Source organism: Lwoffella lincolnii (genome assembly GCF_037201985.1).
GTDB lineage: Bacteria > Pseudomonadota > Gammaproteobacteria > Pseudomonadales > Moraxellaceae > Psychrobacter > Psychrobacter lincolnii.
This window is the reverse complement of sequence record NZ_CP147511.1, coordinates 576,716-807,401: the sequence shown is the minus strand read 5'-3', so window position 1 is coordinate 807,401 and position 230,686 is coordinate 576,716. Positions and strand designations below refer to the sequence as shown.

Annotated in this window: 213 protein-coding genes, 4 tRNA genes and 4 pseudogenes (1 of these 221 only partly in view); 95 read left to right on the top strand and 126 right to left on the bottom strand. The window is 43.0% G+C overall.

The window, feature by feature from the left end; genetic code table 11:
* Nucleotides 1-5 carry the 5' end (the start) of a cysteine--tRNA ligase gene (cysS, locus tag WDM69_RS03675; RefSeq protein WP_422393271.1) on the bottom strand. The gene continues 1,453 nt to the left of window position 1, outside the view, so only the first 5 of its 1,458 coding nucleotides appear in the window; it begins with the start codon at nucleotides 3-5; the stop codon falls past the left edge of the window.
* A 387-nt stretch (nucleotides 6-392) separates the two neighbouring features.
* Between cysS and rluB the strand changes: the two genes are divergently transcribed.
* Nucleotides 393-1,307: a 23S rRNA pseudouridine(2605) synthase RluB gene (gene rluB, locus WDM69_RS03670; protein ID WP_338755713.1), complete on the top strand. Its 915-nt coding sequence runs from the start codon at nucleotides 393-395 to the stop codon at nucleotides 1,305-1,307.
* Between the two features lie 65 nt (nucleotides 1,308-1,372).
* On the opposite strand, the gene WDM69_RS03665 is transcribed toward rluB, so the two are convergent.
* The 3 genes from WDM69_RS03665 to WDM69_RS03655 form a co-directional block, all read right to left on the bottom strand.
* The gene (locus tag WDM69_RS03665; protein ID WP_338755712.1) at nucleotides 1,373-1,948 is read right to left on the bottom strand and encodes a hypothetical protein; all 576 of its coding nucleotides are present in this window, start codon (nucleotides 1,946-1,948) and stop codon (nucleotides 1,373-1,375) included.
* 114 nt (nucleotides 1,949-2,062) lie between these two features.
* Nucleotides 2,063-2,611 (bottom strand): hypothetical protein, encoded by a 549-nt coding sequence (locus WDM69_RS03660; protein ID WP_078306275.1) that lies wholly within the window; start codon nucleotides 2,609-2,611, stop codon nucleotides 2,063-2,065.
* 404 nt (nucleotides 2,612-3,015) lie between these two features.
* Nucleotides 3,016-3,657 (bottom strand): MarC family protein, encoded by a 642-nt coding sequence (locus tag WDM69_RS03655; protein ID WP_078306274.1) that lies wholly within the window; start codon nucleotides 3,655-3,657, stop codon nucleotides 3,016-3,018.
* A gap of 308 nt (nucleotides 3,658-3,965) precedes the next feature.
* On the opposite strand from WDM69_RS03655, the gene WDM69_RS03650 reads away from it, so the two are divergent.
* The 4 genes from WDM69_RS03650 to WDM69_RS03635 all read left to right on the top strand — a co-directional run bounded on the left by WDM69_RS03650 (nucleotide 3,966) and on the right by WDM69_RS03635 (nucleotide 7,262).
* A complete protein-coding gene (locus WDM69_RS03650; RefSeq protein ID WP_078306273.1) occupies nucleotides 3,966-4,874 on the top strand; it encodes a lysine exporter LysO family protein in 909 nt (302 codons plus the stop codon).
* Nucleotides 4,875-5,005: 131 nt separating this feature from the next.
* On the top strand, nucleotides 5,006-6,295 hold the full coding sequence (locus WDM69_RS03645; protein WP_078306272.1) for an aspartate kinase: 1,290 nt from the start codon (nucleotides 5,006-5,008) through the stop codon (nucleotides 6,293-6,295).
* Nucleotides 6,296-6,627: 332 nt separating this feature from the next.
* Complete coding sequence (csrA, locus tag WDM69_RS03640; RefSeq protein WP_078306271.1) at nucleotides 6,628-6,873, top strand: carbon storage regulator CsrA; 246 nt, start codon at nucleotides 6,628-6,630, stop codon at nucleotides 6,871-6,873.
* A 14-nt stretch (nucleotides 6,874-6,887) separates the two neighbouring features.
* Complete coding sequence (locus WDM69_RS03635; protein ID WP_078306270.1) at nucleotides 6,888-7,262, top strand: HopJ type III effector protein; 375 nt, start codon at nucleotides 6,888-6,890, stop codon at nucleotides 7,260-7,262.
* Between the two features lie 86 nt (nucleotides 7,263-7,348).
* Here the strand turns inward: WDM69_RS03635 and WDM69_RS03630 are convergent, their stop codons facing one another.
* Nucleotides 7,349-7,663, bottom strand: a complete 315-nt coding sequence (locus WDM69_RS03630; protein ID WP_078306269.1) for a YeaC family protein — start codon at nucleotides 7,661-7,663, stop codon at nucleotides 7,349-7,351.
* A gap of 2 nt (nucleotides 7,664-7,665) precedes the next feature.
* Nucleotides 7,666-8,568 carry an NAD(+) kinase gene (locus WDM69_RS03625; RefSeq protein WP_240494806.1) on the bottom strand — a complete coding sequence of 301 codons (903 nt, stop codon included), beginning with the start codon at nucleotides 8,566-8,568 and terminating at the stop codon, nucleotides 7,666-7,668.
* 435 nt (nucleotides 8,569-9,003) lie between these two features.
* On the opposite strand from WDM69_RS03625, the gene WDM69_RS03620 reads away from it, so the two are divergent.
* Nucleotides 9,004-9,723 (top strand): Bax inhibitor-1/YccA family protein, encoded by a 720-nt coding sequence (locus tag WDM69_RS03620; RefSeq protein WP_078306267.1) that lies wholly within the window; start codon nucleotides 9,004-9,006, stop codon nucleotides 9,721-9,723.
* 147 nt (nucleotides 9,724-9,870) lie between these two features.
* On the opposite strand, the gene WDM69_RS03615 is transcribed toward WDM69_RS03620, so the two are convergent.
* A tRNA-Asp gene (locus WDM69_RS03615) sits at nucleotides 9,871-9,947 on the bottom strand.
* Nucleotides 9,948-10,031: 84 nt separating this feature from the next.
* Nucleotides 10,032-10,107 (bottom strand) — tRNA-Val (locus WDM69_RS03610).
* 885 nt (nucleotides 10,108-10,992) lie between these two features.
* On the opposite strand from WDM69_RS03610, the gene WDM69_RS03605 reads away from it, so the two are divergent.
* Both WDM69_RS03605 and asd read left to right on the top strand, forming a co-directional pair.
* Entirely contained in the window at nucleotides 10,993-12,168 is a 1,176-nt protein-coding gene (locus tag WDM69_RS03605; RefSeq protein WP_078306266.1) for a glycosyltransferase, read from the top strand.
* Between the two features lie 637 nt (nucleotides 12,169-12,805).
* Nucleotides 12,806-13,939, top strand: a complete 1,134-nt coding sequence (gene asd / locus WDM69_RS03600) for an aspartate-semialdehyde dehydrogenase (protein WP_078306264.1) — start codon at nucleotides 12,806-12,808, stop codon at nucleotides 13,937-13,939.
* Between the two features lie 139 nt (nucleotides 13,940-14,078).
* Here asd and WDM69_RS03595 read toward each other — a convergent pair whose 3' ends face one another.
* From WDM69_RS03595 to prfA, 8 genes are all read right to left on the bottom strand, one after another.
* Nucleotides 14,079-14,984: a LysR family transcriptional regulator gene (locus tag WDM69_RS03595; RefSeq protein ID WP_338755711.1), complete on the bottom strand. Its 906-nt coding sequence runs from the start codon at nucleotides 14,982-14,984 to the stop codon at nucleotides 14,079-14,081.
* A 205-nt stretch (nucleotides 14,985-15,189) separates the two neighbouring features.
* Nucleotides 15,190-17,133, bottom strand: a complete 1,944-nt coding sequence (gene dnaX, locus WDM69_RS03590) for a DNA polymerase III subunit gamma/tau (protein ID WP_338755868.1) — start codon at nucleotides 17,131-17,133, stop codon at nucleotides 15,190-15,192.
* A 109-nt stretch (nucleotides 17,134-17,242) separates the two neighbouring features.
* Nucleotides 17,243-18,604, bottom strand: a complete 1,362-nt coding sequence (locus WDM69_RS03585) for a hypothetical protein (RefSeq protein ID WP_338755710.1) — start codon at nucleotides 18,602-18,604, stop codon at nucleotides 17,243-17,245.
* Between the two features lie 55 nt (nucleotides 18,605-18,659).
* A complete protein-coding gene (gene lysS, locus WDM69_RS03580) occupies nucleotides 18,660-20,183 on the bottom strand; it encodes a lysine--tRNA ligase (protein WP_338755709.1) in 1,524 nt (507 codons plus the stop codon).
* A gap of 139 nt (nucleotides 20,184-20,322) precedes the next feature.
* Entirely contained in the window at nucleotides 20,323-20,523 is a 201-nt protein-coding gene (locus WDM69_RS03575) for a hypothetical protein (protein WP_338755708.1), read from the bottom strand.
* A 12-nt stretch (nucleotides 20,524-20,535) separates the two neighbouring features.
* Nucleotides 20,536-20,778, bottom strand: a complete 243-nt coding sequence (locus WDM69_RS03570) for a hypothetical protein (protein ID WP_338755707.1) — start codon at nucleotides 20,776-20,778, stop codon at nucleotides 20,536-20,538.
* Between the two features lie 5 nt (nucleotides 20,779-20,783).
* Nucleotides 20,784-21,269 carry a YfbM family protein gene (locus WDM69_RS03565; RefSeq protein WP_338755706.1) on the bottom strand — a complete coding sequence of 162 codons (486 nt, stop codon included), beginning with the start codon at nucleotides 21,267-21,269 and terminating at the stop codon, nucleotides 20,784-20,786.
* Nucleotides 21,270-21,310: 41 nt separating this feature from the next.
* A complete protein-coding gene (gene prfA / locus WDM69_RS03560) occupies nucleotides 21,311-22,393 on the bottom strand; it encodes a peptide chain release factor 1 (protein ID WP_338755705.1) in 1,083 nt (360 codons plus the stop codon).
* A 333-nt stretch (nucleotides 22,394-22,726) separates the two neighbouring features.
* Between prfA and WDM69_RS03555 the strand changes: the two genes are divergently transcribed.
* Nucleotides 22,727-23,158 carry an RDD family protein gene (locus WDM69_RS03555; protein ID WP_338755704.1) on the top strand — a complete coding sequence of 144 codons (432 nt, stop codon included), beginning with the start codon at nucleotides 22,727-22,729 and terminating at the stop codon, nucleotides 23,156-23,158.
* Nucleotides 23,159-23,310: 152 nt separating this feature from the next.
* Here WDM69_RS03555 and WDM69_RS03550 read toward each other — a convergent pair whose 3' ends face one another.
* The 4 genes from WDM69_RS03550 to lpxK all read right to left on the bottom strand — a co-directional run bounded on the left by WDM69_RS03550 (nucleotide 23,311) and on the right by lpxK (nucleotide 26,931).
* Nucleotides 23,311-23,664 carry a PilZ domain-containing protein gene (locus tag WDM69_RS03550; protein WP_338755703.1) on the bottom strand — a complete coding sequence of 118 codons (354 nt, stop codon included), beginning with the start codon at nucleotides 23,662-23,664 and terminating at the stop codon, nucleotides 23,311-23,313.
* Nucleotides 23,665-23,711: 47 nt separating this feature from the next.
* Nucleotides 23,712-24,818, bottom strand: a complete 1,107-nt coding sequence (locus tag WDM69_RS03545; RefSeq protein WP_338755702.1) for a DNA polymerase III subunit delta' — start codon at nucleotides 24,816-24,818, stop codon at nucleotides 23,712-23,714.
* Nucleotides 24,819-25,676 carry a 3-deoxy-manno-octulosonate cytidylyltransferase gene (kdsB, locus tag WDM69_RS03540; RefSeq protein ID WP_338755701.1) on the bottom strand — a complete coding sequence of 286 codons (858 nt, stop codon included), beginning with the start codon at nucleotides 25,674-25,676 and terminating at the stop codon, nucleotides 24,819-24,821.
* A 76-nt stretch (nucleotides 25,677-25,752) separates the two neighbouring features.
* Nucleotides 25,753-26,931, bottom strand: a complete 1,179-nt coding sequence (gene lpxK / locus WDM69_RS03535; protein WP_338755700.1) for a tetraacyldisaccharide 4'-kinase — start codon at nucleotides 26,929-26,931, stop codon at nucleotides 25,753-25,755.
* A gap of 109 nt (nucleotides 26,932-27,040) precedes the next feature.
* On the opposite strand from lpxK, the gene WDM69_RS03530 reads away from it, so the two are divergent.
* Nucleotides 27,041-29,512: an AAA family ATPase gene (locus WDM69_RS03530; RefSeq protein ID WP_338755699.1), complete on the top strand. Its 2,472-nt coding sequence runs from the start codon at nucleotides 27,041-27,043 to the stop codon at nucleotides 29,510-29,512.
* 95 nt (nucleotides 29,513-29,607) lie between these two features.
* On the opposite strand, the gene gloB is transcribed toward WDM69_RS03530, so the two are convergent.
* The 7 genes from gloB to WDM69_RS03495 all read right to left on the bottom strand — a co-directional run bounded on the left by gloB (nucleotide 29,608) and on the right by WDM69_RS03495 (nucleotide 35,374).
* On the bottom strand, nucleotides 29,608-30,384 hold the full coding sequence (gloB, locus tag WDM69_RS03525) for a hydroxyacylglutathione hydrolase (protein ID WP_078306250.1): 777 nt from the start codon (nucleotides 30,382-30,384) through the stop codon (nucleotides 29,608-29,610).
* A 25-nt stretch (nucleotides 30,385-30,409) separates the two neighbouring features.
* Nucleotides 30,410-31,423, bottom strand: coding sequence for a LysM peptidoglycan-binding domain-containing protein (locus WDM69_RS03520; RefSeq protein ID WP_338755698.1), 1,014 nt, complete (start codon nucleotides 31,421-31,423; stop codon nucleotides 30,410-30,412).
* A gap of 355 nt (nucleotides 31,424-31,778) precedes the next feature.
* On the bottom strand, nucleotides 31,779-32,924 hold the full coding sequence (serC, locus tag WDM69_RS03515) for a 3-phosphoserine/phosphohydroxythreonine transaminase (protein WP_338755697.1): 1,146 nt from the start codon (nucleotides 32,922-32,924) through the stop codon (nucleotides 31,779-31,781).
* A gap of 165 nt (nucleotides 32,925-33,089) precedes the next feature.
* Nucleotides 33,090-33,875 (bottom strand): hypothetical protein, encoded by a 786-nt coding sequence (locus WDM69_RS03510; protein WP_338755696.1) that lies wholly within the window; start codon nucleotides 33,873-33,875, stop codon nucleotides 33,090-33,092.
* A gap of 78 nt (nucleotides 33,876-33,953) precedes the next feature.
* Entirely contained in the window at nucleotides 33,954-34,508 is a 555-nt protein-coding gene (locus WDM69_RS03505; protein ID WP_338755695.1) for an NUDIX domain-containing protein, read from the bottom strand.
* Between the two features lie 21 nt (nucleotides 34,509-34,529).
* Complete coding sequence (locus tag WDM69_RS03500; protein WP_338755694.1) at nucleotides 34,530-34,919, bottom strand: LapA family protein; 390 nt, start codon at nucleotides 34,917-34,919, stop codon at nucleotides 34,530-34,532.
* Nucleotides 34,920-35,131: 212 nt separating this feature from the next.
* Complete coding sequence (locus WDM69_RS03495; protein WP_422393270.1) at nucleotides 35,132-35,374, bottom strand: HU family DNA-binding protein; 243 nt, start codon at nucleotides 35,372-35,374, stop codon at nucleotides 35,132-35,134.
* Between the two features lie 344 nt (nucleotides 35,375-35,718).
* Between WDM69_RS03495 and hemE the strand changes: the two genes are divergently transcribed.
* The 6 genes from hemE to tadA all read left to right on the top strand — a co-directional run bounded on the left by hemE (nucleotide 35,719) and on the right by tadA (nucleotide 42,431).
* Nucleotides 35,719-36,885, top strand: a complete 1,167-nt coding sequence (gene hemE, locus WDM69_RS03490; RefSeq protein ID WP_338755692.1) for a uroporphyrinogen decarboxylase — start codon at nucleotides 35,719-35,721, stop codon at nucleotides 36,883-36,885.
* Between the two features lie 292 nt (nucleotides 36,886-37,177).
* A complete protein-coding gene (locus WDM69_RS03485) occupies nucleotides 37,178-37,966 on the top strand; it encodes a hypothetical protein (RefSeq protein ID WP_338755691.1) in 789 nt (262 codons plus the stop codon).
* Between the two features lie 38 nt (nucleotides 37,967-38,004).
* Nucleotides 38,005-38,508, top strand: a complete 504-nt coding sequence (locus WDM69_RS03480; protein ID WP_338755690.1) for an ATP-dependent Clp protease adaptor ClpS — start codon at nucleotides 38,005-38,007, stop codon at nucleotides 38,506-38,508.
* A 156-nt stretch (nucleotides 38,509-38,664) separates the two neighbouring features.
* Nucleotides 38,665-41,100: an ATP-dependent Clp protease ATP-binding subunit ClpA gene (gene clpA, locus WDM69_RS03475; RefSeq protein WP_338755689.1), complete on the top strand. Its 2,436-nt coding sequence runs from the start codon at nucleotides 38,665-38,667 to the stop codon at nucleotides 41,098-41,100.
* Nucleotides 41,101-41,134: 34 nt separating this feature from the next.
* Nucleotides 41,135-41,887, top strand: coding sequence for a uracil-DNA glycosylase (gene ung, locus WDM69_RS03470; RefSeq protein ID WP_338755688.1), 753 nt, complete (start codon nucleotides 41,135-41,137; stop codon nucleotides 41,885-41,887).
* Nucleotides 41,888-41,900: 13 nt separating this feature from the next.
* On the top strand, nucleotides 41,901-42,431 hold the full coding sequence (gene tadA / locus WDM69_RS03465; protein WP_078306239.1) for a tRNA adenosine(34) deaminase TadA: 531 nt from the start codon (nucleotides 41,901-41,903) through the stop codon (nucleotides 42,429-42,431).
* 40 nt (nucleotides 42,432-42,471) lie between these two features.
* On the opposite strand, the gene WDM69_RS03460 is transcribed toward tadA, so the two are convergent.
* The 3 genes from WDM69_RS03460 to WDM69_RS03450 all read right to left on the bottom strand — a co-directional run bounded on the left by WDM69_RS03460 (nucleotide 42,472) and on the right by WDM69_RS03450 (nucleotide 49,955).
* On the bottom strand, nucleotides 42,472-44,094 hold the full coding sequence (locus WDM69_RS03460; protein WP_338755687.1) for a surface lipoprotein assembly modifier: 1,623 nt from the start codon (nucleotides 44,092-44,094) through the stop codon (nucleotides 42,472-42,474).
* 1 nt (nucleotide 44,095) lies between these two features.
* The gene (locus WDM69_RS03455; protein WP_338755686.1) at nucleotides 44,096-47,092 is read right to left on the bottom strand and encodes a lactoferrin/transferrin family TonB-dependent receptor; all 2,997 of its coding nucleotides are present in this window, start codon (nucleotides 47,090-47,092) and stop codon (nucleotides 44,096-44,098) included.
* Nucleotides 47,093-47,324: 232 nt separating this feature from the next.
* On the bottom strand, nucleotides 47,325-49,955 hold the full coding sequence (locus WDM69_RS03450) for a transferrin-binding protein-like solute binding protein (protein ID WP_338755685.1): 2,631 nt from the start codon (nucleotides 49,953-49,955) through the stop codon (nucleotides 47,325-47,327).
* Between the two features lie 386 nt (nucleotides 49,956-50,341).
* Here WDM69_RS03450 and cmk point away from each other — a divergent pair, with 386 nt between their 5' ends.
* From cmk to WDM69_RS03435, 3 genes are all read left to right on the top strand, one after another.
* The gene (gene cmk / locus WDM69_RS03445) at nucleotides 50,342-51,145 is read left to right on the top strand and encodes a (d)CMP kinase (protein WP_078306235.1); all 804 of its coding nucleotides are present in this window, start codon (nucleotides 50,342-50,344) and stop codon (nucleotides 51,143-51,145) included.
* Between the two features lie 207 nt (nucleotides 51,146-51,352).
* Entirely contained in the window at nucleotides 51,353-53,023 is a 1,671-nt protein-coding gene (gene rpsA, locus WDM69_RS03440; protein WP_078306234.1) for a 30S ribosomal protein S1, read from the top strand.
* Between the two features lie 120 nt (nucleotides 53,024-53,143).
* On the top strand, nucleotides 53,144-53,554 hold the full coding sequence (locus tag WDM69_RS03435; RefSeq protein WP_078306233.1) for a hypothetical protein: 411 nt from the start codon (nucleotides 53,144-53,146) through the stop codon (nucleotides 53,552-53,554).
* 57 nt (nucleotides 53,555-53,611) lie between these two features.
* Here the strand turns inward: WDM69_RS03435 and WDM69_RS03430 are convergent, their stop codons facing one another.
* The 3 genes from WDM69_RS03430 to WDM69_RS03420 all read right to left on the bottom strand — a co-directional run bounded on the left by WDM69_RS03430 (nucleotide 53,612) and on the right by WDM69_RS03420 (nucleotide 57,591).
* The gene (locus WDM69_RS03430) at nucleotides 53,612-54,976 is read right to left on the bottom strand and encodes a serine hydrolase domain-containing protein (protein ID WP_078306232.1); all 1,365 of its coding nucleotides are present in this window, start codon (nucleotides 54,974-54,976) and stop codon (nucleotides 53,612-53,614) included.
* Nucleotides 54,977-55,069: 93 nt separating this feature from the next.
* Complete coding sequence (locus WDM69_RS03425; RefSeq protein WP_338755684.1) at nucleotides 55,070-56,065, bottom strand: MaoC/PaaZ C-terminal domain-containing protein; 996 nt, start codon at nucleotides 56,063-56,065, stop codon at nucleotides 55,070-55,072.
* Nucleotides 56,066-56,190: 125 nt separating this feature from the next.
* A complete protein-coding gene (locus WDM69_RS03420; RefSeq protein WP_338755683.1) occupies nucleotides 56,191-57,591 on the bottom strand; it encodes a 3-oxoacyl-ACP reductase in 1,401 nt (466 codons plus the stop codon).
* Between the two features lie 514 nt (nucleotides 57,592-58,105).
* Here WDM69_RS03420 and WDM69_RS03415 point away from each other — a divergent pair.
* Entirely contained in the window at nucleotides 58,106-59,503 is a 1,398-nt protein-coding gene (locus WDM69_RS03415; RefSeq protein WP_411350841.1) for an acetyl-CoA C-acetyltransferase, read from the top strand.
* 140 nt (nucleotides 59,504-59,643) lie between these two features.
* On the top strand, nucleotides 59,644-60,627 hold the full coding sequence (gene ppk2 / locus WDM69_RS03410) for a polyphosphate kinase 2 (protein ID WP_338755681.1): 984 nt from the start codon (nucleotides 59,644-59,646) through the stop codon (nucleotides 60,625-60,627).
* A 160-nt stretch (nucleotides 60,628-60,787) separates the two neighbouring features.
* On the opposite strand, the gene WDM69_RS03405 is transcribed toward ppk2, so the two are convergent.
* On the bottom strand, nucleotides 60,788-61,942 hold the full coding sequence (locus tag WDM69_RS03405; RefSeq protein ID WP_338755680.1) for a beta-ketoacyl-ACP synthase III: 1,155 nt from the start codon (nucleotides 61,940-61,942) through the stop codon (nucleotides 60,788-60,790).
* Nucleotides 61,943-62,127: 185 nt separating this feature from the next.
* On the opposite strand from WDM69_RS03405, the gene WDM69_RS03400 reads away from it, so the two are divergent.
* Entirely contained in the window at nucleotides 62,128-62,778 is a 651-nt protein-coding gene (locus tag WDM69_RS03400; protein WP_338755679.1) for an ATP-binding protein, read from the top strand.
* Here WDM69_RS03400 and lpxB read toward each other — a convergent pair.
* Complete coding sequence (gene lpxB, locus WDM69_RS03395) at nucleotides 62,742-64,157, bottom strand: lipid-A-disaccharide synthase (RefSeq protein ID WP_338755678.1); 1,416 nt, start codon at nucleotides 64,155-64,157, stop codon at nucleotides 62,742-62,744. The genes WDM69_RS03400 and lpxB overlap by 37 nt on opposite strands.
* A gap of 217 nt (nucleotides 64,158-64,374) precedes the next feature.
* Here lpxB and WDM69_RS03390 point away from each other — a divergent pair, with 217 nt between their 5' ends.
* Both WDM69_RS03390 and WDM69_RS03385 read left to right on the top strand, forming a co-directional pair.
* Nucleotides 64,375-65,472 carry a 3-deoxy-7-phosphoheptulonate synthase gene (locus tag WDM69_RS03390; RefSeq protein WP_338755677.1) on the top strand — a complete coding sequence of 366 codons (1,098 nt, stop codon included), beginning with the start codon at nucleotides 64,375-64,377 and terminating at the stop codon, nucleotides 65,470-65,472.
* Between the two features lie 59 nt (nucleotides 65,473-65,531).
* Entirely contained in the window at nucleotides 65,532-66,806 is a 1,275-nt protein-coding gene (locus WDM69_RS03385) for an exonuclease SbcCD subunit D C-terminal domain-containing protein (protein WP_338755676.1), read from the top strand.
* A 64-nt stretch (nucleotides 66,807-66,870) separates the two neighbouring features.
* Here the strand turns inward: WDM69_RS03385 and WDM69_RS03380 are convergent, their stop codons facing one another.
* Nucleotides 66,871-67,506, bottom strand: coding sequence for a thermonuclease family protein (locus tag WDM69_RS03380; RefSeq protein WP_338755675.1), 636 nt, complete (start codon nucleotides 67,504-67,506; stop codon nucleotides 66,871-66,873).
* Between the two features lie 205 nt (nucleotides 67,507-67,711).
* On the opposite strand from WDM69_RS03380, the gene WDM69_RS03375 reads away from it, so the two are divergent.
* The gene (locus WDM69_RS03375) at nucleotides 67,712-72,118 is read left to right on the top strand and encodes an AAA family ATPase (protein WP_338755674.1); all 4,407 of its coding nucleotides are present in this window, start codon (nucleotides 67,712-67,714) and stop codon (nucleotides 72,116-72,118) included.
* 39 nt (nucleotides 72,119-72,157) lie between these two features.
* On the opposite strand, the gene WDM69_RS03370 is transcribed toward WDM69_RS03375, so the two are convergent.
* Both WDM69_RS03370 and mfd read right to left on the bottom strand, forming a co-directional pair.
* On the bottom strand, nucleotides 72,158-72,334 hold the full coding sequence (locus WDM69_RS03370) for an oxidoreductase-like domain-containing protein (RefSeq protein WP_078306222.1): 177 nt from the start codon (nucleotides 72,332-72,334) through the stop codon (nucleotides 72,158-72,160).
* A gap of 292 nt (nucleotides 72,335-72,626) precedes the next feature.
* A complete protein-coding gene (gene mfd / locus WDM69_RS03365) occupies nucleotides 72,627-76,268 on the bottom strand; it encodes a transcription-repair coupling factor (protein WP_338755673.1) in 3,642 nt (1,213 codons plus the stop codon).
* A 278-nt stretch (nucleotides 76,269-76,546) separates the two neighbouring features.
* Here mfd and queA point away from each other — a divergent pair, with 278 nt between their 5' ends.
* Both queA and tgt read left to right on the top strand, forming a co-directional pair.
* The gene (gene queA, locus WDM69_RS03360; protein WP_338755672.1) at nucleotides 76,547-77,764 is read left to right on the top strand and encodes a tRNA preQ1(34) S-adenosylmethionine ribosyltransferase-isomerase QueA; all 1,218 of its coding nucleotides are present in this window, start codon (nucleotides 76,547-76,549) and stop codon (nucleotides 77,762-77,764) included.
* 242 nt (nucleotides 77,765-78,006) lie between these two features.
* A complete protein-coding gene (tgt, locus tag WDM69_RS03355; protein WP_078306311.1) occupies nucleotides 78,007-79,158 on the top strand; it encodes a tRNA guanosine(34) transglycosylase Tgt in 1,152 nt (383 codons plus the stop codon).
* Between the two features lie 169 nt (nucleotides 79,159-79,327).
* Here the strand turns inward: tgt and WDM69_RS03350 are convergent, their stop codons facing one another.
* The 3 genes from WDM69_RS03350 to WDM69_RS03340 all read right to left on the bottom strand — a co-directional run bounded on the left by WDM69_RS03350 (nucleotide 79,328) and on the right by WDM69_RS03340 (nucleotide 81,342).
* On the bottom strand, nucleotides 79,328-79,723 hold the full coding sequence (locus WDM69_RS03350) for a GNAT family N-acetyltransferase (protein ID WP_078306219.1): 396 nt from the start codon (nucleotides 79,721-79,723) through the stop codon (nucleotides 79,328-79,330).
* Nucleotides 79,724-79,748: 25 nt separating this feature from the next.
* On the bottom strand, nucleotides 79,749-79,961 hold the full coding sequence (iscX, locus tag WDM69_RS03345) for a Fe-S cluster assembly protein IscX (RefSeq protein WP_078306218.1): 213 nt from the start codon (nucleotides 79,959-79,961) through the stop codon (nucleotides 79,749-79,751).
* 133 nt (nucleotides 79,962-80,094) lie between these two features.
* Nucleotides 80,095-81,342 (bottom strand): NnrS family protein, encoded by a 1,248-nt coding sequence (locus WDM69_RS03340; protein ID WP_078306217.1) that lies wholly within the window; start codon nucleotides 81,340-81,342, stop codon nucleotides 80,095-80,097.
* A gap of 287 nt (nucleotides 81,343-81,629) precedes the next feature.
* Between WDM69_RS03340 and WDM69_RS03335 the strand changes: the two genes are divergently transcribed.
* Nucleotides 81,630-83,906 (top strand): nitric-oxide reductase large subunit, encoded by a 2,277-nt coding sequence (locus WDM69_RS03335; RefSeq protein ID WP_078306216.1) that lies wholly within the window; start codon nucleotides 81,630-81,632, stop codon nucleotides 83,904-83,906.
* A gap of 123 nt (nucleotides 83,907-84,029) precedes the next feature.
* Here WDM69_RS03335 and WDM69_RS03330 read toward each other — a convergent pair whose 3' ends face one another.
* Nucleotides 84,030-84,548, bottom strand: a complete 519-nt coding sequence (locus WDM69_RS03330) for an Rrf2 family transcriptional regulator (RefSeq protein WP_078306215.1) — start codon at nucleotides 84,546-84,548, stop codon at nucleotides 84,030-84,032.
* A gap of 393 nt (nucleotides 84,549-84,941) precedes the next feature.
* On the opposite strand from WDM69_RS03330, the gene nirK reads away from it, so the two are divergent.
* The 3 genes from nirK to WDM69_RS03315 all read left to right on the top strand — a co-directional run bounded on the left by nirK (nucleotide 84,942) and on the right by WDM69_RS03315 (nucleotide 88,403).
* Nucleotides 84,942-86,450 (top strand): copper-containing nitrite reductase, encoded by a 1,509-nt coding sequence (nirK, locus tag WDM69_RS03325; protein WP_078306214.1) that lies wholly within the window; start codon nucleotides 84,942-84,944, stop codon nucleotides 86,448-86,450.
* A 265-nt stretch (nucleotides 86,451-86,715) separates the two neighbouring features.
* A complete protein-coding gene (locus WDM69_RS03320) occupies nucleotides 86,716-87,552 on the top strand; it encodes a formylglycine-generating enzyme family protein (RefSeq protein ID WP_078306213.1) in 837 nt (278 codons plus the stop codon).
* Nucleotides 87,553-87,704: 152 nt separating this feature from the next.
* Nucleotides 87,705-88,403, top strand: a complete 699-nt coding sequence (locus tag WDM69_RS03315; RefSeq protein ID WP_078306212.1) for an SCO family protein — start codon at nucleotides 87,705-87,707, stop codon at nucleotides 88,401-88,403.
* 138 nt (nucleotides 88,404-88,541) lie between these two features.
* Here WDM69_RS03315 and WDM69_RS03310 read toward each other — a convergent pair whose 3' ends face one another.
* The gene (locus WDM69_RS03310; RefSeq protein ID WP_078306211.1) at nucleotides 88,542-89,402 is read right to left on the bottom strand and encodes a mechanosensitive ion channel family protein; all 861 of its coding nucleotides are present in this window, start codon (nucleotides 89,400-89,402) and stop codon (nucleotides 88,542-88,544) included.
* A gap of 47 nt (nucleotides 89,403-89,449) precedes the next feature.
* Nucleotides 89,450-90,340 carry an energy transducer TonB gene (locus WDM69_RS03305; RefSeq protein ID WP_078306210.1) on the bottom strand — a complete coding sequence of 297 codons (891 nt, stop codon included), beginning with the start codon at nucleotides 90,338-90,340 and terminating at the stop codon, nucleotides 89,450-89,452.
* 284 nt (nucleotides 90,341-90,624) lie between these two features.
* Here WDM69_RS03305 and WDM69_RS03300 point away from each other — a divergent pair, with 284 nt between their 5' ends.
* On the top strand, nucleotides 90,625-91,329 hold the full coding sequence (locus WDM69_RS03300; RefSeq protein ID WP_078306209.1) for a hypothetical protein: 705 nt from the start codon (nucleotides 90,625-90,627) through the stop codon (nucleotides 91,327-91,329).
* A 79-nt stretch (nucleotides 91,330-91,408) separates the two neighbouring features.
* Here the strand turns inward: WDM69_RS03300 and WDM69_RS03295 are convergent, their stop codons facing one another.
* From WDM69_RS03295 to nuoC, 13 genes are all read right to left on the bottom strand, one after another.
* The gene (locus WDM69_RS03295; protein ID WP_338755671.1) at nucleotides 91,409-92,335 is read right to left on the bottom strand and encodes a ferredoxin--NADP reductase; all 927 of its coding nucleotides are present in this window, start codon (nucleotides 92,333-92,335) and stop codon (nucleotides 91,409-91,411) included.
* A gap of 89 nt (nucleotides 92,336-92,424) precedes the next feature.
* On the bottom strand, nucleotides 92,425-94,020 hold the full coding sequence (locus tag WDM69_RS03290; protein ID WP_338755867.1) for an NADH-quinone oxidoreductase subunit N: 1,596 nt from the start codon (nucleotides 94,018-94,020) through the stop codon (nucleotides 92,425-92,427).
* A 13-nt stretch (nucleotides 94,021-94,033) separates the two neighbouring features.
* Nucleotides 94,034-95,746 carry an NADH-quinone oxidoreductase subunit M gene (gene nuoM / locus WDM69_RS03285; RefSeq protein WP_422393263.1) on the bottom strand — a complete coding sequence of 571 codons (1,713 nt, stop codon included), beginning with the start codon at nucleotides 95,744-95,746 and terminating at the stop codon, nucleotides 94,034-94,036.
* 1 nt (nucleotide 95,747) lies between these two features.
* A complete protein-coding gene (nuoL, locus tag WDM69_RS03280; protein WP_338755670.1) occupies nucleotides 95,748-97,622 on the bottom strand; it encodes an NADH-quinone oxidoreductase subunit L in 1,875 nt (624 codons plus the stop codon).
* Between the two features lie 2 nt (nucleotides 97,623-97,624).
* Complete coding sequence (nuoK, locus tag WDM69_RS03275) at nucleotides 97,625-97,966, bottom strand: NADH-quinone oxidoreductase subunit NuoK (RefSeq protein ID WP_078306309.1); 342 nt, start codon at nucleotides 97,964-97,966, stop codon at nucleotides 97,625-97,627.
* A gap of 98 nt (nucleotides 97,967-98,064) precedes the next feature.
* Nucleotides 98,065-98,793, bottom strand: coding sequence for an NADH-quinone oxidoreductase subunit J (gene nuoJ / locus WDM69_RS03270; RefSeq protein ID WP_338755865.1), 729 nt, complete (start codon nucleotides 98,791-98,793; stop codon nucleotides 98,065-98,067).
* A 50-nt stretch (nucleotides 98,794-98,843) separates the two neighbouring features.
* The gene (nuoI, locus tag WDM69_RS03265) at nucleotides 98,844-99,392 is read right to left on the bottom strand and encodes an NADH-quinone oxidoreductase subunit NuoI (protein WP_338755669.1); all 549 of its coding nucleotides are present in this window, start codon (nucleotides 99,390-99,392) and stop codon (nucleotides 98,844-98,846) included.
* Nucleotides 99,393-100,346, bottom strand: a complete 954-nt coding sequence (gene nuoH, locus WDM69_RS03260) for an NADH-quinone oxidoreductase subunit NuoH (RefSeq protein WP_338755864.1) — start codon at nucleotides 100,344-100,346, stop codon at nucleotides 99,393-99,395.
* A gap of 120 nt (nucleotides 100,347-100,466) precedes the next feature.
* On the bottom strand, nucleotides 100,467-103,556 hold the full coding sequence (nuoG, locus tag WDM69_RS03255; RefSeq protein WP_338755668.1) for an NADH-quinone oxidoreductase subunit NuoG: 3,090 nt from the start codon (nucleotides 103,554-103,556) through the stop codon (nucleotides 100,467-100,469).
* A gap of 1 nt (nucleotide 103,557) precedes the next feature.
* A complete protein-coding gene (gene nuoF / locus WDM69_RS03250) occupies nucleotides 103,558-104,976 on the bottom strand; it encodes an NADH-quinone oxidoreductase subunit NuoF (RefSeq protein ID WP_066886446.1) in 1,419 nt (472 codons plus the stop codon).
* The gene (gene nuoE / locus WDM69_RS03245) at nucleotides 104,973-105,482 is read right to left on the bottom strand and encodes an NADH-quinone oxidoreductase subunit NuoE (protein ID WP_338755667.1); all 510 of its coding nucleotides are present in this window, start codon (nucleotides 105,480-105,482) and stop codon (nucleotides 104,973-104,975) included. The genes nuoF and nuoE overlap by 4 nt, the downstream gene beginning before the upstream one ends.
* Before the next feature lie 101 nt (nucleotides 105,483-105,583).
* Complete coding sequence (locus WDM69_RS03240) at nucleotides 105,584-106,351, bottom strand: sulfite exporter TauE/SafE family protein (protein ID WP_338755666.1); 768 nt, start codon at nucleotides 106,349-106,351, stop codon at nucleotides 105,584-105,586.
* A gap of 79 nt (nucleotides 106,352-106,430) precedes the next feature.
* Nucleotides 106,431-108,179 carry an NADH-quinone oxidoreductase subunit C/D gene (gene nuoC, locus WDM69_RS03235; RefSeq protein ID WP_338755665.1) on the bottom strand — a complete coding sequence of 583 codons (1,749 nt, stop codon included), beginning with the start codon at nucleotides 108,177-108,179 and terminating at the stop codon, nucleotides 106,431-106,433.
* 367 nt (nucleotides 108,180-108,546) lie between these two features.
* Between nuoC and WDM69_RS03230 the strand changes: the two genes are divergently transcribed.
* Together WDM69_RS03230 and WDM69_RS03225 are read left to right on the top strand one after the other, a co-directional pair.
* A complete protein-coding gene (locus tag WDM69_RS03230) occupies nucleotides 108,547-109,116 on the top strand; it encodes a diiron oxygenase (RefSeq protein WP_338755863.1) in 570 nt (189 codons plus the stop codon).
* Nucleotides 109,116-109,880, top strand: a complete 765-nt coding sequence (locus WDM69_RS03225; RefSeq protein ID WP_338755664.1) for a TSUP family transporter — start codon at nucleotides 109,116-109,118, stop codon at nucleotides 109,878-109,880. The genes WDM69_RS03230 and WDM69_RS03225 overlap by 1 nt, the downstream gene beginning before the upstream one ends.
* Here WDM69_RS03225 and WDM69_RS03220 read toward each other — a convergent pair.
* The 12 genes from WDM69_RS03220 to rplU form a co-directional block, all read right to left on the bottom strand.
* Nucleotides 109,872-110,135, bottom strand: a complete 264-nt coding sequence (locus WDM69_RS03220) for a hypothetical protein (RefSeq protein ID WP_411350491.1) — start codon at nucleotides 110,133-110,135, stop codon at nucleotides 109,872-109,874. The genes WDM69_RS03225 and WDM69_RS03220 overlap by 9 nt on opposite strands.
* Before the next feature lie 29 nt (nucleotides 110,136-110,164).
* Entirely contained in the window at nucleotides 110,165-110,950 is a 786-nt protein-coding gene (locus WDM69_RS03215; RefSeq protein ID WP_338755663.1) for a PhzF family phenazine biosynthesis protein, read from the bottom strand.
* 114 nt (nucleotides 110,951-111,064) lie between these two features.
* The gene (locus WDM69_RS03210) at nucleotides 111,065-111,460 is read right to left on the bottom strand and encodes a GFA family protein (protein ID WP_338755662.1); all 396 of its coding nucleotides are present in this window, start codon (nucleotides 111,458-111,460) and stop codon (nucleotides 111,065-111,067) included.
* A 101-nt stretch (nucleotides 111,461-111,561) separates the two neighbouring features.
* Nucleotides 111,562-112,800 carry an ATP-grasp domain-containing protein gene (locus tag WDM69_RS03205; RefSeq protein WP_338755661.1) on the bottom strand — a complete coding sequence of 413 codons (1,239 nt, stop codon included), beginning with the start codon at nucleotides 112,798-112,800 and terminating at the stop codon, nucleotides 111,562-111,564.
* A 73-nt stretch (nucleotides 112,801-112,873) separates the two neighbouring features.
* Nucleotides 112,874-114,034 carry a hypothetical protein gene (locus WDM69_RS03200; protein ID WP_078306199.1) on the bottom strand — a complete coding sequence of 387 codons (1,161 nt, stop codon included), beginning with the start codon at nucleotides 114,032-114,034 and terminating at the stop codon, nucleotides 112,874-112,876.
* A 17-nt stretch (nucleotides 114,035-114,051) separates the two neighbouring features.
* Nucleotides 114,052-114,819 carry a YqcI/YcgG family protein gene (locus WDM69_RS03195; protein ID WP_078306198.1) on the bottom strand — a complete coding sequence of 256 codons (768 nt, stop codon included), beginning with the start codon at nucleotides 114,817-114,819 and terminating at the stop codon, nucleotides 114,052-114,054.
* Between the two features lie 87 nt (nucleotides 114,820-114,906).
* Complete coding sequence (locus WDM69_RS03190) at nucleotides 114,907-115,590, bottom strand: NADH-quinone oxidoreductase subunit B (RefSeq protein ID WP_078306197.1); 684 nt, start codon at nucleotides 115,588-115,590, stop codon at nucleotides 114,907-114,909.
* 131 nt (nucleotides 115,591-115,721) lie between these two features.
* The gene (locus tag WDM69_RS03185) at nucleotides 115,722-115,880 is read right to left on the bottom strand and encodes a hypothetical protein (RefSeq protein ID WP_169832895.1); all 159 of its coding nucleotides are present in this window, start codon (nucleotides 115,878-115,880) and stop codon (nucleotides 115,722-115,724) included.
* Between the two features lie 65 nt (nucleotides 115,881-115,945).
* Nucleotides 115,946-116,557, bottom strand: a complete 612-nt coding sequence (gene ndhC / locus WDM69_RS03180; RefSeq protein ID WP_078306305.1) for an NADH-quinone oxidoreductase subunit A — start codon at nucleotides 116,555-116,557, stop codon at nucleotides 115,946-115,948.
* A gap of 235 nt (nucleotides 116,558-116,792) precedes the next feature.
* Nucleotides 116,793-117,497 (bottom strand): outer membrane lipoprotein chaperone LolA, encoded by a 705-nt coding sequence (gene lolA, locus WDM69_RS03175; RefSeq protein WP_078306196.1) that lies wholly within the window; start codon nucleotides 117,495-117,497, stop codon nucleotides 116,793-116,795.
* A 389-nt stretch (nucleotides 117,498-117,886) separates the two neighbouring features.
* On the bottom strand, nucleotides 117,887-118,141 hold the full coding sequence (gene rpmA, locus WDM69_RS03170; RefSeq protein ID WP_078306195.1) for a 50S ribosomal protein L27: 255 nt from the start codon (nucleotides 118,139-118,141) through the stop codon (nucleotides 117,887-117,889).
* Between the two features lie 63 nt (nucleotides 118,142-118,204).
* Nucleotides 118,205-118,519 carry a 50S ribosomal protein L21 gene (rplU, locus tag WDM69_RS03165; RefSeq protein ID WP_078306194.1) on the bottom strand — a complete coding sequence of 105 codons (315 nt, stop codon included), beginning with the start codon at nucleotides 118,517-118,519 and terminating at the stop codon, nucleotides 118,205-118,207.
* 348 nt (nucleotides 118,520-118,867) lie between these two features.
* On the opposite strand from rplU, the gene WDM69_RS03160 reads away from it, so the two are divergent.
* From WDM69_RS03160 to holA, 11 genes are all read left to right on the top strand, one after another.
* The gene (locus tag WDM69_RS03160; protein WP_078306193.1) at nucleotides 118,868-119,887 is read left to right on the top strand and encodes a polyprenyl synthetase family protein; all 1,020 of its coding nucleotides are present in this window, start codon (nucleotides 118,868-118,870) and stop codon (nucleotides 119,885-119,887) included.
* 76 nt (nucleotides 119,888-119,963) lie between these two features.
* Nucleotides 119,964-121,667 carry an efflux transporter outer membrane subunit gene (locus tag WDM69_RS03155; protein WP_078306192.1) on the top strand — a complete coding sequence of 568 codons (1,704 nt, stop codon included), beginning with the start codon at nucleotides 119,964-119,966 and terminating at the stop codon, nucleotides 121,665-121,667.
* On the top strand, nucleotides 121,664-122,674 hold the full coding sequence (gene hemB, locus WDM69_RS03150) for a porphobilinogen synthase (RefSeq protein ID WP_338755659.1): 1,011 nt from the start codon (nucleotides 121,664-121,666) through the stop codon (nucleotides 122,672-122,674). Before WDM69_RS03155 ends, hemB begins: the two co-directional genes overlap by 4 nt.
* 203 nt (nucleotides 122,675-122,877) lie before the next feature.
* On the top strand, nucleotides 122,878-123,291 hold the full coding sequence (locus WDM69_RS03145) for a rhodanese-like domain-containing protein (protein ID WP_078306304.1): 414 nt from the start codon (nucleotides 122,878-122,880) through the stop codon (nucleotides 123,289-123,291).
* A 145-nt stretch (nucleotides 123,292-123,436) separates the two neighbouring features.
* On the top strand, nucleotides 123,437-123,700 hold the full coding sequence (grxC, locus tag WDM69_RS03140; RefSeq protein ID WP_078306190.1) for a glutaredoxin 3: 264 nt from the start codon (nucleotides 123,437-123,439) through the stop codon (nucleotides 123,698-123,700).
* Nucleotides 123,701-123,850: 150 nt separating this feature from the next.
* Nucleotides 123,851-124,303: a protein-export chaperone SecB gene (secB, locus tag WDM69_RS03135; protein ID WP_078306189.1), complete on the top strand. Its 453-nt coding sequence runs from the start codon at nucleotides 123,851-123,853 to the stop codon at nucleotides 124,301-124,303.
* Between the two features lie 203 nt (nucleotides 124,304-124,506).
* Nucleotides 124,507-125,721 carry a succinyl-diaminopimelate desuccinylase gene (gene dapE / locus WDM69_RS03130; RefSeq protein WP_078306188.1) on the top strand — a complete coding sequence of 405 codons (1,215 nt, stop codon included), beginning with the start codon at nucleotides 124,507-124,509 and terminating at the stop codon, nucleotides 125,719-125,721.
* A 125-nt stretch (nucleotides 125,722-125,846) separates the two neighbouring features.
* Complete coding sequence (locus WDM69_RS03125; protein ID WP_078306303.1) at nucleotides 125,847-127,115, top strand: aminotransferase class I/II-fold pyridoxal phosphate-dependent enzyme; 1,269 nt, start codon at nucleotides 125,847-125,849, stop codon at nucleotides 127,113-127,115.
* Nucleotides 127,116-127,268: 153 nt separating this feature from the next.
* A complete protein-coding gene (leuS, locus tag WDM69_RS03120; RefSeq protein WP_078306187.1) occupies nucleotides 127,269-130,004 on the top strand; it encodes a leucine--tRNA ligase in 2,736 nt (911 codons plus the stop codon).
* Between the two features lie 15 nt (nucleotides 130,005-130,019).
* Nucleotides 130,020-130,637, top strand: a complete 618-nt coding sequence (locus WDM69_RS03115) for a hypothetical protein (RefSeq protein ID WP_078306186.1) — start codon at nucleotides 130,020-130,022, stop codon at nucleotides 130,635-130,637.
* A 38-nt stretch (nucleotides 130,638-130,675) separates the two neighbouring features.
* A complete protein-coding gene (gene holA / locus WDM69_RS03110) occupies nucleotides 130,676-131,731 on the top strand; it encodes a DNA polymerase III subunit delta (RefSeq protein ID WP_338755655.1) in 1,056 nt (351 codons plus the stop codon).
* Nucleotides 131,732-131,801: 70 nt separating this feature from the next.
* Here holA and WDM69_RS03105 read toward each other — a convergent pair whose 3' ends face one another.
* The 4 genes from WDM69_RS03105 to exbB all read right to left on the bottom strand — a co-directional run bounded on the left by WDM69_RS03105 (nucleotide 131,802) and on the right by exbB (nucleotide 136,326).
* On the bottom strand, nucleotides 131,802-134,324 hold the full coding sequence (locus WDM69_RS03105) for a TonB-dependent receptor (protein ID WP_338755654.1): 2,523 nt from the start codon (nucleotides 134,322-134,324) through the stop codon (nucleotides 131,802-131,804).
* Between the two features lie 181 nt (nucleotides 134,325-134,505).
* Nucleotides 134,506-135,477: a TonB family protein gene (locus WDM69_RS03100; protein WP_338755653.1), complete on the bottom strand. Its 972-nt coding sequence runs from the start codon at nucleotides 135,475-135,477 to the stop codon at nucleotides 134,506-134,508.
* Nucleotides 135,474-135,866 (bottom strand): ExbD/TolR family protein, encoded by a 393-nt coding sequence (locus WDM69_RS03095; protein ID WP_158077835.1) that lies wholly within the window; start codon nucleotides 135,864-135,866, stop codon nucleotides 135,474-135,476. The genes WDM69_RS03100 and WDM69_RS03095 overlap by 4 nt, the downstream gene beginning before the upstream one ends.
* A 34-nt stretch (nucleotides 135,867-135,900) precedes the next feature.
* A complete protein-coding gene (gene exbB / locus WDM69_RS03090) occupies nucleotides 135,901-136,326 on the bottom strand; it encodes a TonB-system energizer ExbB (protein WP_078306302.1) in 426 nt (141 codons plus the stop codon).
* Nucleotides 136,327-136,654: 328 nt separating this feature from the next.
* On the opposite strand from exbB, the gene WDM69_RS03085 reads away from it, so the two are divergent.
* Both WDM69_RS03085 and WDM69_RS03080 read left to right on the top strand, forming a co-directional pair.
* Nucleotides 136,655-137,971, top strand: a complete 1,317-nt coding sequence (locus tag WDM69_RS03085) for a HAMP domain-containing sensor histidine kinase (RefSeq protein WP_338755652.1) — start codon at nucleotides 136,655-136,657, stop codon at nucleotides 137,969-137,971.
* Between the two features lie 108 nt (nucleotides 137,972-138,079).
* Nucleotides 138,080-138,682, top strand: coding sequence for a response regulator transcription factor (locus WDM69_RS03080; protein ID WP_078306180.1), 603 nt, complete (start codon nucleotides 138,080-138,082; stop codon nucleotides 138,680-138,682).
* Nucleotides 138,683-138,883: 201 nt separating this feature from the next.
* Here the strand turns inward: WDM69_RS03080 and WDM69_RS03075 are convergent, their stop codons facing one another.
* The 4 genes from WDM69_RS03075 to WDM69_RS03060 all read right to left on the bottom strand — a co-directional run bounded on the left by WDM69_RS03075 (nucleotide 138,884) and on the right by WDM69_RS03060 (nucleotide 148,154).
* Nucleotides 138,884-139,150, bottom strand: coding sequence for a hypothetical protein (locus WDM69_RS03075; RefSeq protein WP_078306179.1), 267 nt, complete (start codon nucleotides 139,148-139,150; stop codon nucleotides 138,884-138,886).
* Between the two features lie 33 nt (nucleotides 139,151-139,183).
* On the bottom strand, nucleotides 139,184-145,204 hold the full coding sequence (locus WDM69_RS03070) for a DNA repair ATPase (RefSeq protein WP_338755651.1): 6,021 nt from the start codon (nucleotides 145,202-145,204) through the stop codon (nucleotides 139,184-139,186).
* Between the two features lie 218 nt (nucleotides 145,205-145,422).
* Nucleotides 145,423-147,369: a hypothetical protein gene (locus tag WDM69_RS03065; protein WP_338755650.1), complete on the bottom strand. Its 1,947-nt coding sequence runs from the start codon at nucleotides 147,367-147,369 to the stop codon at nucleotides 145,423-145,425.
* A 113-nt stretch (nucleotides 147,370-147,482) separates the two neighbouring features.
* Nucleotides 147,483-148,154 carry a hypothetical protein gene (locus WDM69_RS03060; protein ID WP_338755649.1) on the bottom strand — a complete coding sequence of 224 codons (672 nt, stop codon included), beginning with the start codon at nucleotides 148,152-148,154 and terminating at the stop codon, nucleotides 147,483-147,485.
* A gap of 169 nt (nucleotides 148,155-148,323) precedes the next feature.
* Between WDM69_RS03060 and WDM69_RS03055 the strand changes: the two genes are divergently transcribed.
* A tRNA-Val gene (locus tag WDM69_RS03055) sits at nucleotides 148,324-148,400 on the top strand.
* A 225-nt stretch (nucleotides 148,401-148,625) separates the two neighbouring features.
* On the opposite strand, the gene WDM69_RS03050 is transcribed toward WDM69_RS03055, so the two are convergent.
* From WDM69_RS03050 to WDM69_RS03015, 8 genes are all read right to left on the bottom strand, one after another.
* Nucleotides 148,626-148,802, bottom strand: a complete 177-nt coding sequence (locus WDM69_RS03050; RefSeq protein WP_158077834.1) for a hypothetical protein — start codon at nucleotides 148,800-148,802, stop codon at nucleotides 148,626-148,628.
* A gap of 889 nt (nucleotides 148,803-149,691) precedes the next feature.
* Complete coding sequence (locus tag WDM69_RS03045) at nucleotides 149,692-150,705, bottom strand: minor capsid protein (RefSeq protein WP_078306175.1); 1,014 nt, start codon at nucleotides 150,703-150,705, stop codon at nucleotides 149,692-149,694.
* A 48-nt stretch (nucleotides 150,706-150,753) separates the two neighbouring features.
* Nucleotides 150,754-151,311, bottom strand: a complete 558-nt coding sequence (locus tag WDM69_RS03040) for a hypothetical protein (protein WP_078306174.1) — start codon at nucleotides 151,309-151,311, stop codon at nucleotides 150,754-150,756.
* Nucleotides 151,312-151,425: 114 nt separating this feature from the next.
* Nucleotides 151,426-151,548, bottom strand: a complete 123-nt coding sequence (locus WDM69_RS03035) for a hypothetical protein (protein WP_276206604.1) — start codon at nucleotides 151,546-151,548, stop codon at nucleotides 151,426-151,428.
* Nucleotides 151,545-151,733: a hypothetical protein gene (locus WDM69_RS03030; RefSeq protein ID WP_078306173.1), complete on the bottom strand. Its 189-nt coding sequence runs from the start codon at nucleotides 151,731-151,733 to the stop codon at nucleotides 151,545-151,547. Before WDM69_RS03030 ends, WDM69_RS03035 begins: the two co-directional genes overlap by 4 nt.
* A 101-nt stretch (nucleotides 151,734-151,834) precedes the next feature.
* Nucleotides 151,835-153,094, bottom strand: a complete 1,260-nt coding sequence (locus WDM69_RS03025; protein WP_078306172.1) for a DUF1073 domain-containing protein — start codon at nucleotides 153,092-153,094, stop codon at nucleotides 151,835-151,837.
* 2 nt (nucleotides 153,095-153,096) lie between these two features.
* Nucleotides 153,097-154,320 carry a PBSX family phage terminase large subunit gene (locus tag WDM69_RS03020; RefSeq protein WP_078306171.1) on the bottom strand — a complete coding sequence of 408 codons (1,224 nt, stop codon included), beginning with the start codon at nucleotides 154,318-154,320 and terminating at the stop codon, nucleotides 153,097-153,099.
* Nucleotides 154,304-154,762 carry a terminase small subunit gene (locus WDM69_RS03015; protein ID WP_078306170.1) on the bottom strand — a complete coding sequence of 153 codons (459 nt, stop codon included), beginning with the start codon at nucleotides 154,760-154,762 and terminating at the stop codon, nucleotides 154,304-154,306. The genes WDM69_RS03020 and WDM69_RS03015 overlap by 17 nt, the downstream gene beginning before the upstream one ends.
* A 760-nt stretch (nucleotides 154,763-155,522) precedes the next feature.
* On the opposite strand from WDM69_RS03015, the gene WDM69_RS03010 reads away from it, so the two are divergent.
* Both WDM69_RS03010 and WDM69_RS03005 read left to right on the top strand, forming a co-directional pair.
* The gene (locus WDM69_RS03010; RefSeq protein WP_078306169.1) at nucleotides 155,523-155,735 is read left to right on the top strand and encodes a hypothetical protein; all 213 of its coding nucleotides are present in this window, start codon (nucleotides 155,523-155,525) and stop codon (nucleotides 155,733-155,735) included.
* A gap of 378 nt (nucleotides 155,736-156,113) precedes the next feature.
* Complete coding sequence (locus WDM69_RS03005; protein WP_078306168.1) at nucleotides 156,114-156,311, top strand: hypothetical protein; 198 nt, start codon at nucleotides 156,114-156,116, stop codon at nucleotides 156,309-156,311.
* Here the strand turns inward: WDM69_RS03005 and WDM69_RS03000 are convergent.
* From WDM69_RS03000 to WDM69_RS02970, 7 genes are all read right to left on the bottom strand, one after another.
* Nucleotides 156,308-156,700, bottom strand: a complete 393-nt coding sequence (locus WDM69_RS03000) for an antiterminator Q family protein (RefSeq protein ID WP_078306167.1) — start codon at nucleotides 156,698-156,700, stop codon at nucleotides 156,308-156,310. The genes WDM69_RS03005 and WDM69_RS03000 overlap by 4 nt on opposite strands.
* Nucleotides 156,697-156,852, bottom strand: a complete 156-nt coding sequence (locus WDM69_RS02995; RefSeq protein WP_158077833.1) for a hypothetical protein — start codon at nucleotides 156,850-156,852, stop codon at nucleotides 156,697-156,699. The genes WDM69_RS03000 and WDM69_RS02995 overlap by 4 nt, the downstream gene beginning before the upstream one ends.
* 119 nt (nucleotides 156,853-156,971) lie before the next feature.
* A complete protein-coding gene (locus WDM69_RS02990; RefSeq protein ID WP_240494797.1) occupies nucleotides 156,972-157,160 on the bottom strand; it encodes a hypothetical protein in 189 nt (62 codons plus the stop codon).
* A complete protein-coding gene (locus WDM69_RS02985) occupies nucleotides 157,157-157,702 on the bottom strand; it encodes a hypothetical protein (RefSeq protein ID WP_078306166.1) in 546 nt (181 codons plus the stop codon). The genes WDM69_RS02990 and WDM69_RS02985 overlap by 4 nt, the downstream gene beginning before the upstream one ends.
* 208 nt (nucleotides 157,703-157,910) lie before the next feature.
* On the bottom strand, nucleotides 157,911-158,192 hold the full coding sequence (locus WDM69_RS02980; protein WP_338755646.1) for a hypothetical protein: 282 nt from the start codon (nucleotides 158,190-158,192) through the stop codon (nucleotides 157,911-157,913).
* 93 nt (nucleotides 158,193-158,285) lie between these two features.
* Complete coding sequence (locus WDM69_RS02975; RefSeq protein ID WP_338755645.1) at nucleotides 158,286-158,840, bottom strand: YdaU family protein; 555 nt, start codon at nucleotides 158,838-158,840, stop codon at nucleotides 158,286-158,288.
* The gene (locus tag WDM69_RS02970; protein ID WP_078306163.1) at nucleotides 158,800-159,006 is read right to left on the bottom strand and encodes a hypothetical protein; all 207 of its coding nucleotides are present in this window, start codon (nucleotides 159,004-159,006) and stop codon (nucleotides 158,800-158,802) included. The genes WDM69_RS02975 and WDM69_RS02970 overlap by 41 nt, the downstream gene beginning before the upstream one ends.
* Before the next feature lie 114 nt (nucleotides 159,007-159,120).
* On the opposite strand from WDM69_RS02970, the gene WDM69_RS02965 reads away from it, so the two are divergent.
* From WDM69_RS02965 to WDM69_RS02890, 16 genes and pseudogenes are all read left to right on the top strand, one after another.
* A complete protein-coding gene (locus WDM69_RS02965) occupies nucleotides 159,121-159,858 on the top strand; it encodes a helix-turn-helix domain-containing protein (protein ID WP_240494796.1) in 738 nt (245 codons plus the stop codon).
* A gap of 62 nt (nucleotides 159,859-159,920) precedes the next feature.
* Nucleotides 159,921-160,859 (top strand): hypothetical protein, encoded by a 939-nt coding sequence (locus WDM69_RS02960; RefSeq protein ID WP_078306162.1) that lies wholly within the window; start codon nucleotides 159,921-159,923, stop codon nucleotides 160,857-160,859.
* A 229-nt stretch (nucleotides 160,860-161,088) separates the two neighbouring features.
* The gene (locus WDM69_RS02955) at nucleotides 161,089-161,280 is read left to right on the top strand and encodes a hypothetical protein (RefSeq protein WP_078306161.1); all 192 of its coding nucleotides are present in this window, start codon (nucleotides 161,089-161,091) and stop codon (nucleotides 161,278-161,280) included.
* The gene (locus tag WDM69_RS02950) at nucleotides 161,277-161,465 is read left to right on the top strand and encodes a hypothetical protein (protein WP_078306160.1); all 189 of its coding nucleotides are present in this window, start codon (nucleotides 161,277-161,279) and stop codon (nucleotides 161,463-161,465) included. The genes WDM69_RS02955 and WDM69_RS02950 overlap by 4 nt, the downstream gene beginning before the upstream one ends.
* Nucleotides 161,466-161,470: 5 nt before the next feature.
* Nucleotides 161,471-161,680: a hypothetical protein gene (locus WDM69_RS02945; RefSeq protein WP_078306159.1), complete on the top strand. Its 210-nt coding sequence runs from the start codon at nucleotides 161,471-161,473 to the stop codon at nucleotides 161,678-161,680.
* A gap of 27 nt (nucleotides 161,681-161,707) precedes the next feature.
* Complete coding sequence (locus WDM69_RS02940) at nucleotides 161,708-161,878, top strand: hypothetical protein (RefSeq protein ID WP_158077832.1); 171 nt, start codon at nucleotides 161,708-161,710, stop codon at nucleotides 161,876-161,878.
* A gap of 11 nt (nucleotides 161,879-161,889) precedes the next feature.
* Nucleotides 161,890-162,333, top strand: a complete 444-nt coding sequence (locus tag WDM69_RS02935; protein WP_078306158.1) for a hypothetical protein — start codon at nucleotides 161,890-161,892, stop codon at nucleotides 162,331-162,333.
* Nucleotides 162,333-163,595, top strand: a complete 1,263-nt coding sequence (locus WDM69_RS02930) for a DUF2800 domain-containing protein (protein WP_078306157.1) — start codon at nucleotides 162,333-162,335, stop codon at nucleotides 163,593-163,595. Before WDM69_RS02935 ends, WDM69_RS02930 begins: the two co-directional genes overlap by 1 nt.
* Before the next feature lie 22 nt (nucleotides 163,596-163,617).
* Nucleotides 163,618-164,154, top strand: a complete 537-nt coding sequence (locus WDM69_RS02925; RefSeq protein ID WP_078306156.1) for an ssDNA-binding protein — start codon at nucleotides 163,618-163,620, stop codon at nucleotides 164,152-164,154.
* Nucleotides 164,155-164,272: 118 nt separating this feature from the next.
* Entirely contained in the window at nucleotides 164,273-165,199 is a 927-nt protein-coding gene (locus tag WDM69_RS02920) for a hypothetical protein (RefSeq protein WP_338044623.1), read from the top strand.
* Nucleotides 165,200-165,346: 147 nt separating this feature from the next.
* Nucleotides 165,347-165,541, top strand: a complete 195-nt coding sequence (locus tag WDM69_RS02915) for a hypothetical protein (protein WP_338044622.1) — start codon at nucleotides 165,347-165,349, stop codon at nucleotides 165,539-165,541.
* Between the two features lie 21 nt (nucleotides 165,542-165,562).
* Complete coding sequence (locus tag WDM69_RS02910; protein ID WP_338044621.1) at nucleotides 165,563-166,321, top strand: hypothetical protein; 759 nt, start codon at nucleotides 165,563-165,565, stop codon at nucleotides 166,319-166,321.
* The gene (locus tag WDM69_RS02905) at nucleotides 166,321-166,611 is read left to right on the top strand and encodes a VRR-NUC domain-containing protein (RefSeq protein ID WP_078306155.1); all 291 of its coding nucleotides are present in this window, start codon (nucleotides 166,321-166,323) and stop codon (nucleotides 166,609-166,611) included. The genes WDM69_RS02910 and WDM69_RS02905 overlap by 1 nt, the downstream gene beginning before the upstream one ends.
* Before the next feature lie 2 nt (nucleotides 166,612-166,613).
* A complete protein-coding gene (locus WDM69_RS02900) occupies nucleotides 166,614-166,880 on the top strand; it encodes a hypothetical protein (protein ID WP_078306154.1) in 267 nt (88 codons plus the stop codon).
* Nucleotides 166,873-168,255 (top strand): annotated as a pseudogene (locus WDM69_RS02895) (SNF2-related protein). The gene WDM69_RS02900 and the pseudogene WDM69_RS02895 overlap by 8 nt, the downstream one beginning before the upstream one ends.
* A complete protein-coding gene (locus tag WDM69_RS02890; protein WP_205760078.1) occupies nucleotides 168,252-168,440 on the top strand; it encodes a helix-turn-helix transcriptional regulator in 189 nt (62 codons plus the stop codon). Before WDM69_RS02895 ends, WDM69_RS02890 begins: the two are co-directional and overlap by 4 nt.
* Nucleotides 168,441-168,446: 6 nt before the next feature.
* Here the strand turns inward: WDM69_RS02890 and WDM69_RS10020 are convergent.
* The 10 genes and pseudogenes from WDM69_RS10020 to WDM69_RS02830 all read right to left on the bottom strand — a co-directional run bounded on the left by WDM69_RS10020 (nucleotide 168,447) and on the right by WDM69_RS02830 (nucleotide 177,816).
* A pseudogene (locus WDM69_RS10020) lies at nucleotides 168,447-169,623 on the bottom strand (tyrosine-type recombinase/integrase).
* Nucleotides 169,624-169,782: 159 nt separating this feature from the next.
* Nucleotides 169,783-169,869 (bottom strand) — tRNA-Leu (locus WDM69_RS02870).
* A gap of 100 nt (nucleotides 169,870-169,969) precedes the next feature.
* Nucleotides 169,970-170,626 carry an adenylate kinase gene (gene adk, locus WDM69_RS02865; protein ID WP_078306152.1) on the bottom strand — a complete coding sequence of 219 codons (657 nt, stop codon included), beginning with the start codon at nucleotides 170,624-170,626 and terminating at the stop codon, nucleotides 169,970-169,972.
* Between the two features lie 191 nt (nucleotides 170,627-170,817).
* Nucleotides 170,818-172,080: a c-type cytochrome biogenesis protein CcmI gene (ccmI, locus tag WDM69_RS02860; RefSeq protein ID WP_078306151.1), complete on the bottom strand. Its 1,263-nt coding sequence runs from the start codon at nucleotides 172,078-172,080 to the stop codon at nucleotides 170,818-170,820.
* Complete coding sequence (locus WDM69_RS02855; RefSeq protein WP_143823223.1) at nucleotides 172,077-172,676, bottom strand: cytochrome c-type biogenesis protein; 600 nt, start codon at nucleotides 172,674-172,676, stop codon at nucleotides 172,077-172,079. The genes ccmI and WDM69_RS02855 overlap by 4 nt, the downstream gene beginning before the upstream one ends.
* A gap of 89 nt (nucleotides 172,677-172,765) precedes the next feature.
* Entirely contained in the window at nucleotides 172,766-173,335 is a 570-nt protein-coding gene (locus WDM69_RS02850; RefSeq protein WP_078306149.1) for a DsbE family thiol:disulfide interchange protein, read from the bottom strand.
* A 140-nt stretch (nucleotides 173,336-173,475) separates the two neighbouring features.
* Nucleotides 173,476-175,452, bottom strand: a complete 1,977-nt coding sequence (locus tag WDM69_RS02845) for a heme lyase CcmF/NrfE family subunit (protein ID WP_078306148.1) — start codon at nucleotides 175,450-175,452, stop codon at nucleotides 173,476-173,478.
* A gap of 70 nt (nucleotides 175,453-175,522) precedes the next feature.
* A complete protein-coding gene (locus WDM69_RS02840; protein WP_078306147.1) occupies nucleotides 175,523-176,833 on the bottom strand; it encodes a hypothetical protein in 1,311 nt (436 codons plus the stop codon).
* A 327-nt stretch (nucleotides 176,834-177,160) separates the two neighbouring features.
* Nucleotides 177,161-177,577: a type II toxin-antitoxin system HicB family antitoxin gene (locus WDM69_RS02835; protein ID WP_078306146.1), complete on the bottom strand. Its 417-nt coding sequence runs from the start codon at nucleotides 177,575-177,577 to the stop codon at nucleotides 177,161-177,163.
* A 56-nt stretch (nucleotides 177,578-177,633) separates the two neighbouring features.
* Entirely contained in the window at nucleotides 177,634-177,816 is a 183-nt protein-coding gene (locus tag WDM69_RS02830) for a type II toxin-antitoxin system HicA family toxin (RefSeq protein ID WP_078306145.1), read from the bottom strand.
* A 192-nt stretch (nucleotides 177,817-178,008) separates the two neighbouring features.
* Between WDM69_RS02830 and mrdA the strand changes: the two genes are divergently transcribed.
* The 9 genes from mrdA (at nucleotide 178,009) to WDM69_RS02785 (ending at nucleotide 185,871) form a co-directional block, all read left to right on the top strand.
* Nucleotides 178,009-179,970, top strand: coding sequence for a penicillin-binding protein 2 (gene mrdA, locus WDM69_RS02825; RefSeq protein WP_078306144.1), 1,962 nt, complete (start codon nucleotides 178,009-178,011; stop codon nucleotides 179,968-179,970).
* A 65-nt stretch (nucleotides 179,971-180,035) separates the two neighbouring features.
* Entirely contained in the window at nucleotides 180,036-180,737 is a 702-nt protein-coding gene (rsmD, locus tag WDM69_RS02820; protein ID WP_078306143.1) for a 16S rRNA (guanine(966)-N(2))-methyltransferase RsmD, read from the top strand.
* Nucleotides 180,738-180,891: 154 nt separating this feature from the next.
* Nucleotides 180,892-181,320 (top strand): 50S ribosomal protein L13, encoded by a 429-nt coding sequence (gene rplM / locus WDM69_RS02815; protein ID WP_078306142.1) that lies wholly within the window; start codon nucleotides 180,892-180,894, stop codon nucleotides 181,318-181,320.
* An 11-nt stretch (nucleotides 181,321-181,331) separates the two neighbouring features.
* Nucleotides 181,332-181,718: a 30S ribosomal protein S9 gene (gene rpsI / locus WDM69_RS02810; RefSeq protein ID WP_078306141.1), complete on the top strand. Its 387-nt coding sequence runs from the start codon at nucleotides 181,332-181,334 to the stop codon at nucleotides 181,716-181,718.
* A 302-nt stretch (nucleotides 181,719-182,020) separates the two neighbouring features.
* Nucleotides 182,021-182,605, top strand: a complete 585-nt coding sequence (gene petA / locus WDM69_RS02805) for a ubiquinol-cytochrome c reductase iron-sulfur subunit (protein ID WP_078306140.1) — start codon at nucleotides 182,021-182,023, stop codon at nucleotides 182,603-182,605.
* An 8-nt stretch (nucleotides 182,606-182,613) separates the two neighbouring features.
* Nucleotides 182,614-183,846, top strand: coding sequence for a cytochrome b (locus WDM69_RS02800; protein WP_411350843.1), 1,233 nt, complete (start codon nucleotides 182,614-182,616; stop codon nucleotides 183,844-183,846).
* Nucleotides 183,846-184,574: a cytochrome c1 gene (locus WDM69_RS02795; protein ID WP_078306138.1), complete on the top strand. Its 729-nt coding sequence runs from the start codon at nucleotides 183,846-183,848 to the stop codon at nucleotides 184,572-184,574. The genes WDM69_RS02800 and WDM69_RS02795 overlap by 1 nt, the downstream gene beginning before the upstream one ends.
* Nucleotides 184,575-184,766: 192 nt before the next feature.
* On the top strand, nucleotides 184,767-185,384 hold the full coding sequence (locus WDM69_RS02790; protein ID WP_078306137.1) for a glutathione S-transferase N-terminal domain-containing protein: 618 nt from the start codon (nucleotides 184,767-184,769) through the stop codon (nucleotides 185,382-185,384).
* Between the two features lie 55 nt (nucleotides 185,385-185,439).
* Nucleotides 185,440-185,871, top strand: coding sequence for a ClpXP protease specificity-enhancing factor (locus tag WDM69_RS02785; protein ID WP_078306136.1), 432 nt, complete (start codon nucleotides 185,440-185,442; stop codon nucleotides 185,869-185,871).
* A gap of 132 nt (nucleotides 185,872-186,003) precedes the next feature.
* Here WDM69_RS02785 and WDM69_RS02780 read toward each other — a convergent pair whose 3' ends face one another.
* The 3 genes and pseudogenes from WDM69_RS02780 to WDM69_RS02770 form a co-directional block, all read right to left on the bottom strand.
* Nucleotides 186,004-186,291 (bottom strand): polyhydroxyalkanoic acid system family protein, encoded by a 288-nt coding sequence (locus WDM69_RS02780; RefSeq protein WP_078306135.1) that lies wholly within the window; start codon nucleotides 186,289-186,291, stop codon nucleotides 186,004-186,006.
* A gap of 91 nt (nucleotides 186,292-186,382) precedes the next feature.
* Complete coding sequence (gene dcd / locus WDM69_RS02775; RefSeq protein ID WP_078306134.1) at nucleotides 186,383-186,958, bottom strand: dCTP deaminase; 576 nt, start codon at nucleotides 186,956-186,958, stop codon at nucleotides 186,383-186,385.
* Between the two features lie 163 nt (nucleotides 186,959-187,121).
* A pseudogene (locus tag WDM69_RS02770) lies at nucleotides 187,122-187,991 on the bottom strand (Mrp/NBP35 family ATP-binding protein); the annotation flags it as partial.
* A gap of 323 nt (nucleotides 187,992-188,314) precedes the next feature.
* Here WDM69_RS02770 and ilvA point away from each other — a divergent pair.
* The 3 genes from ilvA to murB all read left to right on the top strand — a co-directional run bounded on the left by ilvA (nucleotide 188,315) and on the right by murB (nucleotide 191,584).
* The gene (gene ilvA / locus WDM69_RS02765; RefSeq protein ID WP_078306132.1) at nucleotides 188,315-189,868 is read left to right on the top strand and encodes a threonine ammonia-lyase, biosynthetic; all 1,554 of its coding nucleotides are present in this window, start codon (nucleotides 188,315-188,317) and stop codon (nucleotides 189,866-189,868) included.
* A gap of 108 nt (nucleotides 189,869-189,976) precedes the next feature.
* Entirely contained in the window at nucleotides 189,977-190,390 is a 414-nt protein-coding gene (locus tag WDM69_RS02760; protein ID WP_078306131.1) for an RNA-binding S4 domain-containing protein, read from the top strand.
* A gap of 144 nt (nucleotides 190,391-190,534) precedes the next feature.
* Nucleotides 190,535-191,584 carry a UDP-N-acetylmuramate dehydrogenase gene (gene murB, locus WDM69_RS02755; RefSeq protein ID WP_338755644.1) on the top strand — a complete coding sequence of 350 codons (1,050 nt, stop codon included), beginning with the start codon at nucleotides 190,535-190,537 and terminating at the stop codon, nucleotides 191,582-191,584.
* An 82-nt stretch (nucleotides 191,585-191,666) separates the two neighbouring features.
* Here murB and gspM read toward each other — a convergent pair whose 3' ends face one another.
* The 7 genes from gspM to WDM69_RS02720 all read right to left on the bottom strand — a co-directional run bounded on the left by gspM (nucleotide 191,667) and on the right by WDM69_RS02720 (nucleotide 198,279).
* Entirely contained in the window at nucleotides 191,667-192,197 is a 531-nt protein-coding gene (gspM, locus tag WDM69_RS02750) for a type II secretion system protein GspM (RefSeq protein WP_078306129.1), read from the bottom strand.
* A gap of 51 nt (nucleotides 192,198-192,248) precedes the next feature.
* Entirely contained in the window at nucleotides 192,249-193,694 is a 1,446-nt protein-coding gene (locus WDM69_RS02745) for a type II secretion system protein GspL (protein WP_078306128.1), read from the bottom strand.
* A 35-nt stretch (nucleotides 193,695-193,729) separates the two neighbouring features.
* Complete coding sequence (gene sixA, locus WDM69_RS02740; protein ID WP_338755643.1) at nucleotides 193,730-194,230, bottom strand: phosphohistidine phosphatase SixA; 501 nt, start codon at nucleotides 194,228-194,230, stop codon at nucleotides 193,730-193,732.
* Between the two features lie 200 nt (nucleotides 194,231-194,430).
* Nucleotides 194,431-195,663, bottom strand: coding sequence for an NAD(P)H-dependent glycerol-3-phosphate dehydrogenase (locus tag WDM69_RS02735; protein WP_338755642.1), 1,233 nt, complete (start codon nucleotides 195,661-195,663; stop codon nucleotides 194,431-194,433).
* A gap of 148 nt (nucleotides 195,664-195,811) precedes the next feature.
* Nucleotides 195,812-196,378, bottom strand: coding sequence for a nitroreductase (locus tag WDM69_RS02730; RefSeq protein WP_338755641.1), 567 nt, complete (start codon nucleotides 196,376-196,378; stop codon nucleotides 195,812-195,814).
* 86 nt (nucleotides 196,379-196,464) lie between these two features.
* Nucleotides 196,465-197,559, bottom strand: coding sequence for a cell division protein ZapE (gene zapE / locus WDM69_RS02725; RefSeq protein WP_338755862.1), 1,095 nt, complete (start codon nucleotides 197,557-197,559; stop codon nucleotides 196,465-196,467).
* A gap of 15 nt (nucleotides 197,560-197,574) precedes the next feature.
* Nucleotides 197,575-198,279, bottom strand: coding sequence for an alpha/beta hydrolase (locus tag WDM69_RS02720; RefSeq protein ID WP_338755640.1), 705 nt, complete (start codon nucleotides 198,277-198,279; stop codon nucleotides 197,575-197,577).
* A 200-nt stretch (nucleotides 198,280-198,479) separates the two neighbouring features.
* Between WDM69_RS02720 and WDM69_RS02715 the strand changes: the two genes are divergently transcribed.
* From WDM69_RS02715 to WDM69_RS02705, 3 genes are all read left to right on the top strand, one after another.
* A complete protein-coding gene (locus WDM69_RS02715) occupies nucleotides 198,480-198,884 on the top strand; it encodes a hypothetical protein (RefSeq protein ID WP_143823211.1) in 405 nt (134 codons plus the stop codon).
* A 159-nt stretch (nucleotides 198,885-199,043) separates the two neighbouring features.
* On the top strand, nucleotides 199,044-201,650 hold the full coding sequence (locus tag WDM69_RS02710; protein ID WP_338755639.1) for an ATP-binding protein: 2,607 nt from the start codon (nucleotides 199,044-199,046) through the stop codon (nucleotides 201,648-201,650).
* Nucleotides 201,651-201,832: 182 nt separating this feature from the next.
* Nucleotides 201,833-202,321, top strand: a complete 489-nt coding sequence (locus tag WDM69_RS02705; protein WP_078306121.1) for a YajQ family cyclic di-GMP-binding protein — start codon at nucleotides 201,833-201,835, stop codon at nucleotides 202,319-202,321.
* Between the two features lie 23 nt (nucleotides 202,322-202,344).
* On the opposite strand, the gene WDM69_RS02700 is transcribed toward WDM69_RS02705, so the two are convergent.
* The 3 genes from WDM69_RS02700 to WDM69_RS02690 all read right to left on the bottom strand — a co-directional run bounded on the left by WDM69_RS02700 (nucleotide 202,345) and on the right by WDM69_RS02690 (nucleotide 206,452).
* Complete coding sequence (locus WDM69_RS02700; protein ID WP_338755638.1) at nucleotides 202,345-203,901, bottom strand: GGDEF domain-containing protein; 1,557 nt, start codon at nucleotides 203,899-203,901, stop codon at nucleotides 202,345-202,347.
* 404 nt (nucleotides 203,902-204,305) lie between these two features.
* Complete coding sequence (locus tag WDM69_RS02695) at nucleotides 204,306-205,160, bottom strand: transporter substrate-binding domain-containing protein (RefSeq protein WP_078306119.1); 855 nt, start codon at nucleotides 205,158-205,160, stop codon at nucleotides 204,306-204,308.
* Between the two features lie 416 nt (nucleotides 205,161-205,576).
* Nucleotides 205,577-206,452 (bottom strand): PHP domain-containing protein, encoded by an 876-nt coding sequence (locus tag WDM69_RS02690; RefSeq protein ID WP_078306118.1) that lies wholly within the window; start codon nucleotides 206,450-206,452, stop codon nucleotides 205,577-205,579.
* A gap of 298 nt (nucleotides 206,453-206,750) precedes the next feature.
* Between WDM69_RS02690 and WDM69_RS02685 the strand changes: the two genes are divergently transcribed.
* From WDM69_RS02685 to WDM69_RS02660, 6 genes are all read left to right on the top strand, one after another.
* The gene (locus tag WDM69_RS02685) at nucleotides 206,751-207,299 is read left to right on the top strand and encodes an inner membrane-spanning protein YciB (protein ID WP_078306298.1); all 549 of its coding nucleotides are present in this window, start codon (nucleotides 206,751-206,753) and stop codon (nucleotides 207,297-207,299) included.
* 116 nt (nucleotides 207,300-207,415) lie between these two features.
* On the top strand, nucleotides 207,416-207,712 hold the full coding sequence (locus WDM69_RS02680; RefSeq protein ID WP_078306297.1) for a YciI family protein: 297 nt from the start codon (nucleotides 207,416-207,418) through the stop codon (nucleotides 207,710-207,712).
* An 18-nt stretch (nucleotides 207,713-207,730) separates the two neighbouring features.
* Nucleotides 207,731-208,216 carry a hypothetical protein gene (locus tag WDM69_RS02675; RefSeq protein ID WP_143823210.1) on the top strand — a complete coding sequence of 162 codons (486 nt, stop codon included), beginning with the start codon at nucleotides 207,731-207,733 and terminating at the stop codon, nucleotides 208,214-208,216.
* 9 nt (nucleotides 208,217-208,225) lie between these two features.
* On the top strand, nucleotides 208,226-210,424 hold the full coding sequence (gene mnmC / locus WDM69_RS02670) for an FAD-dependent 5-carboxymethylaminomethyl-2-thiouridine(34) oxidoreductase MnmC (RefSeq protein ID WP_338755637.1): 2,199 nt from the start codon (nucleotides 208,226-208,228) through the stop codon (nucleotides 210,422-210,424).
* 132 nt (nucleotides 210,425-210,556) lie between these two features.
* Entirely contained in the window at nucleotides 210,557-211,288 is a 732-nt protein-coding gene (locus WDM69_RS02665) for a hypothetical protein (RefSeq protein ID WP_338755636.1), read from the top strand.
* Nucleotides 211,289-211,309: 21 nt separating this feature from the next.
* Nucleotides 211,310-213,163 (top strand): monovalent cation:proton antiporter-2 (CPA2) family protein, encoded by a 1,854-nt coding sequence (locus WDM69_RS02660; protein WP_338755635.1) that lies wholly within the window; start codon nucleotides 211,310-211,312, stop codon nucleotides 213,161-213,163.
* Between the two features lie 37 nt (nucleotides 213,164-213,200).
* On the opposite strand, the gene WDM69_RS02655 is transcribed toward WDM69_RS02660, so the two are convergent.
* Both WDM69_RS02655 and WDM69_RS02650 read right to left on the bottom strand, forming a co-directional pair.
* Nucleotides 213,201-214,121 carry a pilin gene (locus tag WDM69_RS02655; RefSeq protein WP_078306114.1) on the bottom strand — a complete coding sequence of 307 codons (921 nt, stop codon included), beginning with the start codon at nucleotides 214,119-214,121 and terminating at the stop codon, nucleotides 213,201-213,203.
* Nucleotides 214,122-214,179: 58 nt separating this feature from the next.
* Nucleotides 214,180-214,524: pseudogene (locus WDM69_RS02650) on the bottom strand (hypothetical protein); the annotation flags it as partial.
* A gap of 252 nt (nucleotides 214,525-214,776) precedes the next feature.
* On the opposite strand from WDM69_RS02650, the gene trmB reads away from it, so the two are divergent.
* Complete coding sequence (trmB, locus tag WDM69_RS02645) at nucleotides 214,777-215,589, top strand: tRNA (guanosine(46)-N7)-methyltransferase TrmB (protein ID WP_143823209.1); 813 nt, start codon at nucleotides 214,777-214,779, stop codon at nucleotides 215,587-215,589.
* Between the two features lie 3 nt (nucleotides 215,590-215,592).
* On the opposite strand, the gene WDM69_RS02640 is transcribed toward trmB, so the two are convergent.
* Nucleotides 215,593-216,372, bottom strand: a complete 780-nt coding sequence (locus WDM69_RS02640) for a YggS family pyridoxal phosphate-dependent enzyme (RefSeq protein ID WP_078306113.1) — start codon at nucleotides 216,370-216,372, stop codon at nucleotides 215,593-215,595.
* Nucleotides 216,373-216,574: 202 nt separating this feature from the next.
* Here WDM69_RS02640 and WDM69_RS02635 point away from each other — a divergent pair, with 202 nt between their 5' ends.
* Both WDM69_RS02635 and WDM69_RS02630 read left to right on the top strand, forming a co-directional pair.
* Nucleotides 216,575-217,621: a type IV pilus twitching motility protein PilT gene (locus tag WDM69_RS02635; protein ID WP_078306112.1), complete on the top strand. Its 1,047-nt coding sequence runs from the start codon at nucleotides 216,575-216,577 to the stop codon at nucleotides 217,619-217,621.
* 22 nt (nucleotides 217,622-217,643) lie between these two features.
* Complete coding sequence (locus WDM69_RS02630; RefSeq protein ID WP_078306111.1) at nucleotides 217,644-218,765, top strand: PilT/PilU family type 4a pilus ATPase; 1,122 nt, start codon at nucleotides 217,644-217,646, stop codon at nucleotides 218,763-218,765.
* 66 nt (nucleotides 218,766-218,831) lie between these two features.
* Here WDM69_RS02630 and WDM69_RS02625 read toward each other — a convergent pair whose 3' ends face one another.
* The gene (locus WDM69_RS02625) at nucleotides 218,832-219,011 is read right to left on the bottom strand and encodes a hypothetical protein (protein ID WP_078306110.1); all 180 of its coding nucleotides are present in this window, start codon (nucleotides 219,009-219,011) and stop codon (nucleotides 218,832-218,834) included.
* A 60-nt stretch (nucleotides 219,012-219,071) separates the two neighbouring features.
* Nucleotides 219,072-219,506 carry a ferric iron uptake transcriptional regulator gene (gene fur / locus WDM69_RS02620; RefSeq protein WP_078306109.1) on the bottom strand — a complete coding sequence of 145 codons (435 nt, stop codon included), beginning with the start codon at nucleotides 219,504-219,506 and terminating at the stop codon, nucleotides 219,072-219,074.
* A gap of 214 nt (nucleotides 219,507-219,720) precedes the next feature.
* Here fur and WDM69_RS02615 point away from each other — a divergent pair, with 214 nt between their 5' ends.
* Entirely contained in the window at nucleotides 219,721-220,104 is a 384-nt protein-coding gene (locus tag WDM69_RS02615; RefSeq protein ID WP_078306108.1) for an outer membrane protein assembly factor BamE, read from the top strand.
* 104 nt (nucleotides 220,105-220,208) lie between these two features.
* On the opposite strand, the gene WDM69_RS02610 is transcribed toward WDM69_RS02615, so the two are convergent.
* From WDM69_RS02610 to WDM69_RS02600, 3 genes are all read right to left on the bottom strand, one after another.
* Complete coding sequence (locus WDM69_RS02610) at nucleotides 220,209-220,547, bottom strand: RnfH family protein (protein WP_078306107.1); 339 nt, start codon at nucleotides 220,545-220,547, stop codon at nucleotides 220,209-220,211.
* Between the two features lie 86 nt (nucleotides 220,548-220,633).
* Nucleotides 220,634-221,839 (bottom strand): hypothetical protein, encoded by a 1,206-nt coding sequence (locus WDM69_RS02605; RefSeq protein WP_338755634.1) that lies wholly within the window; start codon nucleotides 221,837-221,839, stop codon nucleotides 220,634-220,636.
* 223 nt (nucleotides 221,840-222,062) lie between these two features.
* Complete coding sequence (locus WDM69_RS02600) at nucleotides 222,063-222,728, bottom strand: c-type cytochrome (RefSeq protein ID WP_078306105.1); 666 nt, start codon at nucleotides 222,726-222,728, stop codon at nucleotides 222,063-222,065.
* A 412-nt stretch (nucleotides 222,729-223,140) separates the two neighbouring features.
* On the opposite strand from WDM69_RS02600, the gene yihA reads away from it, so the two are divergent.
* Entirely contained in the window at nucleotides 223,141-223,827 is a 687-nt protein-coding gene (yihA, locus tag WDM69_RS02595) for a ribosome biogenesis GTP-binding protein YihA/YsxC (RefSeq protein WP_078306104.1), read from the top strand.
* A gap of 115 nt (nucleotides 223,828-223,942) precedes the next feature.
* Here the strand turns inward: yihA and WDM69_RS02590 are convergent, their stop codons facing one another.
* The 3 genes from WDM69_RS02590 to WDM69_RS02580 form a co-directional block, all read right to left on the bottom strand.
* On the bottom strand, nucleotides 223,943-224,476 hold the full coding sequence (locus tag WDM69_RS02590; RefSeq protein ID WP_078306103.1) for an inorganic diphosphatase: 534 nt from the start codon (nucleotides 224,474-224,476) through the stop codon (nucleotides 223,943-223,945).
* Nucleotides 224,477-224,576: 100 nt separating this feature from the next.
* The gene (gene lipB / locus WDM69_RS02585; protein ID WP_143823221.1) at nucleotides 224,577-225,359 is read right to left on the bottom strand and encodes a lipoyl(octanoyl) transferase LipB; all 783 of its coding nucleotides are present in this window, start codon (nucleotides 225,357-225,359) and stop codon (nucleotides 224,577-224,579) included.
* Nucleotides 225,292-227,262, bottom strand: a complete 1,971-nt coding sequence (locus WDM69_RS02580; protein ID WP_078306101.1) for a mechanosensitive ion channel family protein — start codon at nucleotides 227,260-227,262, stop codon at nucleotides 225,292-225,294. The genes lipB and WDM69_RS02580 overlap by 68 nt, the downstream gene beginning before the upstream one ends.
* A gap of 286 nt (nucleotides 227,263-227,548) precedes the next feature.
* On the opposite strand from WDM69_RS02580, the gene WDM69_RS02575 reads away from it, so the two are divergent.
* From WDM69_RS02575 to phoR, 3 genes are all read left to right on the top strand, one after another.
* Nucleotides 227,549-228,340, top strand: a complete 792-nt coding sequence (locus tag WDM69_RS02575) for a YgfZ/GcvT domain-containing protein (protein WP_078306100.1) — start codon at nucleotides 227,549-227,551, stop codon at nucleotides 228,338-228,340.
* Between the two features lie 90 nt (nucleotides 228,341-228,430).
* Nucleotides 228,431-229,132: a phosphate regulon transcriptional regulator PhoB gene (phoB, locus tag WDM69_RS02570; protein ID WP_078306099.1), complete on the top strand. Its 702-nt coding sequence runs from the start codon at nucleotides 228,431-228,433 to the stop codon at nucleotides 229,130-229,132.
* Between the two features lie 30 nt (nucleotides 229,133-229,162).
* Nucleotides 229,163-230,494, top strand: a complete 1,332-nt coding sequence (phoR, locus tag WDM69_RS02565) for a phosphate regulon sensor histidine kinase PhoR (protein ID WP_078306098.1) — start codon at nucleotides 229,163-229,165, stop codon at nucleotides 230,492-230,494.
* The last annotated feature ends 192 nt before the right edge of the window (nucleotides 230,495-230,686 follow it).

The window sequence follows — 230,686 nt, the reverse complement described above, 5'->3', positions numbered from 1 at the left end:
ATCATCATGTCATTTTGGCTTGCACTCATATCACTTTCAACCAACCATTATTACTTTCAAAACCATGATTACTTTCAACCATGATTACTTATATTACTTTCAACCAACATCATCATAAAAAGATTCAAACACTGATGATTGTCTGTCATCTGACTAATCGCTGGTCGCTGGTCTATTTTAATCAATTAGCTTGCAAAAAGCCATTTACCCAACCACCAAAACTATCAAAATGCTTAAGATTGTTATAAAATGGCAGCTTTATGATTATGTTTATTCTTATTTTTAGTTTATTCTGACTGTTTGACTTGCTTGATGAAACACCAATCAAGCCAAACCTATCCTTTGGCATCTGCACACATTGTGAAATGTCTAACGCCAAATTTGGAGCCACCATGTCCCACGACAATACCACAGACAATGCCACACAGACCAGCCATGCCAGTATCACCGCCAGCATCGCCACAGGCAATACCGAAAAATTACAAAAAACACTGGCAAGATTGGGCTTAGGCTCAAGACGGCAGATGGAAGACATCATCAAATCAGGGCGAGTGTCTATTAATGGGGTGATTGCCAGCATTGGCGACCGTGTTGGCAAAGGTGATGATATCCGTGTTGATGGCCGCCCCATTAAATTTAAAAGCGAAAACGAAAAACGCCGCCGAGTGCTGGCATATTACAAGCCCGAAGGTGAAATTTGCTCTGCCCATGACCCCGAAGGTCGCCCCACCGTTTTTGACCGCTTACCCAAGCTTACCAATGACCGTTGGGTAATGGTCGGTCGCTTAGACATCAACTCCACAGGCTTGTTACTGTTTACGAATGATGGTGAGTTGGCACATCGGCTGATGCACCCATCTAACGAAGTGGTGCGAGAATACGCCGTTCGAGTACTCGGTGAAGTTACTCCAGAGATGGCACGCAACCTAACACAAGGCGTGCAACTAGAAGATGGGCCAGCTCAATTTGACAGCATTGTCGAAGGGGGGGGTGAAGGGGTCAACCGCTGGTATCATGTGCGGTTAAAAGAAGGGCGTAACCGTGAAGTCAGACGATTATTTGAATCACAAGGCTTGAGGGTATCACGACTATTACGCACCCAATATGGCACGGTCAATCTGCCCAAAGAACTAAGAACAGGGCGGTTTATTGAATTGGATAAAAAAGACATTCATTCTTTAATTGAGTTGGTCAACCTTCGCCCACGTCAAGGCACAGGGCTTTATGGCATGGCAAAACGCAAAACTGAACGCATCAAGAAAAACCCACTCAAAGCTCGCCGTGGCAAGCATGTGCATCGTCGCTAGCCAATCAACGCTTTTGACAGACTGACAACAAACCACTGACCACTTTTTAATTATTTTATGTCCAATCACCTTATATCAAGGTAGCGTTTGATGACATTGAGTTCATGTAAACTGTCTGATTCATGGTCATTAAGCAGAGCATCTAATCGACTTTCAACATTCATCATGATATGCTCAAGCAGTTGCAAAGATTCATCATCTGCCTTGGGCATATCAACTTTTTTTACATCAACCTTGTTTACATCAAACTTTGACACATCAAATGAATGTTTAGACAATCGCTCATGTTGATAACGGTGATAATGGCCAATCGCCTGTGGCAACTCATTTTGTAACAGCCTCACCAATACAAAACGTCTCTCATCAGGGTAATGTAAAGATGGCTTATCATGATAAGATTGTAAACGTTGAGCTTTTTGGTCTATTTGAGCCAGTCTTTGTCGCATGGTAACTGGCAACGCCATAAGCTGATTTTTATCAAGTGGCAGATGCAACAACACTGGCTGATACTGCTCAGGTGGCACATAAATCATCGTTCCGGGCGTGATTCCCACCGCTTTATGAAACGCAAACCAACCTTTACGCAACACATACGCACCACCCACACCCAATACCGCCACAATCCCAAGCACTACCCCCATAATCTGCCCCCATATTTACCACATCGCTTATTTTACCGCATCGCTTCATCACATCACTGAACATCAACTTATCACATAACATCAACTTAACTTAGGGCTATCACACCATAAGACTTACCGTTGTGCTTCATCAAAACGTGACTTAAGATAACGATTGGCTATCAACAGCTTTTGCCCATCTTGATGATAAATGGCATCGGTCATGTCATCAAATTGGGCATTAATGGTATTTAGCACGTCTAATAAAGCCTGTTTGCCTGTGATACCCGATTGTGCAATGGTGATGGTTTTGGTTCTATCATCACCCAAGTCATTTAAACGCCGATAATCTGACACCGCTTGTGGGATATGTTCTTCAAGCAGTTTTTTTATCATCACATAACTTTCTGTGACGGCATCATGGTCATCTATTTTACCGTCATTGTTGGTATCGCCATAAAGCAATTTGAGCCTTTCACCCTTGGCATTAATGGCATCTAAAGTCATTTTTACATCGCTGGGTAAAGATTTTTCTGGAATGTACCCAAGTTTGGGCATGGCATGATACTCAAGCATTTTAGGTTGGGTGAGTTTTTTGAAACCTTTATAACCCAAAAAAACCCCTGCCATGGGAAGCACACCATACAAGATAAACGCAATGAATATAGCAGTCGTTTGGGTCATGGGATACCTTTACCTTTATACATATCTTTATGGTTCAATATGGTTCAATCATTAAATAATGGCATTGCAACTCAACCATACTCAATTACTTTACCATACTCAATTACTTTCTACTGCCAATTGTGGGCTGTTCCGCTTGAGCCAGTAAAACAAACGCACAGAAAATAAAAAACAAAATTTCTCATAAAATACCTCATATGGTATATGGTACAACACCAAATCATTAAATATTTTTTAAACACTTGATGAAACTTTATCACCCATTAAATGAAACATGATTGGATTGGCACAAGAACAAACAGTCATTGGAATAAACTGCCATTACCATCAACAATCACAAATCATCGTGTACAATATAATACGATATCTTTTATCCATAAGTAAGGATTGGTAACTGTGGTAAGCTAGCCTAACTGTGGAAAGATGGTACGAAGACCATTCACCAATATCTCAACTGCCACGGCAGCCAATAACATGCCCATGATGCGACTAACGATGTTAAGCCCTGTATCACCCAAAAAATGGCTGACCCGACCTGCTGCCATCAAAGACAAATAACAAAACACACTGATAAACAACCCTGCCACAATAATAGAGCCTGTCTGCCAAATGCCAGAGACTTGTGATGAATAAATAATCACCGTCGAGATGCCCCCTGGCCCTATTAACATGGGAATGGCAAGCGGTACAACAGCTGATGCCGCTGATGGGACAACTTCCTGAACATGATTAAGGTCAAGATTTTCTTCATTGGGCTTGACTGGATTGCCTTCGCCATTCATCATATTCAAAGCAATCAAAAATACCAATATGCCACCTGCCACCTGAAATGAGCCAACAGAAATGCCCAAAATCTTAAGCATGCTCTCCCCTGCAATGGTAAAAAAGCTGATGGTAACAAACACCGTCAACGCAGCAATTTGGGCAACATGACGACGAGCAGTCAAATCATAATCACGAGTTAAGTCCACAAAAATGGTCAAAGCACTAAATGGGTTAATCAACACAATAAAGGCAAGAATGATTTTGATGATTTCGGTATCCATAAAGCTGACCAATAAGAAAAAATAAGTATTTGGCAAAAAAGCTTGGTAAAATAAGCTTAGTAAAATAAAAGAACAAACCCATACGGTTTAAAGCAACAAATTCTAGCACAAATGCGATGATTTTTGTTTGTTATGCTGTTAATTGACATGCAATTGACATGCCGTTGTTTGTCATGCTGTTTCATTGTGCAAGGCAGTCGATAATCAAGACAATCGATAATATTGGCATTCAATCGCTGATGCGATAATATGGTAAGTCTATTATTGCCAGTTTACTATTGCCATTTTATTGTTGCTTTCGAGCCTGTATGTCCAATTTTACCAGTCTTATTTTGATATTATTGCCGTTATTTTTGGGATATGTGTTGCCCATCAACAAAAACATGCATGCCAAAACCGACACGGCTTTACGCCATGTGGTGCTATTATTATTGCTATTGCTTGGGATTGAGTTGGCACAGGTTAATAATCTGCTGAGTCAGCTTTGGCAAATTGGTCTGTCAGTGCTGTTGCTGATGTTTTTAACCATTGGTTTTGGACTGATTGGGCTGATGCTTTATGACAAATGCCAACCTTGGCAACGACAGTTTAACCACAAATCCAACATACAAATACTTGGTATTGCTGGCACAGCCATGCAAGTGGGCAGTGTGTTTGTTGGCATGAGTTTGGGTCATCTTATGCCAGAAAGCTTACTGCCACCAAAAGACAGCGTGCGTTATGTGCTGATGCTGTTGCTGCTTTTGGTGGGCCTTTCGCTAAAAGGCTCTGGCATTGGACTAAAAACCGTCCTGCTCAATCGCCGTGGCGTGGCAATCAGCATGATATTTACCATCAGCGTGCTGTTCGGCGGGGTTGTCTTTGCATGGCTGATGCCTGAAGTCAGTCTGTATCAAGGGCTGGCTTTGGCATCAGGCTTTGGTTGGTATTCACTGTCTGCTGGCGTGATTGGTGATGCTTATGGAGCAGTTTGGGGCAGTGTGGCACTGTTTAATGACTTGGGGCGAGAGTTTTTTGCCTTAATGTTCATTCCACTGCTGATGACACATTCGCCCAGTGCTGCTATTGGCAGTGGCGGGGCAACCAGCTTAGATTTCACCTTACCTATTATCCATCAATCAGGTGGCAAAGAAGCAGCCGCTTTGGCAGTCAGCTTTGGCTTTATCATCAATCTATTATCACCCATTTTGATGACAGTATTTGCTCAGTTGGGATAAATTGTGGTATAAAGAACGGCTTGAGTTTTTAATATCAGTGGCTTTTTAATATGGTTGCTATTTTTAATAGGTTGTGAAATTAAGTTCTTAAAATTTAAGTTTTATAAAATTCAGCAAGTAAGGTAGCTTAAATGGCATTGATTGTTCAAAAATATGGCGGTACTTCCATGGGCAGTATTGACCGAATCAAACATGTGGCAAAACGAGTCAAATGCTGGCACGACAATGGACATCAGACAGTGGTGGTGGTCTCTGCCATGAGTGGCGAAACCAACCGCCTAATTGACTTAGCTCATCAAATCAGCCCAAATCCTGACCCTCGTGAATATGACCAAATGGTATCCACAGGCGAACAAGTGTCTATTTCTTTATTGGCAATGGCACTTAAAGAAGCGGGGGTTGATGCGGTATCTTACACAGGGGGGCAGGTTGCCATCAAGACCGACAGCACCCATAATAAGGCTCGCATTGATGCTATCGACGACAGCAAACTAAAAACTGCCTTAGACGCTGGCAAAGTGGTCATTGTTGCAGGATTTCAAGGGGTGGATAAACAAGGCAATGTCACCACCTTAGGGCGTGGTGGCTCAGACACCACAGGTGTGGCATTGGCAGCTGCCTTAAAAGCCGATGAATGCCAAATCTATACCGATGTGGACGGAGTCTATACCACGGACCCTCGTATCACCTCAAAAGCCAAAAAACTTGACAAAATCACCTTTGAAGAAATGCTAGAAATGGCAAGCTTGGGCTCAAAGGTTTTACAAATCCGCTCAGTTGAATTTGCAGGCAAATATCAAGTACCGCTTAGGGTATTATCCAGCTTTGATGACAATATTGATGGCAAATTTGACGATAATTTTAAACAAAACGTGGGCACACTAATTACCATAGATGAAGGAAACAACATGGAAAAAGCCGTCATTTCAGGCATTGCCTTTAATCGTGATGAAGCCAAAATTGTGGTGCGTGGCGTGCCTGACAATCCTGGCGTTGCCTCTGCCATCTTAAGCCCAATCGGTCGAAGCAACATCGAAATTGATATGATTGTACAGAACATCTCAGACAACGGTCTGACTGATTTTACCTTTACCGTGCATCATAACGACTTAGATAAAGCCTTACATATCCTGAACACCGAAGTCAAAAATGACATCGGTGCAAAAGCCATCATTGGTGATGACAAAGTGGTTAAGGTGTCATTGGTGGGTGTGGGCATGCGTTCACATGCTGGCGTGGCAAGCACCATGTTTCAGACATTGGCAGAAAACAACATCAACATTGAGATGATATCTACCAGTGAAATTAAAATCTCAGTACTGGTACAAGAACAACATCTAGAAAAAGCAGTCAAATCACTACACACCGCCTTTGGCTTAGACAGAGAATCTGGCGTGAGTGAAGTGGCTGGTTTGGATTGATGTTCTTGTTGATGTTCTTGAGCGAAATGGCTTTTTTTCTGCGTCAATGTTATGACCTTTTTGCCAAAATTCGTTATACTATGCTGCAACAAAGGTTTTAACTGTTTGGCTCATTAATGTCTGAACAGTAACCATCTCATATCTAGGCGGTTAATGTCTAAACATTGTTGTATTCAACAATCAATGGACTGATTGTGTCCGCCTGGCATTGGGTAAGCCATTAAACGCAAAACCGATGAAATATAAAACCCCATAACATAACAACCGTAAAACATAATAACCGTAAAACATAACAACCATTGCCAGATATAAAGGACATTAGGAGCATATCAATGTTAATTCTGACTCGCCGTGTTGGCGAAACTTTGATGATTGGCGACCAAGTCAGCGTGCGTGTGCTTGGTGTTAAGGGCAATCAAGTACGCTTAGGTGTCAATGCACCCAAAGACATCGCCGTGCATCGTGAAGAGATTTATCAACGTATCCAACACGAACGCACCATGCACAACCAAATGCAACATTTGGAAGAACCCAACTATCCCACATCATTTGATGATGAAGATTATTTTAATCGCTAAAGGAGCAATCCAACATGGGCGTGCGTTCAACTGACATTTCTGCCATTTTAAATGCCATTGATAACAAAACCATGCGGTTCGATGATGTGATTAATTATATTGATGATTATTATCGTTATGTGCCAGTAACGTTTGTCAATGGTGAACAGCACAATGCGATTGGTGAAAACGAAAAAAGTGCCAAAATATTTGCCTTAGCCAAATTACATGGACTATCACAACTCGATACGCTAAAGCTATTTGCTGAGCATTATGATGCTGTCAAATCAACCCCCAATGGTACTGACCACGCCAATATCCGTAACTTTTTGCATTGGGGCTGGCAAGGCTTTTTAATGCAAGATAATCCCTTATCACTCCGTCCTGATGTCAATGTCAACAATATTTGATGTTTGATGTCAGATTTTGTTGATTGTTGTTGATGTTGATTGTTATTGATGGACGTGATGAGATGGGTGGGGTGCCATTCGTGTGATTAAGGACTTTTTTTAAAGCTAACAGGCTGTATTGCTCCTTTTGGGTTAGGTAAGTTTGGGTAATGTTGGTCATGCTCTATTTGACAATCAGCCCCCACCATCTCACCTTCATCATCAACAGGTCGGGTAATGTAGCCAATGCGTTCATGAATCGGTAGGTTTTCATGTTCCCATATCATCACCGCTTGTAGGCAAATTTGTCTTTGTTCATCGCTAAGCTTATGCCCATCTTCCCACTTACCTATCTCTATGGCAGTGCGAAATTTATCAACAATTTGAGGGGTTAGAGCATTTAAAATCTCTTGTTTTTGCATCTTTATTCCTTATCCATATCATCTGGCAATACAAAATCTTCAGCAGGGACATTCCAGTTTAGCTTGGTGCGACAAGCTTTATAAAAATCAAATCCGGGGGGGTGTAACAAAGTGAGTTTGTCAGGGTGCTTGCGAATATGTAAGCGTTGGTTTTGGTTCAGTGGCACGCTGGTTCTACCATCGGCACTGACCATCGGTTGGGTGCGATTATCACGATGAATCTGGATAATCACTTCACTTGAGCCACTGACCACAATGGGGCGACTTGACAGCGTGTGTGGGTGCATCGGTACCAAACAAATGGCATCCATGCTTGGATACACAATTGGTCCACCACCAGATAAAGCATAGGCAGTTGACCCTGTGGGCGTGGCGACAATCAGACCATCGCTGTGCTGACGATACACGTCATGCCCATCAATATCCAGCTGAAAATCAATCATATGCACCGACTTGCCAGCATGTAACACCACGTCATTGAGTGCCATGTCTTGATGCACAATCTCCCCATTTTCTTGTATCTCAAGTGTTAATAAAAATCTATTATCCAGCTCATAATTACCCATCAACACTTGAGTGAGTTTTTTGGTGATGTCTTCTGGATTAACATCTGCCAAAAATCCCAGTCTGCCACGATTGACTCCCAGCACAGGCACCCGATAGCAAGCCAATGCTTCGGCAGCATGCAAAATAGAACCATCACCACCCACCACGATGACCAAATCACAAACTTCACCAATCATCTGCCTTTTAACAATCTGCACGGCTGGTAATTGAGTCAAATCCAAAGTGGGCAAATTGGCGGTATTCACGTCCATGATAAGGCTAAGCCCAAACGTTTTATGAATCACTTGCCCAATCTGTACCAACGATTCTGTCACACTGCGTTTGCCTGCTCGCCCCATTAAGCCAATACGGCGAAAGGCAGGGTGCTGATATAAATCTACTGGGGGTATGTCTGATGGGTGGTCAGATTGAGTTTTGTTATTAATATTAACCATGGTTCATCTTTATCAAAGCAATCTTTATCAAAGCAATTTGACGCTTATTATACTGATTATTGTTAAAATTGGGTATGTCATTGTTTTTATCAAGCCAACCTTTTATGCCACGACAAATAACACACCCTAACCAAACAACATAAACAATAAACACAAATTTATTCATGGATTTCATACAATGATGATGTGTGCAATCATGGCTTTTAGACAATATTGACAATTCTCATATTGACATTATTAGCCATATTGCTTAAGTTTATCTGTTTCTTTTGTCTGTATTTTTGGTTGCAGATATTTTTTATCTATAATAGATTTTTATTTATCAATAGGATAATACATATGGCAAATCCGATTATTTCTCGTGCTGAGTTGGCGGTAGGCGGTCGTGCCATGACTGTCAAAGGTGTGATACAAAAAACCGCTTTTGTACTTGGCTTAACTGGCGTCAGTGCCATTGGATTTTTCTTTTATGCTCTGTCAGCATCGTTGAGTTTTGGCTTTATCCAAATGGTGGCATTTGGCAGTATGTTTGCCGCTTTTGGGTTGGGGTTATTTATGACCTTTAAACCCCACATGGCTCGCACGCTGGCAGTGCCTTATGCGGTTTTAGAAGGGTTGTTTTTGGGGGGCATTTCGCTGTTTTTTATGCGAATGTATCCCACCGTGCCAGTAACCGCCTTGTGTGCAACCTTTGTTACCGCAGCGGTGATGCTGGGGCTATACCGCTCTGGGGTGATTAAAGTCACTCAAAAGTTCCGCTCTATTTTGATGTCAGCGGTCATCGCCATCATGCTTTTGTATTTGGTACAGTGGGGCTTTGTTGCCTTTGGCTCTAGCTTGCCATTTTTATTTGATGGTGGTCTGGTTGCCGTTGGTTTTAGCTTATTTGTGGTGGTGATTGCTTCATTTAGTTTGTTGCTGGATTTTCATAACATTGACCGTGGCGTACAAATGGGCATTTCAGAAGATTTTGAATGGCTATTTAGCATCGGTATTTTGGCAACTTTGGTATGGATGTATGTGGAGTTTTTACGCTTGTTAAGCTATCTACAAGAATAATCCGCCATCAACGTCGTCATGTCCACATAAAACCCCAGCATTGCTGGGGTTTTTTATGTTTGTTAGTTAGGTTGATTAGATTTATTGATGATAAAAACCCCACACTGGGGGTTAGTGTGGGGCGAAACTTATGACAAGTTTTGAATATGGCGCAGCGGACGGGACTCGAACCCGCGACCCCCGGCGTGACAGGCCGGTATTCTAACCAACTGAACTACCGCTGCTTAAGTTGCTTTGATTAAACTGGTGAGCAATTTATCACTTAAGCTTAACCAATTACCTAACCAAAAAAGGCATGAGCAAGATGCTGGTGGGTGGTGACGGGATCGAACCGCCGACATTCTGCGTGTAAGGCAGACGCTCTACCAACTGAGCTAACCACCCTTGCTCTATCCTTGCTCTATCCTTGCTTGTGGGAGTGTATTATATAGATTTTACGTTGGCTGTCAAACTTTTTTTGCATTTTTTTAAATTTTTCACATGAAGCCTATGGTTAGCCATTTAGGGTCAGCCATTTGGCACAAGAGCATCCATTCAACACGTTCACCCTTTAACTCGCCCTTAAAAGAGCGTTAAGATTAACGCTCACCAAGCCCTATCCAAGTAAAACCAGATTATAATCTAAAATTGTCTAGCTACTTACCTAAAGTGATATATAGTAAATCTTAAATTATAATAAAAAAATAGGAACAAACGGTAACCTATGCTAATTATCGATATTGTCTAGATACAACTCTTATAAAGCGACAACGGTTACATAGCTTTTTCATACATCAATGGTGTTTTTTGCCACTTCATTTTGACTCACATAAACCGACTCTTGAGCAGATTTGTCATCCATGATGGCTTGGTTGACACTGGCAGTCAGTCTGCCATCTGCCCATAACGGCTGTCTGATGGCTAGCCTTACTGATTAAGACATTGATTTAAGCATCGCTTTAATTGGGTAGAAGCTTAGATACTCAACATGGCGATATGAGCAACTAAGGTCTTAACTGATGGTATTGACAGTAATACAACCACCAAATCATAAGTTTCTTTATTATCATTATCATGAATGCTACCTGATACTAATCATATTTGATGATGCAATAAAAATAAATAGAAGTGGACAGATTTGCAATAACTGGCAGTATCGTTATTTATAACAAAAATTACTATAAATGGTAAATGTTGGTTATAATAGTGCGTCATTGATGCCTAATTGGTTTTTATGTCACCTTATTTTTGCTTTTTTAAGCGACCACTCCTTTTTATTAGGCATTTACTATGATTGTCATGCGTCTGTTGTCTTCACTCAAACATGATGAATCTGAGCGAGGCATTTATCAGCTGGGGCGTAAGGTCATCAAAAATGGTGGTCAATCCATCATCATCGCCAGTGCTGATATGAATGACGACTTGGTTAAACGCCTTATCCGAGAAGGCAATCAATATCACCAACTTGAGATGAAAAAAAAATCTTGGCTGTCTTTATTAAAAATAAGGGCTTTACGCAAACTGATTGAACAGTATCAACCTGACATCATTCATATGCACTCACGCACACCTGCATGGGTATTGTATTGGGCATTAAGAAAAGCCAAGCTTAATAAAAACCCCAAATTAGTCAGCACCATGTATGGTTTTTATCCCATCAACCGCTATGCCAGAGCCTTACTGATGTCTGATGTCATCATCACCGTTTCAGACAGCGTTACCCAATACTTAATGGCAGGGCTGTCTGAGCATCAACTGGCAGATAAATCGATTGTACGCATCTATCGTGGTGTGGACACTCGCATGTATCCTTATCGCTACAACCCATCTGTGTATTGGTTACGGCGTACTTTTGCTGAATTCCCTGAACTTGAACATAAAAAATGGTTGCTGTTTCCTACCCTAATTGGCAAACAATATGGGCAAGAATGGCTGATTGATATTTTGGGTAATTTGGCTGAAACATATCCAAACTTGCACATCATCATCATGGATGACGACAAAGATAATGGCGACATTGTGTATGAAGAATTTCGCCAACGTGCGTATGCGTTAGAACTGCAAGACCACATTAGCTTTGTGGGCAGTCGGCGTAATGACATGCGTGAGTGGCTGGCCGCTGCCAATGTGGTGGTGGCATTGGCAAATGAACCTGAATCCATTGGCATCACCATCTTACAAGCCCTGCATTTAGGCACACCTGTGGTTGGTTGGGATAAAGCGGCGTATTCTGAGATTTTAAGACCACTTTACCCACAAGGGTTAGTCAAACAGCAAAATGCCACTACTTTAATTAAAATCATCAAAAATCAACTGGACATTGTTAGTCGACCACCCATGCCACAAGAGTTTGAGTTAACACAAACCATTGATGATACTTTTGCCGTCTATCAACATCTGATAGACGGTGAACCAATACCGCCTTTTTTTAGCCAACCAACCCAAATCGCCAAAAACAGTGCATAATAAAGAGCATAAAAAAAACCCAAGCGAGGGCAAACGCTTGGGGTCTAGGAGGAGACTTAGCCATGAGCTTAGTTTTATGAGCTTAGTTTTATGAACTTAGCGATAAACTGAGTCATTAACCGAGTTATGAACTTGCTATTTTTACTTTTACGTCAATGTCGCTTTTTGCCAAAAGCGAAACTTTGCCAAAAGCGAAACAACGACACGACGCAAACGACATTCCTTATCAAATCAAACCCAATCCATTCAACCAAAAAGTGGCAAGTAGAAAGAAGTTTAATCTCAACACTGACATCAATCCTTGATTTCCTTGTGCTGATGGGGACATTTTAGCAAATTGTGCCAATTTGCCCAGCTGACAAAAGCGGATTGTGTTGTAAGCATTTGCTGACATTTTTGTGTTGATATTTTTGTGTTGATATTTTTGACTTCATCATACAATCATAAAATCTCTCAACATAAAATTTCTCAACATAGATGCGAACAGATAAAAAGTTTGCTAATATGGCAAATTGGCAATTGCCATCATGTGTCTTTTTATTCATGTCTCTTTTATTTATTTTATTCATTATTTATTCATTGATTTTTTTATTCATTGATTGATTGTGATTTATATTGTCAAGAAGGATTAACGCTTATGAGTGAACTGTCGGTAGGATTTGTGGGTTGGCGTGGCATGGTTGGCTCAGTTCTGATGCAACGCATGCAGGCTGAGAAGGATTTTACAGGCATTATTCCGACGTTTTTTTCTACCAGTAATGCTGGCGGTGATGCCCCTAACTTTGATGGTGTGCCTGCCAGCAAACTTAAAGACGCTCACGACATTGATGCCTTAAGCCAATGTGACGTCATCATCACCTGTCAAGGTGGCGACTACACCAACCAAGTGCATAAGCCCTTACGAGATTCTGGGTGGCAAGGTTATTGGATTGATGCTGCCAGCAGCTTACGCATGGCAGAAGACAGTGTGATTGTGCTAGACCCCATTAATGGTGAGTTGATTAAAGATGCCCTTAATCATGGGGTAAAAGACTTTATCGGTGGTAACTGTACCGTGTCTTTGATGTTGATGGCGATTGGGGAGTTGTTCAAACAAGACTGGGTAGAATGGGTGTCTTGCATGACTTATCAAGCCGCCAGTGGTGGTGGTGCAAACAACATGCGAGAGTTGATAGCAGGCATGGGTGTTTTACATGACAGCGTCAAAGATAAATTGGCCGACCCTGCCAGTGCCATTTTGCAGATTGATAAAACCATTATCGATACTCAACGTGGTGATAACTTCCCCACACAATACTTTGGTGTGCCATTAGCAGGCAGTCTTATTCCTTATATTGATGGCCAATTAGACAATGGTCAGTCAAAAGAAGAATGGAAAGGCAGTGTTGAGAGTAATAAAATCTTAGGCAAAACCGATGCCAATCGCATTGCCATTGATGGGCTGTGCGTGCGTATCGGGGCAATGCGTTGCCACTCATTGGCGATGACCATTAAGCTTAAACACAATGTGCCATTACAAGACATTGAACATGCGTTAAAAAACAGCGACAACGCTTGGCTAGATGTGGTAGAAAATGACAAACAAGCCACCATGGAACGTCTGACTCCTGTTGCCGTTTCTGGCACATTGACTGTGGCAGTGGGGCGTTTGCGTAAGCTGAACATGGGTGAGCAATACTTAAGTGCCTTTGCGGTGGGCGACCAATTACTTTGGGGAGCGGCAGAACCATTACGCCGTATGCTTGGCATCATTAAAAATCACAAAGCATAAAACAGCACACCGAACATAAAACAGGATTCTTTAAGCTCATTTAAACTGAATTTGACTACCCTTTTAAGCCAAAAACCCCCTTAAACCAATCAGGGTTAAGGGGGTTTTTAAGGCAGGTATCATCAATGATGAATCGGCATCATTCATTGATGTTTTGAAAATACGCTTGTAACATTTCTAAACAACGCTCAACTTTAACAGGCTGGCGTTCTTTTTTTAGCGTGGCGGCATACAACACACTGCTGGGCAAATCGTAATTAGGTAAGACTTCAATGAACTCACCTGATTGTAGATAAGGCTTGGCATCTAACGCCATCAATCGCACCAAACCATAGCCTTGTAATGCCATGGTGGTTGCCATCATCACATTATTGGTGGTAAAACGACTGCTCATTTTAATGCGAGTTTTTTTATTGCTATCGTGTTCAGCAAAATCCAGCAGATGCCCATCTTTCATCAGCTCAATGCCAATGAATAAATGTGAAGATAAATCTTTTGGGGTTTGTATGGGTTCGTGTTTATTTAAATAACTGGGCGATGCCACCAATACTTGCCGCACATTGGCAAAAAAGTGAGCGCTAAGGCGAGATTCAAGCGACATTGAGCCAATACGGATAGACAAGTCAACACGCTCTTCAATCATATCAATGTAGCGATTATCTGCCAAAAAATCGATATTTAGCTCGTTATGGCGACTAACCCAGTCAGATATGGCTGGCAAAATGTGATTAACCCCCAACTGTGGCGTGGTGGCGATGCGTAATGTTCCTGCCAAATCATCTCGCAGTTGATTGACACGCATTCGACCTTCTTCAGCGGCGCTAACCACATCTTTAGCAGCGGTATAAAAACCCTGCCCTGCTTCGGTTAGGTTAAGTTTGCGAGTGGAACGGTGGAGCAAAATAACGCCCAAGTCTTCTTCAAGGGCGCGAATTTGCTGACTAACAGCACTGGTGGTGATGCCCAATGATTTAGCAGCCCCACTGAACGAGCCATGGTCAACAACGCTTGCAAATACTGCCATTCCACGCAAATTCTCTAACATATCTTTTCTAACCTTATTTAACCCTAAGTTACTAAGCCTAAGTTACTTATCAATAAAAAATTCATACAGTTATTATGACAGATTATATATGAATAATTTATCCATTTAGACACATTCTAAGCACATAAAATGACACTTTATCGAAAATTGGTTAACATTATTAAACAAATATCAGTTTTTAAATAAGGTAACTTTTAGACATTATTCAGATGTCCTTTACTTGTCTTTTAGATGTCTCAGATTGAGAATATGCCCTAAGTTTTATCTGATTAATCGTTGCTCCTGACTGCTGTTTTAATTGTTGCATGACAGGTGATTGTTCCAGAAGTTTAATGGCTTGTTGCTCTGCCAAATTTTGTCGATGTTTTTGTCTTTCTTTTGGTAATTTAGGCTCGTCTGTTTTTTGCATCATATCGGCTAACGATGCGTCAGCGGTTAGCTGAAAATTGGCATTGGGGAAATCTTGTTGCAACACGCCCACCAATCGCTCAAAAACGTTGATAAAGTTTTTGGCTTGTGTCTGGCTGACAAACACACTTTCGCCCTGCATATCACCTGTCATGACCCCTTGATTGGCAAGTGCCAATTCATCTGTGCTAAGACGCTCTTCTTGTCTGGCAAGAAATAGCCAGTAATCCCATTTTTTTTCATTCCATTGTCCAGTCAAGTCAGCTGGAGGACATTGCAACAACGACCTTGGGTCATTGGCAGATACTGACGCTGGTTCGGTCGGTAGTTTGGTTGGCGTTGCTGCGGTTAATTCTGTTTCGGTTAAAGATTGTTCAATTGGTTCGATTATTGTTGGCGTTGATGTGTTACTTTGTTGATGTCCGTCATCATTGTTTGGAACATCACCATTGGCGTGATGACTGTCATGAGGATTGCCATGATTTTCGTTATCATTTTGTATGCCGTCATTTAAGGCATGCTTTTGGTTATCAGATGACTCATCATATTGATGCTGATGCTCATCATGTTCATGATGATACTCATGTTCATGATTGTGTTTATGTTCATGATTGTGATGATGGCTGACATGACTCACCCATGCTTCATTTGAACCAAGTGGTCTAAAGGCAAGCAAACGCAATAGACACATCTCCAACGCTTGTGTCGGTGAATGAGCCAATGACAAAGATTCACGAGACTTGTTAACGATTTCATAATACAGTTGCAAAGTCTCACTGGGAATTTGCCAAGCCAGCTGTTGGCGTTTAGCTAATTGCTGGGGTGATATGCCCAAGTCCATCTCTGGCAATAGCTGTAATAACGCCAAGTGGTGCAAAAGGTCTGATAACTCATTTAACACATTGCCAGCATCCAAGCTCTTTTGTCGCATCTGCATTAAGATGCCCATGACACCATGACGGTCGTCATGATGAATGGCCGTCAGCAAAGCTTGTAAATCGGTGGCGTTAATCACGCCCAACATATCAACAACCAACGCTTCTGTTAATTGCCCATCAGCAAAAGCAATGGCTTGGTCAGTCAATGATAGCCCATCTCGCACTGAGCCATGTGCTGAATGTGCCAATTGCCATAAGGCTTCTGGTTGATGGCTGATTTGCTCTTTATCCAACACATGTTGCAAATGGCCAAAAAGCTGAGACTCGGTTAATGGTCTTAACACAAACTGCAAACAACGAGAAATCACGGTAATTGGTAGTTTTTGTGGGTCGGTGGTGGCAAGCAAAAATTTCACATGCTCTGGTGGCTCTTCTAAGGTTTTGAGCAAGGCATTAAAACTGTGGGTAGAAAGCATGTGTACTTCATCAATCAAATACACTTTATAACGACCTTGTGTTGGGGCGTAAGGCACGTTTTCTAACAGCTCTCGGGTGTCTTCAACCTTGGTACGAGAAGCAGCATCAATCTCAATTAAGTCAATAAATCGCCCTTGATCTATTGCCACACAATGACCACAAACCCCGCATGGTGTACTGGTCATGCCCGTCTCACAATTAAGACATTTTGCTAAAATGCGAGCGATGGTGGTCTTGCCCACACCACGAGTGCCTGTAAATAGATACGCATGGTGCAGGCGATTTTGCTCAATGGCATTGATTAATGCACGACTGACATGCTCTTGCCCAACCAATTCATGAAAATTGTGTGGGCGATATTTTCTTGCCAACACCTGATAAGGCATCGTTAAAGAAGCGTTGGCAGTTGGTTGCGTGGCTTGTGCTTGGGTTTGGGCTTGGTTCATTAAAAATTTATCAAGAATTTATTAAAGGTTAAAGGCTAAAGGTTAAAAATCATCTTTGAGCTTGTTTTAGTTCGGTGAGCTGACGATGCAAATAACGCTCCAGTTCTGACATTTTAGATGCAGGTTGATGATACACGTCCATGGTTACATTAACTTGCCCTTCTTCATTTGCTTGAGACATGTCAAATCCCAACAAAAATAAATCATTCATCACAGGGTCTTGCAACTCGCTGTTTAAGTCAATCAGCAAGTCCATGTTATCTTGGTTGATTTTTTGCCGTGTCAGTGAGCTATTGGCATCTTTAGCATAGACAATCAACATGTATGGACGACCAAACTCACTATAGGAATGCTGATACAACACATATCCTTGACGGCGGTCTTCTAATGGCATGTTGGCATAATCAAGCACATCTTCCATCAGCTTCATACGAGTGTATAGCGATTCTTGCACCAATAAGCTGAGCATCTGCTTGGCTTTATCATCTAAGGTCATGGTGTTTTCATAAAGTCGCTGGGTCAGCTGACGCACCAATTTGACCCAAATATTTGAGCAAACCATCATTTTTTCTATCAGTTGTTTGGTGATGTGTTCATCACCTTTTTGCATGGCATTGACCAAACGAGTGTCATGTTTATCCAACATACCAATGCTGATAAGTTCATTTTCAACTTGCCATGCTCGCTGATAAAACTCAGGTGAATGAATGAAGGTCTGTGCCAACACCGTTTCATTGGGATACACCGTCATATTAACCAACGCTTGACGGTGATATTCAAAAAATGCCACCAAATCATCAGGGGTGTTTAGCATTTGAATGATTTGCACAAAGCTTTTTAATCCATATATCAACAGCACCCGATGTGCATCGTCATAATCTAGCACGCACTGCTCTTGAAAATACGCACTGCCAAACTGGTGGTTGATTTGATAATCTTGTTCATTAAAGGTGACTGATAAATCTGACAGTCCCACAAAAAACGTCTTTGGCGACTGACCACTTTGCTGAGTGTCTTTATGATTTGGCGGGCGTTGGTTTGGCAGGCGTTGCTGAATGTTAAGGTGTCGTTTTATCAAATCATTCACTGACGCTTGGCTGTGTTGGTGTAGGGCATTTTTAGACACATGCTCAGTATCTGAAAAAAATCCGATTTTGTCATACAACAGATAAATGCGAGCATTACCTATTTTAAGCACCGCATCATAACCTGCATTGAATGACGTTGCCAATTCCAATTGCACATACATGGATAAAAACGTGTCATTTAAAATGCTTTCAAAACCCATCACCACCGCTTGGCTATGCTTTGGTTTGGACTGTTCGGTATCTGTTTGCGATGATGGGCTGACCACCGTATTGGGTTTTGAAACGGTGGCTGTTTGGTGAGATTGGTGGTGGTTGATTTTCATGGCGACTTGTTGCCCTTGTGTTAAAATCATTGTTCTTATGTTGACATCAGTGCCATCACTGCTCCTTACGCCTCATGTGGGGGAACAAAATCACATCTCGGATACTTGGGGCATCGGTAAATAACATCACCAAACGATCAATGCCAATACCCTCCCCTGCTGTGGGTGGCAAACCGTATTCTAACGCTTCAATAAACTCAGCGTCATAGTGCATGGCTTCATCATCGCCTGCGTCTTTTTCTGCCACTTGTTGTCTAAAGCGTTCGGCTTGGTCTATTGGATCATTCAGCTCACTAAAGCCATTGGCTATCTCTCGCCCACCAATAAACAACTCAAAACGGTCGGTAATTTGTGGGTTGGCATCATTACGGCGAGCCAGTGGTGATGTTTCTGCTGGGTATTCAGTGATGAACGTTGGCTGACGCAATCTGGTTTCTGCGGTTTCTTCAAACACAATGGTTTGTAATTTGCCAATACCAAAGATGTCTTTCACTTCCTGATTGAGCTCATTTTTGACATAATCTGCCAAATACGCACGGTCGTTAATTTTGCTCATGTCAAAGTTTTGTGCATATTTTTCAATGGCTTTGGTCATTGGCAAACGAACAAAAGGGGCTTTTAAGCTAATCGCTTCTTGTTGATAATTCAGTTCTGTTGTGCCAAGAATGTCATTTGCCAAAGTCTCAAGCATCTCTTCGGTCAACTTCATCAAATCTTGATAATCAGCATAAGCTTGATAAAACTCAATCATGGTAAATTCTGGGTTATGGCGAGCCGATACGCCTTCATTGCGAAAATTTCGGTTAATCTCAAACACCCGTTCAAAGCCACCAACCACAAGGCGTTTAAGGTACAACTCTGGGGCAATTCGCAAAAATAACGGCATGTCTAACGCATTGTGATGAGTAACAAACGGACGAGCCACCGCTCCGCCTGGAATGACGTGCATCATTGGCGTTTCAACTTCCATAAAGCGTTCACCAAGCATGAACTTGCGAATGCCTGCAATGACTTGGCTACGCACGATAAAAGCATGACGACTGTCATCATTGGTCATCAAATCAAGATGACGACTGCGATAACGGGCTTCGGTGTCGCTTAAACCGTGAAATTTATCAGGCAGTGGACGCAAAGATTTGGTTAATAACTCAAGGGTCTCAATATGCACATACAAATCACCTTTGCCAGAACGACCAATATGACCATTGACCGCCACAATATCACCCAAATCCAAGCTTTTGATTAAGGCAAGTGTGTCATCATTCAATTCTTTACGAGCAACATACAACTGAATACGCCCAGTCATGTCTTGCAGTACCATAAATGAGCCACGGTTAAGCATGATTCGCCCTGCCACTTTGGCATAGACTTTTTCGCCATTTTCAATGGTTTCTTTATCCACATTAGCGAATTTTTCTTGCAAATCTTGGGCGTAATCTTCACGCTTAAAAGTATTTGGATAAGCAGTTTTACCATTGGCTTGGGCTTTTGTTTGCAATTCTTGCAATTTGGCAAGTCGTTGAGCAATTAAATCATTTTCGCTGATTTGCGTTTCTGGGGTTTGGGGCTCTTTTGACATAATTAAAACCTTAGTTAAATTTAAAAATTAAATTGTTTGTTTAAATAAGTGTAAGGTGCGTATCACGCACCATAATTAACTATTTTTCTAAAAATTGGTGCATAATACACACCTTGCGATTTAGCTTGGTTGTATTTTGTTAATCCACACACAAAAACCCACTAAATTGACCTTTATTGACCGTGCCATAACAACCAAATGGCACATTATTGCTTGGGCATACGCCTTTGACAAGTGTGCCAACTTCATCATCAAAAGATTGTCCATCAGTAACACACCGCCCTGCTTGGCATTGACTACCGTCCGTACACACTTTTTCTTTGTCGGTAAATTCCACCACACAAAAATCAAATTATCCTAATCCTTGTGGGCTAATTTTTCCACCTTGTCTTTGGCATTTGGCAATCTCGCTAGGGGTTGCGGTTTTGCCTTGTGGGTGTTTGATGTCTTTGGCAGTTAAAGGTTTATTAGCCAATAGGGTTTGGTTTATTGGTTTTGGCGTCTCGTTATTTGTTTTATTATCCATTGTCAAGTGATTTTGGGTACAAGCCGATAGCAAACCAATCAACGAAAAGTAAAGGATTTTTTTAAGCATTTTGATTATCCAATATATGATAAAACCACATAGCTTTTATCTGATGCTATTTGATAAAATTTAACAAGATTGGCAAAATAATCTTGCAAACCTTCTTTAATATCATCAATTTCACTGTCATCGTCCCAAACATTTGGATAAATTTCGGCTTTTGATAATTCTTTAAAATCTACTTGTTTAATCAATTCTAAAAAATTAATTTTTTTTAATTCAACCGCTAATTGATTAACGGTTTCTACCTTATTATAATTGGTTGGAAAATCGCCATCTTCGGCAACTTCTGGGTTCAAACAATCTTCACCAAAAATCACATATTCTAGCACTTTATGGTTTATTTCATTATTTTTAATGGAATTTAAAATAAAATTTAAACCGTGCCACATTTTATCCAAACTGCAAGTCGGATAATCATCACTTTCAAATTCTTCATCATTAAGATAATCATCAATTTTATCACTTGGTAAAGCAATCAAATCACAATACATACCCATAACAATTCTCCAAAAAAGTTAATTTACAAATTATTCGCCACTCAATTCTCGCCACTCACACTCGCCATCAAATCAGCTTGATGTTCACGCAATAGGCTGTCTAAAAGCTCAGTTAAATCTCCTTCCATGATGGCATCTAATTTATATAAAGTCAGATTGATGCGATGGTCGGTCATGCGTCCTTGGGGAAAGTTATAGGTGCGAATGCGTTCACTGCGATCGCCACTGCCAACCAAATTACGGCGTAAGCTACTTGCCGCATCGACTTGTTTTTGTACTTTGTCTTGCTGAATTTTTGCCACCAGCATTTTCATGGCCTTATCACGGTTTTTGTGCTGACTGCGTTCTTGTTGGCATTCTACCACCGTGCCTGTGGGAATGTGCGTCAATCGTACCGCTGAGTCTGTGGTATTGACATGTTGCCCCCCTGCCCCACTGGAGCGAAACGTATCCATTTTGATGTCAGCTGGGTTTAAGTCCACACTGTCATCAATCTCAACTTCAGGCATAACTGCCACAGTACATGCTGATGTGTGTACTCGCCCTTGGCTTTCGGTTTCTGGCACACGTTGCACACGATGAGCCCCACTTTCAAATTTTAAGCGACCATACACATCAGTGCCTGATATTCGGCTGATGATTTCTTTATAACCGCCATGCTCACCTTCGTTGGTAGACAGTATTTCCACCTGCCAGCCTTGTGATTGGGCATAGCGTTCATACATGCGGAACAAATCACCACTAAAAATCGCCGCTTCATCACCACCTGTGCCTGCTCTAATCTCTAAAAACGCTGGTACTTTATCGTTGGGGTCTTTGGGCAATAACATGACGTTAAGTTTTTCTTCAATACTGGCAAGCTGCACTTTGGCATTCTCAATCTCTTCTTGTGCCATCTGCTTCATGTCTGGGTCATCTAGCATCTCGTGGGCAGTGGTCAAGTCAGCTTCAGTTTGTCGGTAGCGTTGCCAAAGATGGGTGATGTCGGTCAGCTCGCTATGCTCTACGGATAAATCACGGAATTTGGTGTTGTCGTTGATGACATCAGGATCTGATAACAAATGGGTAACTTCTTCATAGCGGTCAATCATTTGGTCAAGGCTTTCTCGTAAAGATGCTTTCATAATTTCTCATTAAGCCATAAATTGTCATTACATAAAATGTCAGTCAGCAATTGTCAGTCAGCGTTTCAGTCATCGCATGACCATCGCATGACACTCATTGTTTAGACATGCTGTTTTTGTTCAACATGCTATTTTGCCATAATTTTACCGCATCTGCTGATTTTTATTATTTGACTTGTTGCCAAGCTTGATGATTATGCGATATTATTCAGCTCAAATTGATGGTTTTTAACGTTTTTTTCATTGTCGCAAAACCAAACTGTGGCAACACACCCAAAACAACTTCAAAAACAACATCGAATCGGTTCGATTACTTAAGGAGAATTAAACGATATGAATGATAACACTCATTACACCTATGCTGGCTTTGGTGTTAGGCTGTTGGCAACCATCATAGACGCCATCATCATGATGTTGGTCATTTTCCCCATCATGTATGCCATCTATGGCGACGCTTATTTTACGTCTGAAAGCTTATATTTAAGTGTGATTGATTTTTTAATAAATACGGTATTGCCCTTTGTGGGGTCTGTGTTTATGTGGATAAAGTTTGCTGGCACACCAGGCAAGCTGATATTTAACCTTAAAGTATTAGATGAAAAAACAGGCAATCACATCACCCCCACACAGGGCATCATTCGTTACTTTGGCTATCTCGTCTCGGCAGTGGTGTTTTTCTTGGGTTATTTTTGGGTGATTTTTGACAAGAAAAACCAAAGCTGGCACGATAAAATGGCGAAAACCGTGGTTGTCAAAGCCAGCTAACACACCATGCCATCACCCAACCATATTTAGAAGTTAAATTTTTTAGAAGTTAAATTTAAAGTTAGCCACATTTAGCCACTAGCCACGGCATATTAAGACATGTCCTAATGTTTATTGGGGCTAAATGTGCATCAAGTTGGATAAACCAAACGCTACATGGTATACGTTGTCTGTTGGGAATCCAACTTACCTGCCAATAGGCGTTCAACTTCATTTTTCATCTGCTGCCCGATGACATCATTGCCAAATTGAATGGCAAAGCCTGCTGGACGACCTGCACTGGGTTTTTGATTAAGCCACACCACTTTACCATTTAAAGGAATACGCTCGCTTGAGCCGGGTAAGGTAAACGCCACAAACAGCTCTTGCCCTAATTGGTGTTGGCGGTCACTGGGAACAAAAATTGCCCCACGTTCAATAAAGGGCAAATAACTGGCATAAAGTACGTCAATATTTTGAATGTTACAGGTTAAAATACCTGCACCACCACGACCTGGCATTGCCATAAAAGTGTCTCCTAGTCCATACATCAGTGATGAAATCAGTCATAAGCTTACCATAATTGGGCAAGATTTTGCATCAAAGCATCATAGATAATTTTATCTTGCACATTTTGCCTTAAAGACCGTTGCATGTCATACAGCTGGTTTTGTAACATCATGGTGGCAGTAAAGCTTGGCATGTTGTGCAAATGTATGTTTGATAAATCAATGCCAATATTCATCTCATCTGGCTGATGTTGGACCTTTTGTTGTGCTTGCCATGGTTGTGATTGCCATTTTTGTATCGCAACAAGCATCATTAACGACAGCTCAATAAATTCCATTAAGGGCAGATGACTTTGCCAATAATCACTTGCCTGCACAGGGGTGCGTTTTTGGCTGGCCAGTGCTTGCCAAGTACCAAGCCACTCAGATTGCATCTGATACCAGCGTTTTTGTGCCAACTCAATTGCCGCCATTGGGGCATTGTCTGTTAAGGTGAGCAGTTGGCTTATCTGTGCGTCGGTTTTATCAGCCAAAGCAGTCGAAACGTATGCTTTGGCAACAGATAAAGGAATGTTCGATAAAGGCAATGCTTGTGTGCGACTGCGAATGGTGGGCAACAGTTTGCTTGGTTGGTCGCTGATTAATATCAGCTGTGTGTGGGGGTTGGGTTCTTCTAGCGTTTTTAATAACGCATTGGCGGCTGCCACGGTCATGTTTTCTGCATGGACAAACACCATGATACGCAAGCCTTGACTGCCTTGATTGGCAAAATCTTGGATACTGCGGATATCATCAACTTTGATACCAGTACCATCTGCATAAACACGCTTGTCAGATGTGTCAGTATGGGCAATGGGCAATGAGTCGCTTGGTAATACTCGCAAATTTGGATGATTACCTGCCTGCAACCATTGACAACTTTGACAATGACCACAAGCCATCTGTGGTGATGTGGCTTTGTTTTGGCACAACTGCCATGCCACCCACCGCCATACAAACGCACGTTTACCAATGCCTGTTCGCCCCCCTGCCAATATGGCATGTGGTAGGCCATCATTGGTCAAGAATTTACTCGTCAGCCGTTGCCATAGTGGTTGTTGCCATGGTAATTGTGTTACAAATGCTTGTGAACCTAAGTCATCACCACGCACCATCTTATCTGTAGGCGTCATTCACACACCACCAAATGCTGTCAGTGGTAACTGATTGAGTCTATCCAAGTCAGCTTGCGTGTCCACACCAGCAGGTAAGCTGGTTAAGGCAATGTCAATCGCTATCTTTTTTCCTTGTTCTAACACCCTAAGCTGTTCTAGGGCTTCTAACTGCTCAAGCATGCCCATTTGCCAACCACCAAACGCTTTGAGCATGGCAACCCGATACGCATATAAACCCAAATGACGATAGGCATGGGTTGGGGCTTTTTGAGCTTGAAATTCTGGGGTTTGAGCATTTGAGGTTTGGCGATTATTGACCATTGCCAAGGCGTGTTCTCGGTTACAAGGAATGCCAGTACGGCTAAAATACAAGGCATGGTTATGTTTATCAGCCACCACTTTAACCACAGATGGACGCATCAATTCTTCATATGAATGAATGGGCTCACACAAAGTCGCCATGACCGCATCGTGGCTTTTTAGCAATAAATTTTTGGTCTGTTCAAGGAGTAACGGGGGTACTAACGGCTCATCACCCTGCATATTTATCACAATGTCATCATCTGCCCAGCCTTTGATGGTAACCACCTCAGCCAGTCTGTCCGTGCCTGACGCATGATTAACATCGGTCATCAGCACATCATAACCTGCATGCCTGCACACATCAGCAATGCGTTTGTCATCGGTGGCAATGGTCAAATCATCTGCAAAGGTTGCCAAGCTTGCTTTTTGAGCCACCCATAAAATCATGGGTTTACCATGAATGGGCAATAATGGCTTTCCTGGCAAACGACTGCTTTTATGGCGTGCAGGAATCACAATATGCGTCTTGTGATGCGTCTTTTGAGTATTTGGACTGGGTGTGGTGGTGGTCATGTGTTATTTTCCTAAATGTTTCACGCCAAACGTCTGATGATGTAACAAAGGCATCATGCAGGCGATGTCAGTCATGTTACAAAATCGCCAATGCTTGTAATTGTTGATGCAATCGTTGATAAACCGCTGTGGATAAATCAGCGGTGATGGGCAATACCCAAATTCGCTGTTGCCAATTTTCCCAAAATTGACGCTCATCATCAGTCATGTGATGAAATAGAGTAAAGATTTTTATGGCATCTTTTGTGGTTACAATGATGGGTAATTTAGGTAAGTGATTTAATTTAATAAAATCTGTCATGGCATATTGATGGTGGTCAGGCAAAATCACGGGGGTGATTGAAAAACCTAATTTGCTTAGGCTATTAAAAAATCGCTTTGGATAACCAATCCCTGTCATGGCAATCACCGCTTGTGCTTGCAAACATTGTCCATCATCATTCATCTGTGTTTCCCAAGCATGATGACTTGCCCAAGCACTCAAGCTTATCACGTTATCAGTGCATAACGTCATGGTGGAGATATTTGCCAAGGGGCTGGTTTGGCTTAAATAAGGCAATGCGTGCAAATTAGGAGCAAGTTGTGTGATGTGATATTTAAGGTTACCATCTAAACCCGTCACATGAAACAACAGCTCTGTTTGTATGCCAGCATTGTCCATACCAACATCATCAAGTAACCGACTGACAGGCTCACGCAGATATCCCATGGGCAACAGTTGGCGATTACCAAAACCACGCACCACATCCACCACTATCCATTCAGCATCTCGATGCAACGCATGATGCTGTAACCCATCATCAGATAAAATCAGCCTAATATCAGCATGATGCTCAAGCAACAACTCAATCGCCTGTTGTCGGTTAGGACATACCGCCATCGCCACACCTGTTTGTCGTACGATTAAGGCAGGTTCATCACCCACCACGTCAGGGGAGCTATCTGTTGTTACCAACAATGGCATTTTATCCACTTGTCCACCATAACCACGGCTGATGACACCAATGGTTAAGCCTAACTTGTGTAAATACTCAATCAAAGCGATGATAAAAGGTGTTTTACCACTGCCACCCACATTGATGTTGCCAATAACAATGACGGGAACTGGGGCATGATATACCGCCTTAATGCCACAGTCATGGCAAAATTTGTTTAACTTAAACAAACCGCCATAAAACCAACTTAAAGGAGCAAGACCCCACAACCATGCTGACTGTTGTTGCCATGCACGGGTAAACACACTTTCTAACGACATAAATGGGCTCTGACTTTGTGAGTATGTGCTATCATGGTAAAAATTTTATCATACTAAATTGCTTCTGATAGAACAATTTTAAAGACCACCTTGACATGACTCCATCACCATGAATCAATGTTTTATAAATCAACACCCCACCAACTCCCATCTAAACACAAAAACTCACCAAGTTGCTGTCAGCGATTTACTCAATATCACAACAGACCAAACCGCTTTTAAGCCAACAACTAAGCCAATAACTAAGCCAACAACCAATCAGCCAAAAACAGACACGCTCAATTTAGCAAATAATCCCTTATTTGCTCAGCCAAGGATAACCAATGCCTTAACGCTGATGACCCAATTACACACGCATAAGTTACACACGCATAAGTTACACGCACATCAGTTACACGCACATCACTGTCAATCATTTGACTTACCTGCTGATAAAAAATCCATACAAATCCATGCCCATACTCTGTTATTAGGCACCCATGGCATGGGCAAAAGTGCATTTATTAAAGCATGGCTAAGAACTCATGCCAATCATTGCCCACCACTGTCATTTGTGGTCTTTATCGACACACAATCACCCTTTACCATTCATCATTTGCCCATCACCCATAAAACCCATTTATCATTACAGCAGAACTTAAATAAATTTTGGCAACATTTGTCTGTTTACCCATCACAAGATGACCCTGCTCACACGCCATTAGCAGATGATGCCATCTTCATATGCCTAAAAACGTTGGCGGAATCACTGCCAACACCATCATGGCAAAGGTTTATCAAAACCATGCAACAGAGCATTGAACATTCACCAATGATGGTAAATGCAATGCCAAAAACAGAACAGATAAAACAGCGATTTTTTATTTATTTATCTCCATTGACCGAGCATTCACCACCCATACATACCGCCCAACCAGCAACCCCCTTAGATGTGCTTGGCGGTGTGATTTTGCCAAGCGTCAGTCAACCAAGCATCAGTCAACACACAGCCAATGACATCGACAGTCTGACTGATATGAACGCCACGCATCTGCCCCATTCACCTTATATGACTCATTGCCACACAAATTGCCATGCTTATTGGCATATGGGCAAGCTGCTTAAGTCGCAAGGTGGGTTTTTATTAATACGATTGGTGGATTTGTTGGCACAACCAAGCTTACGCCAAGGGCTTTATGATGTGCTGACCACAGAACGGTTACCCATCAACTATCATACCGCCACATACCCACACACACTGGCATATCCCACCGCCCCACAAACTTTGCCCATGACAGTCACATTGATTGCCATTGGTGAAGCTGATGAACTTGATGAGTTATGTGAAATCGACCCAAGTTTTGCTCGTTTGTTTACCGTGCGTGCTGAATTTGATGACACAGTCTCACAAACCACAGCTCACAAAAATGGCTTTGCTCAGCTGGTTTATCAACAGTTAAATGCTTTAAATATCCATCAACACACGGTAAATGATGCTCAATCAACCCCCATATCAACCATGGCAACCGATGCCATTTGGCAGTTATATCGTCATTTTGTGCGATTAAGTGGACACAATCGCTTACTGGTGCATATGGATAAACTATACCACCTTATCCAAGCCAGTTTGATGACCACTTTGATGACCACCAATCACGATAACAGCCGTTTTAACCAAACTAAAAACACCCCCCAAATCCAAGCAGACAATGTCATCAAAACCCATGATGTCATCGAAGCCCATGATGTTATTGAAGCAATTAAGGCTCAAGCACAGCAAGCTGATTATCTCAAATCTTTATATTGGCAAGACATTATTCAAGGTCAGCAAAATTTAAATACGCAAGGTTGGCTGATAGGACGCATCAATGCCTTAACGGTGATTGACCATGCCAATACCCAGTTTGGTATGCCAATACAGCTAACGGCGGTGATAGAGCCACATGTTGGGCATGGTGATATCATCGATATCGAACGTGAAGTTGAGTTGGGTGGTGATTTGCATGCTAAGGGCATGTTAATCATGAGCCATTTTTTAAAAAGCACATTTAGCCCATTTTGTCCATTAAACTTCAGTGCATCACTGGCAGTTGAACAAAACTATGGTGAAATAGACGGCGACAGTGCCACCCTAGCCCAAGCTTGTGCTTTGCTGTCATCATTGGGGCAAATTGCCATCTATCAGGGCATTGCGGTAACAGGCTCTATGAACCAGATGGGCGATGTACAAGCGGTTGGGGGAATTAATGAGAAAATCGAGAGTTTTTTTGATTTGTGTCAACAGCAATCCGCCAGTGTCAACCACCGACCAACCGCTGACAATTTGCTGATTCAAGATGGCATGAACAGCACAGACGTCATTCAAGGCGTCATCATTCCAAAAGCCAACATCACCGACCTTATGCTAGACGACCGTGTGATACACGCAGTATCAACAGGACAATTTGTTATCCATGCGGTCAGTCATATCAGCGAAGCCATGACACTTTTGACCCAAATGCCCTACAGCAACACAAACAAAAAAGGCAACCTAAGTAAACACTGTCTGCAAGGGCGGATTATTAAACAATTAAAACAATGGCAAGATGATGAGCGTGGGTAGCTGATTCAACAACCGTCCCAAAAAACCCAAGTTATTCTCAACAAGTTATTCTCAATAAAATATTGAGAAATCAAACATGTTGCTTTTGGCATTCGCTAAAAGTCATCTTTTAATTGGCGTAAAGCAGCAAAGACGGTCAAGGGTTTATCGTCATCAAGCTCAACTTGTTGTGCCACAGCATTAACCACGCTGTCTTTATCACAACGTAAAAACACATTGATATCACGCTCTTGACTTAAACTGGTGGGCAGTGATGTTTGGTTATTTGCCAGTCTTTGCTCAATTTCATTCACGTGATGTTTCATCGCCATATTATTTGGCTCAATGGATAAGCCAAACGCTAAGTTATTTAACGTGTATTCATGGGCAGGATAAAACAGCGTGTCATCTGGCAATTTGGCAAACCGCTCTAAACTGTGATACAAGTCGCCCACCGTACCTGTGAACACTCGACCACAACCTGCACTAAACAAGGTATCACCACAAAACACATGCTTGACTTTATCCACTTCCATCACATACGCCAAATGATGCTGGGTATGTCCTGCCACCAACCACACTTGTGCGGTCTTACCCCATAAGTTTATGGTTGTGCCTTCTTTGACTTCTTGGTCAGGGTGAATGCCATGATCGGCATGAGCCACCACGTGCGTTAGTGGGTACAACTCTCTTAGCTCAGATACCCCACCGATGTGATCGGCGTGTTTATGGGTTATCCAAATGGCGGTCAAATCCAGCCCATGTTGATTGATATAGTTTCGCACAGGGTCAGCTTGCCCAGGATCGATGATGACAGCTTGTTTGTTGCTGGGATTGACCAATGCCCAAATATAGTTATCACTAAACGCAGGAATTGGATAAAACCTTAACATGACACATCCTTAATATGTGGCTGACTTAATATGTGGCTGAGTTGTCTAAGCTGTCTATTGGCATGGCATTGCTGGGCAATTTTAGCACTTGCCCAACTTGCACATGGTCATAAATACCAATGCCATTGATTCTGGCAAGCTCACTGAGATTGACTTTATATTTATTAGAAATGCCAATCAGCCCCTCTCCTGGTATGACGGTATGTGTTTTAGGGGCATTGATTGTGCTGTTGGCTTGCACAGCAGTCGGTTTGGTGATGACCTTACTGACGCCTGGTATGGTCAGTATTTGCCCATTTATGAGCATATAATCGGTAGGTACATTATTGGCAGATGCCAAGGTGGTTAAAGGAATTTTATAACGAGCTGCCAATCCTGATAAAGTTTCGCCAAGCTGGACTTTATGCTGAACTTGATGGTTACCTTGATAAGAACCAGTTTGTGGCACATGACGTGATGTGCTGGTTTGTGATGTTCTGGTTTGTGAAGTTCTGTTACTGGTTGGATTGGTGTTTATTGGTGTGGTTGGCACAACCAATTTTTGCCCAGCAACTATGATGGTTTGTGGGCTAATGCGGTTAAGATTTGCCAATTGTGCCACACTCACGCCATAACGATTAGCAAGCATGCTTAAATTATCGCCACTTTTAATAACATAACTGTCCACATTGCCTGTGTATTCACGATTATTCGTATTGGTATTGGTTTGGTTGGCAAAACGATTGGTGGCAATAAAATTGCTTGCTCTGTCTGATGTTTGTGTGCCAGTAGGAATGTTTAATAATTGAGTAGGTTTGATGGTTGCGGTGCGTTGTATGCCATTAGCTCGCACCAAATCATCAATGCTGATGTCATACTGACGAGCAATGCTAGACAGTGTTTCGCCATATTCCACTTCATGCAAGGTAGCAGCAACGCTTGGCAAGCTGAAAAATAGCAACGATGCCATCACTGAATATGATAAAAGTAACCTTTTATGAACAAGATTTTTGTTTATTAGCTGTTCTGTTGTCTGTTGTTTGGTATTGTGTGCGTGCATGTCAGCTCCTAATCAACCATTCTATAAATGCTTAGCGATTATCTGCCCAGCTGTTATCTGTGTCATTGTGATGACGCATCATTGTTATCTATTTGGTTATCTATTTGGCTTTTATTGACTTAACTGTTAACCGTGATTGTTTATGGCTTTATCTTACTCAATCACCCATATAAATCAAGCAACATCAGCCCAATGGGGTTTAATTATTTGCCAAAAGGGCATCAAGCATGGATTTTGTGATTATTCATCGACATCATTTGACCAATTTAAGCAACAAATGCCCAGTTTGTCTTTGGTTGCTTGTTTTTGATTGCTTATTTTTTGTTGCTTACCTTTGGTTGCTTACCATTGATTATTAGCCATGCTGTTTTTCAAAATCTTGCATGAATGCCACCAATTGTTCAACCCAATCTAAGCCAATGGCATTGTAGATGCTGGCACGCATTCCCCCCACACTGCGATGACCTTTTAAGTTTAGTAGCCCTTGCTGTTTTGCCTTAGCCAAAAACACGTTATCCAACGTCGCATCTGCCAACGTAAATGGCACGTTCATGATGGAGCGATATTGTGCATCAATGCCATTGTGATAAAAGTCACTGCCATCAATCGCATCATACAACAATTTGGCTTTTTGTTGGTTAATCTTAGCAATTTGTTCAACCCCACCTTGTGCCTTTAACCACTCAAACACCAAGCCTGCCAAATACCAAGAATAAGTCGCTGGCGTGTTACTCATCGAGTCAGCATCGACTTGTGTTTGATAATTAAGCAGTACAGGACACCAATCACTGGCATGACCCAATAAGTCTTCACGGATAATCACAATCACCAAGCCTGCCGGCCCAATGTTCTTTTGCGCCCCAGCATAAATTACCCCATAATCATTAACATCAATGGGGTGTGATAAAATGCTTGATGACATGTCAGCCACCAAGGGAGCTGATACCTTAGGCGGTTCAAACAGCTGTACACCATGAATGGTTTCATTGGCACAATAGTGAAAATAGCTGGCGTTGTCTGTTGTTTGCCAAGTGTGCCTATCTGGCACGCTCTGATAATTAAGCCCATGACCATCTGCCACAAGATTAACCTTACCAAGCCCCAAATTGGCATAACGTGTGGCTTCACTAAAGGCTTTTTTTGACCACGTCCCTGTTAATAAATAATCAGCCACGCTGTTATCTTGATTAAATGACAACAAATTAAGCGGTATGGCAGAAAACTGTAAAGACGCTCCGCCTTGCAAAAACAACACCTTATAATGATTTGGAATTGCCATCAACTCACGCAAATTTTGCTCAGCTTGACTGGCAATTTGCATATAATCTTGACTGCGGTGGCTCATTTCCATCACTGACACGCCTTTGCCTTGCCAATCCAACAGCTCTTGTTGTGCTTGATACAGTACAGGCGTGGGTATGGACGCAGGGCCAGCAGAAAAATTGGGCAATCGATGCAACTGTTCTAAAGATAATTGGTCTGATGAAATCAAGCTTGTCATAAACATCAATCCTTTAATGGTTTTTAATGGTTTTCAATGGTTTATAGTTAACTGGCTTTTCTTTTACTCAAACTGTGTCTTTACTGAAACTGTGTCTTTACTGAAACTGTGTCTTTACTGAAACTGTGTTGCCAAATGGCTCTAGATGACCCAGATAGATTGTGCCTAGACAGATTGTAACTGTTGCCAAAATGTTTGTTTCAACTTGGGCGTTACCAACATATCCGCCAACAATGGGGCCTCAACCGCTTTTTTAAGATTAACCCCGTTAGGCAATGGACTTAAGCACAGTACAGGGTGTTGGGTTTGCTGTCCTAATCGGCATAAAAATCCATCTAAACTTTGCTGAGCATACTCTGCATCAGTCATGCCCACACAAATGGGAAAGCTCAATTGATAAGACTTACCGTTTAGTACAGAAACGATGTTTTGCCAAAGTTGAATCTGCTCAGCTGTCAGCTGTTTTTTATCCACCAAGATGCTGTGATGATTAAAACTAAAGCCCTCTAACTCAAAACTGACTGCGGTCGTACTGTTTGCCGTCGTGTCTGCTGCCGTTGTGTCTGTCATCGTGTCTGTTGTTGGCGATGCTAGGACAGCAGTTTGTGATGCGTCATTGGATATGTCATAAGACGCATGACCAATTGTCGTGCCTTCTGCCAGCTGATTATCGTTGGCATGGTAACTGCTGTTATCTACGGCGTTTACTGATTGACGATTTATGGGTTGATTGTCTGCTGGTCGATTGTCTACTGGTTGATTGTCAATAACAGACTGTTTATTCGGTTTGGCTAACTGTATTGGTTCAAAATAAATGGTCTGGTTGAATTGTTGAATGGATTTTTGGTCTGATTTCTGCCTTGTTACCCACACATCAATACCCATCAAATGTAACATCTGTCGTTGACAGATGACGTGTTTAACATGTGGGCTGTGAACGTTATTAGGCATAGATTTGATGATTAAGAGGTTTGAGTATTAAGAGGTTTGAAGATTAAGCTGTTTACGTTTAAATAAATGACCAAAAGATTACGCTTGATGCCATGCTGATAACCATGTCAATATCTGAGCATTGGCATCTGGCAGACGATATCGTCCACCAAGCAACTCTTGCCAACTGGCCCAAACCAATGGCTGTCCCAATCTGCCCAATAAGGCGGGTTGTCCATGTTGATGGCTCACCTGAGTCTGAGCCACGCTTTGATTAAATTCATGATATTGCTCAGCAGATAAACGCACTTCATACACATGCAGACGGACACATTTATTGGGATAATCATGCTCAATCTCGCCCAATTTGGTTAATTTGTTCTGTCGAATGTCCAAGCCAATCTCTTCTTGTACTTCACGGATAAGGGCATCGGTTGCGGTCTCAGACGGCTCGATTTTACCACCCACAAACTCATGGCAATCGCCTTGGTCTTGCTTGGCATGTCGATGGCCAAGCAAAAACCAGCTGGTATTGTTGTTGACTGCATTGCTGTTGACTGTATTGCTATTGACTGCATTACTGCTGGCATCATTCAACACATCGGCATCATGGCGAATCACCGCCACTGCCACATCAATTTTGGTGGTTAACATTGATTTTGGTTTAAATTTGGCTTAAAAATGTTGCGAAGACTTATCAACCATCGCACCCTGTTGGTTTTCTTGTTGGCTTTCGGTCTTTAGCACATTAAGATTGGCTGATTCAGAGATAATGGCATTTTGTTGTTCTACCGCTCCTGTCAACCTGGCAAGTTCTGTTTTTAAATGCGTATTTTCACGATTAAGGCGACCCATCTCCCATTTATTTTGCAACACTTTAAACCACAGCAAAGATAAGAAAATGCCAATGCCCAAAGAGATGGCAATAATCAACAACAAGCCTAAGTTCATCGCAGGGGCTTGATAAAACAGTAAATTCACCGCAAGCTCGGTGCTATTGGCAATCACCAAGCCCAATGCATAAGCAAAAAACACCACCAAAACCACCATCAATACGACACGCATGAGATGCCCTCATAGTAAAAAACGTTAACGCAAAAACAATTAAAAAATAACAAACAAAAAATAACAAACAAACAAAAAAAGCTGACAAGGTTAAGGCATGTTCTATATGATGCCTGCTTTTATCATGCCTACTTTATGCCAATTCTTTATTAGATTCACTCAAGATACCTTTATCAAGGTGTATTAGCCAAGTTGCCATTAGCCAACTTATATTAACATGAACCAAACTCCATTAGCTCAAGTCGCAATGCCTTACCAGGTTTAAAGTGTGGTATTGCTTTTGCTTTGACCATCACCTGTTCACCTGTCTTAGGGTTACGAGATTGTCTTTGTTGATGATGATGCAAACAAAAACTGCCAAAACCTCGTATCTCAATCCGCCCATCATCTTGCAATGTTTCTGCCATCAGCTCAAACAATCGCTTAACCGCCACTTCAATCACGTCATCATTCATGTTATCACAATTTTGACTGATGCGTTGTATCAACTCAGATTTATTTACCCACATTCATGATGCTTCCGTTTCGCTGTGTTCTTGTATTTTGTGTTTTAGGTATTCTTTTGGCATGATTTTGGCATAAATGTCATGTCATTGTCTATCGTTTTGCAAACGCCAAAGAGTAAAACAAAAACACCCAGTCATAAAGCCTCACATGTTGATGGTTTGTTGATTGTGGTTTATTGATTGTGGTTTGTCACTTACGGATATGACTGTTTATAAATCACAAAATTTAAGCTATGATGTTAAATTGACATCTTAGCCCAACTTTTATTTTTATATTTTTATTGGATAACCCCATGCCATCAGCGTCTCATTCAACCAGCACACACGCTTCAACCACACAGGCTTCAACCAACCGCCATAAATTTGCCCCTTTAAAAAATGACCGCTTACTTAGGGCGTTACGTTTTGAGCCAGTAGATTGTACCCCTGTGTGGATGATGCGACAAGCAGGCCGTTATTTGCCTGAGTATCAAAACACCCGAACGCAAGCAGGCGACTTTTTAAGCTTATGCAAAAATACTGAGCTTGCTACTGAAGTAACGCTACAACCACTAAGACGCTTTGAGTTAGATGCTGCCATTTTGTTCAGTGATATTTTGACCATTCCTGATGCCATGGGTTTAGGGCTGTATTTTGTTGCAGGGGAAGGACCTAAATTTAAATACACGGTTCGCAAGCAGTCTGACCTTGAGCAGTTGCCCAAAGTAGATGTCAATGACGCATTGGGTTATGTGATGCAAGCGGTAACCAGTATCCGTAAAGAGCTTAATGGTAAAGTGCCATTATTTGGCTTTTCAGGAAGCCCTTGGACATTGGCGACTTATATGGTTGAAGGAGGCAGCTCAAAAGACTATCGCCATACCAAGGAGCTGATGTATACTAAGCCTGAGTTTTTGCATGCGTTGTTGGATAACGTGGCGGTGGTGGTTACCGATTATCTGTCGGCACAGATTGATGCAGGTGCTCAGGTGCTACAGTTGTTTGACAGTTGGGGCGGCGCATTGGGACATCGTCAGTTTATCGAATTTTCGCATCAGTACAACCGCCGTATCATCAGTGAGCTAAAACAAAAATACCCTCAAATACCGATTGTGCTGTTTACCAAAGGGGGTGGTCTGTGGCTTAATGTTCAAGCGGATTCACAAGCTGATGCGTTGGGCATTGATTGGACCATGCCCATTGATAAAGCCAGACAAATTTTAAGCGATGAACAAAGACACTTAACCAAAAAATATAAAAAACTACAACCCTCTAAAGCCATTCAAGGTAACCTAGACCCACTGACTTTACTTGGTGGCAAAGACACCATCAAACATGAAACCACTTTAATGTTACAAGACGCCTATCGACAGGGTGATAAAACAGGATATATCGCCAATCTTGGACATGGCATCACCCAATGGACGCACCCCGACCACGCCAAGGTGTTTATTGATACGGTTCATGAATATGCTCTTTAACTCATTAACTCACTGTGCTTCTTTAACGATGCTTCGGCATGGGTGCTGACAGTGTGGCATGTTAGCATGCTTATGCTGATGAGCTTAGCAATGCGTTTGAGCCATGATTTTAGGTCATGATTTTGGGTCATCACGGAAGGGAGTGAAGGGATTAGGGACGTTTATCTATTGCCATTCATTCTCATTTACCCTATTATCTGCCTTATGGTTATCATGCTTATCTGTTCTCATCATTTTGTATGAATGATGCTGCATTCATCTTGCCACTTATGTTTAGGAACGCCTTTTCATCATGACTCGGTCTCGATTGTCTAAACTTTCGCCCTTATCCCCCCCAAACAGCTTGCGTCATTGGGGCATGATGACAGGTTTGCTTAGTCTGTTTGCCATTGCCATGTTGGCAGTGGCGTTGTTGGTCGCTGTGTTTGCCTATCAGTTTGCTTACAAACAAGGCAAGCTAGATGCCATGACAGAAAGTGAAGTTACCGCTGATGGTAAACGCTTAACAACTCAATCATTACAAGACATCAAATTACAAAACGACATTTTACGCACCGAAGCTGACACCGCCAAGCAAGAGCGTGATATCAGCCTTACCAGCTTATCACAGCTCAGACAAGAGCTAGAAGAGCTACAAATCACCAATGAACAGCTTCAACAAAGTGTGGATATTTTTCATCAACGGATTGCAGACAGTGGTGGTATCAGACTGCAAGTCATCGGAGCAGAAATCGAACCTTTACCAGAAAATGCGTTTGAATATCGCTTTGATGTGCTGATGGTGAATAAAAACGGTTCATCAACCCCACTTACCCCAACGTTAAATTTGCTCACCGACACCAGTTTTGTCAATGTGCCATTAAAGCCAAGCCGTTATCAAATCAATGGAATATCTCGTATCCGTGGTCGTTTTATCATGCCAGATGGTTTTAACCCCATGCAGGTCAAACTGACCTTATCTGCTGACGGACAAGAAGTAGAACAGTTATATAACTGGCGATTAGGTAAACGCAAGGACAATGTGCCATTATCATTAGCCGAAATACCCAAGACCAATGAACGCCCCATCTCTCCATCTTAGGTGGTGGCGATTAAATCAACAATGCGTCTCAATTAACAATGCGTTATTTATCAGTGCCATTAACCATTAAACCAATCAACAAATTAACCAATAAATCAACCATCATCACCATGTTAAGCAAAATACCCAACCATCACGCCCATGCACAAGACTGGCATCTGCCTTTATCGCCTGTTCGCCATAGTCACACATATCCTGACAAAAACCATCTCATTTACGCCCATGATGACACCAACCGCCATGACAAAAAAGACACAGACATCATGCTTGCTGAGCCTGAACTGGCTAAGCCACCCATGTATGCGGTGGTGATGTACAATGATGACTACACCCCCATGGAATTTGTAGTGACGGTGCTACAATCTCAATTTCGCCATTCTGTCGATGAAGCGGTGCAAATCATGTTAAGCATTCATCATTTTGGTAAGGGCATTGCGGGCATTTTTCCCAAAGACATCGCTGAAACTAAAGCAAAAACCAGCAATGGGCTTGCTCGCAAAGAAGGTTATCCTTTACTGACACAAATTGAGCCGTATCAATGATGATTGCCAAAAACAGTGACCAAAAACGGTCGCCAAAACATTGATTTATCCTAAGCCACCATCATAATAAACGGATAGAATAATAAAAGAATAGGTTACACTGTCTGACCATACAGATTTTAGGGAAGCATCTATTTTTTATCATAAGGAATACCCATGCTAAGTCGTCATTTGGAAGTTTCTTTGCGTTTGGCTCTGACCGTAGCCAAACAACACGCCCATGAATATCTCACCGTTGAGCATTTGTTATTATCATTACTTGAAAATACCGATGCAGCCGATACGCTAAAGGCATGTGGGGCGGACATAACAACACTTAGAACAGAGCTTGAAGCCTATATTAACAGGCACACACCCACCGTTGTCAATGCAGATGAACAGCCACCACTGCCTACCCAAAGTTTTGACCGTATTTTACAACGTGCCATTTTTCATGTGCAGTCAGCGGGCAATAGACGCTTGGTTGAAGGCTCAGATGTGTTGGTATCCATGTTCTCTGAACACGACACGTATGCCGTATATTTGTTAAAAAAACAATCAATCAGCCGTCTGTCGCTGACACAATATCTGTCGCATCATGATAAAGCCAAGCAAAAAATGATGACTGGCCATGGTGAGCAAGACCGTGATAAAGCCAAAGAAAAAGACCCACTCAAAGAATACACCAATAACCTTAACCAACGTGCCAAAGAGGGTAAATCTGACCCTTTGATTGGACGTGAACAAGAAATCGAACGCACCGCCCAAATCTTGTGCCGCCGTCGCAAAAACAATCCCTTACTTGTCGGCGACCCCGGGGTGGGCAAAACTTCCATCGCTGAAGGCTTGGCATGGCTTATTGTCAATGGCAATGCCCCCAAACCCTTGTTAGACACCACCATTTATGGCTTAGACATTGGGGCATTGATTGCTGGCACTAAGTATCGTGGTGATTTTGAAAAACGCATGAAAGCGTTGCTTGAAGCGTTAAAATCACATGGCAAAGCGATTTTATTTATTGATGAAATTCATATGATTGTTGGTGCTGGTTCATCTATGAACAGCAACATGGATGTGTCCAATCTGATTAAGCCTGCCCTTGCCAATGGTGAACTTCGTTGCATTGGCTCAACCACTTTTACTGAATATCGACAAATCTTTGAAAAAGACCATGCCTTATCACGGCGGTTTCAAAAAATTGATGTGGTTGAACCCAGTGTGGCAGACACCATTGAAATTTTGCGGGGGTTAAAATCTCGTTATGAAGCGTTTCACCATGTCAGCTACACCGATGATGCGTTGGTTGCTGCTGCCAAACTGTCTGCCAAACACATTCATGAACGCTTTTTACCTGATAAAGCCATTGATGTCATCGATGAAGTGGGGGCATACAAACGCCTAAGCGAAAATACCACCACACAAAAAAATGCCACCACTCAATCTGACAGCATCAACACCATGGAGAATATGACCAATACAGATACCCACACACAAACACCACCACAAGCACAACAAATTGATGTGGCAGACATAGAAACCATCATTGCCAAACTGGCTCGCATTCCTACAAAACATGTCTCTAGCAATGATAAAGCCACGTTGCAACATCTTGATCGTGATTTAAAACGTTTGGTGTTTGGGCAAGACGAAGCCATTGACACATTGGCAGATGCCATTAAGCTGTCTCGTGCTGGGCTAAAGCCCTTGGATAAACCCATTGGTTCATTTATGTTTGCAGGTCCAACAGGGGTGGGAAAAACTGAAGTCGCCAAACAGCTTGCCAATTTGATGGGCATTGAGCTGGTGCGGTTTGACATGTCTGAATACATGGAAGCCCATACTGCCTCTCGTTTGATTGGAGCTCCCCCAGGCTATGTGGGTTTTGACCAAGGCGGACTGTTGACCGAAAAAATCAATCAAAATCCCCATTGTGTGTTGCTCTTAGATGAACTTGAAAAAGCCCACCCTGATGTCTTTAACTTACTATTGCAAGTGATGGACCATGGCACACTGACCGACAACAACGGACGACAAGCCAGCTTTAAACATGTGGTGCTTATCATGACCACCAATGTGGGGGCAGAACACATGAGCCGTGCGTCCATGGGGTTTACTCAACAAGACCATTCCAAAGACAACACCGAAGCCCTAAACCGTGCCTTTACCCCAGAATTTCGTAATCGTTTAGATGCCATCGTGCAGTTTGCACCACTCAATGATAAAGTCATCTTATCGGTGGTGGATAAATTCTTAGTTGAGCTACAAACACAACTAGATGATAAGCAAGTCACCTTAGAGATGAATGATGATGTCAGAGCATATCTGGCAGAAAAAGGCTATGACCGCCTGATGGGTGCCAGACCCATGCAACGATTGCTACAAAACGAAATTAAAAAACCACTTGCCAACATGATACTGTTTGGACACTTAAGTTCAGGCGGTACGGTACGTCTTAGCTTATTGCCAGATAATGCAGGGGCAGATGACAACAAGCATGTGGCATTTGATATTGATGAGGATAACCAAGCTCACGCACCAAATGGCCGTCTGTTACTCACCATCACAGAAACCTTAGATGATGATAAAACAGTACTGGAAGATGTTGTGATATGATTGACCACACTCAAGATATAATTTTGGATTGACCATGTCTTTATCACCCAATGTAAGCGCATTTTCTCCTACCCCCATATTGACCGAACAACAAATCGCCATCTTGGCAAATGTTCGCATGCCTGATGACTGGAAGTACGCACTGGCACACGAGCTGACTTCCACCAATATGGATAAATTACGCACATTTTTACGTGAGCAATATGCCAATGGCATCATCGTCTATCCCCCTGCCAGCCAAATGTTTAAAGCGTTTGATTTAACCCCCCTATCACAAGTCAAAGTGGTGATACTAGGACAAGACCCCTATCATGGGGCAGGACAAGCCATGGGGTTGGCATTTTCAGTACCCAAATCCATACCCAAACCACCATCGCTAAACAACATCTTAAAAGAGATGGGCGATGACATTCAGATTAATTACCCACGGCATGGCGATTTGACCCATTGGGCAACCCAAGGCGTGCTATTGCTCAACACATCTTTAAGCGTGGCAGAAGGGCAAGCAGGTAGCCATCAGGGGCAAGGTTGGGAAGTGTTTACCGATGCGGTGATTGAGGCGGTCAATCACCACACAGAGCATACAGTATTCATTTTATGGGGTTCAAAAGCCAAGCAAAAAGGCAAATACATAGATACGAACAGACATTTGATATTAACCGCCAATCACCCATCGCCCTTATCTGCCAATCGTGGCGGTTTTTTTGGCACTCGTCCTTTCTCCCAAACCAATACTTATTTAAAAAGACATGGCAAAACTCCCATTAATTGGCAACTGCCAGAATGACCAAAATGATGCGATGAACTCAAACCATCTATATTGGCATCAACAAGATGACAATCATCATGCCTTGGCATTAAACGCACAAAAATGGTGGCTGCCCATTGATTATCAGTTTATGACATTGGCAATACAACAAGCCGAACTGGCTGCCAATCATGCAGAAGTGCCTGTTGGGGCAGTTTTGGTTCGTCAAGGCAAGGTGCTTGCCAGTGGTCATAATTGTCCCATTGGTTGTGCTGACCCCACAGCTCATGCTGAGATTGTTGCTCTTCGACAAGCATGTCGCTTCATTAACAACTATCGCCTACCACCTGGTACCACTTTATATGTTACTTTAGAGCCATGTACCATGTGCGTGGGTGCATTGATTCATGCTCGCCTATCTCGTCTGGTGTTTGCTACCTTCGAGCCACGCTCTGGCATGCTTGGCAGTCAGCTTAATTTGGCACAATTGACCTGTTATAACCACCGCATCAGCGTACAAAATGGACTGATGCAAAGCCAAAGTCGTGATTTATTAAAACACTTTTTTCATAAGCGACGATAAAAAACCGCCAACCACCTTAACCTACTCTTAGGCAATTGGGTTAAAACGACCGACTAAGCTCCAAATAAAAATTTTGTTTGTTATGGCTATAAAGTGCTGGTAAGTTGCTGTTATTTTTACTGTAACGATAAGTCAGCTTTGGCGTTAATCCAAGCCAGTGAATGTCTTTGTGCCAAATGGAGGTTTGTAGGGTTAGGGTTTTATCTGTGCGATACACATCATCAGGATTAACCAGACGCAATAATTTACCATGATAACGCTCACGCTCAGCACTCACTCTACCTTGCACGGTCAGACCATTTGGCAATCTTTGCAACACCCCAAAATGTATCTTTGTGGCATGACTGCTTTTTGTTGCATCTTGCAGATGGCTAAGCTGATACCCCACGCCCAAAGAGTAACGACGATTTGGGCCATCTTGCAACAAAATGGTGTCATTCACATGATAACGCTTGCCATCATAACCTTGATAACGCTCGGTATAATTGCCTTTTTCCATGCGTGCAAAAAACGCATTTTGCCATTTATCATTGATCCGATGATGGCTGCCAAACGCCACGCCCTGACTGTCTTTTCTGGGGGATAATCTGCCATGCTGCTGATTGGTGGCAAAAATACGCCCAACAAAAGGTACGACATCAACATAACCTTTTTGGTGGTCTTTTCTTAGTCCAGCATGAGCAAAAACCGCCAGTTCATTGTGGCTTTTGTCATCATAAAATTTACCATCAACATCTAGGGCTGTATAAATACTCATGCCATGACTAAGCGGCGTGTATTTATTCACACCAAGCGATAAGGCAAGCCCATGAGCAGGTTTTGGGGCGTCTTTTTTAATGTTGGGTTGGGTGATGGTGGAGGCGGCGTTGATATTATCCAAATGCAGATAGTTGATGCCCAAATCCAAGCCCATTTTATATTTTTTATGCAAATGGCGACTTTGCGATAGCACCCATCTTTGTTCTTTTTTGCTTAATTTTAAAAAGTGGGCATCGTCTTTGAGTTCATCTAGCACCATTTGGGCGTGTTTATCGTGCTTGTTGGTCAGAAGCAAAGAGGCAAGTTGTAATTTCACCGCCGTAAGCGTCGGCTCTTTGTTGCTCAAATCGGTCAGCAGATTTAATGCCAATTTGGTATTACCATCACTTAGGGCAAGTTTGCTTTGGGCAAATAACAACAAAACATCATCTTGATAATCATCAGGCAGGCGGTCATAAAATGGCAATAACAAGCGTAATGTTGCCACATCATCTTGCACAATCGCTTGATGAAAGACATGATAAAATACCTCTGGCTGGGCAAGTAAAAAATTGACATCTACGATCGGTGGGGCAGATTGGTTCTCATTGCTCTGATTGATGGGCAAGGCATTGATGGGCAAGGGGCTTTTATCACTCTTTAAGCCATCACTGGTAAAACCATCGCCTAAACCATCACCTAAACCATCTGGGCTATCCAAACTGTCCAAATCTTTACCCAAACTTTCATCTGATAAACCATCAGCAGATGGCAGCTCATGCGTGGGCGTATGAATGGGCATATGATGGCTGTGGGCATACGCCTGTGCTGTTAATGTATCAACACAGAGCAATAACAGCAGCTGCTTTAAAAGTCTGTGCTTGACTTTTAAAGCAGGGTTGGTCTTTGATAAAAAACAGGTCATATTAAAACTTCATTTCAAGACTGGCAAAGTAACTGCGACCTGGTGCAATGTAACGGGTTGATTGGGTACTGCTTGCAGCTTCGCTGGGCAGTTGGCGTGCCGCCTCCCATGTGGTGTAGCGGGTGTTTAACACATTATTAATGCCAAGGCGGGCGGTGATGCTCTCAGTTGGGCTATAATAGCCTGTCATGTCCATTAAAGTATAGGCTTTGGGTATTGTGCGTGTTAAGGTTTGTGTTTCTCTTTTGCCATTTCTGATTCTAAGGGCACTAAGCTCATTTTCATCTTTTTGTTTGCTGTGCGTTAAAGTTGTGCCAATGCCCCATACTTGACTTGGGTGGTCATAGTTTAAACCGACCACATAGCGTGCTGGGGTGATGGCGTCCCAAAAAGCAGGGCGAGCCTGATACCAACCATCGGCATCTTTGGGTGCAATGTAATCAAATTTCCCCAATTTGGTATGACCATAACCTAAGGTCATTTCAAGACCATCTGGCAGTTTTGATGTCATGGCATGCAAATCCAGTTTGCCTTTGACGCTCACCCCTTTGATGGTGGCGTTATATAAGTTGGCAAATACCTCATCACTGGTTTTGGGCGTGGGCGGATTGCCAACACATTCATTGGAATCCAAATGAGCCTTACAATACTCTTGCTGGGCTTTGGTTAGGTTCGGTATGGCTTTATCTAACATGTCCTTGTAACGGCTTTTGAACATGCTCATCTCAATATCCCCCCAAGGGTGCTGATAGCGAAAGCCATATTCGTTGGTATTTGAAGTTTCAGGTTTGACATCAACCGCTCGTTTGGGGAAAGACACATCAGGGTCGTTTTTATGCTGGGCAGCGGTGCTGTTATAGTTGTATAACTCATAAAAACTTGGCGTACGAAAGCCTTTGGCAGTTTTATACAACAGGCTGAAATCAGGTGTCAGATGAACCGCCGCCCCAAAATTATAGCTTTTGTTGGTGTAAGTTTTGTTGATGATGTTTGAATCGGTGCTGTGAATGCGTTGTTTGTCCAAGCGTCCACCAAAACTTAAATCCACATAATCATTTGGTGTATAAAGGTTGTTAATGCCCACATATTGGTTACTGCCATGAATGGGGGCGCGTTCACATTCATTGGCATTGCCACAGGCGTCTTTTTCTTCTAAGCGTCCAAGGCGATTTTTGACAATCCACGCCGCCCCTGATTGCTTAAATTTGGCTTGCTCCTGTGCTGTCAGCGTGCTTTCATCAATGATGGCATCGCCTTGGGTGGTGTCAATGATTGTGCGTCTGCGGTTGTTGGCACGAAATTGGCTTTTAACTTTATCTGCACCAGCCAACACCGTCAAATCGTGCTGACCCAGCAGGTCAAAATTAAAATCAAGTTTGCCTGTCAAACTGGTACGCCCTTCTTTATAACGGTAATTATTTTGATATTCATAATGCCCAATTTCACTGATGCCACAATTTAAATCCACTTTGGGGTATTGGCTGCACGATTTTTTAATGTCATGGTTAATGATTTGGATATTTTGTTGATGTAGGTTTAATTTTGCTTGTTTAAACCATGGCGTGTCAGGCTTAAACTCAAAACCTAACCCATAGCGAGTTTTGCCATGCTCTTGGTTAAACACACTGCTTCTGGCATAAGCCAGTTTTGGAATGGGGGCGTCATTGGCCCCTGGTCTAAATGATGCTTGTGATGCATCATTGGCATTTAGATACTCTTGATAATCATCACAAAGGACAATGGAGCCGCCATTGGCAGGTTTACCGTCATTGCCCAATCTTGCCCCATGATAACTACAATGACGCATATCACGAATGTTGTATGTTTGCTTGGTGTCTTCTAATAACAGTTTGCTGACCAGATTTGGGGTGATTTTGATGTTAAGGCGTGCCAAATACGAGTCTGAACGATAGTCCATGGGGTCAGGTAACAATCGATAAATGCCTGTATAATCTTTGGCAGAAACAACCTCATGGGGGTGCATGGACGCCAAATATTGTGCTTTTTCAGCATCGCTTAACTCAGAAAAATTGCGATTGCCGATACCATCTGGCAGGGCTTTGGTATAAACATAAGGATATTGTACGCAGTTTTTTGGGTCATCACTTGCCAAACAGCTTTCGGTGATGTAGCTTGTGCCTGCAAACAGTTCATTGGGCTTTCTTAAATCATATTTTTGTTGCCATGCACCCAAGCGATATAGGCTTTGGTTGATGCCATTTAGGTCGCTGTGTGCTTTGTTTTCTTTGCCTTTACGGTAGGTATACTGCACCATCGCTTCCACACGCTCGGTTTTACCTGCCGCTGCCAGCGTCTGACTAAAATGGTCATTTTTGCTGTTATAAGTGGTTTTGCTTTGAGCGCCAAGATTTTTACCAGATTTTAAGACATCGCTCACATCTTTGGTGTGAAACGCCACCGAACCGCCCAACGCACCAGAGCCTGCTTCTAGGGCATTACCGCCTTTATTGATGGCAACAGCGGCAATGTTTTCAATCTCTATCTCGTTCATCGCCCCAGAGCCTGCACCAGCTCGTTTGGTGGATTCATCTTTGTAAGATTGAATTTGGGCAATGCCATCTACGGTAATCCCCACTCGGTTTTTATCCACGCCATGAATGGCAAATCCGCTGCTGCCACCACGCCCCTGCTCAACCACACTCACCCCAGTTTCATAACGCACCAAATCACGAATGCCCTGTACTTGTTCTTTTGCCAGCGTGTCAGCGGTTTTGACTGTTTTGCCAAGCCCTGTTACATCGGTGTCAAACCGAGAAACAGGGGCAGATGGGGCGGCGGTTACTGTGATGGCATCTAAATAGACGACAGGGGTTTTTGTGTCTTTGGCATCAGAGTTGGCATCTGTCTGAGTGTTCTCTTGTGCCCAGACGGATAAGGGCAAAACTGCCACACCAAATAACGCCGCTTTGATGGCAAGGTTTAAGCGGTGCGTGGTCATGGTATGGACTGATGGTGTTTGTGTGATAGATTTTGACATAAAAAATCCTAAACTTTATTTTCTATTTTCTGGCGGTGTTTTATCAAGGTATTATCTGGGGTTAATCCAAAGAATTCGCCCAAGGCATTGTCCTAAAACATTGTTTCAAGGCATTGTTCTAAGACGCTGTTTCAAAGTGCTGTTTTAAGACATTGCCAAGGGCGTCATCAACTGTCGGTCAAGCGACCAAACAACTAAGCGACTAAACGACTAAGCGATGATGGGGGGAGCTTTATTTGATCTCTTTATCTTTAACAGCCCCAAAGACAGCCCCTGCTTTTTTGGCGGGGTCATTGATGCCATCGCCTTTGTCATAGTGTAACTGTCCTGCCAACTCTTCGCCATCTGTGCCAAAAAATTGCCCTTTAACATCAATGTCTGTGATGTTGTACAAAAATCCGCCACTGTTGTTATTGCCTATTTCATGGCGATAATTGGACACATCGGCTTTGGCGGTAAAGGCAGTGCCATCAATCTTGCCATCTTTAATATCAAAGACAATATGACCATTATTGTCATTGAGATTGCCTGTCAGGCTGTTGGTGTCAAAGTTTACATCAAACTTAGCCTTATTTTTACCATCTAAGGAGAAGGTTTTTTCATAAGTAGGCTCGTTAATGGGCAAGTGCTTGTTGGCAAATTCGGGGCGAATATCACCTTTTTGATACACATTATTTGCACCATCATCATCGGCGTCTGCATCATCATCTTGGAGGTCAGCAGATGCGGTCAAATCATCGTCATCATCTTCTGGGGTGAAGTCTTTGGTTAACAGATAACCTTGATGACCTTTTGCCTTGATGATCTCTTCTTTATCGCTATAACCTTTATCCTTTTTTTGAGTAAGATAGCCTGCCCAAAGACCGTTGTAGGTGAATTGACCTGCCGTGGGCAGCGTGGTGCTGGTATCGGCCCTACCGCCTTGCACAAAATAACTGCGTGTTGGGGTTTGGTTGGCATCGTTATACAGCGTCTCGCCAAAACTGATGTGCTGATAGCTTTTGGCACGAATGGCGGTATACGGCTTATCGCCTTTGGCTTCTTGTAACACGATGGTGGTAACTTTGTCTTTATTTAGTTTGGCATCAGGGTATTTTTCTTTAATGGATTGGTTAGCTTTGACAGCATCGGCAGGGGCTAATTTATTAACACTGCTGGCTGATAGGTCATAATAGTTGCCATTAAAATAAAATTTATCATGTTGCCCAAAATAAGCTGGCACGGCTTGGGTGCTGCTGCTGACTTTTTTGGTGAACTGCTTCTCTGGCTTGCCCCACGCATATTCATAATATTCTTCATTATTACTGACAGGGACAGTCCCATCTTCAATTTGTTCATTGATTTTATCATTTAACTTTGCTTTATCAATGATTTTACCAATCGTTTCATTATCCACAAAACTGGTGTTGGGTTTTTCAAAGCCTGCACTAAAATACACCGTTTTTGTGGCGGCAGGCTCGGTCTTTTTGTCTCGTTTGCCACCAAAGACCACATAAGTTGCGTTGTCATTGGATAAAAATTTACCCGCCAGCTCATCGCCCGACTGACCATAAAACCCGCCTTCTAGCGTATCTGAGTTGGGATTTGGGTTGTTTGGATTGGCAGCATTAGAGAACAGCTCTTTGATAAAAGGTGCGGTTTGTGTGTTTTCGTTAACCAAAGATTTGGCTGTACCGACAAAGCGGTTGCCTTTGATTTTGGCATCAATTTGATACACATCGGTTTCATTGACTTTTTTGGTAGTGTCAAATTGGCTTTTAATATAGTCGCCTTTATTATTTTGCTGATTGGGATTATCATAATAAGACAGCTTGCCTGTTAATGAGTTTGTGTCAAAATCCACCTGATAAGTGGCAGGCGTGTGCTTATATTGAAAGCCATTTAGATAAATGTGGGCGGCACTGACGACATCGCCCTCGTTGGCCTTGCCACTGGCATTGAGATAGACCCCCACTCGATCATCTGCTGCTGAAAGGGCGGGGCGTTTTTTGACATCACTTAGGTATAGCCAGTTGCCTGTGTAGTTAAATTTACCAGCACTGGGCAGCTGGCTGCTGGCATTTTCTCCATGATAAAACAAAATGGGCATGGGTTTGGGAATGCGGTCTTGCTCATTTTGATTATCGGCATTTTTTTGGGTCAGGCTGCTTCCTTGTAGTTCAAGATATCCAAAACGGATATTTTCATAAGCATCGGTGGGCTTTTCGGCTTTGGCATTATCAGCTTGCTGATGATTGATGTGAGTGTTGTTGTTGGAGGGTGTTGTTAAGTTGCCATAACCATACACTTTAATGGTGTTTATCTTTTGGGGGTCAAAACGATGGCGTTCACTGTCTAAGTGCAAATCAGACAATGCAGGAAATTTGTTAAAATACAAGGGTTTGATGTCATTGGCGGTGATGGGCTGACGCAAGTTTTTACCTGCTCCGATGCCATCAGGGCGATGGGCATCAATACCAACATATAATTTGCCTAGCCACTGCTGTATCAAATCATTGCTATAATCTGGGTCATTTTTTGGGCTGGTATCACGAATCTTACCCATCACAAAAAACCCTGCGGCGGCGGCAGTCTTTTGTGATTGTGTCAGTTGGTTGTTATCGCCATTTGGGTCAGTTGTGCTGGTGTTGTTATCCGTGTTGTTGCCCTGATTATTGGCGTTATTGGCATTATTGGTGTTGTCATGACCTGTGTTCGGTGTTGGTGAAACCGTGCCTTGGGGCAGTTGGGTAACATTGGGTGCATTGGCACTGATGTCATCAGAATGGCAGCCTGTCATCAGAGCGGCAGCAAAAATACTGGCGATGGCAAGGCTAAGGGTGCGTTTTTGGTAGAAAATATGGGGGGCTTTGACAGTACTCATGGTGATGTCCTTACTAGAATGTAAACCAAACAAACCCTTGCTAAATAAGCAATAAAGTCTCTTAACGATAGTAAATGATAATTGTTATCAGATAATAACATAAAACATAACAAATTTAGCAAGTTATTTTCTAAATTTTATCTGATATGCTAAAAACTGCTTCAAAAAATTTACTACAGAGTAACCCTTTTTCCTAACTTATCGCCCTAACACAAGTTTACACACATTTCTACCGTACTAATTTTTATCGAACCATTTGGTTTTTAGGTTTACCCTTTTTTAGGTTTACCCTATTGAACTGCCAAGGTGGTTTTTGCTATCATATTAGGTTAAAGTACAATTTTACTTTATTGACAATTTGCCAACCACCACTACTTTAAGAACTCATGCCCAAAACCCATCAAAGCTTATCCGCTACTTCCATCAAGACCACACAAATGACTTCACGTTTCCCTGTCATTACCATAGACGGACCAAGTGGCTCAGGTAAAGGCACGGTATCATGGCGACTTGCCAATACTTTAGGATACAATTTATTGGACTCTGGGGCATTGTATCGTATCATTGGGCTACAGGCTTGGCAGTCGGGTCTGTTACCCACGTCAACACAAGTTTTACAACATCATGATTCACATCATGGTCAGTTAGATGAAAATGCTTTAGAAGCATTAACCCAATCTTTACAAATCACCATGACCCCCAACCAAACCACTCAACAAGTGGACATTTATGTCAATGGTGAGCTGATGGGTACAGACATTCGTAATGAAACGGTTGGCAGTTATGCGTCTCAAGTGGCAGTACTGCCAAAGGTGCGAACTGCCCTACTGGATTTACAAAGAAACATGGCGTTGCACGCTGGGGTTGTTGCTGATGGACGAGACATGGGAACGGTGGTATTCCCTAACGCAGATGTCAAGGTATATTTGACCGCATCGGCACAATCACGAGCCTGTCGGCGAGTCAAGCAACTTATCATGCAAGGCAGTATTCATCCACAAGATGAAGTTGGCATATACACACAGACATTACAAGACATTCAAGCACGTGATGACCGAGACGAAAGTCGCCGTGTTGCCCCCAGTCGACCTGCTGATGATGCGTTGTTACTTGACAGCTCACAGATGAATGCCGATGAGGTTTATGCTGTCATAAAACAGCATTGCCAAGCTAAGGGCATTTGTTTTTAACTTTGGACTTTTTAGATTTTAATTTTTTTAGATTTTAATTGATGTTTCTTTAATTGATGTTTCTTTAATTTTAATTGATGTTAAAAAACACATTTTAAATCGCTGTTTTTTTGCCAAAATAAGGATAAAACCAGCTTCTTTCTTATCTTGGCAATCACTTGAACCGTACTGTGCTGGACAGGCTACGGCCATATATAGGTATGAACAATGGAATCATTTGCTGAACTATTTGAAGCAAGCCTTGGTGAACAAGGCTTAGAGATTGAACGTGGTGCTGTGGTGACAGGGCACGTTGTGGCAATCGATGCAGACTGGATTACCGTGGACACGGGACTAAAATCAGAAGGTGTGGTTGCTCGCTCTGAGTTTGTCGATGAAGACGGTGAGCTTGAAGTAGAAGTTGGCAGCACGGTAGATGTGGTTGTCGAAGCCGTGGACAACGGTATGGGACAGACCTTATTGTCACGTGAAAAAGCAAAACGTGTGGAAACATGGCATGCTTTGGAAGAATTATTTGAAAATGACGAAATTGTCAAAGGCACAATTTCTAATAAAGTTAAAGGCGGTTTTACCGTTGACATTGGCTCAGTCAGAGCGTTCTTACCAGGTTCATTGGTTGATGTACGCCCCATTCGTGACACCACTCACCTTGAAGGCAAAGAGTTAGAATTCAAAGTCATCAAACTTGACCAAAAACGCAACAACGTGGTGGTCAGTCGCCGTGCGGTCATGGAAGCTGAAAACTCAGCTGAACGTGAAGAATTGCTCAACAAACTTGAAGAAGGCATGGAAATTGACGGCATCGTCAAAAACTTAACCGACTACGGTGCGTTTGTTGATTTGGGTGGTATTGACGGTTTATTACACATCACGGACATGGCATGGAGACGCATCAAGCACCCTTCTGAAGTGGTTGAAGTGGGTCAAGACCTAAAAGTTAAAATATTGAAGTTTGACCGTGAGCGTAATCGTGTCAGCCTAGGTCTAAAACAACTGGGTACTGACCCATGGGACAACCTAAGCGAAACTTATCCCATCGGCACCATCACCCCTGCTCGTGTTACCAACTTGACCGACTATGGCTGTTTTGCTGAAATTGCTGATGGCATAGAAGGTTTGGTACACGTCTCAGAAATGGACCACACCAACAAAAACGTGCATCCTTCAAAAATCGTCCAAGTGGGTGATGAAGTCAACGTCATGGTACTTGACATTGATGAGGAGCGTCGCCGTATCAGCTTAGGCATCAAACAAACCTTACCCAACCCTTGGGAAGAGTTTGATAAAAAATATCAACGTGGTGATAAACTGACTGGCTCAATCAAGTCAATCACTGACTTTGGCTTATTCGTTGGCCTAGAAGGTGGCATTGATGGTTTGGTACACTTATCAGACATCTCTTGGAACGAGTCAGGCGAAGAAGCCATTCGCAACTACAACAAAGGCGATGAAGTCGAAACCATGGTATTATCCGTCGATGCTGAAGGCAACCGCATCAGCTTGGGCATCAAACAGCTAAGCTCAGATCCCTTTATGGAATATTGTGCTGTCAATGACCGTGGTGCGATTGTCAAAGGCAACGTTAAAGAAGTCGATGCCAAAGGTGCAGTCATTCAGCTTGCCGATGATGTAGAAGGTTACTTACGTGCCTCTGAAATCAACCGTGACCGTGTGGAAGATGCTACCAAACATCTAAACGTCGGTGATGAAGTTGAAACCAAAATCATCAGCATGGATCGCAAAACTCGCAACATCAGTTTATCCATTAAAGCCAAAGATGAAGCTGAAGAACGTCAAGCCATCAAAGAGCTGAGCAACACTCAAGACACTCAACCAAAAACGCTTGGTGATCTCATCAAAGAGAAAATGGATGACTAATGTGTCATTACTGTTGATTTGATTACTCATCGATATGATGTGTAAAAAGAGCGGTCGATTGACTGCTCTTTTTTTATGACATTTTAATTAACTTAATTAACCAAAGAATAAGGAATGTTTATGAAACCATCTTGCTTATCTGTCATTGCCATGCTGGCCATCACCTTATTGACCGCTTGTGCTTCAACATCACCAAGCTCATCAAATTTAGGTGGCGTTAATGGCACTCATGTTATCCACACCAGCAAACATCTTGGCATGTCAGTGTTGAAAACAGCGGTGAATCAGTATTGTTTGTCAGAAATTAAAAACAACACGTATTACCAAACCGCCAGCCTTGTGTTGAGCAAACAACAACAAAATCAAGTTGCCAGCAGTGTCTGTCATTGCGTTACCGAACAAGCCCCACAACAAATCACCGTGGCTGATGCGACCCATGCTGCATTAGATGCCAATTACCGCAGTAAATTGGTTACTCGGGTGGTGTTAAAGTCACTACAGACGTGTGCGATAAATTTTGTGAAGCGTTGATGACGGGCATCAACACCAGCATCAATTGACACCAGTAAAGACGTCAATAAGGCCATCTCATTTGACCAATGATAACACCGCTTCGGTCAAGGCAAATTGACGGATATCGGTCAACATGGTGGTATCAAAGTTATGCACATAGACCATTGACAGATGTCGACTTGGATCACACCACGCCACCGAACCATTATAGCCCATGTGCCCAAACCCATGCGTTACGTCATGGCAGACGCTAAAAATCCGATGATATCCTAATCGCCATGCCATGTTAGCTGGCATCACCGCATCATGATTTTTTGGGGCAGCAAGGTTTTTTTGGACAGCAAGGTTTGAGGTTGATTGCTGTGTTGCTATTGTGGACAGCTGTTCAAATGTTTGTTTATCAATCAGCATGTTGCCTTGATGATAACCACCACTTGCCAGCATGTCATAGATGGCAGCCAAGGCATTGGCAGAAGCCACACAGTTAGCTGCAGGGATTTTACTCGTCAACACGTCTTGTTGATGATAATTAATTGCCACTTTTCGCTCAGGTGTCATGGCAGTTTTATAATGCTCGATTGACATGTTTTTGCCATTAAAATACAACCCATTGATGCTTGCGGTATTCACTTCTTGCTGATGAGTGTTGATAAGAGCTTGCCAACAATCATGGCTTGGCAAGCTTTGGTAAATTGCCAAAATCTCTGGCGTGTCTTGTCTATATGTTGGCTTATGATGGCGACTTTGTTGACCATCGGTTTTGTGATTGGTCTGTTTGTCGCCATCGTCCTTGCCGTCAGTAAAATACGCTTGTGGCACTGCCATGGTATTTATCAAGGACTGGGGCAATTCAAAAAAGATTGACCCTTTGATTCCTAAGGGCTTAGCCAAATAAGTGTCTAACGCTTTTTGTAATGACAAATGTGTGACCTTTTCAACCAAGCCACCCAACACCCAGCCACTGACCAACGCACTATAGGCACTCAGATAGCCCACATGCCCTTTTGTTGGCATTTGTTCGACTTTTTTTAGCATTTGTTGCCAATCAAGCAGTTCAACATTAGAGCTGGCAATGTCAGTAATGGCAAATAATCCCGCTTGATGCGTCAGCACAGCACGCAAGGTAATATCCGCTTTACCATTGGTTGCAAATTCTGACCAATAATGCCCAATGGGTTTATCGTAAGCCAACAGCCCTTTTGACACCAACATATGAATGAGCGTTACCAATACGCCTTTACCTGTTGAGTAATTTAAACAAAGCGTGTCAGCCGTCCAAGGTAGCAAGTTACCATCTATGATATTGGCTGTCCCCATTGATGTGTTTAGCACACAATGACCTTGGTGATGCACCACAAAACTGCCACCCAACGGAGCAAATGGCCGTTGTATGTCGGTAAAGATTTTTTCCAGATTATGAATGACGCTGTCAGTGGGCATGGCAGTAACAATTTATCCAAAGGTCTGTCTATCCAAAGGCTTGTCTATCCAAAAAACTGCATAAACAAGATTAAACTTGAGTGGCTGTCAGATTTATTTGACTGATGTCACTGGAGTAATTATTCCAGATAAATGTGGCCTGCCATTTTTGGCACTGTATAGAGCAAACTGCCTTGTTTTATCCTGACTTGTTTTATCTTGACTTGTTTTATCTTGACTTGTTTTATCCTGATTTTGACTTGTGTTTGGCTTTTGGGTTACCAATTCAACTTCAGCAGGCAATAAGATGGGCAATTTAAATGATACGTCCACGCTATAGGCAGTCGGTAAATCATTGATTTGTGCCAAACATTTGGCTTTTGACCACATGCCATGAGCAATGGCTTTAGGAAACCCAAAGGCTTTAGCAGATAAGGGGTGAATGTGAATTAGGTTAAAATCCCCTGACACAAAGGCATAACGACGACCGATGTCTTCTGGCACTTCAAAGATTCTCACCACCGCATCATCACGATTTAGGCTGTCTGTGTTGGTTTTTTTATCACTTGGTTTTTTTGTTTTATTGTTGGCTTTTGAGCGTGAAAGATAGGTGGAGACGCCTTCCCATATCAGCTCATCATTTTTACTGACTTTGGTAACAAAGTCGAACTGCTGACCTTTATCATGGTCTTGCAGGTTATCAAGCTCAACACTTAGACTCACCACTTCATCATCACCAATGGGGCGATATTGAGTCACTTTATTTTCGACATGCACCAGCCCAAGCATGGCAAAGGGGAAAGCTTCTTTTGCCATCATGTTCATCTGCAATGCTTGTGATAACACCGCATAGTAGGTGATTGGCACATTGCCTGTGTTATAAAATCCACAAATTTTGCGATAATCATCAAGATTGTCTTTATCCAAACTTAAGTCATCTACTTGATAACGGACTTTGGGTAACTGGTCTTTGCTGACTTTGGGTTTGTCTCCAACAGGCAACAGGCTTTTGATGATGTTGGCGTAGGTGGTATGTACTTTGGGTAATTCTTTAAAAATTTTGTTGTTAACTTTATTGTTGTTAACCTTGTTGTCTGATTGTGAAGCCATAAAATCATCCTTTAAGAACACAACTGTAAACTCATATGATACCGTAAATAGGCATGTTGTCCAATAAGTGAAAGACCATTAACCGCTGGATTAATGGTCTTAGTCATCATTTGTTACAATTTGGCTTATGCTCCAAGTAAGCTTTGCCCGCACACACGCACGGTATTGCCATTAATACCACCTGAGGCAGGAGAGGCCAACCACGCAATCGCCTCTGCCACGTCCACAGGCAAACCGCCTTGACTCATTGAATTCATACGACGACCTGCTTCACGAATGGCAAAGGGAATGGCGGCGGTCATTTGCGTTTCGATAAACCCTGGTGCAACCGCATTAATGGTCATGCCTTTGCCATTGGCTTGCAACTGGTTGGCGGTGGCATTCACCAAACCGATGACCCCTGCTTTTGAGGTGGCATAGTTGGTTTGCCCCAAGTTACCTGCAATGCCAGAAATAGATGACACACACACAATGCGAGCGTTGTCATTTAAGGCATCATTTGCTAACAGATGGTCGTTAATTTTGGCAATGCTGGCAAGGTTGATGTTAATGACCATGTTCCATTTTTGTTCATCCATATTGGCAAGTGTTTTATCACGAGTTACGCCAGCATTATGAATGATGGCATCAAGTCCGCCACGTTTGGCAGCAGCGTTGGCAATTTTTTCACCTGCGTCATCGGCGGTGATGTCAAGCAACAGTGTAGAGCCACTGATTTGCCCTGCCACTTTTTGTAACTCTGACTGCTGTTGTGGCACATCTAAGCAAATGACATGAGCCCCATCACGAGCCAATACTCGAGCAATGGACTCGCCAATGCCACGGCTTGCCCCTGTAACCAGCATGGTTTTACCCGCTAATGGTTGTTGCCAATCAACGCTGACATGTTCTCCCTTGTTCACTTGTACCACTTGACCTGACACATAAGCTGAGCGAGCAGACATGAAAAAACGCAAGGTTGAATCTAAATGTTGTTCTTGTCCTTTTGCCACATAAATCAGTTGAGCGGTGATGCCTTTTTTAAACTCTTTTGCAATAGACTTCACAAAACCCACTAACGCTCGCTGAGCCAATGATGCTTGAATGTCATCAAGCTCTTCTGGTGGGCGACCCAATACAATCACTCGACCAGATTTGTCGATACGGCGAGCAATGGGGTGAAAAAATTCATAAATAGTGGTTAATTCATCAGCATTATTGATATTTGTTGCATCGAACACAACGACTTTATATTTATCTTTGCCACCTGTGTCAGCCTTTGCATCTACGCTGGCATTGGCAAGAGCATCTTTGATGCCATCACTGGCGTTAACATACACATTGGCATGGACATCTGCCAAAATGTGAGCCACTGCATCACTTAGCGAGTTATCATCTCCTGCTGCTGAGCCCACCAGCACATCACCACGCACCACAGGCTTGCCCATATCAAAGCGTTCTAATTCTACAGGTAATGGTAAACCAAGGTTTTTTGCTAATTTTTTGCCAAGATTTGATTGTACAAATTCACCGTAACGGTCATTCATGATTCTATCCTTAATAAATAAAAACACATAAAAAACATCAAAACAAAAAATACACCTGCTTGTTAACGTATGTTTGTTAACATGGTAACTTATGATAAAATCAAAAGCAAAGTCATACAATAAAAGTTATACAATACACGCTGATTCATAAAACAATATTATCATCTTGTGTTTTATCATTTTGTATCATCTTATATTAACGTTTTGTAATCACGTTCGTTTAAACCCCCACTTAACTGACCCAACCAAAGGAATCCCCATGAGCAACAGCACCATCATCAATACCAAAGTTATCAAACAAGTTACCGAAACTGACCATAACCAAGAGCCTAACTCACCATCTTTAAATGCTCAAGACACTCAAGATGAGCATGACACGAATGACCAATCAACGGTCAGCGAATCAACAGCAAGCAAAACACAAAGCAACGTCACACAAAGCAACATCACACAAAACAACACCAGCCTTGAACAGTTCGCCAATCAATCAAAACAACGCAACGCTTTAGAACAGATGACGACTGCCCAACCACCAAATACAGAAGAAACACAAACAAGTACAGATGAAACAAAAACAAAAGCTGTAGACACGGTCAATACAGCAGATGCGGCAGGCAAACACGACATCAAACATGACATCAAAGTCGCCATCTTGGGTGGCAACCGCATTCCTTTTGCACGCTCAAACAGTGTCTATGCCGATGCCAGTAACATCGACATGTTAACCGCCGCCTTAAATGGTTTGGTCGAACGCCATGACCTACAAGGCAAGCGTGTGGGTGAAGTGGTTGCAGGAGCGGTACTGAAGCTAAGCCGTGACTTAAATCTGACTCGTGAAGCGACATTAAATACCGCCTTAGACCCACAAACGCCTGCCTATGATGTCTCCCAAGCCTGTGGCACTGGATTGCAAGCAACCTTTGCAGCAGCTGACAAGATTGCCTTAGGCATCATCGACTCTGCCATTGTAGGCGGTGTTGATACCACATCAGATGCACCCATTGAACTGGGTGATGGTCTGCGTAAAGTACTTATCAAGCTTGGGGCAGCTCGCACCAACAAACAACGCTTGCAAGCCTTATTACAACTTGACCCTAAAGACCTCATCAACGCACCACGCAATGGCGAACCACGCACTGGGCTGTCCATGGGTGAGCATCAAGCCATCACTGCCTTAGAATGGGACATCAGCCGTGAAGCTCAAGACGAGTTGGCGGTTAATAGTCATAAAAACTTAGCAAGAGCCTATGAACAAGGCTTTATGGACGATTTAATCACCCCTTATAAAGGGTTGACTCGTGATAACAATTTACGTCCTGACTCAAGCCTTGAAAAACTGGCAAAGCTTAAGCCTGTCTTTGGCAAGAAAAACGCCAACCCAACCATGACCGCTGCCAACTCAACCCCATTGACTGACGGTGCGTCTTGTGTGCTGTTAGGCACAGACGAATGGGCAGAAAAAAATGGCTTACGTCCCCTTGCCTACATCACCAATCACGAGACTGCTGCCGTTGATTTTATTGGTAAAACTGGCGTAACCGAAGGCTTGCTCATGGCACCTGCCTATGCTGTGCCTAGAATGCTTGAGCGTGCTGGTCTAAGCTTACAAGATTTTGATTTTTATGAAATTCATGAAGCCTTTGCTTCTCAAGTGTTATCCACCTTGGCAGCATGGGAAGACGACACATTTTGTCAACAGCGTTTGGGGCTAGAAAAAGCATTGGGCAGCATTGATAAAAGTAAACTCAATGTTAATGGTTCATCACTTGCTGCAGGGCACCCATTTGCCGCAACAGGTGGGCGAATTTTAGCAACTGCTGCCAAGCTATTAGACCAAAAAGGCTCTGGGCGTGCGTTAATTTCTATCTGTGCCGCTGGCGGTCAAGGTGTCACCTGCATTTTAGAAAAATAAACGCCAGCACAACATGACACAAGCACCATAATAAAAGCATAAAAGAGATTATAAAAGCACAAAAGTGTTACACAAAATCCCTAGCCCTATGCTAGGGATTTTCATATCTTTCATATCTACACATCAAGGAGAAACCCATCATGGCAAACATCACATCAGAGCCACATTCACTGACCACACAAGAAAAAGACACCCTTATCGAACGCATGAACAAAGAAGCTCATCACGATGAACTAAGACGCAAAATGCACCAAGACCTTATCGACTCATATGATGAAGAATTAGAAAATGAACTGGATGATTATGTGCAAGATTATCGCTTTGATGGGCGAGAACTGACCGAAAGTGAAAAACTTGACCGCCGTACTTATTTTCAAGAGCTGATACGTCTGCAACGTGAACTCATCAAACTACAAGATTGGGTGGTGGAGACAGGCGAACGCATCGTGGTGTTGTTTGAGGGGCGTGATGCCGCTGGCAAAGGTGGCACAATCAAACGCATTACCCAACGACTAAATCCCCGTGTCTGCCGTGTGGCAGCCCTGCCCGCGCCAACCGAACGTGAACAGAGTCAATGGTACTTTCAACGCTATGTCGCACATCTGCCAGCGGCAGGTGAGATTGTGCTGTTTGACCGCAGTTGGTATAACCGTGCTGGGGTAGAAAGGGTCATGGGATTTTGTAGCGATGAGCAGTATGAGGAGTTTTTTCAATCTGTGCCTGAGTTTGAGCGTATGCTGGTACGTTCAGGCATTCGCTTGATTAAATATTGGTTTTCAATTACCGATGAAGAACAACACTCTCGCTTTATGAGTCGCATTCATGACCCACTAAAACAGTGGAAGCTATCACCCATGGACCTAGAATCTCGCAGGCTTTGGGAAGATTATACCAAGGCCAAAGAAGTGATGTTTGAACGGACACATCTGCCTGAAGCCCCTTGGTGGGTGGTGGAAGGGGACGTAAAAAAACAAGCCAGACTCAACTGCATCTCACATTTGCTTGAGCAAATCCCCTATCATGACATTGAGCGAGAAGAAGTTACCTTACCTGAGCGTAACCGTGATGATGATTACTATCGTGAGCCAATACCCAGCGACATGTATGTGCCAAACCGTTATTAAGTCATGCTCAATCTTTGACACAATTTTGATAAAAAGAACTTTCACAAAGAAAACTTTCACAAAAAAGGACATGCCATGACATGTCTTTTTTTTATTTTTTTATGTTTTATGGTGTTAAATAGGCTCAATAGGCAGATTGACAACATGTTAGGCAAACATGCTATACCTTCTTTACCAACACCGATCCCACTGAATAACCTGCCCCAAACGAACAAATCACCCCAATTTCACCACTATCAAGCTTATGATGACGATGAAACGCAATCATAGGACTGGCAGAGCTGGTATTGGCAAATTCATCTATCACCAATGGGGCAATGTCTTTGTCGGCATCTTTACCCACCACCATGCGTAAAATCAAATCAATCATATTGGCATTGGCTTGATGCAACCACATTCTTTTAACATCTGTCGTGGCAATGCCATTGTCTTGTAACTGTTGACTAATCAGCTTGGCCACCTTAGGACAGACCTCCTTAAATACTTTTCGTCCATTTTGCATAAATAGCTTGTCAGTAACTGGTTCATGAATGTCATGATACAACTCAGTTTGTGCCGCCAAATATTCACTACGGTCTAAAAATCCATATTCATTTTTAATATTGACCGAAAATTCGGTAAATAAATCACTGTCTATAATTTCAAACGCACCATCAGTTGTTGGCGGTGTGTCAAACGCTTCGATGATGGTGGCGGTGGCGACATCACCAAAGATAAAATGACTGTCACGATTACGCCAATTAAGATGAGCAGAAGTAATTTCAATGTTTAAGACAGCAATTTTTTTGCCCAATCCTGCTTTAATTGAGCCAACTGCTTGAGCAATGCCAAAAGTGGCAGCACTGCATGCCACATTCATATCATAAGCAAATCCACCTTGCATGCCAATATAATGCTGAATTTCGATGGCGATGGCAGGATAGACACGCTGAAAGTTTGAACAAGCCACAATGATGCCATCAAGGTTATTGGCTTGTAGCCCCGCTGTTTGTAAAGCCTGATTGAGAGCCGATAGCCCCATTTCTGCCATGAGTGATGGCTCTTCACCTAGGGTACGTTTGGGGATTTTTGGACTCATGACCTTTGGGTCTAAAATGCCTGATTTTTCCATGACATAGCGAGATTTGATGCCAGAGACTTTTTCAATAAATTCTGCTGATGATGGTTGCAACGCTTCACGCTCACCACGAGCGATGGCATCGGCATGGGCATCATTGTAATCACTGGCATATTGGTTATAACTGTCTACCAGCTCTTCATTACTGATGCAGTATGGGGGAGTATACAGTCCTGTGGCGGTGATGTACGGGGTCATGGCAGTTCCTATGATGACAATATACCAAATGGTTATGAATAATGAAAATGAATGGTTATGAATTTTCAGTTTACGATTGTACCATTTTTTAATGTGTCTATTATGCCTTGTTCTCATTTTTTTTGCGAATAATTTGTTACAATCTCATTGCTTTTTTCAAAACCCCACACCAATGGACACAACTTATGCCAAACACCATCTTACCAAACACCAACCTACAGCAAGTCCATGACCCCAATGTCATCAAAGTGGTGGTGATGGGGGTGGAAAGCACAGGCAAAACCACGCTATGTCAAGATTTAGCGACAGCGTATGACACTACATGGGTGGTTGAATACATGCGTCCGTATCTTAAACAAAAATGGCAAACACCTGAAGGTAGACTGGCAGGCATCGGTTATGATGACTTATTGCCCATTGCCAAAGGGCAAATCCATGCAGAAAATCAAGCCACCGCACAACTTGCCAAACAAGCAAGCCACAATAATAAAAACCATGCTGCTAAACTGCCGTTATTTTGCGACACGTGTCTGTTTGAGCTGATGGTATATGCCCATTGGCATCAAGGCAGATGCCCATCAAAACTCAAGCAGGCAGCATTGAGTCATCGCTATGACATGGTGTTGTTGACCAAGTTAGATGTGCCTTGGCAAGCCGATGGAATCAGAGACAGCCCTTATGAACGCAATGCCATTCATGACGTGTTTGTAACAGCACTGAACACATATGGCATTGATTATCGTATGATTGGTGGTGGTCGTGATGAGCGTGTTACTCAAGTAAAAAAATGGCTAAGCCATCAAGCATTGCTGGGAGTGTGCCAATTGTGCCAATAATGTTCCAACACCACTTTGGCAGCCTGATGCCGACTGTCTTGGCGTATTTTATCTGATAAGGCTTGTAGTGCCTTTTGTTGTTGTTGGTTAATGCTTGGGGTCAGTTGCCTATCAACAGCATCAGCGATGGCAGATGGTGTGGCAGCGTTTTGTATCAGCTCAGGTACGATGGGTTGATTTGCCAAAATGTTTGGCAACGCCACATAAGGCACTTTAATCAACCGTTTGGCCACGTGATAAGTTAAGGCATTTAGCTGATACACCACCACCATGGGGCGTTGGAGTAACATGGCTTCAAAAGTGGCTGTGCCTGATGCCAACAGCACCACATCACAAGCCAACATCGCTTGGTGCGATAAATTTGGGTTGTGTGGGTCATGCAACACATGGCATGCTTGTTGCAATGAACCATCAGCCATCTGTTCATTAATCAGCTGATGAATCAGCTTGGCATGATGAGCGTTAATGGTGGGAATCAGCACGGTTAAATTAGGGCGTTGTTGTAACAACTGGCACACCGCTGTGAGCATTTTTGGCAAAATGGCGGTTATCTCCCCCACCCTAGAACCTGGCATCACGCATAAAATCACCGATTGATGAGCGTCTTTGTTTGTCAGTGCCAATGGTCGGTTTAACTGCTTGTGGTTTAACTGCTTATCCAATTTATATAGGCCATCAACTGCATATTCACGGTCAGCATCGGTATGTCTGGGTTTAATGTCATCAAGCAATGGATGCCCAACACACACCGCAGGGTGTTGATGACGCTGATACACGTCCAACTCAAATGGAAACAAGCACAACACCAAATCAGTGGCTTGTTTGATGCCTTTGATGCGACCTTCACGCCATGCCCACACCGATGGGCTGACATATTGCACACAAAATACGCCTTGCCCAGCTTTTATGCCTTTTAGATTTTGCCATTTGGCTTGAGATTTGAAGGGTAATTGAGACTTAAGTGCTTTGCCCAACCGCAAATTAAAATCAGGGGCATCGATGCCAATAAACACATCAATGTTGGCGTTGGCAAAGGCGGACAAAATGGTATTTTTGGCATGGATTAAGCTGGGTAAATGCTTAATGACCTCAACCAAACCCATGACCGATAATTCAGACAAATCAAACAGCGTTGACAGACCTTGAGCCTGCATGTGTTGACCGCCAACACCCACCCATTCAATATTAGGCTGGTAGCTCTGCATTTGTTGCATCAATACTGCCCCAAGCTTATCGCCTGACACTTCCCCTGCGACAATGCCAACAACCAATTTATTTTGCGACAACATGGCACAGTTATCCAAGTGATTAAAGTCATCACAATGATTAAAATCAGTCATACAACTTGATGAATTAATTTGTGGAGAATGAGCTGACATAAGGCAATCATTTATGACAGCAATGACAAATCAGTATAACAAAAATTTGCCCCAACCATGTCTATTATTGCGATAAAAAACAAGGTTATTGCTTGCCATATCTGCAGACAGACTTCATAATAAAACGGATTAATCATAAAAATTAGCATTTGTCTATATATGGAAACCATAGGATATGGCAGCCATAAAAAGGACAGCAAGAACGGACCTCACACTGATGACTGACCAAACTGCCCATTCATATAATGCCCATTTACATAAAGAAATTAATGACGTGAATATCGAAGAATTTATCCCACTAATTACGCCAGCTCAACTAAAAGCTCACATTCCTTTGAGCCAAAAAGCGGCTGCCACGGTGAAAAAAGGTCGTGATACCATTAAGAACATTTTAGATGGCACAGACAAGCGACTGCTTATTGTGGTTGGTCCTTGTTCCATTCATGACATCAAATCCGCTCACGAATACGCTGATAGACTGGCAGAATTTGCCAAAGAAGTGCAAGACTCACTGTTCATTGTGATGCGAGTATATTTTGAAAAACCACGCACCACCACAGGCTGGAAAGGTTTGATTAACGACCCTGATTTAAATGACAGCTTTGACATCGAAAAAGGGCTTAAAATCGCAAGACAGCTGTTATTGGATTTGAACGAAAAAGGCTTACCCTGTGCCACCGAAGCCTTAGACCCCAATACCCCACAATACATACAAGACTTAATCAGTTGGTCTGCGATTGGGGCACGCACCACCGAAAGCCAAACGCACCGTGAGATGAGTTCTGGTCTATCTTGTCCTGTTGGTTTTAAAAATGGCACAGATGGTGGCATGACCGTGGCAGTCAATGCCATGAAAGCGGTACAATTAGGGCATCACTTTTTAGGCTTATCGACAGATGGTCAGGTGTGTATTATCCGCTCCAAAGGCAATCCATACGCCCATGTGGTGCTTAGAGGAGGCGATGGCAAGCCCAACTATGATGAAACAGCAGTCGCACAAGCTGAAAACGAGCTACAAAATAACCAAGTCAATGTCAAAATCATGATTGACGCAAGCCACGCCAACTCTGGCAAAGACCCTTATCTACAACCAATGGTCATTCAAAACATCGCCCAACAAATCCAAAATGGCAATCAGTCCATTATGGGCATGATGATTGAAAGTCATCTAAAAGGTGGACGGCAGAATTTGACCCAAGACTTATCTAAACTTGAGTACGGCAAGTCCATTACCGATGGCTGTCTGGATTGGGACAGCACGGTGGCAGCATTGCGTAATTTGCGTCATGTCATTCAAGATGTGCGTTCAAACTAGATGTGCGTTCAAACTGATTGCTAAGTTAAACTCATGGTTCAACAGCCAAAGGTATCACCATGCCAAAGACCTTAAATGTCTTACACACATCAGATTGGCATTTGGGCAGACGCTTGTATGGTCATGCCCGCTATGATGAGTTCACACAATTTTTGGATTGGTTATATGAATGCTTATGCACGCAAGCCATTGATGTGCTGATAGTTGCTGGCGATATTTTTGACACCATGACTCCCAGCAATAGGGCCCAACAACTGTATTATCAGTTTTTGGCACGCATCGCTCAAGCTCAAGAGTGTCCTTGTCGTCATGTCGTCATTGTGGCAGGCAACCATGACTCACCGTCTTTGATTGATGCGCCAAAACATTTGTTAAAACAGCTTAACGTGCATGTCATCGGGTCAGCAACAGATGACATTGCTGATGAAGTCATCACCCTAACCGATGCCAATGGCAACCCACAAGCCATCATTATGGCAGTGCCTTATTTGCGAGACCGTGATGTGCGTGTCAGCTTTTCTGCCCAAAGTGGTGAAGACAAACACACCCAGCTTATCGCTGGCATTCAAGCCCATTATCAACACGCCCATAACATCGCCAAACAACGACTGGCACAATGCCAACAACCATACCCCAGCGACACACCACCCTTAATTGCCACAGGGCATCTGTACGCCAGTGGGGCAATCACCACCGCTGATGATGGCGTCAGAGAGCTGTACATCGGTACATTGGGTCATATCAACGCTGATATTTTTGATAAAGACATTGATTATGTGGCATTAGGTCATCTGCATGTGCCTCAAAAAGTTGGGGGACATGAACACATTCGTTATAGCGGCTCACCCATTCCCATGGGATTTGGTGAAGCCAAACAGTCTAAACAAGTGCTTAAAGTCAGCTTTACAGGGCAAAACCCTTGCATCACTGCCTTAGTCGTGCCAACTTTCCAACGTTTGACACAAATCAAAGGCAATTTGGCACACATAAAAACCGAACTCAAAAAGCTGGTTAAAGACAATCAGTCCATTTGGGTAGAAGTGGTTTATGATGGCTCAGACTCTGTGATACAGACCAACCTAAATCAACAGCTCAATGAACTGGTCGAAAACAGCAACATACAACTGCTAAAAATTTTCAATCAGCAATCATTTGACAAAATCTTACGTCAACAAGGTAAGCAAGCTGTACATTTGCATGAACTCGATGAAATAGAAGTGTTTGAACGCTGTTTACAAATAAATGCCATCAGCGATGCCGAACGACCTGCATTGATGAATTGTTATCAGCAGATTCTATATGAGATGCGTCATGAAGATGCTCAAGCAGAATAGCTAAATGAGAATGGATAAATGAAAGTGGCTAAATATCAAGCCATGTTTGATTATCCTACTTGGTTTATTGCTTGATTTGTTGCTTGATTTGTTGCTTGGTTTTATCACGCTGACGCCACTGCCAAGGTTCAATCACCTTAGGGTCTGACCATAAACCTTTTTTAGCTTGTCTGGCAAAAAATTCAGCATTGGCATATGACAATTGGTCAGGCTGTGGTTGGCTTTTGATGTATCTTTTATAATGCCACGCCAAACCATCTTCTACTTGCTTTAAGTTACAATCAATATTATTCGCCAAAACTTTACCCAAAATCCTATTATATCTGTCTTTTTCTTGCCACTTTATCATAACATCAACATTACTGACGCATTTTTTAAGATTGTCAGTACTTGCTTTGCCGTTAGGTTGCTTGCTTTCAGGAGCATCAATGCCCAACAGTCTTATTTTCTCACTTTTGCTGTTCTTAAGTAAGATTTCTATCGTATCCCCATCAATGACCTTTACTTTTGTGGCATGTAAGGTATTAAGTAAGATGCCATTTGTGTTGTTTGTGTTGTTTGTGTTGTTTGTGTTGTTTGTGTTGTTTAATGACACAGTAGGGACAAAGTTTGAGTTTGGTGAGTTACCATTATCATTGCCACCACCACATGCCATTAAATGACCACTTAATAGGATTATTGCGAGCTTTTTTATCATCATGGATATTTACCTTAAAACATTTACCTTAAAAACGGTATTTATGTACCTTAAAAACGGTATTTATGAAAAAAACTGCATTCATAAATTCGTGTAAAATATGACTTATCAATGCCGTCTTATATGTTATCAGAACAAGAGCTGTCAGTGGCGAATATTACCCAATACTTTTCTACCATTAATACCGCTTCTTAGAGCAAGACACATCATGCAAATCATCAAACTTACCCTAAAAAATCTAAATTCCTTAGTCGGTACTTGGCAGATTGATTTTACCAATCCTAGTTTTAAAGATGCAGGTATTTTTGCCATCACAGGACAGACAGGAGCAGGTAAAACCACCATTTTAGATGCCATTTGCCTTGCATTATATGGTGAAACGCCCAGAATTAATAACATCAGCAACAACAGTAACGACATCATGAGCAGGCGGACAGCTGATTGCTTAGCAGAAGTGGTCATCGTCATCAATGATGCGTATTACCGCTGTTCGTGGTCGCAAAAACGTGCCTATAATAAGCCAGATGGTAATCTACAAACCGCTCAACACAGCATCAGTTTATTGCCACACGCTCATGCTAAAAAAGGCGATATTCTCGAAGACAGCATTCGCAAGACTAAAGACAAAATCCACCATTTACTTGGTATGGATTTTCGCCAGTTTACTCGTTCAATCATGCTGGCTCAAGGCAGTTTTTCAGCATTTTTGCAAGCAAGCAGTGATGAGAGGGCTAAGATATTAGAGCAAATCACAGGTACAGACATCTATGCTGATATTTCCATGCGTGTGCACAAAAAAAAACAAGAGCACCAACAACAACTGGAAAAATTAAAAGCCACCTTAGGCGGTATCCAATTACTCAGCAATGCACAGTTCACCGAGCTAAACACCATGTTGACTGAGTTACACACCCAACAACACAACACAAAAACACAAGTCAACGTCATCAGTCAACGCCATCAATGGCTAAAAAATAAAGCCAAGTTACACCAGCAACTCACCGAACAACGGCAACAACTGACCGCCAAACAAACACAGCTTAAAGATTTTGCCAAACATGGCAAACGCTTACAACAAGCTCAACGTGCTTTTGCCATAGAAGGGACGTTTTATCATCTGCAACAACTGATTGATGACCATAAAGAACAACAGCACCGACTGACCACGCTGACACATAAGCTACCAGATAAACAGCAGGCGTTAGCTGACATCAAGCAACAGGTGGACACACACAACGAACATCTACAATCGCTTGAAAAGGCATTAACACAACAACAGCCCCTTTTTAAACAAATACGCATGCTTGACCAGCACATCGAACAGTGCCAACAACGACTTGCCGAAGAACATGCCCAATACAAAAAACTGAGCGATGGCATGGCACAAGAACAACAAAACAGCCAACACACCAAGCAAACTTTGGCACAACTGACCATTGACATTGCTCAGTTACAAAATGAGTTGTCTCGGTACAATCACCAAGATTTACACCACGCTCGTCAGCAGTTGCTTGAGCAAGGCCGTGCTTTATCAGACACATTACAACAGCGTCAGAAACTTGCTGAAGAACAACACAACATTTACCAGCAATATCAGCATCTTGGCAAACAAAGCGAATTGCTGGTAAATCAACGCCAACAGCTACAAAACCAACAACAACATGACCAAAAATACCTTGCACAACAACAAAAACAAGCACAACAACTACTGATACAAACCCAAACGATGACAGGCATCACCACATTTGCCCCATCATTAGATGACACCCATGATGCCAATGACGACAACGCTGCCAGTGGCAACACCCCCCCTTTATCCAAAGCGGCCCTAACAACCACGTTAAAACAAATCGTCGATGCCTTAATCCAAGGCGAACAAAGCAACAACCAAAGGCAACAACAACTGACAAAACAACAGCAACTTAGCCAACAGCTACAGACAGATTGGCAACAGCTGACGGATAATCTTGGCACATTACAAACTCAACAACACACCCTAAACCAACAGCATCACCAAGAAGCACAACTGACACAAAAGCTTAACGAGCGTGATGCGGACATTCAAGACCTGCAAGACACCCTTGCCTTATATGACAAAGTCAACCGACTAGAAGAGTACATCATTCATCTATCAGATGATGAACCATGTCCTTTATGTGGCTCAACCGAACATCCTTATCTTACCAACCTTGACCACGGCTCACATCCGCATTATTTACCCAAACAAACTGACGCTCAGCACTTTCATCACACCCAACATCGCACCAAAGACAAGCTTGCTCAACTGCTAAACACACAAAAAAACCAGCAAACCGACTTAACCAATTTACAAAAAAAACTGGCAGTCATGCACCATCAACATGCCGATAAGCGTCAGCAACACTTAAAGCTAATCACACAGACCAAACAACATCTTCAGCAACTGCTGGCCTTGTGTCATCAAGCGAACAACAAAACAAACAACAACGCATTATTGATAACACAAATAACTGACAATCCAGAGCCTTCACTTCATCAGCACATCACACAGTTACAATCACAATTACAAAAACAACATCAAGCCATTCAAATAAATATTGACCAAATCAACATCAGCCAAGCAGACACATCAAGAGATAATCCAATAGATGACCCAGTAGATAACCATGGTGGGTTTGTTTTTAACGATGATGTTTTTAATGATGACATGAATGATGGTGTACAGTGTATTCATAAAATCACCAACAGTTTACAAACGGCAGAACAACATAACCAAACTCAACTGGATAAAATACACACGTTATCAAACGCACAAAGACAGCTGGCAGAAAACATAGAACGTCATTTTGCCAATCAGGTGGCTCATGAGCAACAGCAGCAACAACTAAACCATCATATCCAACATATCCAAACCAAACTTTGCCACCTACAAGACATGGACAAACGTGTCAGACAAGACACCCAAGATTTTATTAAGCAAGCACGAACACAATGCCAACAGCTGATGGCGTTAATTAACTTAATTAACATACCAACACCCACCACGCCCAAACCCACCTCGTCACTTGCGTCTGTGCCAACATCATTGACACAATTGGCGGAGCAACTTGAACAACTTGAGCAAATGGGCATAACAAACAGCGACAATCAGCCCACACAGAACACATGGACACCATTTTGCTCACAACCTTATTGGCAACAGTTACAAAGTGAAGACATATTGCAGCCGTTGCGAGACATCGCCATTCAATGGAAACAGCTTATCGAAACACATGCCAAAAAAATCCAACAACTGCATGAACATAGCAACCAACAGCACAGCCTAACCGCCACCCTGACAGCACAACAAACTCGACAGCAAGCATATCAACAAGAACAACAAACACTTAGCCAAACCATATCAACACAACATGCGCAGCTACAACTAAAACAGCAAGAGCGACATGACAAATTTGCCCATCGCAACCCTGATGAGACAGAAGCACAACTACAAGCTGACATCACTGCCCAACGCCAAAAACTAGAAGCCAGCAAACATCAGCAACAACAACAGCAATTGGCAATACAAAACCTACAAAGTCAGCTGGCTGAGCTGAACCAAAGTATGGATAAAAAAAGTCAGCAAATCGACGCACGACAACAAGACTTTATCAAACAGCTTAAAAAACAAGGGTTTATTGATATGAATGACTTTGTTCAAGCACGCCTGCCCACTGATGAGCGAGAACAACTGCAAGCACAACAAAACAGATTAGACACCAGCATCACCCATCTACAAAACAACCTTGATGACTTACACAGTCAGCTTGATGACCTAAAAAAGCAAGTAGAACAACAAGATAAACACAACATTAAGACATTAGAAATGACATTGGAGATGAATACAATAGATGACAGCGATGCTTTTTTAAAAACGTATCAGCAATTAACAGGCACAGCACTGACAAATGCCATTGATGCCATGAATCACAAGAAAAATCATCTAAAACAACAACTTGAAGAACAACAGCGACAGCTTGGTGGCATCGAACAACAAATCAAAACACATCATGATAATCTGTCAAAAACCCAAGCACAACACGCCCTAATCAGTCAGCAACAACAAGAAAACCAACTTTGGGACAAGCTACACGCCCTTATTGGACAAGCAGATGGCAAGAAATATCGCAACTTTGTGCAGGGGCTAACCTTTGACATCATGATTTATGAAGCCAATCATCAGCTCAAAAAAATGAACGACCGTTATCTGCTTTATCGTGATGACAACATCAGCAACAGCCTTGAGTTAAGCGTGATTGACTTATATCAAGGTGCAGAAGTACGCACCAGTAAGAATTTATCTGGTGGTGAAAGCTTCATCATCTCACTGGCGTTGGCATTGGGGTTATCGGCAATGGCAAGCCACAACATGCCCATGAACTCGCTGTTTTTAGATGAAGGGTTTGGTACGTTGGACGAAGACTCACTGGAGATTGCCCTAGACACACTGACCCATTTGCATCAAGAAGGCAAGCTGATTGGGGTTATCTCGCACATTCAAAGTCTAAAAGACCGCATCTTAACGCAGATACAAGTCAGCAAGTTAAGTGGTGGGGTAAGCAAGCTGTCTGGTGCTGGTGTCCAAAGACTGGGCTAATTTTGCAATGTCCGCCCGCTCAAGCATTAAAGACATGCCTTAGTTTGGCTTTGCTAGGTTTGCTAGGCGTTTTTGCTGTTCATCGTATGCTTGTTTTTGCATGCGATAAATGGCATAAACGCACAATTCACCACACTCACTATGACAGCATTCCCAATCTTCTGGTGGGATAGGCTCTTCGATGAGTGTTTCATTGTTGGGTAATGTTTGAGTCATGGTTATGTCAAATAATCAATCGTGGGTAGTTAGGATTTGTTGTTGAATACCTTGGGGCAGTTGGTTTAGCTCAATTATCATGGTTTTTTCCTTTTGCTTTTGTTTAAGCTGTTGAATTTTTTTGATTAATTTTTACTCAACCAACTTTGCTTTTGAAAAATCAAAATTGACATCATCTTTTTGTAATAGACTTCCTGCAAAACTGATGAGCAGCTATTGGATTATTCTTATTGTATAAGGCTTTTGTAAAAAATCTGAACCTAATCAAATTGGGATTTTGCAGGAAGTTTATTTAAGTATCATTGGTTATTATCAATTTTTCAAGCAATCCTTTGACCACTTTAATGCGACCTTCAGGGGTAGCAAGGGCTTTATCATCAGTCATTTTGATGCCTGTTGCCCCATTCATTCTAAATTTGTCTGGCTCTGATTGTATCAGGTTGATGATGCTGATGGCTTGCACAGGGGTGTTGGGTAAAAATTCCATCAACACCGAACGATGGTTAGCATCAATCTTACTCACCTGCAATGGTTCTGCCAATAATCTGAGTTGATGCACTGCAAACAGCTGTTTGGTCTGAATGGGCAATGCCCCAAATCGGTCTATCATCTCCGTACGGATATCGGTTAGGGCATCTTTGTCATTGGCGTTACTGATGCGTTTATAAAACAGCAATCGCTGATGCACATCAGCCAAATATGCTTCTGGTATTAAAGCGCTAAAGTGCAGGTTAATATCACTGGTCAAAGACAGTGGTGTGTTTAGGTCAGGCTCTTTACCAGCCTTGATGGCCTTAGTGGCTCGCTCTAGCATGTCCATGTATAAGCTAAAACCGATGGCTTGCATGTTGCCAGATTGTTGTTTACCAAGCAATTCACCTGCCCCACGGATTTGCAAATCTTCGCTGGCAAGCATGAATCCTGCCCCCAAGGTATTGGCTCGCTCAACGGCATTTAGGCGTTTTTTGGCATCACCTTTGAGTCCTTTGATAGAAGGTACAAGCAAATAACAATAGGCTTGATGGTGGCTTCGCCCCACTCGCCCACGCAACTGATGCAGTTGTGCCAGTCCAAACTTATCAGCTCGCTCAATGATGATGGTATTGGCATTTGGCACATCAATGCCTGTCTCAATGATGGTGGTGCAGACCAATACATTATGTTTTTTATGATAAAACTGGCTCATGACTTGCTCAAGCTGGCGTTCATTCATCTGTCCGTGAGCGACCGCCACACGGGATTCTGGCACCAGCTCACGGACAGTCTGTGCCATGCGTTCAATGCTTGCAACGTCATTGTGCAACAGATAAACCTGCCCACCACGAAGCAGTTCACGCAAGATGGCTTCTTTTATCAAGGCATCATTTTTTTGCATGACAAAGGTCTTAATCGCCAAACGGCGAGCAGGTGGTGTGGCAATGATGGACATGTCTCTCATGCCAGACAGTGCCATATTTAGCGTCCGTGGAATGGGTGTGGCAGTCATTGACAGACAGTCCACATCAGCTTGCATGGCTTTGATGCGTTCTTTATGCCTGACACCAAAACGATGCTCTTCATCGATAATCATCAAGCCTAGGTTGTGAAATCTGACATCTTCTTGTAGCAACTTATGCGTGCCAATCACAATATCCACCGTACCATTTGCTAAACCTTCTAAGGTGGCATCTTGCTGTTTTTTACCACCAAATCGAGACAGTGATTCAATGCAGATGGGCCAATCAGCAAATCGGTCAAGAAAATTATCTGTGTGTTGCCCTGCCAGCAAGGTGGTAGGCACTAAAACCGCCACTTGATAGCCAGCATTGACCGCAATGAACGCCGCTCGCATGGCCACTTCAGTTTTGCCAAATCCCACATCACCACAAATCAGCCTATCCATGGGTTTGTTTTGCTTCATGTCGTGCATCACAGCAGCAATGGCATTGCTCTGGTCAAGCGTTTCTTCAAAGGCAAACTGACTGGCAAACAAATCATAAGCTGGCATGTCAACGGTAAAATGAATGCCCACTTTGGCATCTCGGCGAGCTTGGATATTTAACAGCTCAGCCGCCACATCGTGGATTTGTTCTAGGGCTTTTTGTTTGGCTTTGTCCCATTTGCCACTGCCAATCTTATGTAGTGGTGCTAGGGTTGGGTCGCCGCCACTGTAACGACTGATGAGATGTAAGTTGGTAACAGGCACATAGATGCTGGCATCTTCAGCGTATTTTAAGTGGATAAATTCCTGCTCATCTTCCCCATCATCTAAGCCACCCAACGCCAACGTGGTCAAACCCTGATAGCGTCCAATACCATGCTCAATATGCACCACAGGGCTGCCAATGCTCATCTCAGTAACCGACTTGATTAAAAACTCTTCAGACACATCAGACTGACGACGCCGACGAGTTTGCAACACCTGCCTGCCAAATAACTGTGTCTCACTGATGATGGCAAGACGGTTAGGCACATACACACCACGCTCAAGCGGAGCAACCGTCATACCAACCAAATCAGACTGACCAGCACCCATTTGCAAAAAATCAGCGAAGTGAGCAAACTGCTTAATATTCAGCTTATCTTTTAACAAATCTAACAATATCTCTCGCCGTCCTGCGGTCTCTGCCACCAACAAAATTGGTATCGGATTATCATTAACAAATCTAAGCAACTCTTCCAACGGCTCAGGCTTATGGTGATTAACAGGCAAGCTTGGCGGTTTGGCAACTTGCTCAAACACCACCTGCCCATGACCAGATTCAAGTTGCTGTCGCTCTTCACACAACAGCACTCTGGCAAAGGATTTTAGCTTACCATTGAGTTCATCAATTGGCAGATACAACTGCCGGGGAGCAACGATGGGCTTATCAATGTCATGGCGACGCTCTTCATAACGACCACTGATTTGTGCAAAAAATTGTTCAGCCCGTATTTGTGCTTGTTCATCAAGAATAAACAGGGCATCACTGGGCAAATAAGCAAATAGATTGCCTTCATCATGCCAATTGTCTGAGTCAAAAAATAACGGCTGATAATACTCCACACCAGCAGGGGCTAAGCCTTGCATCACATCATGAAACAGCTCAAACTTACGACTGCTGGTATTTGGGAACATGGCAGCAAAGTTGTTGCGAAACGTCTCCTTACCATCTTCTAACGGAAACTCCTTGGCAGGCAAAATCTGAAAACTGCTCAATGGCTTAGACAAATCAGGTAATTTATGCAATGGCGACAGATTATTCTCTTTGTCTGCCCATTCACCTTTGCCTGACATCATGTCGGTTAAATCCTGTTGGCTTAAAGTGCGTTGAGTTTGTGGATTAAAAAATCGCATGGTATCCACTTCATCATCAAACAAATCCAATCTCAGCGGAAACGGTTGTCCCATGGCAAAAATATCAATGACACTGCCACGAATGGCAAACTCCCCTGGTTCAAACACATTATCCACCGCCCGATAACCTGCTTTGGCAAGCATCTGCCGTTGACTCTCAATGTCAAATATTTGCCCCACTTGCAAATCAAAATGCTGTCCAATTAGCCAACTGGGCGGTGCAACCCGTTGCATTAAAGTCTGCACACTCACCAATAAAATGCCATCAGTGGGCATGTCGGTTAATAGGTTGATGCGTTCACTGACAATATCTTGATGTGGTGATAGCTCATCATAACTTAAGGTTTCCCAATCGGGGAATACATGGGCATCGATACCACAGAACCGTAATTCTGTCTCAATCTGGCTCAGCTGATTTTGGTCCCGTGTTACCACCACTTTTAGGCGATTTGCCACGTCATTGGTGCTAAGTTTGGTCAAACTTGCCAACCATAGACTGCCAATCGCACCATCAGTTGGAGACAGCCAGCGCCTTTCATTGTGATGAATGGGAAATATCTGTTCGTTGATATGGGCAAAGACGTCAGTGAAAGCATGGGTCAAGATAGAAGTGGACATAAGGTGGCTATTTTTCGTGTTTTCTTGGGGTTCTGGTAGCGTGGTTTTGATAAAAACATACAACGGACATGCACAATAGACCTGTACAACATGGCACATTATACTCATAATCTCATCAGATAACCAATCTAGCCAGTTGACCAAAAAAACCAGCCATCACCAATCGCCAATCACACACATCAATGTGAAAGCGTTAATATGGCGGCGTTTTATCTTGAGTAATGGATAAGATTTGCTAAAATAAACCGTTTTGTTATTGTATCCACTGAGATTTTGCCATGAACGCACCTGACCGCCACCCAAGCGTCAATCAACCAAGCATCAATAACCCAGGCGTCAATTTAAGCGTCAATGATTATGATTATGAGTTGTCTGATGAACTGATTGCTCGCTATCCATTGGCTCAGCGGTCAGCTTCTCGGCTGTTATATTTGCCTGCCAATCAACAGCCCCAAGACAAACAATTTGCTGACTTACCCAGTTTATTAAATCAAGGTGATTTGGTGGTGTTTAACGACACCAAGGTCATGAAAGCTCGTCTGTTTGGGCAAAAGGACACAGGTGGTCAAATAGAAGTATTGGTAGAACGCATTGACCCCATTTTAAACCCTGCTTTTAACAACTCTGCTTTTGACAAAAATAAAAATACAGTTGATGCAACCTGCCTACAGACCTGCCCACAAAATAAAGAACATCATAAAACCTACCCATACCTTGCCTTATGCCACATCAAAGCCAGCAAAGCACCCAAATTAGAACAACACATCATACTAGCGAACGGACACATGCAAGGCAAAGTATTGGCACGACAAAACAATCTGTTTGTGGTGGGATTTACCAAACCAGTTTTGCCAGATTTAGAGCAGCATGGTGAATTACCCATTCCTCCTTATTTTGACAGACGTGCAGATGATGGTGATGACCAACGGTATCAAACGGTATTTTTTGACCCCACAAAAATGGCAAGTGTTGCCGCCCCAACTGCCAGTCTACATTTTGACGATAACATTCTCAATCAATTAAACATAAAAGGGGTGAATACGGCTTTTGTTACGCTCCACGTTGGTGCTGGTACATTCGCCCCTGTCAAAACCAATCATATTTTAAGTCATAAAATGCACAGTGAATATGCCGAATTACCCCAAATGACGGCTGATTTGATTAACCAAGTCAAGTCCAATGGTGGTCAAGTAGTGGCGGTTGGCACAACCGTGACTCGAGTGTTAGAAACGGCTTTTCAAAAAACTGCCAGTTTTGATAAACCAACGTTATCAGCATGGGCAGGTGATACGGATATTTTTATTTATCTAAGCTTTAAGTTTGGAGTTGTTGACAGACTATTAACCAATTTTCATTTACCAAAATCCACGTTATTGATGTTGGTCTCAGCGTTTGCTGGCAAAACACAAATTGAACACGCCTATCAACACGCCATTCAGCAGAAATATCGATTTTTTAGTTATGGCGATGCGATGCTGTTGGATAAACTAACGTAAATCACTGTCAATCACCATCAATGAACACATATGAACAAATATGCTAAACTGAACAACTCGTCGCAACGCATGACTTTCAAGGTGAAGTGGGCAACAGCCCCTTGATAAATAAACTTAACATCACCAATCAGACCCAGCTTGATGCTGTCGAAGCTGTTGTGATGAGCTATTTATCATCAAAATCTGCCTTTCATATTTTTTTAACTTTTATTTTTTTAACTTTATTGGATAAAAGACACTTTATGCAATTCACCCTACATAAAACTGCCACTGGCAACAGCCGAGCCAGACGTGGCACGGTTCATCTTAATCATGGTGATGTACAAACCCCTGCCTTTATGCCTGTTGGCACTTACGGCACAGTCAAAGGCATGTTACCCCGTGACATTCACGACATCGGAGCAGACATCATCTTAGGCAATACCTTTCATTTATGGTTACGCCCTGGCACAGATGTCATTGACCAGTTTGGTGGGTTGCACTCATTTATCCATTGGGATAAGCCCATTTTAACCGATTCGGGTGGCTTTCAAGTGTTTAGCCTTGGTCAAATGCGTAAAATCACCGAAGAGGGCGTATATTTTAAATCGCCCATTGATGGGGCAAAGGTGTTTTTATCACCAGAAAAATCCATGCAAATCCAATACAGTTTAAATTCTGACATCGTCATGCAGTTTGATGAATGCACGCCCTACCCTGCCAGCCATGATGAAGCCAAAAAATCGCTAGAGTTATCATTGCGTTGGGGGCAACGATGTGTTGATGAACATCGCAAACTGGGCAATGACAATGCCTTATTTGGCATCATTCAAGGCAGTATGTATCCAGATTTGCGACGGACATCATTAGATGGGCTACTTAACATTGGCTTTGATGGCTATGCCATTGGTGGATTATCGGTTGGTGAGCCTAAAGAAGAGATGATGGCGGTACTCAACTACCTACCCAATGACATGCCCAGTGATAAACCCAGATATTTAATGGGCGTGGGCAAACCAGAAGACATTTTAGAAGCCGTACGCCGTGGCGTAGATATGTTTGATTGTGTCATGCCCACTCGCAACGCTCGCAACGGCCACTACTTTGTAACAGGCAACCCTGACAATCAAGGTGTGGTGCGTATTCGTAACAGCCAATATCGTACGGACGAACGCCCCCTTGACCCAGAATGCGACTGCCATACCTGTCAAAATTTTAGCCGTGCTTATTTATATCATCTCAACAAATGTAAAGAAATGCTGGGGGCTCAGCTTGCCACCATTCATAACCTAAGGTATTATCAACGCCTAATGGCGGGCATTCGTCAGTCAATAGAAGAAAATCGCTTTGATGCGTTTGTAACCGCATTTTATGCCAAACGTGGACAATCCGTACCCAAGCTGATGCTTAAGTAGTGAGCATGGTAAGCCTGGTTACTAAATAACTTAAGTTGCTAAATAACTTAAGTTGCCAAATAACTTAACCGCCATTCGCTGCCGTCATTGGCGACAATATAAGTCAACGTGAGTTTGTCCCTTATTATGTGCTGTGATTAGGTGTCGTGTCATATTTTGGCATTTTTAATCAGGATTTTACCCATGCCCTTGGATGCTGTGTAAAGCCAATTTTGCCATAATATTCTGATGCTTTGGGTGATGCTAACAAAATCAGCTTACAAGTTTTTGGCAATTGCTCTTCTACCAACGCAATGAGCTTTTTGCCAATGCCTTGATGTTGCAGGTGTTCACTGACTGCCAAATCCGATAAATAGCAACAGTAGGCAAAGTCGGTCACACAGCGAGCGATGCCCACCAGTTTCTCTTCTTGCCAAGCGGTTACGGTCAAATCAGCATTGTCCAGCATGGCTTGCATGACACTGGCATCATCTGTTGGGCGACGCTTGGCCAAGGTGCTGTCAGTTAATACAAAAACAAACTGCTCAAGACTCACCTTTTTATTTACTTGATAGACGATGGTCATTATCATCTCCCGTCAATCTGTTTTATTAATCCGCTTCATCTATCCAGACCATTTGAATGGCTTCTAAAATTCGCTCATTGGACGCATTGGGATTGTCATCAAAACCATCCAGTTCGGTTACCCAACGATGCAAATCGGTAAAACGAACATATTGTGGGTCAGTTTCGGGAAATTTATCCGCCAATTGAATGCCAATCTCTAGGCTATCGGACCATTTTAACGGAGAATTTATTGACATGATTTCTCTCACCAGCCATTAAAATAAAAAAGAAACATACGCTTAAAAACATAAGCTTAAACATATTAGCGTAAATGCGTGCCTTTAACAAAGGCAATCAGCAAAAAATTTTTGACAAAGCCATGAATGAGCATCAACCAAACAACCCATCAGGTCTTGGTTTAGACAAAATTGGCAAATAAATGACCAAGAAAATCACAAAGCTAACCACCCATAGCCCTTGCGACAGCGTAATCAAGGTCATGTAGTGATTGGGCAGCACAATCGGTAACAGCCCACGAATGACCACCGCCGTCGTCATCAATAGCAATAGCACCGTTACCCAAGGTGATGGCTGATGAATATTACGGCCTGTATGACCAAGACTGACACGGCTCATCATCGCCAATGTCATCAAACCGATGCCAGATAACGCCAACACATGCACAGGTAAACTGTGGCTAAAGCCAAGCCAAGGCTGGACGGCAAACAACACAAAACCCAAACACATGGCAATAAACGCCCCATATAACGACCACAATAACGGCTTTTTCCAAATGCCTTTGGTGTGCCAGCCCAACAATCGCAAGCCATTAATCACTGCCACTGCCAAAGCACTCAAGCTAAGTAACCACGCATTGCCCCAAAACACATCAACCAGCATAAACACAAAAAAACTGACCAAGCTTAATTTATCCAACAACGCTGAATTTTTTAGTGTTACCTCTTCATCAACCCCACGCTCAATAAAAAACGGCAATACTCGTCTGCCAATGGTCAATACCACACCAATAATCAAATACAACCCCAAATACAGCCCCACTTTTTGTAAGCTCAGTTGCCCCATCAACACACCCACATAAAACAACAATTGGCTAACCCATAATAATGACAGCTTCGCCACGATGCCAATTTGACGTTTTTGCTTAACCTTCCATACAGGGCGAATGACCGCAAATGTGCATAACGTCCAAAATAGCATGTCCATCAAACCAGCCAGCCACATCACCACCGTTACCAGTGTGGCATCAGCACTGACCAACGGCAGAGCCAACCACATCAACCGAGCCATTGCCCACGGTAAAAAAATACCAAATAACGACCAACCATAAGGCATTGGCTGGCTTGTCCACGTTTTCACGGCGGTTAATAAAAACCCAGCAATCACCGCACAGGCATAACCATAAAGCATTTCATGGGCATGCCAATAAAATGCCATTGGCACATTTTTAAGGGGCAAACCTTGGGCATCGACCAAGTTGACATGCCCATGTAACAAGGCATACCACGCCAACATGCTCAGCACCGCAAACACACTGGCACTCACAAAAAAGATGCGAAAGCCTAGGTTTAAAATGGGGTGTGGCGATTTTGGGGGTGATTTGGGTAAAGAAATTTGCATACATATTCTCACAAAATAAATCAGTGCTTACTTACAATACATCACAATCTTGATGGAAAATATTAACATATATTTTAAATACATGTTATACTTCAATCATCTTTAATGATTCATCATCTGTCATTTTATGTCAGTTGTTTTATTTTATCGTAATTATGATGAATGATGGTTAATTGATAATGAATTTAACACCATAACCGTCTGCATAAAGACATCACCCTGTCAATCTGACCGTTATGACGTTAAAAAGCAACACATACCACCTAAACAATATGAGGAATATGGTCATGGGTGAATATAAAAAACATTGGTGGGGGCTTATCATCACATTGCTCGTTACCTTTACCTTATTGGGTTGGGGCGGTTTTGAGATTTACCGCACCACTCCACCCATTCCTGATAAGTTCGTTGACTCATCAGGTCAAACTTTAATCACAAAACAAGACATTTTAGACGGTCAATCCGCTTGGCAATCAACAGGCGGTATGCAGTTGGGTTCAGTCTATGGCCACGGTGCGTATCAAGCCCCTGACTGGACAGCCGATTGGTTGCATCGTGAGCTGGTTGCATGGCTTAACATCAAAGCCCAAGCCGAGCATGGCAAGGCGTTTGATGAGCTGACCAGCATTGAAAAAATGGGCTTACAACAACAGCTCAAAGAAGAGTACCGTGGCAGTGGCATGGGGTCAGACAACACGGTGATGTTATCCGACACTCGCATAGCAGCGATTAACCAAGTTGCACCTTATTACATTGATTTATATGGCGACACCCCAGAGCTTGCCAGCTCTCGTGAAAGTTTTGCCATGAAAAATAACACATTGCCTGATTTGACGGCTCGTCAAAATCTGGCTCATTTTTATTTTTGGACAGCGTGGACATCGTCCGCCAATCGCCCAGGAACGGTTGCCACTTATACCAACAACTGGCCGCATGAACCTTTAATTGACAATGTGCCTACCGCTGAAAATGTGATGTGGTCGATTGCCAGTGTGGTGTTCTTATTGGCGGGCATTGGTCTTTTGATTTGGGGTTGGGCATTCTTGCACAAACAAGAAGAAGATGACATTAAATTAACCGTACCAAAACAAGACCCATTAAGCCTAATTGAGCTGACACCCTCACAAAAAGCCTTAGCCAAATACGCCTTTTTGGTGGTGGCGTTGTTTGTGGTGCAGATATTCTTAGGGGGCTTTGTGGCTCACTATACCATTGAAGGTCAAGACTTCTATGGCATTCCTGTGTCTGATTTTATCCCTTATTCTTTGGCTCGTACTTGGCACATTCAATCTGCCTTGTTCTGGATTGCCACCGCCTTTTTGGCAATCGGTTTGTTTGTTACGCCCATCATTCATGGCGGTAAAGACCCCAAATATCAAAAGCTTGGGGTGGATTTGTTATGGGTGGCGTTAATCATTGTGGTGGTTGGCTCATACATCGGTCAATACCTTGCCATCGCTCACATCATGCCTGCTCATCTTAACTTTTGGTTTGGTCATCAAGGCTATGAATTTATTGATTTAGGGCGTTTTTGGCAAATCCTAAAATGGGTTGGGGTGTTATTCTGGCTGGTCTTGATGTTGCGTGGTGTGCTGGCTGGCTTTAAAGGTGAAGGCGATAAGAATCTGTTGTTCATCTTTGTTGCTTCTGTGGTTTGTGTGGGCTTATTTTATGGCTCAGGCTTGTTTTACGGTGAACATACCCCGATTGCCATCATGGAATACTGGCGTTGGTGGGTGGTGCATTTATGGGTAGAAGGGTTCTTTGAAGTCTTTGCCACCGTGTCCATTGCCTTTATTTTTTATAACTTAGGTTTGGTGAGCAAAAAAATCGCCACAGGCTCTTCAATTGCATCAGCTGCCTTGTTTTTATTGGGCGGTGTGCCTGGCACATTCCATCACTTATATTTCACAGGCACAACCACGCCAATCATGGCAATCGGTGCGTCATTTAGTGCTTTGGAAGTGGTGCCTTTGATTGTCTTGGGTTACGAAGGTTATGAACACTGGTCAATGCAACGCCATGCCAAATGGATGGAGCGTTTAAAATGGCCTGTGCTGTGCTTTGTTGCCGTGGCATTTTGGAACATGTTGGGAGCAGGTGTGTTTGGCTTTATGATTAACCCACCCATCTCACTGTTTTATCTGCAAGGTCTGAACACCACACCTGTCCACGCTCACGCAGCTTTATTTGGCGTGTATGGCTTCTTGGCATTGGGCTTTGTGCTGTTGATTGTGCGTTATTTGCGTCCTGAATATCGCTTCAGTGATAAATTGATGAAAACTGGCTTTTGGGGATTAAACCTTGGCCTGTTACTGATGATTTTTACCAGCTTGTTGCCAATTGGTATCTATCAAGCCTATGCGTCTATCACCGAAGGCTTGTGGTATGCCAGAAGTGAAGGCTTCTTACAACAAGACTTTTTAGAAACATTGCGTTGGGTGCGTACCTTTGGTGATGTGGTCTTTATCATCGGTGGCGTGAGCATCGCTTTACAGGTGGTCAAATTGGTATTTGGTCAATCACCAAAACACCCAAAACATGACACACCCATCACAGACTAACCCTCATGTGATGTCCAAAGTATTCGTTCTTATCAACAAAATTCCCCCAAAATCGTTGGGGGATTTTTTATGGTTGATAGTGGTTTGAATAAATCCAGCCATCATTGACCGCAAATGAGCAAACTACCCATCATATAAAGACAAACAGTGCCTTAGCTCATCGGTGTTGCTGATGATGTCCGCCAGCGTATAGCTGTCCAAAACCTGCAAAAATGCCTTGGTGGCTTCGGCAAAAACCTGCTTTAAATGACAAGCAGGTGAGATGACACAAGACAGGGCGGGCTGCCCCACAGACAAATCCAAAGTTTTGATTTTTATCAAATTATCTGTCATCACATCATCTTGTGCTGGCTCATCAGCAAAACACGCCACCACAAAAAAATCTGGCTCTGTTTGGCGAATGATACTACCAACATTGATGTTTTTGGGGTGCATTGCCAAGCGAATGCCACCGTTTTTACCCCGCGCACTGTCAATGACTTTAAGCTTGCTCAACTGATGAATGACCTTGGTCAAATGATTTTTAGAAATCCCATAGCTTTTGGCAATGTCATCAATGCGTACCAATTCATCATCATTGGGCATGGTCGCCAAATAAATCAGCACACGCAACGCAAAATCACTGTATTGAGTTAATCTCATAATCACACTCTGCAACCATGTTCATCTTGACACGCCATCGGTCAATTTAAAACGCTCAATCTAAAACGCCCAATCTCAATCCATGCAAATTAAATCCATGCAAACTCAAGCAAAAAATCTAGGAATTCTAGCAAATTTAAAAATTAATAACAATCATTATTGTTTTCAATGACAATTAATTTACATGATAAAACATTGATGTAAAAAGATTGAAAAATTTGTTTACTTTTAAGAAAAATGTATTTAAAATACATGTTAAGGATATGGCATTATACATGTGTTTGACATGTATTTTAAGTGCCTTTTCTAGGCATTTTAACCTTTCTGTGCTTTTTATTTTTATTGATGGCATTGAAGAAAATTACAGGCAACCTTTCTATAAGGAGAACCCATATGTCTCAGCCTATTTTGATAAAAACAACCTTAATTTGTGCCTTAAGTGCATTGATGCTCAGCGGTTGTAGCAATCAAGCGGACAAAGCCGCCCAGCCAAAAAGCAGCACGGTAGATGCTGCTGCCAAGACGGCAGAGGCAGATAATGCTGCCTCACAAGAACATCAAGGCGAGTTGCCTGTCATTGATGCCATTGTTACGCATGCACCAGAAGTGCCACCACCTGTTGACCGTGACCACCCCGCCAAAGTGGTGGTAAAAATGGAAACCGTTGAAAAAGTCATGCGTCTGGCAGATGGCGTGGAATATCAGTTTTGGACATTTGGCGGTCAAGTTCCAGGGCAGATGATTCGTGTACGTGAAGGCGACACCATCGAAGTGCAGTTCTCAAACCACCCAGATTCAAAAATGCCCCATAATGTTGACTTTCACGCCGCCACAGGGCCAGGCGGTGGGGCAGAAGCGTCATTTACCGCACCGGGTCATACATCAACCTTTAGTTTTAAAGCCTTACAGCCTGGTTTGTATGTCTATCACTGTGCGGTTGCCCCTGTTGGCATGCACATTGCTAATGGCATGTATGGCTTGATTTTGGTTGAACCAAAAGAGGGCTTGCCAAAAGTAGACAAAGAATACTATGTCATGCAAGGCGATTTTTATACCAAAGGCAAATATGGCGAACAAGGTCTACAGCCCTTTGATATGGAAAAAGCCATTCGAGAAGATGCTGAATATGTTGTCTTTAATGGTTCGGTGGGGGCGTTGACTGGTGAAAATGCTCTAAAAGCCAAGGTTGGCGAAACTGTTCGCTTATTTGTGGGTAACGGCGGCCCGAATTTGACATCATCATTCCATGTCATTGGTGAGATTTTTGATAAAGTTCACTTTGAGGGCGGCAATGGCGTTAACCACAATATCCAAACCACGCTAATCCCAGCAGGTGGTGCTGCCATCACTGAATTTAAGGTGGATGTGCCGGGTGATTATGTCTTGGTTGACCATGCCATCTTCCGTGCCTTTAACAAAGGGGCATTGGGCATACTTAAGGTGGAAGGTGAAGAAAATCATGAGATTTATTCACACAAACAAACAGACGCTGTCTATCTGCCAGAGGGTGCAGCACAAGCGATTGACACCCAAGAAGCACCCAAAATACCTGCACCAGCCAACTTACAAGAGCAGATTCAAGCAGGTAAGGCAACCTATGACTCTAACTGTGCTGCTTGTCACCAACCTGATGGTAAAGGCGTACCAAACGCTTTCCCACCGCTTGCCAACTCTGACTATCTGAACGCCGACCACGCTCGTGCTGCCAGCATCGTGGCAAATGGATTGTCTGGTAAGATTACCGTCAATGGCAGCCAATATGAAAGCGTCATGCCTGCGATTGCTCTGAGCGACCAACAGATTGCCAATGTCATCACCTACACGCTTAACAGCTTTGGTAACAAAGGCGGTCAACTCAGTGCAGATGATGTGGCAAAAGCAAAAAAAACCAAGCCAAACTAATCTTAAAGTTTGATTAAGATATCCGCTGGTTTTCATTGAGCATCATGGCTGTCTTATGTGGCAAGCCATGATGTGCTTAATGGTTTTAATGCTTTTTATGCCCAATAATACCCAAAGTGTGTGTGTGTTTAAAAGCCATGCTAAAAGGTGTATGCTAAAAAGTACAAAAGCTTGATGCTGAATTAAGTGAAAGCTTAATAAAGCTAGAAGTTATTAAAGTATTGTTAAAAGGTAGTTAAAAGCTTGTGAATAAGGAGAAAGTCTGATGAGATTAACTCACACCAACACATTGGCTCACTTAACTGCGTGGGATAATGTCATCAGCTCTTTGGTTGTGGCTTTAGTAGCGTTTGTGTTATCACCCCAGCCCATCGCCCACGCCAAAACTGACACCAATGCCATGGCAAGCATCAAAGGTGGCACATATCGCCCTTTATACTTAAGTGAAGACAGCCCCATGGTGACCGTGGGTAATTTTCACATTGATAAAATACCCGTAACCAACCAACAATTTGCCAAATTTGTCGCAAACAATCCCAAATGGCAAAAACAAAACATCGCCAAGCTTTTTGCTGAACCTGACTATTTGGCTCACTGGCAAAAAACACGCCAAGGTTATTATCCAAACCCAGCCGATGTTGATAAACCTGTGGTGAATGTCTCATGGTATGCCGCCAACGCTTATTGTAAAGCTCAAGGCAAACGCTTACCTAAGATTGCAGAATGGGAATATGTCGCACAAGCGTCAACCACTCGCATCAATGGCAGTCAAGAAAAAGGGTATAACCAAACCATTTTAGACTGGTATACCAAATCTGCCACCATGCCATTAAAGCGTGTGGCCCAAAGCCCAGCCAACTACTGGGGTGTGTACGACATGCACGGCCTGATTTGGGAATGGACACAAGACTTTAACAGCAATCTGGTGTCAGGTGAATCACGAGCAGACAGCACATTAAACCAAACCATGTTTTGTGGTTCTGGTGCAGCAGGTGCACCCGACCCATCAGATTATGCCGCTTTTATGCGTTACGGTTTTCGCTCAAGCTTACAATCTCAATTTGCCCTAAAAAGCTTGGGATTTCGCTGTGCAAAAGATTAAAAATCAGCCACGCTTAAACAAATGATTAGCAAAATTGCACAAAACGAACCAATTGATGACAATCAGAATTGATGACAATCAGTCAACCAGCGAATTAACAGTAACCACTTAGCATCTGTGGCAAAAAACGCCACATCAATCAGGAGCAAATCATGAAAAAACTCATCTTAGCCAGCAGCATTGCCCTACTTTTGAGTGCCTGCCAACAAACCGAACAAAAAGCCGACCAAACCACCCATGATGGCGAGGTGGTCTCCACAGAACACGCCCATGAACATGCTGCCCATGGCGACGCACACGGACATGATGGGCATGGTCATGGTCATCATGAACATATTGAGTTGCCTGTGGCGGACACACCAGCACCTGCCTTAGAAGAGTCAGTATATCTGGTGGAAGGCGATTGGAAAGACCAAGATGGCAACGCCTTTGACTTAAACAGTTTGGCAGGGCAAAAACAAGTGGTTGCCTTTATCTATACCAGTTGTAAAGAAGTCTGCCCATTTATGATGCGTAGCATGAAAAACATTCAAGACAAACTGCCTGAAGAGGTGCGTGCCAACACAGGATTTTTGGTGGTGAGCTTTGACCCTGAGCGAGACACCCCAGCCATTTTGAAGAACTTTGGTGAGCATTACAAGGCTGATGAACATTGGACTTTCTTAAATGGCAGTGATGATGATGTGCGTATGCTTGCCAACACCATGAATATCCGCTATCAACACGCTGAAGGTGGTATGATTAATCATTCCAACGCCATCATGGTATTAGATGAGCATGGCAAAATGATTGAGCAAGCCAATGGCACAAGCACCGCAGGTGAAGATGCTGTTGTGGCGGCGTTAACCTAAGTAACATTAACCAAAATGACATCAACCGAAATTGCATCAACCAAAATTAAGTTGATTTAAACAAACCATCAGCAAAAACATTCACAAAAAATCATGCCCTGTCTTTGGCAAGGCATTTCAAATGCTCTGTGATTATCATCACAAGCCAGTATCAGATTTTTGCCCTGCCAACAACTTATCCAATCCAACCACACTGATGCTACTTTGTGGGAATGGAATTTCAATACTGGCATTATCCATGGCATATTTTGCTTGTTCAAGCAAATCACATTTAAGATTCCACCAATCAGAATTGGCAGACCAAACGGTTAATGTCAGTTCCACAGAGCTATCACCAAGGTCTGTAACCAAAACCGTCGGAGCAGGGTCTTTTAATGCCAACTCATGACCTTGAGCAAGGGATAATAAGATGTCTTTGGCGGTCTTAATGTCATCACCATAACCAATACCCAGCACCACCTGCACTCGACGAGTGGGCATGGCACTGAAGTTGGTAACGGCAGTGGTGGTAATTTGTGAATTGGGAATCACAATTTCATGATTATCTAATGTTGTTAAGCGAGTATTAACCAGTGTGATGTCATTCACTCTGCCCTTATTGTCTTTAATTTCAATCATATCACCTTTGTTAAATGGTCGAAAAAGCACAATAATCACTCCTGCGGCAAAATTAGACAGCTGATCTTTTAGTGCCAGACCCACAGCAACCGTTGCCCCCCCTAAAATGGCAACCACTGAATTGGTGTTCACCCCAAGCCTGCTTAAGGCCGCCATCACCACAACCGCCATCAACAAGCCATATAAGATATTGCCCATGAAATTGGCAACGGTTTTATCCAGTTTGCTGTGTTGCATCATGGTATCAACCAAGCGAACAACTTTTTTTACCAACCATTTACCAATAAAGAATATCAATAGTGCAACAACCAATTGCCCCAGCATGATTATGCCCTTATTAAGCCATTGGTCAATCAGTATGTTTAGATTATTTGCTGACATAATTTCTCCTATTTGGTTTGGCATTAGTTGGTTTATTAGGGCATGTCTTAATATGCCACCTGAACATCACCCGAATAGCGCCATGTACGAATGATACGCAACTCAAGCACATCTTGCATTTCTTGGGTAAAATGCCCATAAGGGGCTGAACGACGCACCGACTGTTTAGCCGCCTCATCTAGAATGGTTGAACCTGATGATTCAAGCAGACGAATGGCTTTAACATTGCCATCTGGCTTGATAATGACCATCAAACGCACATCGCCTATGATGCCTTGAGCCAATGCCTGCATGGGATAATGTTGGTTAGCAACCCCTTCAACATGTTGACGAAACTTTTCAAGGTAAGCACTGGTTTTATCATAGGTGGTGGCATTGCTGTCAACCGTTTCAATCTTGGTTTTGGCAGCCAGTTGTTGTTGACGTTGCGACAGTTGTGCTTCTAGTGTGGCGATTTTATCTCGTACTTTTTGGGTTTGCTCTTCTAAGTTTTCATGGTTGCTATCGCTGTCATTATCATGATTTTTATTGGTTTCACGCCAGCTTAGAGTGGTTCGTAAATAACTTTGTTGATATTGGGTTTGTCGTTGTTGCTGATGTTGATTGATGACATCTTGGGTCTTTTGTAACGTTTCACTCTCAAGTGGGCTAATTTGTGATGTTTCTTGTCGTTCAATGTTGTCATGACTGCCACCACCTTGCTGACTGGCATTGGCAATGAAGTGAGCTTCTTCATTTTCTTGGGTATTTTGAGTCAAGGCAGTTGCCACATCTTTTACCGTGTCGGCTGGGTTTTTGCCCGTTGAAAATGAGATACCAAACAACACCACCACATGCACCAACAGGGCAATGCTTACTGCCATGGGCATGCTGTTGCGTTTTTTTGTCACAGTGGCAGAAAGGTAATAACTGTGTGAGTCTTTGATGTGTTGTGCCATAAACCGAACAATTCTTATCTGGCCATATTAAGACAATAATGTTAAGACAATAAAAGGCTAAAATGATAAAACAATAAAAAACTAAAGATAAAAAGCTAAAATAGTACAAAATCTCAGATAAAAAATTAAGATGACAGATTAAAATCACTTAAGAAGATGACCAAAATCTGCTGACAAATTTTTTAAACTGTGGATTTGTCAAACTGGCACATAATAGCATAAAATGACGACTGATAATTAGATGGCTAATTTAGATAAATAAGTTTAGATAAATAAGGGCAACCATGAACATAACCATGCAACCCAATGATTTTCATAGCACAATATGGCAACACATCTTTAATGTGATTGAAGAAAAATGGCATCAACTCACCGCACCCATAACCGATGAGATGCTACTGACGGTATCAGAAAAGCAGGTCAATGATGCTTTATGTCGTTTTGTAACCAAAAACGTACAAGCCATTTTACAGATGCGTATTGAACTTTATGAAGGCTGGTTTCGACTATTTGCCATCGTCAATATTCAAGGCATTTTTGCCCATGTTGCCAGCAATTTTCGTTTGGTACAGATACAACTTGACCGTCAGCGTCAACGTCTGGTATTCGCACAAATTAGCGATACCGAAATTTTAGAGTTACATAGCACCTCTTATCTTAAATCAACAGCCATTAAGTTAGGTGTTAATGCTTATCATCGCTTACTTAAAAAAGACCCATTAGGGCTGATATTAGGCAAAATTAATCTGGCTCACAGCAAAGATAACGTGCTATATATTGACATTGGGCGATGGTTAAGAAACAACCAAAAAATCATGAACACGCTGCATAAAGTGCAAGTGAATACCGCACAGACTCAATTTAAACAACTGATTTTACATGCCCAAGTCAATTACCGTGATTTGCTGGCTTCTGATGCCAGTAGCGATGTCATCACCGATGCAGATAATCCACATTCAGAAACCAACACATCTGACACAACACAGTAAGAAAAACGACCCATGGCAGATGAATGGTAGATGCTGATGGTCAGCATGTATTTGGCCAATCATTGACCAGCTCAATCATTTACCAATAGTTTTCTACCGCAATATTACCTTCACCACGGCGGTTCATGGCATAACCCATATTTTTGAGTAACTCTTTGGTATCATCAACCATCTGTGGATTGCCACACAACATGATGTGCGAATGTGCCACATTCATCTCAACCCCTGCCACTTCTTGCAACTGACCTAATAATAGCTTAGGTAAACGTTCATATAATGTGTTGGTGATGGTGATGTTTTTATTTTTAAGTTTATCCGTTACCGTAACCTGTTGCTCTCTTGTGATGATGGGAATAAAGACAAACTTAGCAGGCACATCTACCAATGCTTGAAACTGACTGGCAATTTTCGGTATGGCATTGGCGTACGCCAATTCTGCTTGTGTCCGCACGCTATAGGCTAAGACAATATTATCATACTTTTGCCAAGTATCAGGGTCTTGTAACATGGATAAAAATGGAGCAACACCAGTCCCTGTTGCCAATAGCCACAAATCCTTTGGGGCAGGTTTTTGATAGCGTGCTAAGGTTAAAAAACCAAAGGGGGTGGTGTTCAATAGGAGTGTGTCCCCCACTTGCAAATGCTGTAGGTTTGAGGTGAACTCACCATCGGATATCACCACCGAAAAAAATTCCAAATGGTCATCATAAGGCGATGACACAATGGAATAGGCTCGAAAAATGCCTTCGCTTTGCACATCAACACGCTTTATATCAGCATTGTCATCAACATGGTCAATGCTGTCCATATCAGCGTCATTCGTCTTTGTTGTTTGCCGATAAAAAGTAAGCCATTTTGGCACAACACCCAATCGCACAAACTGCCCTGCCGTAAATTTAAAATTGCTTGGACGTGTTACTTTAAAACTAAATAAGTTGGGGGTCCAAGTGGTTTTTTCGGTCACTGTGACTGTGGCTATGTTGTTTGAGATGTTATCGTTGTTCATACATTCATTTACCAAACTTTTATTTACCGAACTTTTATTTACCAAACTTGGTTTTTTACCAGTTTTTTTACCAAAGTTTGCTTGTCGCATCATCTTAGCATTATCAGCATTGACCATTCAATCAACTGGCTTGGCAGGACACCAAAGTAAACAATTATCAAAGTCACCCCCACCAACACCAAACCACCAAACTGAACACCCCATGTCATCGGCACATCAAATATCAAATGCTTTGTGCTGACAGGGTCGTTATGGTCTATTTGACCACGTTGGTTTCTGATAGCGGTTAGACTGACAGCGGTTGAACTGACAGTAACATCGCCCTGCTGTTTTGCCAATAATATGGGATGTTGTGACGGGCGTTGATATAAGGTAATCAACACTTGCAAATAATAGTACAGACCAATGGCACTGCCCAGCACAATCATACCAGCCAAGAACCATTGACCACCCTGCACCGCAGAAAGTAGCGTATAAAATTTGGTGATGAATCCTGCTGTCAGTGGAATGCCTGCCAAAGACAATAGCATCATGGTCATCACCGCTGTCAATACAGGACGATGCCAAAACAAGCCATGATAATGCACCAACTCAACCGCTTCACCTCGAGCCTTGTATGGGCTAGACAGCAGCGCCACCACCCCAAACAGACCGATGCTACTGAGTGCATACATCGCCATATACATACTGGCCAATGCTGATGCCACTTCTTGTACACTCACCAACATCACCAACGCATAACCAATGTGAGCAATCGATGAATAAGCAAGCAGACGCTTAATGTTGGTCTGTCTTAGTGCCAATAGGTTGCCAAACAGGATTGACAGTGAGGCAATCACCATCAACAATGATTGCACACTGGTAACATAAATGGCACCCGAACCAATAAAGAATCGCAACATCACCGCCATCACCGCCACCTTAGAAACAGTGGCGATATAGGTTGAGACAGGCACAGGTGCGCCTTCATAGACATCAGGTGTCCATTGATGAAAGGGAGCAGCAGACAATTTAAAGGCAGCAGCAAACACCATCATGGCAATACCAACCATCAGCAAACTGTCAATGCCACCATTCATCATCATTTGGTGCATTTCATGTAAAGACAACGTGCCAGTTGATGCAAACACCAACGCCATGCCCATCAATAAAGTGGCAGAAGCAGTGGCGGACAGAACCAAATATTTTAATCCTGCTTCTAGTGAAGGACGGCGACCAAAAGCATAACTCAACATGCCATACAGTGGCACACTCAATAACTCAAGGCTCATAAATAACGCTGCCAGATGATTGGCTGCTGTCATCAATATTGCCCCAATGGTGGCAGTCAAAATCAGCAAATACATCTCTTCGATTTGGTCTTCAAAGGTTTCAAAATATCCGTAAGTAAAGCTGGTGCACGCCAACGCACACAACAAAATCACCACACCATTAAACCAAGCAAAGCGGTCAAACACAAACAAATGTGTATTGATGCCTTCTGGCACATCAATTTGCCAAAAGCCTGTCATTTGCATGACCAACACCAGTAACGCCATATTCAAACCCAAGGCTGTCAATGTGCCGATGATAAAATGCACCCGTTGCCAAGTGATGGTCAACATCACCACCAGCAGCGTCATCACCAACACGGCCAAAGGTGCTAAGGGATAATAAGGACTTAAAGAATTTAGTACGGTCAACATCACTTATTGCCCCTTATTGATGAGTTGCTTGGTGCAACGCTGATTGGCTTGCGTCTTGGGTTACTTGACTGGACTGATGACCATTGGGTTGATACGCATTGGGTTGATAATCATTGGATTGATACGCATTGGTAATCCATTGCATGCTGTTACTGCTGGTATCCAAAAACGCTTGTGGAAACAGCCCCAGCCAAATCAACCCAACCGCTAAAGTCAGCAAAATACCAATTTCACGCACATTCAAATCTCGATACGTTACCTTAATATCAGACAGCTTGCTCTTATGTGCTGATTGACTGTTGGCTGGCTGATTGATGAGTGCCTGTTCAATGTGCTTGCCATCACCATCACCATCACCAAACAAAGCTTGATGAATCAGAATCAGCGAATACAACCCCGCCCATACCAAGCTAAAGGTTGCCAACACCACATACCAAGGATATTGGGCAAACGCCCCAAACAGTATCAAAAACTCGCCAATAAAATTACCCGTCCCTGGAATGCCCAACAGTGCTGCACAGAAAAACATCAGTAACGCAGGATAATAACGCATCTTACCCCACATACCGCCCATCAACTTTAAATCACGAGTATGCAAGCGTTCATATAACTGACCTGCCATGATAAACAGTGCCGCTGAACTGAGTCCATGAGCCAACATCTGTATCATTAAACCTTGCAAACTCAAAAGCGTACCAGCAAATATCGCCAACACCACAAATCCCATATGCGACACACTGGTGTAAGCAAGCAGACGCTTAATGTCAGTTTGCATGAATGCCAACCATGCCCCATAAAACACCCCAATCAAACCCAAAGTCATGGCAATGGGGGCAAACTGTTGAGTGGCTGTTGGAAACAATGGCAACACAAAACGTATCAAGCCATAAGCTGCTGTTTTAATTAAAATACCTGCCAAATCCACTGAGCCTGCCGTAGGCGCTTGGGCATGGGCATCAGGCAACCAGCCATGGAATGGCACAATCGGCAACTTGACGGCAAAACCAATAAAGAACAACAACATCACCACATATTCCCATTGTCCTAAATCAGTACCCAACAGCTCATTATAATTAAACGTAATCACGCCTGTTTGGCCATGGTGCAATATGATGAGCATCAAAATGCCAATCAACATGATTAAGCCTGAGGCTTGTGTATAAATAAAAAATTTTGTGGCGGCGTATTCCTTGGTCTTACCACCAATGGCATCATGCCCCCAAAGAGCAATCAAAAAGTAGATGGGCAGTAGCATCATCTCCCAAAAGAAGAAAAACAAAAATAAATCAACCGCCAAAAACACCCCAATCACACCGCCCAAACTAAACAGCAGATTAAGATGAAAAAAGCCCACACGCCTTTGAATTTCACCCCAAGAACATGCCACTGCCATGATGCCAAGTAAAGCCGTCAGCATCACCATGAGCAATGACAGCCCATCTAATGCCAAATGAAAACTGATGCCAAAACTGGGTATCCAAGGCAACACATACTCGGCTGTCCAGTTTGGCACATGACTTGAGGTAAGTATTTGTTGGCTTAAACCATGATACTCACCTGCTTGCCATAAAAATAGCGTCAAGCCCAGCGTCATGACCATGCCCACAATGGCCGTCCACTTAGACCAATGTGGGTCAATTTTTTCTGCCAACCAACACAAAAAACCTGTGATAAACGGAATGGCAATCAGTGCAGGTAATAGTAACGAGTTTTGTAAATCCATCATCTTATACCACCGTCATCATAACCATCACAAGCAACACCGCCATACCAATCGCAAAATTGGTGGCATAACCACGAATAGAGCCGTTTTGCATGCCAAGCGTCAGCTTATTACCCACATCAGCAAGCACAGGCAACACATTCCATACCTTATCAATTGGGTCTTTTTGTAACAGCTTACCAAGCAACATAAAGGGTTTAACAAACAGCCAATCGTATAAGGCATCAAATCCCAGCCCATGATGACACCAATGGTACAGCCCCGACCCAATCCAAGAGCATTTAAACTTTTTAAGCAATCGACCCTGATTCACCACATACAGCACCACCGCCACTGCCAAACCAAACAAGGTTGCCCCCATGGCAATCCACTCAGACGTGTGCTTACCATGAGCATCTCCTGCCAGCTCAAGCATCTGCCCCACCCCTTGTGGTAAGACATCACTTAAAGAGGGGGTTATCAACGCCCCAACCCCTGTCGACAACAGCAACAGCACCGCCAGCGGTAACCAATAACTGATACCAGAAAGCTGATGAATGGGGGTTTTTTCTTCACCAAAAAATGTCAGCCAAATCAGGCGAAACGTATAAATGGCGGTTAAAAATGCCCCAAACACCCCCATGTAAAACAGATTTTGATGCCCTGTGGCATAAGTTTCCCATAAAATGGCTTCTTTAGAATAAAAGCCCACGGTTACCCATGGCAGGGCAACCAATGCCCCACCACCAACCAAAAACACATAAAACAAAAATTTATTTTTATAATACAAACCACCCATTTTAAAGACATTCTGCTCGTGATGATACGCCAATATCACCGCCCCTGACCCCAAAAATAGCAACGCTTTAAAAAAGGCATGAGTCATTAAATGAAAAATTGCCGCCTGCCATGCCCCCACGCCCAATGCCAAAAACATATAACCAATCTGACTCATGGTAGAATACGCCAAGATGCGTTTGATGTCTGTCTGTGCCAACGCACAAAATCCAGCCACCACCAACGTCAACGCACCCACCACACCAACCCACCAAAACAAAATATTAGGCGTTAATAAAAAAAGTGGGTGCATGCGAGCGATTAAGTAAACACCAGCGGTTACCATGGTGGCCGCATGGATTAACGCCGACACAGGTGTCGGTCCTGCCATCGCATCAGCAAGCCAAGTATGTAATGGCAGTTGTGCTGATTTGCCCCAAGCACCACCCACCAGCATGGCAGTTGCCAATACCAAAATGGGATTATTCATGCCAAAATGTAAGACCGCCAACTCATTGATGTCGCTGATGTTTAATGTGCCTAATTCTTTAAATAATAAAAACAAACCAAACGCCAAAAACACATCACCCACACGAGTTACAGTAAAGGCTTTCATCGCCGCCCGCCCATTGGCTCGTTCTTTAAAATAAAAGCCAATCAGCAAATAAGAACAGATGCCCACCCCTTCCCAACCGAGATAAAGCAATAATAAATTATCTGCCAGCACCAACAATAACATGCTGGCGACAAACAGATTCATGTAACTAAAAAAGCGGGCAAATCCTGCTTCACCTTTCATATACCAACTGGCAAATAAGTGAATTAAAAACCCCACCCCTGTGATGATGCCTGTCATGGTCAATGCCAAACCATCAAATGCCAAAGCAAATTTAGGGGCAAAATCACCCACCTGTAGCCATTGCCACAGCGTAACGACCACAACAGCACCGCTGTCATAACTGCTTAAATAAATGACTGAGCTAATCAATGCCACCACCGCTGAGACAGCCATACTGCCCACACCGATGATGGTTGCCGCCATCTCATTTAAACGGTCACGCATGACCGCCAACATCAAAAAACCAATCAAGGGAGCAATGAAAGTGAATGCCAATAAATTCATGCCTACCCCCGCAAATCATTTGCCGTATCGACATCTAAGTGCCGACGACGATGATAAAATTGTAATAAAATTGCCAAACCGATGGCGGCTTCTGCTGCTGCCAAGGTCAAAATAAAGATGAACATAATTTGCCCATCAGGATTTAACCAGCGACTGCCCGCCACCACAAATGCCAATGCCGCCGCATTCATCATTATCTCTAAACTCATCAACATAAATAATAGGTTACGGCGTACCATCACGCCACAAAGCCCAATGGTGAACAATATCCCTGCCAATATCAAAGCATGTTCCATTGGTACAAAGCCAAGCAGTTGTTCACTGACTTGTGGGGCTTGACTCATCACCACTGTGGTTGATGAATCCAAGGCTTCACCTAATGGCACATCACTAAATGGTACAGAATCTGCCACAGTGTGGACATCTCCAACTAATAACCACATCAAGGCGTCTCCTCATCGGTACTGAGTTTTTTGCCATGTTTGGCTTGAGTGGCAAGCTCTTTGGTCAGATGGGCACGGACTTTACCATGATTATCATTACCATGGTTACTGTCATCTGTGTCATTAATGACAATTATCTTCTCGCCTTGTTCATCATACATGTCATGCTTCATACTGCCATGACTGACATTTTCATCATCAATCGCTTTTTTGCCAATGTGATAAGCACTCACCAATGCCGCCAAAAGCAATAATCCAGCCACTTCCACCAGCAATCCATAATCAGTAAATAAGCGAATTCCCACCTGCTGAGCGGTAACTTCATCAGCACCGATTAATCCAGCATCACCAACAGAAGCAACTTGCCCCATATCTGCAATCATCGCAAACAATATCAACGCAATGATTAACGCCACACCCACAGGTGTTGCCCATATTTGACCATTAAGCCAACTGGCTTCTTTGGCATCATTGGCTTGTCCTAGATTTAGCATCATGATGACAAACACAAACAGCACTAAAATCGCCCCAGCATAGACAATGATTTCTAAAGCCCCTGCAAATGAAGCCCCAATCAAAAAGAAAATCCCTGCCACCGCCAACAAAGACACAATCATGGATAAAATGGCATGAACAGGATTGGGGTGCATGATAACCCGAAGACTGGCCATAATGGCGACCAAACCCAATACATAAAAACCAACCAAAGAGCTGGTGGCAGAAGACATAGCCAATGGAAATGCCAACAGCGGTGCTGTCGAAACAGTGAGTAAAGACATCATGGCAACAAACTCCGTACATTGACAGGCTCTGCTTCATTTTGATGCGACCCTTTGGGCTTATCGTCGGTTGCCATGCCTGTTACTCTATAATAGTTGTATTCTGGGTATTTACCCACACCACTGATGAGTAAATGCTCTTTTTCATACACCAGATTTTGGCGGTCATATTCACCAAGCTCAAAATCAGGGGTCAGCTGAATGGCGGTGGTTGGACACGCCTCTTCACACATGCCACAAAACACACAGCGACTAAAATTGATGCGAAAAAACTCAGGATACCAACGCCCATCTTCTCGCTCTGCCTTTTGTAGGCTAATACAACCCACAGGGCAAGCCACCGCACACAAGTTACACGCCACACAGCGTTCATCGCCATCAGGGTCTCGGGTCAGCACAATGCGACCACGAAAACGGGGCGGCACAGGCGCAGGCTGTTCAGGGTATAAAATCGTGTCTCTGGGTCTTAGGGCGTGGCTATTGACCATCCACATTGAACGCACAATGGTAAACATGCCCACTGCCGTATTTTTTAAAGTTGCAAACATTTAATTCACCATCAAAGTCACAAAAGCAGTCGCCAAAAGGTTTAGCAGTGTTATGGGCAAGCACACTTTCCAGCCAAAATTCATCACCTGATCGTATCTGGGACGCATGAGTGAGCCACGAATTAGCACAAACAAAGTCATAAAAAACAAAGTCTTAATCAAAAACCAGAACACAGGGGGGACAAAGGGCAAATCCAGATTAAATGGGGCAAGCCAACCCCCAAAAAATAAACAGGTCATGAGTGCTGAGATGACAACCACATTGACATATTCACCGATAAAAAACATGCCAAATTTCATACCTGAGTATTCCACATGATAGCCCTCTGCCAGTTCTTGTTCCGCCTCTGGTTGGTCAAAAGGATGGCGGTGGGTAACTGCCACGCCTGCCACACAAAAGGTTAAAAACCCCAAAAATTGTGGAATGACATGCCAAACATCTGCCTGAGCTAGGACAATATCACGCAGGTTAAATGACCCTGTCATCGCCACCACGCCCATAAGCGATAAGCCCAAAAAGACCTCATAGCTTATCGTCTGAGCCGCTGAACGCAGACCGCCAAGCAAAGCAAATTTATTGGCAGAAGCCCAGCCGCCAAACATCACCGCATACACCGCCAAACCTGCCATGGCAAAGAAAAATAAAATGCCAATGTTCCAATCTGCCGCCCCCAATGTGGGTGATAAGGGAATGATGGCAAAAGACGCCAAAGCGGTAAACATGGCAATGGCAGGGGCCAATATAAACATAAACTTATCAGCAAATGACGGTGTCCAATCTTCTTTAAAAAAGATTTTGAGCATATCAGCTGGTAATTGCCCCAACCCAAAAATGCCCACTCGATTGGGCCCATAACGGTCTTGCCACAACGCCAACATACGCCGTTCATATAAAATCATCAATGCCGCTACCAGCACCAAACCAAGAAAAATAACCAACGTTTGCCCGACCATAAACAAGGCTGACCATGTCTCATAACTCAATGTCCCTGCTAACAACTGTGGCACATCTGGGATAACACGCAACGTCTGCACGGTTTGCGTTGCTTCCATGGTGTGTACTGCCTCCATGATTCAGACCTCGCCATTGTCAATGAGTTGGGGAGCGTGAACGGTCTGTACTTTGACTGTGAACGCTTGACGATGATTGATGATGGGCATCAGATTGGCAATAAAGCCAATACACCCATCTGCCATGCTGTCATCAATATGTATCGGATAAGCAAACTCTTGGGAGTCGTTGATGATGGTCAACATGTCATCTGCTTTAATTCCAAGCCATTTGGCAAGCTGTGTGTTGATGCGATAACTGGGAGCAATTAATTGTGATTGCACCACAGCACTGCGTTTTGCCATCGGTGAGCTGGCGTATAAATCATAAATCGGTACTAACAATAAACCATTTTGGTTGGTGTGTTGTTGGGCATTAACTGATGATTGATTGGCAAAATTGTCATCTTGACCAAACGCTTGACCATGTTTATCAGTTTTATGGGCATCAGCCGTATTATCATGCCATTTATTGGCAAATAAGCACACCCCAACATCTCCTGCTTTAAGCTTACCACCGACTTTGTTTTGGTATTTATTCCATGCTTGTGGGGAGTTCCAGCCTGCTGACCATGCAAAGGGTATCATGCCACTTGGGGTCTTATCACCCACATAGCCCTCCATTGAAAATGTCAACGCTGTGTCTAAGTCTTTAGGTTGCATTGGCTCGTGTACCGATAAGGAAGCTCGCATGGCGGTACGACCTGAATAGCGTCTTGGCTCTCGTGCCACTTTTAGCCCACTGATGCGAAAATCTGCATTGGGGGCGGCGTCTTTGATGCCTTGCAAATGGGAATGAGTGGCGATTAACTCATCAATCACATCATCAAGCTGTGTCCAACCAAACGGTTCATCATTAAGGCTGGTTGCCACCGCATGTAGCCAACGCCAACCCTCTTTGATACCATATAGGGGGTGGTAGTAATTGGGGTCATATGCCTGAAAAAACCGCTGAGCCCTCCCTTCTGCTGACACCACCGTACCATCTGCTTCGGCAAAACTGGCTGCTGGCAACACAATGTCCACATGCTGATGCCAGTCTAATCGCTGATGGTCCAAACAGATGACCGTGTTATCCGTCAGTAGCCGCTTGAGTGCAACATCACTGATGGCATCAGTGAGCTGATTTTCTACCACCACTACCGCCTCAAAATCAGTTGCCAATAGCGTGTCGATGTCTTGACCACCTAACAACACCACACCCACACTGTTAACTTCTGGCACAACCAAATAAATTGATGCTTGATATTGCATACGCAACATGTGTTCATCAATGGGTATGTCTTGACGTAACGTCTGATTTTGATGTTTGTTGTCTGCTTGTTCATCTAATTGGTGATTGGGTTTGGCAGTGAGTTCTTTATCTTTTGTTGGTTGAACAAGGCTGGTTGGTTGAGCTGATTGGTTGCTGGGCTGTTTTACAGTGTTTAGCATCATGCGTTTATCAGTCAAGACACGCACCAAATGTTGACTGGCGGTGAGCAGACGGTCATCACCAAGACTAACCCCAGAAACAATCAATGGCTTTTGTGCCATCAGCAGGTCATGAGCAATCAGTATGGCCAAAGTTTTTTGCATCTTATCATGACTGGCATTGTCATTGACATTGGTATTATTTTGCTGACTGTGTTGGTTGTTCTCTTGCAGTTGTTGCCACAACTTACCCTCATCATGCTCATTTTGTAAAACTTGCTTATCCATTGTGACAGTATTTATCTGCTCAATGACCGCTTGTACCAATGCCAGCAGGTCATCAGGGGTGGCAGACAACGATAATTTGCTGATGTCGCTCAGCTTAGTATCATGTACGTCAGTAATATACACAGGACTCAGTTGGTTTTGAGCCACCCGCTTAACAGGTTCTGCCAACCACTGTTGTGCCTGCACATCATTTGCCAGTTTTTTACCTTTATTTTTGGCAGCTTGTCTGACTGCTAAAGCAATGCGTGGGCTGGTTTGGGTGATGTCTTCACCAATGACCCAGACAGCATCATGTGTCTCAATCTCACGCATACTGACATTATGGGTGTTTGTGTCTTGTAAAATATCAATGACACCTTGCACTAAGTGTTGCTGAGTGGCATTTAGCCCTGTGGAGAAGTTGTCAGAGCCGACCAATTTTTTTAGGGAAAAGTTGGTCTCTAAACTGGCTCTGGCAGAACCAATGCCGATGATTTTTTTGCCTTTTAGGCGTTTGACAGTCTCATCAAGGGCATAATCAATGTTGATTTTAACCTGTTTATCATTGATGCGTTCAATGGCTTGGGTAGGCCTGTCCGCTCGGTTAACATAGCCATAACCAAAACGCCCACGATCGCATAAAAAGTAGCCATTGACATCGTGATTATAGCGGTTTTCAATACGCCGAAGCTCGCCATAACGCTCGCCTGCTGAAATGTTACAGCCTGCCGAACAGCCATGGCAAATGCTTGGGGCATATTGCATGTCCCATTTACGATTGTAACGCTCAGAATGAGTTTTATCCGTAAACACCCCTGTGGGGCAAACTTCGGTTAAATTACCACTAAACTCACTGTCAAACTGCCCATCTTCTGGGCGACCAAAATAAACACGGTTATTAGACGCATACACGCCCAAATCATCACCACCTGCATAATCTTGATAAAAACGCACACAGCGATAGCAGGCGATACAGCGGTTCATTTCATGAGCGATAAAAGGCCCAAGCTCTTGATTGTGGTGAGTGCGTTTGGTAAAGCGGTAACGGCGACGATGATGACCTGACATATAAGTCATGTCTTGCAAATGACAATGACCACCCTCTTCACAAGTGGGGCAGTCATGGGGGTGATTGGTCATCAAATATTCCACAATGCTTTTGCGAAATGCCTTGGCTTCATCATCATCAACAGAGATGTACATGTCATCACTGGGGGCAACCATACAGCTCATCACCAACCGCCCTTTGCCTGCTTGATAATCCTCGGTGTTATTATACTGTTTGACGGCACACTGACGACAAGAACCGACCGAACCTAAGGCAGGGTGATAACAAAAATAAGGTACATCAATGCCAAGCGACAGGCAGGCTGAGAGCAGATTATCCGAGCCGTCCACATCATAAGTTTTGCCATCTATATGAATGACTGCCATGTTACACCCCCACCTTATTTTGTTGTGGTTTTGAGTTGTTCACTTTTTGTTCAAATTCATGACGGAAATATTTTAACGCACTCATGAGTGGCTCCATCGCTCCTGGGGCATGCGCACAAAAGGTTTTGCCAATCCACAAATCTCGTGTCAGCTCGGAGAGTTTGTCAATGTCGTCCGCTTGGGCCTGTCCGTTATCCATGGCATCAAGGATTTTAACGCCCCACGGTAAGCCATCACGGCAAGGGGTACACCAACCACAACTTTCACGCTGAAAAAACTGTTGTAGATTTTTTGACAAACTCACCATGTCTTGGCTTTCGTCCACCACCATCATCAAGCAAGTACCCAAACGACTGCCCGCTTTCATGATGGGGTCAAAGTCCATCACCAAATCCAAATGCTCATCACTTGCGGTCAAAAAGTCGGTACTCGCCCCACCTGGTAGCCATGCCTTTAAGCTAAGCCCCTCTTGCATGCCACCTGCCAGCTCTATTAACTCCCTTGCGGTATGACCAAAAGGCAACTCCCAAAGCCCTGCATCTTTGACACGCCCTGACACGCCCATGATTTTGGTGCCAGGGGTGGTGGATTTGCCCTTGGCTTTTGGCAAATCCAAATACCAATCCACCCCATTTAGCAAAATGGCAGGCATGTTGTTTAATGTCTCAACATTATTCACCACCGTTGGGCGACCCCACGCCCCTGAGACTTGGGGAAATGGCGGTTTGGTGCGTGGGTTGGCACGCCTGCCCTCCAAGCAATTAATGAGTGCCGTCTCTTCACCACAAATATACCGCCCCGCCCCTGTGTGAACATGCAAAGTAAAGTTAAACTCCGTCCCCAAAATCCCATCACCCAGCAAGCGATTGGCGACACACTCGTTAATGGCGTTTTGTAAGCGCTTGGCAGCTAGGACATACTCGCCACGGATAAAGACATAGCCCACGCTCGCCCCAATGGCATAGGCACTGATGAGCATGCCCTCAATGAGCTGAAAAGGCAGACGCTCCATCAATAGGCGGTCCTTGAATGTGCCAGGTTCCATCTCATCGGCATTACAAATCAAATAACGCACCCCCCCATCAGGCGGGGTCATGAATGTCCATTTTAGCCCTGCGTTAAACCCTGCCCCACCACGCCCACGCACATTGGCGGTTTTTATCATCTCACCGACTTCTTTGGGCGATTTGGACAGGGCGTTTTTTAAGCCAACAAAACCGTCCAGCTTTTCATAATCTGCCAGTGTCAGCAGTGCATCATGATGATACAGTCGCCATGTCAAAGGGTGCGTTTGTGATGTTGGTGCTTGCCCGTCCGCCAGTCCCACGCCCCAGATTGGGGTTTTTTGGCGGTTAAGCTGGCTTGGGGCAAGTCCGTTTTTACGAGCGTCAATCTGTTCGCTGACATTTGGCTTATTCATACATATTGCTCCAATAATAGACCGACCTCGGACGGCAGCACAGGGCCATAAGTGTCTTCATCTATCAGCACACTTGCCCCTTTATCACAATTTCCCAAACAACAAATTGGCAACAGGGTAAACCTGCCATCAGCTGTGGTTTGCCCAAACTCAATGCCCAGCTGTGCCTTAAACTCAGCCACAAGCGTCTCATAACCTGTCAAATAACAAGCAATGCTATCACAAACCAAAATCACATGTCGCCCAACAGGCAAGCGATAAATGCGATTAAAAAATGTCGCCACCCCCTCAACATCTGCCACACTGATGCCAAGCATGTTGGCAATGGCGGCCACTTGGGCATCATTGACCCAGCCGTTACGCTTTTGCACCAGTTTTAGGGCATCAAGCACCGCCGCCCGGGCTTGTGGGTAGTGATGAATGTGATGATGAATGCCGTCAATTTCTTGGGGCGTTAAAATGGCGTGAATGTCCACTTTGGGGGTTTTGTCGGTAACAATTTTCATGGTAACCTTTTGCATTTAAAATTCTAAAACATTGTGCCAATGATTTAATAATGATATTTAATAACGATATTTAATAATAAGTTAAGGCATTTAATAATGAATTAAAGCTTAATTAAACCTGAATGCCCAATTTTTAGAGCCAATACCAATAAAACAATAAAAATTAACATTTTAAAAAAATTTGGGCTAATCTTAGCTCTTAACCAAATGCCAACATACAATCCAATAATAGACAATACGGACAGTAAAAATATTAAACCGTATTCACTCTTATTTAATAACCAATACTGGTCTTTTAGCATATATATTTGAACAATTTTCGCCAAAAGATAGCATAGATTGCTTGCTTTTGCGATACGATTTTTATCCTCTGTTTCACTCAGCAAAAATATTAACAATATGGGGGACATGGCATTGGTTGAACCGCCAATAACGCCTGCCAAAAACCCAAACAGAACCATATTTTTATTATTGGCAACCACTTGAATGTTTTTTGCTTTTGCACATACATTTAAAATACCATTGACAGAGTAGTACAATGTAATGATTGCCATCAGTAAAAACAGCCAAGACACTGGAAGTATCAAAAGCAGCTTTACCCCCAAAATGCTGCCAACGACGCTACCAATAGCAAGCAATTTATAGGTTTTTAAATAATAAACAATCTCTTGGTAAAAACCCTTTTTGTTATTGCTACATAGAACCAACAAGCTCATTAACAGGCTTGGTAATGCCACCAAGGCAACAACCTTAGACAATGGCATGATAAAAGCCAATGCGGTTGTACCGAGCATCGGAAACCCCATGCCTGTAATTCCGTGCAGTATGGCGGCAGCAATAAAAACAATAGATTGTATTATTTCTTGCATGACCGTCCTTTATAAATGCCCATTTTAATAACTCTTAGAGCAATTTTTAAATCACCATCAATCTTTGACGAAAAGGCAGTTACCTATCACAATCCGCCATCACAATATCAATGCTTGCCAAATAAATAATCGCATCAGACACCAAAGAGCCGTTAATCACGCTGGGCATCTGTTGCAAATGGGCAAAGGTTGGCGTGCGAATGCGTGTGCGATAGCTCATGGTGGATTTATCGGATATGACATAATAGCTGTTAAGCCCCTTAACCCCCTCTACCATGCACGCCGACTCTCCTGCTGGCATGACAGGTCCCCATGATACTGATACAAAATGGTTAATCAGCGTTTCAATGTCTTGTAAGGTACGCTCTTTTGGTGGTGGCACAGCCAATGGGTGGTCAGCCTTATATGCCCCAGATGGCATGTTATTTAGGCATTGTTCAATGATGCGTAGACTTTGGCGAATCTCTTCAATTTTGACCAAACAGCGGTCATAAGCATCGCCGTTATAAAACACTGGAATATCAAACTCAAAGTTTTCATAACCCAAATACGGTCTCGCTTTACGCAAATCAAACTCAATGCCCGTCGCCCTTAGTCCTGCCCCTGTTACGCCCCATGCTAGGGCATGTTTGGCATCATATTGGGCGACATTTTGCGTGCGTCCTTTTAGCACACTATTGGTCATGGTTGCCTTGACATATTCATCAAGGCGTTTTGGCATCCAGTCCAAAAATTCACGCACCAACCGCTGCCAGCCATTTGGCAAATCGTGAGCCGTACCGCCTATCCGAAACCACGCAGGGTGCATGCGATAGCCTGTTACCGCTTCTATGACATCATACGCCTTTTGACGGTCAGCAAACATATAAAACACAGGGGTCATGCCACCAGCGTCTTGGATAAATGTACCCCAATAAAGCAGGTTATTGGTAATCCTAAAAAACTCACTCATCATAATGCGAATGACATTGGCACGCTCAGGGGTGCTAATGCCTGCCAGTTTCTCCACCGCCATGATGTAAGGCAGCTCATTCATCACCCCACCCAAATAATCAATGCGGTCGGTATAAGGAATGAACGAATGCCAAGTCTGACGCTCCGCCATCTTCTCCGCCCCACGGTGATGATAGCCAATGTCAGGGATACAATCCACAATCTCCTCACCATCAAGCTGCAACACCAAACGAAACGCCCCATGAGCAGATGGGTGGTTTGGCCCGATGTTTAAAAACATAAAATCCTCATCACGCCCAGAGCGTTTCATGCCCCACTCTTCTGGCACAAAGCGTAAGTTCTCTTGCTCAAACTCTTGTTTGGCGGTGTTTAAAAAATAGGGCGTAAATTCGGTGGCTCGTGCGTGATATTCTTTGCGTAATGGGTGTCCCTCCCAATATTTGGGCAATAAAATGCGTGTCAGGTGCGGATGCCCATCAAACACCACCCCAAACATGTCCCACACCTCACGCTCATACCAGTTGGCATTGGGATAAATCTTGGTCGCAGATGGAACATGCTCACCTTCTTTTAAAGCAACCTTAATGCGAATGTCTGAATTTCGCTCCAAGCTCATCAGATGATAAAACACCGTAAAATCACTGTCAGGCAAACCATGGCGGTACTGACGCAAACGCTCATCAATGGCGGACAAATCCACAAGCATGACAAAGGGCTTGGGCAATGTGCGTAAAAACATCAGCACATCAAGCACCGCCCTTTTATCTACCCAAACGGTCGGAATGCCGTCTGCCGTTTCTTGGATAACAAGATTTTCAAACTTAGCGTTTAGCTCGTTTAAAATGTCAAAATCGTGAATGTGGTGAATGCTCATAATGCCAACTTTTTATAATATGTTTGTTAAATTGGTCGCTTGCGTGGGGCTTGCAGTCTCCAAACACTTTAACTAAATGGCAAATTATAACGCAAAATCGCTTTTTTTTACGGCATATTTATGATAGATTACGAGAAAAATTGAATGATAAACCATTGTGAGATATAAATTTATTTTATAATTGATGGCTACATCTTGATTGACAATAAATACTTTAAATACTTTATTTGATATAAAATTGAGGAATTTCTTAGGTTAAGGATATACCCGTATAACATGAAAACAGTCTATATAGAATGTGATGTTGTTACGCCAGCATGCGAGAATATCTTAAAATACCCCCCCCAATACAGAAAATTTGGCAGATGTGCAAAAAGTCATCGCCGAAGCATTGCTTGATGAAGCATTGCACACCAAGATGTCTATTGGTGCGTGCAACTATATTTACCAAAAACGAAATTTACCTCACTTAGGCGAGAATAATTTTTACCTTTCACAATGGCTAAACGAGACACTAAATAAACAACTTGACGAAAAAAATAGAAGGTTGGTGCAATTTGCAGTGGCGTGTGCTAGTGAAACACTAATTACTGACTATCTAGACATTCTATCCAAGGATAACACCATTCAAAATATCTGCTATGAAGTTACCAAGAGACATGCCCTTGATGAGCGTAGTCATTCTGGTGTGTTTAGCCATGTCGCCTTGGAAGTGCTAAAAAATGAAAGCAAAGAAACTAGAACGCTATTCATTAATACTCTAAAATCTACCGTACCTTTATTTGCACATACTGAAATGAAAGAATGGGAAAAAATCTTTGGAATACTTAATTTTCCTAATTATCAAGAAATATTAAGAGACACGGATACATTAAAAAATATTGGTATTTATGATAACTCAGTCAATAAACTGTTACTAAGATTGGGGGCAATGTGATGGAATTACTTGGTCTTAGCATAGATATTGTTGTCTTTTTATTAATAGGTTCTTGTATTGCAGGCTTTATTGATGCGATTTGTGGGGGTGGCGGTCTTATTTCTATTCCTGTATTATTAACCGCAGGATTTAGCCCCGCACAGGCGATTGCCGCCAATAAGTTACAAGGAACAGTAGGAGCAATTGCCTCCACCCAATATTATTTAAACAAAGGTGTATTAGATAAAAAATTACTCATTGCTTTATTGCCTCCTGCTATAATTGGCGGTGCAATCGGGACTGCCACTTTATCTTTGTTACCTAGTACACTCCTTGAAAAAATTCTCCCTTTTTTGTTAATTGCAATGGCTTTATATTTTTATTTATCCAAGAATTTGTCAGATACCACAAAGAAAGCAAAGATGGGTGTATTTCTATTTTCTTGGACAATTATCCCTGTTATTGCTTTTTATGACGGATTTTTTGGAGCAGGTGCAGGTACTTTTTACCTACTTGCAGTAACTTCTTTACTAGGTTTTGCCGCTACCAAAGCAATGGCATATTCAAGAGTACTTAACCTAGCCAGCAACCTAATTTCCTTACTTGTCTTTATTTATTTAGGCAAGATGGCGTGGATGGCAGGTATTTTAATGGCAATTGGCGAAACAATTGGAGTATATCTAGGTAGTCATTTAGTTGTAAAAAATGGTGCAAAACTTATGCGTCCTTTGGTAGTTATTGCCTGCGTGCTAATGGCAATTAAATTACTATGGTCATCATCTTGATTTCAAGGCAAATAAGTCCGCAAGCATGACAAAGGGCTTGGGCAATGTGCGTAAAAACAGCAAAACATCAAGCACCGCCCTTTTATCTACCCAAACGGTCGGAATGCCGTCTGCCGTTTCTTGGATAACAAGATTTTCAAACTTAGCGTTTAGCTGATTTAAAACATCAAAATCGTGAATGTGGTGAATGCTCATGATTTCCAACTTATTTTTGGCTTGCAACTGCTTGCTGTTTGGGTTTGGGCGGTTGCCCATTTTTATTTATTTAAATGTGGTTTAATTGCTTAAACATAAATTTCGGATTTGGCAAATAATACCGCTTGACCGCCAAGCAATAATCTATCGCCTGTCATCCTGCCATACAAAATGCCCGTGCGTTCACTTGCCTGAAAACCAATCAACTCATCTTTACCAATCTTATCTGACCAATAAGGGAAAATATGGCAATGAGCCGAACCACAAACAGGGTCTTCACTAATGCCAATTTTTGCTCCAAATGAGCGAGATACGCAGTCAAACTCTGCCCCCTTTGTGGTAAAATGACATAACACGCCGTCTAATTGAGCGATTTTTTCATCATTGACTTCATAGTTTTTGACTATATTTTCATCATCAAACACACACAATAAATCACGCCCTAAATAGACTTCTTTTGGCATTACGCCCAAAATCTCACCAATTTTAGCGACATTATCCACTTTTTTTAATTCAAAAATAGGTAAATCCATAAATAGTTTATCGCCAATTTTTTGTACGATTAATAATCCGCTCATCATGTGAAATTTTAAAACTTCTGGGCAATTTTCTAAGGCAGTATACAAGGCGAAAGCCGTTGCCAATGTGGCGTGTCCGCACAAGATAACTTCTACTTTTGGGGTAAACCAACGTAACTCAAATTCATCATTTTTTGACACAACAAAAGCGGTTTCGGATAAATTATTTTCTTTGGCAATATTTAACAATGCGTCATCATCAAGCCATTTATCCAAAAGACAAACGCTGGCAGGATTACCTTTAAATACCTCATTGGTAAATGCGTCAATGGTAAATTGACGAATGGATTGTGTCATTTTTATGCCTTAAATTAAATACAAATGTCGTTTATCACACTTGCCTAAACTGCTTCATTTTATTATCTACCAACGCATAGACAATATGAGTTTTTACGATTTTAAATAACTCTATTACTCGCCTGTTACTATGGCAATAAATTCAGCTTCTGTTAATTTTGGCGTGTCATTAGCAAGCTCATAATAGCCCGCTTTTTTATCAATAAAGATTTGTGATTTCAATTTAAAATCCACCTCATCAAACAATCCTGCCGAAACATAATAATTATCCGTGCCAAACTGATGAAAATACAGATGACTGCCACAAGTTTTGCAAAATGCTCGCTCACCCCATTCAGCACTCTGATAAGTGCTGATGTGGTCGGTATCATTGGTTTTTATGCTCTGCACCATTACCGTAAAACCTGCCGAACCGCCCCATTTACGGCAGTTATTGCAATGGCAAGCGTGAATTTCTTGATTGTCCGCTGTTTCAATGGTAACGGCTTTACATAAACATTGAGCTTTCATGGATTTCCCTTTTTGGATTAACAGTTAATGTTTAAAATTATGATTTAAAACGCATCATCTTGCATTAAAATATGATGAGATGAAATTATCAATAATATAAATCAACAAATACTCTCATTAAACATTATTCTTAATTTAGACTCATCAATATCAGATGTTTCTCCAATCAGACACACCAAAACAGGACAAGTTAACAAGTCTACTGTTATAGGTAAAATATCATTATTAATAATTTTTACCTCATAAAAACTAGGTAAATTTTTAATTTTTGATAAAAATAAATTATTATCTAATTTACTTTTATTTTTATGATTAATCAGAAAGACCACTTTGGATTTATTTAAAATTTTTGAATAAAAAATATTGTCTTTTGCACTTTCGTAAAACTGTGTCAAATCTTGATTTAAGTAATTATAGACACTTAATTCAAGCAAGTTTGGTTGGTAACATTTTTCAAAAATAATAGGTGCAACTCCTCCGTGTAGTCTTGCCCCCATTTCAATCATCACTGGATTAATATAGCCATTAGCACTTGATTTTGCCAACAACTCCATATGTACTGCTCCAAATTTAACCTCCAATGCTTTTATACACTGTGTTGCATATTGAATGATGGCTTGGTATTCTTTATTTTCAATATCTAACATCTGCATATTTTCATAAACAAACTTACTGCCATTATGATGACCTTTTTTATAAACACACAAACTACAAATAAAAATATTATCATCTTGCACAATCATATCCACAACAAATTCATCACCAGTTTCAAATGATTGTAAAATATAATTATCATTCTTTATTCCCAGTGCATTAATCTTTTCCCAGTTAATATTTTTTATATAATTAGATAGTGTTTTTTTATTTCCAAAAAACATCACGCCATCACTGCCTGCTGAATTAACAGGTTTAAGAATATAACCATTTTTACTATCAAAAAAATATTCACTGCCAGCATTGATAAGCTGGCTTTTTATATGCTTTAAACCACTTTCTTTTAAAGCATTTTGCATTATAAATTTATCTCTTCGTTTTAAGCCACTACGCACAGAATTTCCTGCCACTCCAAAATATTCTGCCAGTTGCTCACCAATGAGTACGCCTGTTTCTGCACCAATAACCACCGCCAAGATTTCATCTCTACAAAATTTTTCCTTACATTCTTGCACCGAGTAAATCATCTTATTGATAAAATAAGTACCATCAAAACTAAAATAGTCCATATTCATATCATCATTAGCAAGTACCGCATAGCATTGATAGCCTAGCTTATGAAATTTTTCTGCATATAATGCACCAGTAGAAAAAGGGTCTACAATTAAAATTTTACCTTTATCCATAAACCATACTCCTAATAAATCATGATTTTTATCAACTGGACTTTTAATAAAAATTTTTAAATTTAGCCATAAATTATGTGTTGGTGGAAGTTCTACTGATAAAAAATTTATTTACATATAACACAAAAATAATCAATGCCACTAATGGTAAGAATATTTGAGCAACATTGACATGATATGTGCTGGCTAATATATAACCAAATATTAAACTAGCACCTGCCTGAAATATGGTATAAAATACTGCACTAATTTGACCAATAAAAGCAGCTTGTTCTGTATTTTGTGCCAATAAAGATAACTTTTCTCTGACCAGTATCCTGATGCTATTAATAAAAAATCCGATAAAAAAACATACAGCCAGTGATAACATCTTAATATTTGATGTAACAAATATTAAATCAGCAAAAATTAAACATATTGCCATTACCAAACAATATTTGGCATTACTTTTTGGAAAAACTGCACAAAAAGCTCCCACACCAGCAAAAGCACTGGATAAACCAAAATCTTGGGCAGTCCATTGTTTAACTTCTTGAAATATAATTGGTGTCGTTAAATTAAAACTAACAATATGAATACCAACAAACCCTAATATAAAGCATAACAAATAAATTTGTTTTTTATCTAAAAAATAAAGTTGACTAACAGTTTGTTTGTTGTTATTCTCTTCGATTTTTATTTGAGCAAAGTACCCATCTTTTGCCCACATCATAAAAATAATGGCAAAAACAATATCTACTAAAACAATACTTGCCATTGAATAAAAAAAAGATAAATAATTTAATAGCATTCCTCCTATCATTGCCCCACCAAATGCACCAATCTGTATAACGGTTTGCATATATCTTGATGCCTTATTTGCAGAAACAATGTTATTAACAACAAGATGATTATTGTAAGTCTCATAATTACTTAGTATGCTAACTCCCAATAATCCAGATATTAATGCAAGACCAATAAAACCATATATTGATGGATTAAGTGCTGACAAAATAAAAATAATGGAATAAAATAAAATGCGTGAAAGCATTAAATTATGGATAGACAGAGACAGCAAATTAATTTTAGAAATTCTTTTTAGTAAAAAAGGAATGATTGTGCTAATACATAATATCAATCCAAGAATTAAAGGGTTTTTGGTTGTCTGATAAGACAACCAAATTACCATAATCAGCAATGCCATATCACTAAAATAAAAAACAATCAAAGCACCGTAGAATTTTCTTAAATCCATAGTATTTATTTTCCATTTTATTTCTTATAGTATCTTTCAAAAGAAAGTGGGCATTGCATGGATTTTTCATCATTTGTAACAGGCAACATATATTGAACCCATTCCAACTCTCCAAGTTGATAATGACCAAGTAAAGGACTTCTAGGAATTAAATCATAATTATCTATATTTTTTCTTATTTGTTCCCTAATGGCATACCCAGCTTCATTATCTCCTGCAAACACATCAAAACGCTCTCTTGGGTTAATAACCAAAATCAAAGTATCACACAGGTTTCTACTTAATCTTAAATGATGGTTTGGATGGCTAACATTAATAAAAATTTGCACTCCATGAAAACACATTGTCCAAAACTCTTGATTTGGATTAAACGGAATTTCTCCTACCCAAGATTTTTCATCATTATCAATCAAGTATTGCAGGGCTTGGACAAAGATATCTTGATAGTCTTTGGTTTGACTATATCCTTGCACAGGTTCAAACACAACCAACAATGGGTAGGCTGTATTGAATTTTCCGTCCCAAGCTGATATCGCTAATTCTAGGTAATTTTTCAAACCTTGTGCAAAACACTCTAAATCATATTGTGCCTTATCCTGCATATAAACTATTGGTAAAAATTTTACCATGCCTTGGGCAAATGCCTTGCGAGCAAATAGACATGGAAACAATGCTTTTTGTTTTGCATTATCACTATTAAATCTTCCTAAAATTTGTCTCCCCATATCGCCTAACCAACCTTGCATTTTGGCTATTTCAGACTGAGTATACACAATACCATTCATTAATAAATCCTCATTCTATTATGACTGTAAAGTTAATTTCTAAAATCCAATGACACAATAAATCACAAACATCGTAGGATACGAATATCACTCCACCCCATCAGGACTTCTTAAATTTTTTACCGCAATGCGGTCAGCTTGTTTTCTATCTCGCTCTGGCATCATCATCGGCTGATACACCCCTTGGTCAAGATGAATGCCCAGTGGACGGCGTTCTTTTTGAATGCTCTCTTGTAATAGCATGATGGCTTGGATGAGTGCTTCAGGGCGTGGCGGACACCCGGGAACATACACATCCACAGGCAAGATTTTATCCACCCCCTGTACCACCGAATAAATGTCGTACATGCCGCCAGAATTGGCACACGCCCCCATGGAGATGACCCACTTGGGTTCTAGCATTTGTTCATACAGCCTGAGTATCACGGGTGCCATTTTAACAAAACAAGTCCCCGCCACTATCATCACATCAGCTTGGCGAGGAGACGCACGAATGACCTCCGCCCCAAAACGAGACAAATCATGCACGCCTGTCAAGGTCGTGGCGTACTCCACATAACAACAGCTTGTGCCAAAGTTAAAAGGCCATAAGGAGTTTTTGCGTCCCCAGTTGGCAAGATTGTGTGTCAAATCGGACAATCTGCCCAAAAAAACATTTTTATCCACCTCGGCTTGGGTGATATCATCTACCACTTGACGTGTGGCGTGGGGATATTGACCACTTCCATTGATGGCAATATCCATGTTTGGGCGAGTTAGGGTATATTTCATAATAGGTCTTATTTGCTGGTTAATAAACTGGCGTTATTTTAGATTTGGTTTTGGATTTATCCAAATGACTGTTTTAGGGTTGCAAATCAGATTTTAATTCTTGATTTATCATCGCCATCTGCTCCACTGTCTTAATGACCAGAATTGTTTTTTATTGTCTTGATACCAAAAATCAAGCAAATAATCACTCCGCCCATGAATGCAAAATTATTAGAAACAATCGCTGCCATTATAAAAGTCATGGCAAGCATGGCAAATGTCCAATCAATTTTATGCCCTTTTATTATCATGAGCCTTCCTTATCACTTAAAAATCACCCATACCAACAAACACTGTCAATCAATTGGTAATGCTATTATGAATTAAAATCTTGGGTGGTAACACGACCTGTGGTATTAATGTGGTCAATGTTTGCCATTTGTTCGCTATCCTTGTCAAGCACCGCTTGTAAGCCTTTACGCCCTGCAAAAATCCGCCCTGATGACTGGGCAGGGACTTTTCCTGTGGGGTCGGTGTGCAGTTCATCAATGCCATGAAAAGCGGTAATGGCGGTCAAATCAAAGTCGGCAGGACGCTTATCAATGCGTTTTTTCTTAATGCGTTTATCGGCAGGTGCCCAGTTCATCGCACCAAGGTGCATCTCATAGACAAGCCCCACAAATAAAATGGCAATAAAGACAAAAGCACTGGCAAACCCCACCCAACCCACTTCACGCACACTCACCGCATAGGCATATAAAAATAATGCTTCTAAGTCAAAGATAACAAAGAAAATCGCCACAAGGTAAAATTTGGCAGACAAACGCAGGCGGGCGTTGCCAGCACCGACAACCCCCGCCTCAAATGTCTCTTCTTTTTGACGACCGCTTGAGCGTCCACCCAACAACCTAGGAACGACCAGCATAAACACAACCAAACCAACGGCTGCCACCATATAGACCAACGCTGACCAAGCCCCTGCCGACATCATTGCCATCATGCGCACCTATCTTAATCCCAACCTGACACTGCCATTTCATCAGTCAAACATCTTTATTTTAGGCAGTTTTATGGCTGGCTAATATAACCGATTTTATGGATAAATTACTAGCCACCAACGCATAAATGACGTTTTTTTACCCAAATGTTTTTTGACCAGATAATGCACTTGTTGAGCGTATTTTGATGAGCGTATTTGTGGTTATGATGAGTGGTTATGATGACTATTGGCTAATCACATCTACGTCTTTGGGTGGCGTAAAATTAAACAAACCATCGCCCACTTTGCTGTTTAACAACACACCACTAAAGGTGATTTTGGTGGTTTGGCCAAGATTATCATTTAATACCATCATGGTCGGTTTGCCACCACTAAAGCTGATGGTCATGTCCTTAAAGCTGGCATTGTCTGATTTTGGGGTCAACTTAAAGTAGTTTTTACCATCGACAGGTTGGGTGATGGTGAAATTATCAGCAATTTTGGCAGGGTCGCCTGATAACAGCAGTGCTGGGGTATTCCCAATTTGGCTATCTACGTTTTGTTTGGTGGCTTGTGCCAAATCTTTGTCATAAATCCATAAATAACTGCCATTAGCAACAACCAGTTGTTCTGATGGGCTTTTGGTTTCCCAACGGAATTTATTAGGGCGTTTGATGCTCATGCTACCAGAGAATTTGCCTGCTGACAGTGATTTACTGTTGCCTGATGTGGTTTGAGTAAAATGGGCCATCATGGTTTTGGTATTTGCTAAATGGCTGTTTAATGCTTTGGCGGCAGCGGTGTTGCTGTCATCTGCATCAGCATTTGCCATGGCAGGATAACCGATTACCATGCTTGTGATGGCAATAGCAGACAATGCCAATTTTTTGATTGATATTGATGATGTTTTTATTAATGGGGTTTTTATTGATAAAGTATTCAAAGACATAATAACTCCGTGAATGTATGAATGTGTGAATGTTAAATGAGATGTTATCTAAATGAATGTATCATTAATAACGGTGAATGAATGTATCAGAGATGTGAGTGTGAACCCATCACTTTTGCTGTTAGCCAGTTTCTATATATTATAGAATATTAATATCATATTACTTGTTTTATATTGCTTGCCTAGACCAATTTTGCAACCAACACAACACGATTGTAACGTAAGATGACAAATTGGCTAAATGTAAAAACCCAAACACAAAATAAGCACAAAAAAAGACCCCAAATGTGGGGTCTTTTATCAGATTGTCTTAAAAAATGACCTTAATCAACTGTCATGAATTAAGTTTTGATAAATTAAGCTTCTATTAAGTATTAAGCTTCTAAGTATTAAGCTTCGATAGAAACATAACGACGATTAAACTCACCTCGCCTTTCAAACTTAACTGCACCATCTGTTAAGGCAAATAGTGTGTGGTCTCGACCCATGCCAACGCCTTCTCCAGCATGAAACTCTGTACCACGCTGACGCACGATGATATTGCCAGCAACCACTTGCTCACCACCAAATTTTTTAACACCCAAATATTTAGGGTTAGAGTCACGTCCGTTACGAGTCGAACCTGCCGCTTTTTTATGTGCCATGAGATTTTCTCCAATATGGTTAATTGATGGTTAATCGTAAAAAATTGAACTTATTGTCTGTTATTAGCCATTAATCGCTTTGATTTTCAACTTGGTGTACCATTGGCGATGACCTTGCTCTTTGTGGTAGTGCTTGCGACGCTTATGCTTGACGATGCGGATTTTTTCACCACGACCATGCTCAATCACTTCAGCTTCAACTGTTGCACCTGATACCAATGGTTGACCGATTTTAATGTCTTCGCCATTAACCACCATCAACACCTCATCGATGGTTAAAGTACTACCGACTTCGGCCCCTTTTAACAGTTCAACTTTTAACGTTTCATCAACGCTGACACGATGCTGTTTACCACCACTTTTAATCACTGCGTACATGTTTTGACTCCAGTTTAACCTGAGTGCCGTGGTTGCCCCGATGACAACGCTTCTATAACGGACACGACAAGGAAAAATTTGAATGAAAAATTTTACTGATTTTTTGTCTTAAAATCAAGCAAATACGACATTATTTTTAATCTGTGCCTTTATTTTATGGCGGCTTATTTCACAAGCGACCTTTATCATCTTTTACTGTCTGCTTTTGCTGTCTGTATAAAGTTATCTGCATCAGACCTTTAATAACTGGTCATTGCCTGCCAGTTACGGTAGAATGCTACCTTTATTTGTGTCCTTATTGATGTCTTTTTTGACTGTTTTTAAGTTTGAGATAAGTTTGAGATTGCCATGTCATCAACCCCCGCCAATCCAATGAACATCAACGCCATCAAAAACTATGCCGATATTCAGTCCATCGTTGCTGATGATTTTGCTTTTATGGACAAGCAAGTATTTAGTGGCTTAAATTCCAAAGTTAAACTGGTCATGGCAGTGTCAGGACATGTCATCAATGCTGGTGGCAAGCGTATGCGTCCTTTGATTACCTTGCTTTGCTCTCGTATGATGTGTGATAAGCCCCATAAGCCTGCCATGCACTTGGCTGCCATTACCGAAATGTTGCACACCGCCACACTGGTGCATGATGATGTGGTTGATGAGTCAAGACTAAGACGAGGCAAGCCCACTGCCAATGCCACATGGGACAATCCCACAGCAGTATTGGTTGGTGATTATCTGATTGCTCGTTCGTTTAATTTATTGGTTGGTTTTGGTTCTTTACCCTTACTTAAGTTGTTTTCTGATGGCACTTGTGACATTGCTGAAGGTGAGGTATTGCAACTTCAGCATCAACACAACCCAAATGCCACTGAGTCTGATTATATGAACATCATCGATGGCAAGACATCACGGCTGTTTATGATGGCAACACAAGGGGCAGCATTGTTGCATGGTCAAGAGCAGTATTTGCAAGCTTTGTCTGATTTTGGACAGCACTTTGGTAATGCCTTTCAAATCATTGATGATGTGTTGGACTATGGTGGTGATGCTGAGGTTATGGGTAAAAATTTGGGTGATGATTTAAGTGAAGGCAAACCCACTTTACCAACCATTAAAGCATTAGAGTTTCTCAAACAAGCTGGTCATGCAGATTATGATTTGCTTCGCATTGCCATACAGACAGGCAGAACCGATAACAGCCAAGCCCTTATCCGTTTGGTGCAAGAGTCTGGAGCGTTGGCGTATTGTAAGGACAAGGCTTTATACGAGAGTCAACATGCCCTAGATGCGTTGCAATCTTTACCTGACAATCGCTACCGTCAAGGCTTAATGGACTTGACGCACATGGCGATGGCTCGGTTAAATTAAGCCAAACGCTTATTTTTCTGTCATCAGCCAAACACACCTTTTGAATCAATGATTAATAAAAAAAGAAGTTTTTATCATGTCAATACATTTGCGTTCATGTCAATATGACCACCCATTTCAACAGCTTTATAAACCACCATCATGTCAACCGCCATTTAGCCAGCTTAAGCTTGCCCTTGCTTTGGGTGTTATGGGGGTATCAGCTTGTACCACCATTCCCCCTACCGAGCCTGCCACGTCCATGGTACTTGCTCAGCCATTGATTCCCATTGATGCTCCTTATGGTGTGTATGATAACAGCACCTTAAGTACCCATACCCAACCGAGTATTGCCACGTCCAGATGGCAACAATTTTATGCTGATGAACGCCTTAAGGCACTCATCGCCTTAGCATTACAAAATAACAAAGATTTACAGCAAGCCATGCTAAACGTCAAGCTTGCCAAGGCTCAATATCAGATATCTGAGCTTGAAGACATTCCCACATTAAATTTTAACGCCAACCATAATCGTGGGGCCAATCATGCTGTTGATAAAAATCCGTCTGACCGTTTTAGTGTGGGATTATCAGCATCAAACTATGAGCTTGATTTTTGGGGACGCATTCACAATCTTCAAGAACAGGCGCTACAAAGATACTTTGCCAGCAGTGCAGGGCAAGACAATGCCCAAATTATCCTAATCAGTAACGTGGCACAGACGTATGTCAATTTGAGCTATGCACTGGCTCAATTGCAACTGGCAGAAGCCACCGCCAGCACTCGAGCAGAGTCTTTACGCATCACCCAAGCCCGTTTTAACGCTGGGGTGGACGCCAAATCGCCATCACTACAGGCTGATGCGGCATTAGAAAGTGCCAAACTTGCCATCTATCAAGCCCAAAACCAAATCCTAAAAATCCGTAACGCCTTACAACTTTTGATTGGCATGCCCATTGCTAATGAGCTGTTGCCACCAGCTGGTGTGCAAGATGTGGTCAGCCCACAGATATTTAACACAGGCCTACCCAGTGAGCTGTTACACTACCGCCCAGACATTTTACAAGCAGAGTTCACCTTAAAGGCCGCTGGTGCAAACATCGCCGCTGCCCGTGCTGCTTTTTTTCCACGCATCACCTTATCAACCAATGTCGGTGTTGCCAGTCCCAAGCTTGATGATTTGTTCGATTCATCAAGCGTCAGTTGGGGTTTTTCACCTTCAATTAGCCTGCCCATCTTTGATGCAGGGGCATTAAACGCCAATTACCAAGTCAGTAAAATTCAGCAACAGCAAGCCCTTGCCAGCTATGAAAAAACCATTCAGACTGCCTTTAAGGAAGTCAACGATGTGCTGGCAGACAGAGCCGTTCTGGACAAACAGCTCAAATCACAGTATCGGTTACAAGATAATTTTAACGAAACATATGACATTGCCAATGCCCGATATAAAGCAGGGCTGGATAATTATCTGACGGTATTAGACGCTCAGCGGTCACAGTTTGCCAACCAACAAAGCTTGCTACAGCTTGAGCAAGCCAAAGTCATCAGCCAAATACAGCTATATCAAGCGTTGGGAGGTGGAGCAAGTATTGATGTGCCTGTCAATTTAACGTCTCCTGCTGATGCCAATCTGTTCACTTTTATTGACCCACAGGGGCGTGATGCCACCCTGGCTGAAGCGGCCAGTACCGCTCGGGTAGCAAGCCATGATGATGTCGCCCGCTTAATTGTCAAAGAACCAGCAGAACGAAAACAAGTAGAACAAGAACAAATGCAAATTGTTAACGAGGTAACCCCATGAATTTGGTTTTTAATCGTCAATACCCACTGACCCGCCTACGTCGCTTGCGTGTGCATGACCATGTGCGCGCCATGATACGAGAAGTTGAGCTGTTACCCAAACACTTCATTGCTCCAGTGTTTGTCATTGAAGGTAACCATGTCCGCCAACCTGTTGCCAGCATGCCAGGGGTAGAGCGGTTAAGCATTGATTTATTGATAAAACATGCCAAAGACTTACTCAATGAAGGGGTAACAACATTGGACTTGTTCCCTGTCATCGATGTGGCAGATAAGTCTTTGGACGGACATGCTGCTTATGATGATGATGGTCTGGCGTGCCGAGCCATCAAATCGCTAAAAGATGCCGTGCCTGACATGGTGGTGATGACCGATGTGGCGCTCGACCCCTACACCACTCACGGACAAGATGGCGTGATTGATGCCCAAGGCTATGTGCTAAATGACACGACGGTAGAAATTTTGGTTAAACAAGCCTTAAGCCATGCCCGTGCTGGTGCAGACATCATCTCACCGAGTGACATGATGGACGGACGGATTTTGGCAATTCGTCAAGCCTTTGAACAAGAAGGTTTTGCCAATACCGCCATCATGGCATACTCCGCCAAATACGCATCAGCCTATTATGGTCCTTTTCGTGATGCGGTTGGCAGTGCTGGCAACCTAAAAGGCGGACACAAAAAACAATACCAAATGGACTTTGGCAACCGCTCAGAAGCCTTACATGAAGTGGCATTAGACATTGCTGAAGGGGCAGATATGATCATGGTCAAACCAGGACAACCCTATCTGGACTTAATCCGAGAGGTCAAAAATACCTTTGGTGTGCCAACATTTGCCTATCAGGTTTCAGGGGAATACGCCATGCACCAAGCTGCCATTGCCAACGGTTGGCTCAGTGAAGCGGTGATTTTAGAATCACTCATCGGTTTTCGCCGTGCTGGTGCAGATGGCATCTTGACTTATTATGCGTTGCAAGCGGCTCGTATGCTAAATGAAAGCCATTAGGTAATCTTGATTAAGAAACCTTGATTAAGAAATCTTACCAATGGTCCTCTTAACAACGCTAAATCTTGGCAATGACTGAGTATTGTCTGTATAATGACAAACATTGGGTCGTTGTTATTTTACATTGATGTTTAACATTTCGCATTGACATTTAACTTTGTTGTTATTTAACATGGTTTTAATGATGCCTTTTGGAGGTAAATTTGTCACGTTGGTTAGAATTTATGGGCAACCATCCTTTTTTATTTGGGTTGCTTGGGGTATTGGCTATCATGCTGTTTAGCATAGACAGCAAACGCAGTGGCAAAAAAATCTCTGCCAACGCATTGGGCAGTTTGGTAAATGACCAAAATGCCCAAATCATCGATATCCGTGCCAAAAAGAAATTTGACACAGGTCACATTCAAGGCAGTCGCAACATTCCTTTTACCGAATTAAAAGACCGCTTAGATGAATTACGTGCCATCGAAGCCCCCATCGTGGTGGTGTGTGACATGGGAATCCAAGCAGGAACAGCGGTGCAAATGCTTGATAAACCGAGTGCATATCGCCTAGAAGGTGGTATTGGTGGTTGGCAAGCAGCTGGCATGCCGTTGGTTGGTGGTAAAAAGCGTTAAGTAAAAAACGATAGGTAAAAAACGTTAAACGCCACAAATTAACTGCCTTACTATTCCTTGTACCCCTTGTTTTTTTATGACAACTGCCCCATAAACTTAAGAACATAAGGTAAGTTATCCATCATTTTTTTAAAATGGAGTTTTTATGACTGCTCAAGTAAAAGTTTATACCACCCCCATTTGTCCTTATTGCTCAAACGCCAAACAACTATTAAAATTAAAAGGTGTGGACTATGAAGAAATTAGCATGTACGACATCAGCAGTGCAGAGCGTCAAGAACTGATGAAAAAAACCAACAACTACCGCGCCGTACCACAAATTTTTATTGGTGATGCTTTTATCGGTGGTTTTAATGAATTAAACAAACTGAATCAACAAGGCAAACTGGACGACATTTTGGCAGGTTAGACTGTATTTTTTGTATGATGTCATTGCATTTGTTATGATGTCATCTTTGTTGGCTTCATTATTTATCAGCGTTTATCAGCCCACTTTTTATAAGCTCATTTTCACATTTAAACCCATTTTCAAGCCCATTTCCATACTAAGGAGAACACCATGGCAGAAGAACAAGCACAACCACAATTGGCACTAGAGCGTATTTATGTTAAAGACATGTCTTTAGAAGTCCCTGGAGCAGAAGTTTTTACCAGAGAGTGGAATCCAGAGCTTGACATCAATTTATCAACCAGTGCAGAACAACTTGATGAGTCACATCAACAAGTTGTCTTAACCGTAACAGTCAGTGCCAAAAATGGCAACGAAACTGCTTTCATTGCTGAAGTGCATCAAGCAGGTATTTTCTTACTTCAAAATATCCCTGAAGAGCAAATGGGTCATCTATTGGGTGCTTACTGCCCTAACGTGCTGTTCCCTTATGCTCGTGAAGTCATCAGCGACATCGTAACTCGTGGCAGTTTCCCACAACTGTTATTGGCTCCTGTCAATTTTGACCAAGCTTATATGCAAAGCCAACAGCAAGAGCAGATAGCCAGCGAAGGCAACGCTTAAGCTTGTCATAAGCACATCATAATCAGCATGTCATCAACAGTGAAACATGCCCATCATTGCATTAGCTTAGACTTTTGTCTAAGCTAATTTTTTGTCCGCCATCTCTTTTAAAAACCACCTTTTAAAAACCACACTGAATCAGCTTCAATTTTTTTAACAAATAGGCTTTTTGATAGACAGCTTTTTAATAAACAGGCAATGACATGCACATTCAAACACAAACACCCAGCGAATTGGCACAAGCATTACAAGAGCCAACCTTAAAACTTAGTCAAACTTTAATGGCACGTCCATCTGTTACGCCAAACGATGTTGGTTGCCAAGAGATTATCAGCCAACAATTAGCACCACACGGTTTTGTTGCTGAGTATCTACATTTTGGTGATGCCAATCAAACAGGGCAACATGCCCAAGTCAAAAACTTATGGCTTCGCCGTGGGCAGACGTCTCCTGTTTTTTGTTTTGCAGGGCATACCGATGTTGTCCCTACGGGTGATGTTGATAACTGGCGATTTGACCCCTTCACGCCGACTTTGGCAGATGGCCATCTTTGGGGACGTGGGGCAGCTGATATGAAAACTGCCATTGCTGCTTTTGTGGTGGCAACTGATAAATTCATCAACGATTATCCAAATCATCAAGGTTCTATTGCCATGCTGATAACATCAGATGAAGAAGGACCTTCGATAAATGGCACAGTCAAGGTCATCGATACGCTAGAAGCACGACAAGAAAAAATTGATTATTGTTTGGTTGGTGAGCCTTCTAGCACAGATGTTTTGGGTGATGTGATTAAAAATGGACGGCGTGGTTCGCTGGGTGGTGTCCTAACGGTAACAGGCAAACAAGGACATGTGGCGTACCCACATCTGGCAGTCAATCCCATTCACGAATTTAGTGCTGCTTTAGATGAATTTATTCATACTCAGTGGGATAATGGCAACGACCATTTTCCAGCAACCAGCATGCAGCTGTCTAACATTAACGCTGGCACAGGGGCTAACAATGTCATTCCTAAAACGCTCACAGCGGTGTTTAATTTTCGTTTTTCTACTAAAACCAATGTCGATGCACTCAAACAACAAACCCACGCCATATTTGATAAACACTTTGCCAACAGCACCGCCCAATATGCCATAGATTGGCAATTGTCTGGCAATCCGTTTTTGACCGCAAAAGGTGAGCTGGTTGTTGCCACCCAAGCCGCCATTAAAGCAGAGCTGGGATTAGACACACAGCTGTCCACTGCTGGCGGTACGTCTGACGGACGCTTTATTGCCCCCACAGGAGCACAAGTGGTTGAGTTGGGAGTGCGTAACGCCACCATTCATCAGGTCAATGAAAAGGTTGAGGTGAATGATTTGGGTAAATTGGCAGCGGTGTATTATCAAATATTATGTCAGCTGTTGGTGAGATAGGTGCTGTTAATCATATAGATGGTCAGTCATATAGATGAATGATTGTCAGATGACCATCAGTGCAATACAATAAAAAGCATGCCAATCAATCAGATAACCAAACAATCAACCAAACAGGCAATCTTATGAATCATGATGTAAAGAATGCAACACAATCAAGACACAAATCTTTAAAAAAGTCAAAAAAACTACAAAATGTTTGCTATGACATCAGAGGACCTTTGTTAAAGACCGCCAACCGTATGGAAGCTGACGGTCATCGCATCATCAAGCTCAATGTCGGCAACCCTGCCCCTTTTGGCTTAGATGCCCCACAAGAGATTTTACAAGATGTGGCATTCAACTTACACAAAGCCACAGGTTACTCTGATTCGCAAGGGATTTTTTCTGCTCGCAAGGCAATTTTGCAATATTATCAAAACAAAGGACTGCTGTCGGCAGTTGATGTGCGTGATGTCTATCTGGGTAATGGGGTGTCTGAGCTGATTGTCATGTCCATGCAGGCCTTACTTGATGACCATGATGAAGTGCTCATCCCCATGCCTGATTATCCGTTATGGACCGCTGCCACCCATTTGGCAGGGGGTAAGGCGGTGCATTATCGCTGTGATGAAGACAACAACTGGCAACCCAATCTTGAGGACATCAAAAGTAAAATCACCCACCATACTCGAGCCATTGTCATCATTAACCCCAATAACCCCACAGGGGCGTTATATTCAGATGATAATCTCAAACAAATCATCAAACTGGCAAAAGAGCATGATTTGGTGCTCATGGCTGATGAAATTTATGATAGGGTGCTTTATGATGATGCCGAACACCACCCCATTTGTACCCTAACCAAAGACGTATTGGTGCTGACATACAATGGCTTATCTAAATCGCATCGAATCGCAGGCTTTCGTTCTGGCTGGTTGATGTTGTCTGGCAAAAAAGACCATGCCCAAGATTTTATTGAAGGTTTAGACATGCTATCGTCCATGCGATTATGTGCCAACGTGCCTGCACAATATGCCATTCAAACCGCCATGGGTGGTTATCAAAGTATGCAAGCATTGACATGCGACGTGGGGCGATTATATAAACAACGACAGCTGGCAATCGAACGACTAAACGCCATTGATGGCATTTCTTGCACCATGCCACAAGGGGCATTTTATTGTTTTCCAAAGCTTGATTTGGACGTATATCCCATTAAAGATGATGTGCAACTGATGATGGAGTTATTAGAGCAAGAAAAAGTGTTGATGGTACAAGGAACGGGGTTTAATTGGGACAGACCTGACCATTTCCGTGTGGTCTTTTTGCCTAATATTTATGACTTAGAAGAAGCCTTAGAGCGGTTGGAACGGTTTTTTAACAAAAAACGCCAACAGTTTGGGACAGCTTAAACTGCCTGACATGACATCATGATGTCAAGCATGGTTGTTTTAGGTAAATTGACCATTTGAGCATGCTTTTTTTATTAATTTACGCTATGCTATGCAACTTTATCTTATTAATCACATCATCTTATTGACCACACAACCGACAGAACATGTACCATGACCGCTAAAATCTCCATTGATGCACAAAACCCATCAAACAATACCAGCAATGATGTCAACAATGATAAGCTGACATATCAGCCTGCCATCATTGAGCCTGCCCAACAACAACTTTGGCAAAACGAACGTCGCTATGAAGTCAGCAACCAAACAAATGACAAGCCCAAACGTTATATGTTGTCAATGTTTCCCTATCCCAGTGGCAAATTGCACATGGGGCATGTGCGTAATTATACCATCAGCGATGTGCTGTCACGCTATTATCGCCTAAAAGGCCATGAAGTCATGCAACCCATGGGTTGGGACGCTTTTGGCTTGCCTGCTGAAAACGCCGCCATCGCCCATCACATTGCCCCTGCTGACTGGACGTATAAAAACATTGCCAACATGCGTGAACAACTAAAATCATTGGGGCTATCGATTGATTGGTCACGTGAGTTTGCCACCTGTGATGCCGACTATTATCGCTGGGAACAATGGCTGTTTATTCAGTTGTTTAAAAAGGGATTGGTCTATAAAAAACTGGCAACCGTCAACTGGGATCCTGTCGATAATACCGTGCTTGCCAATGAACAAGTGGTCGATGGACGTGGCTGGCGAAGTGGGGCGTTGGTTGAAAAACGAGACATTCCCATGTATTACTTTAAAATCACTGACTATGCTGATGAACTGCTAGATGACTTAGACCAGCTAGAGGGGCATTGGCCTAAAGAAGTGTTGACCATGCAACGCAACTGGATTGGTCGATCCCAAGGCATGGAAGTCCATTTTCCCTATACGCTAAACGACAAACCCCATACCCTAGATGTGTTCACCACACGCCCAGACACACTCATGGGAGTGACTTATGTGGCAGTGGCGGCTGAACACCCATTGGCTCAACACGCCGCTGAAAATAACAGCAAGATTGCTCAATTTATCCAAGAATGCAAACAAGGCTCAGTGGCAGAAAAAGACCTTGCCAAAGCCGAAAAAAAAGGCATGGATACAGGACTTAGCGTTACCCACCCCATCACTGGTAAAGACGTGCCTGTCTGGGTTGCTAACTATGTGTTGATGAGCTATGGTTCTGGTGCGGTCATGGCAGTGCCTGCTCACGATGAGCGAGATTTTGAATTTGCCAATAAATATGCCCTGCCCATCAAACAGGTGATAAAACCAGACCGTGAATTGACTGACGATGAACAAGCGTTCGACAACAGTCAATGGCAAGATTGGTACGCTGAACGTGGCATCAGCATGAACTCAGACAGTTCTGGTGAGATGAATTTTGATGGCTTAGATTTTGATGGCATGGTTCGTGCCATTTTGGCAACAATAGAATCGCAAGGTTTGGCACACACCACCATTAATTACCGTTTGCGTGATTGGGGCGTGTCCAGACAGCGTTATTGGGGTTGCCCCATTCCCACCATCAACTGTGAGCATTGTGGTACTGTGCCTGTCGATGAAGCGGATTTGCCCGTTGTGTTACCGACCGATGTCATTCCAGATGGTAAGGGCAATCCGCTAAACCATCATCAAGCATTTTTACACACCACCTGCCCCAAATGCGACAGCGATGCCACTCGTGAGACTGATACTTTTGACACATTCATGGAATCCAGCTGGTATTATGCCCGTTTTGCATCGCCCCACTTCGAACAAGGCATGATTGACAAAACAGGGGCAGATAAATGGTTGCCTGTTGACCAATATGTTGGTGGGGTTGAACATGCGGTCATGCACTTATTATATGCTCGTTTCTTTCATAAACTGATGCGAGATGAAGGTTTGGTCAGTGGTGATGAGCCATTTGCCAATTTATTGACACAAGGCATGGTATTAGCAGGTACTTATCTGCGACACAATGATGACGGCAGCACATCATATTATTATCCCCATGAAGTCGATGTTAGGTTTAATGAACGTGGTCAACCCATCGATGCCATATTAAAAGCCGATGGACAACCCGTCATCATCGGTAAAATCGAAAAAATGTCCAAATCAAAAAACAATGGTGTTGACCCACAACAAACCATTGACACATATGGGGCAGATACCGTACGCCTATATACCCTGTTTACCGCCCCTGCTGACCAGACCTTAGAGTGGTCAGATGATGCCCTAAAAGGACCTTATAACTTCCTTAAAAAAGTGTGGCGTTATGGCATGGAATTGTCCTATTCACTGGCAGAGCATCAACTCAATTCTGTCAATCTGTACGCCAACACCACTTATCAAGCCGACAGCTTAAGCAAATCTGCCAAAGACTTACGCCGTAAAACTCACGAAACCATCAACAAATTAGATGATGATTTGGGTAAACGGTTGGCACTTAACACACCTGTGTCATCGCTGATGGAATTGGCAAATGAGCTGAGTCATTTCAACCCACATCACAAACAAGACTTAGCCGTTGCCAATGAAGCCTTGGTTAATTTATTGATTTTATTGTCCCCTTATGCCCCACACATGGCAGAAGCATTATTGACGGAGCTTGGGCATGATACGTTAACATTAAAGTTCCCAAACATCGATGAAACCGCCTTAGTACAAGACAGCATCACCATGGTGATACAAGTCAATGGCAAAGTGCGTGGCAAAATGCAAATCGCCCCAAATAGCGACCCAGAGCAAATCAAAGCCCAAGCCAAACAAACAGACAGCGTGGCAAAATTCTTAATTGGTGATATTAAAAAAGAAATTATTGTGCCTAATAAATTAATCAACATTGTGGTTGTGCCAGCTTAATTTTAGGATTGGATTATGGTTCGAATGACTTATTTTGGTGTTATTCGGTTATTCACCGTCTTTGGATTATGCCAAGCCTTGTCTGCTTGTGGCTTTCATCTGCAAGGTCAACAGCCCCATGCGTCAGCAAACACCCATATGTCAAATATCAGCACACAATTACCTGTGCTGATTGACGCTCAGACATCTAAGTCTGCTTATGCCCTGCGTTTAAGTTTGCTAAAACAACTGACTCGTTATGATGCTGATGCTCATATTGCCGACACAAACGACCAACAGGAGCAAGCCACGTTAGCCAGCTTAGGGGTGGAGGCCGCTAACCGAATCAGCATTGACGATGTGAGCATTCAAAAATATCAGCTGGCCGGACTGCTTACCGAAGTGCGTCTGACCATGACTGCCAAAATACGTTATCATATACACAATCATGTACACAATGTTCATGACACACCAACCACGCATGATGGCACATTCACCCATCACCGAACATTGATGGTTGAGCGTAGCTATCAATACAACCAAACTTCAGTCAGCGTAGAAGACTTGCAACGTACCCAAACCGAAATTGAGTTATATCATGCCATGGCTCAACGCATCGCTGACCAATACATTGCTTTATCAACCTTAAAGTAGCCCTGATACAAGCAGTGTGTCCCAAACGGTAATTGCTCATGAATCAGCCTTTTTTAAGTGCATTTGATGCCATCAATTCTGCCAACACAACCCTAAGTCCACTTGGTTTTTGGTTGGCACACGGCGATGAGCCATTACTTCAGCAATGGTTTGCTGATGCTCTGTTGGCACAATGGCAACAGCTTGGGCTTAGCCATCAACGCATTGAGCTGATTTCTGCCAAGACTTGGTACGATGTCATCAGCGAGCTGAACAGCTTATCATTGTTTGACCCTGCCAATGCAGTCATCGTCTTAGGCAATCACAAACCTGATAAAGATGCCATCACCCAGCTGACTGACATGGCATCGGCTTCAGCATCGATGTCAGCATCAATAGCAACCGCACAAAGCTCCCCATCACCTACTTTACTTTGGTTAACTGACAAATTAGACAAACGTGGCTTGGCTGGTAAATGGGTTGCCCCATTTAAACAATATGGTCAAATCGTCGACTGTCGTATCCATGACGAACGGCAACGACAACAAATTTTAGCACAGCAAGCCCATCATTTTGGCATACAACTATCACCTCAATCTTGGAGCAGACTGCTTGAGCAAACTCAAAACAACTTGCTTGATGCTTATCAAACCTTGTGGCGATTGTCTTTTTTATGGCGAGCTGACGAACTTAATAAGCCGATTAATGACGAGCAGTTACAAGCAGGGTTGGTCAGTCACAGTCAATTTAGCGTCTATGATTTGTCCGAAGCCATATTACTGGGCAACGCTCAGCAAGTGGTAAAAATCGTTCATGCTTTAAAATACGCCAAAGAGCCAGAAAGTCTGGTACTGTGGGTGTTGGCAAAAGATGTGCGACTGTTACAACAGCTTGTTAGCGGACAATCGATGCCATCATTAGGCATCTGGCAAAGTAAACAGCCGTTGTACATCTCAGCACAACAACGTCATACGCCTGCCAATATCAACAGCTGGTCTACTCAGTTATACCGCTGTGACCAAGCCATTAAGGGCGTTATCAAACAACCTGCATGGGAGATTATTTTACATTTGGCACTGGACATGGCAGGCATGCCCATTTTTGCCAAAAAATAAACACCCAGCATGACGCTGGGTGTTTATTCGTTTCTAATTCATTCGTTAATCAACTGATAAAAACAGCGGCTTAGAATTTATAATTTAAGCTGGCAAAATAAGAACGTCCAGCCCCATAAATGGGCGTTCCCCAGTTGTTGGTTTTAGTACCAAGCTCTTCATTCATCGACATGGTACGACCTTGTCCCATATATGCACCACCCAATGGTAAGGCATATTTTTTATCCAAAACATTGTCCACACCAACAGTAACTGTCATATTTTTCCAGTCATAAGCTGTGCTTAAGTTTAGCAAGCCATAACCTGCTGTTTTTAGTTCATTACGGGGGGCAGAAACTTTATCTTTTGCCGTAACACCAACAATCTCAAGCTTATTATTCCAACCCTTTTGTTGATGAGTGAGAGCCAGCTTGGCATTAAGTGGCATGATGTTGTATAAAGGGCTGTTCGTTTGTGTGTTTTTGCCATCGGTATAATTAAGTGATGTGGTAACCGCAAACACCCCTGCTTGATTATCTGCCAACTGAACACTTGCACTGGCATCTAATCCATAGATACGAGCTTTTTGATTGGCATAACGCATGATGTTATATTTGCCTGTTTCATTGACTGCTTTGGGCAGATTATTGTTAGCGTCCCATTGTACGGCATCAATATAATCATTAATCTGGCTATAATATGGCGTTAATGTCATCTGCCATTTGTCATTGCTGTCTTTCCAGTCTAAGGTAACTGCAAGCTTATTGGCAGATTCAGGTTTTAGGTCAGGATCACCAAAATAACCATTACCATCGCCTACCGTGTTGTTCATGCCTGCCATCATGCCAAAAGTTGACCAAGTGTATCGTTCATACAAACTTGGACTACGTTGCTGATGGCTCAATCCAACTTCTATGTTACCTGTGTCACTGAGTTGCCAACGGTTAATGATGCTGGCGTTCCAGTTATTGTCCGTTTTTGTCAGTTTGCTGTTATTAAACTTAACGGCATCACGAGTTTGGTTCAGGCTATCTGGCCCTGACATCTCGGTTGGTGCGGTTGCACTGTTATAGCCGTGTATCGGATCTGTTTGGGTTTTGATATTTTCATATCTTAATCCAAGCAGACTGGTCCATGTTGGGCTGAATACTTTTTCCCATTCACCATATAAACTGGCACGTTGACGTTTACCGTTGTTAATGTTTTGAAAATCATTGGGACGCATCCGACCACCCGATGCTGACCACCAGTCATTTAATTGATAATTTTGGTATTCTAGCCCACCTCGCATATTGGTCTTATCATCAAATGTATGTGAAGCTTTCAGATTGATGCCTGTGGTGGTGCTTTGAGTGTGCATTGGCATGCCACTGGCACATGCTGGTGTCATGGCAGGACCACATAATTTGCCATTATAGCCTTTATTATCTGCCATTGAATCTGAACCATACCAGTAGCGTTTATCGCCCCCAAAATCCATAAAGTGGTCAACATTTTCACGGTAGGCTTGAGCCTCAAGCGTTCCCCAGTCTAAATCGCCTAAATAGCGTAAGTTATAACGGTCAAGACGGTTATTTAGCATGTCCATGCGTTGATTGGGGTAAAGCTGTTTTGGAACATGTTGCCAATTATACCCAAACTGCCATAAGTGATTACCAGTCAGATACGCAACATCAAGCGATTGATTTTTGGTTTCAAAACCAGTAGATGCAACCACATCTTTGGCAATATGTTGTCCTACATTGCCAGACTCAACATAAGTTTTAAAATCTCCACCCGCTTTATAGTTATTACCTTTGGCATAGTCTGCTTTATAGTTAAGGCTAACATCTTCAGTTGCTGTGGTGATGCTGACATTAGCACCACGTTGATTGCCATTACTGCGATAAAATCCGCCAATCTCACCTGATGTTTCAAGTTTGGTGTTGCCCAACTGCAATGACTTTACTTGTGATGGCTGGGCTTGTGATGGCTGTGGTTCTGCCAGCTTTGCTTGCAATGATGTTGATAATGTATCAGTCGACGGCCTGACATCAGCGTCATTGGTTGGGTGTGGTGTTACTTTTACCCCTGATTTGGGTTTGGCAAATGTTGGTTGTGCGGTCTCAATCACAATGGTTGAGCCGATACTGTTACCTGACACACTCACAGGCGTTACCCCAGTGTACACTTTGGCTGTTTTTATCGCTGTTGGTGCAACATAAGATAAGGGTGAGTTCATGTGATTGGGGCATGAAGCAATGCTATCCACACCATCTACCATGATACGCAAACGGTTATCTGCCAATCCTTGAAAAACAGGCAATGCCGATACTCTTCCTGCTGATTGCACATTCATACCTGTCAGTGCCGTCAAGGCAGTGGCAGTGTCACTGGTCTTACTTTGTTGCAACTCAAGATTTTTTGCTCCTAAATCTGCATCGTTGGCAATCGAAGGGGTGGTTGGGTCATTTTGCAAGCTGGCATTGACCACAACATGAGCAATATTTTGATCATCAATCGCAACATGTGATGTGCTTGCTTCATGTGCATGAGCAACTGATGCTTGTAATATGGCCAACGTAAGCACACTTAAACCCATACGGGAATGATGTTGATACGTATGTTTTGACATAAATCTCTCCTTGTTATCACTGATAAAAAATTGACCAATTCAGACATGCCTGCATTCATCATAACGGATTGTAACGTTTTATAACATTTTATAATATTTTATAACAAATCATAAAATTTTATAACACATTACAACACATTGTAACGTTACTATCCTTTAAAAATGAAATGAAACACTTGTCCTAATCACTCAAAATATAATCCACATAAAAATCAAACCCAAAAGCATGGTTTGTTTGTGGTGGTTCACGGCTTTGGTTGGCTGATTTTTGAGCCGCTTGCAATGCGGCTTTATCAAGCTGACTTGAGCCTGTGCTTTGCTTGACATCACAACAATGAATGTTACCATTCGCCATGACATGAACACTGAGTAACGCACTGCCTTGGATACCTGCCTTACGAGCATGACTGGGGTAGCGTTTATTACGATTAACGTTTGCGATAAATCGGGTTTTCCATTGATTCACATGGTCAGTTTTTGGGTTTTTTGCTGATTGAGTATCTTTTGTTTCATCTGCTTTTGTTTTATCGATTGTTGTTTTATCGGTTTTGGATTGTAACTCTGTTTTATTCTCATCTTTTTTTGGTTGCTCAATTTCTTGGGCGTTGGTAGCCACGTTGGCTGTATCAGTGTCAATATTTATCTCATCAACTGAGTTTTTTGACATATCCATGGATTGCTTATCTACTGTTGCTGTTTTTATTGGGGAGCTTATTGAGGAACTGATTGAAGCGTTGGGTGTTGTTATCATTGCCTGTTTTGTGCTTGTTTCTTGGTTTGTCATTTGATTTTTCGTTTGATTTTTTACTTGATTTGTCGCTGTGTTTTTTTTAGGCTTTTGTGTTTTTTGAGCCATTGGTTTTGCCAATGTGTCCATGTCAGACGTTTGATAGACCGCTTTCAGGGGCTGTTTTTGGGCTTTGGGCTTTTGCAAATGGTCTGTTGTGTCAATTTCTTTTTGATGCACTGATTTTTGATGCACTGATGCACTAGGCTCAGATGTCATGGTTTGCACATCAACCCAGCGAATTGGTTCGGTAATTGGGCGGGTAGCCAAAGGTGGTGATGGCTGATTGAGTAATGCCACGCCAGCAACCAAACTGCCATGTAAGGCAAGTGATATTAACCAGTCTGAATAAACCAACTTTGTCATCGCTTGACCTCAAGGCTAACTTGGCTAAATCCAAGTTCTTTAACGTCATCAGATAAGCTGACAAAACGAGCCAAAGCGATATTACCATCTGCTCGTATGGTCAACGCTTGATTTTTATCCAAAGTTTTTAAGGCGTGGTTTAAATTTTTGATGGGTTGGTCGTTAAGATAAAGTTGGTCATCTTGTGTGATTGTCAACACATAAGAAGTGGTGGGCATGGCATTTGATGCGGTCGTCGATTTTGCCAAATCGACAGGGATTTTACCATTCACCACAAAAGTTGCTGTGGTTAAAATGATGGTCAGCAAAACCAGCATCACATCAACCAAAGGTATGACGTTAATATCACCAAACTCTTGGGTTAAGTCGTCAAAATCTGAATGTGCCATGGATATTGACCATTTCATTATTGATTACTTGTCATTATTGACCATTTAATTCATCAAAATCTGCCAACTTTTCTCGCACTTGACGTGCTAAAAAGTTATTGATAAACACACATGGAATGGCAACGGCAATGCCCATGGCAGTGGCTTTAAGCGCAAAAGCAAGCCCTGTCATGATGGATTTAACATCAATATCACCGCTTTCACCCAGTGTCTGAAAAGTCAGCATGATGCCAAAAACCGTACCAAGTAGCCCAATATATGGGGCATTGCTGGCAATAGAACTGATGATGGTCAAACGTTTGGTCAGATGTTTTTGTAGTTTGGCTCGACTATGATATTGCCTAACCACAAGATGACGATAAAACCGCCAACGCTCAATTGCCACCGCCATGGCAAGCATGCTCATTGCCAATAATAAGCCTAAAATCGCATACTCAACGATTAGTTTTAATAATGGCATGTTTGACATCACAACCCTGCCTTGCTTTCATTGTGTTGATTGATTGCATCGTGTTTATTAAAAAGCGACATTCACATTGCCTAGCTTGTGATTTATCTGTGATTTATTATATATTTAAAATACATGTTTTGACTGCGACAAATTGTCGCAGTTAAAATCCACTCTTTTAAACAAACCCAAAAAAGACCAGAAAAAAAGACACAGAATAGACACAGAATAGACACATTGAAATCAAATGATGAATGGCAATCAAATCATGGCATCAAGTAATCTAACAATCCAACACCGTATCAACATAACACCGTATCAATAGGCAACAATCGTATTTATGATGACCCACTTAAACTTTGTATCTAAAGCCCCATGGATAGCTCGTGGCACATGGGTTATCATCATGCTGATTTCCTCACTTTTTGCCGCTCAATGGGGAATAACAAGCACACAGGTCAATACGTTATTAATGGTGAGTGGGCTTTATGCTCTGGTTGTTATCTTTGCTTATTTTTTGTGCCAACCGATGAGCCATAACAAGCAGTTTATGATTTTTGCCTTGGACTTAATGGCGTGGTCACTTTATCTTTATCATTCAGGTGGCGCAAGCAACCCACTGATTACCTTATTTCTAACCATTGTGGCAGTAACCTCACTTGTGCAAAGCACTCGCCATATTATCGGCATTGCATTACTGTCTATCATGGCATACATGATGTTATGGCATTTTTATCAGCCTTTGATGATGCCTCATGACCACCAAAGCTCAGAAAAGTTGCATTTACTTGGTATGTTTGGGGTATTTGTGTTTGCTTTAATGATGTTGACAGCGTTAACCGTTTATTTTAAAACAGCAATGGGTCGCAATTACCGAGCATTGCAGCAAGCCCAACAAGCCATTCATCAACAACGCCGTGTGTTAGCCGTCAGCAGTCTTGCTGCCAATATTGCTCACGAAATGAGCACACCCATCACCTCCATGCAATTATTGACCCAACACATCGCCAATCAGCTAACTGAGTTAGATGACGATGATGAATTATTAGAAGACATTGATTTATTAAAATCACAAATCAATCTGTGTCATCAATCATTAAACCGCTTAAAGACCCACATTCAACATCAAGAAACTGAACAAAACTGGTCTTTATCATCAAACACAATGACCACACAACTGGATAAATTGTTACCAAAACTCATCGCAGACTGGCGATTTTTAAATCCCCACATCAACATAACGCTTCCCCCATTCACCACACCAGTTCATGTGCATATCAACGCTGAACAGCTTTATTCCATCATTGTTAATGTCCTAAATAATGCCGTTCAAGCAGAAGCAACTGATATTAAGGTACGCATAGAATATGCCCAATCTGTCATCATTCAGATAAGTGATAATGGCAATGGAATAGAGCTTCACAAAATTGCTAAAATCAAAGAACAACAACCAATCAAGTCTGATAATGGTTGGGGCATGGGATTAATGCTGGCTAAAATCATATTAAATTATGTCGATGGCGATATCAGTATCCAGCACACAACAACACCTAAAAACACAACAACACCCAAAAACACAACAACACCCAAAAACACAACAGGCACTCAAGTCATCATCAAGCTTGCTTACAGTGAATCTTGCCTCAATATTAAATAACACCTGTTGATAATTCATCACCCAATGAACAATTAAAATTTAATGCACCAACAAAGCCATTTTAGGTTTAAAAACATCGATTAATAAGCAGATTAATGAGAATATTTTATGAATCAGCATCAACCATCTCAATTTAAAAATGCTCAAGTTAAAAATGCTCAATCTAAGCAGTCTAAACATTGGCTGGTGATTGATGATGATTTGGTGTTTTGTCGTATTTTAAAAAAATCTTTAATCACGCTAAATCATAGCGTCATGACCGCCAATGACACACGAACCGCCATGGTATCTGTTCATCAATTAACACCTGACTACATCATCTTAGACCTAAACATTGGACAAGAAAGTGGCATTAATTTAATCAACCCACTTCTCACGGTCGCACCACAAGCCAAAATTTTGATGCTGACAGGTTATGCCAGCATTGCCACCGCTGTCGCCGCTGTCAAACTGGGCGCTCATCACTACTTATCGAAACCTTGTGGCATCGATGAGATAATAAAAGCCCTTGATGTTTCACCCGATACTGATTTATCAGCACCGATAGACGAACGGCTCTCTTTAGAACATCATGAATGGGAATATATTCATCAAGTATTAGATGAGTGTCAGGGTAATATCAGTGAAGCTGCTCGAGTACTAAAAATGCACCGCCGTACCTTACAACGTAAGTTACAAAAGAAACGTAAAATCGTCATAGAGTTAGACTGAGTTAAATTCATCTTGAATAAAAGAAACAATAGAGCCTTTCCTAAACCTGACTAACCGCCCAATATAATTGCAGTAGGATTATTACTTGCAGATAATTTTGAAAACTTGCCGTCATCAATAATTTCATCTGCAATCAACTTAATTTCTTTATATGATACAGAATACTGATTTTTGGCTTCTCTTATTTATTTTTCATTCATACTATACACTTAATAATTTTTGAAAATAACCATATTTATTATCAAATTCACTTTTTGTTTCATAAATTTCATTGACTGTTTTTGATGAAAGAGAATTGATTGTATCAATAATTTCAATATTTAAATCTCTTATACCATTTAAAATATTGGAATCAATATACTCTTTTGAGTATTTAAGTTTTCTTAATTTAGATTTTATTAAAAACAAATGTTCTGTTGCTACTTCAATAACAATACCTTTCTCAATCGTCATCGCTTTTTTTACCATAATTATCTCCAAATTGCATAGAAATTACTTAAATTACTCTAAGTCATTAATGATTTGATTCAGCCGTGCCAAATTCATGGCGATTTGTTTACCACTGTTATCGGTACTGGCATCTAGGCGTAATTTTTCATCCAATCTTAACAGCAAGCCTTGCAACGCTTCTAAGGTTTTTTGTAGCAACATCTCGCCTTGGGGTGTTTGTAATGTGCTTTGTGGCAATGTGGTGCTTTGTGGCAATGTGGTGCTTTGTGATGTGCCGGTCATATGCTGCTGTTGCCAATGAGTGATGGCTTGCCGTGCATCGCTCAGCTGGCTGCTCACTTGTTCAAACCCTGTCATGATGCTGTGCGACAGTTGTTGGGTCAGTTGTTGGGACAGTTGCTCAGATAGCTGGTCTTGCTGGCTGTGTCTGATTTGCTGGTTTTTTTGCTGTGCTTTTTGAGTGGCTTGTTGGTTCTGTAGCAGTCGCTCACCTGTTTGATGCAAATTGTCATTGATTTGGGCAAATCCTGACACCAAGTCCATCAATTGCAACACAATTTTGTTGCCTGTGTCGCTGTCATCACCGCCTAGGGCTTTGTTGCGTAAAAAGTCGGCTTTGATTTGTTGCCAACGCTGCTGTTGCGGTTTGCTTAGCCGTCCACGCAATTCATTGAGTTTAAGTAGGTTGCTTTCTGCCCCTTGGGTCAACAGTTGCGATTCACCAAGATAATGGTCATCAATCAGCTGTTCAATCTCAGCATCATTCATCACCGCTGAGAGTTTTTCGGTCATTTTATTCATGTTGCGATAACTGCCTTGTAGTTTAAAGGCAGGTTCGGTGCGGTATTTGTCTTCTTGCGATGCTGATGCGATGTATGCTTGATTCACCTTTAATATCACCGATTGAATGCGTATCATATGGCGTAAGATGGCGACCATCTCGGCAATTTCACTGCCAGCATATGGATATGACAATTCTTGCGTTGGCGATTTGCCATACGCCCTGTCAATCAGATGATACACGTCATTCATGTTCCGATTGACCAACACAGACAGCACGGGGTGACTGGTTAAGGCGTTTTCTAAATAACTTAAGGCAAATGCGTCTTGCATGCCACCCAAAATATCACCAAGGTTATAAATATCAGCACGGTTGGCAAGCATGTCAGGCACTTTAAACAAATCACCGCTTTCGGTATACGGGTTGCCTGCCATGACCACACAAAACTTTTTGCCACGCATGTCATAGGTTTTGGTTTTACCTTGCCACACGCCATCAATGCGACGAGTGCCATCACAAAGTGAGATGAATTTTTGTAAAAACTCAGCATGGGTGTGTTGGATATCGTCCAGATACAACATGACGTTATTGCCCATCTCAAACGCCAAATTGATTTTATTGAGCTCTTCACGGGCGGTGGCATTGGGGGCTTGAGCAGGGTCAAGTGAGATCACATCATGCCCAATCGATGGGCAGTTGATTTTCATAAAAATTAAGCCCAAACGGTTGGCGACATATTCCATCAACGTGGTCTTGCCATACCCCGGAGGGGATATCATCATCAACAGCCCCATCAAATCAGTACGTTTATCATCACCCACCGTCCCCATCTGTTTGGCAAGGTTGTCCCCAATCAATGGCAGATAGCTTTGGTTAATCAGTTGGTTACGCACAAACGATGACAGCGGTCTGGGTTGAAACTCGTCCAGTCGTAAGATTGCCCTGCTGTCATGCAAAATTTTCGTGCGTAATTGTAGGTACTCTTGATAAGCAGGGATAATGTGATGCTGATGCTGATACAAACGATTCATAAACGCATCGACCACCAATGACAGCTGTTGTCCTTTGCCATGAGCGTCATGAGCACCATGAGCATTGATGCGACGATGGTTACCCAACATGCCTGTTACCGTTACCTGCAAATCCAATCCACTGACCGACCGCTTAAAATCTGGCAATTGAGCCATGTCATCTAAGATGGCTTGTTGCGTTGCTGATGGGTGTGGGTTAAATGATGTTTGTTGGTTAAATGACGTTTGTTGGTTAAATGGTTGTGATGCTTGTGGTGCTTGGGGCGTTGGTGATGTTTGTAACGTTTGTCGTTGCTCTGGGCTAAGCTGGGTTAAAAATATGGCAACCGCTTCTGGCAAATAATGCGTGTGCTGATGTTCATCATGATTTGTCTGTTTGTCGTCAGTTGGTTTGTCTGTTGTTAAGTCATGGCTGGTGTCATGTGGGGTATTTTGGTGTGCTTTTTGCCTGATTAGGGCTTCAAACCATGTTGCCAACAGTTCATATGCTGATTTTGGGGTGGTGATGAGCTTGGCGGTGGCGGCATAAAGCTGAGCCAAACTTCCATCAACTGAACGTTGCAGTTGTTCTAGTAAGTGCTGATATAACTGCTGAGCTTGACCACTGGTTTGCCAAATGATGGGTTGTTCCACTCGGTCAACCTGCCCCATCTGCTCCACCAAATATTGACACGCTGGTTGCACCAGCTGTTGATTAAAGACCGTATGTGTATTGACTGAGCTGTCCTTATCATGACCATGACAGCTGGCAACAAACTGTGCCATCAATGGCATCATCTCTGCCACCAACAATGACTTGGCTGTATCACTGCCCAAGATTTGCTGTAGCTGACGGGCGGTAATGGCTCGGTCTGCCCATGTGTGCGTCTGTGCCAACTGCGTTTGGCTTAGCCAACTGCCATGCCAGTCAGCGTGCCAGTCAGCAAATGATTGGCTTGGAAGTTTATGACTTGTTATTGTGTTTGGTGTTGTGTTTGTTAACGTGGTTGGTGTTGTGCTTGGTGTCGTCATATGACTTGCCAACATTAACTGCCGATAAAACAGCTGTGCCAACGTGCGCACGTTGGGGGTATAAATCAGCAAATCTGCATCTTGCAACACAGGTAATATGTGCTGTAATATCAAGGTGGCATCATGATCATGAATGCCTTTTTCATAGCCCATCTGATAGCGAGAGGTGGCGTAATCTCTGACCAGTTTTGCCAATGCCCCATCAGCAAGATACGCTGACTGGCTGGCTGATTGATGATGGGCTGTTTGTGATTGATATAAGGCATCATATAGCTTGCGTTCGCTTAAGTTATCCAGCCCTTTTTTAGCACTGTCAATGATGCTGTACGCCAAATACTCAGCTCGATACACGTCTGTTGATTCAGATGCCACAGTCATCTGCCAAAAAGGCTGTAGGGCATTGAGTCTGGCATCGTCAACACGTTGATAATAATCCGTACCTGTCAGATGCAGATTCATCACCTGCTCACCATTGGTAGCGGTGCGTGTCAACAAAGTTAAATCCAGCGGTTGGGTGTTGACAGAAAATCTGTGCTTACCCAATTTGATGATTTGTCCACCATCTTCAAACAAATCTGCCTTGTCTTTTAAGCTTTTAAAACTGTCCGTTTGAATGGCTTTTAGGTGTGCATCAATGTCATCGGCTTTGACACTAAAGCCCATTTGTCTCAGCTGTTCGCTGACTTGTCGCACCTTTTGTACCAAGCCATCAGAAACAAAGTAGGTATTTAATGCGTCTTCATCGCTAAATCCTGTGCCAGCATTGCTTTGGGTGCGTTTTTTGATGCTCTCTAGCATCCGTTTTGCCCCATCTTCTAGGTTTTGGGCTTTGCGGTTTTGGGCATCTAACAGCTGTTGCTTATGGTTTTCAAAGGCATCAAAAACTTCTTCACGTTTGGTGATGATGTCGTTTAAAAATTCATCATACTCGCTGAATTGACTTTCTAATTCTTCTAACTGTACCAACAATCTGGCAAGCTGTTCATCGGATTTTTCTGGTGTGGTGGCAGTGGATAACGCATTGGTGATCGATTGACTAAATAGCTTAAACTGAGCGGAGAACTGAGCCACCGCTTCAGCAGAACCAAAGTGTTTGCTGGCATGGTTGAGTTTGGCTTTGGTTTGGTTAAGGCGGGCATAAATGGCGGAAATGTCATCGATGATTTGCGTGTGTAAAGTGGCATCAGCAATGTCCAATGTGCCAAGCAATTCCGTCAGCAAATCAAGCCCGCTGGCAGTGTCATTAATGCTGTCCAACACTGGCATCAGCTCAGCTTTGGTCTTAGCGGTTTGTAAACGCTGTTCGATGTCTGCCAATGTGGCTTCATAGCTGGCTTTGGCATCATCACCGCTTAAAAAAGTTACTGTTTGTCTGGCAAGCTGTTCTTCTGCTTGGGATATTTGTGCTTGTAGTTGGGTCAGTTTATCGCCGTCAAGATAACGCAACGTCTCTAAGCCAGCCAGTCGCCCTTGCTGTTGTCGCAAGGCAGATAACTGGTTAATGTGGTCATCTATGCTCTCAAAGGTGGTCATTTTAATCTGACGAATGCGTTCATCAACCGCTTGCTGAGCTTGGTCTAAGGCAAGTTGCGTTTGTTTTTGAATGCTTTGAACTTTGATGAATTCATCAATCACCAACTCACTGGTGTCCATGATTGTGCGGATACTCTGTGCCAATTCATCAAGCTGTGGTTCTGCCAACCAATAATAATCATCAAACAGCTTGCTTGTGGTGTTCACCAGCTCTTCGTACAGTTTTTGCGAAACGCTTTGATTGCCAATCAGACGAGTAACGCCATATAAGTCTGAGATGCCACGCACCAACTCTTTGTTGCCAATTTTGCCATAAAAACTGCGACTTTCTGGTAACTGGCTGACATAGTCTGATGACGCATAGGGGGTTTGCCAAATCTGCATCGGATGAATGCGTGATGGCTCGGGCTGGTCATTAAACAACACCAATAAACCATCTTCTGCCAACGCATAACCATTACAATAAATGGGGTTTGCCAGTTGTTTTTTTATCAAATTGTAGCCAAACAACCCCATCACACCACTGACCACGTCATAAAACAGATACAACACATCTTCACCATTGGGGGAGATGATTTTGCGTTTAAAGCGTAACCCTTTGGCTTTATCATCTGTGCCAAACAGCTTATGCTCACCAGTTTGAAGGTAATACCCCCCTGGGAACACAATGCCATGGTCTTCAGGCAACTGCACACACGACTGACCAATGGCATCTAGTCTGAGTACTGTCTCGGTCAGCGTGTTGTACACCAAATGGCGAAACTGCTCTTCTCGATATGGCAAAATCTTGAGCAAAATCAGATTTCCTACCTTGGCATAATAAATTTGAGCGTCAGTCAGTGATTGAGTTTGGTCATTAACAGGCTCACTATAAATACCCCGCCCCGACTCGGTGTTGTTCTCAATCTTGATGGTCAACTTACCTGCCACCGTCTCAACAAACACCGTGTCTAAGATGTTCATATGCGGGTGCTTGCCATTGACCATCTGCTCTCGAGTGGTCAGTATCCAATCAAAATCATGTGGTGGCGGTGGCTCAATGTCTCGTTCACCACGATTATCAATATAGTCAACCTGCCTGCCATCACTGCTGATGCCAAAACGAAACACCCTAATGTCGCTGACGCGCTCACCTATTTGAAAAGCAATGAGCAGTTTGCCATCTTTGACGATTAATTGCGTCAGTTGGGTATTTTTGTAATAGCGATATAATTCATGAAAATCCTGCACAAAGTTGGCTTGGTCTAAAAAACTGCCTGCCAAATCCACCGCTTCTAATGTGTGGTTGTCCGCCTGCGTTGTGTCCGATTTAACATCATCTACATTGCTGGCATTGCCATTATTGGCATTGTTGGCATCGCTGGGGCCATCAGTTGTCAAGCGATACAAACTCAACACATCAGAAACATGGGTTTCTTTTTTTAGCCCCATAAAAACGTTATAACCAAACAGCAAATACTCACCAACCTGCACCATGTCTCGTGCCACACAGTTATGCTCGGTACGAATGCGAGTGCGGGCAATCACCTGCATTTGTGAGCCACCGAACTCAGCCAGACGTTGCTCGTTTAGAGCTTGGGTTAAATCATCAAGCCGTTTGCCCTGCTCGGTTAAGCGTTTTTTAATCACGTCATAAGCGTTACCTGACGCAACCGCTTGCGACTGAGCATCTAAGTCTGAATTTTCGCTGGGAGAGGGGTTATTTTTACGTTCCATTTTGTCTCTTTTGTGGGTTGTTCATTCTTAACCATGTTTATGATTAAAGCATTTTGTCATTAAAGCAGTTTGTCATTAAAGCAGTTTGTCATTAAAGCATTTTGTCATTAAAGCATTTTGTCATTAAAGCGTTATTTCTTTTTTGTTAAACGCCTTTGTAACCAGCTTTTATGACGTTTGGTGTGCTTAAGCCAAATGGCACGTATTTATGCACTTTTTTATTCACCATTATGTTGAACGGTCTGTTTATCAACTTTGTTCACTTTATTGGCAATGACGGCTTCTATGATGCCATTTAGGGTGCTGGATTTGTCCGCTAAGCCGTCAATGGCTTTACCAATAGACAATGATTTTGCAAAGTTGTTAAAGAAATGGTCTTCACCGCCAACAATGTCAATGTTGGCTTTTTGTAGAGCGGTTGCTAAGACTTCGGCATTTTCTTTGGCGATTTCTTTGCCAGCTTCGATGGATGCCAAGGCTTCTTGTAGGGCAGTCTCTAGACCCATGCGATATTCTTCATGCTCTCGTGCTTCCTTGCTCATGCTACCCATGGCGTTGAATTTTTCCACCAGACCATCGGCTTCCGCTTTGAAGTGTTCACGAGTCACTTGGGCTTTGGCAAGTCCAACTTCACGCTCAGCAGCGGCGTTAGATGCCCCACGCGCGGCGATGACTTCGGCATCTGCCATGCCTTTTTCACGCTCAGATTGGGCTTGGGCTTGCCCTGTGGCACGGATAACATTGGCTTTGGCAATGCCTTCTTTTTCTAAAGACACCGCTTTGGCTTCAATGATGACAGCTTCGGCAAGACCTTTGGCGGATTCTTGGGCTTTGATGCCTTCTGCCAGTTTGATTTTAGATTGAGCGTCTTTTTCAGCGGCTTGTAGGTTGGCTTCTGCCAAGGTGGTGATTTCTGTTGCCTTGTGCTTGGCGGCAAGCTCTTCGGCTTCTGCTTTTTTGACTTGACGCACTTTGGCTTCTTCAGCTTCCGCTTCGGCAGCCAAGACTCGGGTTTGTTTGGCTCGGTCGGCTTCACTGATTTCACGCACTTCTTTGATGCGTTCTTCTTCTTGTGCCACTGTTTTATCCACCGCCACCCGTTCACGGATAACGTTGGCGATTTCTTTTTTCTCCATTTCTACGGCACGTTCGGCTTCGATTTTTTGCAATTCAACTTCACGCTCACGAGCGACAATTTCTAGCTCACGGGCTCTGGTGACTTTTTCTTCTTCGATGACCACCGCCCGTTTGCGATTTTGTTCCGCCACTTCTATCTCACGTTGCTGGTTTTCACGTTGTACTGCCAAGTCTTGCTCAACGATGATGATGGCAGTTTCAGATTTTTTGCGTTCTTCTTCTTGGATTTTGCGGGTTTCGGCTTCTTCACGAGCCACCACAGAAGCAATTTCTCGTTTTTGTTTGGCTGCAGCATCGGCCTGTTGACGCTCCAGTTCATACATGGCTTCGGCGGTTTCAACGTTCTTTTTCTTAATTGCCAGCTCTTCATCACGTTCTAATTCATTGGTAACCACGTTTTGCATGGCGGTTAGCTGGGTGATTTTTTTGATGCCTTCAGCGTCTAAGATGTTGCTTGGATCTAGGGCAGTTTTTGGCGTTTGTTCCAGATAATCAATCGCCACATCTTCTAGCACATAGCCATTTAGGTCATTACCAATTTCTTGAACGATTTTGTCACGAAATTCACTGCGATTTTCAAATAATTTGACAAAATCAATCTGCTTACCCACAGTCTTTAAGGCTTCTGAGAATTTGGCGTTAAACAGCTCATTAACCGCCACTTTGTCTGATGCCCTGTCCACACCAACTGCTTTGGCGACTTTTAACACGTCCTGCTCAGTTTCATTGACTCGCAAATAAAACGCCACGGTGATGTCAGCACGCATGTTATCAGCACAAATCAAACCTTCTTTACCCCGTCTGTCCACTTCCAAGGTGATGAGCGAGATTTTCATCAGCTCTTTTTTGTTAATGACTGGCCAAACAAAACCACCGTCAAACCGAACAGCGATTTTATTGACACCATTGATGATAAGTGCCGTGCCTTGTTCAACCTTATAATAAAAAGCCTTGAGCATCAAAAGCATCGCCATGATGACCACAAACACCACCACGACAATCGCCGCTAGCAAAAATAAAGTGTGCATAACCGCTCCCAATCTGTGTGAATAATTAAATAAATGGTTAAATGAATGATAAATGGTTAAATAGATGGTTGTTAAATAAATAATTAATAGTTAAATAATTATTAAATGTCTCATTAGTCAGTAGATTCATTAATTTTTTGTATTTGATAAACATTTTGCTGTTGGTCATATGCCACCAACCGTACGTTATCACCTTGCACAATGACGCTGTCATCACCTGTCAACTGACGCACCTTAAATATCAACCCTGCACCCCCGTCTTCTAGCATCGCTTCACCATGACGGTCATTGACGGTCAGCGTGCGGACGACTGCCGTTTGCCCCAAAAAACTTTGTGCATGGCGTTTAGGAATGTTGGCGATATGACGTCGAATGGGGCTAAGCATCAGCCCTGTCAGCCACATAGACACCACCAACACCAGCACCAATGCCCCTGTGCCAAAGGCATAATGTAACACACCATGACCAAATTGTGCATGTAAAAAACTGCTATAAAAATAACTTAATACCCAACCAATCAACGCAATGCCCGTTAATATCACCACCAACGGCACACCATACAACCCAAATTTAAGCAAAATTCCTGACAACAGACCAACACTGGCATTACCAGCATCACCAATATCACCGATGTCGCTAATATCACCAACATCGACCACGTCCATATCAACAAAGCCCAGCAAGGCAACCAGCCAATATAAAGTTACAAACAAAACTAAAGCGGTAAAAAAAACCGTAGGATAAGCACTGATGTTATTGATAAAGGTCTCAAACGCTGTATTCATAATCACCCTTTGCATGACAGTTTAGCCTGATTGTTGATTGTATAACAGGCAAAGATATTGTATAACAGGCAAAGATGATTTACTCAAATTTCGTGGAATAAATATTTAAAAAATCAACATAAAATGGCTTGCAAAGTGAGTTTTTTTCGCTATAATAGCCAACCTATATAGGCATATAGCTCAGTTGGTTAGAGCACCACCTTGACATGGTGGGGGTCGCTAGTTCGAATCTAGTTATGCCTACCATATTTAAACCCTGTAATCTCAATGATTGCAGGGTTTTTTGTTTGTCTAGGTAGGCTTGGCGGATAAATGCTTGTTGTTTCTACCGTTTTTAACGCCAATTAAACAGACTTGACAAAAAAACAAACCACTTCCAAACTCTGTTTTTTCACGCATACCGCCCATCACTTGATGAGCGGTTTAATGCTGTTTTTTGATAAAAAATTTGATGATAAAAAAGCCAAGCAATCACACAATGTCATCAAGAATTGTCATGATTACTTGGCTTTTAGGGTATTGTTTACTATAATACAACACATCAAGCAAGGGTGGTAGGACACCCAAGCCTGATGGGTTATCCGCCACCGACCAAGTGGTGGCAACCTTAGGAGATAAGACAATGAAAACGCTCTTCAAAGTTATCATCACTGTTATCCTGTCCTGCTACTACTCTACTACTAAGTAATAACGCTTACTAAGCAGGTAGCCTATAAAGGCTGGGGCGGTGGGCTTCGCCATCGCTTCACTCCTAAAATCTAAACACAGCTTAGCACAATTTAGGAAAAATTCAAATGCCCAAGATTGTCAAAAATCCCAAAACCCGCGCCCAAATCCAAGCCGACAGCGACGCACGCCGTGGGGTCAAGCAAATTGGCTTTAAAGTCCCCAAATAATTTGCCCAACTGCTTGATAAGCTTGCCAAACAAACAGGCAAAACCAAAAACATCATCATCATGGAAGCAGTTCATGCCTATCAAACACGCATCAACCACACCGACTGACCACCAAACATGGCATTGACTTTATCGGTTATGAGATGGTTTTTGTTATTTTCACATCACTCGTGAAGACACTCGTCATGACCATCGATGGTGTTCTGTAACACGCACCAAATCAGGGTGTATATAATCAGGGGTCATGGTTACCACCATTTAATCACACGGCTTAGCAAGCTTAACCCCAACACACAACAAAAACCCATTATTCAGCACAATACGGCTGGCAGGCTTTAAATCAATGACGGTTTGAAATTGGATTTTCATGGTATTTCTCCTATTTTAAGGTGGCGATAATTTACGCTGATTGCCACACCAAAATCATCAAAATAATTGCCAATACAACGCCCCAAAAGCCATATTTATCAATTAACGCTTTGATTATTTCACCAATTCGTTAAAATGTTCCATCAGTCATCAATCCTTATGCCATGGGATTGATAATAAAAAAGCCTAACGACTGCAATCGTCAGGCTTTTTTGTTGGGGGGTTAACTTTTTAAGTTTTATAAAGGCATTTTCATCATTTTATGATACGCATCAGCTTTGCTTTGCCGTAAAGACTCTATCTCTGACTTCGTCAGGTGTTTTACGAGAGTTAATGATGAATTTTGCTTCGGATTCTGTGAGTTTTGTGAAGTCATATCCAAAGGTTTCTTGCCACCAGTTTTCAAGCTCGCCATACTTACTCCGTAATCCATCTAATGTTTTAGTATCCAACCTTAATTGGGCAGAATACTGTTTACCTGTTAAAGCATAACTACCAATAACGCCGCCGCCTTTAGATTCAATATGACCTTTTAGGGCAGCAAATGTTCCACCTTGCGTCTGGGTATCATCAACCATAATAACATTTTTACTATTGATACTACCGCTAAAACTTGGTGAATTTGCCAATCTATACCAGCCATCACTGCCACTTCTTGAAACTTTGACAGCTTGCACAACGTTTAAATCAACTTTTGCTCCTAGTTTTCTAGCTAAAAAAGTCGCAACAGCAACAGGTATCATGTTTCTACCTGTTTGCTCTTCTGCATGCACTGGAGCAAAAACTACTTTTTTATCACCAATCAAGCTACTAAGTTTTGAAACAGCGTCATCACTGATTAAATCTTTAGCCAATAAAAACGCACTTTCAACATCTCCCGCTTTTGCTTTAGCATAATTTGGGTGACCTGTAGCATCACCTAATTTTCTATCAATAATTGTATCAGGAAAATTACCCCAATCTGTTCGCATACTTTCTCTCTTGGTATTTTGCGTAAATTGTAACACAGTTTCAGTATTACGATTAACTTTCTCCTGCTCTGCCATCACATCTTCAGGCGATTTACCCCCCATCAAATGCTCGGTATAAGGCTCAGCCACACACCGACAGCGAATCGGTTGCCCTGGGTGTCCATCGTCAGGCGGATTATCCCAAGCAAACCGCCTACCATCACGCAACACATGCTCATGACGCACACGCTCATCTTGGCTGGTACGCCATGTATAATGCGTGATACCAAGTTTTTGCTGACACACTTGTGATAACCTACTGTTTATCTTACCCAACTGGTCAGAGGCAATCAGCCTAGCACGATTTTGACCAATGACATGAATTCACCCAAGCTCATCTGCCAAATCCTGATGAAGCGTACCACCTTGCAAACTTGCCATCACCGCCTTTTCAACACGGTCAAAATATTCTTGTGGGATAGACTTAATCAAACCCACATTCGCCTGTATCGCATCTGCCACCGCTTGCTGTAAGTCTTCATCACGCATCAGTCCATTAAAATCAATGCCCGTTTGTTTGCGTAACAAATCTGCCAGCTGTGTATCACTTGCCTGTTTTTGGGTAAAGACGATTTTAGTGGCAAGCCCATTGGCAACATTGACCACACGCCCTGTGATTAACGCCCTTAACGCATCAAACAAAAACTTAAACCTATCAAACAGCCCATCAGCCGCCGCCATTTTGCCATCGCCTATGTGTGGCGTGGTAAGCGGCATTAACTGTCTAACCGTTTCGCTGTGCATATCGTCCACGATAGTCAGCAAGGCTTTGGCATACATCACTTCAATCTTGCGTGAGACGTAAATGGGTCTTGACTTGGTTTTTCGTCCACGCTTACGCTGATGGGCTTGTGTTAATATCGGCTGTAGCGAATTGAGCATACTAACGTCCCTGCACTGCTCGGATAATCTCTGGACTGGCAAACAACACCAAACCAAACGCAATCAAACCAATAATGGCACAAAAACGCTTCATTTCCATCTTGTTTACCTTGTTTATTTAGCATTTAAAAAAGCCGTAACAGCAATCACAAGCCCTGTTAAACTTGCAATCACAATAACAATGGATTTTTCCCACGCCATGATGCTTGCCACTTTGCCTGTATCTTGTTCGCTCATTTTGTTGCCAACGAATAAGCCCACATAACCAAAGCACCACTAATTCCAATAGACAAAATAAAAAAGATTGACCATATCGCCCAAAAGCGTTTTGTTTCAAGTTTGTTTGTCATATTTACAAAGCCTTTTAGTAAATTATCAGAATTAAAATGACTACTATCAATTGTTATGTTAAAATCTAACACGAATTTTAATCCTTATCACAGCTAAGGGTTGAAATTAAAAAAGCCAAACTATTTGCGGTAGTTTGGCTTTTTGCTTTATGGGCATTGTGTTGTGGTTTTAGTTAGGTTTTAGTTGGCATTTCTTCCAAACTCTCCAATAGCCTGATATGGCTTTCATCAATCACCGTATAAGTCCCCTCTTCCATCAACTGCTTAGCGATTTGAGCTTCAGTGATGATGCCAGCTTGCAAATATTTAATGTCCCTGTCCGCATTATTTCGCTCCACATCTGAGCGGGTCTTTTCATCAAGTTGCCAAAGGGGAGCAAAACTGAATGTTACCTTAGGCAAACCAAGATACCCACACATCATCGCCAACAACTTATCAAGAATGGGGCGTAAATACCAATTTTGATAGCCTGCCACCGTGTCATAATAATTGCGTAAATCATGCTCCCCTGTGGCGTTTAACCCACTTGGCGACTGCCCAAACAAAATCGTATAAGGCATGTCCGCCGCCCCTGCCGTCTGTATGGCAAACTCACGCATCAAATCAGGCAACCCCCCAAAATTATAATGCTTACTGTCATACTCTTCTGCTTCCTTATCCAGCACCAGCATGCCATTATTTGACTTCATCAAACCAATCAGATTAAAACGTTTTAGCACCACATCGCTGTTGAGCTTGATTTGCTGCATCAAATCTTGAGTTTTAATCACATCAACCTTACTTTCATGAACAAGGCTTGCCACATTGGCATTGACACTGGCAAAACGCAACAGCTCACTGTACAAAGTCTGTAGCACACTCTCACCATCGTCCCAAACCACTGGCAACACACGGCTATGATGAATAAACCCACTGGCAATCTTAGCATCATGTTGCAACTGATAATAAACAGGCTCATCTAAAAACCCCCCTGCCTCTGACACACTTAACCGCTCACGAGTGGCAATCAACTGGTCCACCCTTAGCACCGTCATATAACCAAGGTTGATTTTACCCTTTGATAATGGCATGACCAACTCTTGATTGTCCGCCACTCCCAACAACACATAGCTCTTACCATGCAAGCGTGCCAACTTTAACGCCGCTATCAAATGCTCATTGAGCTTAAGCCGTGCCATCTCACGCTCAAGTTTTGCCAACTGCTTACCATCAAGATTGTTAAAATAATACCCTTGACGAAACATATCCTGCACAGGGCGGTTAATGATTTTTTTAGCGATGCTGTCAATTTTATACAAATTATCCAACTCAAAAACCGACCGCTTGGCATACCAAGCAAAGTCATCATGCAAAGCCTTATCTCGTTTTGTGCCAAGATTGCTGACAAAATTCACCAAAGTACTGTCAGCAATGTTCAAGAATTTATTTAACATGGCTAATTAATATGCTCAAATACAGACGAATGAACCCCACGCTTCATATTGCGTTCGTGGGCATAACGTAAACTATCAATGACGTGATTATGGGCATCAACAAGGGTAGGCAACACCGTATCTGACAGCCTATCCACCTTATGACGGTATAAACGAAACTCTTGGGCGGTTGCCATGCACCGTGAATGAATGACAATTTTTTTAAAACTCTTTAAATAAGCAATGCCATCTTGCACACTGCCACGCCCCTTATCACACGCCCTAACATAAGGCAACCCATGACGCTTTAAATAACTGATGCTCTCAGGTCTGGCATTATCCGCCACCAGCACATGCTCTGCCACATCAGGCAACGCTTTCATCACCGCCACCACCGTATCATCAATCTCAAGCCCTACCTGACTTATATCATGCTCAATGTACAAGCAATCATCAGCCACCCATGACTTACTGCCAGCGGTTGGGTCTTGAGCAAAGCCAAAATCCAAACCAAAATAAGACCCATGCCAGCCCTGCCTTGGGACAAAATCTTGTATCACAAACTTATCTTTAAACACCTGAGCATCGCTCATCTCAAGATAAGCCCCTTCCCATATCCATTTATACGTCGCATCATCAAGGCGTTCACGATCAGCCAACCGCTCAACATCAAGCACCTTGGGAAAAAACGGATTGTCTTGATAATTTAGCTTAACAAGCTTATCATGGCGTGTTTGGCGAAACCGCTTATCAGTGGCACTGCCACGGCTTTCAGGATTCCAAGTAACCCAAATCTCACTGCCATCTTCACGCACCGTTGGAATAAGCTTCGCCCACGCCTTTTCACTGACATTCTCCGCCTCATCAATCCAAGCAATCAAAATACGAGCCTTAGACTTTAAGCTATCAAGATTGTGGCGTAACCCTGTAAAAACATAGCTGACCTGACGATTCTTAGTGCGTATGTACTTCTCACCCACATCAAAATAATCATCAAGCCAAGACACACAACCGATGGCTTGCTTAATCTCTTGCATTGAACTGTCTTCAAGCGAATTCATAAACTCACGCCCACACAAAATCACCCCACTTTGACCCATCTGAGCAAACTGATAAGCACGCACCGCCGTCATCAACGCAAACGAGCGAGTTTTAGCACTGCCATGCCCCCCATACGCCCCACGATAGCGAGCCTTACCCAAAAACACAGGAATAAGCTTGGGGGGCAACTCAATCTGAACTTTCATCTTTTATAAAATTAGCGTGGTCAATGGGGTCAATATTAGGAGCAATCAGCTCAATGACCATGGGCTTAACCGTCATACTACCATCACTTGACGTATGGTCTATCGTTTGCTTATCCAAGCCGAGCAGCTTCGCCTTACCCATGGTGGCAGACACAGCAGACGCAGACTGAGGTGGCTCACACGCCAAAGCAGCCATGCGAGCTTGTTCCAATTCCGCCAACAAATCATCAACCGTCAAATCATGACGCTGTCTGTGGCTTGCTTGCAACTCATCAACTTGTCTTTTAATCTTATCCATGGCTAACAACTCAGATGCCTTACGGTGAATGGTGGTATTGCTCATATTATCAGCATGATAACTTTGGCGATAAGCTTCAGACGCATTGCCAAGCTCCACATACAACTGACAAAAGCGTGTCTGTTTTGGCGTAAGTTTCGCCATGCTTACGCTCCTTTTTTAAGATTTTTTCAAACGCATAAAAAGCAAAATCCCCACTTAAACAAGTAGGGATTTTGATAAAAATTTATAAATAACAACAAAAAAGGCGATGACCACCTAAGTCATCACCTTGTTGCAACTTTTTTCAAACATAGTATAACTTTAGCAGTCTTTGGGGTGAAAATCAAGTCCTAGTGATAAGTTTTAAAAAATTCCTACCACAAAAAAAACGCCACTTTTAGGATGGTAGGGGTTACAGGATTGGCGTACTGTCCGCTAGGTAACAGCGTATCTTACGATACTCCCATAACCCCTACCATAATTTATTTGGTTTTTAAAAGGGTCTATCTAATAGATACCCCCTTTATTTTGGGGATTGTTGCAATAAAAAAACCGCCTATGATGACATCATAAGCGGTTTTTTTTAAATACAAAAAAGCCAAATAATCATAACAATATTATAAAAAACTGTAATAATTACTTGATCTTTTGGGTAAGCTAGGCTATAACAAACCCCATCAACACAAGGGGTGTTGGTTGGGCTAGGACAAGCCTAGCGGTAACATAAGGAACAGACAATGAAGCACGTTATCAAATTTATTGTCCTTGTTGTCTTACTACTCATTAGCAATAATGCGTACTAGATAGCAAGCCAACTAAGTTACGGTACTTATAATAACTTAGTTGGGGGTTATGGGGTGTTAGCGCACCCTGTAACCTGCTCCTTAACTTTCATACTAGTAAACTCAAAGGAAAAAGTCAAATGCCAAAAATCGTTGCCAACCCAAAAACCCAAGCCCAAATCCAAAAAGACAGCAACGCACGCCGTGGGGTAAAAAACAAAGCATTCACCCTAAAACTTGATGACATAGAACTCATCAAATCCCTATCCAAACGCTTAGGCATACCCCAAAATCAGCTGATTATGGACGCTGTTCGGGCGTACAATTTGGGCAAACAAAAAGAGCCTGACTAATCCCATTCCCCAGCCTTTATCAAAAAAACCTGCCAATAAAGAATCTGCCCAAAAGAGCAGATTTTTTATATATAGCACTTGATAAAATACATATAGCACTATATAATAGGCAAATCAAGTACAGGGGGTGCTTGATTGGTAAACGGTAGCCACCGTTACCGTAAACTAAGGAGAAAACGATGAACGCACTTATCAAGCTCATCGTTTTTGTTGTCTTACTACTGCTGGTAATACCAGCATATTAAGATAGCAAGCCCACAAGATAATCAGCAGTTATCAAGTGGGGCGTTAGGTGAGATGACACTCTCATATCTCTCATCTAACGCACTCCTTACCCCCATATTAGTATGATTCAAAAAAAAAATCAAGGGGTCAATCATGAATAAATCTGCCCAAGTCCGTGCCAATATCGCTTACCAAAACCGTGCTTTATTACGCACATCGTTGGTCATAAGTCAGCATGAACAAGCCATCTATGATGCTTTACAGGTGATTAAAATGCACCATGATGATAATCAAGCTTATGCCATTAAACAAGCCATTTTAGCCCACTCCAAGCAAATACAAGGCGGTTAAATCTTTTGTCTGACAATGCGTTCTGCTTGTTGCAACAGTTTTGCCACGGTTTTATGACAGACTTTTTTACGTTGTTTATCCTGCCAGCCCATGCCTACTTGCTGTGGGTATTCAAGTGGGGTCAGATAGTAACGGCTGATGGCTCGTAAGCTTAAGTCGTTGATGTACCTTAGCCTTAGTACGTTTGCTAAGATAACGGAATGACGTGCCAACTCACAAACCGCCTTATCCACTTTTAGGGCGTCATTATCGCTGATTTGTGGCACATCGCCACGCCAGCCTGTGTTAAATTTGGGGTTGTTTCGCTTCATCAGCCGATACATGGGGCTGCTGTAATAGCCATAATCATGCCGTGCCCATTTGCCCCATTCGATGAGTGGGTCAATCATTTGGTCAGTGTCCTAAATTTTTTGATGAAGTCGTCCCATGTCTCGCTTATCATGATTTTGTCATCAATGATGTAGGTTACTGTGGTGTTTTGTGGGGTTGGCGGTGTTGTGATGACCGCTGTTTGTCCTGTTTTTGGGTTTTGGTATTTCATGTTGATGCTCAGTTAAAAAATCGGTCATTCCGATTAATCTGCTTTATAATCCCAGTCAAAATTCTTCATATTGCCAGCCACCACCTTGTTTTTTTGGGGTTTTGTATACTGCTAAAAATTTAAATGGGTATAGGCTTGATGCCGTCAAAGGTGTAATAAACGATGTCACCTGCTGTTTTGAGTGTTTCAAGGTGGTTGGCATAGGCTTGTTCGGTTTTGTTCATTTGCCCTTGTTTTAGCCGTCCGAGTGCTTGGATTTTTTGTTTTAGCCGTCCTGGTTGGTTGTTAGGTTTGGTTGGTGGTTTCATGCTGATGCTCGTTTGGTTGGGGCTGGCGTGGCGATTTGGCGTTTAAATGCTTGTAGACGGCGTTCAATTTCTTTTCCGCTATTATACTTGCTCCAGTCAATGGGTTTGTGGCTGTTGTCGGTTAATCTGTGCGTTTTTGGTAGGGTGAATGTTGCTCCTTGGCTGTGTTCGGTGATGACTTGTTGGTAGATTTTGCCAAAGTGGGGGGCGTATTTGTTGTCGCATGATGCCAGTTTGCCATGTCCTATGCGTTTGGCGGTTTCTGCTACGACGATGTGTAACCAGTTTCTTTTGGTGTCGCCACGTTTGCCACATTCTTGGCAGGCGTTTTCAAAGGCGGTTTGAGCGTCTGGGTAGGTGTTGATGTTGGGGCGTGCCAGTTTTAGGAATTCTTGGGCGTTGTTTGGGGCCCAGTCGCCATCAAATGATTTTGTTTTGGCTTGGTTGAATTCTGCTAGGGTGATTTGTTTTTGGGTTAGGTAGTTTGCCCATACCAGCACCATGTCAAAGCTCCAGTCAATTTCGCTGTCTTTGGTTTGCATTTTGTGTTTAAACCATGCTTTCCACTGTTTGAATAAGATTTGTATGGCGTTGATGAGTTGTTGGCTTGGTTGGCTGTTGGGTGCTGTTGTTGGTCGTGTTGGTTTCTTTGGGCAAAGTAGGTGGCTGCGGCTGCGTCAAGTTTTTGCCAGTAGCCTTGGGTTGTGTTGGTGTTTGGGGTTGTGTTGGTGTTTGTTGTGGCAAAATGATTTAGCTGATGTGTTGCATGGTGTTGGTTTCCTGTGCTGTGGGTTGGTTGTGTTGTCTGCGTTGCATGGCTTGGGGTTTTTTGAGTAAAAATTCGCTCAGTCTTGCGTCAGATTGGCAGATGTAGCTGATGTCGGTTTTGCCGTGAGCGGTTGCCCATGGGTCTTGTGATGCGTTGTAGATGGCTTGTTTGATGTCTGTGCTGTCTTTGCCGTCTTTGAGCCGTGCGATGATTTTGCGTTTTCTGTCATCGGTGAGTTTCCATTTGGCTGGGTCTTTGTCCATGATGTCTAGCCAAAAATCAAATATGTCTTGGCTGGTTTGGTTGTGTTGGTCGGTTTTGCCAGTTTTGGCTATGGTGTCGCCAAGGGGGGGGCTTTAGGGGGGGTTAAATAAATCATTGGTTAATGGTTTATGGTTAATGGTTATGGCGTCGTTTTTGCCGTGACTTTGCGTTATTTGTGCGTGACTGTTGCCGTTACCTGCTTCGTGACTTTCCGTGACCGTTTCGTGACTTGCTTGGTTACCCTGTTTTTGGTGGGCGTTGGGGTTGTTGTTGTCTAGTGTGTATCTGCCTGCCTTGAAATTCTTGATTTCTTGGTTGATTCTTGTGTGGTGATATTTGCCTTTGTGAAAGTTGAAGAATTCATCCAGCACGTTGTTAATCGCTTGGGTGTTTTCGTCGGTTAAGGGCAATAAGAGGTAACGGGCAATTTCTTCTACGCTGCTAAAGGGCTTTTCGTTTAGGTAGTACCAGTCTATTAGGGTGCAATAGATGTAATGCTCAAGTGGGGTTAGGTGGGCGGTTCGGGCCCGGTAGTCTTTGATGTGAAATCCATAGTAGTGTATGGTGGTTGCCTTTTGTGTCCGCTTGGGGTGGCAGATGATGTTGTTATGATGGGTGGTTTTCTTGTTTAAGATTGTTATACGCATTCATCAGGGCGTTGCCATATCGCCAAGACAGATTGGGTTTTGGCTTGCCTCGGTTTAATTCACTGATGACGCCTTGATGAATGCCTGTTTTAGAAGAAAGCTCGGTTTGAGTTTGATGTTTAAGCAATTCTCTAACGATGTTTGTCCATTCAGTTTGGTTTTTCATCACATTCGCTCCCATAAATACTGTTATAATATCGTAACTACGTTGTTAAATCAACGTTAAAACGATGTTATTTTAAGGCATAATTATCATGTTTACGATGCAAGGGGGGATATTATGCAGAATTTAACGTTGGGCGACCGTCTGAAAAAGGCGAGAAAAGATGCAAAGATGACGCAAAAAGAATTGCTGGTGGCGGCAGGAATGAAATCACAAGGACAGATTTCTGACCTTGAGAACGGTAGAAATAAGTCATCTACTTCTCTACCTGAAATTGCAAAAGCTTTGGGCGTCAGCTATGAATGGTTGGCGTACGGTAAAGACCCTAAAGAAGACAAACCCAGCATCGAGCAACTTAAAGCCATGATAGCCAAAGCCGAGCAAGCCCAACCAGACGACATCTCCACCCCTTATGACACCGAGTTGGTGGACATCAACCACAACATGGACGGCATGATGCCTGTCATCAGTTGGGTAGCGGCAGGGGCATTTGTGGAAGTCATACCCACCACACTAGACGATATCATCGAGTATGTGCCACGCCCCAAGAATTTAAGCTGTCATGCCTTTGGACTGATTGTACAGGGACGCAGCATGTACCCTGAGTTTCGCCCTGGTGACATCATCTATATAGAGCCGACCATCTCACCTTTGGAGCTAAAAGACGGTGACTTGATTGTTATCCAATGCAACGACGACAAAGAAGCCACCTTTAAGCAACTGGTCATCGGTGACACCTCAGCAGACATGTATCTAAGACCACTTAACTCTGATTGGGTGGATCAGAAGATTATCCCCATGGGCGAGTGCCGACTGGTGGGCATTGTGGACAGTAAGTATGTGAAATATCGGTAGCGGTGGAAGGGTTGCACTTAGATAGGTGTGCAAACATTCTTGATAGGTAATAGAGGCAGAATATGACCGAACAAATATTTGAATTTGATTTTAAAGTAACATACAACATCACCAACGAACCAACGCTTGATGATGTTATAATAAGCCTAAACGCACTTAAACACCTAATACCCAAAGGCGTTTCTGTCGTCAATAAAATTCGACCCGATTTACACATTAAAACGACCGATATCATTGTACAAGATGTCGAAGCGGGTAGCCTGTTAGAGCGGCTCAAAGTGAAGTGTGCGGTTGGTCTTGTGGGCGAAGATAATGCCAAAAAACTAAACACAACTCTGACAGAGGTTGTAGATGATAGTGTGAAAAACCATAACATGTTAAGCAAAATTCTTTACGCAGGCGTAGGTGCTGTTGTGACAGCAGGGACTATCATGGCGATAAATTCTTGCAGTTCGAAAGATACGCCAATCGTAAATAATTACTACGATAATAGTGTTAGTGTTGCCGTATTAAGCGAAAATTCAGACTTAACAGGTGAGCAAGTCGTAGAGATTGTGAACGGCACGATGGACAAAAAGACTGTCCAAAAATCTGCCGAATTTATCAAACCTGCCAAAAATGACTCAAATGCAACTATCGACATCGGCGATCAGCAACAAGCCTCACAATTCTATGAGCAAATTCCTACCGATATTATCGAAAAAACGCCTGAAAAAGTTGAATTTGAGCCTCCACAAACTAAAGAAAAAGATCATACCAAGATTGATTTGTTCATCCATGCGAGCGACCAAGACAGAGCAACACAAGGTTGGGGAGGCATCGTCCCCAAGCTATTTAGTGACCGAGTTACGTTTGAGTTAAGCAACGATATCGACCCAAACAGCTTACACGGGCATCGCCAAATCAATGCGGACATCACTGTCATAGAGAAATACAACAAGAACACAAAGCAGTATAAACCTTCAAGAGTTGTCATAAGACACGTCAACACAATATCTTAACTACCCACCGCCTAAGCCCCACCCTCAACCGCCCACTAAGGCGGTTTTTTTACGCCTCACCAACACCCACACCCTGCTAAATGCGGAGTTTTTTGTGTCTTGGATAATATTTACGATATTTTTATCAAATACACGATAAAATATCATTTTAACGTTAACTTAGTATCGTAATCAAGATATAATAACCCCATCAATAACACAAAGTGTGTATGACGCATGGGGAGGGAATATGAAAACATCAGACATCAAACAACGCCAACAGCTAAAAAATCAAGCAACTGGTGAGATTGTGCAAGTCTCTGTCAGAGACAGACGTCAAACGCTGATGCTGCTTGACCCCATCAGTAAAAAACCCAAGCATAGTTTTTGTGTAGGTTTTTTAGACCGTTTTGATGAATTAAAAGGGTGGGAGGTCGCATGAGAAAAACAACCCATATCATCATTGCCCATGGCTTGATGATTCTGTTTTTGTTGGGGTGTGTTAAGGCGTGCGATACAGAGTACGCCAACCAAGATGCAATGATTAAGCAGTACATCAGCCCCAACGACCAGATGTTAATCGACTGGCAAAGCCCAAACCTCCGCAACACACCAACCAAGGACTGACCGCCATGTCATACATCTGCCCCCTTAGCACCCTAAGAGCCATGACCACCGAGCAGCTCGTTGACCATGCCCAAGGTGAGCTAGACCCACTTGCCAGCACCAACCTAGAGACCGCTCTCACCGAGAAGCTGGCAGCCTATACCGACAAAAGCCAAATGCCCATGGACGAAGTGCAAGGGCTACTCATTGACATCCAAGCCCAGCTGCCTGAATAAGACTTTCTAGAAGACACGCTTAGCAGGATGCGTGACATCAACGGCAAGAGCTATAAAAAACAGGAACTGCTAGACGCACTACAAGGATTTATCGGCGAGCTAGAGGACCTACAACAGCAGTACGCAGGTCAAAGTGAATTTGCCTGCAACATGATTAACCAAACCATCAACCCCAAATCCAACAACTTTATCCACTAGGAGCAAAACCCATGAGCATCGAAACCGCCATCACCGCCATCGCTGACGCCATCAAACACAGCTCACAAGCCATCATTGGCTTATCTGCCAGTATTGACCGCTATTGTGACATCATCGAGCAAAAGCCTAACGCCATCGTTACGGCAGCCACTGCCCAAACGCTAAAAGAGCCACAAGCCACCGACAAGGCAGACGCTCCTGTCACCCAAGCCGACAACAGCACAGACGCTCAGACGGCTGATACACCGCCTAATACTGACACCGCCGCCGATCCCCCTGTCAGCGAAGACAAAACATACGTCTATGACGATGTCAAAGCAGCGGTGTTGGATGCCTTAAGAGCAGGCAAAAAAGCCCAAGTCGGTGACCTGTTTAACGAGCTGGGCATCAAAAACGCCCAAGAGCTAGAGCCAGCCCAATATGCCGACTTTATCGCCAAAATGGAGACCCTATAATGACCGCCCACGCCAAACTATCTCCGTCATCCGCCCACCGCTGGCTTACTTGCCCAGCGTCCAGCTTAATGGAAGCGGACAAACCCAACGACAGCAATGAATACGCTGCCGAAGGCACTACCGCCCATTTTTTAGCAGAGATTTGCCTACAGCAACGCCAGCCTGCCGCTGATTACAATGGCGGTGGCATCTTAGTGACCGAAAAAGGCGAATGCAGTTTGCTTAAAAGTGCAGGCGAACCCATCGGAGCGTATAAATATCACTTTGAAATCACCCCCCTCCTGATGACAAGCTATGTTCAAGAATACATCGACACTGTCCAAAGCGTACAGCAAAGCACGGGTGGCGTTTTGGACATCGAGCAACGCCTACCGCTCACCCCCATCACAGGCGAAGCGGACGCTTATGGCACTGCCGATGTGGTCATCGTTGCCGATGACGAGCTGATTGTCATTGACCTTAAATACGGTCAAGGCAACCGCATCGATGCCGACAACAACCCACAGCTGATGCTGTACGGCTTGGCGGCGGTGCTACAGTATCAGATGCTTGGCGACTTTCAACAAGTCCGCCTTATCGTCTGCCAGCCACGGCTCAACCATGTCAGCGAATGGAGCATCCGTACTGACAAGCTAAAAGCATGGGGCAAGAGCGTCAGCCACACCGCCAAGCTTATCCACACCCTAGACGTGGACAGCGACTTGACAGGGCTGTTTGCCCCAAGCCAAGACGCTTGCAAATACTGCAAAGCCAAAACCGAGTGTAAGCCCTATGCCGAGTTTGTCCATCAGAGCGTCAGCGATGAGTTTGCCAGCCTAGACGCACCGCTTTGCGTCAGCGATGCCAAGTATGACAGTGACACCTTAGCCGTCATGTACAGCCGCATCAAGCTGATACAAGACTGGTGCAAAAGCGTTGAAACTGCCGTGTACGACCACCTGCTTAACGGCAACCCTGTGGCAGGCTACAAGCTGGTCGAAGGTCGGGCAGGGGCTCGCAAATGGACAGATGACACCGCCGCCGAAGAGACACTAAAAACCATGCGGCTAAAAGTCGATGACATGTATGACAAAAAACTCATCAGCCCCACCACCGCCGAAAAACTGCACAAAGCAGGCACCCTAGGCGACATCCAATGGGGCAAACTACAAGACATCATTGTAAAACCTGAGGGCAAACCCAGCATTGCCCCCAAGTCGGACAAACATCCAGCCCTTAACTTCAACGTCGCCGACGAGTTCGACGACATCACCCAAGCATGACCTAAGCACAGGAGCTAACACCATGAAACTTACCCTTAAAAACGTCCGTTTGGCATTCCCCAACATCTTTCGCCCATCAGAGCAGTTTGACAACTTTGGGGCTCAGCTCATTATCGAAAAAGGCAGTGCCAACGCCAAAGCCATCGACAACGCCATCAACGAAGTGGCAAAAGCCAAATGGGGCATAAAAGCCGACAGCATCGTCAAACAGCTGAAGTCAGGCAACAAAATCTGTTTTATCGACGGCGATGCCAAAGCCGAGTACGAAGGCTTTGAAGGCAACATGGCACTGTCTGCCACCAACCGTCAACGTCCCACCGTATTCAACAAAGACCGCAGCCCCTTGACCGAAGCTGATGGCGTGGTGTACGCAGGCTGTTACGTCAACGCCATTGTCGAGATTTGGGCACAAGACAACCAATGGGGCAAACGCATCAACGCCAGCCTAAAAGGCGTGCAGTTTTATGCTAACGGTGATGCCTTTGCAGGGGGTGGCGTTGCCAGCGAAGATGACTTTGACGACATCAGCGAAGGGGCAGAAGCCGAAGAGTTTGTTTAACCCCTTATCTTGCCTGTGCAAGCGAGTGATTGGCGTAACCAATCCGTTTTGATAAGCCAATCAGCCATACCAACCGCAACGGTTGGCTTATCAAAACCAGCCTAAAGGACAACCAACCATGCCCACGCTTTATTTAGACTTAGAGACCTACAGCAAAACGCCCATCAAGCACGGCACTTACCGCTATGCCCAAGATGCCGAGATTTTACTATTTGCCTATGCCGTTGATGATAAGCCTGCTCAAGTGTTGGACTTAACAGGGCAAAAAAACTACTCACTGATTGTTGAACAGCTATTAGCAGAGGCCGACACCCTTGTCGCACATAACGCCATGTTTGACCGCAACGTGCTTAAGTACAACGGCTTTGTCACCCCTGTAGACAAATGGCGAGACACCATGATTACCGCCTATTGCCATGGGCTGGTCGGCTTGCTTAGTGACCTGTGCGACATTGTCGGAGTCAAAGCAGAACACTCCAAAGACAAAGACGGCAGACGACTGGTGTTGCAATTTTGCAAACCGCAAGGCAAACACCGCAAGCTTGAGCGAGCCACTACCGACACCCACCCTGAAGACTGGGCAAAGTTTGTCGAATATGCACGGCTAGACGTAGAAGCCATGCGAGCCATCGACAACGCCATGCCAAGCTGGAACATGAAAACCGAACAACGTCACTGGCTACTTAACCAACGCATCAACGACCGTGACTTTGCCGTTGACATGGAGCTGGTCAACTCAGCAATGACAACCATCAAAGCAGAGAAAAAACGCCTTGCCAAGGTCACACAAGACAAGACCAACGATGACGTACAGTCTGCAACCCAGCGAGATGCGATGCTCGAGCATCTCTTACAAGAATACGGCATCACGCTGCCTGATTTGCAAAAAAGCACCTTAGAAAAACGCCTAGCCGATGACAGCGTACCAAAGCCTGTCAAAGAGCTGTTACGCATCCGTCTGCAAGCCAGCACCACCAGCACCAGCAAGTACCAAGCCCTACAGCGGTCAGTCAACGATGACGGTAGACTTAGGGGGACGTTATAGTTTGCAGGGGCAGCACGTACAGGGCGTTAGGCAGGGCGTACCTTTCAACCCCAAAACCTACCCCAACCAAGCCTAAAGCAAAGCGACATAGACGATGGCATCACCGCCTTAAAGCTTGGCGGAGCTAAGCTACCGACCGACAACCTTATGGAGCTGACCAGCTCTGCCATCCGTGGTTGCATCATCGCCCCAAACGGTAAAAAACTGGTGGTCAGCGACCTATCCAACATCGAAGGGCGAGTACAAGCATGGCTGGCGGACGAAACGTGGAAGTTAGATGCCTTTAGAGCCTTTGACAGCGGACAAGGGCATGACTTGTACAAACTTGCTTACGCCAAGTAGTTTGGCATCTCGCCCACAGCGGTGACCAAAGAACAGCGTCAAATCGGCAAAGTGCAAGAGCTGGCATTGGGGTACGCTGGTGGCGTGGGAGCGTTTAAAAACATGGCACTGGCGTATGGCATTGACTTAACACAAATGGCTGACGACGCATGGGGTGCCCTGCCCCAACACGTCAAAGAAAAAGCCCTAAGCACAATGACCTTTATACAGGAGCAAGGACAAACCATCGAACTGGCAAAAAAGACATGGCTCACCTGTGACAGCTTTAAGGTCATGTGGCGAGAAGCCCACCCAAACATCAGCAGTCTGTGGAAAGAGCTAGAAGCGGTGGTTACTTCTGCCATAACCAACCCAAGCCAAACCTTTCACGCTCGCAAACTGGTAGTGCGACGTGACGGCAAGTGGTTACGCATCCGTCTGCCCAGTGGTCGCTATCTGTGCTATCCCAATATTGGGCTTAAGGACGGCAAGATTGTTTACCAAGGCGTAAATCAATACAGCCGAAAATGGGAATATCTGGACACCTATGGCGGCAAACTGTTTGAGAACATCTGCCAAGCCCTTGCCCGTGACATCCTAGCGTACAACATGCACGCCCTTGAACAGGCAGGCTATGACATCGTACTCACCGTACACGATGAAGTCATCTGTGAAGCCCCAGACACGGACGACTTTAACCCCAAGCATCTAAGCTCACTGCTTGCCACCAACCCACCATGGGCAGACGGCTTACCACTGGCGGCAGGTGGGTTTGAAGCATATCGATATAGGAAAGATTGATGATGACGGTTGAAAAGGACATCGAAAAATATCTTATCAAGCGAGCCAAAGAGATAGGGGCATTGGTGCGTAAATGCCAATGGGTCGGACACAACCACTGCCCAGACCGCATCTTGATGTTGCCACACATGACCCTTTGGGTGGAAGTCAAAGCTCCCAAGCAAAAGCCAAGGGCAGGACAACAACGAGAACACGAGCGAATGCGACAACACGGACAATGGGTAACGGTGGTGGCTAGCCGTGCGGACGTGGATTGTTTGATTGCTAAATTAAATGACAGTGAGAGTTGAAAATGAGAACAGTTAATACACTTAGAAAAAGTCGAGAGCTACAGGGCGACTTTGGCAAATTGGTTGTGAGAAGAGCTTCTTTTCATGAGCCTAGGGCTTATAAAAGAACGGTTTACAGCATCACTGTAGACGATGATGCCGTTACACATGTGTACGCAAAAAGAAGCTATGACGGTACAGCAAATAGTCATATAGAGATAGAAGTATCTGAGAATGGCGGACAGATAATAGAAGCACTAGACACTCTTTTAGGTTTAAACAATGCGTAAACCATTTACCCCACGCCCTTACCAACAGACCGCCATTGAGCATCTGTTAACCACGCCCCGCAACGCCCTGTGGGCGTCCATGGGCATGGGCAAGACCGTGTCTTGTCTGACCGCCATCGACATGCTACAGCTTATTGAGCCAGAGCCCGTGCTGGTACTCGCCCCCAAGCGAGTCGCCGCCAGCACTTGGGTGGACGAAGCAGACAAATGGCAGCATCTATCAGACATCGAAGTGTCAGCGATTATCGGCAGCGACAAACAACGCACCGAAGCCCTGCACGCTGATGCCAACGTGTACACCATGAACTATGAAAACCTACCGTGGCTGGTAGCAAAGCTGGGCGACAACTGGCGGTTTAACACCGTCATCGCTGACTAGTCCACCCGCTTAAAATCCTACCGCAGCCGTGGCGGTAGCAAACGAGCCAGAGCCTTAGCCAAAATCGCCCATAGCCATGTTGACCGCTTTATTGAACTGACTGGCACCCCAAGCCCAAACGGGCTGATTGACCTGTGGGGACAGCTTTGGTTTTTGGACGGCGGGCAACGCCTTGGACGCTCGTTTACAGCGTTCAAAAACCGCTGGTTTAAAGCCATACAAATGGGTAACCAACGCTTTGCGGTACGCCTTGAACCACACGACTTTGCCCAAGAACAAATCCATGCACGGCTTAACGACATCTGCCTAACCCTAGACGCTCAAGATTATTTTGACATTGCCAAGCCTGTCATCGTGGACGTGTATCTGGACATGCCGAGCAACGCCCGCAAACTATACGAAAAAATGGAAAAAGAGATGTTTTTTGAAATTGGGCAAACCGAAGTAGAAGCCATGAACGCCGCTGCCAAAACCATCAAATGCCTACAACTGGCTAACGGAGCGGTGTACACCGATAACGGCTTTGAACAGATACATGACGTAAAGCTACAAGCCTTGGAATCCATTATCGAAGAAGCAGGCGACATGCCTGTGCTGGTCGCCTACCACTTTAAGTCTGACCTAGAGCGACTACAAAGAGCCTTTAAACAAGGCAAACCGCTAGATGATGACCCACAGACCATCAAAGACTGGAACGCTGGCAAAATCCCTGTCTTGTTCGCCCACCCTGCCAGTGCAGGACACGGGCTTAATTTACAAGACGGCGGCAACATCTTAGCCGTATTCGGACACTGGTGGAACTTAGAAGAGTATCAGCAGATTGTCGAACGCATCGGACCCACTCGCCAAGCCCAAGCAGGACACAAACGCCCTGTCTATATCTACCACCTAATTGCCAAAGACACGGTGGACGAGCTGGTCATCGAACGCCGCACATCAAAACGAGACATACAAGACCTACTGCTAGAAGCAATGAAAAGGAGACAAAAGCCATGAAAGCAAAACCTACAAGCATGCTACGCATAGCAGACGTGGCAAAAAAGACCGCCTTGGACAAATCCACAATTTGGGAAAAGCTAAAAAAAGAGCAGTTCCCAAAACCCTACAAACATGGCAAAGTTACCGCATGGAAAGAAAGTGATGTTGATGAATGGATAGAGCAAAATTACACCCAAGCATGAGCGGTTTTACCGCTCTTTTAACTCATATAGGTAATCTGCCCATCTCTGCATCATCTCACGTCTTTTATCCACCCACTGCACCCGATTGTATGCTCTGCCATTAGCGTCTCTCACCTGATGCCCCAATTGCATCTCAATCATACGATAATCATAGCCAAACCGCTCTTCTAGCAGTGTGCGAGCAATCGCCCTAAACCCATGGCTGGTCTGTTCGCCACTGTCAAAGCCAATCCGCCTTAATGCTTGATTGAGCGTATTTTCAGACAGCGGTCTGATATTGCTAACCGCTGATGGAAACACCAAATCCGCATGATGATACTCTTTGGCCTGTCGCAAAATATTGATGGCTTGTGATGATAAAGGAGAAAATATCTGCACTTCAGTGGATTTCGCAGTTTTGTTTGGAGTGTATGCCCATAAGCCATTGTCAATATCCACATCTTGCCACAGCATATGCCTGACTTCGCCAGGGCGAGCAAAGGTCAACAGGGCAAACATCAACGCCAAACGAGTGGTAAATCTACCATGATAGCCATCAATGCCTTGCACCAGCTCAGTAAGTCTTTTTTCGTCCAAAACAGCAGGGTTATGCCTGACTTTTCCTGACTTAAATACCCCACGCAAATACAGAGCAGGGTTGTTATCTGCCCTACCTGTGGCGATGGCATAAGTCATCACTTGACCAATCATTGTTCGCATTTTTTGTAGTTTGGTAAACTGCCCTGCCCTTTCAACAGGTTTTAGTCGGCAGTGGTTATTTGGCTGACAGGTTTATCACCAATAACCGCCAAAATCTCTTTGCTGTATGTCTGCATTTTTTGCCATGTTGCAGGGCTATAGTCCTTTGACTCTAGCCATTGGTCAAAGACAGATTTAAAATTGTTGGCATATTCATCAGATTTTAGTTTATCTGCATCCGTTTTGGCTTGTTTGGGGTCAATACCATCTTGCAGTAAATCGCTTTTTTGCGAGCATCTGACAAAGACATAGATGGGTATCTGCCCAACTTAAACATGTCTCGTTTTTTTGTGTAAGGGTGTGAGTATTGTAGATACCAAGTCTTTGTGCCAGACTTGGCAACGTTAAGCACCAACCCACCACCGTCATACAGACGATAGGGCTTGTCTTTAGGCTTAGCACGCTCCACTTGCGTGGCAGTTAGGGCAACGGTTTGACGAGTCATAACAGTAATTTTTGAGCAAAAACAGTAAATTTAAAAAATTACTGCTAAAAAACACAGATTGCAACAGATTAAGGCGTACTGCTACAGACATTAAAAAAACCCAAATATTGATAGTTTGGGCTTTTATAGACTTCTGTAGAAGGTCTACAGACTGTCATATGGTACCAGTGGTCGGACTCGAACCGACACGCTTTTAAGGGCAACGGATTTTGAATCCGTCGTGTCTACCAATTTCACCACACTGGCATGTAGGATATCAGCGATTGCTGTATAGGGTGCATATTATAGCACCCTTTTGCTGTCTGTCAATCATTTTTGCCAGTTTTTAGTGCCTTTTTGTTGTCTGTCACATATTCAAGGCACTGCTGATTTGCTGTTTGACTTGCTCAATGTCCTGCGTGCCATCAAATTTATGATAGCTTGGTGCATCACCGCCTTGCTTGGCAAGAGTTTGATAGAAATCAACCAAAGTTGCGGTTTGCTTATGGTAAGTTGCTAACCGTTCACGAATGGTGTCTTCTTTATCATCTTCACGTTGTACCAACGGCTCACCTGTCACATCATCAATGCCTGCTTGTTTGGGTGGGCTGTGTTTAATGTGGTAGACGCGCCCAGAGGTGGGATGTTGGCGGCGGCCTGATAAACGGCTGACAATGTCATCATCAGGCACACAAATTTCAATGACATCATCAATGATGATGTCAGAATCACTCAATGCTTGAGCTTGTGGTATGGTGCGTGGAAAGCCATCAAAAATACAGCCGTTGGCACAATCGGGTTTGGCGATGCGCTCTTTAACCAAGTTGATGATAAGCTCATCTGATACCAAGCCACCAGCATTCATGATTTCTTGGGCTTGTTTGCCAAGTTCACTGCCGTCTTTGATGGCGGCTCGCAACATATCGCCTGTTGAGATTTGCGGAATGTTAAATTCTTTAGCAATGAATTGGGCTTGTGTGCCTTTACCCGCCCCTGGAGGACCTAACAAAATGATGCGTTTCATAACTGCTCCTGTTGGCTTAACATCAATTATCCATATGACAAGTCATATTTTTATAAATTGGATTAACTATCTTAGCATAACACAAATGCTGACTGCATCTTAAATACAATCAATCGACAACCTTTCTTACGCTTATATTTAAGCTTAAGGTACTTAAGCTTAAAGTACTTAAAAGTATGAAGCATTTAAGTTTAAGGCACTTGCTGATTAATTTCGATGTTGACACTTTGACTGTCTTTATTCAATATCACAGGGTTGCTGGTCAAGTCGCCCGATTGACTATTGGCATTACCTGACGCACTGATGCGAGCTTTCACGCTCAGCTTGGCATTGCCACCACGCCCCATGCTTAGCTGTCTGTCTGGTAACATGGCTTCATCATCAGTTAATTCAACTTCAATGATGCCATTGTTGATGCCAGTTACTGGTAATTTTTTCACTGCATATGGAGGTCCTCCAGCCACCTCTTGCACACTGACAAATAGGTCATCACTTTCTTTTATCAATGGTAATAAGCTTGTGTTGACACTCACTGTCACTTTAAGTGCTTGGGTGGCTTTTTGTTGTCTTTGGGTGATGTCATCATGCAGTTTTTGTAAGCTATCTAAAGCTTGACTATGGTCGCCTGATTTGTTCCTGATGCTGTCAGACAGTTTATCAATCCAACCCAATGCCTGTGCATGGTTACCTTCTCTGGTTTCACTCATTATCATCAGCATCATTGCCCCTTCATGATTGGCATCTTTTTGCAAAAAATTTTCAATGATACGGCGAGCATCAGCCGTTGGTCTTGCCCCATTGGCAAGAAAGCTGATTTGAGCATAGGTCATGGCAATGTCGTCATTATCAGGTTCTAGTCGGTATGCCCTTGCCATGGCTTGCATGGCAGATTCTATCGCTTCTAATGATAAAAACAACTCAGACAAACGCATCCAACGATTGGCATCATAAGCATGGCGATAGACATTGGTCTGCATGGCTGAGATAAGTCCAATGCTGTCTTGGGTTGCCCATGTGGGTGGCACATCTATTTTACCTGTTAATAAATCATCAGCAACGTTACCTACTCGGTCTTGTGCTTGCCATAGTTGGAGTACTGGCGTGCGGTCAGCTAAGAGAAAATACGCTAAAAATGTCAATAGCGGTATCCATGACAGAATAAATATTCGATTGGCAAGACGCACAGGTCTGGCAGGTTGCTCTGATTGCTCTGCCTGTAGCAGTTGACGTTGTAGTTCTAGTTTTTGCTGTTGATAATGTTCTGTACTAATCTCACCAGTGTCTTTATCGATTTGCAATTCAGCCAAACGCTGTTTGAACGTTGCCACATTGACGGCCAGCAGTTTGTTATCACGGTTTGATTTGGCAGGGTAAAGCCAAGGCATCACCACCACAGTGGCAACCAAAAGACACATCAGCAAAACCAGAGTAAAAAACAACACCGCACTGCTCATTGATTGCCATCTCCATGTTCTTTATCTGTTATTTGCTTGTCATCTGCTGTTTGCTTGGTTTTGTTTGGCTGTTCAATGCCTGCAATGCCTGATTGCTCATCATACTCAGCGTCTAACTCAGAAAGTAATTTATTAAGTTGCACCTGCTCTTCTGGTGTTAAGCTTGCCCCAGCATCACCACTGGTGTCATCAAGACCATCATTCACAGAGTCATCAGCCCAGACCAAACGGGGCTTACGGGTACGCCAATACCAAAATATCAATGCCATTAACAACAACACAGGTGGAAAAAACCACAAAATCCAAGTTGATGGTCTGATTGGTGGTTTATAACTGATAAAATCGCCATAACGCTCAAACATATATTCACGGATTTGTTGGTCAGACTGCCCTGCCTTGATTAAATCATACGTTTTTTGCTTTAAGTCTTGGGCAATGGGGGCATCTGACCCCGCCAAATTTTGGTTTTGGCATTTTGGACAACGAAATTCATCTATCAGTTCACGATAACGATGCTCTTGAACTTCATTGTCAAACTCATAGACATCAATGGCAGCATGGCTAACTTGCCATGTGGCTTGTAATGTAACAAGCATGGTGAATGACAACACACCCAATAGGCGTATGGATTTTAACGATGTTTTTTTTATCCATTTTAAATCCAAACATGATAAGCCAAATATGGTCATTGACACACCTCATGCAGGTTGTTGGCTTTAGTTTGCAATGCTTGCAGGCATGGTTGAATGCGAGCAGACCAATTGGCTTTGGCAACCTCACCTAAGATATGCTGACGAATGATGCCATCACCGTCCACGACAAATGTTTCAGGGGCTCCTGTCAGACCTAAATCCAATGCCAATGTGCCATCACCATCTTGGATAGACAACACAAACGGATCGCCATGATCATTAAGATACCCTAACGCATCAGACAAATCATCTCGATAGTTGACCCCCACCATGGTCACACCTTGTTGGCTTAATTGCATTAACATGGGGTGTTCCGCCACACAAGTGGGACACCAAGACCCCCAAACGTTGAGTAAATATGGTTCTTTTGGCAATTGTTCATTGGTTAGAATGATGCTGGTGTCTGACAGCATGGGCAAGCTAAAAGTTGGCACTGACCGCTCTAAAGCAGTGTTCATCTGTACGTCCGTGGGCTTACCCAGTCTACCATAAAGCATGACCAACACCCCTGCAAACACCAGCAAAGGCAACAAAAATAACCACGTTTTATTTTTTTGACTCATGACATGCTCCTTTTATTGGCAAAACCTAGTGATTAGAAAACTAAGTGACCAGAAAACTGAGTGATTAGAAAATTGAGTGATTGAAAAAACTAAGTTGGTACAAACCCGTGAAAAATCTGTGAAAAACCAGTTAAATGCCATCAGCTTGATTCAAAAATGGGGGTTGACTTACGACGAGAGTTCAGTCTATAACGCTTATCCATCATCGCAAGCAAACCACCCAAACTCATGATGATAGACCCCAACCATATCAAGCGAATGGCAGGCTTGACATAGATACGTACCGCCCATGTGTTGCCTGTGTCATCAATCGGCTCTCCCAATGCCACATACAAATCTCGCATTAAATTGGCATTAATCGACGCTTCAGTCATTGGCATCATCGACACCACATAGGTGCGTTTTTGTGGTTGCAATGTGCCAATGTGCTGACCATTTTTACTCACCATCACCGTTGCCATTTCACCATCATAGTTTTTACCCCTAATAGCAGATAATTCTGTCATGGCAAATTCATAACCACGCACATTGGCTGTGTCCCCCACCCCCATGGCAACATCAGTCTCTACGCTTAAACTTGTGGTCACACCCACGCCAATGGCAACAATAAGCATGCCAATATGTGCCACTTGCATGCCCCAATAACTCAGTGGCAGTTTTATCAATGCGGTCAACCAATTAAGCTTAGCATGGCGTAATTTATGCTTCATGTCTATGCCCATCCAGGCAAGCACCCAGACAGATAACAATAACGTCATCGCCACATTAAACGGCTCATTTGGACTGATAAAATAAGTCAATATCGCTGCCAATACTGCTGAGCTTAGCAAAACCGTCAACACCGCTGCTAACATTGGACGACTGTCTTTTTTCCATCTTAGCGTTGCCCCCATGCCCATCACCAACATCAATATCCACGTTAACGGCACAAACAACGCATTAAAATACGGTGGTCCTACAGACACTTGCCCAAGATGAAACGCATCAGCAATGATGGGGTATAAAGTACCCAGCAAAACCACAATGGTTGCCACTAAGATGATGATGTTATTCACCACCAGCATGGTTTCACGAGATTTTAACTGATAATGGCTCTCCACCGTCAATCGCCAACCACGAGTGGCAAACATCAATAAACCAGAACCTATCACCACGCCCAAAATGGCTAAAATCACCACCCCACGAGTTGGATCGGCGGCAAACGAATGTACTGATGTGATCACACCAGAACGCACCAAAAACGTACCCAACAAGCTCAAACCAAAGGTAAAAATTGCCAACATGATGCTCCATGCCTTAAACACCCCACGTTGCTCAGTCACTGCCAAGGAATGCAACAATGCGGTTGATGCCAACCAAGGCATCAATGACGCATTTTCAACAGGGTCCCAGAACCACCAACCACCCCAACCCAGCTCGTAATATGCCCACCAAGACCCCAAAGCAATGCCCAAAGTTAAAAAGCACCATGCAGCCACTGTCCAAGGTCGAGACCAACGTGTCCACGCCGCATCTAATCGCCCAGCCCACAATGCTGCCAAGCAAAATGCAAATGGCACTGCCATGCCCACATAACCCATATACAACATAGGCGGATGAAAAATCAACCCTGGGTCTTGTAGCAAAGGGTTTAAATCTCGCCCATCCACAGGTAAGCTTGGCAACGTACGGTCAAAAGGTGATGACGTAAAAATCAACATGGCAAGCATCATCACTTGAATGCCAGACAAAATCACCAACACCCGCACACGCATGGACAAAGGCAACCCACGACTGAACCAAGCCACCAACGCACACCATGCCGCCATGATTGTCATCCACAATAACAGCGAACCTTCATGCCCGCCCCAAGTGGCAGACAACTTATAATACCAAGGCAACAACGAGTTAGAATGCTCAGCAACATACACCAAACTAAAATCGTTAAAATAAAAACCTGCCATCAAACAACCAAACGAAATCAGCATGGCAAACAACTGCCCCCATGCCAAGCTTGGTGCTAATCGTTGTAAATTAGGCTCATCACGCCAAATACCAAGCGTTGGCAATATCACTTGTAAAATTGCCAACATCAACGCCATTAATAAGGCGACATAACCCAACTCAGTGATTAACATAATTTACCTAATCTTCCCAACTGACTTATCGATTAAAATCAATCTTAACCATTCACCCAATCTTATGAACTTAATAAAACACCACAATCAAATGCAGCCAACCCGCCAAAAACCCTGTCAGCCCACCCAAAATAATCAACGTCAGCTCATCTTCTTTAAAAGCAGGACGCAATAAATTTTGAAACTCTTGTGGCGACAACTGACGAATGCGGTCACGGAACATACCAAAAATCTTCTCAGCTCGGCTGACATTCAAATCAGGGTCCCGAATAGGCACCATGGTGGCACGAATTGACTTATCAATGATGGTGTTTTCTAAATGTCCAAACTCTTTTGTACCCAACCCCATTCTTAATGTGGTGGCAATCACAGGAGAATCCATCAACTGATGCAAATGCTGTCTGACCACTTGTCGTGTTTGAGCAGATCTATGACCATACATCATCTCATCCATGATGGTCTCAACCGTTACCAACTCTTTGACCACCACATCAGCAAATACTTCTGACACTTCATCTTGACGTTTCATAAACCCCCCTTGCCAATTATAAGTGGCAATGTGGGGCATCACAGGTTTGATAAAGGGAAAAGCAGATTGTTTGTGAAACAACTTAATAAAACGAAAATAATGTGGCTCGATGGGATTAAATACCATCCAAATGGCTATCCAATTGGTTAAAAACCCCCAAATTGACGCAAAAAATGGCACTGTCCAATGTTGTGGCACAAAATAAAACACCAGCATCTGCACCAAGCCAAAACCAAAACCAATCAATGCACTGATGTGCCAAATAAAATCAATCTCTTTTTTGCCCACCTTTAAAAACATCTGCACCATCAAACGGCGATCACCTTCCATCTTACGGACAATCATCTGTTTCATGTCCACCAGTGTTTCGACATTTAAGGTTAAATCCATGACCAGCGTTTTCATGATGCTTGGCAACTGACTGCGAACATGAGCATAAACACGGCGTTTGACCGCATAAGGCAGACTTTGCCACAACCCTGCTGACCGCTCATACATCACTTCATCAATCAACGTTTCTAGGTTGTCTAATACCGCCTGGGTGATGAACTCTGCCATCTCTTCAGGATTCATCGCTTGCAAAAATTCATCTAAACTGCCTAATTTAGACAACGTTTGATCAACAATGACCCCTGATATTTTACCTGCTTTTCTAGGCACAATGCCTTGCCAACCAAGACCGGGGAACTGATGTGGTAAATTGTCAATACGAATGCCCCAAAAATGAATGGGATAAAACAGCATCTTAAGTGCCATCCACACATGGGCCCAAGTCACGAAAGCCGTCACAGGTGGAATGGTTAACATCGCCACAAATTCAGGATGTGCCGTGAAAAATTGCCAAATGCCCATCAGTACGCCCAGTTAATTCACTCAGATGTCATCAAAGTGTCAGGTTAAGATTTTATGTTAATTTTTTAGCCAAAATTATCAGTTTAAACACGACATTTTAACATATCTGCCATATGTTGTGCTGATGAACTCGCATTTATGGTCACTTGTGCTTGTTCTAAGCAAGCCGTTGAGCAATGTGCCAACCTGCAACCAACCAGCAACTAGCCAACAATCAGCCACAAAAAAAGGCGATGACCGCCTAAGTCATCACCTTGTTGCAACGTTGCAAGTTTTTTCAAAAAAAGTACGACTTTAGCAGTCTTTGGGGTGAAAATCAAGCTTTTTTTATCCCATGAGCAAATCTTTTTCTGCCAATCTTGCCAAATAACTGCTGCGGCTATGATAACGCTCTTTATTGCTGGCGACTTTCTCATCAATCATATGCACCAACCTACTGGGCAAAGTGATGTTGACCTTTTGGGTTTTACCAAGATAACGGCTGACATCCACAGACACCAACGCCCACGTCATGCCTGCGTATTCAGGGCTATCAAGGTGATTGGAGATGCCTGTTGGCATAGGCATATCATCACCATCATCTGCCATGCCTTGTAAGTGCAACTCAATGGCTTCGATGATGTTCTCATAGGCTTCTTCAAAAGTATCACCCACGGTAACACACCCTGGTAAATCAGGCACAACCACACCATAGACGGTTTGCCCTTCATGTTGTTCTGCTTCAATGGCAATGGGGTATAACATAGTTTCACCTTTTTGTTATGTGTCGTGACTGGTTTTAACAGCTATGACAGGCTGGGTCATTTCAACCCAGCTTGCTTTAGTACGCCATTAACAGTGCCTGTGGGTAGGTGGGGTTTTGGGTGGGGTATGGTAACTTTGCCCTTTTTAACCTGATGCTTGTAGTGATGATGACTGCCTTTTATCGCTTCAAGATACCAACCATCGGCTTCTATCAGTTTGATTAAATCACGACTTTTCATAACTCCTCTTTATTCGTTGTTGTCAGACATATTATCACCCTAGGCGTATCATTATGCCATACTTTTATTTGGCATCATTTTGGCATCATTGGCAATGTCAAATAAACTTGCTAAAATAATCCATTTATCATCTGCCGCCTTTTATCAGCCATCAAGCCATTAACCATCAATCAGCCATCATAATCACCCAACATGCAAAAAGCATTAGACGAAGATACCAATAAAATCAACCGCATGTTCATGCGACGAGTCATCGTTGCTGGATTGTTTATTTTTATTGGTTTGGGTGTGTTGGTCGCTCGTTATGGTTTTTTACAAGTGTATGCTCATGACAAATATGTTACCGCTGCTGATAACAACCGCATCAAGCTCATCTCAGCCCCACCAAGTCGTGGCTATATTTATGATCGCAATGGGCATATTTTGGCGGATAACAAGCCTGTTTTTACCGCAATGATAAGCCCTGATGAAGTCAGTAATCCCAGTAAAACGCTCAATCTGTTAGCACCCATTTTTGATTTAACCGAAGAAGACATACAAGACATTCTACTGCGAGTGGCAGACAGTAAAAATGACCCTGTTACCATAAAAATAGATTTAAACCCCACCCAAGTGGCTCAATTTAGCGAAAGAAAACCGTTTTTTCGTGGCGTTAATATCCAAAGTAAACTGACTCGAGTGTATCCTTATGGTGATTTGTTCGCCCATGTCATCGGCTATGTGGGGCGTATTAATGACAAAGAATCCAAAGAAATTGATAAACGTTTGTATGCTGGCACAGACTTAATTGGCAAACTTGGTATTGAAAACTATTATGAGACTTTATTGCTTGGCCAACCAGGTTACAAATCGGTAGAAACCAACGCCCACGGCGATGTGTTAAGAGAACTGGACACCAAGCCACCTGTGGCTGGCAATGACATTCATCTGTCGCTGGATTATGGCTTACAAAAGATTGCATCAGACCAGCTCAATGGCAGGCGTGGGGCGATTGTTGCCATCGACCCACGAAATGGTGATGTGTTGGCGTTTGTCAGTAACCCAAGCTATGACCCCAACCCCTTTGTCTCAGGCATCTCTTTTAATGAATATGGCATGTTAAAAGACGATGAAGATCAACCACTGTATAATCGTGCCTTACAAGGCATGTACCCTCCCGGTTCAACCATTAAACCTTTTGAATCTATGGGCATTTTACACCATGGCATCATGGGGTGGCACGACACCATTTGGGACCCTGGCTATTTTACCCTACCTGGAGATTCTCATCGTTTTCGTGATTGGAAAAAAGGAGGGCATGGCACGGTTAATATGACCAAATCCATCGTCGAATCCGTTGATACTTACTATTATAAAGCATCTTATCAAATGGGCATCCAAAAGTTACATGATTGGATGATACGTTTTGGCTTTGGTGCTGACACAGGCATTGATTTGGTCAATGAAAAATCAGGGGTGATGCCATCACCCAAGTGGAAAAAAGACACCTACAACAAAGACTGGCTACCTGGTGAAACCATCTCCGTCAGCATTGGACAAGGCTATTTTTTGGCAACACCACTACAAATTGCCAACGCCACCGCCATGGTCGCCGCCAAAGGACAACACATCACCCCACACTTACTTAAATCGTCCACAGGGGCCCAAACAGTAACCCCCATTAGCAAACCAGACGGTCGCATTGACTTTAATGGCACAACCGAAGATTGGTTACGAATGCAAAGCGCCATGGAAGAAACCGTCAAACGTGGCACAGCCAAAGGCATCTACACACCACAATATCGCATTGCAGGCAAAACAGGCACAGCACAAGTTAAATCCATCGCTCAAGGTAAAAGCTACAATAAAAATGAGCTGGACAAACGCCACTGGGACCACGCATGGTTTAATGGATTTGCCCCTGTCGAAGACCCAAAAATTGCCGTTGCCGTCTTGGTAGAAAACGGCGGTGGCGGCAGCACCACCGCTGCCCCCATCGCTCGCAAACTGTTTGATTACTGGATAATCACCCGTGAACATGCCCCCATCACACCACCCACGCCAAACGAATTAAAACAGCTCAACGAACAAAAAGCCCAAGCAAAAGCCAAAAAAATTGCCACTTATGTGGCTCAAAAAGAAGCCGAAAAAACAATAAAAGATGCGAAAAACTGAGTAAAAAATCACACCAACCACAGAAATGACAAAAATAAAAAAACACCCAACAGCGAATCAATGACATGCTAAAACGCCCTAAAAAGTCTGTACACAGTCATACAAAGCACAGCCATACGAACAACAGCAGACAACCACCAAAAATCGACACTCACCACAGAATAAGCAAAACGAACAATAACAGTAATAGCAGAAACAGCAATAAAGTTCGCATCATCGGAGGACAATTTAAAAGCCGTCAGATTCAGTTTGTCTCTGCTGATGGACTCAGACCCACACCAGACCGCTTGCGAGAAACGTTATTTAACTGGTTAATGGGTCATCTAAATGATGCCAACGTTCTTGACATGTGTGCAGGCAGTGGCATTTTAGGGTTTGAAGCCTTATCTCGTGGTGCAAAACACGTTACCTTTATTGAGCCAAACCCAACACAAAACACACAATTACAACGTACCATCTCCCAACTGACCTTAGATAATGACAAAGTCACGGTAATCAATGCCACTGCCCAACACGCACTGACAACCGCTCTCCCCCACCAATTTGACCTTGTCTTTATCGACCCCCCTTATTCTTTGAATTTATGGCAAATCCTACTTGACTTATTGATTGAACAAAAATGCTTACAAAAAAATAGCCTTATTTACCTTGAAGCCAATAGTCCCTTAGAGCAAGTGATGTCAAGTTGGCAACAAGCTAACCAGTTGCAAATCATGAAACATAAAAAAATAGGGCAAATTTTTGCTTACTTGATAAGCATCAAATAAGCTTGATGACATCAATATAAAACAAAATATCCCAACAATCAGCAAATCATGTCTTGCATTCACCCCAAGCAATTCGTATAATGTGCAGTCTGTTTTTTGAGAGCCTTCGTTTCCCCAAGACATTCTCTCAACGACTCATTTTAAGGTCTTTAACATGAAAACACTCAGTGCCAAACCCGCTGAAGTCACCCACGACTGGTATGTTGTGGATGCCGAAGGCAAAACCCTAGGCCGCTTGGCAAGCCAAATTGCTCATCGCCTACGTGGTAAGCATAAGCCTTCTTATACCCCCCATGTCGATACTGGCGACTTCATCGTTGTTATCAACGCTGACAAAATTGCCGTCACTGGCAAAAAAGCCGAAGACAAAAAATACTATCGTCACAGTGGCTATCCTGGTGGCATCAAAGAAACCAACTTTACTAAACTGATTGCTCACAAGCCTGAAGATGTCTTGCATAAAGCAGTCAAAGGCATGTTGCCAAAAGGTCCTTTAGGCTATGCCATGATTAAAAAGCTTAAGCTGTATGCTGGCAACGAACATCCACACACTGCCCAACAGCCACAACCACTTGACATCTAAAGGAGACACTCATGGAACGTTACTACGGAACAGGTCGTCGTAAAACTTCAACCGCTCGTGTCTTTTTATCACAAGGCAGTGGTGAGATAATCGTTAATGGCAAACCACTAGACGAATACTTCGGTCGTGAAACTTCTCGCATGGTGGTGCGTCAGCCGCTTGAGCTATTAAATGCCACTGATAAATATGACCTATACATCACGGTCAAAGGTGGTGGTAACAACGGTCAAGCAGGTGCTATCCGCCATGGCATCACTCGCGCTTTGATTGAGTTTGACCCAGAGCTAAAATCAGACTTACGTAAAGCTGGCTTTGTTACTCGTGATGACCGTCAGGTTGAGCGTAAAAAATTGGGTCTACGTAAAGCACGCAAACGCCCACAATTCTCAAAACGTTAATCGATTTTTGTTTTATTTGCCATCTTTTTTTAAACCCCTGAAGACTCAGGGGTTTTTATTTGCCTTGGTGATTTATTTCTTTGCAAAAATAGCTTAAAATAGCAACAATTAGCAAAATGGGCATAGACATATCCTAATCATTGACTGTTTTGTACGATGCTGATTGATTTTTGTACAGTATTGATTTGACAGGATATGGGGTGGTAATTTTTTTGCTTTTGGCTTATAGTAGCCATCAATCATCATTGCCACAAACCCAGTAAGGGATTATATCCCTGAATCATTAACTGGAGGAAGTTTTAATGAGCCATGCCGAAGGTGTGAATGTCAAACGTCGCCGAGTTTTAATCGCTTCGACTGCTGCTATTGGGGCGGTTGGAGTGGCTGCTGTGGCGACCCCTTTTGTTCGCTCTTGGTATCCTAGTGCTAAAGCAGAGGCCGCTGGTGCTGCTGTCACCCAAGATATCAGCTCGATTGAGAATGGACAAATGGTGGTTGTCAAATATCGTGGCAAACCCATCTTTGTGGTTAAACGCACAGACGAGATGATTGCCAATCTAGAAAAAGTCTTACCACAACTCAGCGATCCACAATCTGACCAGTCCGTTCAACCTGAATACTGCAAGAATGACACTCGCTCACGTGAGCCTGATATTTTGGTGGTGGAGGGGGTGTGTACGCATTTGGGCTGTGCCCCCAGCTACCGCCCAGAAGTGGGTGCGGCTGACTTAGGTGGCGACAGCTGGTTCGGTGGATTTTTTTGCCCTTGTCACGGTTCTTTGTATGATTTGGCTGGACGTGTTTATAAAGGTGTCCCTGCACCAATCAACTTGCCAATTCCTGAGTACAGCATAAATGGCACTATTTTGACAGTTGGAGAGGCATAGTCATGAGTATGGGTAAAAAATTAATGCAATGGGTGGACGCCAGATTTCCTGCAACTGAAACCTATGAATACCACATGTCAAAGTACTATGCACCAAAGAACTTTAATTTTTGGTACTTTTTTGGTGTGTTGTCCATGGTGGTACTGGTCAACCAACTGGTAACTGGTATTTGGTTAACCATGATGTTTAACCCCAGTGCTGAAGGTGCGTTTGCATCTGTTGAGTATATCATGCGTGATGTCAAAGGAGGCTGGCTTATTCGCTACATGCACTCCACTGGGGCATCTGCTTTTTTTGTGGTGGTCTATTTGCACATGTTCCGTGGTCTGCTCTATGGCTCTTATAAGAAGCCTCGTGAGCTGATTTGGCTTATTGGCATGGCGATTTATCTGTGCCTGATGGCAGAGGGTTTTTTCGGCTATCTATTGCCTTGGGGTAACATGTCATTTTGGGGTGCTCAAGTCATCTTAAATTTGCCTGCTGCCATTCCTTTTATTGGTGATGCACTGGGCGAATGGGTCAAAGGTGACTACATCATCTCTGGCATTACCCTAAACCGTTTCTTTGCTTTGCATGTGGTTGCCATTCCATTAATTTTGGTGGCTTTGGTGTTTGTTCATTTGGTGGCACTACACCATGTTGGATCAAACAACCCTGATGGCATTGACATCAAAAAACTCAAAGACAAAAACGGCGTACCACTTGACGGTGTGCCATTTCACCCCTATTACACCGTGCATGATTTGGTGGGTATCGTGGTGTTCTTTATGGTGTTCTTCTCAGTGGTGTTTTTCTTCCCAGAAGGAGGCGGTTATTTCCTTGAGCCACCAAACTTTGAGGTCGCCAATCCTCTTAAAACCCCAGAACACATTGCCCCTGTTTGGTATTACACACCATTTTATGCCATGTTACGTGCCACACCGTCCATGTTTGGCTCAGCCTTACCAGGGGTGATTGTCATGGGGGCATCAATTGCCATCTTGTTTGTATTACCCTGGCTTGACCGCTCACCTGTTCGTTCAATCCGTTATAAAGGCACACTGTCTAAGATTGCGTTGGCGGTGTTTACCATCAGCTTTTTGATATTGGGCTATTTGGGTGCAACCTCTGCAACACCAACAGCAACCTTGGTGGCTCGAGTCTGTACTGTCTTGTATTTCTTGTTCTTCTTGTTAATGCCGATTTATACCGCCATTGAGAAGTGTAAACAACCACCTGAACGTGTCACTGGAGGTCACTAATGAAAACGGTCATTCAATCATTATCTGGTCTTGGTTTGTCTGTCAGTGTGGCGGTGGCATTGGGTATGGCATCTGTGCCTGCTCAAGCAGGGGGTGGTCATGGTTGTGGCACATTCAAAAGTGCCGATGGTCATGAAGAAATCTTAGAGTGTAGCAAAGCACCCATTAACTTTGAAAACAAAGGCTCGCTACAACGTGGTGCAACCATGTTTATGAACTATTGTGCTGGGTGTCATACCGCTCAATATGTGCGTCATTCACGCATCGCCAAAGACTTAGAGATTCCGCCAGAGCTGGTAGAAAAATACTTAATGGTTACCACTGACCAGATTGGTAATCACATCACCGCTGGCATTGACCCAGAGTTACAGTCGGATTGGTTTGGAGCACCGCCACCAGACTTATCGTTAGAAAATCGCCTAAGGGGTGATGATTGGGTTTATACCTACCTATTGAGCTTCTATGAAGACCCTAGCCGTCCTTGGGGAGCAAACAACTTGGTATTGCCCAATGCTGCCATGCCACATGTGCTACATAATCTAGAGCAAGAGCTTGGTCAAGAAGAATATCGCTCACGAGTGGGTGATTTGGTCAACTTTATGGCATGGATGGGTGAGCCTGTCCGTCATGATCGTAAAATCATCGGTGCGTTTGTTCTGCTGTTCTTATTGGTGTTGTTAATCCCTGTTTATCTGCTCAATAAAGAATTTTGGAAAGACGTTAAATAAGTGCCTGCTGTTTGCCAGGTGATGACTTCAGCCAGATAAAATCAATCAGATAAAAAGGAGCATTGAGTTGAATGCTCCTTTTTTTATTGGCAAAACGATTGACTTTTATTGGCAAAACGATTGACCATCATCTTTACCAGTGATGGCAAGCTTTGCTATCATGGCAGAATATGCCTAACTTTGAGAGCGGTCATGTCACAAGCCAAGTCAATGAGCAAAAATCATTTATTATTATACGGTGATGACGGTTATGACAGTCATGTGGTACGCTATCTGCTTGCCATTAAAAATGTGGAGTATGGCCACAGCTACCTAAAAAGTGAACGCCCCGAAGACTTAATTCAGCTCAACCCTTATGGCACATTACCGACATTGATACATGGACAATTTACTTTTTATGAGCTGACGGTGATATTTGAGTATTTAGAAGAGCGATATGTGCAGCCAAAATTATTGCCTTACTCTGCTCAGCAACGGGCCCAAGTCAGACAATTGGCATGGCGTATACAAAAAGACTGGTTGGGGCTAGCCAGACACATTCTACGACATCCAGATAGCTTTGATGCCAAACAATTTGATACGGTCAAAAAAGAGCTGAGCGACTCTTTAGTCACTTTGTCCCCCCTATTTGCTCATCAGCCTTATTTTTTATCTGACAGTTTGGGCTGGTGTGATGTGCTGCTTGCCCCCATGCTGTGGCAACTAAAAGAGCATCAGCTAAAGTTACCCAACGTTTTGGTAAAACCTTTGCTTGCTTATCAGCAACGACTGTTCACTGAACCTGCGTTTGTTGCCAGTTTGGTTTATTGATTGTTAACATATTTAAAACCAACATCTTTAAAATGGATAACAGGAGAACATACAGATGAATGACGAAACCACCTTAACCCCCACTCGCCCTTATATGGTCAGAGCCATTTATCAATGGTTAGAAGACAATTTGTTGACACCGCATATCATGGTGGACACCAGCCATGATAATGTGCAAGTGCCTACTGAACACGTCCGTGATGACCGCATTGTGCTAAACATTGCCAGCCAAGCAGTTGGCAATATGCGTATGGATAATGACTACATTCATTTTAATGCACGTTTTGCTGGAGCATCACGAGAGATATGGATACCCATGCAAGCAGTCATGGGCATTTATGCCAAAGAAAATCAGCAAGGCATGTTCTTTGACCCTACTGAGTATGATGATTATGACCCAAGCTTGGATAATTCGCCTAAGACGGATAAATCTGCCACGCCCAAACCAAAACGAGAAAATAAAGCAGGGTTAAAGATATTAAAGTAAACAACATCATTTAACGAAACAGCACAGTTAAAAATAAATGATTAAAGTCAATCTCTACAAAAAGAGCCAGCAAAAAGGTGGCTCTTATTAAAGGTGGTTTTAGTAAGGTTTTATTAAAGGCAGCAACGGCCATCACACAAAAAACTCATCTAAGCCATTTTCCAGTTCTTGCTTTATCTTGCCTTTGAGCAATCTGGCGGCAAAGCCCAATTCGGCTTTAAAGCGGATTTTTTGCTCATCTAATACCGCATGACCAGCAATGCCACTACGGCTGATGCTGGCGGTATCTTGGCTGTCTCCTTCCACATAATCCACGTCCAAGCCATATTCATCACAGGCTTGTTTGAGCCATTGTTTGGCTTGATGGCGTGCCGTGGCTAAATCCATGTTATGCTGCCTTTCAATTTCGATGTCTGCCATTTGTGGCCACTCCCAATGTTTTGTTAAAGCGGTTTGTTAAAGCGGTTTATTCAAGCAGTTGATGAAAACAGGTGATGCAAAAATTAAGCGGTCAAGCTCTTGGTAACGTTACCCCTGTCTGACCTTGATATTTACCACCACGGTCTTTATAGCTGATTTGGCACACATCATCAGCATCACTTTGAAAAAACAGCATCTGTGCCACACCTTCTCCTGCATAGATGCGAGCAGGTAGGTTGGTGGTGTTGCTAAATTCTAGGGTAACATGCCCTTCCCATTCTGGCTCAAGCGGAGTAACATTGACGATAATGCCACAGCGTGCGTAGGTAGATTTACCAAGACAAATGGTCAATACATCACGAGGAATTCGAAAATATTCCATGGTACGAGCCAAGGCAAATGAATTGGGAGGAATGATACATTCATCGCCCACAATGTCAATAAAACTATTAGGGTCAAAGTTTTTTGGGTCAACAATGGCAGAATGTACGTTTGTAAATACTTTGAACTCACGGGCACAACGGACATCATAGCCATAACTGGATGTGCCATAACTGATGAGCTTATCCCCTGTGTCATTAAATCGCACTTGCTCTGCTTCAAATGGCTCAATCATGCCATGCCTGCTTGCCATTTGTTGTATCCATCGGTCAGATTTGATTGACATAATGTACCCTTGATTTTTTACAAGTTTTACTTACAAAGTCGCTATTATATCGTCGAATAAAAATAAAATCGAGATAAGACAGACAAGTTAAGGCATACAAACAGTGCGGTAAATGAGCCTAACGCTGTCTTGTGGTTTTATTATTGGCAGACCAACATGCTTATCAAAAAATGCGTGCTGTCGCTTGTTTGGCATATTGTCCAATGCCATTGTCCACTGCTTTGGCAATGTCCATATAAAACACAGCAAAGTCATCTCCTGCCCCATTATTGGCGATGACGCTTGGTAACCCTTTATCTGCCTGCTCACGAATGCCACTGGCTAAAGGCAGTTGCCCAAGTAATGGCACACCGTACTGATTGACAATCTGCTCACCACCGCCTTGACCAAAGATTGCTTCGGTATGCCCACATTGACCACAGGTGTGCAGTGCCATGTTTTCAACCAGCCCCAGCACAGCAATGTCGGTTTTATGAAACAGCTCAATGCCTTTTTGTGCGTCCATTAATGCCACATGTTGGGGTGTGGTTACAATTATGGAAGCAGTCACAGGAATGCGTTGTGCCAATGTCAGCTGGATATCACCTGTTCCAGGTGGTAAGTCAATCAATAGGTAATCAAGGTTTGGCCAATTGGTTTGATGAAACAGTTGCATCAATGCCCCTGTGGCTTTTGGTCCACGCCAAGCAACTGGGGTGGTGTCGCTGTCCAATAAACTGCCAATGGATAATGTTGCCAAACCATGAGCATTTATGGGAACAAATTGCTCGTTTTCGATGTCAGGGTTAATCCCCTCGATACCAAGCATGGTTGGGATAGAAGGCCCATAAATGTCCGCATCTAACACCCCCACTCGATGCCCCATCTTCTGTAGTGCCAATGCTAAATTAACGGTGGTGGTGGATTTGCCCACACCGCCTTTACCTGAAGCCACTGCCACAATATGACGAATGCGTGGGTGTGCTTGTAAATCGCTTTGTTTAGGTGCTGAAGTGGCTTTTGTTGCTAGTTTTGGCTTGGTTTTGCTGTTAGCTAAGCCTACTGTATCAGCTTGCTGGGGGTCTTTTTTAGATTTTAAAAAGCCAAATGCCATAAGATTCCCCTTATGATATGAATTTAAGGATTTTGACCATGATCATGAATCGTGTCATGACCATTGTAACTGATGTTATGCTGACAGTATACTTATCATTCATGTTAAAAGCTTATCAATTTTAAAGCATAAAAACGTTCACACATAAAAACACATGATTGACCTTTTTGTTACTTTTCATTGACTGTCTTAGTCTGTTATCATCGTCTGTCATCATTATCCACTTAGCCATAGTTACCTATCCACCTAGCAGGAAATTTAAGATGTTATCAAAATGGGTTCGAGCCATATTACAAGCAAGCGTCTATGACGTTGCCATTCAAACACCACTTGAGACCGCCCCCAAGCTAAGCCAGCGTTATGATAATCACATTCGCTTTAAACGGGAAGATTTGCAACCTGTTTTTTCTTTTAAACTGCGTGGGGCGTATAACTGCATCAGCCAATTAACGGACGAACAGCGTCAACGTGGCGTAATTTGTGCGTCAGCAGGTAACCACGCTCAAGGTGTGGCATATTCTGCCAAACATTTAAATATTCCCAACGTCATTGTCATGCCAACCACCACACCTGAGATTAAAGTCAATGCGGTTAAAGCATTGGGTGGTAATGTGGTGCTACACGGTGATAGCTTTGATGATGCCAACCGCCATGCCATTGCCATCAGTGAAGCGGACGGCTTAACCTTCATTCCGCCTTATGACAACGCTCAAGTGATTGCAGGTCAAGGGACAATTGGCATGGAGCTTAACCAACAATGGCGAGACATGGATTATGTGTTCATCGCCACAGGTGGCGGTGGTTTGCTGGCTGGTGTGGCGGCATTTTTAGGAGAGGTTGCCCCCCATGTGCAGGTGATTGCCGTTGAACCAGAAGATGCCGCTTGTCTAAAGGCTGCTTTGGAGACAGGCGAACGCATTCGCTTACCACAAGTGGGGTTGTTCGTTGACGGCGTGGCGGTGGCTCAACTTGGTGAATTGCCATTTGAATTGGTCAGATTGCCAAAAAGTGATGGCAGTGGGGTCATTGTTAACCCCAATGTGGTAACTTGTAATAATGATGAAGTGTGTGCTGCCATCAAAGATGTTTTTGAAGAAAACCGTAGCATCGTTGAACCAGCTGGGGCATTGGCAGTGGCTGGCATGAAAAAATACATTCAAGCCCATCAATTACAGGGCAAAAACTGCGTTGCCATCATCTGTGGTGCGAATATGAACTTTGACCGCTTACGCTACATTGCCGAGCGTACTGAAATTGGTGAAAATAAAGAAGCCATATTTGCGGTCACCATTCCTGAACAGACAGGGGCGTTTTTAAACTTTTGTCGTAATTTACATGGACGCAACATCACTGAATTTAACTATCGAGTACGCTCAAGCAATGCCCCAGATTCAAACGAGCTTGCCAGCATCTTTGTTGGTATCGCCCTAAAAGAAGGTGAAAAAGAACGCCAAACCATCGCAAAACAGTTGGTAGATAACGGCTATTTGGCACATGACTTGACCGATGATGAAATTGCCAAAACCCACATTCGCTATCTGATTGGCGGTCATGCTGACGTTGCCAATGAACAGCTGTTTCGAGTGCTGTTCCCAGAGCGTCCAGGGGCATTGTTAAATTTTTTAGAAAAACTGGGCAGTGACTTTAACATCACCCTGTTTCATTATCGCAATCATGGGGCAGCAGATGGTCGAGTACTGGTGGGTTTGCAAGCCACTCAAGACAACTCAAGACAACTGCAAGATGCGTTAAATGACATCGGTTATGACTGTGAACCCATCAATGATAATGTGGGTTATCAGTTGTTTTTAAAATAACAAGTTTTAAAATAACATGTTTTAAGACAACGGTTTTTAAAATAACACTCCTTGCTTTACAATAATGAGCAAATACGATAATCAACCAACAGACAGACCAACAAACATATGAACGACAACACAAACAGCAACACAGATGATAAAGTAAGGATAGACAAATGGCTGTGGGCGGCTCGGTTTTTTCGTACCCGTAGCCTTGCCAAAAAAGCCATCGAAGGGGGCAAGGTGCATATGGGTGGTGGTCGTGTCAAGACCAGCAAAGAAATCAGCATTGGCGATATAATCACCGTGCGTCAAGGCTCTGCCACCACCATGAGCGAAAAAACCGTGGTGGTGCAAGCCTTATCGGCTCAGCGTGGCAGTGCCAGTATCGCACAAACATTGTATGAAGAGACTGCCGAAAGTCGCTCACGGCGTGCCTTTTATGCCGAACAAAGAAAACTTGCCAATCTTGCCAGACCCGACAGCAAACCCAACAAAAAACAACGCCGTGAGTTACATCGGTTAAAATCACACCATTAAATTCACAACGTTAACGCCATCTTATTTTACCATCGCTTAACATTCACCTTACTTATCTTCATTTATCTTTACCTTAATTTCTTTTTTACATTAATTTCTTTTTACCTTAATTCATCTTCACGTTATCGAGCCATCAATATCATCATGCAGATTCTTTATCATCAAGACTTACGCAAAAGAAATACCATGGCATTGGCATGTACTGCCGATAAACTCATCGTTTTAGAACAAGAATCTGACATCACCAGCATCATGCCACAAGTGGCTGATGACACAAATGGGTTTTTGCTGTTATCTGGTGGCAGTAACATCATCTTACCCAAACACCTAACAAAAAGTGTGATTTTACCAAGGTTTTCAGGCATTCATGCGCTAAAAGACGGCGAGTATGGTGTTGATATTGAAGTCATGGCAGGGCATTCTTGGCATGAATTGGTGGTGCAATGCACACAAAACGGCTGGTATGGGTTAGAAAATTTGGCTTTAATCCCCGGTCTGGTGGGAGCAGCCCCTGTACAAAACATTGGTGCATATGGTGTGCAAATCGAAGATTGCCTAACTTATGTGCGTGCGTATCACATTCCCAGTGGTCAATGGCACACTTTAGATAACAAGGCGTGTCAATTTGGTTATCGCAACAGCATATTTAAACAAAATCCCAACACATGGTTGATTAGCCGTGTAGGATTTCAGCTGCATAAAGATGCCACTGACGTTTGTGTGGATTATGGTGATGTCAAAGCGGTTGCCAACCACATTCAAGACATGCCCACTCCCTTAGATGTCATGAATGCTGTCATCAGTATCCGCCAAAGCAAATTACCTGACCCAAAAATCTTGCCAAACTGTGGCAGTTTTTTTCAAAACCCCATCATCAGCCAAGCCGATTATAAACATCTGCTGTCATATTATCCTGACCTACCATGCCATCACGTTCAATCCAGCAACTCTAACGAATCGTTGGTTAAAGTGCCTGCCGCATGGTTGATTGACCATGCTGGTCTGAAAGGCAAAGGCATTTATCCAATATTAATCCATGATAAGCAAGCACTGGTACTCACCAATCACAGTAAAGTTGATGAACCACCTGCCAGCCAAGCGGACATCACTGCCACACAAAACTTAATCATTAGTACCGTCAAGGCAAAGTACGGCATCAGTTTACACCCAGAGCCCATTTGGATAAGCGATTAAACCTTAAACCCAATAAACCCAAACACCGCCAAATATCCATTATTATCCATCATGACTATTTAATGTTAATGGGCTGAGATAGTTAATGGGCTGATATGTTTGCCTGTACCTGCAAAACATGAGTATTGGGGTCTTGACGGATTTGTAGAGCATCAAACACGTACCCTTGCATCTGTAATTGACTGATGGCTTGCGACACGGTGGCTTGGCTGTGGTGTTCAAATGACAGTTGTACGCCATTACCCGCTGTCATTACCTGAGGATTGATGATGCCATGATGGCTCAATAATGACGATACTTGTGTGGATAACGGCTGAGAGTCGCCATCTTGCAACAGTTGACTGGCATCTTGTGGTTTTAGATTGCCTGCTTGCGACCGTAACCAAAAATAATCATTGACTTTATTGGTATAAGCTTGCTGGCTGGCTTGGGCATTGGTGTGTAAGGTCCATGCCCCAAACAACATCATCACCAATAAAAATGCCAACAACACCATCAACGCCATGCGGTCACGGGCGGACAGCTGTTGCCATTTGTTGGTTAAGTCGTACCATGTGTTGGTCAGGTCAAATTTTGGTTTAAGTCGTTTACTGATTCCTGCTGAATTTGCCATAAATCAAATTGCCATTGCATAAAATAAAAAAAGATGCTGTGAACATCACATTTAAGACCCCAGCGTTACCACCAACTGTCCTTGTACTTGGCTGTTAGGAGCAGGCACGGTTGTGTTTGCTTGGGCGGTGGTATTCACCGTGGCATCGCTTACCGTAACATTGCTTACCGTGCCTAAGTTGGCATTCATACCTGCTTGTTGTAAATTTGCCACCAATGTGTCTAAACTTTGGCGATTATTTGCAAGCACAGTCATTTCTATCTGTTCTGGCTGCATATTTAGCACGCTTGCCACCACATCAGACTGTCTTAATAAGGCACTTATCTGTTGCATTTGTGTGCTTGTGGCATCATTTTGTCCAGCGGTATTGATAAGTTTTGGCGATAACTGAGTTTGTAACTGTGTGCGGTTGTTGAGTCGTTCGTTAGGATACCATGCTTGGTATTGCTCACGAATGGCAGTTTGGGTGGCTTGACTGGCGGTACTGTATTGCTGAATTTGCAAGGCATCAACCATCAACTGTAATGCCAATGCCACCATCATCACCATGATGGCAGTCTTAAGATAAGGCGATGCGATGGACGTGCGTTTGATGTGGTAAAAATTTAATGAATGTTGAATGGGCTGTGCCACAGGGGTTAATGTCGCTTGGCTGCCATGCACCGCAATGCCATGATGCAACAGTTGACTGATGCCTTCTTGCCAGCCATGACGGTTGCCCATCTGTTCTACGGTGGTGTGCCATGTCGCATCATCGTCATTAGATGCCATAAGCCCAGAAGAAGAGATGACATACACATTGTCTAATTGTTCATCGTTCACATGGTCGGGTTGTGTTGAATGATTGACATGCGATGTCAGCAAGTCATCATCAACATCAGCCACATCATTATCTTGATTATCTTGATTTGCCAACCACTGTTGTACCATTAATGGCAGATAACCAATCGCCCCACCATGAGACACAGAGCGACGCATCAACAATGTTTGCTTATCAAAATACAGATACACACTTCGCTGTCCCATTTTAGGAATGGGCAGCAACAGATAATCAGGCAACAACGCCACAAGCTTTAATCCAACCAGTTCGGTGGCGTATTGCCACTGCTCAATCTGAGCTTGTGGTAAGGCAAATAACTGATGTAAATTACCCACACTCCATGACTTAATCTGCAACTGTTCAACAGGCGTTAATGTCATCTCTTCAAATAAATACCGCATTCCTGATTCACCCAACTGTTGGCAACGTTTGCTACTTAACCATTGAGGCAGTTGCAACACGCTGGTGGACGGTATGTATAAGCACACATCAGCATTGGGGTGGTCTTTGGCAACCGCTGATAAATTGGCATGGCCATGCCACAGGTCAAGTTTACCTGTTTGTTCTTCTTGATTTTGTTTTTCTTGGTAAAGATAAACATGGCTGGCTGTTTGGTTGGATTGATTGTTATCCATAGCAACAGCATCAAAAAGCGTGGGTATCCATAGGGTAATCATGGGTAAGGTCACTGAACTGATTTAGGGCGTCTGATTTAGGCTTGTTTGGGAATAAAGGCATCGGTTTGCTTGCCAAGTCCTTCTACCAACACAGGCGTGTCAATCACTCGGGCTTCAGCAAGGGCATAGCTGACTGGCGTATCGCCTGTGAGCAATGCCACCAATTTGGCAACAATGGGCATATGACAGACCACCACAATCATTTGCTCACTCTCACTTGTTCCAAAAACATCGCACAATGTTTGTAAAGCGACTTTGGCATCGTCATTAGGCGTGATGTTATCCATGATTTGTAAGGGAGCTTTGATTTGTGCAAAAGCATCGATAAACGGTTGTCTGATGATGTCACATGTTTGCTTGGCTCGGTGATAAGGGCTTGAGACAAATAAGGTTGGTAAGCCATATGTTTTGCCATAGTCGGTCAGCCAATGAGCGGTTTGCTCAGCTTGATATTTGCCAAGTTCGGACAAATGACGCTCGCTGTCTGGGTGAGTGTATGCCCCTGCGTCGCCGTGGCGAATTAAGATGATTTTCATTGATTTGCCTTTATTTATGAGTTACCCAATCATAAAACGCTTCAATGGGTGTAAAAAATGGGTGTAAAAAAATGACTGCTTTTTCCTAGTAAATTTTACCGTCAATCAGCTGATGCAACAGTGTCTATCCCTGCTTCTTATTCTTATTCTTTTTTGGTTAAAGCACTTTGTATGTCCATTCCTTGACTTCACGTTGTCTTTTACTTTACGTTCTTATGTGGCATGACAAACTCCACATCACTTCTAAAGCCAGATTCCATTAAGTGTAATGCCACCCCTAAGGGGGCTTGGTCTTGATAAATCACGGCATATAATGCTTGAGTAATGGGCATATAGATGCCATCTTTTTTGGCTTTTTGATTAACTTGCTCGATGGTATTGAGACCTTCAGCCGTTTGTCCCAACTTTTTGATGGCATTTTCAAGACTTACCCCCTGTGCCAACAGCTTACCAATACGAAAGTTACGGCTTAATTCTGAACCACAAGTGGCGTATAAATCACCAACACCAGATAACCCCAAAAATGTCAACGGATTTGCCCCCATATGTGCCCCAAATCGGCTCATCTCTGCCAAGGCACGGGTCAGAATCATGGCTTTGGTGTTTTCACCCACATCATAAGTCGCTGCCATGCCCATGGCAATGGCATAGATATTTTTTAATGCCCCACCCAACTCCACACCACGCACGTCATCACTGGCAAACACCCGAAAAAACGCCGAATGCAATGCCATCTGTACCGCATGACGCAACTGCTCTGACTCACTGGCGATGACCGTACCTGATGGCATGTTGTCCATGATTTCTTTGGCAAGGTTAGGTCCACTCATCACCCCATAACTCACTTCGGGCAACTCTTGGGTGATGATGTCGCTCATCAACGCAAAGGTGTCTTTTTCCATGCCTTTGGTTAAAGACACCACCGCTTGCCCTGTGATGTGTGGGGCAATATTTTGTAGCATCTCTCTAAACGCCGAGCTGGGTACTGCCACAAAGATGATGTCTTTGTCCTTAACACTCTCTGCCAAGTTATTGCTGAACTTTAGCGTCTCGTCGAGTTGATGATTAGGCAGATATTTTTTGTTAATGCGGTGTTTTTGCATCTGTTTGACACTGCGTTTATTGCGTACCCATAACGTTGAGTCGCAACCATTTTTTGCTGCCATGTTTGCCATTGCCGTGCCAAAACTGCCTCCACCCAAAAACACCAATCGAAGTGGTGCAACATGGTCATGACTGGTCATCGTCTGTTTGGCTGTCTGTTTGCTGGCATCAGTTTGGGCATTTGGTTGTTCTTTATCAATATCCACTGGCAGTTTGGTTTTTTTTCGCATGTCCAATATCTCCGCCAAAAGCTTGCTTGCTTTGTCTTTATTGATGCCAAGCTTGTCTAAATTCTCGCTTAAGTTGGTTGGCAATTGTGGCTTTTTCATGCAATTCCCTTTTTAATCTTAACAGCAATGACATTGATTGTAACAGAAATGATATTGATTATAACATCAGTGGCAATATGACAGTAACAACATAACGATGACGATGAGAAAGCATCATAAGGTATATTGTAAACCAAATTTATGATGGTTATTGACGAAACTCAACAAAATCATCTACCAAAATCACTGTCCGTTCTGGCACATCACCCTGATACGTTCCCACATAAACAAATCCCACCACTTGATTGATGTCATCAACACCAAAAAATGCTTTAACCGCTGGCTCATTGGCAAGCAATCCTGTCCGCCATACCGTCGAAAAACCTTGAGCATCAAAGGCAAGCAGTAAATTTTGCACACTGGCGGCACACGCTGCTAACTGCTCCCAATGCGGAACTTTTTCATGGTCTTGGTAGCGGGTAACACACGCCACTATCATGGGGGCTCTTAAGGGCAGATTTTCAGTTTTGCTCAAACTCATCTCATCGGTTTGTCCTTGAGCAATGGCAGCAGTTTTTAACGCTTCACCAAACTGTTTTAACGCATTGCCTTCTAGGACAACAAAACGATACGGATTGAGCGATTTATGGTCAGGGGCAGACATGGCAACTTCAATGGCTTGCTCAACTTGTTTGCGAGTGGGTGCAGGGGCAATCAAATTGCCGATGGAACGGCGAGATTTGATAAAGTCTAAAATATCGGTGCTGGTTGGCATGTGGTGTTCCTTTGGATAAGTGATGTTTTGGGTAATCGATGTTTTGGAAAAATTGATTTGTATTGGTGTGATGGGTCATCTGCTGGTTAGTTTTTATCCAGCCGATGTGCTTGTTTGAGATACGCTTCAGATTGCATCTCCAAAAGCCTTGAGCGAGTCCGCTCAATCTCAAACGCCAGTTTTTCACCTTGATACAATTCTAAGATGGACTGCTGGGCTCGCACAAGCAACTTCACCCGACGATCATAAAATTCATCTACCAAATAAATAAAGCGACGAGTGGGGTCACGCAACTCATCGCTTAGTTTTGGCACATTATCCACCAATACGGTACTGTAATCGTTGGCAATTTCGATAAAATCACTGGCTGAGCGTGGCTCTAAGCACAACTGACGAAACTCACAATACAAGGTATTTTCAGTACGGGCGTTGATGCTGATTTGTCGCCCATTAACGCTGATGGGGTCTTTGCTGATTTTTTGCTGATTGGCAAGGCTGGCAAAGCGATTGGCAAGCCAATGAGCATTATCCTTGGTCAATGGTGATACATATAATTGAGCTTGTTGCAACACCCTTAGGCGATAATCAATGCCAGAATCAATGTTCATTATCTTGGTGTGTTTTTCTAACTCAGCAATGGCAGGTAAAAAACGGTCTCGATGCAGGCCGTCTTTATACAAACCTGATGGCTCAATGTTGGAAGTTGCCACCAAAGTGATGCCACGCTCAAACAGCAGGGTAAATAAATCACCCAAAATCATCGCATCGGACACATTGGAGACAAAAAATTCATCAAAACATATTAAAATGGCCTTGTTATGAATATTATCCGCCACACTGACCAACGGATTGGCCTGCCCTGACAACGCATTGAGCTGTTTATGCACATCTTTCATAAAATGATGAAAGTGCATTCGCATCTTACGCTCAATAGTCACTGCGTCAAAAAACATGTCCATCATCCATGTTTTACCACGACCAACACCCCCCCACATATATAAGCCCTTTGGCGGTTTTGGATCTGGTTTAAAAAAGCCAAAAAAGCCTTTATCAGGATTAAAGTTTTGTAATTTATGGCTGACCGTATCCAAATAAGTCATCGCCATGCGTTGCTGTGGGTCTTCACTAAACTCTGTGGATTGTAATGCTTGCTCATAACGTTGTAAGGGAGTGAGCCTCATCATGATTTAACTCCATTAAAAAGATGACTTAATTAAAGACGTATTTTTCTTTAATAACTTGGTCAACTCGCCCAACTTCCCATGAAAAAAATGTCCTGTGTCATCAACCACATCAGCACAAATACCAAAGTCTTGTGCAAATTTTGCCAAAGAACTCGGAGAAACCAACTCATCATGCTCACCATACACCATAAAGGTTTTTTCTGTTGGCAATGCGATGTTATCCAAAGAGTGCCTCTCAATCGATGGGGCAATCAATGCCAAATCAGTCAATTCAAAATCACCAATGCCCAAAAATGCCCCTTGTTCGTCAATCATTTGAGCCAAGCTCATCGCCACATAACCCCCAAATGAAAAACCACCCAGCCAAAGTTTACGGGCTGATGTTTGGTTGGCTATCCATTGCAACACCGTCAAGGCATCTTGAATTTCACCGTCCATATTGCCATAACTGCCTGTGGACTGCCCCACACCACGATAGTTAAACCGCACCACGTGCATAGGCTCATCTGGTTGCTCTTTGGCAAAATCACGGGCAAATCGGTACATGGTGGTTACGATTTTATTCATCATTGTGCCTTGCCCTAAAGGATTGGGGTGACACAACAACGCAATGCGTTCTACCGCAGTGTCCATTGGGTCATCATTGTGCCACAAGGCATCAACTTGCAATTGACCTTCTGGTGCATCAATCAGTTGGGTGGGGTTATTTTTTATCATCGTTACTCAACTCACTGTATCAATCATCATTATCAATCATTAATAATCATTCATCATTGACATGAATTAAAAAATTGCCTGTCATTGTAACACGATAGACAGCGTATCATGATACACTTATGTCATCTTATGTCGCTATTTTATTTTGGTTTTATCCTGCTGTCTTGTTGATATGGTGTGTTGATAATGGTTGGTTCATAATGGTTGGATTATGGCGGTATTCTTATGTGGCTTCATCAGCGGGCATTTGCCTTAGTATCAGCATGGGTATCAGCATGGGTCTGGTCGCTTGTCAGTCCGTTGATGCCACACAATATCCACAACAGGTTACAGGGTTGCCTGTGCATCAAGCGGTTGGCATTGCACCAAATCCCAACCAAGCTTATGCTCTTGCCAAAAAACGAGCCAATAAATTATGTAACACTCAACAAACGATGATATTAAAACAAGAAATCAATCAACACCATGGCACACGGACGAAGAAAAACAGCGTCTTTGGACGAGTGGGCAGTGTGGTGGGAAATATTTTTGGACAATCCTCTTATCGACAGGTACAACTGCCAGAATATCAAGTATTGATAAAATTTCAGTGTCAATCATTTTAGCATCGGTAAAAAATTGATAAAGGAATATGCAGCTGATATTAATATCACCCATCAATTTTTGCTTGAATAATGGTATGATACGCTTTTTTTGTTGCTTATTTTGTCGCTGTTAGCAATGCAATTTGCTTGAATATTGCAATATCGTCGTACGGTCGTTTTATGTCTCATCGCATCTCCCATCTTAGCCAATCTGCCACCACTCATTCTAACAATCATGCCAGTTCTAACAACCATATCAGTCCTAATGACCATATCAATTCTGGCAATCATCTTAATCATCAAGATGCTGATTGTATGGACATTCATCACGCCATTGATGATGTTAAGTTTCAATCTGAGCCATCTGAGCAAATCACACAACAAGCACATCAGCCAAAACACAATTTAAAATCCAATATGTCATTATGGACATACTCTTTATTAGGTTTGGGAGCAATATTGTCATTGATGCTTATCAGCAGTCATATTGCCAATCAACAAATGAAACACAACCATGTGATAATTGACATCACCGAAGAGTTGACTCATCGCTTGACCACACTGACCATTGACATAGAACAGTTGGCATTACTCACCCAAGCCAATGATGACCTTGTTGCCCTTATTCCTGCTGTTATTACTCAAGTTGAAGATAATGCAAATCGCATCGATACGTTGCTCCATCACCTACAATCAGGTGGACAAATACAAAACCGTGCTGGTGAAATGATATTGATACAAGCAGTCAATGACGTAAGTAACAACCAAGCCTTAGCCAATCTTAATCTAACATGGCAACGCCAACAGTCGTTGCTACAGCCCCTACTGACAGGTGGCACAAACTTCATTCATCATGATGACAACGACACACTGGCTTTAGCCAATTTTGCTTATCTAAATCATCACTCAATGGCTGACACCTTAAAACAATTAACACAAGAACGTAGGCAACAAAATGCGTATTGGACATCTGTCACCAAAAAGGTGTTTTGGAGTGGCTTTATTTTACTTGCTGTCTATTTATTATGGCTGGTGGTCTATTTTACTCGCCGTATCAAGCAAAGCAATGCTAAGATGCGACAAATCGCTCACTTAAATGATGAACTGTTTGCCACAGCTTATGATGGGCTGTTTTTTTTGGATATTGAAGGACGCATCACCGAACGACAATCGCCCACGCTAACATCCATCATAGGAATTGATAAACTGAGCCACCGCCGTTTTTTAAGCTTGCTTGAGCGACGCATTCCAAAAGCTGACCATGAACGTGCTAAAAATTTCATCAATGAGATTTACCAAGGTTTATTGACCAATGACGACATTGATGCAAAAAATCCGCTAAAATCAGTGTCATTCATCGTTCACACTGGCACTGACATATCATCAAAACAGTCATCAAAACAGCTGTCATTTTCCTTTACTTTATTAAACACAGCCACACAATCACAGCCATCACCATTATTTTCCACCCAAGCAGATGAGCATCTGTTAGTCAGAGTACGCCCTGCCAATATCACCACATCTGTATTGACCAGCCACCCGACAACGTCAAACCCCACAACATTAAACCCCACCACGTTAAACCCCACCACAAATAAAGCCAACCACTCAACCAGCAAACATATCAACAGCACAGACTTGAATCAACTTGAACCGTTGCCACAGTTATTAACAATTGATGCCACAAGGTTACTGACATTTATGAAACGCATGGACGTACGCCTATCCATGCTCAATCAAGCCCTTAATGATTTATCGGACATACAAGCCAACGATGCACATACCGATGACGCACACACCAAACCAACAAAAAATTTAACTCAGGATAAAGCGAACAATCACACTTTGGCATCTGGTCATATTGATTTTTTATTGCGTACGGCACACAGCATTTTGATTGATGCTAAAGCATCAGACTTACCGCCTTATGTCCAACATGCCACACAAATTCATCATTGTGTCCAAATGTTATCAACCAAACAAAACGTGCATTCATCTGCTAAAGATGATGCCCTTACCACGGCATTACATGCAATAGAACAGCTTACCTTATTACAACAAACAGCGTATCAACAAGTGTATCAACAACGACAACACTTGCCAGATGATTTGCCAGCAAATCAACCAGTTTGGCACCCAACTTTAACAGATAAATTATCACTCACTATAGCCAATGACTTAACAACTGACAACCAAGCAACGGTGGCATCACTCACCCAATTTGTTGAAAATGAAGTCAAAACCCAACAAAAACACATTCATCTACACTGCCCCACATGGAATGAATCAGGGCTTAGTAACACCCAGCGTTGCATGATTTATGACATCAGCTTACAGCTGTTGTCCAATGCCATTCATCACGGCATAGAGCCAGCCGCCTTGCGTATTGGCACAGGCAAAACCGCATATGGACAAATACGCATTCATCTGACCAAGACCAAAACAGCAGACGGTCATGCCTATGAGTTGCAATGCAGTGATGACGGTGGTGGTATTGACTTTAACAAACTGGTGCAAGATGCGATGACAGCGGGGCTAATTGAGCAAAAAAATGCCAAACATCTCTCTGATGAACAAATCCTAAAGCTGCTGTTTTCGCAAAAGCTTTATCGCCAATCGGTTGATAACAGGGTGGTTGATAATAATAAAAGTGGCACTGACGCAAATCAAGGAAGCGGTATGGGAATGCAGTTGGTCAAACATCATGTTAAAGCATTAAACGCCCGCCTATTCATTGATAGCCAACAAGCCAAATACAGTAAATTTCGCATTGAGTTTGTGGTCTAGAGTTGGGGGCTGGAGTTGTGGCCTAATGACACAACCATTCGTCCAATCAATTCAACCAATCCATCTAATAAATGAGCAAAATTGTGTTTAAAATAAAAGTAAGACCCTTATTAATGTATCAACTTATCTTACCAGACGCTTTCAACAAGCAAAGTTTTTAACAAGCAAGAAAGGAGCATCACATGCCATCATTTGACATTGTTTCAGAATTACAGACCTTTGAAGTCAAGCACGCTGTACAAAACACCGAAAAAGAGATTGCCACTCGCTTTGATTTTAAAGGCAGTGACATCAAACTTGAACTCAACGAAAAAGCCAAAACCTTGACCATCTTGGCAGATAATGACTTACAAATGGACAATGTCTATGCCATGCTCGAAAAGCATCTGATAAAGCGTGGTGTGGATTTACAATCGCTTAGCCCACAGGAAAATCAAGGCTCAGGTAAGCAAATTAAAAAATTGATTGATTTAAAAGACGGTTTAGACAGCGACACCGCCAAAAAAATCAGCAAAACCTTAAAAGAATCCGACTTAAAGGTCTCTGCCAGCATTCAAGGCGATAAGGTGCGAGTAACGGATAAAAAAAGAGATAACTTACAGTTGGCAATGGCGTTACTAAAAGAAAAAAGATTTGGTGTACCATTGCAGTTTAACAATTTTAAAGACTAGAAATTTAAAGACTAAAAACATCTTTAAGCCTTACTTGGCTGATACGAACCAGACAAACTAAAACCATCTTCTAACAGCGTGTCAATGCTGATGGTCTGCATGGCACTGATGACGCAATTACGCCCCATCTTTTTGGCATCATATAAAGCAACGTCTGCCATGTTGATGATGTTATCAATACTGCGGTCTTGGCGAATAAAGTCAGCTTTCAGTTTTTGTTGACGGACGGCGACCAACATGGCTTTATCTTGAACATTTGACCAGCTGTGCTTAGCGGTAAGACTGTTTTTGTGGTCGTTTATATTTTGGTCATTGATGTTTTGGTCATTATTTTTTAGCTCATTATCATTAATGGCATTGATGTGCATGGTGGTCAGTTCAGCAGAGTCGGTTTCTTCTGGTTTTGACATATGCCTGATTAAATCAACACGAAGCGTATTAATCTCAGCATCAGACAAACTGGCCACACCAAAACTTGCGGTTACCTCAATATGTGTCTTCTCAGCAGGCACATAAACTGGCACATCTGCCAAGCATCGGCGTAAACGATCGGCATATTTTAAGGCGTTATCATGGGTGGTTCTTCGCATCACCACCAAAAACTCTTCACCCCCATAACGACTGATCAACACCATTTCACTGGAGTTTTGTCGATAATGATACTCTTGGCTTTGCTGTTGTAAACGTCTTGCCACTTCTTTTAGCACCTCATCACCTGCCCCATGTCCATGAGTGTCATTGATGCGTTTGAAAAAATCAATGTCTAACAATATCACACTTAAATCTTGTGGTTCATGCTGATACTCTTGGTGCTGATATGAATTGATGTCAAATAAATGCTTTTGTAACCAATCTATGGCGTAACGTCGGTTTTTGACCCCTGTCATGGTGTCATGGTCCGCTTGATACTGCAGAACACGGCGACTTTCGTCAAATAAGTGCATTAATTGTTTTAAAACTTTGACACTAAAGAAGGCTTTGAGTGTGGCAAACATCAATAAGCTGGCTTGTAAAAATACCCCTGAAAAGCTCTGCTTCACCTCAATTTGGTATAACATTTTGCTGTCATACAGTGTTGGTAGCTCAATGCCTAAAAAATCCATCAAGCTCAATATCATTACTGTAACCAGTTGTGCTAAAAACGAATACCATGTTGTGTGTTTATTACCCAACATGATGAACAGTAACGTTGTACTCACAAGGCTGACACCCAAATACAACGTATCACCACCATTAACTAAAAATATCATGGTGATATAAAACACCCCAAGCACCGCCAAACCATTATCAAGTTGGTGCAAGCGATGTTTGGCAGGTGGGCGGTTATTGACATATTTAATGAGTACTAAAATAACACCCATGAAAACTGTGCATATTAACCAAAATAAATAAACCCTAAATGGGATTAACGCAGGCATCAGTTCATCTAAAAAAAACCATACCAACACAAACCACGCCCAATACATCATCAGTTCATATAGAACACATGTCAATAACAGTGCCATTTGATTGGATTGTTGCCAATGAAACACCATCTGTGATAATGACTGATTAAGAATGTGTATGAAAGTCTGTTTCAAGCGTGTATCCAACTACCAACTAACCATTTAGATTATCCAACTTTTAACATACTAACACTAACATATAACATACTAACATGCCGTTCTAAAAAACCCACCCAAATCCATAGGTTCTATATTCCATAGAATTGCTTATCCATTTGATATTGTTTTTTGATATTGTTTTTGCCATTCATCAATGCCCAATGATAGGCAAAAAGAACCACACTGCAAGCCTTTTTGACATACTTCCACCACCAAACCTAGCGGTAGGTGTGAGAATCCTTGCAACCCATAACAACTTAAGCTTAGACAGCTAACTTTTTAAAGTAAGTGGTTTGGTTGTGATTTGGCATACATTAGTGCTTACGTCTCCATCTAAATTTAAAGATGACTGGTGGAGAATTACGCATAATAAAACTAAGTTAAGACGTTGTACCAAACCATTTTTGTACTAAACGTTCATAAGTACCATCAGCCTTTAATTTGTCTAAACCGCTATTTAACTTATTGAGCATCTCACCATCACCTTTTTTAACAGCAAAGGCCAAATCTTTTTGCTCACTACCGTCTAAATTGATGGTTTTGATTTTCATATCAGGATACTTAGCGATGTAGTAATCTAAAACTCGTTTATCACTGATGAGTGCGTCAGCTTTACCACTAAAAAGCTCTCTTACCGTTAAAAAATATGTGTCTAATGGCACAATAAGTTGCTGATCACCTGAGACCTTAAGTGCATGCTCTAAGGTTGTTTTGGCATTTTTACTGACTGCAATGGTTTTACCTTGTAAATCTTTGTCTGTTGTGATGTTGGCATTTTTTTCGTTATCTAATACCGCTACAACATACTCTGAAGTCAGGATAGGTTTGGTTAAATCAACAATTGCAGCGCGTTCAGGACTGACAGATAATGCCGATGCCCAAATGCGATACTTATTATTATCTAGCGTCTGTGCCATCTCATTGCGGTTATGGTGGATAAATTGCACATTAAATCCTTCAGCTTTGGCAAGCTCTTGTAGCAAATCTATCTCAAAACCCATTGGAAGACCTCTTTCATCTTGAAACTCAAACGGTGGATAGTTGATTTCTGAGCCAACGACAATCGTTTCCCAGTTTGGATTTTGTGTGTACTCAGAGTTAACGGTGGTTTTAGCCTCTGATTGTGTGGCAGCCTCGGTTTCTGGTGCTTGGATTGGTTGTTCTTTGGTTTTAGTACAGCCTACCAGAACACACAAGCAAGATGCTAATAAAACAGTTTTGGTTAATGACAACATAAATGCTCCACAAGGCTTTAGAATGAGAATGAAATTGACGCATCACAAACAATGATGCGATTGAGAATGTGCCACCATAGTATGATTACGGTACAGTCAACAAGCTGATACGTCAGTACTTTGACTTCCTCCCCGCCCTAAAGTGCGGGGATTCCTGCTGCTAGACGGTCAAGCCCGACCGCAAGCCTAAGATAGTGGCAACCGCCCGTACGACACACCGTACATCTTAGGTTCTTATTTTAAGCTAATCCTACTGTTAGGATTGTCATAGACACGAATTAGCTTAAGTGTGTGTTTGGAAACGTCTTACCAGTTAAGTTACTGCGTACTCGCAATTTAGTCTTAACTTAACTGTGGAATGTAAGACAATAAATGAAAATATTCTAGAATAGATTTGGATATATTTCAAGAATCAATTAAATGTGCCAATCATGCCACACACCGACTTGTGTGGCATTTAATTCTGCCACATCGCCCAATGCTCGCCATGGCATGCTGGTGCCATGAAAATCACTGCCCACAGACACTTGTAGGTCATGCTGTTGTATCACACGGTCAATCATTTTGCGTTTGCTCAGTGGCTCATCGATGGCAGGCAATTCACACGCATCACCGCCATATTCAGCAAAGTCAGCCATCAATCGGCGAATACAGGTGGCAGATAGGTCATAGCGTGTGGGGTGTGCCAATATGGCTTTACCACCACAACGATGTATCAGTGCCACGCCATCTTGTAGGCTTAAAGCATCAAGCTTGACATAGGCAGGTTTGTTGTCTGCCAGATATTTGCTAAACGCAGATTGCACGGTGGGTACGTATCCATTTTGGTGCAATACTTGAGCGATGTGACTTCGCCCCACCGCTTTGGCATCGCCAGACGCTTTGATAAGTACTTGTTGCCAAAGAGCATCAGCATCGATGTGTAATATGTCAGCAAGTTTATTAACCATGGCAAGCCCACGATTAGCTCGGCTGTCTTGGATAAACTGTAACTGCTGTTGCATGGCATCGATGTCGGTGAAGTTTAGCCCCACCACGTGAATGATTTTATTGCGTTGTTTGTCTCTGTCATGACTGCCTGTGAGCGTATAAACACAACTGATTTCTACCCCAAAGATAAAGGTTAATCCAATGCTTTCGGCGGTTTGCTTGGCCATTTGCAATCCACTGATGGTGTCATGGTCAGTCAATGCCAGTACATCTATGCCCCGATTTTTGGCAAGCTTGACCAGCTCATCAGGGGCATAAGTGCCATCAGAACAAGTACTGTGGCAGTGTAAATCATATTTCATCAATTGTCCTAATTGCTCATTTGGGTGAGTGAAAACTAAGAATGCGGTTTTGGCTTTTTTTTATGCCTTGAATTGTGTAAACTTAGAATGATTTAAACTTAAGCGGCCTTTTTTATGGCGTTTAATGTGTTATGCCATCTGTGATGGCATTCATTGTATGTTGTATGATATTAATGTCAAACGCATTTTGTTTGATATTTATTTTGATATTTATTTGGCTCACTTCCATTTGGTCTCACCTTTATCATGCCTGTTATCATGCCCAAAAGTACGCCAATATGTTAGCAAGTTGTTATTTATGAAAGCCATTCTTGATTTTATCCCTTTGATTGCCTTTTTTGTGGTTGCCAAGCAATACGGCATTTTGCAAGCAGCAGCAGCGTTGTTGGTCGCTACGTTGGTGGTATATGCTGTTCATTTGATGCGACAAAAGGGCAAATTAGACAAACAACAATGGGTTGTGTTGCTACTGACGGTGCTGTTTTGTGGCATCAGTTTGTTGCTTCATGATGATGTGTATCTTCGTTGGAAATCCCCCATTATCAATGGGTTTTTTGCGTTCAGTTTGTTTGTCAGTGTTGCCATGAATAAACCGTTGATGAGGCTTGCCATGAAAGATGTGTTTGCTTTATCAGATATGGGCTGGAGGCGGTTGACGTTGGCTTGGGGTGGGTTTTTTATGCTGATGGCAACGTTACATTATATCACAGCCTTTATGATGTCCAATGACGCATGGATTAATTTTAAAACTTGGGGTTGGATACCGATTATGTTGCTGTTTATGGTTGGGCAGTTTGCTCTGTTAAAAAACCACCTTAACCCCAATCTCAGCAAACCACAAGAATGACGTTCACCAAAAAAAGATTTTTATGTCAAAGCTTTTTATGTCAATGCTTCACGATGTTTCATGATACTGACTTTAACCAAAATACACCAACCAAAATACATAAATTAGGACACACAATGCCTTTATTCGTTCTTATCGGTCATGATGTTGCTGACAGCCAAACCAAACGTCAACAAGCCCGCCCTGCCCATGTGGCACGGCTAAACGCCTTACAAGAACAAAACCGCTTGGTCATCGCAGGCCCTACTCCCATTGAGCATGGGGGTAAGCAGATGTCTGGCAGTGTGGTCATTGCTGAGTTTGACTCGCTTGATGCGGTACAAGCGTGGGTCAAAGATGAGCCTTATCTGCATGCTGGGGTATATGCACATGTGGACATCAAGCCGTTTGTTCAAACCTTACCCATGCCTTAACATGAACGGTTGATGTTTATGGTTCAGCACATTTTTTATTCACAACATGCCAGTGGTGCAAATGGCATGTTGTGCGGTACAAATCACATAAGTCGCACAAATGGCAATCGACTGACCCGTTGTCTGTGCTTAAGCTTGTTGTTGATGTTCCTTTCTTCTGTCATTAGCATGACAGCATCAGCAGTCCCCAATACGACCCCCAAAGTTACTGTCATCAACAATGAAACCACAACTGACCCCAGCACCAACCCATCAACAAATGACCTTGAAACCCTTGCCAACCAACAACCCAGTGAAAGTAAGTTATCTGCTGCCAACCAAACGTTACTGACCCAAAACGCCAAACTTCAACGAGAAGTCAACGACTTACAAACACAAGTCAACGTACTGGTGCATGAACGCAGTGGGCAACTTTATTTGTATGGTGTGTTTACCGTGATTGTCAGTCTGTTGGTGGGCTTTGGCTTAGGCTTGTTTGTGTTCCGTCAGCGTGAACGCTGGTAGTGGTTGCCCATGTCTAATCAACAACATCATTCACCTGATGCCACAATTTCTAAAACAGCAATTGTCCCTGCCAAGATTGATTGGCAAACCGATGATGCAGGCCATACTGTGCCTGTATCACGCCAGTTTGGCGATGTGTATTTTTCTAAGGCAGATGGTTTGGCAGAAGCCCATCATGTGTTTATTGGGCATAATCATCTGCCACAACGTTTTGCCAATTTGTATGTGTCATCACATGAGCAACAGCAAAAAATCTTTGTCATCGCTGAGCTTGGGTTTGGTACGGGGCTGAATTTTTTTGCCACTTGGCTGTTATGGCGACAAATTCGCAAGCCACATCTCAATCAGATGAGCAATGATAAGGCAATCTTTCAGTTGCCACGTTTACACTTTATTAGTTTTGAAAAACACCCACTGACCCATACCGATTTAACCCAAGCATTACAAGATTGGCAAAACAGCCAGCCCAACCTGGCGCCTTTAATCAGCGAATTTTTGGCAAATTACCCACCATTGGTGGCAGGGTGTCATCGCATCAATTTTGTTAATGACGCTCTGACATTGGATTTGTGGTTGGGTGATGCAACAGATAATTTGCCAATGCTACATGTTGGTCAGCCACACCATCTCAATCAGCAAGCATCTGGTCAAATCCATGCTTGGTATTTAGATGGTTTTGCTCCTGCGTGCAATCAGTCTTTATGGTCAGATGACATTTTTGCTCAAATTCAACGCTTATCTGCCCCCAATGCAACGCTTGCGACATTTAGTTGTGCAGGGGTAGTCAAACGAAGCTTAGCCTCCATTGGCTTTGATGTTACCAAAGTTAAGGGCTTTGGGCGTAAACGAGAAATGCTGACAGCAAAATTAGCAACGAGTGGCATTCAATCTGCTGATGTCCAATCACATCATGCCTCCAATACGCCACCTTTAATTACGCCACCTTCAAGCACACCAAAAAATGTGCTAGTTATTGGAGCAGGCATTGCAGGATTGATGAGTGCATGGGCGTTGGCAAATCGGGGCATCACAATCACTTTGATGGACAAAACCGCCCCACTATCAGGGGCATCAGGCAACCCCAGAGCTGTACTTGCTCCCAGAATGACAGCACTGACACAGGTTGATAAGCATCTGCACAGCATGAGCTATCTGTATGGTGTTCGATTTTATCAACAAATAACCACACCTTCGACAGCACCAATCTTTGAGCAAACAGGGGTCATAGACACATTAGCCAATACCAACCCCAAACAACCCAAACAAATCGACGACTATCCAGATGATTTTGCCATGATGATACAGCAGCAAACTGTCAAAAAAACTGGCATGGTAACTGACATGGCAAAATGCCGTCATCTGTCCATGATTGACTTACCATTTGCTTATTTCCCCAGAGCAGGATTGGTCAATCCCAAAGCTTTAGCAAAACATGTTCTTGCTCACCCCTTGATTACTTATCAGACCGCTTGTGTTACCAGCATGACTCAAACCAAAACAGGCATCAAGGTTAACGTTCAAAACAAGCAGTCGCTGAATACCGATGCGGTGGTGATTTGTACCGCTTATGAAAGTTGTCTGTTACATCAGCAGATTTTTGATTATCGCAAAATCCGTGGACAAGTATCATGGTTTACCCCCACAGCAAATCAATGGCAATATCTGCCAAAAATACCTGTCAAATACGGTGGCTATTGCACACCTTTTACTGATTTGCCAAACGATGTTCTTTCACAAAAATCAAGCAAAAAAGCCAAGCAAAAACCAAATACCCAAACCCTTTTTTTATTGGGGGCAAGTTTTGTGCGTAATGACACAGCGACTGATTTGCGTCCACAAGAGCATAAAGACAATCTTAATAAGCTCATCAATGCCCTTGCTGATACTGGCATGGCGTTTACTGACAGCGAGTCGATATTAACCAGCATCGACTGGCAGGGCCGAGCCAGTATCCGAGCCCAAACGCCTGATTATCACCCTGTTGTTGGGCGAATTGATGACCAAGTTGATAAGCCAGTCAATGCCAATACAGACATAAGTCGCATTTGGACGATGAGCGGTATGGGGTCAAAAGGATTTGCCTTTGCACCATTATGTGCTGAATTACTTGCAGATATGATGACCAATGCCATTCCGCCAATGCCCACCCAACTGATGGCCAAACTGTCTCCTAACCGTGTGCGTTTGCAAACACCGTTAAATGACTAAAAAATTTGTTGGCTTAGATTATTTTGCCCAACTTTGTCCAACTTTGCCCAATTTTGTCCAACTTCTTGTTACACTGACCATATGATGGTTGATTTTTAATTTTATTTCAATATTGACTAAGATGACCGCTTTATGACCAGACGTTCTGCCCCATTTGTACTGCCCCCATTTGCCAGTGAGGCTAACATCAATGACACACTGACCACTGATGATAAAAAACTTGCCAAAGACCTATTATCAACCCTGCAAGCGGACATCGCCAAAATGCGAGAAGAACAGATACCGCCAGACATCTTGACCCAAGTGCAAGACATGCCAATTTTTTATGGCAATTTGGAGGAAGTAACCGCTTACCAACAGCGGTGGCAACCACTCATAGACCGTGCCATGGCGTTTTATCCTTCTGCTTATCTGCCACCTGATTATCTGCCTTTACCTGCCTGTCTTGAACTGCCACAATTTGTACAGCGGGTACAACGCTTACATCTGACCAAAACCCGTGCTAAAGAGTCCAAAAACTTCGGCTCGCTGGGTGCATTGATACACAAATGTGGCGAGTATCCAGAGGCCCAAGTCCTTGCCATGCAACGTGCGTTTGATGGTGATGATGATGTGCGCTTGGTGGCTCATCGAGAGTTTATCGACCTTAGGGCGTATGTCTTTGCCAAAGACCATAAGGGTAAAGAGCTTAACCCAGTGAGAATGCGATTTTATCGCACAGGGCTGATTGTCCATGCTTTAGATGGTTTTGAGATTATTGACAGTCGCAAAAAACCACGCAAACGCCGTAATGACGCTTATACCAATCCCATTGCTGATAATGGTGTTTGGAAGGTGTTTGTTAAAAACCAAATTCTCAATTAATGATGCCAATAAGGACATTGTATGTTTGCTGCTGCCACTGGTGGGTCTGATTTGATGTTACAAGTAACGCTGTTTTTGGGAGCAGCGATTGTCTTTGTTCCGTTGGGCAAACGCCTTGGTGTTGCCAGCGTACTGGGTTATTTGATGACAGGATTATTACTTGGCAAGAGTGGTTTAGATGTCGCAGGCAATGCTGAGAGTTTGTTGCATTTTTCTGAGTTTGGCGTGGTGATGTTGCTGTTTTTAATTGGGCTTGAGCTACAACCATCACGCTTATGGGCGTTGCGTCGTTCCATTTTTTTGCTCGGTGGCTTGCAAGTTACGGTTACGGGTGTGATATTGATGGTATTGGTGAATCAATTGTTTGGGCTTAGTCTGGATTCATCATTCATCATTGGCTTTGGTCTGGCATTATCATCAACAGCCTTTGTGTTGCAGTTGTTGACTGAACGACAACAACTGTCTGCCACGCATGGGCGTGAAGCATTCACCATTTTATTATTTCAAGACATTGCTGTCATTCCATTATTGGCGATTATTCCATTTTTAACAGGGGTGCGTGAGCAAAGTTACGATTTGATATATTTTGCCAAGGTGGTGGCAGTATTTGGTGGGTTGTTTATTGTCAGTCGCTTTGTGGTGCGTCCTTTTTTTCGTTTTGTTGCTCAAAGTGGGGCAAACGAACTCATCACTGCCGTGGCATTGTTCATTGTCATGGGAGTGTCTATTTTAATGGGACATTTGGGCATTTCGATGGCACTGGGCGCATTTTTAACAGGGGTCTTGTTGGCAGATTCTGAATATCGCCACGAGTTAGAAGCCAGTATTGAACCATTTAAGGGGCTGTTGCTTGGGTTATTTTTTATGTCGGTAGGCATGTTGACCGACATTAAGCTGATTATTGATAACCCCTTGCTCATCATCGGTGGTGCGGTTATCTTAATGCTGATTAAATTTGTGATTTTGTCAGTGATTGCCAAGCTTTTGGGCAATCGCATACCAACAAGCTTGCGTCTGGGCATGGTATTGGCACAAGGTGGTGAATTTGCTTTTGTGCTGTTTAGCACCGCCAACAGCCAAGGTCTAATTCAAAATGACATTGCCAATACGTTAACCCTACTCGTTACCCTCTCAATGGCATTAACACCTTTTGCCATGATGCTACTGGATAAAGTGGGTGAACCTTATTTTGCCAAACAACAGCCCAAGCGTGAATATGACACCATTCCCAACCATGAACACAGGGTCATCATTGCAGGCTTTGGACGTATGGGACAAATCATCGCACGGATACTCAGGCTACACAGCATTGAGTTTACCGCCATCGAAAACTCTGCTCACCAAGTGGATTTTGTGCGTAAATTTGGTAACCAAGTTTATTACGGTAACCCCAAAAATCCTGAAACCCTAAGAGCAGCTGGCATTGATAAAGCCAAATTATTTATCTTGGCTGTTGATGACATAGAACAGTCTGTCCAAACCGCCGATCACATCATTCGTCATTATCCCAACTTAACGTTATTGGCAAGGGCACGCAACCGTCAACACTACTACCGTTTAAAAGACATTGGCGTGGTGCATATCTGGCGAGAGACTTATTTAACTTCATTAGACATGTCTCGAGAATCTTTACAAATTTTGGGCTTAAGTCCAGAAAAAGCCATCGAGACCATCCGCACCTTTCGGGATTATGATGATGCCTTATTGGCCAAACAACAAGCCATCTATGATAATGAAGCTGAACTGATAGCCACAGATAAAGCTGCCCTTGTTGAGTTGGAGAGTTTATTTGACGAAGACATGACGCAAGCTAAGAATATTGACAATCAAGTCATCAACACCTTGACAAATGCCGAAGTCAGCAAGCAAAAATAAGCTTAAGAACTCATAATCAAAATACACAGCCATCATATCAATCCATACATTTGGGTGGTTTTTGCTTATGATTAAGTGAGCTGGTACACTGCCAACGGTTATCTTGGGTATGGTAAAACAGCATCTTTTTACCATTGAGATTGCGATTTGGAAAAGAGATGTCCACAAATGTTGCCATAACCGCACAATCCGTCTGCATGCCTGCCACGTTATCCACCACTTGCATGCTCATCTGATGCCCATCAGCGGTAATGGGCAGATTGACAGGACAAACCCCAGTTTGTTCAAAAATGACCGCCACTCGAGACTTAGCACTACTGGCACGGTCATAAGTGGCATAAATAATTTTTTGTGCTTCACTTTTGGCAAAAATGGGCAAAAACTGCACCTGCACCACCGCCACAACAAACAACAAAAACCCCATTGCCAGCCCAAGCCCAAACACGCTCACGCCACCTTCTTTTTGTAAAAATGCTTTTTGTGCCACGTCATCTTTAGGGAACTGCTCAAGGGCATCAGCAATCTCACGCCGTGCCATGCGATAATAATAAGCATCTGACCATCTTGCCACCATCACCGACCAAAATAACCACACCGCCCCACCTATCAGTATCCGTATCGGCATCTGCCAAACATCTGCCATACTGCCAATAAACAAATACTCACAAAACACCAAGATGATGGTGATATTAAGCTGAATAAATGACCAACCTGCCACTGAATAAACAATGGCATCTAAATAACGTTTGCGATACAACAGCCAACCAAAGGTAACAAAAAACGCTGCCCAATGCCATTTGGCAGACAGATGGTTCTGCTTATCAAACTGCTCAAACCGCTTAAGATAATAGGCTTGCGAGCGATGCCCAATATACCATTGGTCAAGCTGTCTACGCTGTTTATCACTTAGCTGAGCTTGATAAAATGGTGGTGGTGAATCGGTTTCGATAAATAGCATTGCCTTGACTCCCTTCCCCCATCGTTCGAGGATTTATTCACAAGACGGTCTAGCCTAGTATCCAGCCCAATGCTTTACGCTTAGATTGTGGGTTATTGGTTCGCCAGTTTGGTTTTGTTTTTTTAAATTGTTTGCAAGATTTGGCGTGGGTTTCATTAATGGTTTGAATGGTGATGGTTTAAATGGTTTGACCATACAAGCCCAATGGTTCACCGCTACCCTTTGTATATTGGATATATTGGGTATATTGGTTTAAATCGTAAGCAGATAGAAATTTACCTTTGCATTGTAGATGCTGAAAACTTAAGTCATTAACATAATTCCACACAAAATTAACCGAACCGCTTAGGTGGTTTGGTTGCTCTGTGTGTTTGTCTCGTATGCACAGCTTGAGTGCTTTCATGAAGTTATTTTAGCAAAATTTATACAAGCGTTATGGTATATGAGTTACCTTAATTCTGTGCATAAAGTCTACGGCATCGGAGAGTAAAAGTCCCTTATCCCAATAGCCATCATCACAAGTTTTGGCTTATAATTAGCCCCATTATAGCACCCACGCATGACAGCACATACGTAAAACCAACTTTAATTGATAAATACTTTAATTGATAAATACTTTAATTGATAAACATTTTAACTAATAAACACATACCCCATGAACATACCAAATATGAACTCAGCCAACATGAACACAGAAAACACCACCAATGACCAAGCAACCAATGAACAAGTAACCAACGGTTCATCTAAAGACAAACAACCTGCCCATCTCCGTTTTGTCAACACCTTTATGAAACGGCGAACACACATGAACAAAATGGCAGAGCAGGCCTTAACTGACCCAAGTTTTGCTCATTACTTAGTTAATGGACAAGATGGCGACATCACAGGCATCACCAACTTGCGACAACTGTTTACCGACACTCACAATACAGCTGATGCCCCCCTGACGCTGGAAATTGGCTTTGGAATGGGGGACTCATTGGTCAAGATGGCAGAGCAAAACCGCCAGCATAACTTTGTTGGCATAGAAGTGCATGAACCAGGCATTGGCAAATGTGCCTATATGGCAGGTGAACTTGGGCTTGATAATCTCAAAATCATCAATGGCGATGCCATAAAACTCATGCAACAACTGCCAGATGAACACATCGACCACATTCAACTGTATTTTCCTGACCCTTGGCAAAAAAAACGCCATCACAAACGCCGTTTTGTCAGCCCAGAGCGGATACCCATCGTGCATCGAGTGCTAAAGACAGGGGGTTGGTTTCACACAGCAACCGATTGGCAAGACTATGCTGAATGGATACTCAATGTGTTGGATAATTTTGATGGATTCAGCAACACTGCAGGGGTTGGCAATGCCACCCCACGACCAGCATTTCGTCCGATGACCAAATTTGAAAAACGGGGCATTGAGCGTGGGCATGGCATTTGGGATTTTATTTTTAGCAAAACGGCATAAGTTTTACCGCTCACCAAATATTGCTGTCCCTACCCGCACCATGGTACTGCCATGATTAATCGCCATCTCCATATCACCACTCATGCCCATGCTCAGCGTGTCCCACTGCTCAAGCTGTGGATAACCGTTGCTGATGTCATCAAACAACGCTTTTGTGCGAACAAAGGCATCTGTGCTGTCCTTAGCAGGAATGACCATCAGCCCACGCAAATTGAGCTTAGGATATGCCATGATACGCTCAACCAGTGCCATCACGTCGCTGGGGTGGCAGCCAGACTTACGGCTTTCATCATCAATGTTGACTTGAATCAGCACATTAAGGGGTGATAGGTCATCAGCCCGTTGGTCGTTGAGCCGTTTGGCAATGATATCACGCTCGATGGTATGCACCCAATCGAAGTGTTTGGCAATATCACGAGTTTTATTGCGTTGAATATGACCAATATAATGCCACACAATGGGCATGGCATTAGCCTTTGAGGCATCTGTCAACTCGCTGAGCTGGCTGATTTTTTCCACCGCTTCTTGTAGATAATTTTCGCCAAAATGCTGTTGTCCTGCTTGATACAGGGTGTTTATCATTTCAACAGATTTGGTTTTTGAGACTGCCAGTAAGATGATGTCATTGGCGGATTTGGTCAATTTGACAGATTGTGATTGCTGTTTGGCATTGCAAACTTGAGTGATTTGCTCTTTAACCATTTGCCATCGTGCCATCAGAGCTTGACGTTGGTTGTCTGTCAGTGTGTTAGATTGTTCAAAGGCTTGAGAATGATTGGGCATGATGTGTCCTTATCGGTTTTGATGGGGGTTGATTTTTATGTTTTCAAAGATGCTTACTAAGATGGTGGTTTTGGTCATTTTTTACTCTGACAAATCCGTCAAGTCTTGCTATTATAAGCAAATGACTGTGGTGTCTATTTTATGACACATCTTCATCAGTTCATAAAGCCTTTTAATAAAAACAACCGTAAGGAACTCTATCATGAGTCAAGTCAGTATTGAAGATTTGTTACGCTTTGTGGTCAAAAACAAAGCTTCGGATTTGCACATTTCAGCAGGTCTGCCTGCGATGATACGTGTCGATGGTGAAGTTCAACGCATCAACATGGCACCCCTAGAACACAAAGATGTTCATCAGCTTATCTATGACATCATGAACGACAAACAACGTGCAGATTATGAAGAGTTTTTTGAAACTGACTTTTCTTTTGAAATCCCTAAACTTGCTCGCTTTCGTGTCAACGCCTTTAACCAAAACCGTGGAGCAGGTGCGGTGTTTCGTACCATTCCATCAGAAGTATTGACCATGGAACAACTTGGCATGGGTGATGTGTTTAAAAAAGTGTCTAACTTTAAAAAAGGCGTGGTGCTGGTTACAGGACCGACAGGCTCAGGCAAATCCACCACATTGGCAGCGATGATTGACTATATCAATGAGACCCGTCGTGAGCATATCTTGACCATTGAGGACCCCATTGAGTTTGTCCATGAATCCAAAAAAAGCTTGGTCAACCAGCGTGAAGTTCACCGTGATACCCTAAGCTTTGATGCTGCATTACGCTCAGCTCTTCGTGAAGACCCTGACATCATCTTGGTGGGTGAGATGCGTGACCTTGAAACCATTCGCCTTGCTTTGACTGCTGCTGAAACAGGACACTTGGTGTTTGGCACTTTGCACACCAGCTCTGCGGCTAAAACCATTGACCGTGTGATTGACGTGTTCCCTGCTGCCGAAAAAGACATGATACGAGCCATGCTTTCTGAGTCATTACAAGCGGTTATCTCACAAACCCTACTGAAACGTCAGACAGGAGGTCGGGTAGCAGCTCACGAAATCATGCTTGGCACGCCTGCCATTCGTAACCTTATCCGTGAAAACAAAGTTGCTCAGATGTATTCTGCCATTCAAACTGGAGCAGGCGAAGGCATGACGACGCTGGATCAAACCCTAAAAAACTTAGTCAGTAAAGGCACCATCAGCAAAGAATCTGCCCGCGCGTATGCCAAACAGCCTGAAGCTTTTGTTTAATGCTCAATGAGAGACGTTTATTATGGATTTTGATAAATTATTACAATTAATGGTAAAACAAAACGGCTCAGACCTATTCATTACCGCCAATGTGCCACCATCTATAAAAATTAATGGTCAAATCATGCCTGTGAGCAAATCACCATTATCACCCAAGCAAACCATGCAGCTGGTTACCAGCATCATGACCAACAGCCAAAAACAAGAATTTGAAGAGACCAATGAGTGCCAGTTTGCCATTAGCGATAAAGGTGAGACAGCACGCTTTCGTGTCAGTGCTTTTATCCAACGAAACCATGCTGGCATGGTGCTGCGTAAAATTGAAACAGAAATCCCCACGGTTGAAGACTTAAATCTGCCCATCATCTTAAAAGAATTGGCGATGAAAAAACGTGGCATTATCCTATTGGTCGGAGCAACAGGCACAGGTAAATCCACCACCCTTGCCGCCATGATGGGCTATCGCAATGCCAACTCTCGAGGACACATCATCACCATCGAAGACCCCATTGAATACGTCCACGAACACAAAGGCTGTATCGTTACTCAACGTGAAGTGGGTATTGACACCCTATCGTTTGAAGCGGGGCTAAAAAACACCCTGCGTCAAGCCCCAGATGTGATTTTGATTGGGGAGATTCGTAACCGTGAAGTCATGAGTTACGCCATTCAATATGCCGAAACAGGGCATTTGGTATTTGCCACCTTGCACGCTAACAACGCCAACCAAGCCATTGACCGCATCATTCACTTTTTTGAGGCCGACCGTCATAATCAACTATTTATGGACTTGTCGCTCAACTTACGTGCCATCATTGCCCAACAGCTGATACCCACACCAGATGGCAAAGGGCGACGAGCAGCGATTGAGATTTTGTTAAATTCACAACTTATCAGTGACTTTATTCGTAAAGGAGAAGTCCATGAAATTAAGCCTGTGATGAAGCGTTCTCGTGAGCAGGGCATGCAAACCTTTGACCAAGCCTTGTTTGATTTGTATGAAGCAGGTGAAATCACTTACAAAGATGCCCTCAAACACGCCGATTCACCCAATGACCTACGCCTACAAATCAAACTAGAAGGCAAAAATGCAGGTCAAGACATAGATGATGACAACACATTGTCTTTAGACATTAATGAATGATTTGGACATTAATGAATGATGTCACTAGCCCCACCATCAAACCCAGCGGTGTTGGTGGGCTTAACGTCATGAATACTCACACACTTTCTTTTCTTCATCATATCGACCACCACCATCTAAGCAGGCATCTTTTGCATCACAAGCGGTAAGCAACCCTGCCCCTAAGGTCAGTACCAACATACCTTTTATCAACATCTCTTTAAACATGATTTCTTTTAATGGCATGCCACTGCTCCATATGCTCATTTAAATTCTCGTTTGAACGAACGGACAATATTATCATCAGTTTTATGACGATTCTATACTTTACGATTTTATACTTTCACGACAAGATTTGTTGGCACAAATGCCATAAAGCACCAACGAATGTCCAGATAATTTAAAACCATGCTCTTTAGCAACCTGTTTTTGTTGTGCTTCAATGATGTCGTTATGAAACTCAATGATTTTACCGCACACATCGCACACCAAGTGGTCGTGGTGTTCTCCGTGAGATATCTCAAATACCGACAAGTTATTTTCAAAATTATGCCGTTCAACAATGCCCGCCTGCTCAAACTGGGTCAATACTCGATAAACTGTCGCCAAGCCCACATCTTCTCCTTGGTCAATCAAGGCTTTATACACTTCTTCTGCACTCATATGATGCTGTTGAGCATTTTCTAGTAACTCTAAAATTTTTACCCTTGGTAAGGTAACTTTTAGTCCAGCTTTTCTAAGGTCTTGATTGGTATAGGCCATAATATTCTCCATATTTAACGAATAACGTCCATCATAAAAAAATTAAATGATAAAGTCGCTTAAGGTGAACAAAAACCAAACAAAAACCCAAGCCAATCTTGTTTAGCAACTGATACAAAATGACATCACCCAAATTGCATAAATAAGGCATTTGCTTTATCATTGTTTGACCTTTTTATCTTACTGTTTTTTTAGTTAAAATGAAATGACCATCATGAATGTCTTTACTCGATTTATAAAAAACCCATTTACCATCACCACGATGGCGTTGAGCATCAGTGTTTTGGGTGGCTGCTCACTATTGTCTGTCCATACCATCGACATACCCCAAGGCACTCACATCACCCAAATACAAGCCAAACAAATACAAATCGGTATGGACAGTGAGCAAGTACTGTATCTATTGGGCAGTCCTGCCGTCAACGACACACTCAATCCAAGACGTTGGGATTATCTGTATGATTACACCGCAGGGACAGACGGTAAGCGACAAGGCAAGCTCAACACTCACAACGCCAAGCAACGTTTGAGTGTCTATTTTGATGAACAGGCAAAAGTCAGCCGCATTGAAGGCATCGAAACCTTACCTATCAGATAGCTGACACATTAGATGGTCCACCAAACAGCTCATCAAATGGCAAAAGATAAACAATGACTGCCTTGTGCGTTAGGACGATTGATATGGTCAGTCAGTGATGGTGGCTACTTTTGTTTGCGTCTTTGCATCGGTTCAACGCTTAATGCTCGATAGACTTCTACCCTATCATAAGCTTGCAACACATAACTTAAGGGTTGTTTTTGGGAAAATATCCCCACTCGCCAATCTTTGGCAGTGGGTTTTTGTTCATCTTGATGTGCCTGACACCATGCTTTAAGCTCAAAAAATTCATCAAGCCAACCGCACAGCTTTAATGCTTGATAAATGGTCGTACCACTTTTGATTTGTAACGACTGATATAGTTGTCGCTGGCTGATTTTATGTGTTTGACCATCAGTTGGTTCGTCAGGAGCATATGCCAAAGTAATCGGAATGTGGGTCATTGATAGGCTCACTTTATAAATGCTAAAACATAAAACATGTCATCTAAAATCAGACAATGTTCACAAAAACACCTCTGAAAAAAACATCACCCCAACCAAATCTGTACCCAACCCACCATCGCAACCAATAATGCCAATGGCACAAAAATACGAATGGCAACACGCCATAGGTTATAATTGATTTCGCTAGAGAAGTTTAACGATTTTCTTAAATGACTGATTTTCATCTGCCAACCCACAAAAACACTTAATACCAATACGCTGATGATGCTTAGCATCACCGTCAATCCCCACAGCACATAAACTGGTAACACCACCAGCACTAATGCTGGCAATAGCATCAGCATTGACTTTACCAATCCTAATCGCTCTTTGACTTGAATCATGGTCATAGACACCAAAGCGATTGCCAAACTCACCCCTGCCATCACCAACAGCCCAGATGCCAGTGTACTGCCCATCTTAGCACCTTGTACCAACGTTGTGTCAGTAGACATCAGCATCAACGTCATTGATAAGGTGGCTTCTTTACTTGCCACCAATACCATCGCCACCAGTCCCACCACCACTTGCACCACCAAAATAGGCAACACCTGCCGACTGGCAGACGATTGAGATTGAGCAGATTGATTGACCTGATTTGGTTGGGCTTGGTTTAAGTTGGTTTGGTTTAAGTTGGTTTGGCTTAGCTCCCACCAATACACACCACCACCCACAGCAAAGCAAAGTAATGCCAACGCCACTGCCCTTGCCCATTCAGCCAAAGAAAATGCTGTCATCTGCATATTGGTCAGCTCAAAACCATCTGCCAGATGAATGCCAATGGTGGCAAGCACCGCCAACAATGCCAATAACAGCATGGGTTTTATCAAACCAGACCCCAGCACACTTATCATCAGCACTACTGCCATCAACAACGCCCCAACCACAAACGTTGGCAACACCACCCCCACCATGGCAAATAATGCTTGACCATGCACACCAATGCTGGCAATCACCAAAGCCGCCAAAGATAAGGCTGTCAGCTGTGCCAACCACCCATAGCCACGCCATGCCATGCTGGAATCGGATTCTCTAGTTAATACAGGCATCGCCAACAAGGGAGATTGCCCACTGCGTCTGGCAAGCCCAATCTCAGCAAACAACACGGGCAAGCTTACCAATAGCATGGCAACAAGCCACGCCAACCAAAAATCCATTTGACTGGCATAAGGCTCAGCAAACCAAGTAAACAAAAATAACGGCAACACACAAGCCAACAAATAAGAAGCAGAAAGTTTGGTTGATTGCATGACTGTTCCAATCACGGTTAATATACAATTAAAAAACAGCTAATACACAGTTAAAAAATTAATTGATAATTAATAAAAGTTAATAAAAGGTGAAACAAAACGCCCCATAAAATTCTCATGACTTTATGGGGCAAGATGGAGCAAGGTATGATGGGCAAAGTATGGAAAAAGACAAACACAAAATGACCATAAAATATCTGTCTATCGGCTCAAAATATGTGGATTAGTGCAATCCAGCAATCAAGTCTGACAGCATGGCGATGTCTTTGTCAGATAAGTGTTTTGCCACCATCTGCATCATGCCTTTTTCACCTTCTTTGGCAGCATCGTTGACACGCATCTGGTCTTTACTGACATCATCTTCACGACCAGCAGCACGAAATAACTTTAACTGCGTGGCGACATAAGCCGAATGCTGACCACCCAAGCGTGGAAAACCTGCCCACGCATTGCCTTGACCTTTAGGGTCATGACAGCCAGAACACGGAATGACGCCACGACTCTTATCACCACCTAAATACAATTTAATGGCTTGGTCTGCGGTGGCAGGGTTGCCATAACTGACACCCCAAGGCTGTTGACTGGCATAAAAAGCTGAGACATTCGCAAGGTCTTGCTGAGATAAGTTGGCAACCTGTGCTTGCATGATGCCATTGACTCGATGACCAGACTTAAAGTCCAGTAGCTGTTTGTACAGATATTTGATGTGCTGACCGCCCAAGTTCGGTTGTGACGGCACAACGCTGACCCCATTGACACCATGACAAGCGGCACAATTATTCTCTGCAATGGTTTTGCCAGCTTCGATGTCATGCTTAGGCACGTTGATGGCTGCCAATGCACTCACACTGAACAACGACAAACTGACGGCAGTGAGCAATTTTTTCATCGATAAAATCCTACTTACTTAAATTTGGCTTAATTTGAGCTAAGCGAATAAAATGTGGGTGTTGTGGGTGTATTGCCAAAACGGCTGGATAAGCATCAGTAAAAACAATCTTGGTTCAAACAACACTAATCCCTACAATAAATCCAGTTTTCAGCCGTCATTATAGCAAGACTTACGTCATTTTTGATACAAATTGTGACCTAATGGGCAATTTTTTTGTGATTTATTCTGTTGTGATGTGAATGGTGTGATGAGTTTGCCCATTAAGTTTGTTACAATTTGGCTTCTTTGTGCAAAAATATTTTAACAACACATGCCAGCCTAAGTGCTTTTAATTAAACTGCTTTTAATCCAACCGCTTTTAATTAAGCTGACTGTCATTAAGCTTAAACTGACGTTTTAAGGTCAAACCATGACTTATGCCCAAACCCCAAACCAAGACAAAACCAACCCCCACTCAATCAATCGCCATCTGAAACGCATTTGGCAAACTGAATTTTTGATGTCTGCCCCCACCTTTCAACTTTGTCCTGCTGACAGTGGCTTTGAAGTGGCATTTGCAGGACGGTCAAATGCGGGCAAATCTTCTGCCATTAACACTTTGACCAATCAAAGACAACTTGCTCGCTCCTCTAAAACCCCAGGGCGTACGCAAATGATTAACTTCTTTAAGGTGGGTAATGATACTCAGCGTATCGTGGATTTACCAGGATATGGTTATGCTGCTGTGCCTGAAGAGATGAAACGAGAATGGCAAGTGGAACTAGAGTCCTATTTGGTCGATAGAAAAAGTTTGGCAGGTTTGGTATTGATGACTGATATCCGCCATCCACTCAAATATTTTGACGAACAAATGCTATTGTGGGCAAAAGATGGTGAGTTGCCTGTGCATGTGTTGTTGACCAAAGCTGACAAACTTAAATTTGGACAAGCCAAAAACACCTTACTAAAAACTCAACAAACCTTACAAAGGCTGGATTTACCATTTAGCATTCAGTCATTTTCTGCCCTTAAAAAACAAGGCATTGATGAGCTGGCAACTGTGGTGGGGCAATGGCTACAACTTGACAGTTCGTCAAATCAATCGGTCATATCATAAGCAAGCTGACTGACAACTTGCTCATCATTAGACTGGTTCATCATTAAAGCTTATCGTGATTCATTTTAACCGTTATCAGCAGTCATCACGAAAGCATGAATCACGGATTAGGGGATTAGGCGTCATCTTTCCAGCGTTGAATGGCATCACGAATCACTTGCTTGGCTTCAGCGACATCACCCCAAGAGTCAACAGTGGTGCTGTCTGCTTTTTTTAGGTCCTTATAACGGTTAAAATGAAATTCTAACTGTTTAATGAACTGCTTTGGTAAGTCATCTAGGCCATTGATGGCGTTGCCTGTGTTTCGGTCATCGGCAGGCACAACGATGATTTTATCATCAACTTCACCATCATCCACAAATTTCATCACACCAATGACTTTGGCTTCTAAGAACACCCCTGTTGGTAATGGTTCAGTGGTGATGACTAAGGCATCTAATTCATCACCATCTTCATCTAACGTTTGGGGAATAAAGCCATAATTGCAAGGCTTAGCAAAGATGGCTGGCTCAACTCTGTCAAGCTTAAAGCAGCCCAATTGACGCTTCCATTCAACTTTGTGGTTACTGCCTGTGGGGATTTCGATGACCACGTTAATCACACCATTATCAACATCGCCTGCGTCCAATATTTGATTAAAATCTGCCATGTGTGTTCTCCTTATAAAAAATACATAACATGTTTGTAATAATTGCTCAGCAAGTATAGCAAGACAGACATACCGTTGTCATCTAACTGTTGCCTAACTGTCATTGACGCAATGCCACCTGCCCTTGATGACGTTGTGTGATGGCATGTATCAGATTTTGACTGACTTGGTTGTCATTGATGCGGCCATCATCTGCCTGACCATCACCCATGGGTATCAAGTCCGCCAATCTGAGCATTTGCATGCCTGCATAACCACAAGGATTAATTAAATGAAACGCTGACAAATCACAACTGACATTTAAAGCGATGCCATGATAACTAAAGCCATGCTTAATTTTAAAGCCTAATGAAGCGATTTTACCCAACATCTCACCTAATGTGCCATCTTGTTGTTGTTGATAAATATACACCCCTGGGGCATCTTGGCGTGCTTTAGCAACTAAGTTGTTGACATTGGGCTTGTTGACATTCGGCTTGCTGGCATTGGCAGACATGGTCGCTGTGGCTAAATAGCCATTCACCACATCTTCTATGGCCTGTTCAGCATGAGACACCAAATCTCGCACTTTCCAATCCAGAGCATTTAAGTCAAACAGCCAGTACACCACCAACTGCCCATGCCCATGCCATGTTACTTGTCCGCCACGGTCAGTTTGGATAATGGGCGTGTCATTGCGTGCCAAGATGTGTTCAGGTTTACCCGCCTGCCCTAAGGTATAGACATCGTTATGGTCAACCACCCATAACTCATCTGGTGTGTCTATTCCTGCCTTTTTATCGTCAATGCGTGCCAGCGTTCGCTGGAGCATGGCTTCATGGGTTGGTTGATAGTCCGCTTGGGTCAGATAACGCACCTTTGGTATTGGTACTGTGAATGGCATCGGTGTTGTGAGATGATTGACGTTGGGTATGGTCATTTTTTGTCCTTACGCTGGGTTGATTTGGGTAGGTTTTTGGAACGGGTGATGACTCAGACATGCCATGATCAGTATTCAGCAGCAACTGCTGTGTTGGCAAGGCGTGTTCAACATCATACTCTGCCACTTTATTTAGAATATCTAACAGCACCGTGGTCTGTTTTTCATAAAACTCAACAATGCCACTGGCATGAATGTAAGCTTGTAATTCGATGACATAGCAATCTTGACGCAACTCAATCAGATAGACTTGATTCCATTCTTGATTGGTGAGTTCATGATTGCGTAAAAATTGCTCAAGGTCATAAATCAGTTCCTTTAATATCCTAGGCTCTGCTGAGCGTTTGATAAACAGCTTATGATAAAAACGGAACATATCACGAGCAGCGTAGTTCTCAATCATCATTGATGAAAAGTCACCATTAGGCACGGTAACAATGGTGCGAGTTAAAGTACGAATGCGAGTTGAGCGAATGCCAATATCTATCACCGTCCCTTCAAGACTGCCAAAACGACAATAATCACCGACTCGAATGGGGCGGTCGGCCACCACCACCAAACTACCGACCAAATTTTCTACCGTCTTTTGCGCCCCCAATGCCAATGCCAAACCACCCACCCCAAGAGCAGCAATACCACCAGTCAAATCAAAACCCAAATTACCAAAGATAATGATGGCAGCAAAGATAAATAGCAACACTTTTGCCATTTTGCGTAACAGACCGATAATCGCTAATCGCTCAACATAGTTACGCTTATAACTGATGCGTTCGGCACTGCCAAACACCGCATCAATCACCCGAAGCAACAGCCAACTAACCGCCATCAATGCCAAAATTTCGCTAAAACGATTGACTGGCTCTCGCACCGTTACCGACACGCCAGCCAGTAACATAATTTCGGTCAACATCAGCGATGTCAACACCACCGAAAACGGTAAAATCACTTTGCCATTGATGGGTAACGGGCGGTTTCTGACTCTGGGATAAACAAAATTAACCAGTAAATACAACAGCCATACCAGCACATACATGACCATAAAACAGCTGAGTACCAATAGCACTACCGCCATGATGTCTGCAAGGTCAAGATTGAGAATTTTTTTGCCCTTTAACGCATCAATGGTATAGCGCTCTACCCAAGTCATCTTATGGGTATTGACCTGTGTGTTGATGGCATCAATGGTATCTTTAGAAAACTTCCAGTATGGTGATGCCGTCTGTGTCTGTACTCGCTCAACTATCAGTGGCACTTGTCCATCTTCGACACGAATAAAGCCAACGTGATCACGATGAGCAGGCAGGTTATCGTGGACATTGCCCTCAGGTAAATTGCTGATTTGCAAATCTGTGTCCAACCGTCCACCCGTATCTAAAGCTTTTTTGAACTTACGTACCGTTACAGGGGCGTTATCAGCAGGACTTAAGTTCATATAATTACTGGCAAGCAGTGGCTCATCATCAGTCAATGCTCGAAGTAATCCCAGTACAGTGCCACGTGGTGTTTCTCGCCCAAAAGGGTCAGGCGTTGTGTTGATTTGGGCTTCACGCTCTTCGCCACCATCAGCCAATGGGGAGCTGGTCGTGGTTGGTACGGTTGTTGGCATGGTTGGCGTGGCAGCCACAGCCGTTTGAGCAGTTAATAAGCTCACCACAGACAAACCAAGCACAAAGCAACTCACCACCATCAAAAAAACCAACAGCTGACATGCCTTTGTCTGTGGTATTTTGGCTTGATTGGCTGGCACTTGATTAATTAACAATGACAGCAAGACAGATGATGGCGGTGCAGATGATGAACGCATAAACACACTTTGATTTTTTAGCTGGGTACTTTTGGGTTGGGTAAAATTGGTCAATGATGACATTGATGAACCATAACATTCTAATTATAACATTGGTTAGAGTATTTGCTAATGGTTGAATGGTTTTTAAGTTAAACTAAAATTAGGATTTTTAGTCATAATCCATGACCATATGACATCATCATCGACTCACACATCGCCATTCATTCACACATCACCATATGGCATTCACTTCATAAGCGAAATCTGTTAAAGTCAACACAAACACAATCACCAGAATAACCGTCTTAAATAACCGTCTTAAATAACCGTCTTAAATAATAACCACCCCACCCCAAAGAGAACCAACATGCCCAATTCTAACAATCAGCTTGCACAATTTTCGCACATCACCTTACAAGGCAATGATGTCAGCCAGTTTTTGCAAGGTCAACTGACCATCAACGTCAATAAGCTTGGATTAAGTTATGTGCCAACTGCCATTAGCAACCTAAAAGGACGCATTGCTTTTGGTCTTTGGATAAAAAAATATGCAGATGATGCTGGCAAGTGCTATGATGTGGTCATCAGTGCCGATTGTGCCGAATCTTTTATCTCACACGTTAAAAAGTACGCTGTTTTTTCTCAAGTAACGCTAAGCAATCCTAAGCCCATTTTTCCTTGCGTGATGGGTGAAGAACCGACCTTTAGCAACCATGAAGATAATGCTGATGCCACTGCTTGGATGACTGCCAGTATCGCCACTGGTAATTATTGGATTACCCAAGCAACAAGCAATCAGTTTCAACCACAAGAGCTTAGACTGCATCAGCGTGGTGGGGTAGACTATGACAAGGGCTGTTATCTTGGGCAAGAAGTCATTGCCCGCTTATACTTTAAATCAGCTCCTAAGGCCCATCTGCATCGAGTGGCAGGTGATTATCACACCTTGCAAACAGATGCCACTGCTTTACCCATGGCAGGAGAGGCGTTGGTTGATGGCATCACGGTGGTCAATGTGATGCCTTGTGCTGATGATGACTTAACATTTGAAGCATTGGTGGTGGCTCGTCCGCAAACCATTGAACAGTGGCGATTAAAAGGACTTGACGTGTTAGACTTACCCATGGCATTACAAGCAGATGTGGCTCGCTCCGTTTAGGTTAAACAGATGGTTTTGTTACGTTTTTATAAAACCGTCATAAAACCGTCATATTTCAAATACTGTCATTGACTCACGGTTGCTTTATTCATGCCAAATGAGACGATTTTAGTTGTGGAAGATGAACCTGCCATCCAAGAGATGATTGTTACTACTTTAGAAATGGCAGGCTTCCACTGTTTACAAGCTGAAGATGTGCCACAAGCATATCAACAAGTGGTTGACCATCGACCTGATTTACTGTTATTAGATTGGATGCTGATGGGCAATCAATCAGGGATTGATTTGTGTCGTTTGCTCAAAAAAGATGAGATGCTCTTTGAAACACCAATCATCATGTTAACCGCCAAAGGTGAAGAAGATAATAAGGTGCAAGGGCTAGATGCAGGTGCAGACGACTATATCACCAAGCCATTCTCTACTCGTGAATTGGTTTCTCGCATTAAAGCGGTGCTAAGACGCTCAAACGCCCTATCTGGTGATAAATCCATTGAACATGTGGGCTTACGCCTTGACCCTATCAGCCAACGTGTTACCGCTGATGGCAAACTTTTGGACATCGGCCCTACCGAATATCGGTTATTGGCGTTTTTTATGAGCCACCCTGAGCGGGCTTATACTCGCACACAGCTACTTGACCAAGTGTGGGGTGGTAATGTCTATGTCGAAGACCGAACCATTGATGTGCATATCCGCCGTTTGCGTAAGGTGCTTGACCCTTATGATTATGCTGAGTTTATCCAAACGGTGCGTGGCACAGGTTATCGATTTTCGACTCAAATCAATGAATGACTCCAATGAATAACAATCACCAATGAACAAATGCCAAACAAACGACACAACAGCCTTCTTTTTTGGGCAGATTTTCGCTGGCTAACACTTGTCCTGATGCTGGGGGCTGTTTTGGGTTGGCTGATTACCAGCATGCCTTGGGGCATGACCATGGGATTGTTGGGATATGCTACCTTTCGTATGATAACGATGCGACGGTTTTTGCATTGGATTAACCAAGCCACTTTACAAGAACCACCCAAACTATCTGGCGGTCTTAGCTATGTGGCCCATCAGTTGTACCAAAGTCGCTTACAAGAGCAACTGACACATCAACGCATGATGGGACTGGTCAAAAAAATCCGCCGCTCACTGAGTGCTTTACAAGATTCGGTGATTATCTTGGACAAACATGATAGGTTAGAATGGTGGAACAATTCAGCAAATCAGCTTTTAAACCTACACGCCACCGACCATGGACGGCATGTGTTTGAAGTCATCACATCACCTGAATTTACCCAATATTATCAAGATGCCATTTCACCCAATGATGGCATTCGCTTGCAATCTTGGCGAGATTCACAACGCTACTTACAATGTGAGCTGACTTTTTTTGGTGAAGAAAAACTGCTGATTGTCTATGACGTAACTCGCCTACAGCATCTAGAACAGATGCGTAAGGACTTTGTTGCGAATGTCTCGCATGAGTTACGCACCCCTTTGACGGTGTTAATGGGCTATATCGAGACATTTTCTGATCAGCCAGACATGAACCCAAAGTGGCAACGTGGATTTAGCCTAATGGGTCAGCAAACCAGACGCATGAACAGCATCATCAATGACCTATTAATGCTGTCTCGGCTAGAGAATGAAGAAGCTTTTGAAGTCAAGTGCGTCAATATGCCACAGCTGTTGATGCAACTTTTTGATGACGCTCAAGCATATAATAAAGAATACAGGCATTTTATTGACTTACATTTAGATTCACAACTGAATATCATGGGGTCAGAGATGTATTTGACCAGTGCTTTACTAAACTTAGTAACCAATGCCATTAAATACACGCCAAAAGGTGGTGAGATTGCCATTGCTTGGACACAGGTGAGTGAAGGTTGCTTGTTTGCCATATCTGATAATGGCATTGGCATCGCCCCTGAACACATCGAACGCCTGACCGAACGCTTTTATCGAGTGGACAGTGGTCGCAGTCGTGCCACGGGTGGAACAGGACTTGGACTTGCGATTGTTAAGCACATTTTGTATCAACATGATGCCACTTTGACAATCGAATCGGCCGAAGGACAAGGCTCAACCTTTAAGGTATTATTCCCAACCAAAAGATTATGTGAATTGTCTCTGCTCACGTCAAAAAGCACTTTTTAGCTTTTTAGCACAGGTGTCAGTTTGACTTTACTGTTCCAAAGGTTATCATAGGACAGTTTTTGCTTACTAACTGACAACGCTTATGCAACCGAACCTTCCAAATCGTCCAAACGCAACAGAGCCATCACATCATGACCGCTCTGCCACCACCCCATTGCCCAACTCAGATGACTTGGACGGGCAGACAACACA

Excerpts from the sequence above, each read along its gene's own strand:
- rluB (WP_338755713.1), top strand. The coding sequence starts at position 393 with ATGTCCCACGACAATACCACAGACAATGCCACACAGACCAGCCATGCC.
- WDM69_RS03665 (WP_338755712.1), bottom strand. The coding sequence starts at position 1,948 with ATGGGGGTAGTGCTTGGGATTGTGGCGGTATTGGGTGTGGGTGGTGCG.
- WDM69_RS03660 (WP_078306275.1), bottom strand. The coding sequence starts at position 2,611 with ATGACCCAAACGACTGCTATATTCATTGCGTTTATCTTGTATGGTGTG.
- WDM69_RS03655 (WP_078306274.1), bottom strand. The coding sequence starts at position 3,657 with ATGGATACCGAAATCATCAAAATCATTCTTGCCTTTATTGTGTTGATT.
- WDM69_RS03650 (WP_078306273.1), top strand. The coding sequence starts at position 3,966 with ATGTCCAATTTTACCAGTCTTATTTTGATATTATTGCCGTTATTTTTG.
- WDM69_RS03645 (WP_078306272.1), top strand. The coding sequence starts at position 5,006 with ATGGCATTGATTGTTCAAAAATATGGCGGTACTTCCATGGGCAGTATT.
- csrA (WP_078306271.1), top strand. The coding sequence starts at position 6,628 with ATGTTAATTCTGACTCGCCGTGTTGGCGAAACTTTGATGATTGGCGAC.
- WDM69_RS03635 (WP_078306270.1), top strand. The coding sequence starts at position 6,888 with ATGGGCGTGCGTTCAACTGACATTTCTGCCATTTTAAATGCCATTGAT.
- WDM69_RS03630 (WP_078306269.1), bottom strand. The coding sequence starts at position 7,663 with ATGCAAAAACAAGAGATTTTAAATGCTCTAACCCCTCAAATTGTTGAT.
- WDM69_RS03625 (WP_240494806.1), bottom strand. The coding sequence starts at position 8,568 with ATGGGGCGAGCAGGCAAACGCAGTGTGACAGAATCGTTGGTACAGATT.
- WDM69_RS03620 (WP_078306267.1), top strand. The coding sequence starts at position 9,004 with ATGGCAAATCCGATTATTTCTCGTGCTGAGTTGGCGGTAGGCGGTCGT.
- WDM69_RS03605 (WP_078306266.1), top strand. The coding sequence starts at position 10,993 with ATGATTGTCATGCGTCTGTTGTCTTCACTCAAACATGATGAATCTGAG.
- asd (WP_078306264.1), top strand. The coding sequence starts at position 12,806 with ATGAGTGAACTGTCGGTAGGATTTGTGGGTTGGCGTGGCATGGTTGGC.
- WDM69_RS03595 (WP_338755711.1), bottom strand. The coding sequence starts at position 14,984 with ATGTTAGAGAATTTGCGTGGAATGGCAGTATTTGCAAGCGTTGTTGAC.
- dnaX (WP_338755868.1), bottom strand. The coding sequence starts at position 17,133 with ATGCCTTATCAGGTGTTGGCAAGAAAATATCGCCCACACAATTTTCAT.
- WDM69_RS03585 (WP_338755710.1), bottom strand. The coding sequence starts at position 18,604 with ATGAAAATCAACCACCACCAATCTCACCAAACAGCCACCGTTTCAAAA.
- lysS (WP_338755709.1), bottom strand. The coding sequence starts at position 20,183 with ATGTCAAAAGAGCCCCAAACCCCAGAAACGCAAATCAGCGAAAATGAT.
- WDM69_RS03570 (WP_338755707.1), bottom strand. The coding sequence starts at position 20,778 with ATGCTTAAAAAAATCCTTTACTTTTCGTTGATTGGTTTGCTATCGGCT.
- WDM69_RS03565 (WP_338755706.1), bottom strand. The coding sequence starts at position 21,269 with ATGGGTATGTATTGTGATTTGATTGCTTTACCAAGTGATAAAATTGAT.
- prfA (WP_338755705.1), bottom strand. The coding sequence starts at position 22,393 with ATGAAAGCATCTTTACGAGAAAGCCTTGACCAAATGATTGACCGCTAT.
- WDM69_RS03555 (WP_338755704.1), top strand. The coding sequence starts at position 22,727 with ATGAATGATAACACTCATTACACCTATGCTGGCTTTGGTGTTAGGCTG.
- WDM69_RS03550 (WP_338755703.1), bottom strand. The coding sequence starts at position 23,664 with ATGGCAATGCCAGGTCGTGGTGGTGCAGGTATTTTAACCTGTAACATT.
- WDM69_RS03545 (WP_338755702.1), bottom strand. The coding sequence starts at position 24,818 with ATGACGCCTACAGATAAGATGGTGCGTGGTGATGACTTAGGTTCACAA.
- kdsB (WP_338755701.1), bottom strand. The coding sequence starts at position 25,676 with ATGACCACCACCACACCCAGTCCAAATACTCAAAAGACGCATCACAAG.
- lpxK (WP_338755700.1), bottom strand. The coding sequence starts at position 26,931 with ATGTCGTTAGAAAGTGTGTTTACCCGTGCATGGCAACAACAGTCAGCA.
- WDM69_RS03530 (WP_338755699.1), top strand. The coding sequence starts at position 27,041 with ATGAATCAATGTTTTATAAATCAACACCCCACCAACTCCCATCTAAAC.
- gloB (WP_078306250.1), bottom strand. The coding sequence starts at position 30,384 with ATGTTAAGGTTTTATCCAATTCCTGCGTTTAGTGATAACTATATTTGG.
- WDM69_RS03520 (WP_338755698.1), bottom strand. The coding sequence starts at position 31,423 with ATGCACGCACACAATACCAAACAACAGACAACAGAACAGCTAATAAAC.
- serC (WP_338755697.1), bottom strand. The coding sequence starts at position 32,924 with ATGACAAGCTTGATTTCATCAGACCAATTATCTTTAGAACAGTTGCAT.
- WDM69_RS03510 (WP_338755696.1), bottom strand. The coding sequence starts at position 33,875 with ATGCCTAATAACGTTCACAGCCCACATGTTAAACACGTCATCTGTCAA.
- WDM69_RS03505 (WP_338755695.1), bottom strand. The coding sequence starts at position 34,508 with ATGTTAACCACCAAAATTGATGTGGCAGTGGCGGTGATTCGCCATGAT.
- WDM69_RS03500 (WP_338755694.1), bottom strand. The coding sequence starts at position 34,919 with ATGCGTGTCGTATTGATGGTGGTTTTGGTGGTGTTTTTTGCTTATGCA.
- WDM69_RS03495 (WP_422393270.1), bottom strand. The coding sequence starts at position 35,374 with ATGAATGATGACGTGATTGAAGTGGCGGTTAAGCGATTGTTTGAGCTG.
- hemE (WP_338755692.1), top strand. The coding sequence starts at position 35,719 with ATGCCATCAGCGTCTCATTCAACCAGCACACACGCTTCAACCACACAG.
- WDM69_RS03485 (WP_338755691.1), top strand. The coding sequence starts at position 37,178 with ATGACTCGGTCTCGATTGTCTAAACTTTCGCCCTTATCCCCCCCAAAC.
- WDM69_RS03480 (WP_338755690.1), top strand. The coding sequence starts at position 38,005 with ATGCGTTATTTATCAGTGCCATTAACCATTAAACCAATCAACAAATTA.
- clpA (WP_338755689.1), top strand. The coding sequence starts at position 38,665 with ATGCTAAGTCGTCATTTGGAAGTTTCTTTGCGTTTGGCTCTGACCGTA.
- ung (WP_338755688.1), top strand. The coding sequence starts at position 41,135 with ATGTCTTTATCACCCAATGTAAGCGCATTTTCTCCTACCCCCATATTG.
- tadA (WP_078306239.1), top strand. The coding sequence starts at position 41,901 with ATGAACTCAAACCATCTATATTGGCATCAACAAGATGACAATCATCAT.
- WDM69_RS03460 (WP_338755687.1), bottom strand. The coding sequence starts at position 44,094 with ATGACCTGTTTTTTATCAAAGACCAACCCTGCTTTAAAAGTCAAGCAC.
- WDM69_RS03455 (WP_338755686.1), bottom strand. The coding sequence starts at position 47,092 with ATGTCAAAATCTATCACACAAACACCATCAGTCCATACCATGACCACG.
- WDM69_RS03450 (WP_338755685.1), bottom strand. The coding sequence starts at position 49,955 with ATGAGTACTGTCAAAGCCCCCCATATTTTCTACCAAAAACGCACCCTT.
- cmk (WP_078306235.1), top strand. The coding sequence starts at position 50,342 with ATGCCCAAAACCCATCAAAGCTTATCCGCTACTTCCATCAAGACCACA.
- rpsA (WP_078306234.1), top strand. The coding sequence starts at position 51,353 with ATGGAATCATTTGCTGAACTATTTGAAGCAAGCCTTGGTGAACAAGGC.
- WDM69_RS03435 (WP_078306233.1), top strand. The coding sequence starts at position 53,144 with ATGAAACCATCTTGCTTATCTGTCATTGCCATGCTGGCCATCACCTTA.
- WDM69_RS03430 (WP_078306232.1), bottom strand. The coding sequence starts at position 54,976 with ATGCCCACTGACAGCGTCATTCATAATCTGGAAAAAATCTTTACCGAC.
- WDM69_RS03425 (WP_338755684.1), bottom strand. The coding sequence starts at position 56,065 with ATGGCTTCACAATCAGACAACAAGGTTAACAACAATAAAGTTAACAAC.
- WDM69_RS03420 (WP_338755683.1), bottom strand. The coding sequence starts at position 57,591 with ATGAATGACCGTTACGGTGAATTTGTACAATCAAATCTTGGCAAAAAA.
- WDM69_RS03415 (WP_411350841.1), top strand. The coding sequence starts at position 58,106 with ATGACGACTGCCCAACCACCAAATACAGAAGAAACACAAACAAGTACA.
- ppk2 (WP_338755681.1), top strand. The coding sequence starts at position 59,644 with ATGGCAAACATCACATCAGAGCCACATTCACTGACCACACAAGAAAAA.
- WDM69_RS03405 (WP_338755680.1), bottom strand. The coding sequence starts at position 61,942 with ATGACCCCGTACATCACCGCCACAGGACTGTATACTCCCCCATACTGC.
- WDM69_RS03400 (WP_338755679.1), top strand. The coding sequence starts at position 62,128 with ATGCCAAACACCATCTTACCAAACACCAACCTACAGCAAGTCCATGAC.
- lpxB (WP_338755678.1), bottom strand. The coding sequence starts at position 64,157 with ATGTCAGCTCATTCTCCACAAATTAATTCATCAAGTTGTATGACTGAT.
- WDM69_RS03390 (WP_338755677.1), top strand. The coding sequence starts at position 64,375 with ATGACTGACCAAACTGCCCATTCATATAATGCCCATTTACATAAAGAA.
- WDM69_RS03385 (WP_338755676.1), top strand. The coding sequence starts at position 65,532 with ATGCCAAAGACCTTAAATGTCTTACACACATCAGATTGGCATTTGGGC.
- WDM69_RS03380 (WP_338755675.1), bottom strand. The coding sequence starts at position 67,506 with ATGATGATAAAAAAGCTCGCAATAATCCTATTAAGTGGTCATTTAATG.
- WDM69_RS03375 (WP_338755674.1), top strand. The coding sequence starts at position 67,712 with ATGCAAATCATCAAACTTACCCTAAAAAATCTAAATTCCTTAGTCGGT.
- WDM69_RS03370 (WP_078306222.1), bottom strand. The coding sequence starts at position 72,334 with ATGACTCAAACATTACCCAACAATGAAACACTCATCGAAGAGCCTATC.
- mfd (WP_338755673.1), bottom strand. The coding sequence starts at position 76,268 with ATGTCCACTTCTATCTTGACCCATGCTTTCACTGACGTCTTTGCCCAT.
- queA (WP_338755672.1), top strand. The coding sequence starts at position 76,547 with ATGAACGCACCTGACCGCCACCCAAGCGTCAATCAACCAAGCATCAAT.
- tgt (WP_078306311.1), top strand. The coding sequence starts at position 78,007 with ATGCAATTCACCCTACATAAAACTGCCACTGGCAACAGCCGAGCCAGA.
- WDM69_RS03350 (WP_078306219.1), bottom strand. The coding sequence starts at position 79,723 with ATGACCATCGTCTATCAAGTAAATAAAAAGGTGAGTCTTGAGCAGTTT.
- iscX (WP_078306218.1), bottom strand. The coding sequence starts at position 79,961 with ATGTCAATAAATTCTCCGTTAAAATGGTCCGATAGCCTAGAGATTGGC.
- WDM69_RS03340 (WP_078306217.1), bottom strand. The coding sequence starts at position 81,342 with ATGCAAATTTCTTTACCCAAATCACCCCCAAAATCGCCACACCCCATT.
- WDM69_RS03335 (WP_078306216.1), top strand. The coding sequence starts at position 81,630 with ATGGGTGAATATAAAAAACATTGGTGGGGGCTTATCATCACATTGCTC.
- WDM69_RS03330 (WP_078306215.1), bottom strand. The coding sequence starts at position 84,548 with ATGAGATTAACTCAATACAGTGATTTTGCGTTGCGTGTGCTGATTTAT.
- nirK (WP_078306214.1), top strand. The coding sequence starts at position 84,942 with ATGTCTCAGCCTATTTTGATAAAAACAACCTTAATTTGTGCCTTAAGT.
- WDM69_RS03320 (WP_078306213.1), top strand. The coding sequence starts at position 86,716 with ATGAGATTAACTCACACCAACACATTGGCTCACTTAACTGCGTGGGAT.
- WDM69_RS03315 (WP_078306212.1), top strand. The coding sequence starts at position 87,705 with ATGAAAAAACTCATCTTAGCCAGCAGCATTGCCCTACTTTTGAGTGCC.
- WDM69_RS03310 (WP_078306211.1), bottom strand. The coding sequence starts at position 89,402 with ATGTCAGCAAATAATCTAAACATACTGATTGACCAATGGCTTAATAAG.
- WDM69_RS03305 (WP_078306210.1), bottom strand. The coding sequence starts at position 90,340 with ATGGCACAACACATCAAAGACTCACACAGTTATTACCTTTCTGCCACT.
- WDM69_RS03300 (WP_078306209.1), top strand. The coding sequence starts at position 90,625 with ATGAACATAACCATGCAACCCAATGATTTTCATAGCACAATATGGCAA.
- WDM69_RS03295 (WP_338755671.1), bottom strand. The coding sequence starts at position 92,335 with ATGAACAACGATAACATCTCAAACAACATAGCCACAGTCACAGTGACC.
- WDM69_RS03290 (WP_338755867.1), bottom strand. The coding sequence starts at position 94,020 with ATGTTGACCGTACTAAATTCTTTAAGTCCTTATTATCCCTTAGCACCT.
- nuoM (WP_422393263.1), bottom strand. The coding sequence starts at position 95,746 with ATGATGGATTTACAAAACTCGTTACTATTACCTGCACTGATTGCCATT.
- nuoL (WP_338755670.1), bottom strand. The coding sequence starts at position 97,622 with ATGAATTTATTGGCATTCACTTTCATTGCTCCCTTGATTGGTTTTTTG.
- nuoK (WP_078306309.1), bottom strand. The coding sequence starts at position 97,966 with ATGAGTCAAGCCCCACAAGTCAGTGAACAACTGCTTGGCTTTGTACCA.
- nuoJ (WP_338755865.1), bottom strand. The coding sequence starts at position 98,793 with ATGTCTTCTGCCACCAGCTCTTTGGTTGGTTTTTATGTATTGGGTTTG.
- nuoI (WP_338755669.1), bottom strand. The coding sequence starts at position 99,392 with ATGTTTGCAACTTTAAAAAATACGGCAGTGGGCATGTTTACCATTGTG.
- nuoH (WP_338755864.1), bottom strand. The coding sequence starts at position 100,346 with ATGGTCGGGCAAACGTTGGTTATTTTTCTTGGTTTGGTGCTGGTAGCG.
- nuoG (WP_338755668.1), bottom strand. The coding sequence starts at position 103,556 with ATGGCAGTCATTCATATAGATGGCAAAACTTATGATGTGGACGGCTCG.
- nuoF (WP_066886446.1), bottom strand. The coding sequence starts at position 104,976 with ATGAATAAGCCAAATGTCAGCGAACAGATTGACGCTCGTAAAAACGGA.
- nuoE (WP_338755667.1), bottom strand. The coding sequence starts at position 105,482 with ATGAAAATTGTTACCGACAAAACCCCCAAAGTGGACATTCACGCCATT.
- WDM69_RS03240 (WP_338755666.1), bottom strand. The coding sequence starts at position 106,351 with ATGCAAGAAATAATACAATCTATTGTTTTTATTGCTGCCGCCATACTG.
- nuoC (WP_338755665.1), bottom strand. The coding sequence starts at position 108,179 with ATGAGCATTCACCACATTCACGATTTTGACATTTTAAACGAGCTAAAC.
- WDM69_RS03225 (WP_338755664.1), top strand. The coding sequence starts at position 109,116 with ATGGAATTACTTGGTCTTAGCATAGATATTGTTGTCTTTTTATTAATA.
- WDM69_RS03220 (WP_411350491.1), bottom strand. The coding sequence starts at position 110,135 with ATGGGCAACCGCCCAAACCCAAACAGCAAGCAGTTGCAAGCCAAAAAT.
- WDM69_RS03215 (WP_338755663.1), bottom strand. The coding sequence starts at position 110,950 with ATGACACAATCCATTCGTCAATTTACCATTGACGCATTTACCAATGAG.
- WDM69_RS03210 (WP_338755662.1), bottom strand. The coding sequence starts at position 111,460 with ATGAAAGCTCAATGTTTATGTAAAGCCGTTACCATTGAAACAGCGGAC.
- WDM69_RS03205 (WP_338755661.1), bottom strand. The coding sequence starts at position 112,800 with ATGGATAAAGGTAAAATTTTAATTGTAGACCCTTTTTCTACTGGTGCA.
- WDM69_RS03200 (WP_078306199.1), bottom strand. The coding sequence starts at position 114,034 with ATGGATTTAAGAAAATTCTACGGTGCTTTGATTGTTTTTTATTTTAGT.
- WDM69_RS03195 (WP_078306198.1), bottom strand. The coding sequence starts at position 114,819 with ATGAATGGTATTGTGTATACTCAGTCTGAAATAGCCAAAATGCAAGGT.
- WDM69_RS03190 (WP_078306197.1), bottom strand. The coding sequence starts at position 115,590 with ATGAAATATACCCTAACTCGCCCAAACATGGATATTGCCATCAATGGA.
- WDM69_RS03185 (WP_169832895.1), bottom strand. The coding sequence starts at position 115,880 with ATGATAATAAAAGGGCATAAAATTGATTGGACATTTGCCATGCTTGCC.
- ndhC (WP_078306305.1), bottom strand. The coding sequence starts at position 116,557 with ATGTCGGCAGGGGCTTGGTCAGCGTTGGTCTATATGGTGGCAGCCGTT.
- lolA (WP_078306196.1), bottom strand. The coding sequence starts at position 117,497 with ATGTCTTTGAATACTTTATCAATAAAAACCCCATTAATAAAAACATCA.
- rpmA (WP_078306195.1), bottom strand. The coding sequence starts at position 118,141 with ATGGCACATAAAAAAGCGGCAGGTTCGACTCGTAACGGACGTGACTCT.
- rplU (WP_078306194.1), bottom strand. The coding sequence starts at position 118,519 with ATGTACGCAGTGATTAAAAGTGGTGGTAAACAGCATCGTGTCAGCGTT.
- WDM69_RS03160 (WP_078306193.1), top strand. The coding sequence starts at position 118,868 with ATGTCATCAACCCCCGCCAATCCAATGAACATCAACGCCATCAAAAAC.
- WDM69_RS03155 (WP_078306192.1), top strand. The coding sequence starts at position 119,964 with ATGTCAATACATTTGCGTTCATGTCAATATGACCACCCATTTCAACAG.
- hemB (WP_338755659.1), top strand. The coding sequence starts at position 121,664 with ATGAATTTGGTTTTTAATCGTCAATACCCACTGACCCGCCTACGTCGC.
- grxC (WP_078306190.1), top strand. The coding sequence starts at position 123,437 with ATGACTGCTCAAGTAAAAGTTTATACCACCCCCATTTGTCCTTATTGC.
- secB (WP_078306189.1), top strand. The coding sequence starts at position 123,851 with ATGGCAGAAGAACAAGCACAACCACAATTGGCACTAGAGCGTATTTAT.
- dapE (WP_078306188.1), top strand. The coding sequence starts at position 124,507 with ATGCACATTCAAACACAAACACCCAGCGAATTGGCACAAGCATTACAA.
- WDM69_RS03125 (WP_078306303.1), top strand. The coding sequence starts at position 125,847 with ATGAATCATGATGTAAAGAATGCAACACAATCAAGACACAAATCTTTA.
- leuS (WP_078306187.1), top strand. The coding sequence starts at position 127,269 with ATGACCGCTAAAATCTCCATTGATGCACAAAACCCATCAAACAATACC.
- WDM69_RS03115 (WP_078306186.1), top strand. The coding sequence starts at position 130,020 with ATGGTTCGAATGACTTATTTTGGTGTTATTCGGTTATTCACCGTCTTT.
- holA (WP_338755655.1), top strand. The coding sequence starts at position 130,676 with ATGAATCAGCCTTTTTTAAGTGCATTTGATGCCATCAATTCTGCCAAC.
- WDM69_RS03105 (WP_338755654.1), bottom strand. The coding sequence starts at position 134,324 with ATGTCAAAACATACGTATCAACATCATTCCCGTATGGGTTTAAGTGTG.
- WDM69_RS03100 (WP_338755653.1), bottom strand. The coding sequence starts at position 135,477 with ATGACAAAGTTGGTTTATTCAGACTGGTTAATATCACTTGCCTTACAT.
- WDM69_RS03095 (WP_158077835.1), bottom strand. The coding sequence starts at position 135,866 with ATGGCACATTCAGATTTTGACGACTTAACCCAAGAGTTTGGTGATATT.
- exbB (WP_078306302.1), bottom strand. The coding sequence starts at position 136,326 with ATGCCATTATTAAAACTAATCGTTGAGTATGCGATTTTAGGCTTATTA.
- WDM69_RS03085 (WP_338755652.1), top strand. The coding sequence starts at position 136,655 with ATGATGACCCACTTAAACTTTGTATCTAAAGCCCCATGGATAGCTCGT.
- WDM69_RS03080 (WP_078306180.1), top strand. The coding sequence starts at position 138,080 with ATGAATCAGCATCAACCATCTCAATTTAAAAATGCTCAAGTTAAAAAT.
- WDM69_RS03075 (WP_078306179.1), bottom strand. The coding sequence starts at position 139,150 with ATGGTAAAAAAAGCGATGACGATTGAGAAAGGTATTGTTATTGAAGTA.
- WDM69_RS03070 (WP_338755651.1), bottom strand. The coding sequence starts at position 145,204 with ATGGAACGTAAAAATAACCCCTCTCCCAGCGAAAATTCAGACTTAGAT.
- WDM69_RS03065 (WP_338755650.1), bottom strand. The coding sequence starts at position 147,369 with ATGCACACTTTATTTTTGCTAGCGGCGATTGTCGTGGTGGTGTTTGTG.
- WDM69_RS03060 (WP_338755649.1), bottom strand. The coding sequence starts at position 148,154 with ATGAATACAGCGTTTGAGACCTTTATCAATAACATCAGTGCTTATCCT.
- WDM69_RS03050 (WP_158077834.1), bottom strand. The coding sequence starts at position 148,802 with ATGATAACTTTGAAGAGCGTTTTCATTGTCTTATCTCCTAAGGTTGCC.
- WDM69_RS03040 (WP_078306174.1), bottom strand. The coding sequence starts at position 151,311 with ATGCTCAATTCGCTACAGCCGATATTAACACAAGCCCATCAGCGTAAG.
- WDM69_RS03035 (WP_276206604.1), bottom strand. The coding sequence starts at position 151,548 with ATGAGCGAACAAGATACAGGCAAAGTGGCAAGCATCATGGCGTGGGAA.
- WDM69_RS03025 (WP_078306172.1), bottom strand. The coding sequence starts at position 153,094 with ATGTTAAATAAATTCTTGAACATTGCTGACAGTACTTTGGTGAATTTT.
- WDM69_RS03020 (WP_078306171.1), bottom strand. The coding sequence starts at position 154,320 with ATGAAAGTTCAGATTGAGTTGCCCCCCAAGCTTATTCCTGTGTTTTTG.
- WDM69_RS03015 (WP_078306170.1), bottom strand. The coding sequence starts at position 154,762 with ATGGCGAAACTTACGCCAAAACAGACACGCTTTTGTCAGTTGTATGTG.
- WDM69_RS03010 (WP_078306169.1), top strand. The coding sequence starts at position 155,523 with ATGCCAAAAATCGTTGCCAACCCAAAAACCCAAGCCCAAATCCAAAAA.
- WDM69_RS03005 (WP_078306168.1), top strand. The coding sequence starts at position 156,114 with ATGAATAAATCTGCCCAAGTCCGTGCCAATATCGCTTACCAAAACCGT.
- WDM69_RS03000 (WP_078306167.1), bottom strand. The coding sequence starts at position 156,700 with ATGATTGACCCACTCATCGAATGGGGCAAATGGGCACGGCATGATTAT.
- WDM69_RS02995 (WP_158077833.1), bottom strand. The coding sequence starts at position 156,852 with ATGAAATACCAAAACCCAAAAACAGGACAAACAGCGGTCATCACAACA.
- WDM69_RS02990 (WP_240494797.1), bottom strand. The coding sequence starts at position 157,160 with ATGAAACCACCAACCAAACCTAACAACCAACCAGGACGGCTAAAACAA.
- WDM69_RS02985 (WP_078306166.1), bottom strand. The coding sequence starts at position 157,702 with ATGCAAACCAAAGACAGCGAAATTGACTGGAGCTTTGACATGGTGCTG.
- WDM69_RS02980 (WP_338755646.1), bottom strand. The coding sequence starts at position 158,192 with ATGGACAAAGACCCAGCCAAATGGAAACTCACCGATGACAGAAAACGC.
- WDM69_RS02975 (WP_338755645.1), bottom strand. The coding sequence starts at position 158,840 with ATGCGTATAACAATCTTAAACAAGAAAACCACCCATCATAACAACATC.
- WDM69_RS02970 (WP_078306163.1), bottom strand. The coding sequence starts at position 159,006 with ATGAAAAACCAAACTGAATGGACAAACATCGTTAGAGAATTGCTTAAA.
- WDM69_RS02965 (WP_240494796.1), top strand. The coding sequence starts at position 159,121 with ATGCAGAATTTAACGTTGGGCGACCGTCTGAAAAAGGCGAGAAAAGAT.
- WDM69_RS02960 (WP_078306162.1), top strand. The coding sequence starts at position 159,921 with ATGACCGAACAAATATTTGAATTTGATTTTAAAGTAACATACAACATC.
- WDM69_RS02955 (WP_078306161.1), top strand. The coding sequence starts at position 161,089 with ATGAAAACATCAGACATCAAACAACGCCAACAGCTAAAAAATCAAGCA.
- WDM69_RS02950 (WP_078306160.1), top strand. The coding sequence starts at position 161,277 with ATGAGAAAAACAACCCATATCATCATTGCCCATGGCTTGATGATTCTG.
- WDM69_RS02945 (WP_078306159.1), top strand. The coding sequence starts at position 161,471 with ATGTCATACATCTGCCCCCTTAGCACCCTAAGAGCCATGACCACCGAG.
- WDM69_RS02940 (WP_158077832.1), top strand. The coding sequence starts at position 161,708 with ATGCGTGACATCAACGGCAAGAGCTATAAAAAACAGGAACTGCTAGAC.
- WDM69_RS02935 (WP_078306158.1), top strand. The coding sequence starts at position 161,890 with ATGAGCATCGAAACCGCCATCACCGCCATCGCTGACGCCATCAAACAC.
- WDM69_RS02930 (WP_078306157.1), top strand. The coding sequence starts at position 162,333 with ATGACCGCCCACGCCAAACTATCTCCGTCATCCGCCCACCGCTGGCTT.
- WDM69_RS02925 (WP_078306156.1), top strand. The coding sequence starts at position 163,618 with ATGAAACTTACCCTTAAAAACGTCCGTTTGGCATTCCCCAACATCTTT.
- WDM69_RS02920 (WP_338044623.1), top strand. The coding sequence starts at position 164,273 with ATGCCCACGCTTTATTTAGACTTAGAGACCTACAGCAAAACGCCCATC.
- WDM69_RS02915 (WP_338044622.1), top strand. The coding sequence starts at position 165,347 with ATGGAGCTGACCAGCTCTGCCATCCGTGGTTGCATCATCGCCCCAAAC.
- WDM69_RS02905 (WP_078306155.1), top strand. The coding sequence starts at position 166,321 with ATGATGACGGTTGAAAAGGACATCGAAAAATATCTTATCAAGCGAGCC.
- WDM69_RS02900 (WP_078306154.1), top strand. The coding sequence starts at position 166,614 with ATGAGAACAGTTAATACACTTAGAAAAAGTCGAGAGCTACAGGGCGAC.
- WDM69_RS02890 (WP_205760078.1), top strand. The coding sequence starts at position 168,252 with ATGAAAGCAAAACCTACAAGCATGCTACGCATAGCAGACGTGGCAAAA.
- adk (WP_078306152.1), bottom strand. The coding sequence starts at position 170,626 with ATGAAACGCATCATTTTGTTAGGTCCTCCAGGGGCGGGTAAAGGCACA.
- ccmI (WP_078306151.1), bottom strand. The coding sequence starts at position 172,080 with ATGAGCAGTGCGGTGTTGTTTTTTACTCTGGTTTTGCTGATGTGTCTT.
- WDM69_RS02855 (WP_143823223.1), bottom strand. The coding sequence starts at position 172,676 with ATGCTTGTTACATTACAAGCCACATGGCAAGTTAGCCATGCTGCCATT.
- WDM69_RS02850 (WP_078306149.1), bottom strand. The coding sequence starts at position 173,335 with ATGAGTCAAAAAAATAAAACGTGGTTATTTTTGTTGCCTTTGCTGGTG.
- WDM69_RS02845 (WP_078306148.1), bottom strand. The coding sequence starts at position 175,452 with ATGTTAATCACTGAGTTGGGTTATGTCGCCTTATTAATGGCGTTGATG.
- WDM69_RS02840 (WP_078306147.1), bottom strand. The coding sequence starts at position 176,833 with ATGGGCATTTGGCAATTTTTCACGGCACATCCTGAATTTGTGGCGATG.
- WDM69_RS02835 (WP_078306146.1), bottom strand. The coding sequence starts at position 177,577 with ATGTTATACCCCATTGCCATTGAAGCAGAACAACATGAAGGGCAAACC.
- WDM69_RS02830 (WP_078306145.1), bottom strand. The coding sequence starts at position 177,816 with ATGAAAAGTCGTGATTTAATCAAACTGATAGAAGCCGATGGTTGGTAT.
- mrdA (WP_078306144.1), top strand. The coding sequence starts at position 178,009 with ATGCAAAAAGCATTAGACGAAGATACCAATAAAATCAACCGCATGTTC.
- rsmD (WP_078306143.1), top strand. The coding sequence starts at position 180,036 with ATGCTAAAACGCCCTAAAAAGTCTGTACACAGTCATACAAAGCACAGC.
- rplM (WP_078306142.1), top strand. The coding sequence starts at position 180,892 with ATGAAAACACTCAGTGCCAAACCCGCTGAAGTCACCCACGACTGGTAT.
- rpsI (WP_078306141.1), top strand. The coding sequence starts at position 181,332 with ATGGAACGTTACTACGGAACAGGTCGTCGTAAAACTTCAACCGCTCGT.
- petA (WP_078306140.1), top strand. The coding sequence starts at position 182,021 with ATGAGCCATGCCGAAGGTGTGAATGTCAAACGTCGCCGAGTTTTAATC.
- WDM69_RS02800 (WP_411350843.1), top strand. The coding sequence starts at position 182,614 with ATGGGTAAAAAATTAATGCAATGGGTGGACGCCAGATTTCCTGCAACT.
- WDM69_RS02795 (WP_078306138.1), top strand. The coding sequence starts at position 183,846 with ATGAAAACGGTCATTCAATCATTATCTGGTCTTGGTTTGTCTGTCAGT.
- WDM69_RS02790 (WP_078306137.1), top strand. The coding sequence starts at position 184,767 with ATGTCACAAGCCAAGTCAATGAGCAAAAATCATTTATTATTATACGGT.
- WDM69_RS02785 (WP_078306136.1), top strand. The coding sequence starts at position 185,440 with ATGAATGACGAAACCACCTTAACCCCCACTCGCCCTTATATGGTCAGA.
- WDM69_RS02780 (WP_078306135.1), bottom strand. The coding sequence starts at position 186,291 with ATGGCAGACATCGAAATTGAAAGGCAGCATAACATGGATTTAGCCACG.
- dcd (WP_078306134.1), bottom strand. The coding sequence starts at position 186,958 with ATGTCAATCAAATCTGACCGATGGATACAACAAATGGCAAGCAGGCAT.
- ilvA (WP_078306132.1), top strand. The coding sequence starts at position 188,315 with ATGTTATCAAAATGGGTTCGAGCCATATTACAAGCAAGCGTCTATGAC.
- WDM69_RS02760 (WP_078306131.1), top strand. The coding sequence starts at position 189,977 with ATGAACGACAACACAAACAGCAACACAGATGATAAAGTAAGGATAGAC.
- murB (WP_338755644.1), top strand. The coding sequence starts at position 190,535 with ATGCAGATTCTTTATCATCAAGACTTACGCAAAAGAAATACCATGGCA.
- gspM (WP_078306129.1), bottom strand. The coding sequence starts at position 192,197 with ATGGCAAATTCAGCAGGAATCAGTAAACGACTTAAACCAAAATTTGAC.
- WDM69_RS02745 (WP_078306128.1), bottom strand. The coding sequence starts at position 193,694 with ATGATTACCCTATGGATACCCACGCTTTTTGATGCTGTTGCTATGGAT.
- sixA (WP_338755643.1), bottom strand. The coding sequence starts at position 194,230 with ATGAAAATCATCTTAATTCGCCACGGCGACGCAGGGGCATACACTCAC.
- WDM69_RS02735 (WP_338755642.1), bottom strand. The coding sequence starts at position 195,663 with ATGAAAAAGCCACAATTGCCAACCAACTTAAGCGAGAATTTAGACAAG.
- WDM69_RS02730 (WP_338755641.1), bottom strand. The coding sequence starts at position 196,378 with ATGCCAACCAGCACCGATATTTTAGACTTTATCAAATCTCGCCGTTCC.
- zapE (WP_338755862.1), bottom strand. The coding sequence starts at position 197,559 with ATGAGGCTCACTCCCTTACAACGTTATGAGCAAGCATTACAATCCACA.
- WDM69_RS02720 (WP_338755640.1), bottom strand. The coding sequence starts at position 198,279 with ATGATAAAAAATAACCCCACCCAACTGATTGATGCACCAGAAGGTCAA.
- WDM69_RS02715 (WP_143823211.1), top strand. The coding sequence starts at position 198,480 with ATGGTTGGATTATGGCGGTATTCTTATGTGGCTTCATCAGCGGGCATT.
- WDM69_RS02710 (WP_338755639.1), top strand. The coding sequence starts at position 199,044 with ATGTCTCATCGCATCTCCCATCTTAGCCAATCTGCCACCACTCATTCT.
- WDM69_RS02705 (WP_078306121.1), top strand. The coding sequence starts at position 201,833 with ATGCCATCATTTGACATTGTTTCAGAATTACAGACCTTTGAAGTCAAG.
- WDM69_RS02695 (WP_078306119.1), bottom strand. The coding sequence starts at position 205,160 with ATGTTGTCATTAACCAAAACTGTTTTATTAGCATCTTGCTTGTGTGTT.
- WDM69_RS02690 (WP_078306118.1), bottom strand. The coding sequence starts at position 206,452 with ATGAAATATGATTTACACTGCCACAGTACTTGTTCTGATGGCACTTAT.
- WDM69_RS02685 (WP_078306298.1), top strand. The coding sequence starts at position 206,751 with ATGAAAGCCATTCTTGATTTTATCCCTTTGATTGCCTTTTTTGTGGTT.
- WDM69_RS02680 (WP_078306297.1), top strand. The coding sequence starts at position 207,416 with ATGCCTTTATTCGTTCTTATCGGTCATGATGTTGCTGACAGCCAAACC.
- WDM69_RS02675 (WP_143823210.1), top strand. The coding sequence starts at position 207,731 with ATGGTTCAGCACATTTTTTATTCACAACATGCCAGTGGTGCAAATGGC.
- mnmC (WP_338755637.1), top strand. The coding sequence starts at position 208,226 with ATGTCTAATCAACAACATCATTCACCTGATGCCACAATTTCTAAAACA.
- WDM69_RS02665 (WP_338755636.1), top strand. The coding sequence starts at position 210,557 with ATGACCAGACGTTCTGCCCCATTTGTACTGCCCCCATTTGCCAGTGAG.
- WDM69_RS02660 (WP_338755635.1), top strand. The coding sequence starts at position 211,310 with ATGTTTGCTGCTGCCACTGGTGGGTCTGATTTGATGTTACAAGTAACG.
- WDM69_RS02655 (WP_078306114.1), bottom strand. The coding sequence starts at position 214,121 with ATGCTATTTATCGAAACCGATTCACCACCACCATTTTATCAAGCTCAG.
- trmB (WP_143823209.1), top strand. The coding sequence starts at position 214,777 with ATGAACATACCAAATATGAACTCAGCCAACATGAACACAGAAAACACC.
- WDM69_RS02640 (WP_078306113.1), bottom strand. The coding sequence starts at position 216,372 with ATGCCCAATCATTCTCAAGCCTTTGAACAATCTAACACACTGACAGAC.
- WDM69_RS02635 (WP_078306112.1), top strand. The coding sequence starts at position 216,575 with ATGAGTCAAGTCAGTATTGAAGATTTGTTACGCTTTGTGGTCAAAAAC.
- WDM69_RS02630 (WP_078306111.1), top strand. The coding sequence starts at position 217,644 with ATGGATTTTGATAAATTATTACAATTAATGGTAAAACAAAACGGCTCA.
- WDM69_RS02625 (WP_078306110.1), bottom strand. The coding sequence starts at position 219,011 with ATGAGCATATGGAGCAGTGGCATGCCATTAAAAGAAATCATGTTTAAA.
- fur (WP_078306109.1), bottom strand. The coding sequence starts at position 219,506 with ATGGCCTATACCAATCAAGACCTTAGAAAAGCTGGACTAAAAGTTACC.
- WDM69_RS02615 (WP_078306108.1), top strand. The coding sequence starts at position 219,721 with ATGAATGTCTTTACTCGATTTATAAAAAACCCATTTACCATCACCACG.
- WDM69_RS02610 (WP_078306107.1), bottom strand. The coding sequence starts at position 220,547 with ATGACCCACATTCCGATTACTTTGGCATATGCTCCTGACGAACCAACT.
- WDM69_RS02605 (WP_338755634.1), bottom strand. The coding sequence starts at position 221,839 with ATGCAATCAACCAAACTTTCTGCTTCTTATTTGTTGGCTTGTGTGTTG.
- WDM69_RS02600 (WP_078306105.1), bottom strand. The coding sequence starts at position 222,728 with ATGAAAAAATTGCTCACTGCCGTCAGTTTGTCGTTGTTCAGTGTGAGT.
- yihA (WP_078306104.1), top strand. The coding sequence starts at position 223,141 with ATGACTTATGCCCAAACCCCAAACCAAGACAAAACCAACCCCCACTCA.
- WDM69_RS02590 (WP_078306103.1), bottom strand. The coding sequence starts at position 224,476 with ATGGCAGATTTTAATCAAATATTGGACGCAGGCGATGTTGATAATGGT.
- lipB (WP_143823221.1), bottom strand. The coding sequence starts at position 225,359 with ATGCCATTCACAGTACCAATACCAAAGGTGCGTTATCTGACCCAAGCG.
- WDM69_RS02580 (WP_078306101.1), bottom strand. The coding sequence starts at position 227,262 with ATGTCATCATTGACCAATTTTACCCAACCCAAAAGTACCCAGCTAAAA.
- WDM69_RS02575 (WP_078306100.1), top strand. The coding sequence starts at position 227,549 with ATGCCCAATTCTAACAATCAGCTTGCACAATTTTCGCACATCACCTTA.
- phoB (WP_078306099.1), top strand. The coding sequence starts at position 228,431 with ATGCCAAATGAGACGATTTTAGTTGTGGAAGATGAACCTGCCATCCAA.
- phoR (WP_078306098.1), top strand. The coding sequence starts at position 229,163 with ATGCCAAACAAACGACACAACAGCCTTCTTTTTTGGGCAGATTTTCGC.